156 protein-coding genes, 3 tRNA genes, 7 pseudogenes and 2 riboswitches are annotated in these 167283 nt (G+C 67.5%); of the genes and pseudogenes, 91 read left to right on the top strand and 75 right to left on the bottom strand.

The annotated features are described in order from the left end of the window. A partial coding sequence (locus tag H570_RS0109755; RefSeq protein ID WP_027080572.1) for an IS3 family transposase occupies positions 1 to 193 on the bottom strand: 193 nt, incomplete at its 3' end. 191 nt (positions 194 to 384) lie between these two features. Between H570_RS0109755 and H570_RS17110 the strand changes: the two genes are divergently transcribed. Further along, positions 385 to 1275 (top strand): DUF1173 family protein, encoded by an 891-nt coding sequence (locus H570_RS17110; protein ID WP_156899929.1) that lies wholly within the window; start codon positions 385 to 387, stop codon positions 1273 to 1275. 292 nt (positions 1276 to 1567) lie between these two features. On the opposite strand, the gene H570_RS0109745 is transcribed toward H570_RS17110, so the two are convergent. The 3 genes from H570_RS0109745 to H570_RS0109735 are packed head-to-tail and all read right to left on the bottom strand — an operon-like array spanning position 1568 to position 4247. Then, a complete protein-coding gene (locus H570_RS0109745) occupies positions 1568 to 2869 on the bottom strand; it encodes a cytochrome b (protein WP_425411559.1) in 1302 nt (433 codons plus the stop codon). A gap of 21 nt (positions 2870 to 2890) precedes the next feature. Next, complete coding sequence (locus H570_RS0109740; protein ID WP_027080570.1) at positions 2891 to 3403, bottom strand: OsmC family protein; 513 nt, start codon at positions 3401 to 3403, stop codon at positions 2891 to 2893. Between the two features lie 58 nt (positions 3404 to 3461). After that, a complete protein-coding gene (locus tag H570_RS0109735; RefSeq protein WP_027080569.1) occupies positions 3462 to 4247 on the bottom strand; it encodes an SDR family oxidoreductase in 786 nt (261 codons plus the stop codon). A 346-nt stretch (positions 4248 to 4593) separates the two neighbouring features. Between H570_RS0109735 and H570_RS0109730 the strand changes: the two genes are divergently transcribed. After that, complete coding sequence (locus tag H570_RS0109730) at positions 4594 to 5073, top strand: carboxymuconolactone decarboxylase family protein (protein ID WP_027080568.1); 480 nt, start codon at positions 4594 to 4596, stop codon at positions 5071 to 5073. Positions 5074 to 5142: 69 nt separating this feature from the next. Further along, positions 5143 to 5553 carry a cupin domain-containing protein gene (locus tag H570_RS0109725; protein WP_084500040.1) on the top strand — a complete coding sequence of 137 codons (411 nt, stop codon included), beginning with the start codon at positions 5143 to 5145 and terminating at the stop codon, positions 5551 to 5553. A 261-nt stretch (positions 5554 to 5814) separates the two neighbouring features. Here the strand turns inward: H570_RS0109725 and H570_RS0109720 are convergent, their stop codons facing one another. From H570_RS0109720 to H570_RS0109710, 3 genes are read right to left on the bottom strand one after another with little or no spacing between them, the layout of a single operon-like run. Then, positions 5815 to 6513, bottom strand: a complete 699-nt coding sequence (locus H570_RS0109720; RefSeq protein ID WP_245559586.1) for an HD domain-containing protein — start codon at positions 6511 to 6513, stop codon at positions 5815 to 5817. 11 nt (positions 6514 to 6524) lie between these two features. Then, the gene (locus H570_RS0109715; protein ID WP_027080565.1) at positions 6525 to 7577 is read right to left on the bottom strand and encodes an alpha/beta fold hydrolase; all 1053 of its coding nucleotides are present in this window, start codon (positions 7575 to 7577) and stop codon (positions 6525 to 6527) included. A gap of 24 nt (positions 7578 to 7601) precedes the next feature. Continuing rightward, positions 7602 to 8402: an alpha/beta fold hydrolase gene (locus H570_RS0109710; protein WP_027080564.1), complete on the bottom strand. Its 801-nt coding sequence runs from the start codon at positions 8400 to 8402 to the stop codon at positions 7602 to 7604. Between the two features lie 137 nt (positions 8403 to 8539). Here H570_RS0109710 and H570_RS0109705 point away from each other — a divergent pair, with 137 nt between their 5' ends. Next, on the top strand, positions 8540 to 8797 hold the full coding sequence (locus H570_RS0109705) for a hypothetical protein (protein WP_169447760.1): 258 nt from the start codon (positions 8540 to 8542) through the stop codon (positions 8795 to 8797). Positions 8798 to 9136: 339 nt separating this feature from the next. Here H570_RS0109705 and H570_RS0109700 read toward each other — a convergent pair whose 3' ends face one another. The 8 genes from H570_RS0109700 to H570_RS0109665 all read right to left on the bottom strand — a co-directional run bounded on the left by H570_RS0109700 (position 9137) and on the right by H570_RS0109665 (position 19127). Beyond that, positions 9137 to 9901, bottom strand: coding sequence for an SDR family oxidoreductase (locus H570_RS0109700; RefSeq protein WP_027080562.1), 765 nt, complete (start codon positions 9899 to 9901; stop codon positions 9137 to 9139). A 183-nt stretch (positions 9902 to 10084) separates the two neighbouring features. Beyond that, positions 10085 to 10948, bottom strand: coding sequence for a hypothetical protein (locus H570_RS0109695; protein WP_027080561.1), 864 nt, complete (start codon positions 10946 to 10948; stop codon positions 10085 to 10087). Positions 10949 to 10970: 22 nt separating this feature from the next. Further along, entirely contained in the window at positions 10971 to 11978 is a 1008-nt protein-coding gene (locus H570_RS17105) for a LysR family transcriptional regulator (protein ID WP_036135811.1), read from the bottom strand. Positions 11979 to 12163: 185 nt separating this feature from the next. Further along, complete coding sequence (locus H570_RS17100) at positions 12164 to 15079, bottom strand: winged helix-turn-helix domain-containing protein (RefSeq protein ID WP_084500036.1); 2916 nt, start codon at positions 15077 to 15079, stop codon at positions 12164 to 12166. A gap of 342 nt (positions 15080 to 15421) precedes the next feature. Then, positions 15422 to 16024: an NAD(P)H:quinone oxidoreductase gene (wrbA, locus tag H570_RS0109680; protein ID WP_027080560.1), complete on the bottom strand. Its 603-nt coding sequence runs from the start codon at positions 16022 to 16024 to the stop codon at positions 15422 to 15424. Between the two features lie 247 nt (positions 16025 to 16271). Beyond that, entirely contained in the window at positions 16272 to 17192 is a 921-nt protein-coding gene (locus tag H570_RS0109675) for an MBL fold metallo-hydrolase (RefSeq protein WP_027080559.1), read from the bottom strand. A 505-nt stretch (positions 17193 to 17697) separates the two neighbouring features. Next, positions 17698 to 18141: an acyloxyacyl hydrolase gene (locus H570_RS0109670; RefSeq protein ID WP_027080558.1), complete on the bottom strand. Its 444-nt coding sequence runs from the start codon at positions 18139 to 18141 to the stop codon at positions 17698 to 17700. Between the two features lie 164 nt (positions 18142 to 18305). Then, positions 18306 to 19127, bottom strand: coding sequence for an alpha/beta fold hydrolase (locus H570_RS0109665; RefSeq protein WP_027080557.1), 822 nt, complete (start codon positions 19125 to 19127; stop codon positions 18306 to 18308). 309 nt (positions 19128 to 19436) lie between these two features. Between H570_RS0109665 and H570_RS0109660 the strand changes: the two genes are divergently transcribed. From H570_RS0109660 to H570_RS17095, 4 genes are all read left to right on the top strand, one after another. Next, positions 19437 to 20186, top strand: a complete 750-nt coding sequence (locus tag H570_RS0109660) for an SDR family NAD(P)-dependent oxidoreductase (RefSeq protein WP_027080556.1) — start codon at positions 19437 to 19439, stop codon at positions 20184 to 20186. 496 nt (positions 20187 to 20682) lie between these two features. Beyond that, positions 20683 to 21651: a bestrophin family protein gene (locus tag H570_RS0109650; RefSeq protein ID WP_245559584.1), complete on the top strand. Its 969-nt coding sequence runs from the start codon at positions 20683 to 20685 to the stop codon at positions 21649 to 21651. Between the two features lie 47 nt (positions 21652 to 21698). Then, positions 21699 to 22808 carry an HlyD family secretion protein gene (locus tag H570_RS0109645; RefSeq protein WP_027080554.1) on the top strand — a complete coding sequence of 370 codons (1110 nt, stop codon included), beginning with the start codon at positions 21699 to 21701 and terminating at the stop codon, positions 22806 to 22808. Next, complete coding sequence (locus H570_RS17095; RefSeq protein WP_051176273.1) at positions 22808 to 24403, top strand: MFS transporter; 1596 nt, start codon at positions 22808 to 22810, stop codon at positions 24401 to 24403. The genes H570_RS0109645 and H570_RS17095 overlap by 1 nt, the downstream gene beginning before the upstream one ends. Positions 24404 to 24610: 207 nt before the next feature. On the opposite strand, the gene H570_RS0109635 is transcribed toward H570_RS17095, so the two are convergent. Further along, complete coding sequence (locus tag H570_RS0109635; protein WP_027080553.1) at positions 24611 to 25030, bottom strand: hypothetical protein; 420 nt, start codon at positions 25028 to 25030, stop codon at positions 24611 to 24613. Between the two features lie 67 nt (positions 25031 to 25097). Further along, entirely contained in the window at positions 25098 to 25454 is a 357-nt protein-coding gene (locus H570_RS18595; RefSeq protein ID WP_051176272.1) for an SPW repeat domain-containing protein, read from the bottom strand. 651 nt (positions 25455 to 26105) lie between these two features. Between H570_RS18595 and H570_RS0109625 the strand changes: the two genes are divergently transcribed. Then, positions 26106 to 27110, top strand: a complete 1005-nt coding sequence (locus H570_RS0109625) for an oxidoreductase (protein WP_027080551.1) — start codon at positions 26106 to 26108, stop codon at positions 27108 to 27110. A 449-nt stretch (positions 27111 to 27559) separates the two neighbouring features. On the opposite strand, the gene H570_RS0109620 is transcribed toward H570_RS0109625, so the two are convergent. The 3 genes from H570_RS0109620 to H570_RS0109610 form a co-directional block, all read right to left on the bottom strand. Then, positions 27560 to 28756, bottom strand: a complete 1197-nt coding sequence (locus H570_RS0109620) for a tyrosine-type recombinase/integrase (protein WP_027080550.1) — start codon at positions 28754 to 28756, stop codon at positions 27560 to 27562. 261 nt (positions 28757 to 29017) lie between these two features. Then, positions 29018 to 29094, bottom strand: a tRNA-Asn gene (locus H570_RS0109615). Between the two features lie 78 nt (positions 29095 to 29172). Then, positions 29173 to 29724, bottom strand: coding sequence for a GspH/FimT family pseudopilin (locus H570_RS0109610; RefSeq protein WP_169447759.1), 552 nt, complete (start codon positions 29722 to 29724; stop codon positions 29173 to 29175). 344 nt (positions 29725 to 30068) lie between these two features. Here H570_RS0109610 and uvrB point away from each other — a divergent pair, with 344 nt between their 5' ends. The 12 genes from uvrB (at position 30069) to H570_RS17090 (ending at position 42002) form a co-directional block, all read left to right on the top strand. After that, positions 30069 to 32102 carry an excinuclease ABC subunit UvrB gene (uvrB, locus tag H570_RS0109605; protein ID WP_027080548.1) on the top strand — a complete coding sequence of 678 codons (2034 nt, stop codon included), beginning with the start codon at positions 30069 to 30071 and terminating at the stop codon, positions 32100 to 32102. Between the two features lie 309 nt (positions 32103 to 32411). Next, positions 32412 to 32486, top strand: a tRNA-Val gene (locus H570_RS0109600). Between the two features lie 257 nt (positions 32487 to 32743). Further along, the gene (thrS, locus tag H570_RS0109595; protein WP_027080547.1) at positions 32744 to 34651 is read left to right on the top strand and encodes a threonine--tRNA ligase; all 1908 of its coding nucleotides are present in this window, start codon (positions 32744 to 32746) and stop codon (positions 34649 to 34651) included. Positions 34652 to 34738: 87 nt separating this feature from the next. Beyond that, a complete protein-coding gene (gene infC / locus H570_RS0109590; RefSeq protein ID WP_211219103.1) occupies positions 34739 to 35263 on the top strand; it encodes a translation initiation factor IF-3 in 525 nt (174 codons plus the stop codon). Between the two features lie 361 nt (positions 35264 to 35624). Next, entirely contained in the window at positions 35625 to 35822 is a 198-nt protein-coding gene (gene rpmI, locus H570_RS0109585; protein WP_024889803.1) for a 50S ribosomal protein L35, read from the top strand. A gap of 13 nt (positions 35823 to 35835) precedes the next feature. After that, complete coding sequence (rplT, locus tag H570_RS0109580) at positions 35836 to 36195, top strand: 50S ribosomal protein L20 (RefSeq protein ID WP_027080545.1); 360 nt, start codon at positions 35836 to 35838, stop codon at positions 36193 to 36195. 262 nt (positions 36196 to 36457) lie between these two features. Continuing rightward, complete coding sequence (gene pheS, locus H570_RS0109575) at positions 36458 to 37498, top strand: phenylalanine--tRNA ligase subunit alpha (protein WP_027080544.1); 1041 nt, start codon at positions 36458 to 36460, stop codon at positions 37496 to 37498. A gap of 96 nt (positions 37499 to 37594) precedes the next feature. Further along, positions 37595 to 39976, top strand: a complete 2382-nt coding sequence (gene pheT, locus H570_RS0109570; protein WP_027080543.1) for a phenylalanine--tRNA ligase subunit beta — start codon at positions 37595 to 37597, stop codon at positions 39974 to 39976. A 41-nt stretch (positions 39977 to 40017) separates the two neighbouring features. Next, the gene (locus H570_RS0109565) at positions 40018 to 40320 is read left to right on the top strand and encodes an integration host factor subunit alpha (protein WP_027080542.1); all 303 of its coding nucleotides are present in this window, start codon (positions 40018 to 40020) and stop codon (positions 40318 to 40320) included. Next, entirely contained in the window at positions 40313 to 40669 is a 357-nt protein-coding gene (locus tag H570_RS0109560; protein ID WP_027080541.1) for a MerR family transcriptional regulator, read from the top strand. The genes H570_RS0109565 and H570_RS0109560 overlap by 8 nt, the downstream gene beginning before the upstream one ends. A 48-nt stretch (positions 40670 to 40717) precedes the next feature. Next, a tRNA-Pro gene (locus H570_RS0109555) sits at positions 40718 to 40794 on the top strand. Between the two features lie 140 nt (positions 40795 to 40934). After that, positions 40935 to 42002, top strand: a complete 1068-nt coding sequence (locus H570_RS17090) for a TraB/GumN family protein (protein ID WP_036135806.1) — start codon at positions 40935 to 40937, stop codon at positions 42000 to 42002. A 143-nt stretch (positions 42003 to 42145) separates the two neighbouring features. On the opposite strand, the gene H570_RS0109545 is transcribed toward H570_RS17090, so the two are convergent. The 4 genes from H570_RS0109545 to H570_RS18590 form a co-directional block, all read right to left on the bottom strand. After that, entirely contained in the window at positions 42146 to 42883 is a 738-nt protein-coding gene (locus H570_RS0109545) for a DNA-formamidopyrimidine glycosylase family protein (protein ID WP_027080540.1), read from the bottom strand. Positions 42884 to 43148: 265 nt separating this feature from the next. Further along, positions 43149 to 45065: a 1-deoxy-D-xylulose-5-phosphate synthase gene (gene dxs / locus H570_RS0109535; protein ID WP_027080539.1), complete on the bottom strand. Its 1917-nt coding sequence runs from the start codon at positions 45063 to 45065 to the stop codon at positions 43149 to 43151. A 189-nt stretch (positions 45066 to 45254) separates the two neighbouring features. Continuing rightward, positions 45255 to 46385, bottom strand: coding sequence for a hypothetical protein (locus H570_RS18205; protein ID WP_156899926.1), 1131 nt, complete (start codon positions 46383 to 46385; stop codon positions 45255 to 45257). Between the two features lie 54 nt (positions 46386 to 46439). Beyond that, the gene (locus H570_RS18590; protein ID WP_084500030.1) at positions 46440 to 46727 is read right to left on the bottom strand and encodes a DUF1428 domain-containing protein; all 288 of its coding nucleotides are present in this window, start codon (positions 46725 to 46727) and stop codon (positions 46440 to 46442) included. Positions 46728 to 47154: 427 nt separating this feature from the next. Here H570_RS18590 and H570_RS0109520 point away from each other — a divergent pair, with 427 nt between their 5' ends. The 4 genes from H570_RS0109520 (at position 47155) to H570_RS0109505 (ending at position 50999) form a co-directional block, all read left to right on the top strand. Next, entirely contained in the window at positions 47155 to 48090 is a 936-nt protein-coding gene (locus H570_RS0109520) for a right-handed parallel beta-helix repeat-containing protein (protein WP_051176271.1), read from the top strand. Positions 48091 to 48398: 308 nt separating this feature from the next. Further along, positions 48399 to 49493, top strand: a complete 1095-nt coding sequence (locus tag H570_RS0109515) for a DUF1615 domain-containing protein (RefSeq protein ID WP_027080536.1) — start codon at positions 48399 to 48401, stop codon at positions 49491 to 49493. Between the two features lie 11 nt (positions 49494 to 49504). Then, positions 49505 to 50212 carry a GNAT family N-acetyltransferase gene (locus H570_RS0109510; RefSeq protein ID WP_245559583.1) on the top strand — a complete coding sequence of 236 codons (708 nt, stop codon included), beginning with the start codon at positions 49505 to 49507 and terminating at the stop codon, positions 50210 to 50212. A gap of 82 nt (positions 50213 to 50294) precedes the next feature. Continuing rightward, entirely contained in the window at positions 50295 to 50999 is a 705-nt protein-coding gene (locus tag H570_RS0109505; protein WP_027080534.1) for a glutathione S-transferase N-terminal domain-containing protein, read from the top strand. A gap of 169 nt (positions 51000 to 51168) precedes the next feature. Here H570_RS0109505 and H570_RS0109500 read toward each other — a convergent pair whose 3' ends face one another. After that, the gene (locus H570_RS0109500; RefSeq protein ID WP_027080533.1) at positions 51169 to 51915 is read right to left on the bottom strand and encodes a DUF4336 domain-containing protein; all 747 of its coding nucleotides are present in this window, start codon (positions 51913 to 51915) and stop codon (positions 51169 to 51171) included. Positions 51916 to 52061: 146 nt separating this feature from the next. Here H570_RS0109500 and H570_RS18200 point away from each other — a divergent pair, with 146 nt between their 5' ends. After that, the gene (locus H570_RS18200) at positions 52062 to 53459 is read left to right on the top strand and encodes a COG3904 family protein (RefSeq protein ID WP_051176270.1); all 1398 of its coding nucleotides are present in this window, start codon (positions 52062 to 52064) and stop codon (positions 53457 to 53459) included. On the opposite strand, the gene H570_RS0109490 is transcribed toward H570_RS18200, so the two are convergent. The 4 genes from H570_RS0109490 to H570_RS17065 all read right to left on the bottom strand — a co-directional run bounded on the left by H570_RS0109490 (position 53370) and on the right by H570_RS17065 (position 57760). Then, positions 53370 to 55184 carry a DUF2207 domain-containing protein gene (locus H570_RS0109490; RefSeq protein ID WP_169447758.1) on the bottom strand — a complete coding sequence of 605 codons (1815 nt, stop codon included), beginning with the start codon at positions 55182 to 55184 and terminating at the stop codon, positions 53370 to 53372. The genes H570_RS18200 and H570_RS0109490 overlap by 90 nt on opposite strands. 44 nt (positions 55185 to 55228) lie before the next feature. Beyond that, positions 55229 to 55789 carry a LemA family protein gene (locus H570_RS0109485; RefSeq protein WP_027080531.1) on the bottom strand — a complete coding sequence of 187 codons (561 nt, stop codon included), beginning with the start codon at positions 55787 to 55789 and terminating at the stop codon, positions 55229 to 55231. Between the two features lie 63 nt (positions 55790 to 55852). Next, positions 55853 to 56071: an RNA-binding S4 domain-containing protein gene (locus tag H570_RS0109480; RefSeq protein ID WP_027080530.1), complete on the bottom strand. Its 219-nt coding sequence runs from the start codon at positions 56069 to 56071 to the stop codon at positions 55853 to 55855. Between the two features lie 63 nt (positions 56072 to 56134). Continuing rightward, positions 56135 to 57760 carry a tetratricopeptide repeat protein gene (locus H570_RS17065; protein ID WP_051176269.1) on the bottom strand — a complete coding sequence of 542 codons (1626 nt, stop codon included), beginning with the start codon at positions 57758 to 57760 and terminating at the stop codon, positions 56135 to 56137. Between the two features lie 190 nt (positions 57761 to 57950). Between H570_RS17065 and H570_RS0109470 the strand changes: the two genes are divergently transcribed. Beyond that, positions 57951 to 58472 (top strand): DUF4019 domain-containing protein, encoded by a 522-nt coding sequence (locus H570_RS0109470; protein ID WP_027080529.1) that lies wholly within the window; start codon positions 57951 to 57953, stop codon positions 58470 to 58472. A 156-nt stretch (positions 58473 to 58628) separates the two neighbouring features. Here H570_RS0109470 and H570_RS0109465 read toward each other — a convergent pair whose 3' ends face one another. The 5 genes from H570_RS0109465 to H570_RS0109445 all read right to left on the bottom strand — a co-directional run bounded on the left by H570_RS0109465 (position 58629) and on the right by H570_RS0109445 (position 62415). Further along, positions 58629 to 59300 (bottom strand): hypothetical protein, encoded by a 672-nt coding sequence (locus tag H570_RS0109465; protein WP_036135796.1) that lies wholly within the window; start codon positions 59298 to 59300, stop codon positions 58629 to 58631. Between the two features lie 2 nt (positions 59301 to 59302). Next, the gene (locus tag H570_RS0109460) at positions 59303 to 59833 is read right to left on the bottom strand and encodes an RNA polymerase sigma factor (protein ID WP_084500024.1); all 531 of its coding nucleotides are present in this window, start codon (positions 59831 to 59833) and stop codon (positions 59303 to 59305) included. A gap of 122 nt (positions 59834 to 59955) precedes the next feature. Further along, entirely contained in the window at positions 59956 to 60897 is a 942-nt protein-coding gene (locus H570_RS0109455; RefSeq protein ID WP_027080526.1) for a DMT family transporter, read from the bottom strand. A gap of 260 nt (positions 60898 to 61157) precedes the next feature. Further along, positions 61158 to 61991, bottom strand: a complete 834-nt coding sequence (locus tag H570_RS0109450; protein ID WP_027080525.1) for a DUF72 domain-containing protein — start codon at positions 61989 to 61991, stop codon at positions 61158 to 61160. After that, on the bottom strand, positions 61984 to 62415 hold the full coding sequence (locus H570_RS0109445; protein WP_027080524.1) for a VOC family protein: 432 nt from the start codon (positions 62413 to 62415) through the stop codon (positions 61984 to 61986). The genes H570_RS0109450 and H570_RS0109445 overlap by 8 nt, the downstream gene beginning before the upstream one ends. Positions 62416 to 62549: 134 nt before the next feature. Here H570_RS0109445 and H570_RS0109440 point away from each other — a divergent pair, with 134 nt between their 5' ends. Further along, positions 62550 to 64199, top strand: a complete 1650-nt coding sequence (locus H570_RS0109440) for a serine hydrolase (RefSeq protein WP_051176268.1) — start codon at positions 62550 to 62552, stop codon at positions 64197 to 64199. A gap of 89 nt (positions 64200 to 64288) precedes the next feature. Here H570_RS0109440 and H570_RS0109435 read toward each other — a convergent pair whose 3' ends face one another. Continuing rightward, on the bottom strand, positions 64289 to 66106 hold the full coding sequence (locus H570_RS0109435; RefSeq protein WP_027080522.1) for a DUF885 domain-containing protein: 1818 nt from the start codon (positions 66104 to 66106) through the stop codon (positions 64289 to 64291). A gap of 140 nt (positions 66107 to 66246) precedes the next feature. Here H570_RS0109435 and H570_RS0109430 point away from each other — a divergent pair, with 140 nt between their 5' ends. The 3 genes from H570_RS0109430 to H570_RS0109420 all read left to right on the top strand — a co-directional run bounded on the left by H570_RS0109430 (position 66247) and on the right by H570_RS0109420 (position 68325). Beyond that, entirely contained in the window at positions 66247 to 66597 is a 351-nt protein-coding gene (locus H570_RS0109430; protein WP_027080521.1) for a GFA family protein, read from the top strand. A gap of 76 nt (positions 66598 to 66673) precedes the next feature. After that, positions 66674 to 67504: a DUF4349 domain-containing protein gene (locus tag H570_RS0109425; RefSeq protein WP_027080520.1), complete on the top strand. Its 831-nt coding sequence runs from the start codon at positions 66674 to 66676 to the stop codon at positions 67502 to 67504. Continuing rightward, positions 67501 to 68325 (top strand): MBL fold metallo-hydrolase, encoded by an 825-nt coding sequence (locus H570_RS0109420; RefSeq protein WP_027080519.1) that lies wholly within the window; start codon positions 67501 to 67503, stop codon positions 68323 to 68325. Before H570_RS0109425 ends, H570_RS0109420 begins: the two co-directional genes overlap by 4 nt. 125 nt (positions 68326 to 68450) lie before the next feature. On the opposite strand, the gene H570_RS0109415 is transcribed toward H570_RS0109420, so the two are convergent. Both H570_RS0109415 and H570_RS0109410 read right to left on the bottom strand, forming a co-directional pair. Beyond that, positions 68451 to 68750: a hypothetical protein gene (locus H570_RS0109415; protein ID WP_027080518.1), complete on the bottom strand. Its 300-nt coding sequence runs from the start codon at positions 68748 to 68750 to the stop codon at positions 68451 to 68453. A gap of 74 nt (positions 68751 to 68824) precedes the next feature. Further along, positions 68825 to 69748, bottom strand: coding sequence for a peptidylprolyl isomerase (locus tag H570_RS0109410; RefSeq protein WP_051176267.1), 924 nt, complete (start codon positions 69746 to 69748; stop codon positions 68825 to 68827). A gap of 246 nt (positions 69749 to 69994) precedes the next feature. On the opposite strand from H570_RS0109410, the gene H570_RS0109405 reads away from it, so the two are divergent. From H570_RS0109405 to H570_RS17060, 3 genes are all read left to right on the top strand, one after another. Further along, complete coding sequence (locus H570_RS0109405) at positions 69995 to 70375, top strand: PadR family transcriptional regulator (protein ID WP_036135793.1); 381 nt, start codon at positions 69995 to 69997, stop codon at positions 70373 to 70375. Next, a complete protein-coding gene (locus H570_RS0109400) occupies positions 70372 to 71277 on the top strand; it encodes a sensor domain-containing protein (protein ID WP_027080515.1) in 906 nt (301 codons plus the stop codon). The genes H570_RS0109405 and H570_RS0109400 overlap by 4 nt, the downstream gene beginning before the upstream one ends. Before the next feature lie 64 nt (positions 71278 to 71341). After that, on the top strand, positions 71342 to 73594 hold the full coding sequence (locus tag H570_RS17060; protein WP_245559582.1) for a CocE/NonD family hydrolase: 2253 nt from the start codon (positions 71342 to 71344) through the stop codon (positions 73592 to 73594). Positions 73595 to 73808: 214 nt separating this feature from the next. Here H570_RS17060 and H570_RS0109390 read toward each other — a convergent pair whose 3' ends face one another. From H570_RS0109390 to ygiD, 3 genes are all read right to left on the bottom strand, one after another. Then, positions 73809 to 75122, bottom strand: coding sequence for a polyhydroxyalkanoate depolymerase (locus H570_RS0109390; RefSeq protein WP_027080514.1), 1314 nt, complete (start codon positions 75120 to 75122; stop codon positions 73809 to 73811). A gap of 126 nt (positions 75123 to 75248) precedes the next feature. Next, entirely contained in the window at positions 75249 to 75839 is a 591-nt protein-coding gene (locus tag H570_RS0109385; RefSeq protein ID WP_027080513.1) for a class I SAM-dependent methyltransferase, read from the bottom strand. Between the two features lie 96 nt (positions 75840 to 75935). After that, a complete protein-coding gene (ygiD, locus tag H570_RS0109380; RefSeq protein WP_027080512.1) occupies positions 75936 to 76715 on the bottom strand; it encodes a 4,5-DOPA-extradiol-dioxygenase in 780 nt (259 codons plus the stop codon). Between the two features lie 66 nt (positions 76716 to 76781). Between ygiD and H570_RS0109375 the strand changes: the two genes are divergently transcribed. After that, positions 76782 to 77234: a CopD family protein gene (locus H570_RS0109375; RefSeq protein ID WP_027080511.1), complete on the top strand. Its 453-nt coding sequence runs from the start codon at positions 76782 to 76784 to the stop codon at positions 77232 to 77234. Positions 77235 to 77324: 90 nt separating this feature from the next. Here H570_RS0109375 and H570_RS0109370 read toward each other — a convergent pair whose 3' ends face one another. Together H570_RS0109370 and H570_RS0109365 are read right to left on the bottom strand one after the other, a co-directional pair. Next, entirely contained in the window at positions 77325 to 78110 is a 786-nt protein-coding gene (locus tag H570_RS0109370; protein ID WP_027080510.1) for a 3-hydroxybutyrate dehydrogenase, read from the bottom strand. 103 nt (positions 78111 to 78213) lie between these two features. Then, positions 78214 to 79917, bottom strand: a complete 1704-nt coding sequence (locus H570_RS0109365; protein WP_027080509.1) for an alkaline phosphatase — start codon at positions 79915 to 79917, stop codon at positions 78214 to 78216. Positions 79918 to 80388: 471 nt separating this feature from the next. On the opposite strand from H570_RS0109365, the gene H570_RS18585 reads away from it, so the two are divergent. Genes H570_RS18585 through H570_RS18190 form a run of 3 tightly spaced genes read left to right on the top strand, consistent with a single transcriptional unit; the run spans position 80389 to position 82987 of the window. Then, positions 80389 to 80925 carry a hypothetical protein gene (locus H570_RS18585; RefSeq protein WP_156899924.1) on the top strand — a complete coding sequence of 179 codons (537 nt, stop codon included), beginning with the start codon at positions 80389 to 80391 and terminating at the stop codon, positions 80923 to 80925. 17 nt (positions 80926 to 80942) lie between these two features. Next, the gene (locus tag H570_RS18195; protein ID WP_084500020.1) at positions 80943 to 82385 is read left to right on the top strand and encodes a phospholipase effector Tle1 domain-containing protein; all 1443 of its coding nucleotides are present in this window, start codon (positions 80943 to 80945) and stop codon (positions 82383 to 82385) included. A gap of 17 nt (positions 82386 to 82402) precedes the next feature. Beyond that, entirely contained in the window at positions 82403 to 82987 is a 585-nt protein-coding gene (locus tag H570_RS18190; protein ID WP_051176264.1) for a hypothetical protein, read from the top strand. A gap of 92 nt (positions 82988 to 83079) precedes the next feature. On the opposite strand, the gene H570_RS0109345 is transcribed toward H570_RS18190, so the two are convergent. Further along, positions 83080 to 83568: an NUDIX hydrolase gene (locus tag H570_RS0109345; protein WP_027080508.1), complete on the bottom strand. Its 489-nt coding sequence runs from the start codon at positions 83566 to 83568 to the stop codon at positions 83080 to 83082. Continuing rightward, the gene (gene bla / locus H570_RS0109340) at positions 83568 to 84422 is read right to left on the bottom strand and encodes a subclass B3 metallo-beta-lactamase (RefSeq protein WP_027080507.1); all 855 of its coding nucleotides are present in this window, start codon (positions 84420 to 84422) and stop codon (positions 83568 to 83570) included. The genes H570_RS0109345 and bla overlap by 1 nt, the downstream gene beginning before the upstream one ends. 183 nt (positions 84423 to 84605) lie before the next feature. Between bla and H570_RS0109335 the strand changes: the two genes are divergently transcribed. Together H570_RS0109335 and H570_RS0109330 are read left to right on the top strand one after the other, a co-directional pair. Continuing rightward, complete coding sequence (locus tag H570_RS0109335; protein ID WP_027080506.1) at positions 84606 to 86003, top strand: M16 family metallopeptidase; 1398 nt, start codon at positions 84606 to 84608, stop codon at positions 86001 to 86003. A gap of 12 nt (positions 86004 to 86015) precedes the next feature. Further along, a complete protein-coding gene (locus tag H570_RS0109330) occupies positions 86016 to 87428 on the top strand; it encodes a M16 family metallopeptidase (protein WP_211219100.1) in 1413 nt (470 codons plus the stop codon). Positions 87429 to 87644: 216 nt separating this feature from the next. Here H570_RS0109330 and H570_RS0109325 read toward each other — a convergent pair whose 3' ends face one another. Continuing rightward, a complete protein-coding gene (locus H570_RS0109325) occupies positions 87645 to 88052 on the bottom strand; it encodes a hypothetical protein (RefSeq protein WP_156899923.1) in 408 nt (135 codons plus the stop codon). A 150-nt stretch (positions 88053 to 88202) separates the two neighbouring features. On the opposite strand from H570_RS0109325, the gene H570_RS17040 reads away from it, so the two are divergent. Together H570_RS17040 and H570_RS0109315 are read left to right on the top strand one after the other, a co-directional pair. Then, on the top strand, positions 88203 to 88718 hold the full coding sequence (locus H570_RS17040; protein ID WP_036135838.1) for an acyl-CoA thioesterase: 516 nt from the start codon (positions 88203 to 88205) through the stop codon (positions 88716 to 88718). 58 nt (positions 88719 to 88776) lie between these two features. Continuing rightward, positions 88777 to 89298: a hypothetical protein gene (locus tag H570_RS0109315; protein WP_211219099.1), complete on the top strand. Its 522-nt coding sequence runs from the start codon at positions 88777 to 88779 to the stop codon at positions 89296 to 89298. 75 nt (positions 89299 to 89373) lie between these two features. Here H570_RS0109315 and H570_RS19605 read toward each other — a convergent pair whose 3' ends face one another. Next, positions 89374 to 90039 (bottom strand): C40 family peptidase, encoded by a 666-nt coding sequence (locus tag H570_RS19605; protein ID WP_051176263.1) that lies wholly within the window; start codon positions 90037 to 90039, stop codon positions 89374 to 89376. A gap of 110 nt (positions 90040 to 90149) precedes the next feature. Then, positions 90150 to 90746: a C40 family peptidase gene (locus H570_RS0109305; RefSeq protein ID WP_027080502.1), complete on the bottom strand. Its 597-nt coding sequence runs from the start codon at positions 90744 to 90746 to the stop codon at positions 90150 to 90152. 89 nt (positions 90747 to 90835) lie between these two features. On the opposite strand from H570_RS0109305, the gene H570_RS0109300 reads away from it, so the two are divergent. The 4 genes from H570_RS0109300 (at position 90836) to hutG (ending at position 94862) form a co-directional block, all read left to right on the top strand. Then, positions 90836 to 91315, top strand: coding sequence for an FKBP-type peptidyl-prolyl cis-trans isomerase (locus H570_RS0109300; protein WP_027080501.1), 480 nt, complete (start codon positions 90836 to 90838; stop codon positions 91313 to 91315). A 66-nt stretch (positions 91316 to 91381) separates the two neighbouring features. Then, positions 91382 to 92632, top strand: coding sequence for an NAD(P)/FAD-dependent oxidoreductase (locus tag H570_RS19400; RefSeq protein WP_027080500.1), 1251 nt, complete (start codon positions 91382 to 91384; stop codon positions 92630 to 92632). Then, positions 92629 to 93990: a glutathione-disulfide reductase gene (gorA, locus tag H570_RS0109290; protein WP_027080499.1), complete on the top strand. Its 1362-nt coding sequence runs from the start codon at positions 92629 to 92631 to the stop codon at positions 93988 to 93990. Before H570_RS19400 ends, gorA begins: the two co-directional genes overlap by 4 nt. Before the next feature lie 89 nt (positions 93991 to 94079). Next, a complete protein-coding gene (hutG, locus tag H570_RS0109285) occupies positions 94080 to 94862 on the top strand; it encodes an N-formylglutamate deformylase (protein WP_027080498.1) in 783 nt (260 codons plus the stop codon). A 172-nt stretch (positions 94863 to 95034) separates the two neighbouring features. Here hutG and parE read toward each other — a convergent pair whose 3' ends face one another. Next, a complete protein-coding gene (gene parE / locus H570_RS0109280) occupies positions 95035 to 96942 on the bottom strand; it encodes a DNA topoisomerase IV subunit B (protein ID WP_027080497.1) in 1908 nt (635 codons plus the stop codon). A gap of 194 nt (positions 96943 to 97136) precedes the next feature. Between parE and H570_RS17030 the strand changes: the two genes are divergently transcribed. From H570_RS17030 to H570_RS0109225, 11 genes are all read left to right on the top strand, one after another. Further along, positions 97137 to 97442: a hypothetical protein gene (locus tag H570_RS17030; protein ID WP_051176262.1), complete on the top strand. Its 306-nt coding sequence runs from the start codon at positions 97137 to 97139 to the stop codon at positions 97440 to 97442. Positions 97443 to 97626: 184 nt separating this feature from the next. Then, positions 97627 to 98022, top strand: a complete 396-nt coding sequence (locus H570_RS0109270) for a hypothetical protein (protein WP_156899921.1) — start codon at positions 97627 to 97629, stop codon at positions 98020 to 98022. 118 nt (positions 98023 to 98140) lie between these two features. After that, the gene (locus tag H570_RS0109265) at positions 98141 to 99823 is read left to right on the top strand and encodes a CTP synthase (protein WP_027080495.1); all 1683 of its coding nucleotides are present in this window, start codon (positions 98141 to 98143) and stop codon (positions 99821 to 99823) included. An 88-nt stretch (positions 99824 to 99911) separates the two neighbouring features. Then, positions 99912 to 100742 (top strand): 3-deoxy-8-phosphooctulonate synthase, encoded by an 831-nt coding sequence (kdsA, locus tag H570_RS0109260; protein WP_027080494.1) that lies wholly within the window; start codon positions 99912 to 99914, stop codon positions 100740 to 100742. Between the two features lie 138 nt (positions 100743 to 100880). Next, positions 100881 to 102167 (top strand): phosphopyruvate hydratase, encoded by a 1287-nt coding sequence (gene eno / locus H570_RS0109255; protein WP_027080493.1) that lies wholly within the window; start codon positions 100881 to 100883, stop codon positions 102165 to 102167. A gap of 11 nt (positions 102168 to 102178) precedes the next feature. Next, a complete protein-coding gene (gene ftsB / locus H570_RS0109250) occupies positions 102179 to 102511 on the top strand; it encodes a cell division protein FtsB (RefSeq protein WP_027080492.1) in 333 nt (110 codons plus the stop codon). Further along, entirely contained in the window at positions 102508 to 103218 is a 711-nt protein-coding gene (gene ispD, locus H570_RS0109245) for a 2-C-methyl-D-erythritol 4-phosphate cytidylyltransferase (protein ID WP_027080491.1), read from the top strand. The genes ftsB and ispD overlap by 4 nt, the downstream gene beginning before the upstream one ends. Before the next feature lie 26 nt (positions 103219 to 103244). After that, entirely contained in the window at positions 103245 to 103613 is a 369-nt protein-coding gene (locus H570_RS0109240) for a type II toxin-antitoxin system PemK/MazF family toxin (RefSeq protein ID WP_027080490.1), read from the top strand. 39 nt (positions 103614 to 103652) lie between these two features. Next, positions 103653 to 104138: a 2-C-methyl-D-erythritol 2,4-cyclodiphosphate synthase gene (gene ispF / locus H570_RS0109235; RefSeq protein WP_027080489.1), complete on the top strand. Its 486-nt coding sequence runs from the start codon at positions 103653 to 103655 to the stop codon at positions 104136 to 104138. A gap of 261 nt (positions 104139 to 104399) precedes the next feature. Beyond that, a complete protein-coding gene (gene truD, locus H570_RS0109230; protein WP_027080488.1) occupies positions 104400 to 105461 on the top strand; it encodes a tRNA pseudouridine(13) synthase TruD in 1062 nt (353 codons plus the stop codon). A gap of 87 nt (positions 105462 to 105548) precedes the next feature. After that, complete coding sequence (locus H570_RS0109225; protein ID WP_156899920.1) at positions 105549 to 105794, top strand: hypothetical protein; 246 nt, start codon at positions 105549 to 105551, stop codon at positions 105792 to 105794. A gap of 19 nt (positions 105795 to 105813) precedes the next feature. On the opposite strand, the gene H570_RS0109220 is transcribed toward H570_RS0109225, so the two are convergent. Next, positions 105814 to 106368 carry a Smr/MutS family protein gene (locus H570_RS0109220; protein ID WP_051176261.1) on the bottom strand — a complete coding sequence of 185 codons (555 nt, stop codon included), beginning with the start codon at positions 106366 to 106368 and terminating at the stop codon, positions 105814 to 105816. Between the two features lie 110 nt (positions 106369 to 106478). Between H570_RS0109220 and surE the strand changes: the two genes are divergently transcribed. The 4 genes from surE (at position 106479) to H570_RS0109200 (ending at position 109501) form a co-directional block, all read left to right on the top strand. Then, entirely contained in the window at positions 106479 to 107261 is a 783-nt protein-coding gene (gene surE / locus H570_RS0109215; RefSeq protein WP_027080485.1) for a 5'/3'-nucleotidase SurE, read from the top strand. Next, complete coding sequence (locus H570_RS0109210) at positions 107258 to 107941, top strand: protein-L-isoaspartate(D-aspartate) O-methyltransferase (protein ID WP_027080484.1); 684 nt, start codon at positions 107258 to 107260, stop codon at positions 107939 to 107941. Before surE ends, H570_RS0109210 begins: the two co-directional genes overlap by 4 nt. A 53-nt stretch (positions 107942 to 107994) precedes the next feature. Next, a complete protein-coding gene (locus H570_RS0109205; RefSeq protein ID WP_027080483.1) occupies positions 107995 to 108645 on the top strand; it encodes an exopolysaccharide biosynthesis protein in 651 nt (216 codons plus the stop codon). 67 nt (positions 108646 to 108712) lie between these two features. Beyond that, on the top strand, positions 108713 to 109501 hold the full coding sequence (locus tag H570_RS0109200) for a peptidoglycan DD-metalloendopeptidase family protein (RefSeq protein WP_027080482.1): 789 nt from the start codon (positions 108713 to 108715) through the stop codon (positions 109499 to 109501). 13 nt (positions 109502 to 109514) lie between these two features. Here the strand turns inward: H570_RS0109200 and H570_RS0109195 are convergent, their stop codons facing one another. Both H570_RS0109195 and yhbY read right to left on the bottom strand, forming a co-directional pair. Then, the gene (locus H570_RS0109195; protein WP_027080481.1) at positions 109515 to 109889 is read right to left on the bottom strand and encodes an Mth938-like domain-containing protein; all 375 of its coding nucleotides are present in this window, start codon (positions 109887 to 109889) and stop codon (positions 109515 to 109517) included. 131 nt (positions 109890 to 110020) lie between these two features. Next, positions 110021 to 110332 carry a ribosome assembly RNA-binding protein YhbY gene (yhbY, locus tag H570_RS0109190; protein ID WP_027080480.1) on the bottom strand — a complete coding sequence of 104 codons (312 nt, stop codon included), beginning with the start codon at positions 110330 to 110332 and terminating at the stop codon, positions 110021 to 110023. Between the two features lie 95 nt (positions 110333 to 110427). Here yhbY and rlmE point away from each other — a divergent pair, with 95 nt between their 5' ends. From rlmE to H570_RS0109135, 11 genes are all read left to right on the top strand, one after another. Further along, positions 110428 to 111075, top strand: coding sequence for a 23S rRNA (uridine(2552)-2'-O)-methyltransferase RlmE (gene rlmE, locus H570_RS0109185; RefSeq protein WP_027080479.1), 648 nt, complete (start codon positions 110428 to 110430; stop codon positions 111073 to 111075). Positions 111076 to 111105: 30 nt separating this feature from the next. After that, positions 111106 to 113001, top strand: a complete 1896-nt coding sequence (gene ftsH / locus H570_RS0109180) for an ATP-dependent zinc metalloprotease FtsH (protein ID WP_027080478.1) — start codon at positions 111106 to 111108, stop codon at positions 112999 to 113001. Between the two features lie 372 nt (positions 113002 to 113373). Beyond that, complete coding sequence (locus tag H570_RS0109175) at positions 113374 to 115482, top strand: tetratricopeptide repeat protein (RefSeq protein ID WP_027080477.1); 2109 nt, start codon at positions 113374 to 113376, stop codon at positions 115480 to 115482. A 190-nt stretch (positions 115483 to 115672) separates the two neighbouring features. Next, entirely contained in the window at positions 115673 to 116569 is an 897-nt protein-coding gene (folP, locus tag H570_RS0109170) for a dihydropteroate synthase (protein ID WP_027080476.1), read from the top strand. A 96-nt stretch (positions 116570 to 116665) separates the two neighbouring features. Next, a complete protein-coding gene (gene putP, locus H570_RS0109165; protein ID WP_027080475.1) occupies positions 116666 to 118156 on the top strand; it encodes a sodium/proline symporter PutP in 1491 nt (496 codons plus the stop codon). Positions 118157 to 118240: 84 nt separating this feature from the next. Next, complete coding sequence (gene miaA / locus H570_RS0109160; RefSeq protein WP_027080474.1) at positions 118241 to 119209, top strand: tRNA (adenosine(37)-N6)-dimethylallyltransferase MiaA; 969 nt, start codon at positions 118241 to 118243, stop codon at positions 119207 to 119209. Between the two features lie 236 nt (positions 119210 to 119445). After that, complete coding sequence (gene hfq, locus H570_RS0109155) at positions 119446 to 119733, top strand: RNA chaperone Hfq (RefSeq protein WP_027080473.1); 288 nt, start codon at positions 119446 to 119448, stop codon at positions 119731 to 119733. A 71-nt stretch (positions 119734 to 119804) separates the two neighbouring features. After that, positions 119805 to 121196 carry a GTPase HflX gene (gene hflX / locus H570_RS0109150; RefSeq protein WP_027080472.1) on the top strand — a complete coding sequence of 464 codons (1392 nt, stop codon included), beginning with the start codon at positions 119805 to 119807 and terminating at the stop codon, positions 121194 to 121196. A 195-nt stretch (positions 121197 to 121391) separates the two neighbouring features. Continuing rightward, a complete protein-coding gene (gene hflK, locus H570_RS0109145; protein ID WP_027080471.1) occupies positions 121392 to 122498 on the top strand; it encodes an FtsH protease activity modulator HflK in 1107 nt (368 codons plus the stop codon). Then, the gene (gene hflC / locus H570_RS0109140; RefSeq protein WP_027080470.1) at positions 122495 to 123370 is read left to right on the top strand and encodes a protease modulator HflC; all 876 of its coding nucleotides are present in this window, start codon (positions 122495 to 122497) and stop codon (positions 123368 to 123370) included. The genes hflK and hflC overlap by 4 nt, the downstream gene beginning before the upstream one ends. Before the next feature lie 6 nt (positions 123371 to 123376). After that, entirely contained in the window at positions 123377 to 123568 is a 192-nt protein-coding gene (locus tag H570_RS0109135) for a DUF2065 domain-containing protein (RefSeq protein WP_027080469.1), read from the top strand. A 345-nt stretch (positions 123569 to 123913) separates the two neighbouring features. Here H570_RS0109135 and H570_RS0109130 read toward each other — a convergent pair whose 3' ends face one another. Both H570_RS0109130 and H570_RS18185 read right to left on the bottom strand, forming a co-directional pair. Continuing rightward, positions 123914 to 124648, bottom strand: coding sequence for an ankyrin repeat domain-containing protein (locus tag H570_RS0109130; RefSeq protein WP_156899919.1), 735 nt, complete (start codon positions 124646 to 124648; stop codon positions 123914 to 123916). Between the two features lie 67 nt (positions 124649 to 124715). Next, entirely contained in the window at positions 124716 to 126344 is a 1629-nt protein-coding gene (locus H570_RS18185) for a Tle-like phospholipase domain-containing protein (protein ID WP_051176259.1), read from the bottom strand. Positions 126345 to 126858: 514 nt separating this feature from the next. Here H570_RS18185 and H570_RS0109120 point away from each other — a divergent pair. Together H570_RS0109120 and H570_RS0109115 are read left to right on the top strand one after the other, a co-directional pair. Further along, positions 126859 to 128151: an adenylosuccinate synthase gene (locus tag H570_RS0109120; protein WP_027080467.1), complete on the top strand. Its 1293-nt coding sequence runs from the start codon at positions 126859 to 126861 to the stop codon at positions 128149 to 128151. Positions 128152 to 128195: 44 nt separating this feature from the next. Next, entirely contained in the window at positions 128196 to 128780 is a 585-nt protein-coding gene (locus tag H570_RS0109115; RefSeq protein WP_036135767.1) for a GIY-YIG nuclease family protein, read from the top strand. A 31-nt stretch (positions 128781 to 128811) separates the two neighbouring features. Here H570_RS0109115 and H570_RS0109110 read toward each other — a convergent pair whose 3' ends face one another. Together H570_RS0109110 and H570_RS0109105 are read right to left on the bottom strand one after the other, a co-directional pair. Next, the gene (locus H570_RS0109110; protein WP_036135764.1) at positions 128812 to 129312 is read right to left on the bottom strand and encodes a lipocalin family protein; all 501 of its coding nucleotides are present in this window, start codon (positions 129310 to 129312) and stop codon (positions 128812 to 128814) included. A gap of 176 nt (positions 129313 to 129488) precedes the next feature. Beyond that, complete coding sequence (locus H570_RS0109105; RefSeq protein WP_027080464.1) at positions 129489 to 129938, bottom strand: PA2171 family ribosome-binding persister protein; 450 nt, start codon at positions 129936 to 129938, stop codon at positions 129489 to 129491. 216 nt (positions 129939 to 130154) lie between these two features. On the opposite strand from H570_RS0109105, the pseudogene H570_RS17020 reads away from it, so the two are divergent. After that, positions 130155 to 131054 (top strand): annotated as a pseudogene (locus H570_RS17020) (manganese catalase family protein); the annotation flags it as partial. Positions 131055 to 131319: 265 nt separating this feature from the next. Here the strand turns inward: H570_RS17020 and H570_RS19105 are convergent. Both H570_RS19105 and H570_RS19100 read right to left on the bottom strand, forming a co-directional pair. After that, positions 131320 to 131409, bottom strand: a pseudogene (locus H570_RS19105) (exodeoxyribonuclease III); the annotation flags it as partial. A 12-nt stretch (positions 131410 to 131421) separates the two neighbouring features. Then, a complete protein-coding gene (locus tag H570_RS19100) occupies positions 131422 to 131586 on the bottom strand; it encodes a hypothetical protein (RefSeq protein WP_027080463.1) in 165 nt (54 codons plus the stop codon). A gap of 231 nt (positions 131587 to 131817) precedes the next feature. On the opposite strand from H570_RS19100, the gene lexA reads away from it, so the two are divergent. The 5 genes and pseudogenes from lexA (at position 131818) to H570_RS0109070 (ending at position 138987) form a co-directional block, all read left to right on the top strand. After that, positions 131818 to 132450 (top strand): transcriptional repressor LexA, encoded by a 633-nt coding sequence (lexA, locus tag H570_RS0109090; RefSeq protein ID WP_027080462.1) that lies wholly within the window; start codon positions 131818 to 131820, stop codon positions 132448 to 132450. After that, a pseudogene (gene imuA / locus H570_RS17015) lies at positions 132450 to 133073 on the top strand (translesion DNA synthesis-associated protein ImuA); the annotation flags it as partial. The gene lexA and the pseudogene imuA, both read left to right, overlap by 1 nt. 277 nt (positions 133074 to 133350) lie before the next feature. After that, a complete protein-coding gene (locus H570_RS0109080; protein WP_027080461.1) occupies positions 133351 to 134790 on the top strand; it encodes a Y-family DNA polymerase in 1440 nt (479 codons plus the stop codon). 175 nt (positions 134791 to 134965) lie between these two features. Beyond that, positions 134966 to 138286: an error-prone DNA polymerase gene (locus H570_RS0109075; RefSeq protein WP_027080460.1), complete on the top strand. Its 3321-nt coding sequence runs from the start codon at positions 134966 to 134968 to the stop codon at positions 138284 to 138286. A 125-nt stretch (positions 138287 to 138411) separates the two neighbouring features. Continuing rightward, positions 138412 to 138987 carry an alpha-ketoglutarate-dependent dioxygenase AlkB gene (locus H570_RS0109070; RefSeq protein WP_027080459.1) on the top strand — a complete coding sequence of 192 codons (576 nt, stop codon included), beginning with the start codon at positions 138412 to 138414 and terminating at the stop codon, positions 138985 to 138987. A gap of 508 nt (positions 138988 to 139495) precedes the next feature. Here H570_RS0109070 and gcvP read toward each other — a convergent pair. Continuing rightward, positions 139496 to 142381 (bottom strand): aminomethyl-transferring glycine dehydrogenase, encoded by a 2886-nt coding sequence (gene gcvP / locus H570_RS0109065; protein ID WP_027080458.1) that lies wholly within the window; start codon positions 142379 to 142381, stop codon positions 139496 to 139498. A 65-nt stretch (positions 142382 to 142446) separates the two neighbouring features. After that, a riboswitch (glycine riboswitch) is annotated at positions 142447 to 142565 on the bottom strand. Positions 142566 to 142607: 42 nt separating this feature from the next. Beyond that, a riboswitch (glycine riboswitch) is annotated at positions 142608 to 142704 on the bottom strand. Between the two features lie 380 nt (positions 142705 to 143084). Between gcvP and H570_RS0109060 the strand changes: the two genes are divergently transcribed. Further along, positions 143085 to 144347 carry a multidrug effflux MFS transporter gene (locus H570_RS0109060; protein WP_027080457.1) on the top strand — a complete coding sequence of 421 codons (1263 nt, stop codon included), beginning with the start codon at positions 143085 to 143087 and terminating at the stop codon, positions 144345 to 144347. Positions 144348 to 144528: 181 nt separating this feature from the next. Here the strand turns inward: H570_RS0109060 and H570_RS0109055 are convergent, their stop codons facing one another. The 9 genes from H570_RS0109055 to H570_RS17010 all read right to left on the bottom strand — a co-directional run bounded on the left by H570_RS0109055 (position 144529) and on the right by H570_RS17010 (position 153323). Further along, positions 144529 to 145608 (bottom strand): aromatic ring-hydroxylating oxygenase subunit alpha, encoded by a 1080-nt coding sequence (locus tag H570_RS0109055; RefSeq protein WP_027080456.1) that lies wholly within the window; start codon positions 145606 to 145608, stop codon positions 144529 to 144531. Positions 145609 to 145637: 29 nt separating this feature from the next. Then, entirely contained in the window at positions 145638 to 146060 is a 423-nt protein-coding gene (locus tag H570_RS0109050) for a DUF2231 domain-containing protein (RefSeq protein ID WP_027080455.1), read from the bottom strand. Positions 146061 to 146087: 27 nt separating this feature from the next. Beyond that, on the bottom strand, positions 146088 to 146432 hold the full coding sequence (locus H570_RS0109045) for a hypothetical protein (RefSeq protein WP_027080454.1): 345 nt from the start codon (positions 146430 to 146432) through the stop codon (positions 146088 to 146090). 110 nt (positions 146433 to 146542) lie between these two features. Next, a complete protein-coding gene (locus tag H570_RS0109040; RefSeq protein WP_036135759.1) occupies positions 146543 to 147268 on the bottom strand; it encodes an RNA polymerase sigma factor in 726 nt (241 codons plus the stop codon). 340 nt (positions 147269 to 147608) lie between these two features. Next, entirely contained in the window at positions 147609 to 149576 is a 1968-nt protein-coding gene (locus H570_RS0109035; protein ID WP_027080452.1) for a M2 family metallopeptidase, read from the bottom strand. A gap of 84 nt (positions 149577 to 149660) precedes the next feature. Further along, on the bottom strand, positions 149661 to 150095 hold the full coding sequence (locus H570_RS0109030) for an EamA family transporter (protein WP_027080451.1): 435 nt from the start codon (positions 150093 to 150095) through the stop codon (positions 149661 to 149663). Between the two features lie 98 nt (positions 150096 to 150193). Beyond that, positions 150194 to 150943 (bottom strand): COG4705 family protein, encoded by a 750-nt coding sequence (locus tag H570_RS0109025; RefSeq protein WP_027080450.1) that lies wholly within the window; start codon positions 150941 to 150943, stop codon positions 150194 to 150196. Continuing rightward, entirely contained in the window at positions 150940 to 152604 is a 1665-nt protein-coding gene (locus tag H570_RS0109020; protein ID WP_027080449.1) for a phosphoethanolamine transferase, read from the bottom strand. The genes H570_RS0109025 and H570_RS0109020 overlap by 4 nt, the downstream gene beginning before the upstream one ends. Beyond that, entirely contained in the window at positions 152604 to 153323 is a 720-nt protein-coding gene (locus H570_RS17010; protein ID WP_051176275.1) for a phosphatase PAP2 family protein, read from the bottom strand. Before H570_RS17010 ends, H570_RS0109020 begins: the two co-directional genes overlap by 1 nt. 295 nt (positions 153324 to 153618) lie before the next feature. Here H570_RS17010 and H570_RS0109010 point away from each other — a divergent pair, with 295 nt between their 5' ends. After that, the gene (locus H570_RS0109010; protein ID WP_027080448.1) at positions 153619 to 154326 is read left to right on the top strand and encodes a response regulator transcription factor; all 708 of its coding nucleotides are present in this window, start codon (positions 153619 to 153621) and stop codon (positions 154324 to 154326) included. Continuing rightward, positions 154319 to 155602 carry a sensor histidine kinase gene (locus tag H570_RS0109005; protein WP_027080447.1) on the top strand — a complete coding sequence of 428 codons (1284 nt, stop codon included), beginning with the start codon at positions 154319 to 154321 and terminating at the stop codon, positions 155600 to 155602. Before H570_RS0109010 ends, H570_RS0109005 begins: the two co-directional genes overlap by 8 nt. Before the next feature lie 159 nt (positions 155603 to 155761). Here the strand turns inward: H570_RS0109005 and H570_RS17005 are convergent. From H570_RS17005 to H570_RS0108980, 5 genes and pseudogenes are all read right to left on the bottom strand, one after another. After that, positions 155762 to 156283, bottom strand: a pseudogene (locus H570_RS17005) (hypothetical protein); the annotation flags it as partial. A gap of 99 nt (positions 156284 to 156382) precedes the next feature. Next, complete coding sequence (gene minE, locus H570_RS0108995; RefSeq protein WP_027080446.1) at positions 156383 to 156646, bottom strand: cell division topological specificity factor MinE; 264 nt, start codon at positions 156644 to 156646, stop codon at positions 156383 to 156385. Between the two features lie 3 nt (positions 156647 to 156649). After that, positions 156650 to 157459: a septum site-determining protein MinD gene (gene minD / locus H570_RS0108990; RefSeq protein WP_027080445.1), complete on the bottom strand. Its 810-nt coding sequence runs from the start codon at positions 157457 to 157459 to the stop codon at positions 156650 to 156652. A gap of 24 nt (positions 157460 to 157483) precedes the next feature. Continuing rightward, positions 157484 to 158296, bottom strand: a complete 813-nt coding sequence (minC, locus tag H570_RS0108985; protein ID WP_027080444.1) for a septum site-determining protein MinC — start codon at positions 158294 to 158296, stop codon at positions 157484 to 157486. Between the two features lie 2 nt (positions 158297 to 158298). Beyond that, positions 158299 to 158910 (bottom strand): GNAT family N-acetyltransferase, encoded by a 612-nt coding sequence (locus H570_RS0108980; RefSeq protein WP_027080443.1) that lies wholly within the window; start codon positions 158908 to 158910, stop codon positions 158299 to 158301. Positions 158911 to 159076: 166 nt separating this feature from the next. Between H570_RS0108980 and H570_RS0108975 the strand changes: the two genes are divergently transcribed. The 8 genes and pseudogenes from H570_RS0108975 (at position 159077) to H570_RS0108930 (ending at position 164569) form a co-directional block, all read left to right on the top strand. Next, positions 159077 to 160279 (top strand): sensor histidine kinase, encoded by a 1203-nt coding sequence (locus tag H570_RS0108975; protein WP_027080442.1) that lies wholly within the window; start codon positions 159077 to 159079, stop codon positions 160277 to 160279. Between the two features lie 217 nt (positions 160280 to 160496). Further along, positions 160497 to 161138, top strand: a complete 642-nt coding sequence (locus H570_RS0108965; RefSeq protein WP_027080440.1) for a response regulator — start codon at positions 160497 to 160499, stop codon at positions 161136 to 161138. 83 nt (positions 161139 to 161221) lie between these two features. After that, positions 161222 to 161290, top strand: a pseudogene (locus tag H570_RS19395) (DNA-binding response regulator); the annotation flags it as partial. A gap of 83 nt (positions 161291 to 161373) precedes the next feature. Beyond that, positions 161374 to 161442: pseudogene (locus H570_RS19390) on the top strand (DNA-binding response regulator); the annotation flags it as partial. Positions 161443 to 161525: 83 nt separating this feature from the next. Then, positions 161526 to 161594, top strand: a pseudogene (locus H570_RS19385) (DNA-binding response regulator); the annotation flags it as partial. Between the two features lie 644 nt (positions 161595 to 162238). Beyond that, positions 162239 to 163441: a polyketide cyclase gene (locus H570_RS0108940; protein ID WP_027080436.1), complete on the top strand. Its 1203-nt coding sequence runs from the start codon at positions 162239 to 162241 to the stop codon at positions 163439 to 163441. Between the two features lie 50 nt (positions 163442 to 163491). Continuing rightward, positions 163492 to 163890, top strand: coding sequence for a DUF423 domain-containing protein (locus tag H570_RS0108935; RefSeq protein ID WP_245559581.1), 399 nt, complete (start codon positions 163492 to 163494; stop codon positions 163888 to 163890). A gap of 4 nt (positions 163891 to 163894) precedes the next feature. Next, positions 163895 to 164569, top strand: coding sequence for a DNA-3-methyladenine glycosylase family protein (locus tag H570_RS0108930; protein ID WP_027080434.1), 675 nt, complete (start codon positions 163895 to 163897; stop codon positions 164567 to 164569). 441 nt (positions 164570 to 165010) lie between these two features. Here H570_RS0108930 and H570_RS0108925 read toward each other — a convergent pair whose 3' ends face one another. The 3 genes from H570_RS0108925 to H570_RS0108920 all read right to left on the bottom strand — a co-directional run bounded on the left by H570_RS0108925 (position 165011) and on the right by H570_RS0108920 (position 166461). After that, entirely contained in the window at positions 165011 to 165412 is a 402-nt protein-coding gene (locus tag H570_RS0108925; protein WP_156899917.1) for a hypothetical protein, read from the bottom strand. A gap of 71 nt (positions 165413 to 165483) precedes the next feature. Beyond that, a complete protein-coding gene (locus H570_RS18910; RefSeq protein ID WP_156899916.1) occupies positions 165484 to 165948 on the bottom strand; it encodes a hypothetical protein in 465 nt (154 codons plus the stop codon). A gap of 72 nt (positions 165949 to 166020) precedes the next feature. After that, a complete protein-coding gene (locus tag H570_RS0108920; protein WP_027080432.1) occupies positions 166021 to 166461 on the bottom strand; it encodes a hypothetical protein in 441 nt (146 codons plus the stop codon). Between the last annotated feature and the right edge of the window lie 822 nt (positions 166462 to 167283).

The following is a 167283-nucleotide window of genomic DNA, read 5'->3' as shown; positions in this document are numbered from 1 at the left end:
CCTGTTCGGGCTTCATCTGCCCTTGGCCCGGGAAAGCCTGCTGCGGGTCCTGGTCGTAATCCTTGAGCCACTTGCGCAGCACATTCAGATGGATCCCCAAGTCCCGGGAGGCTTGCGCCACCGATGTTCCCCGCTCCCGCACCAGCTTGACCGCCTCAACCTTGAACTCTCGGGTAAAGGTCCGCTTTGCCATTTGCCACCTCCGGTTTCATCATCACACCTAAACCAGGTGTCTGTGAAACCGGCAGCAGTCCACTTCGACATTCGCTTGAGTTGAGGCCATCCCTTGAATTAAAACCGAAAAGGCCAAAGGCGCGCGGCACGACGGATCCTGATCCGAGCGAAGTGCGCGGCAGCATTGGCCTATCTACGTACCTAAAGTTCATGACCCAGACCAGCGAACTACATGGGAATCTCGCTGCGAACTTCCCGGAGCTTCCGGTGCATTTCTGCAGCAGGTTGGCGTCGGCACGATCGAAAAACGTGATCAACGGACTGCCGGGGGCATCTGTGGTGCTGCTGGCTGGAGTAGATGATCTGCAGGAGTCCCCTAGGCTGCAAGCCAAAACAAGGAGTCGCAAGTTTGCGGTTGTGTGTGGCGTGCTGGCAGGAGGCAAAAGGCTATATCAGCCGATGGAGATGTTTGGGGATGGGGTAATCGGACTTCCACTGGAAGGACTGCGGCAGCCGCTCCTGATCAAGTCGTCGGAGTGGGAAACAATCGTCGATCGGAGCGGGTTCCCATGCTGCCGTTTCGTTGCCAGGAAGCTTTTTCGCAGATCGGATGATCTGTACGGGCTGTTCGCCGGGCGTATTTTTCGGGACGATGCGGGGATGCTGCGCGTTCTGAACGGGGCCCTTCGCTTTGCCGCGGCGAACTTCATACCGGTCGACTCGAGATTGGAGTCTGAGGTGGCGATGAATCTGACATATGCGAGAAGGGTGTTTGCCAAGCCGCAAATCTATCGGACGACCGACTTCTGTCTGCCTGATTTTGTGCTGTATGACACAAACCCAATCACCGTCATTGAGGTGCGCGGTATGAGGACACTTGATTACTTGGCCAGATTCCGAGAAAAACTAAGCATGCTTCGAACGATGACAAGCGTCCATGTCGTCGTCGTCGATGATGTGCGTGGCGGGCAGTTGATGTGCGATGGGAGTGTCGTGGAGTTGCCTCCACCATCATGGGCTGCCGTCGAGTGCAACTACGAGCGAATCCATGGGCTGGATTGGGGCTTGCAAACGGCATTGAAAGGCGCAGGCGTCTGCTGATCGTCGCTGGCGCGACGAAAGCATGTCCGCACTTGAAGCGGTCTCGCTCCGACAAAAGAAGATTCATCTCTAGGTAGGGCGTGGTATCTGTGGTCCGTTGCGAACCTGGGCAGGCATCCGGCTAGGTGCTTCGTTGCAATCTGATGTGGGGAGCCAGCGACTCGCGTCGGATTGTCTTCGTGGACGTAGTCCTCCAGCCGATCAGGGAGCAAGAGCCATTGGGGGTGATCGACTCCATGACCGGTTTGGCGGCGGCTGCGCACCAACCGCAGCTCTGGGCAAGTCGGTCGCCTCAGGTATGCGAAGTAAGGCGCTCAGGCACCGGTTTTGTCTTCTCCAAGCCGAAGCGCGTATACGCCCATACGAAAGCGAAGAACCCGAAGTAGATGGCCGTCCAGAAGCGTCCGAACCAGGTTTCGATGCGGTTGGCGTCCACGTCGTGACCAAGCCACTGCGGTAGCGCCTGGGCGAATACGCCCGCACCGATGGCGCCGAGCATCAGGAACGACAATGCGAACAGTCCAAGTGCGACCTTGTAGCCCTGGCCACGGTAGCGGATGGACTTCACCTTTCCGCGATCCAACCACGGCATGAAGAACAGCACTGCAATTGCCGCAAACATGACCAGAACGCCCCACAGTTTGATTCCGAGGAATGCAGGTACGACGCGCAACATCGCGTAGTACGGGGTGAAGTACCACACCGGTTTGATGTGTTCCGGCGTCACCAGGCGGTTGGCCTCGACGAAGTTGTCGTGTTCAAGGAACCAGCCGCCGAAAGTGGGGGCGAAAAAGATGATGAAGGCGCCCACGAGCAGGAACATGGACGTGCTGAGCAGGTCCTCGACACTGTAGTAGGGATGGAAGGGAATACCATCAAGTGGTACGCCTTTCGCATCGAGGCTGTCGCCTATCTCGATTCCGTCCGGATTGTTGGAGCCCATCTCGTGCAGTGCCAGGATATGGATCGTCACCAGCAACAGCAGAACCAGTGGCAACGCGATCACATGCAATGCGAAGAAGCGGTTGAGGGTGGCGTCGCCCGGCAGGTAGTCGCCCATGATCCACTCGGTCAGGCCGTTGCCGACGACGGGTATCGCGCCGAACAGCGAGATGATCACCTTGGCGCCCCAGAACGACATCTGGCCCCATGGCAGCACGTAACCCATAAACGCCTCGGCCATCAGCACGAGGTACACCAGCATCCCCAGCACCCAGACCAGCTCGCGCGACTTCTTGTACGACCCGTACAGAAGCGCACGAAACATGTGCAGATAGACGACAATGAAGAACAGGGAAGCGCCGGTGCTGTGCATGTAGCGGATCAGCCAGCCCCACGGCACGTCGCGCATGATGTACTCGACCGACGAGAATGCCTCGGCCGCGGACGGCTTGAAGTGCATCGCAAGGAAGATTCCCGTGAGCAACTGGTTGACCAGCGCCACCCCCGCCAATGCGCCGAACAAATACCAGACGTTGAAGTTCTTCGGCGCGTAATAGGTCGCGGTGTGGGCCGACACGAAAGACAGCCAGGGCAGGCGATCCTCGATCCAGCCCAGCAGGCGATTCTTCGGATGCAGGCGGACGATCTTCAGGGCCATGGCTTCACTCCGGCACTAGTCGAACGAAGACTCGCCGGAGGCGAGGGCGATGACGTGCTTGATGCCCTGGCGGAACATCTTGGTGTAGGGGCAGATACGCTCTGTGTTGCGGACCAGTTCCGCCGCGAGTGCGCGATCGAGGCCGGGCAGGCTGATCCGTGCCTCAGCCGTAAGCAGGAATAGACCGTCGACCGGGTCGCGGGCGGCGGTCACGGTGGCTTCCACACTGGCATCGACCAGGGCGATCCCTGCACGCGCGGCGAGCAGGCTCAAGGCACCATGAAAACAGGCTGCATAGCCAGCCGCCAGCAGCTGCTCGGGGTTGGTGCCGCCACCAGGTCCGCCAAGTTCCAGTGGCAGGCGCATGGCGACATCGAGTGCACCATCATCGGATTTCACGATGCCTGAAGCGCGCCCATGCGCGGCTTCCCCGCCGGTCACGCGCACGCGACCGGTGTAGATCGGCTTGGCATCCTCGCCGTGGTACTTGTCCAGGAGACTCTGTGGCGGCGGCTGTAAAGGAGTCACGGGAAGGCCGTTGGCATGATCGGAAAGTTGGACTGGCGAGGCCGGTGTACTGCCGGCATCACGACGCTTGTGCGCGCGGCGCGTCGGCTGGGACAAAGCGGGGCTGATCGATGACCCATCGGTCGAAACTCAGTTCGCCGTGCCAGGCGGACGCGCCAGGCATCAGCGTGTCGGTACCGAGCTCCGCGCCGAAGTAGGGTGCGTGTACGTCGCTGACCACGTCGCGTGGGTCCTCGGTGATCGCCATGAAGCGCTTGGCCAGGCTGGCCAGCGACTCGCTCTCGGGCCCGGCGATCTCGATGATGCCGTTGACCGGCTCTTCTTGTGCCAACCGTGCCACGTCCTTGGCGACGTCTTCGGCGGCGATGGGTTGCACCAGGGCCGGTGACAGCCGCACCGTGTTGCCGTCGGCGGCCGACTGGATCATGCGCGGCAGGAACTCGAAGAACTGGGTGGAGTGGATGATCGTGTAGGGAATCCCGGATTCACGGATCAATGCTTCCTGCGCGATCTTGCCGCGGAAATAGCCGCTGGCTTCCAGTTTCTCGGTGCCCACCACCGACAGCGCCACGTGATGGCCGACGCCGGCCTTGGCTTCGGCGCCCAGCACGTTGCGGCCAGCTGTCTGGAAGAAGTCGAGCACTGCGGCGTCTTCGAACGAGGGCGAGTTCGCCAGATCGACGACTACGTCTGTACCCACCATGGCAGCGTCGAGCCCTTCGCCCGTCAGGATGTCGATGCCGGTCGAAGGCGCCGCCGCAACCACTTCGTGGCCTTGCCCGGCGAGTCGCGCGACGACCTTGCTGCCAATGAGTCCGGTGCCACCAATCACTACGAATTTCATGTTGTTTCTCCACGCTGGGGTTTGGGGGAGATCGATTGGAACTCCGCTCCAGGAGGTGCTCGGGAGCACCTGGGGATGCTAGGGAGAGTCTGCAGACGGCAGAAGACCTGTGTTCGCACGCATGGTGTTGCCCTTTGCGCATCAATCCCGCGCGGCTCGATTGTGGCGGCAAGACACTGCGTAACCAGGCGGCGGGAGTCGCGGCAGCGGCACTGTTTCCGAACGCGCAACGCCATGCGTCCACACGCGGGTCTACCGCGGGTTTGAGGCGCCGTCTAGCGTCGGTCCCGGGCGCGCAAACCTTCGCGTCGCTCCCAACTTTCCCCCAATTTCAAGGAGCATCGACATGAGCCAACGTGCCGATTTCATGCAGCAATCCCCGGAACTCACCAAGAAGCTCGTCGAGCTGGACGCGCTGTTCAAGAAGACAACCATCGAGGAGTCGATCCAGGACCTGGTCAAGATCCGCGCATCGCAGATCAACGGTTGTGCCTTCTGCCTGGACATGCATGTCAAGCAGGCCACGATCCGCGGCGAACGTCCGCTGCGCATCCTCCATCTCCCCGCGTGGCGCGAGTCGCCGCTGTTCAACCCGCGTGAGCGTGCATCTCTGGCATGGGCCGAAGTGCTCACGCAGATCCCGGCACAGGGAGTCGCCGATGACTACTACGAGCGCGTTGGTGCGCAGCTCTCGGAGAAGGAAATGTCCGACCTGGCATTCATCGTTGCGTCGATCAATGCCTGGAACCGGATCAACATCGGCTTCAGGACCGTACCGGGCAGTCGCGACAAGGCGTACGGCTTGGACAAGGCGAAGCTCGCCTGATCCGCGGCATGGACCTGGCACCGCGGGTGCCCGGCCTCTTCCCCCAACAGCCCACGAAAGGAGCCATCGATGCACATCCATCATTGCCTCGGCTTTTGCCTGCTGCTCTCGTCAGTCGCGGCGATGGCGCAGGAACCCGCCACCACCGCGCCGAAGCCGATCGCCACGCCGGTCATGACCCAACCATTGCCTGAGTTCCCGGGCAAGGAAGTCTTGCTCCTGTCAGTCGAGTTCCCGCCAGGGGCGGTCGATCCGGTCCATCGCCACGATGCGGAGGCGTTCGTCTACGTCCTGGAAGGAAACGTCGTCATGGGCGTTGCCGGTGGCAGCGAAGTCACCCTGGGTCCTGGCGACACATTCCATGAGCGTCCGGAAGACCTGCATACGGTCGGGCGCAATGCGAGCTCGCAGAAGCCGGCCAGGTTCCTCGCGTTCCTGATCAAGGACGCCGGCAAGCCAGCGGTGATCCCCGCGAACTGATGCAGCGTCCCGAATCTCGGCAGAGAGCCGCGTTTTCCTCAGGACTTCTCGGACCCCGGGTAAAACCGGGGTCCCCTTTTCTGCGCGCATCAAGGGGATCAATCTGCCGATACACTCTCGCGGGTCGAACCCAGGCTGATCGTGTGTGCGCAGTCCTGTCCCGAAGGGTTGAGCGTATCGCGGAGGGGCACCGACCGGGCAGGGCGGAGGACGACTCCAAACTGGCAATCGCGAACCGCCCAGTCGGCTCCCGGAACAGCGCTACTCCTCGAACGGAGATTCCAGCAGCGCATCCACCGCTGAAGGCGGATCGTAATCGGGCACGAAACGTTCGCCGAAATCCCTGGCGAAGTTGTCGTACGTGGTCTCGGGTTGCGCCTCGGCGATCCTGCAAACTGCATGCGCGAAATGGTGCTTCATGCCCAGGCGGGGGAACGCCTCGAGGATCCGTGCCATGTCGGCTTGCGGAATCGACTCATAGCCCCATCCACCCCAGTCGATGCCGACACCCCGGGTGCACAGCGCGGCTTCGGCTTCCTTGTGGAGGCAGATCGAGGGTGTGGAGTTGAGTGCGATGCTGTCCCATACCAGTTGGGCGCGACGTTCATCAACGCCCTCGCCGCGGACGAAGTCACGCGCGGCGTTGGCGCCTTGCACCTCGAAACGCAGGGGGCCGCTGGCCGCCTTCGTCAGGCCGAGATCGTGCAGCAGCGTCGAAACTGCCAGTACCTCGGCATCGTAGGGCTCGCCCTTCCGGTCCGCCAGTATCACTGCGAACAGCCAAGACCGCATGACGTGGTTGAAGAGGTAGGGTTCGGAGCTTTCGCGCACGTACTCGATCGCCCGCGAGACCAGGAGTGTGTCCGGCAAGGTGATCCCGGCCAGGGTGCGCGTGGCGGGCTCACGGGAATAGGGCGAGTACGAGGGCAACGCCCGGCCGATGCTCGACAGCGTTTGCATGGGAGTTCCTCCTATGGAGATCCGGTTGGGGCAAGCAGGTCCAGCACCGCGTCGGCGAATGCTCGTGGTGCTTCCTGCGGCAGGTTATGGCCGACCCCCTGGACGATGCGATGCGTCCTGCGAGCGGCAAACAGTGCCGCGCTGGACTTGCCGTCCGTGGCTGGGACAACGCCGTCTGCATCACCGTCCAGGGTGATTGCAGGCACGGTAATCGGTGGCAGCGAGGCAAGTTGGTGCTCGATCTCCCGATAGCGGGCGAACCCATCCGCCAAACCCATCCGGTGACGATACGAATGGATCACGACGTCCACGAAATCCGGATTGTCGAAGGCCTTGGCGCTGCGCTCGAACGTCGCATCGTCGAATGCCCAGGTCGGTGAATTGTTCTCCCACAGGATCCGCGCGACTTCCCTTCTGTTTGCCGTCAAGCCAGCGCGGCCGCGTTCGCTCTGGAAGTAGTGCTGGTACCACAAGCCCCATTCGATGCGTGCGGGCGCAGGCCGCCCCGCGTGCGCGATGTCCTGGATCAGGTAACTGTTCACGGAGACCAGGCCACGGCACCGGTCGGGCCAAAGCGCGGCGGCCACGCATGCGGCCCGGCCACCCCAGTCATAGCCAGCCAGGACGGCGCTGGGCATTTCCAATGCATCCATCAGATCAATCACGTCCGCGCCGATCGCACCCTGCTGTCCCGCGCGAGGCTCGTCGGCATCAATGAAGCGCGTTGGCCCGTGTCCACGCAGGTAGGGGACGACAACGCGACACCCCCGTGAGGCCAGTAGCGGCGCGACTTCCTGATAGCTATGGACGTCGTACGGAAACCCGTGGAGCAGGAGGACGGGCTTGCCGTCCCGCGGACCGGATTCGAAGTAGGCCACCTCCAGTTGGCCCGCCTTGATCGTCCTGGCTTGCCCCAGTTCGGCGCGCAGCCCGGCGCGTGGGGGCGTGGCGGCTGCGCGCGTGATCAAGGAACGGCCGGCAGCCACGGTGATGCCGCCCAGGGCGACCCCCTTTGCGGCGCCTCCGATGATCGCGCGCCGCCGCTTGTCGATATGTTCCTGCATGGGAGTTCTCCGGCTGTTGCGGGCTCAGCGCGAGTTCGCAGCTTCGACGATGAGACGGACCACTTCGTCCGGGTGCGACACCATGACCAGGTGCGAGGCGCCATCGATCTCGACGATCCGGCGCGACCGTGCACGACGGGCCATGAAGCGCAGGGCTTCCGGTGGAATATTCCTGTCCAGGCTGCCAAAGACTGACCACGAAGGAATCGATCCCCAAGCCGGCGGGCCGGATGCTTCGTTCAGTGCCTTGTCGGTCACGGGTCGTTGGGCGACCGCTGCTGCGGCTGCCGGGCCAGCGGGGACATCAGCCGCGAACTGCTGATGGAAGCGTGCCTGCTGGATGTAGAGATCATTGCTGCCATCGGGCAGCGCGACGGGCTGCTCGAGGGCGGCAGCGAGCGTGCTCCCTGGAAACCTTGTAGAGAGGCCGGCGGCACTTTCGCCCATCTCCGGTGCGAATGCGGCGACGTACACCAGGGCCTTGATCTCATGGCGCCCGGAATCGACGCCGCTGATCACCATTCCGCCATAGGAATGACCGACCAGCACGACGGGTCCATCGATCGTTTCGAGCAGGGCGTCGAGATAGGCAGCGTCGTACTTGACGCTTCGCAGGGGATTGGCTGCGGCGACGACGGGATAGCCGCGGACAACGAGGTCGCTTGCCACATCATTCCAGCTGGAGGAATCGGCGAATGCGCCATGGACGAGAACGATCGTCGGCTTGGCAGTGGGATGCGCGGCTTGCTTCGGTTCGGCACAGAGCGCAGTGAAGGCGATGGACAGGACGCCGAAGAGCGCCAGTCGCTTGATCAAGGTATTCATGGGGACCTCTGTGGATTGGGTGAAGTTGCGCCGACCGGGATCGGCTTGACGCCATCCCGGTACTGCGGCGTGGTTTCAAGATAGGAAGTGCAACGCGGTGTCGGAAGGCATCGGAATGCCCCGCCGTGTTGCGTTGCGTGCAGCAATCGCACCGGGATTCCATGTGCTGCGCCCGCAGGGCGATGCTTGAAAAGCGGCTGGAGAACGCGACGGTCGAGGTCTGGCAAGAATTCCCATACGGCACGCGCGTCACGCATGCCGCTTTCATCAACCGGGACCTGCCGGAGTTCTTTCGCGCGTACCTGGTGCACGCCGACGGTGGCATGCTCGCCGGCGTGGCCGCGCTTGCGGACTGGCCGCGGCATGCCCTATGCGGCCTTCCCGGGTCGATTTGATTCGGGGACCGAGGCTTCCCGCCCAAGGCGTCGTCGTGTGGCTGATTGGTACTCCGCGGGGACGCCGCGCCAACGTGGGTTTGTCCCGTGCACGAACGGGTGGAAAGTGCACGTCCCGTTACAGCCGCCTCGACGACCTGACACCCGTCGTCTTCGTTGCCATGGGGGGAAGCTGGAGCAATTCTGGGTTCGGGCGCTGATGAGCGGAAGACGGGAACCGGTAGCCACCGAGTTGTCGCGCAGGCATCAATCCAGATCGCAGCGTATGCGGCAGGGATTAAATCTCATGCATCTGGATTGCACTGACGCGCAGGTGACATCAACGCCCGGAACGGGGCATCACCAGCTGGCGCGCGCGTACTGCGACCGTTCGAACCAGGCCTGGAAACCCAGCTCCCCGCGCTCGGCATCTTCGTGTGGGAGCAGAACACATTCGTCCAGCGTGGCGCCAAAGTAGGGCGCTTCGGGGTCGGTGCACACCTCGTAGGGTGCTTCCATGTCGATGACGAATTGCCGGATGAGCTCGGACATCCGGGCCCGCTCCGGGCCGGCGATCTCGATCGAGCCGTTGACGGGCACTTCAGTGGCAGCCCGCGCGATCGTCGAGGCGACATCATCGGAGGCGACGGGCTCGATGTAGGCTGGCGACAAGTGGATCGCCTGGCCGTCGATGGCGTAGTTGATGATGTCGAGGAGGAACTCGAAGAACTGCGTGGCGTGCACGATGGTGAACGGGATACCCGATGAGGCAATCACGCGTTCCTGCAGCGCCTTCCCGCGGAGGTAGGGGCTTGCATCGAGGCGGCCAGTCCCGACCACGGAAAGCGATACGTGGTGTTTCACTCCGGCGCGCTTCTCGGTATCGATCAGATTGGAGATGGCGGTCTTGAAGAACTCGAAGGCAGCCATGTCGTCGAAGGTTGGTGAATTGCTGACATCGACAACGACGTCTGCACCAACCAGGCTGTCGGCCAACCCTTGCCCTGTCACCAGGTCAACGCCGGTCGAACGGGATGCAGCCGACACACGGTGGCCCTGTGCGCGCAACCTCTCGACGATGTTCCGGCCTACCAGGCCCCTTCCGCCAATAACGATGATGTTCATGCCTGCCTCCTGGTGAGGTGCCGGCTGGCGTGTCACGCGTTCGCATCCCGGCTTGCGCTTCGATGCTAGGAGGCGCCTTCGTGCTGCGGTAGCTCCATAGCCGGAACTGCAGCGATTCCCTGGATGCATCAATGCCGGATACGTGCAGCCGCGATGATGGCAGGCTTCTGGAGCCGGTCGACTTCAGGCGCCGAGCCAGAAGGCGACGTTGCGGACGTACTGCTTCGTCGAGCGGAGTGCCTCGGGGAACCGTGTGATTGCATCGCCGGCAGGCTCGCTCACGAAGGAGGGGCAGCCGGCTTCGGGGGCCCAGTTGTAGTCGGTGAAGTGGTGGAAGCTCGACTGGGCGATTGCGCGCCCGCCGTGTCCGGAGCGTTCGAAGGCGACGGCGATGTTGAATCGCCGGGTCGACGCCAGGCTCTGTCCCTCCATGATGACGCGGGCGCTCGGGTCGTCCGGCGGGGCGCTCACTGCGCCTTCGTGCGGATGCGACGGCAGGTACTGGATGACGCCAGTGGGCGAGTGCCTGTCCCGCATCACCGGATGGATGTTGCCGACCGGACGGACTCGCTGGAAATCTCCGTTCGCGCCGGAGTAGTAGTTGGGCCATGAGATCGGGGACGAGAAGAGGTTGTCGACGCACCGACGCGCTTCGTTGCGCTCCGGGTTGTGGCTATGGAAGTGGTGCGCGGCGCCGACGCCGCCCAGGTTGCAGATCGAGCTGCCCAGGTTCATGTGGTCGCGCGTGACCATCAGGCTGCCACCGAGTTGGCGGAAGCGGCTGATGCCCGCGCAGTCCTCGGCAGCCAGGCCGTCACCGCCGTCGACGGCGAGGAGCCAAAGCTGTTGGTAGCCGGAGTCGTGCAGGTTCGACAGCACGGGATCCGGTTTCCCGCGCGCGGCGCGATTGCGTGCAGTCACCTCGAAGGCAAGCTGGCCCTGGTCGTCCCTGAGTTGTGACAGGAATTCAGCCAGGTGGCTGAAACGTCCGATGTTCCAGTCGTCCGGAACGTCGTCGATCGTGGTTTGCAGCAGGATGTTCAGCATGGCGTCGAGAGTGTGTGCAGTATCAAGCGGCCTGGCGCGCCGGGTTGTCGAGGCCGTATGCCAGCCCGGTCAGGCACTGCAGGTCCGAAGCCCGGATCCTGGCCGTCATGAAGTCGATGAACACCCGCATGCGCGACGGCATGTGCTGCCGGCTCAGGTAGCAGATGTAATGGCCGCTGTCATCGGGCGCGTACTGCGTCAGGCAGGAAACCAGTGCGCCGGACCTCAATGCTTCGCAGGCCAGGTAGCCCGGCATCTGGGCGATGCCTTGCCCGTCGAGTACGGCCTGCAGCACCGTTTCGGGATCGTTGCAGGTGAGCCTGGCCTGCGGCAGGATCTTGCGGATCTGGCCCTCCGCCTTGAATTCCCATTCGAAGATCCGGCCGGAACCCAGCCGATAGTTGATGCATTCGTGATTGGCCAGGTCGTCCATCACGGCAGGCAGTCCGTGTGCCTGCTGGTACTCGGGCGAGGCGCAGACCAGCAGCTGCATGGGGATGATCTGCCTGGCGATGATGTCGGCATCCTCCATGCGGCCATTGCGGAATGCGATGTCAACGCGGTCGGATGTGAAGTCGGTCGGCTTGTCGCTCAGGAGCAGGTCGATCGATACCTCTGGATAGATGGCCTGGAACTCGCGCAGCAGTGGTGCCACCACCTTGCGGCCGAAGCCGGTGGCTGAACTGACGCGAAGATGGCCGCGCGGCGGACCATCCCGAAGATCCCGCATTTCCTCGACTGCCTGGACGATCCGGGCGACTCCGCTATGGCAGCTCGCATAGAACAGGTCGCCTTCGCGGGTGGGAGAGGTGCTCCGGGTGGTCCGATGCAGGAGGCGAACGTTCAACTGGTCCTCCAGCTTCTGGACATTGCGGCTCACCGCGGAGCGGCCGATGCCCAGGCGGTCGCCCGCCCGCGCAAAGCTGCCTTCCGTGACCACGGCGATGAAGGCGACGACACCGGCGTAGGTCGTGGCGAAGCTGGTGGCCAGGGGATCCGTGGGAGGGGCGAGGAGCGTGGAGGGGGGCATGGCAGCGGCTTCCGGCTTGGTGAGGGCGGGGCGTTCGATCTCGCGATGCGAACCGCTCGCCTACCGTGCGCGCCCAGACGCCTCAAGCGCCAGTTAATGCCTGTCAATGCATGTAAAGGAGATGATCGGCGTGCTTTTCCGCCGCTGGATCGAATCCAGCACGGGCACGACAAGGGCTCGTGGCTTCAACCGCCGTCGGCGTGGGGCGGATCTGCTGCAATCCGGGTGCTGTCCTGGCCCAAAGGCAGGCTTCGGGCGATCTCGTCACGCAACCCGCAGGCCTGTGTGATCGCCGGGTCGTCCTGGTCGGGGGCGTTCGCGCACGTCTGCTCAAGCAGTTGCAGCGCCTGTTGCGGTCGGTCCAGGTGCGCCCACATCCTTGCCAAGCTCAAGCTGGCTCGCAATTCCCAGGCCTTTGCGTCTTGCTGCCTCGAGGTTTCGAGCGCCCGGAGGTAGAAACCTTCGGCTTCATCGGTCATCCCCCGCAGCTCGCTTTTCCGACCAAGGGCACGCCAGACTTCCGCGGCACTCCACAGGCCTTCCCCGAGCGAGAGCCGCGCAACCATCCCGTCGTCGACCCAGTCGGTACAGAACGTTACGAGCATCTCCCTGCGAGGCGCGTCGTAGCTCGCGAACTGGGCGGACACATCACGGACATGGAGGGCGGAATCCTGGGCGGTGCGCAGCTGCAGGCCCTGGGAGTACCAGTCGGCGTATCGGAGCCAACCCACCAACCCCTTGCGCTGTGCTTCGTCCGTCATCACCCGGATCCACTTGCCGGCAAGCTCGAGTTCGCCCGACCACAGGGCGACGGGGCAGGCACCGTAAAGTGCGGCGCACAGAGAGACGGCATGCCCGGACGATTCGGCGCGGGCCACCGCATCGCTTGCAGTCTCCAGGGCCTTCGCCGTTTTTCCCTGGATCCAGAGCGTCCGTGCCAGCATCGCCTTCGCCGCGACGGCCGGGTCCACCCCGACCATGTTGGTGCGCGTGCGACCGGCGCCGCCGCTCAATTGCAGAGACGTTTCACAGTGCTGCTTTGCCGCGGCAAAGTTGCCGCAGAAATGATTCGCCATCGCGCTCACGCGGTGGGCGAGATTGAGTGCAGCGGGGTCGGACCACGATTTCGCAATCGCAAGCAGCGTTGCCGACTGCTGAAGCGCTGCGACGTACTCGCCGCGGAACATGTCATGCGTGCACCGCCCCCAGCGGACCTGCAGTTCCAGTACGCGCGACTCGGCTGCCAATGCGCCGGCAAGGGCGCGGTCGGAGACCGTAGCCAGATCGGGGTTCAGGACGTCCGTGTGCAGTAGCGCGATGATCAACGCGTTCAATAGCCAGGTCTCCGTCTCCCTATCCGGATCCGGCTGCTGATCGATCAGTTCGAGCGCCGCTTCGACCCTGTCGCGATACTCGGCGACCTGGGATACGTGGAACCACAAGGGCGCCGACGACGTGACCAGTGCCGCGGCAGTCCTTGCATCCGATGGGTCAGCCAGGCAGGCCTCAAGCGCAGAGCGCACGTCATCCAGGTGATGGGCATACCGGTCGCCCCAATCGTGCGCCGTGAGGTTTGGCAAATCCGCCGTCGCGGCCTTCATCAGGTCAAGCATGAATATCGCATGGTGGCGCAGCAATGCCGGATGCTCATCGCTCTGCGCAAGCAGCGAAGCTGCGTAGCTTCTGGTTGTATCAAGCAGGCGATATGGCGCGATGGCATCGTTGCCATCGAAGGACACCAGCGACTTGTTGGCCAGCGAGATCAACGCGTCGAACGCAACGTCCGGGTCCATGTCGCCAGCGGCGACGCCAAGCGCGGATTCGACATTGAAGCGGCCCCTGAAGACCGATAGCCGGCGGAAGACCCGCGACTCGTTTTCATCCAGCAGGGCAATGCTCCAATCGAGTGCCGCCGCAAGCGACCTGTGGCGCGGAAGCGCCGCCCGGCTGTCGATGGAGAGAAGCCGCATGTGGTCATCCAGCCTGAGGGCAAGGCTGCCGGCGGACTGGACGCCGAGGCGTGCGGCCACCAGTTCGATGGCCAGGGGAATGCCGTCGAGTTGGCGCGAAATCCTGGCGAGCAGCGGGCCATCCGATTCCTCGAACCCTCCAGCGCCGGCGGCCTTGGCCCGTTCGATGAGCAGTTCGACTGCGGGCCAGTGCAGTGCTTGTGCAAGCGTGACGTTCTCGGCATCGGGGACGGCGAGCGCGGACAGGCGCTGGACGTACTCGCCCGAGACGCGCAGCGGTTCCCGACTGGTCGCAAGGATGCTCAGGCCGGGCAGGGCCGTCAGCAGGCGCGTGATCGGAAGCGCGAGCGCATCCACGACGTGTTCGCAGTTGTCGATCAGCAGCAGCGCATCGCGTCCAGCGAGGTTCTGGATGATGCCCTGGAGGGGGTCGGGCAAGTCGGCTGCGACGCCCAGCGACCTCGCAATGGTGCCGAGCACGTGGTCTGGCGAGATCAATGGAGAAAGATCGATGAAGGCCACCTGCATGGCCGGCTTCTGTTGGCAATGCTCCGCGGCGCGGATCGCAACGCTGGTCTTGCCGATGCCGCCGGCACCGACGATCGTGACCAGCCGGTGTCCTTCGAGTGACGCCAGGACATCGCCCACGTCGGCTTCGCGCCCGATGAGTTCGGTCAGACGCACAGGCAACTTCGCCAGCGGAGCGTGCGGTCGCGTCAAAGCCGTGGCCGGGGAGTCGGTCAGTTCACGAACAACCCGTCCATTGAACCGGTAGCCTCGCAGCGGGACGTTGGTGATCCATTCCTTGCAACCGTCGCTGGCATCGGGCTCGCCCAGGGCTTTTCGAAGCAGGGACATGTGCACCCGGACGCTGGCTTCCTCGACCACGACGCCGGTCCAGACGGCGGATAGCAATTCTTCCTTGCTGACCAGTTCGCCGGCCCGCTTGATCAGCTGCAATAGCAAATCGAACGAACGAGGTCCCAATCGCACCGGTTGGCCGGACGACTCAAGCCGGCGCTGGTTCTCCCAGAGGACAAAGGAGCCAAACCGCAAGCAAACGTCGCCGGATGCCGGGCCGTCGGCTGGGGGCGGCGGAGAATCGGATGGATCCTTGGACTGTGCTTGCATGATTGAGCGCCTGTGGCTCGCCTCATGGCCCCGGTGCCATCGTAAGGCAACTCGATCGAATCAATGGTTCGAGCACGGCAGGCCACGTCGTGCCTGATTCGCAATTAAACCACCAGGCCTGCCGCTTCGCATCATCGGAACGCAGGGCAGGTGCTGCCGGCCGCGGGGGCCGGGCGTCTGGTGGATGTCGCTATCCGATCAGTGGGGTGTTTCGCTCCATGTAATTGTGCGCAAGCTCGAACAGAGCGGCGGGGTTGAGGCGCTACTTCACTTTCAAGCCAGAACTCGTTGTCCTCGCGCCACGAACTGGCCTCGAGCCCGCACTGTGTGCGGCCGGCGAGATCAACCAGCAGCGAGCTTGGTGGCCAGTTCGGCTACCAGGCGACCTTGGTGGCGCGCGCCCTCGAGCTCGTTCTCTGTCGGCTGCCGGGACCCATCGCCGCCAGCGATCGTTGTCGCACCATAGGGCGTACCACCGGTCACTTCGTCAAGCCGCATCTGACCCTGGAAACTGTACGGCAACCCGACGCACACCATCCCGAAATGCAGCAGGTTGGTGTGAATCCCCATCAGGGTGGTCTCCTGGCCACCATGCTGTGTGGCGGTGGAAGTGAAAGCGGATCCGACCTTCCCGTTCAGGGCGCCTCGCGCCCACAGGCCGCCGGTCTGGTCGAGGAAGCTGGCCATCTGCGAAGGCATGCGGCCATAGCGCGTACCAGTGCCGATGATGATTGCGTCGTAATCGATGAGTTCGTCGACCTCCGCGACCGGCGCCTTCTGGTCGAGCTTGTAGCCGGATGCGATGGCAACGCTCTCGGGGACGAGTTCTGGTACTCGCCGGATGTCTACCGAAGTGCCAGCGGCGCGAGCGCCTTCCGCGACCGCTTCCGCCATCTGTTCGATATGTCCATATGAAGAGTAATAAAGCACGAGGACCTTCGCCATGGTCTTCTCCGATTCTTTAGGGGGCTCGAAAGTAGCCGAGGCCAGGAGAGGCCGGCTAGCGTGATTCCGGGAATCGAGATGATTCCTGCATTGAAACAATGAAGCTCCGGGAATGGCCGAAACGGAGCAGCATCGACCTCGCCTCTGGAACATGGGCATGTTCAATGCAACGCCAGGCCCACCTCCGGCTGATTCGTTCAGCAGGAAGTAGACCTGGCCCTGTATCAGACCGAGGCTTCAAGCGCGGTCAGAAGTCCCAAAAGGCCGGCACCCAACGGAAGACTTCCCCATCGGCAGACACATGTCCGATCGACGGGAATGGCAGGTGCGTTGCAGCCAGGAGCTCTCCCGTGCCGGCCAGGTCCTTGAGCAATCCGATGCGAACGCGCGCCGCCTCTTCCGGGTCGTGTTCGAATCCATTGTGCCAAGTCGGCTGGTCGAATCCGACCGCGAATACCGCGTCCCCGGCGAAGGTCAGTGCTTCACCATTTGACTCGATCCGCACCACGCTGTGGCCGGGAGTGTGACCGCCTGTACGGCGCACGCGAACTCCAGGAGCCACCTCACGCTCGTCATCAAAGGTGCGTATGTACTCGCTGTACTCCGCCCAGAACTTCTTCGCAGTGGCGCGCAACGCATCCGGAAATCCGTCCGGCATATTCGTGCGCGTGAAATCCGGAGACTTCCAGAACTCCACTTCAGAGGCGGCGATGTGAATCTGGAGGTTCGGATTCAGACGCTCCTTGATTCCATCGAGAAGCAAACCGCCGATATGATCCATATGCATGTGGGTGATCACCACGTCAGTCACTTCCGTCAGGTCAATGCCGGCTGCGCCCAAGCGTCCGATCAGCTGGCCGGCGCGCGGCAGATGGAGGTCCGGATCCGTACCAAGACCAGCATCGATCAGAATCGTATGATCGGCACTGCGCACCAGCATTGCATTCAGGGCCCAATCGAAGGCGTCCCGGGGCAGATACATCCCATCAAACCACTTGTCGCGCTCGACCTGCTTGGCGTTGTGGCCCAGCATCTTCGTGGGTAGCGGCAAGACGCCGTCGCTGACCACGAGTACATCGATATCCCCAACCGTTAACGCGTACCGCGATGGAACGAGTTCATCAAGGGCGGACGGCTTCGGGGTTGCTGCATTTTCCACGCTGAACATGTTGGCGTCTCCACGATAGTTTGCCGGTCGGCAGCGAGAGTGATCTGGACTTGCGAGTCCGAATCGATCCCATCTGAACGGCGCTGTTGCCAGGGTCTCCGGGCACGCTCTATGTCTGGGGGAACGTCCGACCTGAGATCACGCTGCGTTTCGGCTGAACGGTATCCATTGCCATCGGGCAACGGACTCGAACACGGCGCCGTGCCGTGCGGGAATTAGACTATTGAGCGTGGTCCAGGTGCGGTAGCGCCATGCGCAGGCTCAGGCTGTTGCCCGTTCCGCACCAACGGATGGTAGGGATGGATGATCGCGAGGAGCGACTCGCTCCCGCTCGCGGGCCATCGATAAAGTTCTACCTAAAGATCATGGGTCGTCGTGGAAGAGCTGGGAGCTCGTAGGCGCATGCGCATAGAACACGCATAGCCGGCTTGTCGCGTCATCAGACCTGAAGTGCAAGTTGCCAATTCTTAATCCGGAGCATCCAGAGATCGAAGGGTAGGCATGGCTAGAAGGAGTAGCCCAGGAGCAGCATTGTCTCGCCATGATTCGGCTCGCGAAGTCCAGCATTGGAGATATGCCTGACTTTCAACTCCCATGATCCATGCGCATAGCCGAAGCCATTGGCAAACTGGAGGTGTCCGGACAGCGATGGAGTATCCCCTGACGATGCGAGCACGCAGGACTCCCAGAACCAGTGTTCCCTGCCATGGCTGGACCGCGTGACGCGCAAGCCGGCGCCGGCGAGCCAGGCGTCGCGGCGATGACTGCCTTGGTCGCGACCCGCCACGATCCCGGCCGTGACGATGGGTTGGACCTGCAGCTTGCCCCGAAGCACGGGGTGGTGATGACCTGAGCCGATCTGGATGAAGACCGCGTGGGTGGAGCCAAGCTCGGACTTTCCACTCCAGCTTTGCCCGGCCTCGATCGCAAAGTCCGCCGCTTGCGTCACTGGTGCGAAGAACGCCGTGAATCCGAGCAGCAGAAGGACATGCGCTCCGCGGGCTCTGCAATGCCGCGAGCGGGGGGCAGGCGTTGACGGGAGTTGAGGGCGTGTCACGGTGAATGCTCCGCGGAGCCGCACCGGCGCACGGGACGCCGGTGCGGTCGCTTCTTTCAGCTGCGGATGAAGGCGAGCAAGTCGCGATTGATGGTCTCGGCATGCGTCGTGCACATGCCGTGGGGCAGGCCCGGGTAGACCTTCAGCGTCGCGTTGCGGAGGAGTTCGGCCGACAGCAGCGCCGAGTCCGCGATCGGAACGATCTGGTCATCGTCGCCGTGCATCACCAGCGTCGGTACGGAGATCGCACGCAGGTCGTCGGTGAAGTCGGTCTCGGAGAAGGCCTGGATGCAGTCGTACTGTGCCTTCGCGCCGCCGAGCATTGCCTGCCGCCACCAGTTCTGCCGGACGGGTTCCGACAGCGGATTCCCGTCGCGGTTGAAGCCGTAGAACGGGACCGGAAAGTCCCAGTAGAAGCCGGCGCGACTGGCTGCGAGCTGTGCGCGAAGGTCGTCGAAGACCTCGATGGGCAAGCCACCGGGGTTCGCCTCGGTCTTGACCATCTGCGGGGGCACCGCACCGATCAGAACGAGCTTGGCAACCCGGTCGGCTCCATGGCGTGCAACGTAACGCGCGGCTTCGCCGCCACCCGTGGAGTGACCGATGTGAATCGCATCCCGAAGGTCCAGGCGCGAGGCCAGTGCCGCGACGTCGGCAGCGTAGGTATCCATGTTGTTGCCGTTCGCGCTCTGGCTGGAGCGCCCGTGTCCGCGACGGTCATGGGCAATGACGCGGTAGCCCTGCTCGAGGAAGAACAACAGCTGCGCATCCCAGTCGTCGCTGCAGAGCGGCCAGCCATGGTGGAAGACGATGGGCTGACCACGTCCCATGTCCTTGTAGAAGATCTCGGTACCGTCTTTGGTGATGATGGATGTCATGTCGGGGATCCTGTGTTGGGGAAAGTGGTGCCTGGATGGGCTTCCACGGCGCGTTCGAACTCGCGGCCAAACGCTACGCGCAGCCATGCATGGTCGGTAGGCATTTGGCGTTGTGCACTGTGTTGAACCGGCAGCATCAATCTGTGTGCCGGAAACGCGTGGTCCGTGACGCACGGCTATTGGTGCGCGCAGGTCAACGCGATGTATTCCGCTGCCGTCTGTTTCCTCTTCCGCAGGCTCCATAAGGTGAGCGCCCCTGACGATTACCGGGTGCGGCGGAGAGCGCCCCCCTGGACTGGAGCGAATGCAATGAAAACCCTCACTGGAAAGGTTGCGCTGATCACGGGCGGCAACAGCGGCATTGGTTTGGCAGCGGCCAGGCGCTTCGCCGCCGAAGGCGCTCAGGTCATCATCACCGGCAGACGCAGGAAGGCGATCGACGAAGCAGTGGCCAGGATCGGCACCGGCGCGCTGGGAATCCAGGGCGACGTGGCCAGCATCGAGCATCACGAAGCGGTTGCCGCGCACATTCATGCGACGTTCGGTGCACTGGACATCTACATGGCTAACGCCGGCATCAACACGATCAACCATTCCGCGCAGGTCTCGCCGGAGGAGTACGACGCTCAGTTCTCGGTCAATGCGCGGGGCGTGTTCTTTGGCGTGCAGAAAATGGCCCCGATCATGCGTGACGGAGGATCGATCATCGTTACCGGCTCGATCGCAGCCGAGAAGGTGCTCGACGGTCATGCGGTGTACGCCGGATCGAAGGCAGCGATCGGCGCGTTCGCAAGAAGCTGGGCAATCGAGCTCAAGTCACGCGGAATCCGTGTCAACGTGCTCAGCCCCGGGCCTGTGGACACCCAGATCCTGGCTAAGCTCGGCATTCCGCCAGAAGGGCGAGATGCATTCGAGCAGGCCGTTGCTGAGGAAATTCCGCTGGGCCGACTGGGCAGGCCAGGTGAACTGGCAGACGCGGCACTGTTCCTGGCTTCCGATGCCAGCAGCTTCGTCAATGGCGTCAACCTGCGCGTCGATGGCGGTATGGCGCTGTTGTAGGCCGGGACCCGATTGCTGCCAGTCGTGCAACAACGCGTACCCGCGCTCTGGCTCTTCCGGGAGCCGGGCATCGCCTTTCGAGTCACCGGTCGAGGAATAGGGCGGTTGCGAGCCGTGCGCGCGCAGCTGCCAGGCGCCAAGGGCGTCCGGACGCCGCGGATTGCATGACGATTGGTGCGCGCTGGACAACACCGCGCACACCGGCTCGGGTCTACCCATGATCGGTAGTGCTCCCTAGCATCCGGGCCGTGTTCCCGATGACTTCCTTCCCGGTTGTCCCGTAGTCCGGTGTTCTCCAATCACAAGAGATGCAAAGGGTCCGATATGAGAACTGTCGCCATCGGTAGTGCAGCGCTCATCGGCAACCAGGTGTTGGAGAGCTCCGGCGAACGCAACCGTGAGGAGCTCCTCGCGGAGCCTTTCATCGGCATCGATCATGCCGAAGCACCGGAGAGCCGCCATGCTTGCGGGTAGGTCCTACAGATTCACTGAGTTCGTGTTCTGGACCCGGCGTTCGATCTACGCGCTGGTCGTCGTGGCCACGATCCCCGTGTTCTTCTACGAGGTGCTCGGGATCAAGTGGCTGGTCATGCCCTGGGGGGTGGTCCTGTTGCTGGGTACCGCCGTGGCGCTGATGGCCGGCTTCAAGAGCACGCAGACCTATGGAAGGTACTGGGCGTCGCAGCAGGCCTGGATGGCGATCGTGGCCAAGAGCCGAGGCTGGGGCACGATGTGCCGCGACCTGGTACGAGATCCCGAGGAGTCGAAGAAGCTCATCTACCGGCATTTCGCCTGGCTCACCGCGCTGCGCTATGCGATGCGGCAGCGCAAGCCGTGGGAGACGATCGACAAGGCGAACAACGTCGAGTACCAGCGGTCGTACACAGTGCCAGAGAAGGAAGCATCGCTGGAGGACGAACTGATGATGTACGTGCCCTGCGAGGAGGTCGCCCAGATCCTCGTCGCCAGCAACAGGGCCGCGCGCGTACTGAGTCTTCAGGGCATGGCGATCCGCGATGCGCTGGATCGCGGTGCCATCGACCCTGGCGCCTCCGCACGGCTGCAAAGCGCGATCGGCGACCTGCACGGGCAGCAATGCAGCAGCGAGTTGATCAAGGACTTCCCGTACCCGCGGCAGTACGCGATTGTCAACATGATCTTCGTCAGGATCCTGTGCGTGCTGCTGCCACTGGGGTTGATCCAGGAGCTCGAGAAGCTCAATGGCGTCGTCAGCGGCTTCATGGCCGGAAACATGGTCTGGCTGGCGATCCCGCTGAGCGTGCTGATTTCGTGGATGTACACCTCGCTCGACCAGGTCGGTGAGAGCACGGCAAATCCCTTCGAGGGTGGCTCCAACGACGTGCCGATCACCCGGTTGTGCCGCGAGATCGAGATCGACCTCAAGGAAATGCTCGGCGAGATCAACCTGCCGCGGCTCGACGGCGGAAAGCATGTCGTTCTTTGAGCGATGACGCGGGCGCGGCACGTCGATCCTTACAAGAGACCCATCACATGACCTCCCATGCCCCTTCCCCCGACCGCAGGCGTCGAGTCCGCCTCCTCCTCGTCGCGTCATGCTCGGCGCTTGCGGTCCTTTTTTCCTGGTTCGCGATATGCCACTGGCTGAGCAGCGGTGCCTCGGTTGCGACCGACAATGCCTACACGCGCGGAGAGATCACCACGGTCGCGCCGCAGGTTGCCGGTTACGTGTCGGAGGTGCTGGTCGACGACAACCAGGCCGTCAAGCGCGGGCAGGTGCTCTTCAGAATCGATGAGTCAGACTATCGCGCTCGGATGAGCGAAGCAGCCGCCGGGGTGGAGCGGCAGGTGCGCGGTTTGGCGCGGATCGACCGCGAGATTGGTTTACAGGGAGCGGTCATCGCACAGGTGGCTGCCGACGTCGAAGCCGCGAAAGTTGAAGCCCGTCGTACCGCGCTGGATGCACGCAGGTACAAGGCGCTTGTCGAACGTAGCCTCGTGAGCCGACAGGCGTATGACGCCGCCGAGACCGCGCGCCTGAAGGCTGTCGCCGCCACCGAAGCGGCCGCGGCTAGGCAACGGGCCGAGGCGAGCCGGCGCGAGGTGCTCAAGGCACAGCGGCTGGAATTGGATTCCGCACTTGAGCAGGTCAGGGCTGCGCAGCGGCTCGCGTCCAATGCGCTGCGGCATACCGTGATCACAGCCCCCATCGACGGCGTGGTGGCAAACCGCCAGATCCGCGTCGGTCGCTACGTGTCGCCTGGCGCGCCAGCACTTTCGCTGGTGCCGCTGCGGGACGTCTGGGTGGTCGCCAACTTCAAGGAAACGCAGCTGACAGATGTGCGCATCGGTGACCGGGCGACAGTGAAAGTAGACATGTATCCCGATGTTGGAATCGCTGGAACCGTCGAGAGCATCGCACCAGGCAGCGGCGCCCAGTTCGCACTGATCCCACCGGACAACGCAACAGGCAACTTCACCAAGATCCCGCAGCGGGTACCGGTGAAGATCGTGCTTGATAGCGGCCACCCCCTCGCAGGCAAGCTCTATGCCGGTCTGTCGGCCGAGGTCACGATCGCCCTGCGCAAGCAGGGGGGCACGGATGAAGGCAGCAGCGGGCTTGCACGCGTGCAGGAAGACTGATGTACGCGCCGCCGCCGTCCGATCCGCCCGCCGACGGATTCGGGGCAATCCGGGCAGCCGCCTGCGTGGCGGCCTTCGTCACGATGCTGGCGCTGGATGGCATCAACAGCACCCTGCTGGTGGTGAACCGCGGTGCGGTGGCAGGAAGCTTTGCCGCGATTCCTGATGAGATCGCGTGGCTGAACATCGCCTACCTGGCGGCGAAGATCACCGCGTTCGCGCTGTCGCCGCGGCTGGCGGAGCGGTTCGGTCCATGGCGCGTGCTGCTTGCAGCGAGCTTGGGGCTTGCGTTGGCCACGGCTGCGCTGGGCTTGACGGCAGATGCGTTCTGGTCGGCGGTGGCATGCCGAGTGGCGCAGGGTGCGCTTGGCGGCCTGCTGCTGGTCACCGGGCAGTCGCTGGTGTTCGCGCTGCAGCCCACACGGCGCCAGCCGTTGCTTCAGGCGTTGCTCGCCCTGCCGATCGTCGTGCTCCCCACCACGATCGCACCGGCATTGCATGGCTGGTCGACGGACGCGCATGCCTGGCAGCTGCTCTTTCTGCTGTCCGGCGCGATTGGCATGCTCGGTAGCGGCGTGCTGGCGATCGCGGGTGGGCAGGATCGGCCGGATCGGTCGACGCGGCTCCCCGGCGCCGGTGTCTGCGTGCTGCTGGCGCTGGCGACGACCGGATTCGTCTACGTGCTTCAAAAGGGTGCGCGCTACGATTGGTTCGACGATCCGGACTTCGTCGACGCCTGCTTGTGGACGCTGCTGGCATTCGCCGGGCTGGTTCTGGCGTTGGCGCGCTCAAAGGCGCCGTTGTTTTCGACTGCCGTGTTCAGGGACGCGCGGTTCTCGTTCGGATTCTGTGCAACCTTTGCGGCCGGTTTCGTACTCTTCGGAAGCGCGTCGGCGATCTCGCTGTTTGCCGCGAACGTGCTGCAGCTGGCGCCCGTGCATGTCGGCCAGATCACGCTGTCCAGTTCGATCATGGTGGCGCTTGGCCTGCTGTCGGCAGGACTGGTGATCCAGTACACGCGGGCGCGGGTGGAACTGCCAATCCCGGTGGGCATCGTGCTGTTCATGACCGGCATGTGGCTGCTTTCGCACGCCACGCCGGACAGCGGCCGCAGCGAACTTGCAGTCGCCACCTGGTGCCGCGGACTTGGGATGGGTGCGCTGTTCATGTCGCTCACCATGCTGACCCTCGGTCACGTCAAACAAGGACTCAAGGCCCATGGCGTTGCCCTGTTCAACCTGGGCAGGCAGGTCGGTGGCCTGGCGGGGTCGGCATTCGTGCTCAGCTGGCTGGAATGGCGGGTGCCGGCGCACATGACCGTGCTCTCGCAATACCTGGTGGCCGGCCGGCCCGCTGTCGAGACGAGCAGGGCGGCGCTGGCCAGCGCGCTGGTCGCGCATGGCGTCGATGCATCGCAAGGTCCCGTCGCCGCGCTGGCCGTCCTGGCGCGGGCGCTGGGCAGGCAGTCAGCCGCGCGCGCTTTCGACGAGCTGTTCCTCGGGCTCGGCGCGTTCTTCCTTGTCGCCATCCCCGTGCTGGTGGCGATCAGGATCGTACTGGAACGGGCGCAGAGGCGGCGTTCGCAACCGGCGTAGTCGGCGGATCCCACACTTCCGGACTGTGGCGCAGCTGGCTTGGACCGGGGATTGGTCAGTGCGCGTGCAGGAAAGGGGCGAGTACTGATCCGGGAGCAGTTGAGTAGTTGGGTGAAGAATCCCCGGAAAGGGATCCATCCTGCATCGCGAGCGAGCGAGCGAGCGGGCGGATCCCGATCCGGGGCGAAATTGGCTGTCGACGATGGACTACTTCGTGCGCGGCGGCAGGAACCCCCTTGCCGAGGCCAGGTCGGGCCAGGGAAGGACGGTCTCTCCCGCCACCAGCCATTTTCCGTCGACCTTGCGCAGGCGCAGTTCGTAGAGTGCAGGATCCGCCTGCTGGCTCATTCGCCGATACAGGACGGCGGTTGCCTGGTCGCCCTGTTCTTCGACGTGCAGGACGCGCTTCTCGGTCGACAGCGGTGGCTCGCCGGCGTCGCGGCGGCTCCTGAACTCCTCGAGCATCTCCGTCTTCGAGAAGCGTGCGATATCGCCCTGTGGCGTGAGCACCAGGAAGCCGAGGTCGTCGAGGTAAAGGCCTTCCATCGCCTCCATGCGGTAGTGACTGCCGGTTTCAGCCAGCACATCGATGAACTCCAGGATTTCTGGATTGTGGTTGTTGGACATGGTTTGAAATTCTCGCGATGAAGGGGTTGTCTGGCCGCAGAACTGTGGCCTGCATTCGCGAACGGCGTCAGCCGCGCGCGGAACGCTTCAGCCGGGTGACCTGGATCCCGGCGAAACAGGTGATGGCGAGGCCAATGGTGATGCTGGTCCACGTGGCACCTGCATTGCCGGAGAATGCGAGGACCCAGGGGGCGGCCAGCAGCCACACGCCCACCCATGCGTTCGTCCTTTCCGCACCCAGCGAGGGTTTGGCAAGGGCTACACCGGCAGCGCAGGCGACAACGAAGCCGCAGACCACGGCATTCGCCGCGACCGATCCGCTGCCGCCCAATCCGATCCAGGGTGAAACGATCAGGACGGCGCCGAGCACCAGGTTGGTCCAGTCGATCCAGGACTCCGTCGTTGTGGCGGAGGTCTTGTTCAAGGCATTCGAGTTCACGATTCTTCTCCAGGGTGTGAGGGAGCGGCGTGCTGTTGGGACACATGACAAGGGCCATGCGACCCGTACCCCATGCCGCTTTTTCACACTAGGCAGGAATCCGTAGTGCCGGAAGACTCGTCGCCGGCTTCGCGGTGTTGTGTCTGGAGGGACAATCCAGAAAGGCAGGCGTGCCGTATCCACGCCGTCACCGTGGCGGCAAGGCGCGGCTTCGTAGAACTCCAGCCAGCGCCGGTCCCATTGCCGCCCGAGTACGATGTTGCGGAACAGATTTCCTGCATTTCCGTAGACGCTCTCGCAATGTTCAAGCGTGCGATCCCGTGCGAATTGAGTGCGGCTCTACGCGGCGAGCGATCATGACCAACGCCCTGCGTGTGTTGAATGCGGATGCCGGGTGACACGCGTTGTGCGCAATCTGTTGCCGCCAAACTCCCGGATGCCCGCGCGCACCGACCTGATCGGGCGGTCACTGTCCCGGAACAGGAAACACTGTGTGGTCGCCGGAGGCGCTATCGCATGCTCCAGCCGGATATAGGCTTCGGACGGCTGTCGCCGATCCCCGCCATGCAACTTCGTTTTGATCGGGCCAGACCGGTAACGGAATCGTCCGCGTGGCCGATGACTTTGGAGTAGACAATGCACACGCCGCAGAAACCATTGGGAAGCGGTCATACCGCCCACAGCACTACGCTGGATGTCATACGCGGTAGAGATCTGACCGGGCGACTCGCGATCGTCACCGGAGGGCATGCCGGCCTTGGGCTCGAAGCGGCAAGGACGCTGTCGGAAGCCGGTGCCAGGGTCATCGTTCCGGCTCGCTCGGTCGATCGGGCACGACGCGCCATCGCGGAAATCGGCGGACGCATCGAAGTCGGGCGCATGGACCTGACAGACCCCGATTCCATCGACGCATTTGCCCGCGCGATCGTGCAGTCCGGGTTGGCGGTGGACATCCTGGTCAACAATGCCGGCATCATGGCCTCGACGCGCCTGGAGCGGGATGCGCGCGGCAACGAGTTACAGCTTTCGACAAACCACCTGGGTCACTTCCAGCTGACCAACCGTCTTTGGCCAGCGCTGCGCCGGGCGGGTGGCGCGCGCGTGGTGTCCGTTTCGTCCCTCGGGCATCACCTGTCGGACATCGTGTGGGACGACATCAACTTCGAGCGGCGCGCATATGACGGCTGGATTGCCTATGGGCAATCGAAGACAGCCAACATCCTGTTCTGCGTCGAAGTAGATCGCCTCGGGCGCGACGACGGGATCCGTTCGTTTTCCCTGCACCCGGGAGGAATCGTTACCGGCTTGTCCAAACATATTCCGATCGAACAGCTGAAAGAGGCAGGCTACCTCGGTCGAGATGGAGAGCCGGTGATTGATCCGGATAGAGACATGAAGTCGATCGCTCAGGGCGCGGCCACGCACGTATGGTGCGCGGTGAGTCAACAGCTTGCCGGCATGGGCGGCGTCTTCTGCCGCGACTCGGATATCGCCGCGCTCGATACAGGGGAGGTATCGCGGGATGGGAGACGAGTCTACGGGGTGGCCCCTTACGCCATCGACCTGGAGGCAGCAAGGCGTCTTTGGAGGATGAGCGAATCGCTGTTGGGCATCTTCGGTGTCGGACCTGTTGCTGTATGAAATGAGAGGCGCAGGAATGTAATTCGACGAACTTGGCCCTGCGGGAAATCTGTCCCGACATCCTCCTCGAGGATCTGAACTTTTCCGTATCCCTCCAGACGCCGTAGCGCCAAGTGAATTCCATGGAAATCACTTGTACTCGCGCCGAGGGAGGGTGCAGACCAGCAGGTGTCACGCCCGATAGGCAGCTTTTCAAGTTCGATCGTTACATCGAATTTGGGCATGGAAAATCCCCTGACAGTGATGCAACGATCCGCATCAGGTGCGCCAGCAGCGCCGCGTCCCTGCGGCCCCGCCTGTCTGGATGACCGGCAGCAGGACGCGGGGATCAGGCGTTGCTGACCGGTGCGGTGTTGTCGGCCGATGACGTTGCAGTCAGTCGGACCGCAACGCATCGTGGTGTAGGAATTTTCTGAACCCCGAGAGTTGTATTTACGCTTTGTGTCCTGTCATTTCTGGCCTTTCACCAGGCCATCCAGATAGTCGGCCCAGAACTGGGATGCTTTGGCGCGTCGCTTGAGATGTCGTGCCCGGTTATAAGCGCGCTGGGTTGCATCCCCTACCGAATGAGCCAGCTGCGCCTCCAGGACATCAATGTCAATGTCGAGTTCCTCGCGCGCCAAAGTTCGGAACGACGCGCGAAATCCGTGAGGAACATGCCTGCCTTGCAATCCACTCGTTCGCAATGCCTTACTCAAGGTGTCGCGATGCATGTGCTGCGATTGGCGCTCGGCTATGGCCGGAAACATCCAGTCAGCCTTGTTACCGCCCCGACGCCATTTCTCGGCGACCCTGAGAAGCTCGACGGCCTGACGTGGAAGGGGAAGATCATGGTCTTCTCCTGTTTTCATCTGTTCGCCTGGAATTCGCCAGATTGCCTTTTCCAGATTGATGGCCGACCAACGGGCCGAGACGACGTTGCTGGGTCGCAATGCGGTGTAGGCCTGCAGTTGCAGGGCCGTCCTGATCATCCTGTCCGGGTGGTCATGGACAACCCGCATTACTTCTCGAAGTGAATCCTCGTCGATGGCAGCAGGAAGACCCTTCGATTTGGGGAGGCGAATGACTCCCCGGAGGGTCAGAGTGTGCCCGTCCTTGCGAAGTCCCTTCCGGATCGAGAATTCGACAATCTGGTTCAGGTAGCTACGTGCCTTCTGCGCCATATGCGGTGCACGATCCAAAATCTCTTCGAGCGCAGCCACGACCTCGGGAGTGGCCAGTTCCCCAATGGGAATCTTGCCAAGGCTTGGGATGAGGTCACGATCGAGGATGGCATCGAGCTTCACCAGCGTTTTCGGTTTGAGGTGGGGTGCCTTGCTCTCACGCCACGATCGCGCGACAGCTTCGAATCGGCTGGCGCTGGTGGCTGCCTGGAGCTGCCTGGGTTTGCGGTGCTCCTCTCCCGGATCGACCCCTGAGGCGAGGAGCTCTCGAAGCTCCAGGACTCTCCTGCGAGCTTCTGCCAGGCCAACGCCCGGGTAGGCACCCAATGACAGCATCGTGGGCTTGCCTGCCCACCGATAGCGGTAGCGCCAGAGCTTGGCGCCTGAGGGGGCAACCTCCAGGCACAGTCCATGCCCATCGCCCAAGCGATAGATCCTGTCGCGAGGCTTGAGTGCACGGATTCGTGTGTCGGAGAGCTTCATCTCCGACGTTCTATCGGCTGCGGATGGGCCGCAACAGTGGACACACACCGTGGAGAGACGACTACAACCTGGCCGCCGGCTGAGCGATTGCTGTCCGCCCCGTTGCGGGCAGCAAATCTACTCACAAATCTACTCACACCAGACGACGATGCCCGCGGACGTCGGTGGACATCCGCGGGCATCAGAATCTCGTATCTGCTTGTTTTTACCGGACCTTTCGATCCGATGCCGGATGTTGGCGAACACCCGTGTACAGCAATCTGGCGCCCGAAGCTGGACTCGAACCAGCGACCCCCTGATTAACAGTCAAGTGCTCTAACCAGCTGAGCTATTCGGGCGGGGACGGGTATTTTAGGCGGTGGAGCGCCCGGGTCAAGCAAGGACCTGCAAAGGAACCTGCGATCGGCTGTGACGGCCTACCCGGCTTCGGCGATGAACGGGCAGCGCGTGGGCTCACGCTGGCGTTCGGTCCGGGCCCTGCCGGCGTTGTTGACGATGACGCTGCCCAGGAATTCGCTCTCATTCTCCCCCGTGTGGCAAAGGCGGACGCTCAGGTTGCTGCCGAAGGCCCAGCCGGTGGATTGGAAACGCACGCGCTTGCGGCCGGCCGTACTCCTGAGCTGCAAGCTGTCGTCAAGGCCCTCGAACCTTTGGATCACCATGTCTGCGGTCCGCGGCTGGTCATCTTGGCCGGGATCCTGGTAAAGGATCCAGCCGTTGCTCCAGATCATGTCGTCCCGGCATGTGCGTCCATCGCTACTGGGGCAGACGGTCACCGGCGCATTGTCCTTGACCGCCTGCAACCGAGCCGCGGCAAAGGATGTGGTGAGCAGGTGGTAGGTGCTGGACGCGCGGGACCTCTGCACCATGGCTGCGAAAGAGGGCAGGGCGATCGTCAGGATGATCGCCATCACGGAGAGCGTGACGACCAGTTCAATCAGGGAAAAACCTGCTTCCTTGCGGTTCATGTTTGGCTCCATGCCTGTGGAACGGACAGGTTAGGAGGTGCGTCGAGGGGCGGATATCGGTGGTGCTGGCGGGCTTCCGTGGGGGAAGCCTGAGATCCGTGTCGGAATTCTCCGCGGCGGGCGCAGGGCCGGCGCAGCAAGCGGGCTGCCGCGCGGGCGGCCACGGCCGGGAGCGCCTGCCGGATGCGCGATCAGTTGCCTCCGGACGCGCTGTTCCAGCCCTGGGAGCTTTGAGACACGTGGTCATGATCCTTTGCGCTGCAATAGGTGGTTGCCCATCAGCCGTGCGGCCCCATATCCGTGGACTCGCTAGACTGGCCGATCCGCCTCCCGCCCCCAACCCCATGTCCGACGCCCTCCATCCCGCCAGCTTCCAGCTCGTCGCCCCCTACGAACCGGCGGGCGACCAGCCGCAGGCGATCGAGAAGCTGGTCGAGGGCTTCGAGAGCGGCCTGGCAAGGCAGACGCTGCTGGGCGTGACCGGCTCGGGCAAGACCTACACCATCGCCAACGTGATCCAGCAGGTGCAGAAGCCGACCCTGGTGATGGCGCCGAACAAGACCCTGGCGGCGCAGCTGTACGGCGAGTTCAAGGCGTTCTTCCCGCACAACGCGGTCGAGTACTTCGTCAGCTACTACGACTACTACCAGCCCGAGGCCTACATCCCGTCGTCGGACACGTTCATCGACAAGGACAGCTCGATCAACGAACACATCGAACAGATGCGGCTGTCGGCGACCAAGGCGCTGCTGGAGCGGCGCGACGCGATCATCGTCTGCACGGTGTCGGCGATCTACGGCCTCGGCGATCCCAACGAGTACTTCAAGATGGTGCTGCACATGGTGCGCGGCGAGCGCATCGACCAGCGCGAGTTGATCCGGCGCCTGACCGAGATGCAGTACAGCCGCAACGACACCGAGCTGCGCCGCGGCACCTATCGGGTGCGCGGCGAGGTCATCGACGTGCATCCCGCGGAATCGGATTCCGAGGCGCTGCGGATGGAGCTGTTCGACGGCGAGATCGAGAAGCTGACCCTGTTCGATCCGCTCACCGGCGAAACCCTGCGCACGCTGCCGCGCTACACGATCTATCCGAAATCGCACTACGTCACCACGCGCCGCACCGTGCTCGACGCGATCAACGCGATCAAGGACGAGCTGCCGCAGCGGCTGGAGCAGTTCTACGCGCAGAACAAGCTGGTCGAGGCGCAGCGGCTGCAGCAGCGCACCCAGTTCGATCTGGAGATGATGGCCGAGGTCGGCTACTGCAACGGCATCGAGAACTACTCGCGGCACCTGACCGGGCGCATGCCCGGCGAGGCGCCGCCGTGCCTGTTCGACTACCTGCCGCCCGATGCGCTGCTGGTGGTCGACGAGTCGCACGTGACCGTCCCGCAGATCGGCGCGATGTACAAGGGCGACCGGTCGCGCAAGGAAACGCTGGTGGAATTCGGCTTCCGGCTGCCGTCGGCGCTCGACAACCGGCCGCTGCAGTTCATGGAGTGGGAAGGCCGGTCGCCGCGCACGATCTTCGTCTCGGCCACCCCGCGCGAGTACGAGCTGGAGAAGTCGCAGGGGCAGGTGGTGGAGCTGGTGGTGCGCCCGACCGGCCTGATCGACCCGGAGGTGGAGATCCGCCCGGTGGCGACCCAGGTCGACGACCTGCTCGGGGAGATCAACCTGCGCGTGGCGATGGGCGACCGCGTGCTGGTCACCACGCTGACCAAGCGCATGGCCGAGAACCTCACCGATTACCTCGGCGAGCACGATGTCCGCGTGCGCTACCTGCACTCGGACGTGGACACGGTCGAGCGCGTCGAGATCATCCGCGACCTGCGGCTGGGCAAGTTCGACGTATTGGTCGGCATCAACCTGCTGCGCGAGGGCCTGGACATGCCCGAGGTGTCGCTGGTGGCGATCCTCGACGCGGACAAGGAAGGCTTCCTGCGTTCGACCGGCTCGCTGATCCAGACCATCGGCCGCGCCGCCCGCAACCTCCGCGGCAAGGCGATCCTGTATGCGGACCGGATCACCGATTCGATGAAGCGGGCGATCGACGAGACCGACCGTCGCCGCGCCAAGCAGGTCGAGTACAACACCGAGCACGGCATCACCCCGCAGTCGGTGCAGAAGAACATCGTCGACATCATGGAAGGTGCGCGCCCCGATCCCTCCACCGAGAAGAAGAGCCGCGGCAGGCAGCGCCAGGTCGCCGAGGCCAGCGAGGATTACGCCGCGCTCGACCCGGCCCAGGCCACGGCGCAGCTCAAGGTGCTGGAGCAGCAGATGTACCAGCACGCGCGCGACCTGGAGTTCGAGGAGGCCGCGCAGGTACGCGACCGCATCCGCCGGCTGAAAGACGCGATGCTGGCGGGCTGATCGCGGCCTTGGCGGCCCGGCAAGGGGTCTCGGCAACCCTGATCGTCATTTCCACGCGGGCGGGGGCAGCGGATTCGGCGCAGTCCGCAAAAGCGCGTGGCTTCTGTCGCTCCCGCGCGGCGCATTGTGGTTTCCGGTCGTCGCCCGGGCTCAGATTGGGGCCGGTGCCCTTGGCGAGCGCCGGGAGCCTGCGACGGAGACAGTTGCCAGGGACCTGGCGGCGGCCCGACGCAGGGGCGACCTTCGCCCGCCGGCGACCGGCTTCGCTTGTGCACCGGCGGACCCGCGGGCTAGAATTCGCACCCCTTCGGGCGGTTAGCTCAGCGGTAGAGCACTACCTTGACATGGTAGGGGTCACAGGTTCGAACCCTGTACCGCCCACCACGCTGCGGCGTGGCATATTGGCGCAAGATGATTCGAGGTGGCCGCGGTCAACGCGAGCCGAGCGTGCGACATGGACACTACCATCGCCCATCGCTGAAACCTCACGGGGCTGACGATCCAGGCGCCGCGAGGCGCTTTTTTTATTGCCCGGACAACACCGTGGGAGCGGCGCAAGCCGCTACGGCATGCCGGCAAGGCATCGCGGCTTGCGCCGCTCCCACGAGAATGCCGCTTCCAATACGAACGCCCTGAGTCCAATGATCAACATCACCCTCCCCGACGGCAGCCGCCGCGAGTTCGAACATCCCGTCTCGGTCATGGACGTCGCCCAGTCCATCGGTGCCGGCCTGGCCAAGGCCACCGTGGCCGGCAAGGTCGATGGCCGGCTGGTCGACGCCAGCGACGTCATCGACCACGACGCCGCGCTGCAGATCATCACCCCGAAGGACGACGAGGGCGTCGAGATCATCCGCCACTCCGCTGCGCACCTGGTCGGCCACGCGGTCAAGCAGCTGTACCCGGACGCGAAGATGGTGATCGGCCCGGTGATCGACGAGGGTTTCTACTACGACATCTGGCACGAGCGCCCGTTCACGCCCGAGGACATGGCCGCGATCGAGCAGCGCATGGCCGAGCTGATCGCGCAGGACTACGACGTGGTCAAGAAGATGACGCCGCGCGCGGAGGTCATCGAGACATTCAGGGCCCGCGGCGAGGAGTACAAGCTGCGCCTGATCGCCGACATGGACGACGACATCACCCAGATGGGCCTGTACCACCATCAGGAATACGTCGACATGTGCCGCGGCCCGCACGTGCCGAACACGCGCTTCCTCAAGGCGTTCAAGCTCACTCGCATCTCCGGCGCGTACTGGCGCGGCGACTCGAAGAACGAGCAGCTGCAGCGCATCTACGGCACCGCCTGGGCCGACAGGAAGCAGCTGGCGGCGTACATCCAGCGCATCGAGGAAGCCGAGAAGCGCGACCACCGCCGCATCGGCAGGCAGCAGGACCTGTTCCACCTGCAGGAAGAGGCGCCGGGGCTGGTGTTCTGGCATCCCAAGGGCTGGAGCATCTGGCAGGCGGTCGAGCAGTACATGCGCAAGGTGTACCGCGACACCGGCTACGGCGAGGTCCGCTGCCCGCAGATCCTCGACGTCGAGCTGTGGAAGAAGTCCGGCCACTGGGACAACTACAAGGACAACATGTTCTTCACCGAGTCCGAGAAGCGGACCTACGCGGTGAAGCCGATGAACTGCCCCGGCCACGTGCAGGTGTTCAACCAGGGCCTGCACAGCTACCGCGACCTGCCGATCCGCTATGGCGAGTTCGGCAGTTGCCACCGCAACGAGCCGTCCGGCGCGCTGCACGGCATCCTGCGCGTGCGCGGCTTCACCCAGGACGACGGCCACGTGTTCTGCACCGAGGACCAGATCGAGTCCGAGGTCACCGATTTCCACGTCCAGGCGATGCAGGTCTACGCCGACTTCGGCTTCACCGACGTCCAGGTCAAGCTGGCCCTGCGCCCGGAGCCGCGGCTGGGCGACGACGCCACCTGGGACAAGGCCGAGGAGGCGCTGCGATCGGCCCTGCGCGCTGCCGGCGTGGAGTGGACCGAGCTCCCGGGGGAGGGTGCCTTCTACGGCCCGAAGATCGAGTATCACCTGCGTGACGCGATCGGCCGCACCTGGCAGCTGGGCACGATGCAGGTCGACTTCATGATGCCGGGCCGCCTTGGCGCCGAGTACGTGGACGAGCAGAGCCAGAAGCGCCACCCGGTCATGTTGCACCGCGCCATCGTTGGCTCGATGGAGCGCTTCATCGGCATCCTGATCGAGCACCACGCCGGCAATTTGCCGGTCTGGCTGGCCCCGGTGCAGGCGGTGGTGATGAACATTACCGACGCCCAGGCCGCTTGGGTCCGGGAAGTCCGGAAAACCCTTGCAAATCAAGGCTTCCGGGTCACGGAGGATTTGCGGAACGAGAAAATCGGCTATAAGATCCGCGAGCATACGCTGCAGCGCGTGCCGTACCTGCTCGTGGTGGGGGACCGCGAAAAGGAGAACGGGGCAGTCGCCGTGCGCACGCGGTCAGGGGAAGATCTGGGGACGATGTCCGTCGCAGACTTTGCCGCGCGCCTGGTTGACGGGCACGCAGCGTCGTGAGGTTGTACCCGGTGCGTGGCCGATGGCCGCGCGCCGGCAGGCCCGGACACCGCGGTGTCCGGCACCAGTTTCCTTGGAGATCCACATATCAGTATCCCTGACAGCAAGCAAAATCGCAGGAACCAGGACATCCGAGTACCGCGGGTGCGCGTGATCGGTGCGGACGGCGAAATGGTCGGCGTGCTCTCGCGCGAAGAAGCGCTGCAACTGGCCGAGGACGCCGGGCTCGACCTCGTCGAGATCCAGCCCAACGCCGATCCGCCGGTCTGCAAGGTCATGGACTTCGGCAAGTTCCGCTTCGAGCAGCAGAAGAAGGCCAACGAAGCCAAGAAGAAGACCAAGCAGGTCGAGATCAAGGAAATGAAGTTCCGGCCGGTCACCGACGAGGGTGACTACCAGATCAAGCTGCGCAACATGCGCCGTTTCCTCGAGGAAGGCGACAAGATCAAGGTCAACATCCGCTTCCGTGGCCGCGAGATGAGCCACCAGGAGCTTGGACGCGAGATGGCCAACCGGATCGAGGCCGACCTGGGCGAAGACATCGTGATCGAATCGCGCCCGCGCCTGGAAGGCCGGCAGATGGTCATGATGATCGCCCCGAAGAAGAAATAATCGCAGCCGCAGGCTGGCGATGCCTGCCGTTCCCCTCTCCCGCAAGGCGGGAGAGGGGAAAGGGTGAGGGGCTTTTGACTTTCCACTTCACCGCCCGCCCCCGTGGGGCACCGGTGCCGTGGCCGATACACGCCCCTGCGGGTTCGGCGGCTACCCCTAACCAGATGATTTGCAAGGCAATCGCGGACCCTGCATAATGTGCGGCCCGGTTTTCCGGGTTGTGTGGTAACAGGACCCGTCCGGATCCGTTTGCGGATCAAGGACTTACAAGCCGGCAAGGGCAGGATGGAAAGCGTGGCGGCACCCAGCGTGCCATCGCCACCGCCCGGGCCAGTCGAAGAAAACCCTCAAGGACAACGCAATGCCCAAGATCAAGACGCATCGGGGCGCGGCCAAGCGCTTCCGGAAGACTGCTTCCGGCAAGTACAAGGCAGGCCACGCCAACCGCAGCCACATCCTCACCAAGAAAGCGACCAAGCGGAAGCGCAACCTCCGGCAGACGAACCACGTTCGTGCCGAGGACGCAGGCCGTCTCGATCGCATGCTTCCATATCTCTGAGGAGGGCTGAACAATGGCACGAGTCAAACGTGGTGTGACGGCCCGCCGTCGGCACAAGAAAATCCTGAAGCAGGCCAAGGGCTACTACCACGCCCGTCGCAAGGTCTTCCGCGTCGCCAAGCAGGCGGTGACCAAGGCGCTGCAGTACGCCTACATCGGCCGCAAGCAGAAGAAGCGCAATTTCCGCTCGCTGTGGATCGCCCGCATCAACGCGGCGTCCCGCGCCAACGGCATCAGCTACAGCCGCTTCATGAACGGCCTGATGAAGGCCGGCATCACCCTCGACCGCAAGGTGCTGGCCGACATCGCCGTGCACGACGCGTCGGGTTTTGCCGCGCTGGCCGAGAAGGCGAAGGGCGCGCTCGCAGCGTAAGTTGGTCGTACGCCCGCAAGGCGTCGCATGTGCGACCGCCTTGCGCAGCGGATGTACAACGCAGTACACGCATGGGGAAGGGCGCAAGTCCTTCCCCATGTTTCGTTTTGGAGGGCGGTCTCCTTTCGTGGCGGCTTCCCTCCGATGTCATCCCGAACGCAGCAAGGAATCGGTCGTGCCGCGCAACGCCGGACATGGACCGCTCGCCGCGCTCGGGATGACAGGGTGATCCGATGGCAAGTGATCCGAGGATGCGGTGCCGATGAGTGGAATCGAACAAGTGTCGCAACAGGCGCTGGTGGACATCGCCAGTGCGGACAGCCCCGACGCGCTGGAAGCCCTGCGCGTTGCGCTGCTCGGCAAGAACGGCAGCATCACCGCGCAGCTCAAGTCGCTGGGCGCGCTGCCGGGTGACCAGCGCAAGGCCGCGGGCGAGGCGATCAATCGCGCGCGCGATGCGATCGGCGCCGCGCTGTCGGCGCGCAAGGCCGCACTCGACGAGGCAGCCCTCGATGCGCGGCTGGCCACCGAAACCATCGACATCACGCTTCCCGGTCGCGATGCGGCGCGCGGCGGCCTGCATCCGGTCAGCCGCACGATGGAGCGCATCGCCGACATCTTCGGCCGCCTGGGCTACGAACTGTCCGACGGCCCCGAGATCGAGGACGACTGGCACAACTTCGAAGCGCTGAACTTCCCGCCGCACCACCCGGCGCGGGCGATGCACGACACGTTCTACATCCAGGATGGCGGCAGGCGTCCCGACGGCAGCGGCGTCGCCCGCCTGCTGCGCACCCACACGTCCGGCGTGCAGGTGCGCTACATGCAGGACCTGCTGGCCGGCGGCGGCGCGCCGCCGCTGCGCATGATCGCGCTGGGCAAGGTGTACCGCAGCGACTCCGACCAGACCCACACGCCGATGTTCCACCAGTGCGAAGGCCTGCTGGTCGACGAGCACGCCAGCTTCGCCGACCTCAAGGGCACGCTGGTGGAGTTCGTTCGCGCGTTCTTCGAGCGCGACTTCGAGATGCGCTTCCGCCCCAGCTACTTCCCGTTCACCGAGCCGTCGGCCGAGGTCGACATCGCCTGGCAGCAGCCGGATGGTTCGACGCGCTGGCTGGAAGTGCTCGGCTGCGGCATGGTGCACCCGAACGTGCTGCGCAGCGTCGGCATCGATCCGGAGCGCTACACGGGCTTCGCCTTCGGCCTGGGCGTGGAGCGTTTCGCGATGCTGCGATATGGCGTCGAAGACCTGCGCAGCTTCTTCGACAACGACGTGCGGTTCCTCAGGCAGTTCGCCTGAACGCGGGGATTGGGAATTCGGGATTCGCGAAAGCAGAATCCCGGGCCCCAGCTTTCCCAATCCCCAATCCCCAATCCCGAATCCCGGAATTTCAGAATGAAATTCAGCGAAAACTGGCTCCGCCAACACGTCCACACGACCGCCACGCGCGACGAGCTTGCCGCGACGCTGACCGCGATCGGCCTGGAGGTCGAGGAGCTGACGCCGCTGGGCGAACGGCTCGACGGCGTCGTGGTCGCGCGCATCGTATCGGCGGAAAAGCATCCCGAGGCCGACCGCCTGCAGGTTTGCCAGATCGATGCCGGCAACGGCGTGTTGCTGCAGATCGTCTGCGGCGCGCCCAACGCGCGCGCGGGGCTGGTCGCGCCGCTGGCCACCATCGGCGCGCGGGTTGGCGAGCTCACCATCAAGGCCGCGAAGCTGCGCGGCGTCGAGTCCAACGGCATGCTGTGTTCGGCCAGGGAGCTGGGTATCGACGCCGATGCGTCGGGCCTGCTTGAACTGCCCGACGACGCGCCGGTTGGGGCGCCGCTCGCCGGCTACCTCGGCCTGCCCGACGCCAGCATCGAACTCAAGCTCACGCCCAACCGCGCCGACTGCTTCAGCGTGCGCGGGATCGCCTTCGACGTGGCCGCGGCCTGCGGCAGCGAAGTCACCGCGCTGGACGCGGCGCCGGTGCCCGCGCAGGGCGACGCCGCGCTCGAAGTCCGGCTCGACGCCGGCGCCGATGCGCCGCGTTACGTTGGCCGGGTCATCAGCGGCGTCGACGCCAGCCGCCCGACGCCGGTCTGGATGGCCGAGCGCCTGCGCCGGAGCGGCATCCGCCCGGTATCGCTGCTGGTCGACATTACCCAGTACGTGATGCTGGAACTCGGCCAGCCGATGCACGCCTTCGACCGCGACCTGCTGCACGGCCCGGTCGGCGTGCGCCACGCGCGCGCGGGCGAGGCGTTGAAGCTGCTCGATGGCCGCGACGTGGTGGCCGATCCCGGCTTCCTGGTCATCACCGACGCCGACCGCGCCGTCGCGCTGGCCGGCGTGATGGGCGGCTTCGATACCCGCGTCACCGACACGACGAAGAACGTCTTCCTCGAGGCCGCGCACTTCGCGCCGTCCGCCATCATCGGACGCGGCCGCAGGCTGGGCCTGCATACCGACGCCGGGCACCGCTTCGAGCGCGGCGTCGACCCCGAATTGCCGCGCACCGCGATCGAGGTCGCCACGCGCCTGATCGTCGACATCGCCGGCGGCATGCCCGGCCCCGTCACCGAAGCCGAGCTGCCGGACCACCTGCCGCGGCCGCGCACGATCAAGCTGCGCCGCGCGCGCCTGGCGCGGGTGCTTGGCCTGTCGATCGCCGATGCCGAAGTCGAGCGCATCCTGCGCGCGCTCGGCCTGGGCGTCGATGCTGGTGCCGAGGGCTGGACGGTCACCGCGCCGACGCGCCGCTTCGACCTGGCGATCGAGGAGGACCTGATCGAGGAAGTCGCGCGCATCCACGGGTACGACGCGATCCCGACCACGCTGCCCGGCGGCGCCACGCGCCTGGTCGCGCCGACCGAGACCGAGGTGACGGAACAGGACCTGCGTCGCCAGCTTGCCGCGCGCGACTACCTGGAGGCGATCAATTACGCCTTCGTCGACGCCGGCCTGCTCGCTTCCTGGCAGGTACAGGACGGCGCGGTGCCGCTGGCCAACCCGCTGAGCGCCGAACTGGGCGTGATGCGCACGCAGCTGCTGCCGGGGCTGGTGGATGCGCTGGCGCGCAACGCCGCGCGCCAGCAGTCGCGGGTGCGGCTGTTCGAGCTGGGGAAGGTGTTCGAAAGTGGGGAAGGCCAGCCGCAGCAGGCGCCTGTGGAGACCCTGCGGATTGCCGCCGTGGCCTGCGGCGATGCGTCGGCCGGACAGTGGGGCGTGCCGGCGCGACGGGTGGATTTCCACGACCTGAAGGGCGATCTCGACAGCCTGGCCGCGCTGTCGGGCGTGAAGCTCGAGTACCGGGCGGCGCAGCCGGCCTGGGCGCATCCCGGCCGCGCCGCCGAGGTGCTGTGCGACGGACTGGTCATCGGTGCGATCGGCGAGGTGCATCCGCGCCTGCAGCAGGCCCTGGGGCTCGACCACGCCGTGGAAGCGTTCGAACTCGATCTTGAGCCGCTGCGCCGGCGCGCCGTGCCGCGCGCACGGCCGCTGTCCAGGTTCCCGTCCGTCCGCCGCGACCTCGCGTTCGTCGTCGCGCAGGACGTGCCGTGGGAGGCCGTCGCCGGCACCGTGCGCGCCGCCGCGGGCGAGGCCCTGCGCGACCTGCAGCTGTTCGACCGTTACGTTGGCAAGGGGGTCGAATCGGGTTTCAAGAGTCTCGCCATGGGCTTGATTCTACAGGAGGATTCACGCACTCTGACCGATCGCGAAGTGGATGCGGTGGTGGCCGGCGTCACGGCCGCACTCGAGTCCGCCCACGCGGCACGGATACGCGGATAGGCAGTGGTAATGAGCAACGATCAGTTTTCGGGGGAGCTGAGATGGCGTTGACCAAGGCGGAAATGGCCGAGCGGTTGTACGAGGAGGTCGGGCTGAACAAGCGAGAGGCCAAGGAGTTCGTCGACGCGTTTTTCGACGCCCTGCGCGAGGGCCTGCAGGCCGGTCGCCAGGTCAAGCTGTCGGGTTTCGGCAACTTCGACCTGCGCCGCAAGAACCAGCGCCCCGGCCGCAACCCCAAGACCGGGGAGGAGATCCCGATCTCCGCCCGCACCGTGGTCACCTTCCGCCCCGGCCAGAAGCTCAAGGAGCGCGTGGAAGCGTATGCCGGAGGCGCCCATGCTTGACCCGGGCAGCAACCGCGAACTTCCGCCGATCCCGGCCAAGCGCTACTTCACCATCGGTGAAGTCAGCGAGCTGTGCGACGTCAAGCCGCACGTGCTGCGCTACTGGGAGACCGAATTCCCGAGCCTGAGCCCGGTCAAGCGCCGCGGCAACCGTCGCTACTACCAGCGCCACGACGTGCTGATGGTGCGCCAGATCCGCGGCCTGCTGTACGAGCAGGGCTACACCATCGGCGGCGCGCGCCAGCGCCTGGAAGGCGAGGGCGCCAGGCAGGAGTCGGCGCTGAGCAGCCAGATCATCAGGCAGGTGCGGATGGAACTGGAGGAAGTCCTCCAGTTGCTGCGCCGCTGAAACGGGCGCGCGGCGCTGGCCGCGAAGCCGGTATAATCCGCACCCATCCGGGGTATAGCGCAGCCTGGTAGCGCACTTGTCTGGGGGACAAGTGGTCGTCGGTTCGAATCCGGCTACCCCGACCATTGATCGACGAAGCCCGCCTTGTGCGGGCTTTCGTTTGTCTGGCGGAGGCCGATTCGCTGGTATCCGGCGCGCGGAACCGGTCGGCAGCGAGGCACCCGCGCCGACCTACAATTGCCGGGTTGCCTGTTCAGGAAACCCCATGCCCGCATCGTTTCGCAGCCTGTGCCTGCTCGCCTGTCTCGCCCTGCCCGCGCAAGCGCAGTCGGGTTCGCAACTTGCCGGCACCTCGCCGGCGGACGGACAGGCCATTGCGCAACGCGCGGTGCAGGACGGATCAGTGGCCCCCCGCGGCGCGATCGTCGACATGGACACCGTGGTCGTGTCGGGTGCGCAGCCGGGTCCGGGCATGTGGAAGGTGTCCCGGGGCGACCACGTGCTCTACATCCTGGGCACGCTGTCGCCGCTGCCCAAGCGCATGGACTGGGTTTCGCGCGACGTCGAGGACGTGATCGCGCGTTCGCAGGCGGTGATCCTGCCGCCGTCGCTGGCGGTAAGTTCCGATGCCGGCTTCTTCCGCTCGCTGTTGCTGGTGCCATCGTTGCTGCGCGCGCGCAACAATCCGGAGGGCAAGCGGCTCCAGGACGTGGTGTCGCCGGGCCTGTATGCGCGCTGGCAGCCGCTCAAGGCACGCTACCTGGGTCGCGATCGGGCCGTGGAAAAGCGCCGGCCGATCCTCGCCGCGCAGGAACTCTACGAAGCGGCGATGCACCAATCGGGACTGGAACAGGATGACCGTGTCGGCCAGGTGGTGGAGAAGGCCGCCAAGCGCGCGCGCGTGCCGCTGCTGCCGGCGCAGGTGAAGCTGGTGGTGAAGAATCCCAAGGCGGCGCTCAAGGAATTGAATGCCATGTCGCTGCAGGATGCGGACTGCTTCGCCGGTACGCTGTCGCGGATAGAAGCGGACCTCGGCACGATGCGAATGCGTGCCAATGCCTGGGCGGTCGGCGATATCGACGCGTTGCACGCGCTGCCGTTCCGCAACCAGTACATCGATTGCGTCAACGCGATCACCGAAACCGGGCTGGCGCAGCGGCTGGGATTCGGCGACGTGGTGCAACGGGTCGGCGACACATGGATGCAGGTGGCCGAAGATGCGTTGGCGCGAAACCGCACGACCTTCGCCACGCTTCCGGTCAGCCAGCTGCTGCAGCCCGATGGCTACGTCGAGCGGCTGCGGGCCAGGGGTTACGTGATCGAGGTGCCTTGAGCGCATGCGGGCGACGACCCAACGCGGCCGAGCAGAGGCCGCTGCTGCGCCGAGGTCGTCGCGCTAGCAGTCGCTGCTGGACTGAGAAAGACGGCTGCGGCGCCTGGCAATGCCTCGCCCGATGCGCAGGCCGGCGCGTCACGCTATTCGTAGAGCTTCTGGCACGCCTCGCAGAAGAACGCACGCCGGTGGGCGGCGCCGAAGGACTTCACGTAGCGGATGCGGTGGCGATCGCGCGGACACGTCTGCTTCGTGTGCACCTGGTAGTGCTTCTTCAGCTCGAACGCCTTGCGCCAGCGGTAGAAGTCGAAGCTGTAGTCGCGCGCCTCGCGCACCAGGTCGCCCAGCTTGCGCGCCGGCAGGGCACCGACCCGGCTGCCGGGGTGCAAGCGGATACGGTGCAGTACCTCGTTCTTGATGATGTTGCCGACGCCGGCGAACACGTCCTGGTCGAGCAGTACGTCGGCGACCAGGCGGTCGGGCCTTGCGCGCAGCTTTCGCCGCGCCTGCGCCGGATCCCACTCGTCGGCCATGACGTCACCCGACCAGTCGTAGAGCTCGTCCAGCGGCTCGGAGAGGAAACGGACCGAGCAGGCGTAGAAGTTGATTTCGCGATCGCGGGTGAAGCCGAGCGAGAGCCTCGGCGTCGCGTCCTTGCGTTCGTCGATCAGCCACCTGCCATAGAGCAGGAAGTGGATGCGAATGGTGAACGGATCGAATTCCAGCAGCAGCTGTTTGCCCCAGTTGCGCACGCGTCGCAGGGTCTTGCCGCCGATGTCCGAGATCGGTTGCCGGGAGTTGCCGGCGACCCGCAGCACGCGCTTGCCGGCGAACGGTTGCAATGCTTCGCGCAGGAGGACGAGGGACGGACCTTCGGGCATGGCGGGCGGATGGAGGCGGGGCGTTCGACACTAGGCGGGACGGCGTGAACGCCGCGACAGCCTGACAGGGGATAGCGGACCGGATGACCGATCAGTGGAAGCCGAACGTCGCGATGCCATCGGACCGGGCGATCCAGGTCACGTTGGCGTCGGATGCGTGGTGCGACCCGATCGGCGAGCGTTCGCCGAACAAGGCCCCTGGCGCGCGCCGCGTCGCAGCTGTCGAGCGAGTCGAACAGCGACGACGCTGCGGGTTCCGCCCGCGTCAGCTGGCCGCGGTGTGCGCGGTTTGCCGGGGCGGCCTGGCGAGGCCGGGCCAGCGTGCGAGCAGCGCGGCGCGGATGCCGGCGACGTCCAGGCCCGCTTCTGCCAGCAGGTCTTCGCGGCTGGCGTGGTGCTGGAACGTGTCAGGGAGCCCCAAGTGCAGGATCGGCAGGACCACGCCGGACGCGTTCAGCAGTTCGGAAACCGCCGACCCGGCGCCGCCCATGACCACGTTGTCTTCCAGCGTCGCGAAGCCGTCGTGCGAGCGGGCCAGTTCCAGGACCAGCTCGCGGTCGAGCGGCTTGACGAACCGCATGTTGACCACGGTGAGGTCCAACTCTTCGCCGACCTGTTCGGCTGCCGGCACCATCGCCCCGAACGCGAGCAAGGCGACGCGCGAGCCGCGGTGACGCAGCTGCGCCTTGCCGATCGGCAGCCTATCGAGCTCGGGTTGCACCGCGACGCCGGGGCCGCTGCCGCGCGGGTAGCGCACCGCGGCCGGGCCTTCGAAAAGGAATCCGGTAGTGAGCATCTGCCGGCATTCGTTCTCGTCGGCCGGCGCCATCACCACCATGTTCGGCACGCAGCGCAGGTACGACAGGTCGAGGTTGCCGGCGTGGGTCGCGCCGTCCGGGCCGACCACTCCGCCGCGGTCGATCGCGAACAGCACGTCGAGGTTCTGGATCGCGACGTCATGCACCAGCTGGTCGTAGCCGCGCTGCAGGAACGTGGAGTAGATCGCCACCACCGGCTTCGCCCCTTCGCAGGCCATGCCCGCCGCCAGCGTCACCGCGTGCTGCTCGGCGATGGCGACGTCGAAGTAGCGCTCCGGGTATTCCTTGCTGAAGCGCACCAGGCCCGAGCCTTCGCGCATCGCCGGGGTGATGCCCATCAGCGTGTCGTCGGCCGCGGCCATGTCGCACAGCCAGTCGCCGAACACGTCGGTATAGGTGGCCTTCTTCACCGCGCCGGGCTTCTTCACCACGCCCAGCTCCGGATCGAACGGCGACACCGCGTGGTAGCCGATCTGGTCGCCCTCGGCCAGTTCGTAGCCCTTGCCCTTGGTGGTGATCACGTGCAGCAGCTGCGGGCCCTTGAGCTTCTTCACCAGCTTCAGCGCGGCGACCAGCGCCTTGACGTCGTGGCCGTCGATGGGGCCGGTGTAGTGGAAACCCATTTCCTCGAACAGCGTGGACGGCACGAACATGCCCTTCCAGTGTTCCTCCCAGCGGCGCACGAACTTCGCCGCCGGCTTGCGCTTGTCGCCGAGCAGCTTCTTGCCGCCCTCGCGCAGCGCGTTGAGGGCGTGGCTGCCGGTGGCGCGGCCGAGCATCTTGGTCAGGCCGCCGACGTTCTCGCTGATCGACATGCGGTTGTCGTTGAGCACCACCAGCAGGTCGGGTTCCGGTTCCATGCCGCCGGCGTGGTTGAGCGCCTCGAACGCCATGCCTGCGGTCATCGCGCCGTCGCCGATCACCGCGACCACGCGGCGGTTGTTGCCGGCGCGTGCGTTGGCGATCGCCATGCCCAGCGCGGCCGAGATGGACGTGGAGGAATGGCCGACGCCGAAAGTGTCGTATTCGCTTTCCTCGCGCTTCGGGAACGGCGCCACGCCGCCTGCCTGCTTGACGGTGTGGATCGCGTCGCGGCGCCCTGTCAGGATCTTGTGCGGATAGCTCTGGTGGCCGACGTCCCAGACGATGCGGTCGTCCGGCGTGTCGTACAGCGCATGCAGCGCGACGGTGAGTTCGATCACGCCGAGGCCCGCGCCGAAGTGGCCCCCGGACTTGCCGACCGATTCGATCAGGTAGGCGCGCAGTTCGTCGGCGATCGCGGGCAGTTCGGCTTCGTCGAACTGGCGCAGGTCGGCGGGGGTATCGATGCGCGAAAGGCGCGGGTAGCGCGAAGAGTCGATCATGTTGGGCATTTTCGCCCCCGCCGTCGCGGCGGGCAAGGCGAACGGGCCGTTTGCGCGGGAAACGCGCGGCGGTGCGCGCCTGCATCGCATCGGGAATCGCGGATACGTCGCTGGTGCGCGGAAAACCCGTGCGGCAGGGCGGGGACCTGAATGCCGGTCGCCGGCGCGGCGACCCGCGTGAACGCGACCCTATTTCCCGCGCAGGCGCCCGAACAGGCTGGTCGGCTTGGCCGGCTCGACGGGTTCGGCAGGGGCGTCGGGGACAAGGTCGGCGAAACCGGTGGCGAGGCTGGCATTGACGAAATCAGCTACGTCAGCCACCGGCATGCCGCTGGCCTCGGCGATCTCCGGTAGCGTCGCCGGGCCCTTCATCATCGCGGTGGCGATGCGGAAATGCCTCGGATACTCGCGCTCGGTCTGCGGCCACTTGTTGAGGCGGTAGCGGCCGTCGGGATCATGTCCGGGCAGCAGCGTGCCCTTGCCGGCCAGCAGGGCGCCGAGCCACTGCAGGCGCTGCAGCGGCTGCGCGGCGCCGGCCGCCGCGCTTTCGCGGGCCCAGGTTGCGTCGTCCACGTCCTCGAAGTCCTCGCGCCGCGCCGTGCCCTGGAAACACGCGGCCAGCGGCTTCAGCGCGGAGGGGCCGTGGTAGCTGCGCGCGGCCGGGTCGATCAGCACGGCGGTGCCATCGCTGCAGCGATAGCGCACGCGGCGGTCGAGGGCGCCGGGGCTGAGCCAGTCGTCCAGACGTTGCTCGCGCGGGATGGCGGCTTGCGGTGCGGCGTCCACTGCGGCGGCCTCGGGCGCGATGGGTGCCGGATCGGGTTCGACAGTTGCCGGGGCCGGTTCGGCGACCGCAGCCGGTTCGACGGCAGCACTAGTGTCGGGCGTTTCGACGACGCTTTCCGTCGTTGCCGTGGCGACAGGCGCCGTGGCCGGCGCGGCAGGCGGCGGTGCCGCGGCGCTCACCGGTTCGGCAGGCGCTGCTTCGACGGGCGAATCGGTGACGGGCACGCCGCCCTGGATCGCGATATCGCGCAGCAGGGTCGAGAACGAATCGCTGTCGAAGGGGCGTCCAAGCCGGAAATCGGTCTGCGTGCGCTGCGCCGTGGTCAGCCCGATCACGTGCTTGCCGGCGGCGTGCAGCCGCAGCCAGCTCATCGGTCCGTACATGCTGTCCATGTCGACCATGATGTGCTCGGCTTCCGCTTCGGAAACCAGTTGCCACACGCCGCCGACGCGGGCGTTGGCGTGGATGAAGGTAGCCTTCAGCGCGGTTTCGGTGGCCGGATCCATTCCGGTCAGGCCAAGGGTCAGCGGCATCATCGCAGTCCGGAATTTCGCAACCGATGAGTGTTGCCAAGTGCGCGGCGCGCGTCAACGCGCGTGCTGCGGCAGTTGCTTGCCGGTGCGCGTCAGTTGCTGCCGCGTACGCGGCGGAATCGGGCGGACGGCCGACAAAACTGGGACGCAATGCCCGCAACGGCCTTGCACCGCGCGGCGGAAGTCGGTGAGCTTGCCGTCGGGCACGTCGTCGCCCCAGCACTCGAGGACGCGGGTGGCGCCGACCTCGATGAAGATGGGGTCGTATGCGTCGGCGTGGGCGATGAACGCTTCGCGCCTGGCGTTGGGAACGGCGATCACGAAGCCGTCGATGTAGGACATGGCGGGTCTCCTGTCTGAAGTGCGGGGGCGGGCATGGAACCGTGGCGCGGACGGGCGCCCGGAAGGACGCCCTCGCCAGGATGACGATCGGGCGAGGGCCGGATCGACATCGCCAGCAGGTCGGATGACGGCCCGGCTGCGGCCTGGCCAGCGCATCGTCCCACTGGCTGGAATGCGGCGCAGTCCTGCAGCCGATGATCGCCTTTGGGTGCGAGCAGCCTTCCGCGGCGGTGGCGCAGGCTGTGCACTTTGCCCGTGAAGGTCGGCGCCAAAAGGTGGATGACAAGTGCCGTGCAAACGCGATTCAGGGGCAAGTCCAGCCAGTTCGCGGGAGCGGTCGAAGCTCAGGTGTTTGGGGTAGATTGGCGCGGTCCGTCCGGCGCCAGCGAGCGATCGGCGGTCCATCACAGTCCCAAGGGGAAACTTCATGTTGCAGACACGCAAGTGGGCCTGCCGGCTCGCCGGCTTCACCGTGCTTTTCTTTGCCCTGAACACGGCTGCGTTCGCGCAGGCTAGCCGTACCTGGGTGTCAGGGGTAGGCGACGATGCCAATCCGTGCAGCCGCACCGCCCCCTGCAAGACCTTCGCAGGCGCGATCTCCAAAACCGTCGCGAAGGGCGTGATCAGCGTGCTCGATCCGGGCGGGTTCGGGGTGGTCACCATCACCAAGCCCATCACCATCGACGGCGGCGCCGTGGAAGGCAGCATCCTGGCGACTGGTACCACCGGCATCATCATCAATGCCGGCAGCGGCAGTGTTCACCTGCGCAACCTCACCATCGATGGTGCCGGCACCGGGATCTACGGCGTCCGCTTTATCAGCGGCACCGAGTTGCACATGGACAAAGTGGTCATACGCAACTTTTCAAGGAATGGTGTCCTGTTCGAGCCCAATGGGAGCAGCAAGCTGGTGGTGGTCAACAGCCACTTCAGCAACAACGCTGGCGCCGGGATCCAGTCGACGCCGGGGGTCTCCGGCCTCGGCTTCGTTTCGGTGGTCAACAGCCAGCTGTTGTCCAATGCGCATGGCATCAAGGCGGAAGATCGCAGCGTGGTGTCGGTGCGCAACAGCACCCTGAGCTTCAACACCAACAGCGGATTCCTGGCTTCCAGCGCAGGGCAGGCCGTCGAGGCAAGCGTGGATGATTGCCAGATCACGGACAACGGCGCCGGTAACGCGAGTTCCGCCGGCATCAAGTCCACTGGCGGGCTGGCCAGCGTGCTGATTTCCGGCAACGTCATCACCGGCAACTATCGCGGCCTCGTTTCGCAGTCCGGGGGCGACATCTTCTCGTACGGAAGCAACCGCGTGTCGACCAATATCGTCGATGGCACGCCAAACGGTAACGTCAGTACGCGTTGACCCCTGCGGATCCGGGCGGGATTTTCCTGCCCGGGTCCTCGCACCGCTGCACACTGCAGCGGCACTACGGTTCGAAGCCCGCCCGCTGCGTCCGTCGGTGGCGACCGGCGGCGACTCCGCCGGATCTACCGGTGCCGTCCGGGGTAGTCCGGGACATCAGGACATCGGTCGCCGCGGTCACGCGCTGTGCGGCCAGTGCCCTGCTAGGCTGCGGCCATTGACGTGCCCCTCTCCCCATGCCTGCCGTTCATTCCATTTGCACCGAAACCACGCTCGGCCGGGCAGTTGCACGCCGTGCGTGCCTGCGGCTGTTCCAGCCGGTGCCGCGGCATGTGTTCCTCGTTGCATCGCTGCTGCTCGCCGGCTGCGCGACGCGGGCGCCGCTGGAGGCGCAGCGCACGCCTGACGAGGTGAGTGCCCACATCGTCGCGCGGATGCCGGCCAGGACACCCGATCGCGAAGGCTGGGCGGCCGACATCCAGGTGGCGCTGTTCGCGCAGGGCATCGCGCCGACGCCGGAGAACCTGTGCGCGGTGCTGGCGGTGACCGAGCAGGAATCCACCTTCACGGCCAACCCGCAGGTGCCGGGGCTAGGAAAGATCGCGCGCGAGGAAATCGACCGGCGCGCGGCGTCGATGCACGTACCGAAGGTGCTCGTCGGCGCCGCGCTTCGCATCCGTTCGCCCGACGGGCGCAGTTATGCCGAGCGGATCGAACGCGTGCAGACCGAGCGCGAACTGAGCGCGCTGTTCGAGGACTTCATCGGCATGGTGCCGCTGGGCGGGCGCCTGTTCGCCGGGCTCAACCCGGTGCATACCGGCGGGCCGATGCAGGTCGCGATCGATTTTGCCGAAGCACATGCAAAGGACTATCCGTACCCGGTCGACGGCTCGATCCGGCACGAGGTGTTCACGCGCCGCGGCGGCATGTATTTCGGCATTGCGCACCTGCTGGGCTACCCGGCGCGCTACGAGGCGCCGCTGTATCGCTTCGCGGACTTCAACGCCGGCTGGTACGCGAGCCGCAACGCGGCGTTCCAGGCGGCGGTCAGCCGTGCCTCCGGAATCGAGCTGGCGCTGGACGGCGATCTGCTGCGCCCCGGCGCGCCGCTCGACCAGCCCGGTGCCACCGAGCGCGCGGTGCGCGCGCTCGGGCCGAGGCTGGACATGGGCGACGCGGCGATCCGGCGCGCGCTGGAGAAGGGCGATTCGCTGGCGTTCGAGGACACCAGCCTGTACGCGCGCGTCTTCGAACTGGCCGACGCTGCCGCCCGGGAGCCGTTGCCGCGTGCGGTGCTGCCGGGCATCGACCTGCACAGCCCCAAGATCACGCGCAAGCTGACCACGGCGTGGTTTGCCAACCGCGTCAACGAGCGCTGGAAGCGCTGCATGGCGCGGCGCTGAAGGAGCGGGCCGTGTGGGAAGTAGAGAACATGCCCGTGGACGCGACGATGGGACTCGACAATCCGTTCTGGGCGTCGCTGTGCAGCCGCCATCGCGACATCGCGCTGCGCGCGGGCGACGTGGCGCGCTATCCGGCGGCGTTCGCGCCGTTCCTCGGGGTGGCGGATGCGGGCGTTGCAATGGGCGACGCATTCGATGCGCTGGTCGCGCCGGGCGAAAGCGTCTACCTGCTGGGCGTTGCGCCGGCCGCGGTGCCGGACGGCTGGCGCCTGCAGGCCTTCGATCCGCTGGCGCAGATGGTCTGCGACGCGCCGCTGGAGATGGCCGACGGGCCGGAGGTGGTCGCGCTGTCCGAGGCCGACCGCGACGACGTGCTGGCGCTGACCGCGCTGGTCTATCCGCACTACTTCCGCGAACGCACGATGGAACTGGGCCGCTATTTCGGCATCCGTCACGACGGCCGGCTGGCGGCGATGATCGGCGAGCGCCTGGGCACGGACGCGGCGCAGGAGATGAGCGCGATCTGTACCCATCCGGATTTCACCGGCCGCGGCCATGCGCAGCGGCTGACCGCGATGCTGACCAACGACACCCTGCGCCGCGGCCGCCTGCCGTTCCTGCACGTGAGCCGCGGCAACGAGCGCGCCCTGCGGCTGTACGAGCGGCTCGGCTACCGGCATCGCCGCGCCATCGGCTTCTGGTCACTGGCCCGGGATTGAGCGCGCCGCGGCAACACAGCGTCCGCTTGCCACCTCGCCGCCGTGGACGCAGATTGGCGACAGTCCCCCGCAGGAGCACGACATGGCCGATCTTTCCGCCTTCCCCATCGCCAGCCGCTGGCCGGCGCGGCATCCAGACCGCATCCAGCTGTATTCGCTCGACACGCCCAACGGGGTGAAGGCCTCGATCATGCTCGAGGAAACCGGGCTGCCGTACGAGGCGCACCTGGTGGACATCATGGAAAACGAGAGCCACCTGCCCGAGTTCCTCGCGCTCAATCCCAACGGCAAGATCCCGGCGATCATCGATCCCGACGGCCCGGGCGGAAAGCCGCTCGGCCTGTTCGAATCCGGCGCGATCCTGATGTACCTGGCCGACAAGACCGGCAAGTTCATTCCCGCCGATGCCGCCGCGCGCTGGGAGACGATCCAGTGGGTGTTCTTCCAGATGGCGTCGATCGGGCCGATGTTCGGGCAGGTGGGGTTCTTCAACAAGTTCGCCGGCAGGCAGTACGAGGACAAGCGCCCGCTGGAGCGTTACGTCAACGAGTCGAAGCGGCTGCTGGGCGTGCTCGACGGGCGGCTCGCGGGGCGCGACTGGATCATGGGCAGCGACTACACCATCGCCGACATCGCCACGCTGGGATGGGTGAACAACCTGATCACCTTCTACGAGGCGCGCGAACTGGTGGAGTACGACCGCTTCGGCAACGTCGCGGCCTGGCTCGAACGCGGGCTGGCGCGTCCGGCGGTGCAGCGCGGATTGAAGATCCCCTCGCGCGACTAAGGCAGGTTTGGACAAGGCCGGCTCGCGGTACCGCATCGTTCGGAAGGCGCGACGCGACGACCGCTCTGGGCTGGATCGTCCGCGTCGGCGTCGCCGCGCTTGCGGCGGGCACTGCGCCGCTTGACGGGCGTCGCTGGCGCGGCACCGGCAGCCGGTGGCGGCTGCGCGGCTATTCCAGCAGCCAGCCGAACGCGCGCCGTAGCTCCGCGGTGCCGTCGCGTTCGTACCAGCGGCCGTGGGCGAGCACGATGCGTTCGGGCTCCCACGCCAGCATGCGTTCGACCGCGGCCCTGAGCTGCGGCCGCTGGCGCGCGAAAGTGCGGCGCATGTCGCGCGGCATGGCGCCGTTGGGATCCTGCACGCCGCCCAGCCGGGTGAGCCAGCGCATCCACCCGCTGCCGAGCTTGCCGGGTTCGAAGTTCTCGATGAAATCGGTGAGCACCAGCGTCCGGCTCGGGTGGTGGAAAAACTCGACCTCGGTCATGAAGCTGCCGGCGACCGGCAGGGTGGAGATCGCGCCGTCCCACGGATAGCCGGTTTCGGCGTCGAGCCGATGCGCGGCGAAGTCGATCCGCGCGCCGGCCTGTTCGCGGATGCGCGGCGCCAGCCAGACGCCGGCATCGGGGAAGGCGGCCTTCCATTCGGGGATCCACCAGTAGTGGATGCGGTTGGGGCCGACGATCCAGCGCGGCGTGCCGAGCGTCGCGATCCGGTCGCGCAGCGGAGCGGTCAGCGGCGTGGGCGAGTGCACGAACAGGTCGCCGCCGTGCAGGCGCAGCAGCGTCATCCGGGTGGGGAAGGGCATCTTCGGCCACGGCATGCCGAAGCGGATGATCGGGCCGTCGACGATCCAGGCGTCGGTCGCGATCGGCTTGGGCGTGTTGAGCGGCGGGTAGTCCATCGTGTTGCGGGCCATCGGCGTCTCCGGTCCGGGCTGCCGCGGCATTGTCATGCGGCCGGCGTGGAGGCTGCGTCCGCGGGCGGGCAGCCGGCGCGCTCGCGACGGTGCGCGGCGGAATGTTCATCGCGCATTCGGCCGCCGGTACGCGCGGGACATAGACTATGGCTTCGCGCCTCCTGCAGAGCCCCTTCGACGTGATTCCCACCCGGTTCCGCCTTCCATCGCAGCGGTTCGTGCTGCCTTGCCTCGCCATTGCCTGCCTGCTGCTGGCGGCCTGTCGGCAACAGGCGCCGGCGCCCGTGCCGGCGCCGTCGAAGACCGTGGTGGCCAGTGGCAGCGAGGATGCCGGCGCGGTCAGCAGCGACGCCAAGCCGGCCAGGGCCACACAGGCCGAGTTGCTCAAGGGCACCGACTGGCCGGCGCTGCGGCTGCTGTCGGGCGATGCGTGGATCGATTGCGACCTGGACGGCGCGCCGCTGCCGGGCACGGTTGCCATCGCGCCCGCATCGGAGCCGCCGGCAGGGCAGGCCGAAGCCGCTGCCGCGCCGGCACCGCCCAAGGACGTCGCTGCCGCCGTGCTGGGCGTGACCGATGCCGTCGCCGCGCAATCGTCTTCGACTGCAGCGGAAGATGCGCCCGGCGACAATGCCGGCGAACCCGCCGTCGTGATCGCCGACGGGTCGGCCGACGAAGCGCGCCCGCTGGTCGATCTCGGCTTCCAGGACGTCGAGGCCGCGATGTCGCCCTGCCGCGAACGCGGCGCCGTGCGGCTGCGCTACGAGGGCAAGATCAGCGGCGACTTCACCGCGCTGATGCAGCGCACCGCGGCGATGGCCGACCGGATGGGGATCGACACCCGCATCCTCGACATCAACTCGACCGGTGGCCGCGTCGAAGACGCGATGCCGGCCGGCGACGCGATCGCCGGTTCGCACTGGACGATCCGCGTGCGCGCCGACTCGATCTGCCACAGCGCCTGCGTCCTGGTGCTGGCGGCCGGCGACAACCGCGAGATCGCCGGCAAGGTCGGCATCCACCGCATGGTGCGGGTGGGTTCGCAGGCCAGCACGCGCGCCGAGCTCAGCCAGGAGCTGCGCGAGGTGTACGGCGAGATCAAGGACTACCTGGAGCGCAACGGCGCCTCGGCCGCGGTGGCCGACCTGATGATGACCGTGCCCAACCGCAGCCTGCGCCTGCTGGATGCCAACGAGCTGCGCGAGTACGGGCTGTCCGGCGCAAACGCGGTGCAGGACGACCTCGACCGCATCATCCTGGCGCGCAAGTGCGGCGACGACTTCGTCAAGCGTCGGGATGCGTTCCTGCGCGCGTTCGCCAGTCGCTGCGAGCCGGCGCGTGACCAGGCCGCGATCGAGGCCTGCGCGGTGTCGCTGGGGGGCGAGTTCGGGTTCCCGGATGAAACCTGCGCCGCCGACGGCCCGATGGCCAGCCTGCGCCGCACGGGCCGGGTGTCAGCGTCCGCCACCACCGCCACCGCCGCCGCCGCCGCCGGAGAAACCGCCGCCACCGCCGCCGGAGGAACTGCCGGGCGGGGTGGCTGACGAGGCGATCTGCGAGCTGAGGCTGTCGCCGATGGCGCTGGTCAGGCTGCCCAGGCTGTCGCCGTGCCCGCCCTGGTACCACGTGATCGCGGCGGTGGTCGCGGCCGCGGCGGCCGCGCCGACGGCCAGGGTGAACTTCTTCGTCCACGCCTCCTCCACGTCCAGTGCCACCGCGTACGGCAGCAGCCGTTCGTAGCGCTGTGCATCGAGCATCGGCGGCCCGCCGGGGCCGGGCATGGCGGCCAGTTCGTCGCGTTCGGCGACGTCCAGGTAGCGGCGGAGGCCCTCGATCGCGTCGAGCAGCTTGCGGCCCTCGGGAGTCGGTGCCTTGACCAGGATGGCGAACGCCACCACCACGACCAGCATGGCCAGTAGCACTGGTAGCATCAGCAGGACGCCGGAGCCGAGCATCACCACGCCGACGCCGATCGCCAGCGCAAGCGTCAGCGCCATGATCAGGACTGCAATCGCGATGCTGCCGCCGTGGCGCTTGAACATGCGCGGATTGAAGCGCTTCTCCAGCAGGGCCGAATGCAGCATGCGCGCGTTGCCGATGGTGCTGGCGTTGGAGTTGTCGAGCTCGAGTTCGCGGGCGTCCGCAAACAGCGCATCGAGCAGCCGGCGCGGGCCCGGGACGTCGTCCGGTTCCGTGTCGCTGCCACGCTTGCGCAACAGGCCGAGCGCCTCGCGCAAGCCGAACTTGCCGCCGGCCACGGGCGCGCCGAGGTACTCCAGGCGCCAGCTGCCCGCCTCCGGATCGCCGTCCCTGTGGATGCGCACCTCCCCGTCGACGGCGCTGGCCAGCAGGTCCGACGAGAAGCAGCGGTTGTCGTAGCGCATGCGCCTGACGAAGCGCAGGTCGGCGGGTGAGTAGTCATCCGGCGGGTCGTACTGCACTACCACCACGCCTTGCGGCGGATCGCGGCCGACCTTGCGCCAGCGGACGATGCAGAACACCAGCAGCACCACGAACCCGCACAGGGCGATCAGGACCGCGCTGTTGTCCCTCAGCAGCCACCATGTCTTCTGCGCACGGCTGGGCGCGGTGACGACGCCCTTCGGGAACGACAGCACCACGGTCATGCCTTCACCGGGTGGCAGCGGCCGCGCCAGCGTCCAGCGCGCAACGCCGGGAGCCGGCAGTCCGGCGTCGAAGCCCTGCGTGGTCGATCCGTAGCCGCCGGTGTAGCCCTCGGCCTTCATCTCCGCGACCGGAACCGGGCGTGGCAGGCGCACCTCGACGCTGCCGCGTTCGATCGCGAAGTCCCAGCCGGTGCCGATGGCGTTGAAGTACAGCTCGTCGTGGTCGTCGAAGAAGCCGAGCTGGCGGGTGGTGCGGTAGTGCAGGCGGAACGTGTAGTCGGCCGGCACCTGCAGGAAGTGGTCGTTGCCGGTGTTGATGCGCACGCCGTTGCCGCGGCGTTCGGTGAACCAGGGTTCCGGCCTGCCGTCGCGCTGCACGCCGAGCATTTCGAAGCCGACCACGACGTTGTTGCCCAACCGGTCTTTGTAGCGGGTCGGGAAATCGCGGTAGATGCCGCGGCGGATGGCGGAGCCGGCGGCGTGCACGCGGATGTCCTCGGTGATGTCGAGGCTGCCGTCGGCGCGCACTTCGATCACGCTGTCGTAGGACAGGATCCGTTCCTGCGCGTGTGCCGGCGTGGCGCTGCCCAGCCAGAGCAAAACCAGGCCCGCGGGAGCGGCTATCGCAGCGATGGGGCGCATGGCCAAGCCGATCGCGGCCCTGGCCGCTTCCACTGCCGCGCGGATCATCGCGGCAACTCCACTTTCACCGCCGCGCGCTGCGCTTCATCGGCCTGGAAGAATTCGGCCGCGTTGAAACCGCAGCTGCGCGCCACCAGCAGGTCCGGCACGCGTTGCACCGCGTCGTTGTAGTCGCGCACCGCGCCGTTGTAGAAGCGGCGCGCGTACTGCAGCGATTCCTCCACTTCGACCAGGTCGCGCTGCAGCTGGGAGAAGTTCTGGTTGGCCTTGAGGTCCGGGTAGGCCTCCTTGAGCGCGACCAGCCGCCCGAGCGCGTGCTCGAGCTGGCCCTCGACATCGCCCAGCCGGCCCGGCGCGCGTTCGGCCGTGGCCTGCGCGCGCAGCGTGGTGACCGCTTCGAGCAGCGCGCCCTCATGGCTGGCATAGCCCTTCACCGCGGCGACCAGCGCGGGCACCAGGTCGTGGCGGCGGGTGAGCTGCACGTCGATGTCGGCCCACGCCGTGCGCACCTGGTTGCGCAGGCGTACCAGGCGGTTGAACAGCATCATCGCCCAGGCCAGCAGGGCGACGGCGAGGATGGCCGAGAGCAGCAGGGATGTCGTCACGATGCGATCCGTTCGCGGTGGGAGCCGATACTGTATCGGGCCGCGGCGGCGGATGCTCTCGAGTCAGCCGGCGGCCACGTCGATGCGGACATCGCCCACCTCGACCCGCTGCCCGGCGCGGATCTTGCAGGTCTTGCGCAGCTCCACCACCCCGTCCACGCGCACCGCGCCGCCGGCGACCATTGCCTTGCCGGCGCCGCCGCTGTCGACCAGGCCGACGAGCTTGAGCAGCTGGTTGAGTTCGATGAAGTCGCGTTCGAGCTGGAAGTCGAGTCGTTGCATGGGAGGCAGGTGTCGAAGGCGCGACAGCGTCGCAGCGTCGCTCCGTTCGTGCAAGAGCGTCCGTCAGGACAGCTGCTGCAGGATGCGGTCGAAGCGCGGGTCGCCGTGCAGCGAGGCGAGGTCGGAGTCGTGCTCGATCCAGGTGCGGTCGCCCCAGCCCTGGGCCAAGGCTCGCTCGAGCAGTTCGAATGCGCGATCGGTAACCCCGAGCCGCGCGAACGTGCAGGCGGAGTTGTAGACGATGAACGCTTCGGTTCCCGCCGCATCGAGCGCGCGCTCGGTCCACGCGATGGCCTGCTCGCGGTCGCCGAGCTGGGCGAGGATCGCGCCGCCGAAGCACAGTGCGGGGCTGTCGTCCGGGTTCATGCGCAGGTGCTGTTCCAGGATTGCCTTTGCCCGCACCAGCGATTCGCGGGCGCTGTCGGTGCGTCCCATCGCCTCGTAGGCCTGGCTGAGGAAGCCGAGCGTGCGGTAGTCCGACGGGTTAACCTCGGCCGCGCGCATGAACAGGCGCGCCGCCTTCTCCACGTTGCCCGCCGACATGCAGGCGCGGCCGTAGAAGAAGTACGACTCGAACAGGTTGGGGTTGAGCAGCATCGCGGTTTCGAAGTGCTTCTCCGCCTTGGGGTACTGGCCGCCAAGCGTCAGCGCGGTGCCGCGCGCCGCGTGGGCTTCGGCCGAATCGGGGTCGAGCTCCACGGCGCGCAGGCTGGCCTTTTCGGCCTGGGCGATGTTCTCCGGCACGGCGCTGCTGTAGCGGTACAGGAAGGAATAGGCGTCGGCGATGCCGGCGTAGGCCAGCGCATACTGCGGGTCGATCCCGATCGCCTGTTCGTACATCTGGATGGCGTGCAGGAAGTCGCGCCGGGTCATCGCGTAGAAGTAGCGGCGGCCGCGCAGGTAGAAGTCGTAGGCGTGCACATCGGCGGTGGCGACGTTCTGCAGCGCCCGCCGCTCCTTCGGGCCCAGCGCCACCTGCAGCGCATCGGCGATGCTGCGGGCGATGTCGTCCTGGATCGCGAACACGTCCTTGATCTCGCGGTCGTAGGTTTCCGACCACAGGTGCGAGTCGCCGGCGGTTTCGATCAGCTGCGCGGTGATCCGCACGCGATCGCCGGCCCGGCGCACGCTGCCCTCGAGGATCGTGTCGACGCCGAGCTGGCGCGCGGCGGTGGGGATATCGACCTTCTCGCCCTTGAGGTTGAACGACGACGTGCGCGACGAGACCTTCAGCTGCGGCAGCTTGGTGAGCAGGTTGAGGATCTCCTCGGAGATGCCGTCGCTGAAGTACTCGTTCTCGGCGTCGCCGCTCATGTTGACGAAGGGCAGCACGGCGATGGTGTGGCGTTCGCTGCCTGCCGGGGCGTCCGGCTTCGGTGGCGCGTCGGCGATGGCCGGATCGGGAGCCGGCCGCGCAACCGGCATGGCCGCCGCCTGCGCGCCGGCCGACGGAGCCGCGCGGGCGCTGCCGCCGGCCTGGTCGCGATCGAGCATCCAGCCCATGATCACGGCGATCGGGAATCCGAGCGCGACCAGGACGATCACCAGCTTGACCGACCAGTCCGGCAGGTTGAGCGGCGGCAGTACCGTGGACGCCACCTCGACGACGACCCAGCCGACCACCGCGTAGACGATGGCCACGCGGATCACGCGACGGCGCTTGAGTTCGGCGAGGAATCCGTGCCGCATGACTGTCTCGGGACCGCCTGCCATTTGGAGCCCCCGTCCCGCAAGGCTGCGGGCCTCTGGTCGCGCCCGTTCAGCGAAGATACTCCTCGCGGGGGGGCGTGGGGGCCAACGCCGAACGAGGGGCGTGCCGGCCATGCAGGGGCTTGGCGTAGACTTGTCCGACATCCATCTCCTGTACCGAGGAACCCGCATGAATCATCGTTTCCTGCTGTCCGTCGCCCTCGTGGCCTTCATCGGCACCGCCTCGGCGCAACAGGCCCAGCCGTCGCAGCCCGCGCAGCAGACGGCGGCACCGGCCCAGCAGACGCTCACGCCGCAGCAGCAGGCCCAGCTGGCCAAGCAGAACGCCGACATGAGCAAGGCCGCCCTGCAGGTCATGCAGATGGTGGACGCCAACCAGATCGGCCAGGTCTGGGACACCGCCTCGACGACCATGAAGCGGGTGGTGACCCGCGACGATTTCGTCAAGCAGATCACCATCGACCGCAACAAGCTGGGCAAGGTGTCGTCGCGCGGCAACCCCGCGGTGAGCCGTTCGCAGTTCCCGGCCGGGGCCAGCGTTCCGGAAGGCTTCTATCTCAACGTCGCGGTTCCCAGCACCTTCGCGAATTCGCAGGAGCCGGTGCGTGAACTGGTGTCGTTCCGCCTCGACGAGGACAAGGTCTGGCGCGTGTCCGGCTACAGCCTGCGCGGTCCGGGCGACGGCAACTGAGCGAAGCCATCGTTGATTGAAGTATCGGGCGGGGCCGGGAAATCGGCCCCGCCTTTTTTTATGCCCTTGCAGGAGCGGCTCCAGCCGCGAGTTTCCTTCAATCGTGCCGTTCCCGGCTGAAGAGCCTCGCGGCCGGAGCCGCTCCTGTAACGGCGGCTACTCGCGCTCGAAGCGCGCGATCTCGTCGAGGGATGCCTGTGCACGCTTGAGCAGCGCGCCGGTGTTACTGTCGTCGACATAGTCGCCCACGCGCCTGCGCAGCGCGCGCGGCGACCAGAATACCAGCCACAGCGTTGCCAGCAGTCCGACGATGCCCACTGCGACGAAACCGCCGACCGTCGCAGGCGAATGCGCCCACAGGTTGAAGCCGAACAGGTACTCGAGCATCACCAGGGTCACCGGGATCCACAGGAGCCACTGCGCCAGCGCGAACCAGCGCCTTGTCCGGATGCGCCACTGCCGCAGCAGCGCCAGGTATTTCTGGATGGTGACCACCTGCGCCGCGTAGTCGGTGCGCACCAGCAGCAGCATCTCCATGACCCCGGCGACGATCATGGCCACGCCGTAGGCGTGCAGGACGATGCCCGACAGCAGCAGCGCCGGCTCGTGCAGGTGCGAGCTCCAGAAGCGCGCGCAGAAGATCGTCACCACCAGGCCGACCACGACCTGCCCGACGGCAAGCACCTGCAGCCAGCGCAAGCCCGCCCTGGCCTTGCGCATGCGGGTTTCGGCAAGCAGTTCCAGGTTGATCCGCTTCTGCTGCTGCAGCTGGCGATCCAGCGCCTGCCAGGCCTGCTTGAGGTCGTCGAGTTCCATGGTCGATTCCATCGTCATTCGTTTCCGGGGGGCGCGACGTGGTCGCGGATGCGCTGCTTGAGGCGGCTGATCTTGGTGGTGACGTTGCTTTCGGAGATGCCGAGCACCTCGGCCATCTCGCGGGTGCTGCGCTCGTCGAGGTAGAGCAGCAGCAAGGCGCGGTTGAGCGGCTCCAGCGTGGCGATGAAGCGGTGCAGCACGCGCAGCGACTCGGCTGTTTCGTGGTCGACTGCGCTGTCGTCGGCGATGTCGTGGACGGCCTCGTCGAGCGGCACCACATGCCTGCGCCGGTGGCCGTCGCTGCGCAGGAACGAGATCGCGACGTTCAGCGCGATCCGGTACATCCACGTCGATGCACGGCGGGCAGGGTTGTAGCCGGGCCAGGCGCGCCACAGCTGCACGGCGATTTCCTGGGCGAGGTCGGCGCGGTCCTCGGCGCTGCGCGCGTAGGCGTTGGCGACCTTGAACACGATGCCGCGGTGCTGCAGCAGCAGGTCGTCGAAGCCCTGGCGGTCGTCCGCGGTCATGGTGGCGCTGGCGTGCATTCGTGGCTTTGCCCAGGGGCGATTGTGCCCGTCATGGACATGGTTCGCGGCGGCGGCCGGCTTGTCACAGCCGGGGTTCCATGCTGGACCCGCCGGGCCCTGGCGCGGTGCAGGCGTCGCCGCTATTCCGCGACGCCCTTGTTCTCGGCGGTGGCGAGCACTTCGGGATGGGCGATCCGACGGCGCGCCCCGAACATCGGGTACACCAGCACCGCGCCGAGGATGATGGCCACGCCGAGGTAGAACTGCGTCGACAGTTCGTGCTGCTCGCCGAGCAGGACGATCGCCAGCACGATGGCATAGACCGGTTCGAGGTTGACTGCCAGCTGCGCGGCGAACGCGCTCATGTGGCGCAGGGCGACCAGCGACAGCGCGAACGGAAGCAGCGTGCAGGCCAGGGCCAGCGCCAGCAGGAAGCCCATGTCGTGCGCATCGGGGATTGCGAAAAGCGTGCCCGAGAACGCCGGGAACAGCAGCGGCATCAGCGGTGAGAGCATGGTGAGCAGCAGCGTGCCCGCGCCGAGTTCAAGCGCGGTGATCGCCAGCGGCTCGCCGCGTTCGACGAAGCGCTTGTTGAGCGAACCGAAGATCGCAACGAACAGCGCCGACAGCGCGCCCACCGCGATGCCCAGGTGCATGTCGCCGGGCACCCCGCCCACCACCAGTGCCACGCCAGGCAGCACTGCGATGCCCAGCAGCACGTCGCGCCACGAGAAGCGCCGCCCGGCGAGCCACGGTTCCAGCAGCGCGGTCATCGGCGTGCCCAGCGCAATGCAAGTTGCGCCGACCGACGCGTTCGAAAGCTTGATCGCACCGTAGAAGGTCAGCCAGTGCAGGGCCACCAGCAAGCCGATGCCGGAATACGCCAGCAGCAGTCGCGGCGACATCGCGCGCAGCCCGCGCCAGACCCGCGGCAGCAGCGCCAGCGTGGCGGTGACCAGCAGCATGCGCCACCACACCAGCGGCAGCGCGGGCAGGGTGATGAGCTTGCCGAGGATGGCGGTGAAGCCCCACAGCAGGACGCACAGGTGGATCTGCCACTGGGCTTTGGCGGCGGGGGTCATGGCATGTGCGGCGGGCTGGATCCGGCATTATCGCGGACGGGCGGGGGTTTTCGAGAACCCGGCGCACGATTTCCCGAACCGCATCGGGTATCGGCGCGCCGGCGCCGGCCTGCGGGCCGTCTTATCCGGCCCCGGTCATGGCGGCAAGGCGCTGGAGATCCGGTTCGACTGCCACCGCTGCGGAGGCCAGGCGCGATCTGCAGCGTCCGGCGCACTGGCGTCGGCTCGCGGCCGAGGCGCCCGCGCCTGCCTGGGACGCGTCAGGCGCCCAGTTCTCGCAGCAGCGCCATCGCCGCGGCCGGGTTGCGCTCCTTGGCGGCGCTGATGAAATAGATGAACACGTCACGCCTGGCGGCCGGCTTCCCCTGCGCCGGGCCGATACGCGGCAGGTCGTCGGGTTCGCCACCGGCTGCCCACGTCCGCGCACGCGCGGCCCACTGGCGCAGCTCGCCGTCGCCGTAGCCCGTCGCGATGCCTGCGCGCGACCGCATCAGCCGCGCGTAGACGAAATCCGCGGTGACGTCGGCGAACGACGGATGCTCCGGCGAATCGGTGAATGCCGTGGCCATGCCGTGCCGGCGCGCAAGCGCGAGATAGCCAGCATCGACGAAGCCCGGATCGCGCACGTCGAGCACGTGCCGCAGCACGCGCGCGCCGACCCGCTTGGGCAGCAGTTCGAGGAATGCCGCGAAGTCGTCCGGGTCGATCTTCGTGCCGCGATCGAACTGCCACACCAGCGGCCCCAGGCGATCGCCGAGTTCGGCGATCCCGGCGATGAAATCCTCGACCTGCGCGCCGGCCTTCGCCAGCACCCTGGACGCCATGATCCGCTTCGGCGCCTTGGCCGAGAACACGAAACCCTCCGGCGTTTCGTCGCGCCATTTCGCGTACGTCGCCGGCTTCTGGGTGCCGTAGTAGGTGCCGTTGATCTCGATCGCGCTGACGTGGCGGCTGGCGTACTCCAGCTCGCGCCGCTGCACGAGGCCGGCGGGATAGAAGTTGCCGCGCCAGGGCGCGAACGTCCAGCCGCCGATGCCGGCGCGGATGCCGTCGACGGCCTTCGGTGGCTTCGCCGCAAACAGGTCGTCAGTCATGCGCCTTCCACGGATCGTAGCTGCCGAACCACCACAGGTGGCCCTCGAGGTCACGGCAGGAATAGCCGCGTCCGCCGTAGTCCTGGTCGGCGATGTCCATGACGATGGTGGCGCCCGCGGCCTTCGCCCGCGCGTAGTGCGTGTCGGCATCGGCGACGACCACGCAGGGGCTCTGGGTTTCGCGATTGCCGATCTCGCCGGGCTGGGCGATCTGCCGTCCCCAGTCGCTGGTGCTGTCGGCCGAGCCGAGCATGACCATGCCGTTGCCGAAGGTCAGCTGCGCGTGGTGCACCGTGTCGCCGTCGGCGTACACGGCATGCCTCTCGAAGCCGAAGGCGCGGCACAGCCAGTCGATCGCCGCGAGGGCGTCGCGGTAGCGCAGGCAGGGAATGATGGTGGACGTGGTGTTGGCGGCCAGGGACACGGCGGGCCTCCTGCGGTTCCGGGGAGCCACCGAATCTACGACTTTCGGCCGTGCTCGTCCCGTGCCGGGGGTGTGGTTTCGACGCGCGGCGGCGCCTGTCTACAATGCTGCGGTCATTCCAGCTGGGGAAAAGCATGCCTGCCGCCTCGACGCTCCTGCGCCGCGCCTGCCTCGTTGCCACCATCGCGCTGTCGGGCGCCGCCGCCTTCGCCGCCGCAGCGCAGCCCGCCGCCACGCCGGCCGAGGCCACCCAAGCAGGCGACAGCCTGCCGGCCGCGTTGCAGGATCTCGACGCATACGTCGAACGCGTGCGCGGGCAGTTCGACGTGCCGGGCATCGCGGTGGCCGTCGTCAAGGACGGGCAGGTCGTGCTCGAACGCGGCTACGGCGTGCGCAAGCTCGGCGAGCCGGCGACGGTGGATGCGCACACGGCCTTCGCGATCGCGTCGAACACCAAGGCCTTCACCGCCGCGTCGATCTCGATCCTCGCCGACGAGGGCAAGCTCAAGCCCGAAGACCGCGTGATCGACCACCTGCCGTGGTTCCGCATGTCCGATGCCTACATCACCCGCGAGATGCGCATCCGCGACCTGCTCGCGCACCGCAGCGGCCTGGGCCTGGGTGCGGGCGACCTGCTGTTCTGGCCCACCACCACCTACAGCGCACGCGAAGTGGCCGAGCGCCTGCGCGACGTGCCGATCAGCGGCGGTTTCCGCGAGCGCTACGCCTACGACAACATCCTGTTCGGCGTCGCCCAGCAGGTGATCGAGGCGGCCAGCGGGATGAGCTACGAGCAGTTCCTGCGTACCCGCATCTTCGGGCCGCTGGGCATGGCCGAGACGCGTTTCAACGCCGATTACCTCAAGCCCGGCGACAACGTCGCCACCGGCCACGCCAAGTTCGACTTCAAGGACCTCAGGCCGGTCGCGCCGCTGACCTGGTCGAACGTGGCCGGAGCCGGCGGCATCTATTCCAGCGTGCACGACCTGTCGAAGTGGATGCGCGTGCAGCTCGATGGCGGCGTGATGTCGGGCGACGGCGATGACGCGAAGCGTCTGTTCAGCGCGAAGCGGCAGAAGGAGATGTGGTCGGTGCTGACGCCGATTCCGATTTCCGAGCCGTCGGTGCCCGAGCTGGCGGCTACGAAGCCCAACTTCCTCGGCTACGGCGAAGGCTGGGTGCTGGCCGACTATCGCGGCAGCAAGCTCGTCTACCACACCGGCGGCTGGCCGGGCATGGTGTCGCGACTGACGCTGGTGCCGGAGCAGAAGCTGGGCGTGGTCGTGCTGACCAGTGCGGAGGCCGGCGCGGCGTTCAACGCCATCACCATGCGCGTGCTCGACGCCTACCTAGATGCACCGCGCACCGACTGGGTGGCGGCCTACGCAGCGGCGATGGCGAAGTCGCAGGGAAATGCGGACGAGAGCTGGCAGAAGCACGTGGCCGCGCGTGATGCGGGTTCAAAGCCCTCGCTGCCGCTGGACGGGTACGCCGGCACCTATCGCGACCCGTGGTACGGCGACGTCGTGCTCAGCCGCAACGGCAAGGGCCTGCAGATCCAGTTCGCGAAGACCGCGCAGCTGCTCGGCGATCTGGAGCACTGGCAGCACGACACCTTCATCGTGCGCTGGCGTGACCGCAGCTTGAACGCCGATGCGTTCCTGTCGTTCTCGCTCGACCCGGACGGCAGGATCGTCGAAGCGCGGATCGTGCCGGTCTCGCCGCTGACCGACTTCAGCTTCGACTTCCAGGACCTGCGGCTGGCGCCGGTGGACGAAGAGTAGAAGGAGCTGCCCGTAGGAGCGCCTCATGGGCGCGATGGCATTACCGGCAGAGCCATCGCGCCCATGGGGCGCTCCTACGGGGAGTGGGGTTACTCGATCGGCTGGTCCAGCATCAGCTCGCGCACGAAGCGCACCGGCGGCGCGCCGTACGACAGCACCTGGTCGTGGTAGGCCTTGAGGTCGAACTTGTCGCCGAGCTTCGCCTCCACCGCCTTGCGGGTGTCGAAGTGTTCCTGCACGCCGACGAAATAGGTCGGCAGCTGCGCCGAGGTCAGCTGCGCGCGCACCCACTTGCCGGCGGCCTCGCTTTCCTGCTGGAAGGCGTCGTGGGTCATCAGGTGCATGGCCTGCTCGCGCGACCAGTTGTCGACGTGTACGCCCTGGTCGAGGATCGCGTTGGCGATCGTGCGCAGGTAGAACTTCAGCTGCACCAGGCGGAACAGCGGGTCGCCGTCGAGGTAGCCGGCATCGACCATCATCTTTTCGGTGTAGACCGCCCAGCCCTCGGCGAACAGGCCCGAGCGCAGCACGGCTCGCAGCGTCGAGGGGAACTGCGCCGAATGCGCGCCTTCCAGGTAATGGCCCGGCATCGCTTCGTGGATCGCGAGCAGGTCGATCATCCGCGAGTTGTACTCGCGCAGGAACGAGGTGGACTGCGCGTCGGTCCAGTCGTCCGGGATCGGCGAGATCGCGAAGTAGGTGTCCAGGCCCTTGTCGAGCGGGCCGGGCGAATCGCAGTAGGCCACCGCGACGCCGCGCTGGAACTCCGGCATCAGGATGATCTTGACCGGGTCGTCGGGCACCGTGACCAGGTCCTTCTGCTTCACGAATACGGTGGCGTCGGCCAGCGCCTTCTTCGCGGCGTCGACGACTTCGTTGCGCGCGGGACGGTCTGCGTACGCCAGTTCGAGCGCGGCTTCGATCGCGGCCTGCTGCTGTTCACCGCTGGGCGCATCGGGCATCTGCGGCGCGCCCGGCTTGTCCTTGAGCACGGTGCGGGCGATGCCGTACATCTCCTCGCGCACGCGCTTGAGTTCGGCTTCCGAACGCTGCTTGATCTCGGCCCGGGACAGCGCGGAGTTGAGCGAGAACTTCAGCTTCTGGTCGTACAGTCCGGCACCGATGCGGAAATCGCCCCTGGCATTCGGTACCAGGGTCTTGTCGAGCCACTCCTGCTGCTCGGCCACGGCCTTGCGCAGCGTGGCCACGGCGTCGTCGAGCTGCTTGCGGTCGTCGCCTTCGAGCTGGCCCGCGTTGGGGGTGATGAACTGGTCGACCAGCGCCAGCAGGCCGGCGTTCTGCTTCGCCACGGTCTCGGCGTGGATCTTCGGCACGCGCGCCGGATCGAGGTTCTCGCGCATCTGCGCGAACAGCGCCGGGATCTTCCGCATGCGCGCCGTTGCCGACTTCAGGCGCTGCGGCATCGGCGCGAACTCGCGCGCCATCAGGCCGTAGATCGCGCCGCCCGCCAGGCCGCCGTAGCCCTGCGGATCCCAGGCCCAGGACTGCAGGGTTTCCGTCGACCAGAGGTCGCCCTGCACCTGGTTGCGCAGGATCAACGCGTCGACCTGGTTCTCGCGCGACAGTTTCGAAGCGTCCATCGCATCGAGCCTGGCGAGGATCTGCTTGTTGAAGTCGACGCCCTTCTGCCGGCCGGCCGCGCTGAGATCGTCGAGCTGGTCGTCGAAGCGGTGGTCGCCGACCTGGGTGGCATTGACCGGATTGAGCTGCAGCCAGCCGTCGAGCCATTCCTGCGAGAGCGCGGCGAAGACGGCGTCGGCCTGGGCATCGGGCGTCGCGGCGGTGCCTTGCGGAGGCGCACCGGACGCCGAGGTTGAAAGCGCCTGCGGCTGGCAGGCCGCGAGGGCGAGGGTAAGCAGGGCGACGGCGGGCAGGGTCTTGCGCATGGCGGTTCCGGCAGGCGAGGGATCGCGCAATTCTGTCATGAAGCGGCGCTGCCGCCATGCGGCCGTTGCTTGGCCGGTGCGGATGCATTGCCCGCGGCGTGGGGTTAAGGTGCAGGCCTCCATTTCCGGGAATGCAGACCATGACCCACCACGGAAGCTGCCACTGCGGAGCCGTCGCCTTCGACCTGGAAGGCGAGGTGACCGATGCGATCGACTGCAACTGCTCCATGTGCCGCCGTCGCGGCGGCCTGCTGGCGTTCTTTCCGCGCGAGGCGCTGACCCTGACCACGCCGGAAGCGAACCTCGCGACTTACCGCTTCAACAAGGAACACCTCGCGCACCATTTCTGCCCGACCTGCGGCATTGCTCCGTTCAGCGAGGGCGCCGATCCGCGCAGCGGCGCGAAGATGGTCGCGGTCAACGTGCGCTGCCTGCCCGACGTGGACCTGTCCGCGCTCAAGGTGTCCGAGGTGGACGGCGCCAGCTTCTGACCACGGCAACCCCGCCAGCCGCGCGCGGGCGTTGGCCATGCCACCGCGCCGCTCGGCGCACGAAAGGAACGAGGCGATGACGCAGGCAATCATGCGATGGGCGGGCGCCGGAGTGGTGGCGCTGGCATTGGCGGGCTGTTCGGAAAAAGCGGCGCAGGAACATGCAGTGGGAGGCAGCGGTTTTGCGGCTGCGCCCGCGACCGATGCCGCGGCGCGGGCCGGAAACGCGGCCGACGACATGCGGGCGATGCTGGCCTACGAGCACAACGCGGGCATCGTGCTGTCGGCCGACGAAATCGCGCCGCGCATGCAGGCCGCCAAGGTGGCGTGCGAGGACGGGCGTTTCGGCGCCTGCGTGGTGCTCGACGCGCGCGTGCAGTCCGGCGACCGGCCCAGCGCGAGCCTGGGCATGCGCATCGTGCCGGCGGGCGTGGAGCCGATGATCGCGCTGGCCGGCCAGGACGCGCGGGTCGGCAGCCGCAGCACGCATGCCGAGGATCTCGCGGTACAGGTGCGCGACAACGCGCTGGTGCAGGAGCGGCTGCGCAACGAACTGGCGCGCCTGCAGGAGTTCCAGCAGCGCCGCGACCTGGCCGTGGCCGACATGATCGCGCTGTCGCAACAGCTGGCCGAGACCCAGGCCCAGCTCGACGCGGCCGAGCGCGAGGGCGCGCAGCACCGGCGCCGGATCGATACCCAGAAGCTGACCCTGGATTTCCGCGCCCCGGCCGGCGAAAGCGGGCGCAGCGAGATCGGCGAGGCGCTGCGCGACTTCACCGGCACGCTGTCGGTCGGTGCCGCGTGGACGATCCGCGCGCTCGCCTTCCTGCTGCCGCTGGCGGTGGTGGTGTGGATCGTGGTCGCGCTGGTCCGGCGGGTGCGCCGCCGCAGGCCGCGGGCCACATGACCTGCTTCATCTGCGTCACCTGCGGAACGCAGTTCGCGGACGGTGCGCGCGAGCCGGAGCGCTGCCCGGTCTGCGAGGACGAGCGGCAGTATGTCGGCCGAGGCGGGCAGCGATGGACGACGCTCGAAGCGCTGCGCGCCACGCACCGCAACCGCATCGAAGCGGAGGCCGACGAGCTGCTCGGCATCGGCACCGAGCCGGCGTTCGCGATCAACGAGCGTGCGCTGCTGGTGCATTCACCAGGCGGCAACCTGCTCTGGGACTGCATCGCGCTGGTCGATGACGACACCGTGGCACGCGTGCGCGAAGCCGGTGGGATCCGCGCGATCGCGATTTCGCACCCGCACTACTACTCCGGGATGGTCGAATGGAGTCGCGCATTCGGCGACGTGCCGATCCTGCTGCACGCCGCCGATCGGGAGTGGGTGATGCGCGACTCGTCGGTGATCGATTACTGGGACGGCGAGACGCGCATGCTGTGGGACGACATGACCCTGGTCCGCTGCGGCGGCCACTTTGCCGGTGGCACGGTGGCGCACGTGCCACATCTGCACGAGGGACGCGGCGCGCTGCTGACCGGCGACGTGATCCAGGTGGCGATGGACAACCGGCACGTGGGTTTCATGCGCAGCTTTCCCAACTACATCCCGCTGTCGGCGCGCGCGGTGCACGGCATTGCAACGGCGGTAGCGCCTTATCGCTTCGATGCGATCCATGGCGCGTGGTGGGGGCGCAGCATCGCGGGCGACGCGCGTGCGGCGCTGGCGCGTTCCGTTGACCGCTACGTCGCGGCGCTCGAGGGTGCCTACGACGGAGCGTGAGGTGCGCCGTGGCGCGCAACCAGCGGATTCCCGAAGGTACGGGAATGGGCGGCGGAGGCGCATCGGGAGTGGCCGAATCCGTATCCCAGGCATCCGGCCGGCTTGCGGCGCGCGGAGGCCCGCGCCTACTTGTCGTCCTCGTCGTCCTCGAACTCCACCAGCGCCTCCAGGTCGAACGCGAGCGCTTCGATCGCGTCGCGGACCTTGCGCTCGGTGGATTCGTTGGGCACGTCGATCTCGATCTCGTGCATCTGCGGGCCCTCGACGTCGCTCAGGCCGGCCGAACTCGAATCCGCATCGTCCATGTGCGTCATCAGGTCGCCGATCTCTTCGACGTGCTCGATGCCATCCAGGCTTTGCAGCAGGTTCATCACCGCGCGGGCAGCGTCGTCGCTGCCGGTCAGGCGGATGCGGAGCAGGGCCATCTTGCTTTGTCCTTGCACGTGTGGGGTGCGTGCAGGCTAGCCCGGGCAAAGCTAAACGCGCGTGAGGAATGCGCTCAGGGTTGCGTCGTGGCCGGCGACTCGCGGGTGGGGATGGCGATGTTGCACAGGTCGATGTGGCCGGCGGGGCGCTTGTACCAGTCGTCGCGGCGGTTGCGGCGCGATTCGACCACGGCGTCGAACAGCGGCGTGTCGGTGCGCAGCACCTGCAGCCTGGTGCGTTGCGCTTCGGGCACGTCGGCGGCAAGCCGGATCGACTTGATCGGCACGCGCTGCGCGGCGTCCTCGTAGAAGCCCAGCGGACCGGTCCCGCGCGGCAGCACGCTCAGCAGTTCCATGCCTTCGACCACGCGCCCGACAAGGGTGATGTTGCGATCCAGCTGGCGCGGCGACTGGCCGTCGACCACGTAAAGTTCGCTGCCGTCGCTGGAGTCTGCGGCCACGTCGCGGCCGGCGCCGACCGCGCCGTAGCAGTGCGCCAGCCATGCTTCGCCGGCCTGCGGATCGCGGGCGGCCGGGAAGCCGGCGGCGAAACCGACCTGCGGCGCCCAGCCGTCCTTGTCGGGCAGGGCGTGGAAGGCCAGGCCGTCGGCCTTTCGTTCGAACTCGGCCGGCAGCTTCGCCTTCGCGCTGCCCAGCGACCTGCGAGGCTGGCCTTCTTCGGCCGGGTCGCCCCACTGCACGACGAAGTTGTCCTGCGAGCGGTTGATGCTCATGCCGTTCCAGTAACCCTCGTGGGCGAGGGTGCGGATGTTGCCCACGTGCGCCGGCGCGAAGTCCGGGGCCAGTTCGATCACCACGCGGCCGCTGGCCAGTTCCAGATAGAGCGTGTTGGCCGGGTCCAGGGTGCGCCAGTCGGCCGGCGTGGATGCGTCCAGCAGCTCCTGCGTGGTCTTCGGCTTCGGTGCCTCGCCGGCGCGTGCGGCAAGTGGAACCGTGAGGGCGGCGGCAACCAGCAGGGCGAACGGGGCAGGGCGCATTCGTGGACCTCGGGCGGATATCGGGTCAGGCGAGTGTAGCTGCCGGGCCGAAGACTCCGAAGACCCACTACTTATGCATGAGCAGCTTCGGCCGCGAGCTTTTCCTTCAGGCTGAAAAGTCGCCTTGGCAAAAAGCTCGCCGCTGAAGCCGCTCCTGCAGGGGATGGGGCGCCGGCATGACTAGCGGCACATTCGCTATAGCGAACTTCGTAATAGCATTGTTCCCGACCCCGCAAGAGCGTCGCCATGGGCGAGTTCGATCCCCTCGTCATCGAGCAGCAGCTGCGCAAGTTCCAGAAGGAACTCAGCGCCGGAACCGTGTCGCTGGCGCTGCTGGCGGTGCTGGGCGCGGCGACCGAGCCGATGTACGGCTACCAGATCGCCAAGCGGCTCGAGCGCTTCGGCGACGGCGTGCTCAGCGGCAAGCAGAGCGCGCTGTACCCGGTGCTTCGCAACCTCGGCGCGGCCGGGCTGCTGGACAGCCACGTCGAACCGTCGATGTCCGGGCCGCCGCGACGCTACTACCAGCTCACCGCCGCAGGCCGCGCCACCCTGCACGAATGGAGCGCCGCCTGGCGCGCCACCCGCGACTCCGTCGATGCCGTCCTCAAGGGCCTGAAGCCATGACCACCGCACTGCCGACCAACATCCCCGACTACTTGGCCCAGCTGCGCCAGTCGCTGGCCGGCGCCGACCCGGCGCTGGTGCAGGACGCGCTGTACGACGCCGAGGAATACCTGCGCTCGGAACTCGCGGAGAACCTCGACAAGTCCGAGGCCGAAGTGATCGCCGCGGTTGCGTCCAGCTATGGCGCACCGGAGGAGGTCGCCGACATCTACCGCGACACCGAGGTGAAGGTGCAGACCGCGCTGCGCGCGCCGCCACCGCGTCCACGCCAGTCGCTTGCCGGCCGCTTCTTCGGCGTCGCCGCCGACCCGCGCGCCTACGCCGCGCTGTTCTACATGGTGCTGAGCCTGGCCACCGGCCTGTTCTATTTCGTCTGGGTGGCAGTCGGCACTTCGCTGTCGGCGGGGCTGTCGATGCTGATCATCGGGATTCCGTTCCTGGTCCTGTTCCTCGGGTCGATCCGGATGCTGTCGCTGCTCGAAGGCCGCATCGTCGAGGTCATGCTGGGCGAGCGCATGCCGCGCCGGCCGCTGTACGGCAATCGCGGCAGGCCGCTGATGGAGCGGGTCAAGGACATGTTCCTCGACCCGCGTACCTGGAGCACGGTGGTGTACTTCCTGGCGATGCTGCCGCTGGGGATCGTGTATTTCGCCCTCGCGTCGAGCCTGGTCGCCATCTCGTTGACGTTGATACTCGCGCCGCTGGCGCTGCTGCCGGGCGTGCACTTCAGCCTGTGGATCTTCGGCATCGACGTTCCGGCCCAGGCGCCCTGGCTGCTGCCGCTGCTGACCGTTGCAGGCGTGGCGCTGCTGTTCGCGACCCTGCACCTGGCGCGTGGCATCGGCAGGCTGCACGGGCTGTTCGCCAAGCACCTGCTGGTGAAGTCGGCGCAATACACCTGACCTATCCAGAGATCGCCCCTTCTCTCCCGGCTGGCCATTCCGGAGATATCTGATGAAGACGTGCATGTTGATCGTGGTGCTCCTGATCTGGTCGGGGAGCGCATCGGCGCAACAATTCGAGATTCCACGGCAGGATGGCGGAGCGGTGCCGGAAGTGGCCATCACCGGTCTTTTCGACAAGGTGATCGCATCCCGCGAATCGGGCGAGGTGGAGTTTCCCGACGCCAGTTTCGCCCACCTGCAGATCGCGACCGGGCGCCATGCCGATGCGATGGGAACGATCCACGCCATCGTGCGCGGGTTGGTCGATGCCGGCGAAGCACGACGCGCGGACCGCTGGATGCCGTATCTGGTGTATGCGCAGGCGAAGGCGATGGAATCCGGCAGTGGAATTCCGTTCGATACCGCCTACGGACGTGCCTTCCGGGAGCGCTTCGGCAACACCGACGACCTGGCGGCCAATCATGCGCAGTACTGGTTCACGGCCGACCTGGATCGTGCCCGTGCGGATCTCGACGGAGCGTTGAAGGAGCACGCGAGCATCAGATCCGTCTCGTTGCCAGATGCGCTCGAACTGGCTCGCCAGTATGCGTTCGTCGAGGCCCATGAAGCGGCAACGCGACTTGGTCCGGCGCTGATTGCGGAGCATGAGCAGGCACGCTATATCGTCGAAGAAAATCATGTCTTTACGACGGAGCAGGGCGCGACGCTGTCCGCGGTGGTGGTGCGTGCGCGGAAGCAGCCTGAGCGCAAGCCTGTCGCGTTGCTTTTCACCATCTACACGGATCTCGGGCAACATCTGCAACAGGCCAAGCAGGCCGCTGCACGCGGCTACGTGGGCGTGGTCGTTGATGCGCGCGGAAAGCGACTGAGCACGGATCGGATCGTGCCGTACGAGCACGAGGTCGACGACGCGAATGCCGCGGTCGATTGGGCCAGCCGGCAACCGTGGAGCAACGGAGAGGTTGGCATGTACGGCGGGAGCTATTCGGGCTTCGCCGCATGGGCCGCGGCGAAGCGTGGCCATCGCGCATTGAAGACGATCGTTCCCTATGTCGCGGCCATTCCGGGGCAGGGGTTGCCGATGGAGAACAACATTTTTCTCAGCGCCAACTACGGCTGGGCATTCTTCGTTGCGAACAACCGGTTTCTCGACAGCGACACTTACTCGCAGCGTGAGCGCTGGAAGACGCTGGATGAAAAGTGGTTCAAGAGCGGCCGGCCATACCGCGAGATCGACCGGGTGGATGGCACGCCGAATCCACTGCTGCAGCGCTGGCTGCTTCATCCCGCCTACGATGCCTATTGGCAGGCGATGGTGCCGTACAGGGAGGACTTCTCGCGGATCGACATCCCGGTGCTGTCGATCACCGGCTACTACGACGATGGCCAGATCTCCGCATTGCACTATTTCAAGGAACATTACCGCTACAAGCCGGACGCGGAACATTACCTGCTGATCGGGCCGTACGACCATTTTGGTGCCCAGGCCCCATTCAAAACCCCGGTCCTGAATGGCTACAGGATCGACCCGGTCGCGCAGTTCGATACGGTGGACGTCACTTTCCAGTGGCTGGATTACGTGATGCGCGGCGGCGCAAGGCCTGAATTGCTGAAGGGTCGCGTGAACTACGAAGTGATGGGGGCGAACGAATGGCGGAATGCGCCCTCGCTGGTGGCCGCCGGCGGCGGTTCGATCGATTTCTATCTGTCCGACGCGCTTGCTGGTGGGCATCGTCTGCTTTCGAAGGAGAAGCCGGCCAGCATCGCCATGCTCGCGCAACAGGTCGACTTCGCCGATCGCATGACCTTCAGCCATGGCTACTATCCGGACCCCATCGTCCGCGATTCATTGCCGGTCGAAAGCGGGCTGTCCTTCATCAGTGCGCCGTTCGATCACCCCGTCACGATCAGCGGGACGTTCTCGGGCGAACTGAAGGCGCGCATCAACAAGCGTGACTTCGATTTCGCTGTCGTCCTGTACGAGATGATGGCCGACGGCCGCGTGATGCAGCTTTCGTACTATCTGGGCCGCGCCAGTTTCGCCCGCGACATGGGTACGCGCGTTCTGCTCGAGCCGGGCGAGTGGACGTCGATTCCGTTCGAGCGAACGCGGATGGTGAGTCGCAGGCTGGAGAAGGGCAGTCGCCTGCTGGCGGTGCTGGACGTAGTCAAGGATCCGATGCACCAGGTCAACTACGGCACAGGCAGGGACGTCAGCGACGAATCGATCGCCGACGCGGTGATCCCACTGGATATCGAATGGCGAACGGACAGTTACCTGCGCATCCCGCTGTCGGTGGAAAGGCCTGACTGACCTTGGTCTCGTCCAGGCGGGTCGCCGCTGCGCAGCGGCGAGCCCCACCATCCCGGCGGAAATCAGGATCCATGTTGCCTGCAAGTCCTTGAAGAGAACGGATCCCGGCTTTCACCGAAATGACGAACCAAGGACTTGTTCAGGGATTTCCCGTCGGAAGGGAATGATGATCCGACGGCAGGCGTCACCAACTCGCAAGACAGCACGCCGGCTGTCAGCGCCTGGCTTTGGGGGCTTTCCCTGCGACCATCGGCGGACGCTTCCCTGTCGTCGGTTTCGCGCCGGAAGCCGCATGCGCGGCAATGAACCCGCGCACCTTCGGGTAAACCTGTTCGCGCCAGCGGCGGCCGCTGAAGATGCCGTAGTGGCCGGCGCCCGGGACGGTGAAGTGCTCGCGGTCGCGCTCGGCCACGCCGGTGCACAGCTTGTGCGCGGCGCGGGTCTGGCCTTCGCCGGAGATGTCGTCCAGTTCGCCCTCGATGGTCATCAGCGCGGTGTCGCGGATCGCGGCGGGGTCCACGCGTTCGCCGCCCACGTCCCACAGTCCGCGCGGCAGCAGGTGCTCCTGGAACACGATGCGCACGGTGTCCAGGTAATAGCGCGCCGGCATGTCGAGCACGGCGTTGTACTCGTCGTAGAAGCGGCGGTGCGCGGCGGCGTCTTCCATGTCGCCCTTGAGCAGGTCCTGGTAGAAATCCCAGTGCGACTCGAAGTGGCGCTCCGGGTTCATCGCCATGAAGCCCGCGTGCTGCAGGAAGCCGGGGTAGACGAGGCGGCCGCTGCCGGGATAGTTGGCCGGCACGGTGTGGATGACGTTGCTCTCGAACCACCACAGCGGCTTCTGCGTGGCGAGGTTGTTGACGGCTGTTGGCGATTCGCGGGTATCGATCGGGCCGCCCATCATCACCAGCGAGCGCGGCGTGGCCTCGCCACGCGCGGCCATAAGCGAGACCGCGGCCAGCACCGGGACCGTGGGCTGGCAGACGCTGACCACGTGCAGGTTGTCGGCGCCGATCTCGCGGATGAAGTCCTCGACGTAAGCCACGTAGTCGTCGAGCGAGAACGTGCCCAGCTCCTTCGGCACCATGCGCGCGTCGATCCAGTCGGTAACGTAGACCTTGTGGTCGGGCAGCAGCGTGCGCACGGTATCGCGCAGCAGGGTGGCGTGGTGGCCAGACAGCGGCGCGACCACCAGCACGGTGGGGTCGGACTTCATGTCCTTGATGTTGGCGACGTCGTCGGTGTAGCGCTTGAAGCGCAGCAGCCGGCAGAACGGCTTCTCGGCAACCACCTTCTCGACCACCGGCACGTCATGGCCGGCGACCTTCACCGCATGGATGCAGAAGGCCGGCTTCTCGTAGTCCTTGCCGATCCGGTGCAGCAGTTCGTTGTCCGCGGCGATGCGCGCGGCGCCGGGTATTGCCGACAGCCAGCTGTCGCGGGCGGAGAACATGCGGGCGTTGGCCTCGGCCCAGTAGGTGAAGGGTGCCATCCAGGCGCGGCCGAGTTCATGCATCTGGTAAAGCAGCATTGGGTTGCCAGGTTGCGGGTGCTGCGGCGCAGCATAACGGATCGCGGCGGTGTGGCGTGAAGGGGGTCGCCTGGAGCTGCTGAAGCAACGATTCCAGCGGGTTCCGGCAGGCGGATTGCGGCCTCAGCCTGCTTCCAGGGCAGTGGCGACCGCGGCCAGTACCGGCGACAGCCAGCAGTGCGAACCGAGCTGGCGGAAGCCGGCGGCCTCGAAGCGCTTGCGATAGAACGTCGCAGGCCGCTGCTTGAATTCGTGCTCGTCGCCTTCTGCCTGGTCCTCGCGGGCGAAGGTTTCGAGGAACGCGATGCCGCCGCACAGTTCGGCCAGGCCGGGCAGGCCGCGGTCGAGTTCGCGCACCGGCAGGTAGTGCATCACGTCACTGCACACCAGCAGGTCCACCGGCGCACAGGGACGCAGCTGCGCGAAGTCGGCGAAGCGCGCGAAGTGCAGGTTGCGGCTGCGGCCGTAGCGCGTGATCGCATACTCGCTGCTGTCGAAGCCAAGGTACTGCGCCTTCGGCCGCAGTTTCAGCAGCGGCGCGCGCCACGCGCCCTCGCCACAGCCGATGTCGAGCACGCTGCGCAGCGGGCGTTCGAGGTGGTATTCGGCGGTGGCGACGGCCAGCGCCACCTTGCGCGCCAGCCGCTGCCTGCCGCCGATTCCGCCGTCGCGGTACCAGCGCTGGAAATAGTCTGCGTCGTATTGCTTGGTCATGACGCAATGATGGCGCCTTCGCCACCGCTTTTGTAGGAGCGCCCCATGGGCGCGATCGAATCGCCCGAGGAGAGCGATCGCGCCCATGGGGCGCTCCTACGGGGTGCCGATCAGCAGCGAGGTCATCGACAGCGAGCTGCTGACGTCATCGTTGAAGAAGGCCAGGCCGTCGCCATCGCGGCCGTTGGCCAGCGCGTAAAGCAGAGGGATGTAGTGCTCGGGCGTGGGGATCGCCAGCGCGGCGTCGTCCAGCGACGGCCAGTCGGCGAGGGCGGCATGGCGACCGGCGCGGATGTGGTCGTTGACGGTGTCGCGGAAGCGCAGCGCCCACTGCGGCGCGGTCGTGGCGTGGTAATCGAACAGGCGCAGGTTGTGCACGATGTCGCCGCTGGCCAGGATCAGCACGCCCTCGTCGCGCAGCGGCGCCAGCCGCCGCGCCAGCGCGTAGTGCCAGGCGCCGGGCTGGCGGGTGTCGATGCCCAGCTGCACCACCGGGATGTCCGCATCCGGGTACATCGGCAGCAGCACGCTCCACGCGCCGTGGTCGAGGCCGCGCTGCGGGTCGATGCGGGCGCCGGCGTCTTCGCCCAGGAGCTCGGCCGCGCGCTGCGCCAGTGCATGGTCGCCGGGAGCGCGGTATTGCACGTCGAACAGCGCCTGCGGGAAGCCGTAAAAGTCGTGGATGGTGTCGGGCTTGGCGTTGCCAGTGAGTTGGGGCCCGGCGGTTTCCCAGTGCGCGGACACGCACAGGATGGCGCGCGGCCTGCGCAGGCGCTGGCCCAGCTCGCGCCAGATGCGTGACCACGGGTTGTCCTCGATCGCGTTCATCGGCGAACCGTGGCCGAGGAACAGCACCGGCATGGGCAGGGTGGGCATGGCGTGCTCCGCGGAGGGCAACCGTGCGATCCTAGCGCGAGTCCCCGCTACATGGTGTCAGCCAGCATGCAAGCCTACCTGTGGGCCAAAACCGGCCATCTCGTGTTCGTGATCGCGTGGATGGCGGCGGTGTTCTACCTGCCGCGGATCCTGGTCAACCTCGTCGAGGCCGGCGAAGCGCCGGCGGTGCGCGCGCGGCTGGTGCTGATGGGGCGGCGGCTGTACCGCTTCGGCCACGTGATGTTCGGCCTGGCGTTCGTGCTGGGACTGGTGCTGTGGCTCGGCTACCGGGTATTCCCGGATTTTCCGACGATGGTCGGTGCCGGCACGGGTTGGCTGCACGCCAAGCTGGCGCTGGTGGCGCTGCTGTTCGCGTACTTCATCTTCGCCGGTCGCTGGCTCAAGGGGCTGGACAAGGGCAAGTCGTTGCCGTCGTCGAAGGCGCTGCGCTGGTTCAACGAGCTGCCGGTGCTGCTGCTGGTGGCCGTGGTGTACCTGGTGCTGGCCAAGCCGTTCTGAGACAGGGGTTGGGGATTCGCGATTGGGGATTCGGAAAAAACGCGGCCCCGCTTTCCCGAGTCCCCAATCCCGAATCCCTCATCCCTGCTTTCACTGCATGTACCAGCCATGGCTGACCACCAGGCTCTGCCCGGTCAGCGCATTGGTCTCGAACGCAGCCAGCGTCAGCGCGACGTTGGCGACGTCGTCGACGGTGGTGAACTCGCCGTCGACGGTGTCCTTGAGCATCACGTTCTTCACCACCTCGTCCTCGCTGATGCCCAGCTCCCTGGCCTGTTCCGGGATCTGCTTCTCGACCAGCGGCGTGCGCACGAAGCCGGGGCAGATCACGTTGGCGCGAATGCCGTGCTCGCCGCCTTCCTTCGCCACCGCGCGACAAAGGCCGAGCAGGCCGTGCTTGGCGGTGACGTAGGGCGCCTTGAGCTTCGAGGCCAGGTGCGAATGCACCGAGCCCATGTAGATGATCGCGCCGCCCTGGCCGCGCGCCTGCATGTCCTTCATGCACTCGCGGGTGGTGAGGAAGGCGCCGTCGAGGTGGATCGCCAGCATCTTCTTCCAGTCGGCGAAGTTGGAATCGGTGACGGCGTTGATGATCTGGATGCCGGCGTTGGAGACCAGCACGTCGACGCGGCCGTAGTGGGCGATGGCTTTTGCCACGCCGTCGACGACCTGCTGTTCATCGCTGACGTCCATCGCCACGGCGAACGCATCGCCGCCCGCATCGCGGATCGCGGCCGCGACGGCTTCGGCGGCATCCAGCTTCAGGTCGGCGACGACCACCTTGCCGCCGTTGGCCGCGTAGACCTCGGCGATGCGCTTGCCCAGGCCGCTGGCGGCGCCGGTGACGAGGCAGACCTTGTTGTCGAGTCGGTTCATGGGGTGGGTCCTGCGGGAATGGCGGTCAAGGGGCGGAACGAGGCGGAGCGATCCTGGGCCCAGCCTATCGCGCCGCCGCGGCCGGATGCCATCGTCCTTCCGGTCAATGCGCCGTCGGCACGAACGCGTCGATCGCCGGCAGTTCGACCGGCACGCCGTCGTTGTTGCAGGTGCCGGCCGCGCACAGGCGTTCGCGCAGCTTCGGCGTGGCCTGCACGATGAAGTGGTAGATCACGTTCTGTTCGACCGAGCCGCGCACCGCGTCGCTGCCGGGTCCGCGCGCCCAGATGCCGACATCCTCGCCGCCGTGGCTTTCGTTGGACATCGGTACGGTCGCTTCCTGCATGTAATCCGGCTGCGTGGTGTCGATGCCGGTGAGGTCCGGGCGCCCGTTCGCGGCGTTGTAGCCCTTGCCCGGATGCGGGAAGCGCTTGCTGCCGGCCGGCTGCGAGGCGCTTGCGCCGGTATAGCCGGGGCCGTTGGCGTAGCCGAGCGTGGTGTAGGGCAGGCCGGTGCCATCCTTCGCCAGCTTGCCGGGCGTGCCGTCGAAGCTGCTCTTGCCGCGCACCTTGCCCAGGATCGGATTGCCGCGCACCGGGTAGCCGACGAAGTTGAGCGTGTGCGAATGGTCGGCGGTGACCAGTATCAGGGTGTCGTCGGCCGAGGTCGCGTCCACGGCGGCCTGCACCGCGCGCGACATCGCGAGGGTGTCGTCGAGCGCGCGGAAGGCGTTGCCGTAGTGGTTGGCCATGTCGATGCGCGCGCCTTCGACCAGCAGCACGTAGCCGTCGGGGTCCTGCGACAAGGTGCGGATCGCGGCGCGCGTCATCTCGGCGAGCGAGGGTTGGCCCTGCGGCGAGTCGTCGCGGTCATGGTCGAAGTCCATGTGGCTGCCGGCGAACAGTCCCAGCAGGCGTGGCGCGTCGGCGGCGTCGCGCAGCTGCTGCGCGGTGCGGACGAACGCGCCCTGCGGGTGCGCGGCCAGCCATTCGGCGACCAGGTTGCGGCCGTCCGTGCGCTTGCCGTGCTGGTCGGGGTTCCCGGGATCGGCGATCGTGTTCGCCACGAACTCGCCCAGTCCGCCGCCGAGCGCAACGACCGGTCCGCCGAATGGCGTTTCGATCAGCTGGCGCGCGATGTCATGGCAGCCCTGCTCGACGGCCTCGCGCGGAAGTTCGCTGTCGTTTTCCCAGCCGCGCGTTGGCACGTGTGCGTAGGTGGCCGCCGGGGTGGCGTGGGTCAGGCGCGCGGTGCTGACGATGCCGGTGGCCATGCCGGCGCTCTGCGCAAGCTCCAGCCAGGTCAGGTTGTGGTTGCGCAGGCTGCCGGCGCAGTCGTCGTTGTGCGAGGCCGGGCCGACCGAGATCGAGCCCATGAAGGTTTTCACGCCGGTGGCGATGGCACTCATCGTGCCGGCCGAATCCGGCGTCTGCGCGTCGGTGTTGTAGGTCTTGCTCAGCGCGGTGGCGGGGAAGGTTTCCCAGGCCAGCTGGTTTTCTTCGCCCGGCCGGCCCTTGCGCTGGCCGTCGAGGATGCGCGCGGCGGCCACCGTCGTGAGGCTCATGCCGTCGCCGAGGAACACGATCACGTTTTTCGCCCGGCCGCCCATCGCGCCATTCGCCGCTGCGCGCGCGGCGCCGCTGCGGTACCACCAGTCGGCCGTCTCGCCCTGCGGGTGCGCGATCGCCGGCACCTCGATGGCGGATACCCCGGTCGTGGCGGTGCGCACGGGCGTCGTGTCGCGCACGGTGGCGGTGCAGGCGGCCAGCGTGGCCACGGACGAGATCAACAGCAACGGCAATCGCATGCGACAGCTCCGGGAAAAATCGTGGTGCGCATTATGCCGCCAGTCTCCGGAGGGGCAGATTCAAGCCGGCGCACCGGGAGTGGTCCTCGGCAAGCGCGCCATGACCGCCCGCGATGCGTGGCCGCGCGCATATGCCCCGGTTCGGCATGCGCGCGTTGCTCGCCGACGATGCCAGGCATCCGTGCGTCGACGAGTAGTTACACAGGACTGGCCCGGGTTCCCTGCGCGCGTTGCGTGATGCAGGGCCTGTTCCGGACGTGATCCCGGTCCGGCGATGTGCTCGCGGCTTTCCGGGCATCGTGCAAATCCACGCGGATCAGCGGCCGCGAGTCGGGTTGCACCGGGTTGCCGGCCGCACTAGGATCGAGATGCCGGCTCGTCAAGGATGACCCAATGACCGCTCCCCGCAGATGCCGTTACGGCTCAGTCCTGGTTGCCGTTTCGCTTGCCCTGACAGGATGTTCCGCCGCGATGACCAGCACACCCGCTTCCGAACGTTCGCCTGGCCATCATGATGCTGCCGACGTGGAATGGCCGTTGAAGTTCAAGTCGCATTATTTTGGTGCCGCCTGCTTCAACACGCGGAGTTGCATCGTGCTGTACCGGGATTTTCCGCATGGCGCGATGCATGAAGGACTGAGCCCATCCGTCGAATCAACTGGCAGGTCGTTGGATCAGCTGCTAACCGCCAGTCGTGGACCGATCCCCAATTTCCCGCCGCCTGCCAAAGTCACCTGGCGCTCGAAGGATGGTGCTCCGCATGAGGCCCACGTAGATATCGGAGAAATTTTCCGGGACGAGCTGATTCGCCACAACCTGGCCCGGGAAGAGATACCGGACAGCACCTTGGCCAGCGACCATTCGCCGGGGATCATTCTGGAGGTCAACGACCGCACCATCAACGTCTACATGCGGGCGCACATTTCAACGAAGGAACTGCAAGAGCCGGGCAATCGTTACAGCGATTTCCGCGATGACCTGATCAAGGTGTTCAGCCGTAGCTACTGAGCCAGGGAGAGGCGCTCATGGGAACCATCATCGGACAGTCGGGAGGCGTGGAGACGTATCCCGCGGATGCGAACGACTTGGAGAGCTACCGCCAGGCAGAAGCGGATCTGGCGAAACTGCGCGTTCCAGTACTTTTGCATGCGGGTAACCCGCACGAGCGGTTGTACCTCGCCGCGTTGGACGGCACCGGCAATAGCATGGTCGATGACGATCGCAAGCATTGGAGTTCGGTGGCTGAAATCTACGATCAGGTCTTGATCACAAGACCTGCCAACGTAGCGGCAGGTTACGTCGAAGGCACCTACACTCAGGAAGGCTTCCTCAATACCCCGAAGCGCCTGCTCGATGGTCGCTTCGGCATCACCTTCGAAGACCGCGTCGAGACGACGTATTACCAGTTTTGCCTGCAGGCAAAAACCTGGCTTCGGGAGGACCCCCAAGCACAGATCCGGCTGGTCGGCGTCGGCTTCAGCCGGGGCGCGGAAGAAGTTGCGGCGTTGGAGCGCTTGATCGAGGAGCGCGGCATTCGCGACCCCGATGCGGCCGTCTACAGGAAGGATGTCGAGGGCCTGATCACGAGCATCGAGTATGCAGACCGCCCGCTGCTGGTGCCGCCGGGAGAAACCCTGCAGGCCGCGCTGCTGTTCGATCCCGTGGTCGAGGGCGTGGAGCGGTTCGACCGTCGGCTCCCGTCGTCCACCATGAGTACCTACCAGATCAGCGCCGAGGACGAGCGTCGCAACCTGTTCAAGGTCAACGACCACGTTCCGCCCGATTTCAGCGAGGACAACCGCAACCTCAACAGCATCGTGGGCGGCGTGCACAGCGACATCGGCAATACCTACGAGGAGAATGGCCTCGGCGTGTACAGCTTCAACCTGGGCGTGGCATTCCTGAACCGGCTCAGCGATCGGCCCTACCTGCAGAAGCAGGCCATACCGGATGATCCGGCCCTGTTCGTCGTGCATCGTTCCGAGCAGGGCATGCATGGCCTGTACGGCACGTCCAGCTACGACAAGGATGGACTGCGCGATCGCCTGCAGGACCAGTCGCCGCAACCTGGCCTGCAGCGCAAGGATCCGATCAGCGCGGAACTGGAGATGCGCATCGAGCGTCGCGCCGCCCCGGTGCAGCCTGGCCACGGACGCGCCGCGCGCCAGGAAGACGAACGGCAACTGGTCGCTGAAACGATGCTGCCCGGACCGATCGACCCCCGGAAATCCTTTCTCGACGGTGTCATCGATCGACTGTCGCAGGGCGCGCTCGCCAGGGACGACAACGCAATGGCCGGCGCGGTGGACGATTACCTGCGCAGTCCGATGGGCCGGCAGTTCGCGGGCGAGGTGGCACGGCAGCGGCAGGACTTGGATGCGCAGGAGCAGCAGGCTGCGCTCGACGCCCAGCTGCTGGCCGGGCAACAGGCCGAGGCGCACCGCAATCCGCACGTCATGCACAGGTAGAGCGGATCAGGCATTCCATGGATACGGAAGCACTCAAGGTACTCGTCATCCAGCTGGCCGCCGTGGCCGAACGGCTGGACCAGCGCAGCCAGGCGGCCGTGCAGCAGGTCGAGCAGGCCGGTGCGATGCTGGACCGGAGCGCGCATCGCCTGGGTTCGAGCAGTGCAGACTTCACCCGCGAAGTGTCGAGCGCGCTGCAACGGCAGTCGGGTGAGTTCATCGGCAAGGGCCTGGCCGATTCGATCGGCGAGTTCAAGTCGCAGCTCACGGCGTGCGTGCACGCGGCATCGGCCGCGGCGCGGACGCTGGAAGGCGAGCGTCTGGCGCTCAGCCGGGAGCGCCGGACCTGGCTGTGGCTGGGAAGCGGGGCATTGCTGGTCGCCTCCACGCTGGCGACGGTGTCGTCCTTCCATGCCGTGTCCAGCAGTCGCAAGGAAGTCGAGCGCAACCAGATCGCCGCCGACCTGCTGCGCGCCTACGACCAGGCCGACGTGAGGCTGTGCGGCCATCGGCTGTGTGCCAACGTGGACGACAGCGGTGCGCGCCAGGGCACGGACAATCAGTACAGGCTGGTGAAACCCCGGCCGGCTTCGACGCACTAGGCCGTTGGAGTTGCAACGGGTCGCGCCCGGCCCCTGCGATCAGGACGCGCGCGGGGTCTGTCGTGCCTTTTCGCGGGAAACGCAGCCCCGGGCTATGCGCGCGAGTAGCGCCACGACTGCATGCGCCCGTCGCGATACGGCATCACGCCGTGGAACGGGCGCGGATCGCCGTCGAACACCAATGGCAGGAACTCGCGGTCGCCTTCCCACATCGGCAGTTCGTGCAGGCGGTCGATCGCGACCCATTCCAGGGTGCCTTCCGGGTTGCGCTCCAGCGGCGTGCCGGTGAAGGCGGTGACCACGAACACGAATCCCAGCCAGTCCTCGCCCCGCTTGCCGAAGCCCGGCCAGCTGATCGTGCCGCGCAGCGACAGCGCGGTGCATTCGATGCCGGCTTCCTCGGCGATCTCGCGGCGCATGCCGGCGAGCACGTCCTCGTCGGGTTCGATCTTGCCGCCCAGGCCGTTGTACTTGCCCAGGTGGTGGTCGTTCGCGCGCACGTTGCGGTGGAGCATCAGTACCTGCTTGCCGTCGGGCGAAAGCACGTAGCCGAGGGTGGCGACGATCGGCGTGTACGGCATCAGGCCCCGCCTCCGCGCTGCTTCGCGAGTTCCGTGTCGAACGCGCGTTCGGACTTGTCGGCGTACTCGCGGCAGGTCAGCGGCGCGGCGTTGCCTTCGTGCCTGCCCGCGCCGACGTGCGGGGTCAGCAGCAGGTCGCAGGGCAGGGCGCGCACCACGTCGAAGCTGTGGCGGAAATCATCCACCAGGCGCGGGATGCGCGGGTTGTCGACCAGCTGGTACCCCGGCGTGCTCAGGCTGTCGACGTAGGCGATGCGCAGCGGTTGGCCGTCGCGCGCGTCGGTCCAGGTCCAGGCCATGCTCCCGGGCGTATGTCCGGGCATGAAGTGGACGCTCAGGCGCAGGCCGCCCAGTTCGACCGCTTCGCCGTCGTGGACGATGCGGTCGGCGTGCGCCGGCGGGTAGAGGATTTCGTCGCCGAAGTGCAGGTCGTTGCTGCCGCCGGCGGCGAGCAGCAGCGCGGATTCGGCGTTGCTGACCAGCGTCGCGCCGGTGGCGCGTTTGATTGCCGCCAGCGGGCCTACATGGTCGCCGTGGGCCTGGCTGTGCAGGATCAGCTTCAGGTCACCGGCTTCAACGCCCAGCGTCCGCATCTGCGCCAGCAGCATGTCGGCAGTCTGCGGCATGCCGCCGTCGAGCAGCACCGCGCCGGCGTCGGTCTTCACCAGCAGCGCGTGGATGCCCTGGGTGCCGATGCGCCAGGTGTGGTCGGCGATCTGCTGCGGAGCGACAGGCTGGCGCCAGGATTCGTCGACTTCGTAGGCCTGCAACTGGGGCAGGGCGGGCTCGGCGGCGAGCGCATTGCCTGCAAGCACGAGGGCGCAGGCCAGGAGGGAGAGTTGGGAAGAGGTCATGGAATGCAGGTCGGGGGGGGCGTGATAGTTTCGGCGATCGATCGCCATGCGGCCAGTGCGGGCCGCGCAGGTGGCTCCGGCACCTGCGTGGCTGCGGGTCCGGTGCCCATGACTTCTGGCCCGTCTGGCCGCACGCAGTGGGCGGTACCTTGTCGCCTTCAATCGGGGAACAAGGAGAATTCCGTGCGCGCGCGACACTTGATGTTGTTGCTGGGCAGCCTGCTGTTCGCATCCGCGGCCCAGGCGGCCGAGACGGCCAACCCCGATGCCTGGGAGTTGCCCATTGCCACGAAAACCCTCGGCAACGGCCTGACCGTGGTCGTGTCCGAGGACCACAGCGCGCCGGTGGTGGGCGTGAGCGTGGTCTACCACGTCGGCATGCGCCTGGAGCCGCGTGACCGCACCGGCTTCGCGCACCTGTTCGAACACCTGATGTTCGAGGGCACGCCGAATGCGAAGGAAGGCGTGTTCGACCGCGTCATCACCGGTGGCGGCGGCCGCAACAACGGCTCCACCCGCGCCGACTTCACCAACTACATCGAAACCGCGCCGGTGTCCGCGCTGGAGTCGATCCTGTGGCTCGAGGCCGACCGGATGAAGACCCTCGACTTCAACCCGGTCACGCTGAAAAACCAGCAGGACGTGGTGAAGGAGGAGATCCGGGTCAACGTGAAGAACCAGCCCTACGGCGGCTTCATGTGGATCGACATCGGCCAGCAGGCGTTCCAGAAGTGGGAGAACAACCACGACGGCTACGGCAGCTTCGAGGACCTCGAAACCGCCAGCCTGGAGGACGTGGCCGCGTTCCACCGCGACTACTACGGCCCCAACAACGCGGTGCTCGGTATCGCCGGCGACGTGACCCCGGAACAGGCCTTCGCGCTGGCCGAGAAGTACTTCGGCGGCATCCCGGCGCGCAAGACGCCGGCCGCGCCGGATTACCACGAGGGCCTGAACACCGCCGAGAAGCGCGTGCAGCAGTCCGATGCGCTGGCGCAGGTGCCGGCGATCGCGGCGGCCTGGAAGATGCCCGACCGGGGCAGCAAGGACCAGGCGCCGATGGCGGTGCTCGGCTCGCTGCTGGCCAATGGCGACGCCTCGCGGCTGTACCAGGGGCTGGTGAAAGGCCGGGAACTGGCGCTCAACGTCGACTCGCTCTACGGCCTGACCAGCGAATGGGAGTACGACGGCCCGACGCTGTTCACGGTGTTCGCGCTGTACAAGCCGACCACCAACGCCGATGCCGTGCTCGAGGCGATCGACGAGGAGATCGCCAAGGTCGCGAACGATGGCGTCGACGATGCCACCTTGAAGCGGGTCAAGACGCAGATGCTGGCCGACTGGTACGACGGGCTGGAGATGTTCCTCTCCCGCGCCGACACCCTGGCCAAGCTGCAGACGCTGTGGGGCGACGCCCACGTCGCCAACAGGATCCCCGGCTGGATCGAGGGCGTCACCTCCGCCGACATCCAGCGAGTCGCGAAGACCTACCTGACCAAAGACAACCGCACCGTCATCGACCGCAAGCCCGCCGCCATGCTGCACGTGCAGCCTGCGGCCGCGCAGCCGGCGAAGAACTGAGGAGGCACGGACATGAACCTCATGCACAAGACCCTGCTGGCCGCTGCCATGTGCGCGCTGCTGCCCGCTGCCGCGCTGGCCAAGGACGTGGTGATGCCGAAGGACCTGCCGGCCTACGGCCCCGACAAGCCGCTGCCGGTACCGCAGATCGAGAAGAAGACCCTGGCCAACGGCCTGGAAGTGTGGGTGCTGCCGCGCGACGGCGTGCCGCGCGTGGACTACGTGCTGGCGGTGCGTGGCGCCGGTTTTGCCGCCGATGACGCGCCGGGCTTTGCGACCATGTTCGCCGGCCTGCTAGCCGAAGGCACCGCACGGCACGATTCGAAAGCCATCGCCGAGGCTGCGCAGGGCTATGGTGGCAGCCTGGGCGCGCAGGCCAGCAGCGACGGCGTCACCGTCTACGGCAACGCGCTGGCTTCGAATGCCGAAGGCATGCTGCAGCTGCTGGCCGAGGTGGCGCGCTCGCCGGTGTTCCCCGACAGCGAGGTCAAGCTCGCGCAGGCCAACGCGCTGCAGGGGCTGATGGCGGCCGAGGCGCAGCCCGGGTTCAAGGCCGAGCGCGCGCTGGCGCAGGCGGTGTACGGCGACCATCCCTACGGACATACGCAGCCGACCGAGGAGGCGATCAAGGCGGCTACCCCGGAGCAGTTCCGCGATGCCCATGCGAAGCGCTTCCGCCCCGATCACGCCCTGCTGGTGGTGACGGGCAGGATCGAACCGTCGCAGGCGTTCGCGCTGGCGCAGTCCGCGTTCGGCGACTGGAAGAACACCGGCGACCCGGTGCCCGACACGCCGAAGGCGGCGGCCACCGCGACGCCCGCGTTCGTGCTGGTGCAGCGCCCGGGCAGCGTGCAGTCGGCGATCCGGCTCGGGCGGCCCGCGATCGCCGCCACCAACCCGGACTACATCCCGCTGCAGCTGGCCAACGCCGTCGTCGGCGGTGGTTTCAGCAGCCGTCTGATGCAGAACCTGCGCGAGGACAAGGGCTACACGTACGGTGCGCGGTCGAGCGTGAGCGCGCTGCGCGAAGGCGGCCGGATCACCGCCAGCGCCGACGTTCGCAACGAGGTCACGGGCGCGTCGCTGAAGGAATTCGTCGCCGAGTACGAACGCCTGGGCAGCGAGCCGGTGCCGACCCGCGAACTGGACGACACCAAGCGCTACGTCGCCGGCGGGTACCTGATCTCGAACCAGATGCAGGCAGCGGTGGCCTCGATGCTGGCCGGCAACTGGCTGGTCGGCCTGCCGCCGGAGTACCTCGGCCAGTACGTGCCGAAGATCCGCGCGGTCGACGCCGCGCAGGTGCAGGCGATGGCGAAGAAGTATTACGACCCGAAGGACCAGTCCATCGTCGTGGTCGGAGACGACAAGGCGGTCGCGGAACAGCTCGAGCCCTACGGCAAGTTCGAGGTGCGGGAGAAATAGCCCGCGAATGGCCTCGCCTTCGAGAGGGGCGAGGACGGGCGGCCTGCGCGGCGATGTCGCGCAGTGCCGGCCAGGCGCCCGGCATGCTGCGCCGGGCAGAATGGTTCGGGTAGGGAAGGGCTTGCGCTTCGAAGTCGCGAGCCGTGCGACGCTCGCGGTCTTCGCGTGCAGCAGGGGCAGGAGGCCGCGCCAACAGCTGCGCCTGCAGGGTTGTTTTCAGAGTTCGGCGCGCGGGATCGCCAGTCGCCAGGCGCACAGCGCGAGCGGTATCGGCAGCAGCATCGACGTGACCGGCACCCAATCCGGCTGCGGTACCAGTGCCGCGGCGACGATCACCAGGGCGGTGATCGGTGCGCCGATTGCCAGCGCCGCACCGCCGCGATGGTGGCGCGCGACCAGCGCCGCGCAGCCGCCCCCGAGCAGCGCCGCCAGGCCGACACCGGCCACGATGCAGGCCAGTGCGCCGGGAGGCGCGTTCCCGAGCCCGTCCGCAGCCGCGCGCAGCGAGCGCATCGCGTTCACGCTCGGCAGCGGATGCAGCGCCAGCGCGGCGTAGCCGCTGCCGGCGAGGGCCAGCGCGGCGACGATCGCGCCTGACAGGACGCCCAAAGCGGTGCGGACCATCTCGACCTCCTTGTGTTGATGTCGCGCCAGCATGGCGTTGCGGCCTCGGTGCCGCAAGCCGCCCCTGCCGCTTTTGTGACCACCTCGGCGCCGCCGTGCACAATGCCGGCGTGGCCGTTCCCCGTGGACGCCGACGCCGAACGGAGCAGCATGAGCGGACAGCAGCGTGAACTCGAATTCCGGTTCCTCGCCGAACCCACCGACGTCAACTACGGCGGGAAGGTCCACGGCGGCGTGGTGATGAAGTGGATCGACCAGGCCGGCTATGCCGCAGCGGTCGGCTGGAGCGGCCGCTACGCCGTTACCGTCGCGGTCGGCGGCATCCGCTTCGTGGCCCCGGTCCGGACCAGCGACCTGGTCGCGGTGTCGGCCAAGCTGGTCTACACCGGTACCAGTTCGATGCACTTCGCCGTCGACGTGCACGCGCGCGACCCGATGGGCGGAGACGAGCGCCTGTGCACGCACTGCGTGATCGTGTTCGTGGCCCTGGATGACGTCGAGGGCAAGCCGGCGCCGGTGCCGGCGTGGGTGCCGCAGACCGACGACGACCGGCGCCTGTCGGAGTACGCCACCCGGGTGATGGCGCTGAGCAAGGGCATCGAACAGACGGTGGCGCGCTATCGCGATGCCGGTGACGGTGTGTTGCCCGAGCCATCCGCGCGCTGAGTGCCGGTTCCAGGATGGCCGCCGCGGTGGCCGTCGACGTTATGTCGATTGCGGCCGCATGGCCGCGTCCGCGGAGGGCTTCGACATGGTCGGCAGGCGATGGCTGTTGCTCACGGTGGTACTGGCCGCAGGTCCCGTCGCGCCAGCCTGGGGACAGGCGGCGGCCAGGCTTTCCGACACGGATCGCGCCGCGGTGTTCAAGGCGGCCGGGGCGATGCAGCGGGACGGGAAGTGGATCATCTGCGCGGATGATCCCGAGCCTTCCGGGGCCAGCATCGACGAAGTGCGCGACCTCAACGGCGATGGCCGCCCCGAGGCCGTGGTGAGCGAGGGCGGGACGTTCTGCTACGGCTTCACCGGCACCGGCTTCCAGCTGCTGGGCCGGCAAGCCGACGGCAGCTGGCGCAGGATCACCGGCGACATCGGCATCCCCGAGTTCCTGAAGACGAGGGGCGTCGACGGTTGGCCCGACATCTCCATCGGTGGCCCCGGTTTCTGCTTCCCGGTGCAGCGCTGGAACGGCCGGGAATACGTGGTCCAGCGCCACGAGTACGAAGGCAAGCCCTGCCAGCCCGGCTAGGAGGCTCGAGAAAGCATTCCGGGGAACGAAAAAGGCCGCTGCGAGGCGGCCTTCCGGTGCATCTTGGAGCTGCGCTCAGACGCCGGAGACGCGGCGCGCCTGCGTGAACTTGTGGCTCCAGTAGCCGTCGACGAGGCTCGACACCATCACGTCCTTGCCGGTGCGCGGCGCGTGGACGAAGCGGCCGTTGCCCAGGTAGATGCCGACATGGTCGACGCGCTTGCCGCGGCGGCTGAAGAACACCAGGTCGCCGGCGGTCAGGGCGTCTCGATCGACCTTCTCGCCGCTGGTCGCCATCTGCCGCGAGACCCGCGGCAGCTCGATGCCCAGCGCGCTGCGGAACACGTAGCCGACCAGGCCGCTGCAGTCGAAGCCTTCGGTGGAACTGCCGCCCCAGCGGTAGGGCGTGCCGAGCAGCGCCAGGGCGCGCTTGAGCAGGGTCTGGACGCGGCCATCGGCGTCGACCGGGATGTCGACCGGGCTGGTGGTGCCGGCATCGATCAGCTTGCTGACGTCATTGGCGAACAGCATGGTGCGCTGTTCGGGCAGGACCGGCGCCGCGGCGGTTTCGCTGAGCGGGGTGCTGACGTGGAGCTGGTCGGCCGAATCGGCGGCCAGACCGGTCGCGGCAAACGCGGAACCGGTGCCCAGGAGGGCAAGCAGCGGGAGGAGGACGGAGAACGCCGGGACTGAGCGGCGAACGGTGCATTGGCGGCTTGGCGCTGGGTCTTTCGTCGTCACGCGGCGTCGTTCACGGTTATCTGCAGCGCGTGATGGTGCCGCAGCACTCCGGCCAGGATGTTCAAATTCCATTACGAAAATGTGAACTGGCTTGTGATTTCCATCACATTTCAGTGCAGGACGCGTTTTGCGCCGCTGTAGTGGTCCCGCCAGTACGGGCCGTCCAGGCGGTCCAGGCGCACGGTGCCGCCGGTGCTCGGGGCGTGCACGAAGCGGCCCTCGCCGACGTAGATGCCGACGTGGCTGACGCTGCCGCCGCTGCCGAAGAACACCAGGTCGGCGGTCGTCAGGCGCTCCGGGGCGATGCGCGGCCCCTGGAATGCGGCGAGGTCGCGCGAGGTGCGCGGCAGCTTCAGGTCGAGCATGTCCCGGTAGACATAGTTGACCAGGCCGCTGCAGTCGAAGCCGCCGGCGGGCGTGTTGCCACCGTAGCGGTAGGGGGTGCCGACCAGGCTGATCGCCCGCATCAGCACCGCATTGGCCGAGGCGGGGTCGGCAGGCGGGTTGTTCGGCCAAGTGTGCGGCGTGACGGCGGATGCCTGCGGGCGCGCATGGCGGATCTCGTCGTGGCCGCAGCCGGCGAGCAGCGACACCAGCAGCAGCGCCGGCAGGAGCGCCTTCGGAGCCGCCGCCACGCCCGCAAGCCGCCGGGTTGGCGCGTGGGCGGGCGAGCCGGGATAATGCGCGGTCTCCATCACGGCCGACATCTTGGCCGAATCCCCTTCCGACTGACAAGCGACCGGGCGTCGCGCGTCCGCACGCCCGCCGCAACGAGAACCCCATGAGCACCGAAGCGATGAAGATCGAGAAAGACCGCGTCGTCCAGTTCCACTACACCGTGTCCGAGCAGGGCCAGGAGCCGCTGGAAACCTCGAAGGAGCGCGACCCGCTGGCGATCCTCGCCGGCCACGGCAACATCATCCCGGGCCTGGACAAGGCGCTCGAAGGCCACGTCGCCGGCGACAGCTTCGGCGTCGACGTGCCCGCGGCCGAGGCCTACGGCGAGCGCCGCGACGGCCTGACCCAGCGCGTGCCGAAAAAGCACTTCGGCGAGCAGAAGCTGGCGCCGGGCATGCAGGTGGTGCTCAACACCAACTTCGGCCCGCGCGCGGTGACGATCCAGAAGGTCGGCATGAGCGTGGTCGACGTCGACCTCAACCACCCGATGGCCGGCAAGGACCTGCACTTCGACATCGAGATCGTCGACGTGCGCGAGGCCAGCAAGGAAGAGATCGAGCACGGCCACGTCCACGGCGACGGCGGCCACGCGCACTGACCGGGCACCGCCGCAGGGTCGCGCCGGGCGCTTCGGTTCGTCGCGACGGCGGAATACACTTGCCCGATGAGCGAGCGCGATGATGTCCTGGTGGTCGGTGGCGGGGTAATCGGACTGGCCAGCGCGCTGGCGCTGCTCGATGCCGGGCGCGGCGTGCGGGTGCTGGAAGCCGGCACCGTGGGCTGCGGAAGTTCGCACGGCAACTGCGGCACCATCACCCCCAGCCACGCCGCTCCGCTGGCGGCGCCGGGCAAGATCGCCAAAGCGCTGAAGTGGATGCTGACGCCGGACGCGCCGTTCTACGTCAAGCCGCGTTTCGACCCGGCGCTGTGGCTGTGGCTGCTGCGCTTCGCCGCGCGCTGCAACACCCGCGACTGGCGCGCGGCGATGGTCGCGCGCGCGGGCATCCTGCACGAATCGCGCGAGCAACTGCCGCTGTGGGTACGGCGCTACGGCCTGCAGTGCGAATACGCCGAGCAGGGCGTCGATTACGTGTTCCACACCGAGCGCGAACTTGCCCACCTGTCTGCCGAACTGCCGCCGCTGGCCGAGCTTGGCATCGCCAGTGAAATCATCGACGGCCCCACCTACCTGCGCAACGAGCCGGCGCTGCGCGAGGGCGTGGTCGGCGTGGTGCGCTTCCCGGGCGACGCGCGGCTGCGGCCGGACCGCTACGTCGACGAGCTGGCGCGCGCAGTGCGCGAAGCCGGCGGCAGCATCGAGGAGCATTGCGAGGTACAGGGCCTGGCCGACGATGGCGACGGCGTGCGCGTGGCCACCTCGCGCGGCGAACTGCGCGGGCGCGACGTGCTGGTCGCCACCGGTGCCTGGTCGCCGCGGCTGGCGAAGGCGGCGGGGTTGTCGAAGCTGCCGATCCAGCCGGGCAAGGGCTACTCGATCACCTACGACCGCCCGGCGCTGGTGCCGAAGCAGCCGGTGGTGCTGTACGAACGCAGCGTCTGCGTCACGGTCTGGGACAGCGGCTACCGCCTGGGCAGCACGATGGAATTCTCGGGCTATGACACCAGCCTCAACCGGCGCCGGCTCGACGCCCTCGAGCGCGGCGCGCGCGAGTACCTGCGCGATCCGGTCGGGCCGGTGAAGCGCGAGGAGTGGTTCGGCTGGCGGCCGATCTGCGTCGACGACCTGCCGATCATCGGCCGCGCGCCCGGCCATCGCCACGTCTGGCTGGCGACCGGGCACGGCATGCTCGGCATCAGCATGAGCACTGGCACCGCACGGCTGGTCGCCGACCTGGTCTGCGCGCGCACGCCGCGGCTCGACCCGCTTCCCTTTTCACCGCAGAGGTTTGCGTGAACGCGGGGGGCGGCAAGTCCGCTTTCGACTTCGACCTGGTCGTCATCGGCGGTGGCTCCGGCGGCCTGGCCGCGGCCTTCCGCGCAGCGGAGCACGGCGCGCGCGTTGCCCTGCTTGAACCAGGCGAACTCGGCGGCACCTGCGTCAACGCCGGCTGCGTGCCGAAGAAGGCGATGTGGCTGGCCGCGCACGTCGCAGAACGCATCGAACTGGCCGCGCAGCTCGGCTTCGGCGTCGATGCACCCGCGCTGGACTGGTGCGAGTTCGTGACCCATCGCCAGCGCTACATCGCCAACATCCACGCCAGCTATCGCCGGCGCCTGGATGCAGCGGGCATCGTGACCATCGCGTCGCGCGGGCGCCTGCTGGACCCGCGCACGGTCGAATGTGCCGATGGCGTGCGGCTGTGCGCCAAGCACGTGCTGATCGCCACCGGTGGCCGCCCGCGGCGGCCCTCGATCCCGGGGGCGGAGCTCGGCCTGGTATCGGACGACTTCTTCCACTTCACCGCCGCGCCGGCGCGCGTGGCGATCGTGGGCGGCGGTTACATCGGCGTCGAACTGGCCGGGATGCTGCGGGCCCTGGGCAGCGAGGTCGAACTGTTAGCGCGCGGCCCGCGGCTGTTGCAGGGCTTCGACGCCGGACTGGTCGAGCGGCTGCAGGACAACTACCGCCAGGCCGGCATCGCGCTGCACCTGGGTCGCGACGTGCGCGGACTTGAACGCGCAGGCGAAGGCCGCGTGTGCGTGGCCGGCGACGGTACTGCCTTCGACGCGGTGCTGTTCGCCACCGGCCGGCAGCCCAACACCGAAGACCTGGGCCTGGAAGCCGCGGGCGTGGCCACCGACGGCGCCGGTTACGTGTGCGTCGACCAATGGCAGGACACCACCGCGGCGGGGGTGCACGCGGTGGGCGACGTCACCGACCGCATCGCGCTGACGCCGGTGGCGATCGCGGCCGCGCGCCGGCTGATGGACCGGGTTTTCGGCGGCGTTGCAGAGGCCAGGCTCGACTACGACAACGTGCCCACGGTGGTGTTCGCGCATCCGCCGCTGGCAACGGTCGGCCTGACCGCCGCGCAGGCGCGCGAACTGCACGGCGACGACGTGCACGAATACCACGCCGATTTCCGCGCCATGCTGCACGCGCTGGCCGACGCGCCGCAACGCAGCCTGTTCAAGCTGGTGTGCGTGGGTGCGCAGCGCCGGGTGGTGGGCATCCACCTGCTTGGCGAGGGTGCCGATGAGATCCTGCAGGGTTTCGCGGTGGCGCTGAAGAAGGGCATCACCCTGGATGACCTGCGCGATACGGTCGCGATCCACCCGACCAGCGCCGAGGAAGTGGTCCTGATGCGGTAGGAGCGCCCCATGGGCGCGATGCTTTTCCCGGTAATCCATCGCGCCCATGGGGCGCTCCTACCGATCCCGGGTGGGGGTACGATTCGCGCATGGACATCTTCACCCTGCATCAGGGCACCGCGCCGCTGCTGGTCAGCGTGCCGCACGACGGCACCCGCCTGCCGGCCGACATCGCGGCGCGGCTGACCGGTTCGGCGCGCAGAGTGCCCGACACCGACTGGCATATCGCGCGCCTGTACGCGTTCGCGCGCGATCTCGGCGCCTCGATGATCGTGCCGCTGCACTCGCGCTACGTGGTCGACCTCAACCGCGCCGAAGACGACGTCTCGCTGTATCCCGGCCAGAACACCACCGGCCTGTGCCCGATCGTGCAGTTCACCGGCGAGCCGCTGTACCTCGAGGGCGGCGAGCCGGACGAAGCCGAAGTGCGCGCCCGCGTCGACCGCTACTGGCGCCCCTACCACGACGCCTTGCGCGACGAACTCGCGCGGATCCGCGCCATGCACGGCCGCGCGGTGCTGTGGGAAGGCCATTCGATCCGCGGCGAGCTGCCGTTCCTGTTCGACGGGCGCCTGCCCGACCTCAACCTCGGCACCGCCGGCGGCACCAGCTGCACGCCGGCGCTGCAGGCGCGGCTGGAACGGGTGCTGGCGTCGCAGGGCGACTACGACTTCGTCGCCAACGGCCGCTTCAAGGGCGGCCACATCACCCGCCATTACGGCGACCCGGCCAATGGCATCGATGCCGTGCAGCTGGAGATCAGCCAGCGCGCCTACATGGACGAGGATTCATACGCCTACGACGAAGGCAAGGCTGCGCGCGTCCAGGCGCTTGTCCGCAGGCTGCTGGAAGCGGCCGTGCAGGAAGGCTGAGCGGCCAGGCAGGCCGCTTCGCGCGGCGGGCCCGGAGCAGGCGCCGCAGCGGTGGCGTGCGCCAGGGTTTCCAGCATTGCCGGGCCACCCCTGGCTTCGAGCCGCGCCGCGCTGGACGGATCTTCCCAGCGTGGAGGAGCGGGACCAGCGCCACGGCGCGGCGATGGCCGGGCTATACCTCCAGCGTTGCCAGGTCGCCCTTGGCTTCGAGCCACGCCTTGCGATCGCCCGCGCGCTTCTTCGCCAGCAGCATGTCCATCAGCGAGCGGGTCTGGTCGGCGTCGTCGATGGTCAGCTGCACCAGCCGGCGGGTGTCGGGGTGGATGGTCGATTCGCGCAGCTGCGAGGGATTCATCTCGCCAAGGCCCTTGAAGCGGGTCACGTTGACTGCGCCGGACATGCCCTTCTTGCGGTCGCCCTTTTCGCGCTCGATCTTCTCCAGCAGCAGGCGCTTTTCCTCTTCGTCCAGCGCGTAGAACACCTGCTTGCCCACGTCGACGCGGAACAGCGGCGGCATCGCCACGAACACGTGCCCGGCCGCCACCAGCGTCGGGAAGTGCTTCAGGAACAGCGCCGAAAGCAGGGTGGCGATGTGCAGGCCGTCGGAGTCGGCGTCGGCGAGGATCACGATCTTGCCGTAGCGCAGGCCGGACACGTCATCCTTGCCCGGGTCGCAGCCGATCGCCACGGCGAGGTCATGCACTTCGTTCGATGCCAGCACGCCGCCCGACGCGACCTCCCAGGTGTTGAGGATCTTGCCGCGCAGCGGGAGGATCGCCTGGAAGTCCTTGTCGCGGGCCTGGCGCGCGCTGCCGCCGGCCGAATCGCCTTCGACCAGGAACAGCTCGGTGCGCGACAGGTCCTGCGAGATGCAGTCGGCGAGCTTGCCGGGCAGGGCGGGACCCTGGGTGACCTTCTTGCGGGTGATCTGCTTTTCGGTCTTGAGCCGCGCGCTGGCGCGTTCGATCGCAAGCTGCGCGATCTTCTCGCCGAGTTCGACGTTCTGGTTCAGCCACAGCGAGAACGCATCGTGCGCGGCGTTCTCCACGAATCCCGCGGCCTGGCGCGACGACAGCCGCTCCTTGGTCTGGCCGCTGAACTGCGGGTCGGTCATCTTGACGCTGAGCACGAACGCGACCCGGTCCCAGACGTCCTCCGGCGCCAACTTGACCCCGCGCGGCAGCAGGTTGCGGAAGTCGCAGAATTCCCTCAGCGCATCAGTGAAGCCGGTGCGCAGGCCGTTGACGTGGGTGCCGTGCTGCGCGGTCGGGATCAGGTTGACGTAGCTTTCCTGCACCAGCTCGCCGTCCGGCACCCAGGCCGCGGCCCAGTCGACGACTTCGGTGTCCTTCTTCAGCGACCCGACGAACAGGCGCGGCGGCAGCAGCTCGCGGTCGACCAGCTCGCCGCGCAGGTAGTCGCTCAGGCCGTCGGCGTACTGCCACTGGTCGCGTTCGCCGCTGGCCTCGTCAAACAGGCGCACGGTCAGGCCGGGGCAGAGCACCGCCTTGGCGCGCAACAGGTGGCGCAGGGCGCGCAGGTTGAACTTCGCGGTGTCGAAGTATTTCGCGTCCGGCCAGAAGCGCAGCCGGGTGCCGGTGTTGCGCTTGCCCACGCTGCCAACGGTTTCCAGTTTCGAAGCGCGGTCGCCGTGCGCGAACGACATGCGGTACTCGTTGCCGTCGCGCTTGATGTACACGTCCAGCTGCTTCGAAAGCGCGTTGACCACGCTGACGCCGACGCCGTGCAGGCCGCCGGAGAAGGTGTAGTTCTTGTTGCTGAACTTGCCGCCCGCGTGCAGCCGGGTGAGGATCAGTTCCACGCCCGGGATCTTCTCCTCCGGGTGCAGGTCCACCGGCATGCCGCGGCCGTCATCGGCCACCTCGCAGCTGCCGTCGGCGTGCAGCACCACCTCGATCTCGCGCGCGTGGCCGGCCAGCGCCTCGTCGACCGCGTTGTCGATGACTTCCTGGGCGAGGTGGTTGGGACGGGTGGTGTCGGTGTACATGCCCGGCCTGCGCTTGACCGGGTCCAGCCCCGACAGGACTTCGATGTCGGCGGCGTCGTAGCGTGCATTCATTCGTGTGGGGCCATTCGTGTTCGGCGCAGGTCTGCGGAGCGTGTGCATAGCTTACCGATGCGCGGCCGTTAAAACTCCGTTGTTCAGTGGCCGGAAGGGATCGTGGGGCTAGCGTTCGATCCTCGCCGTGGGGAGCGAAGGCCGGAAACAACGCTGGACACCCAGCCGTCCATTTCGTACGGAGGACCTGATCCATGAAGCACTCCAAGATACTGCTCACCACCATGATCGCGGCCGCACTGGCCGTCCCGGCGGCATACGCCCAGTCGCAGACCGATGCTGCAAGGGCCGGACAGTCCGCGCAGCAGGCGCAGGAATCCGCAGCAGCGGCCGAAGCCGCGCCCACCAGGGCCGACCCGAAGGCCGCTCGGGCGGCGGAAGGCCGGGCGGCGGAAAGCCGCGCGCAGAAGGACCAGGCGCAGGCGGCTGCCGAGGCCAGCGACAGCGCATCCGAGGCGGACCAGCAGGCTGCCGAGCCCGAGGAAGAGGAACAGAACTGAGGAGCAGAACCAGGCCGCCACAGCGGCCGTCCGCTCCGCCCATTCGACGCCCCGGCTTGCCGGGGCGTTTTTGTTGCGCCGGTTTGTCCAGCGTGGTGGCGCCGGGATAGCATCCGGGGCAATGCGGCGGCGCGACGGACGCGCGGACGCAATGGAATGCCATGCCAGCCAGGGAGTCGTCGTGATGAACGAGAAGTTGCCAGCCGCCCTTGCCATCGCCCTGTTGGCCGCAGCCTCGGCGTGGGCGCCGCGGGGATGGTCGCAGGCCGGATCCAGCCTGCCGCCACAGCTCCAGACCGATGCCCAGCGCGAGGCAGCCCGCGCGGCCCGCACGGCGCCGGGAAAAGCCGGCGGCCGGGTCCAGCCGTCGAATGCGGCCGTACGCGATGCCGGCGCCGCCTTGGGTGACGCGGTGCTTGCGGACGTGGCGGATGCCGCCGCAGCCTCGGCACACAACGCAGCTATGCGGCCGCCGCGCGGCCCGGATCCGGTGGCCGACCGGCGCGGGGGCGTCGATCCCGGCCCCGATCCCGGGCTGGATGATCCGCTGGCCCCGAGGCCGGACGGCGGCCCGCGATAGCGGCGGGAGGCCGATTTTTCGCGTCGCGCCTGCCGCCAGCGCGCGGATTGTCCGCCGCGGCGCTCCCGCGGGCGCCCTGAACCGGTAGAATGCGGATTTCCAGCGACGTGCTGATTCCATGACTTCCCCCGGCTCCGTCACCCCGCTCGTTTTCGTCACCGGCGGCGTGGTGTCCTCCCTCGGCAAGGGCATTGCCGCGGCCTCACTGGCCGCCATCCTCGAAGCGCGCGGTTTGCGCGTGACGATGATGAAGCTCGACCCGTACATCAACGTTGATCCGGGCACGATGAGCCCGTTCCAGCACGGCGAGGTCTACGTCACCGACGACGGCGCCGAAACCGACCTCGACCTCGGCCACTACGAGCGCTTCGTCAACACCCGCCTGTCGGGCAAGAACTCGATCACCGCCGGCAAGATCTACGAGAACGTGATCCGCAAGGAGCGCGCAGGCGACTACCTCGGCGCGACCGTGCAGGTGATCCCGCACATCACCGACGAGATCAAGCGCTGCATCGACACCGCCACCAACGGCTTCGACGTGGGGCTGGTGGAGATCGGCGGCACCGTCGGCGACATCGAGTCGCTGCCGTTCCTGGAGGCGATCCGCCAGATCCGCACCGAGCGCGGCCCCGACAAGGCGCTGTTCATGCACCTGACCCTGGTGCCGTTCATCGCCGCCGCCGGCGAGCTCAAAACCAAGCCCACCCAGCATTCGGTCAAGGAACTTCGCTCGATCGGCATCCAGCCCGACGTGCTGCTGTGCCGCAGCGAGCAGCCGCTGCCCGACGGCGAGCGCCGCAAGATCGCCTCGTTCACCAACGTCTCGGAAAAGGCCGTGATCTCGGTCATGGACCTGGACAACATCCACAAGATCCCGATGTGGCTGCACGCGCAGGGCCTGGACCAGGTGGTGGTCGAGCGCCTGCGCCTGGACGACCGCGCGGCGAAGTCGGCCGACCTGTCCGAGTGGCTGGCCGTGGTCGAGGCCGCCGAATACCCGATCGACGAAGTCACCATCGGCATCGTCGGCAAATACGTCGACCACAAGGACGCCTACAAGTCGGTCGGCGAGGCGCTCAAGCACGGCGGCATCCGCCAGCGCACGCGCGTGAACCTGAAGTGGCTCGAGTCGCAGGACATCGAGCGCGACGGCGCGGCGAAGGTGCTCGAAGGCCTGGACGGCATCCTGGTGCCGGGCGGTTTCGGCGACCGCGGCTTCGAGGGCAAGGTGCTGACGGCGCAGTACGCGCGCGAGCAGGGCATCCCGTATTTCGGCATCTGCTACGGCATGCAGGCGGCGGTGGTGGACGTGGCGCGCAACCTCGCCGGGCTGGAGGACGCCAACAGCACCGAGAACGACAAGCGCACCCCGCACCCGGTGATCGGCCTGATCACCGAGTGGCGCACGCAGTCCGGCGAGATCGAGCGCCGCAGCGAAGGCAGCGACCTGGGCGGCACCATGCGCCTGGGCCTGCAGGAGCAGCGCCTGAAACCGGGCAGCAAGGCGCGCGAGATCTACGGCAAGGACGTGGTGGCCGAGCGCCACCGCCACCGCTACGAGTTCAACAACCGCTACCGCACCCAGTTGGAGGAAGCGGGGTTGGTGATCAGCGCCAAGTCGATGGACGACCTGCTGGTGGAAATGGTGGAACTGCCCGACCATCCGTGGTTCATCGCCTGCCAGGCGCACCCGGAATTCCTCTCCACGCCGCGCCACGGCCACCCGCTGTTCATCGGCTTCGTCCGCGCCGCGCGCGAGCACAAAGCCGGCGGCAAGCTGCTGAAGGAGGCGTCGGCGTGAGTCGTTTCCGAAGGAGCGCCCCATGGGCGCGATGGGCTTTGCAGCTGGAATCTTCGCGCCCATGGGGCGCTCCTACAGGAAGCGCTCGATGAAACTCTGCGGATTCGACGTTGGCCTCGACCAGCCGTTCTTCCTGATCGCCGGGCCCTGCGTGATCGAGTCGATGCAGCTGCAGCTCGACGTCGCCGGCCAGCTGAAGGAGATCACCTCCGCGCTCGGCATCAATTTCATCTTCAAGTCCAGCTTCGACAAGGCCAACCGCACCTCGGGCACCAGCTTCCGCGGCCCCGGGCTCGAGGAAGGGCTCAAGGTGCTGGCCGAAGTGAAGAAGCAGATCGGCGTGCCCGTGCTCACCGACGTGCACGAATACACGCCGATGGACGAGGTGGCGAGCGTCGTAGACGTGCTGCAGACGCCGGCCTTCCTCGTGCGCCAGACCGACTTCATCACCAAGGTCTGCAAGGCCGGCAAGCCGGTGAACATCAAGAAGGGCCAATTCCTGTCGCCGTGGGAAATGAAGCCGGTGGTCGACAAGGCCAGGGCGACCGGCAATCCGGACATCATGGTCTGCGAGCGCGGCGCCAGCTTCGGCTACAACAACCTGGTCAGCGACATGCGTTCGCTGGCGGTGATGCGCGACACCGGCTGCCCGGTCGTGTTCGACGCCACCCACTCGGTGCAGCTGCCGGGCGGGCAGGGCGGCAGCAGCGGCGGCCAGCGCGAGTTCATCCCGGTGCTGGCGCGCGCAGCGGTCGCGGTCGGCGTCAGCGGACTGTTCATGGAAACCCATCCGCGGCCGGAGGAAGCGCTCAGCGACGGCCCGAATGCGTGGCCGCTGCCGAAGATGCGGGCGCTGCTCGAAGCGCTGCTCGAACTCGACCGCACCACCAAGAAGAACGGATTCATCGAGATGGCGTAGCCGGTCGCGTGCACGCCCCCGCGTTCCGCGGATGAACGCGGACAGGGCGAAACCGGTATGGAACGCGTTATCCATGTCCATCCAGAAAAATGCGCTGCAGAACAGCTTTCCCCTTCGACAAGTGATACGACCAGACCCATGACGACAATCGCCAAGATCCACGCCCGTGAAATCCTCGACTCCCGTGGCAACCCCACGCTCGAAGCCGAAGTCACGCTCGCCGATGGCAGCTTCGGCCGCGCGATGGTGCCGTCCGGCGCCTCCACCGGCTCGAAGGAGGCGGTGGAGCTGCGCGACGGCGACCGGACCCGCTATCTCGGCAAGGGCGTGCTCAAGGCGGTCGCCAACGTCAACGAGACCATCGCGCAGGCGCTGCAGGGCTTCGACGCCGCCGACCAGGCCGGGCTCGACAAGCGCCTGATCGACCTCGACGGTACCGAGAACAAGGGACGCCTGGGCGCGAACGCGCTGCTGGGCGTCTCGCTCGCAAACGCACACGCGGTGGCCGCATCGAAGAAGCTGCCGCTGTGGAAACTGCTCGCCGGCGACCGCGCGCCGATGCTGCCGGTGCCGATGATGAACATCATCAACGGCGGCGCGCACGCCGACAACAACGTCGACCTGCAGGAGTTCATGGTGCTGCCGGTGGGCTTCGCGTCGTTCTCCGAGGCGCTGCGTGCCGGCACCGAGATCTTCCACGCGCTCAAATCCGTGCTCAAGGGCCACGGCCTGAGCACGGCAGTGGGCGACGAAGGCGGCTTCGCGCCCGACCTGCGCAGCAACGTCGAAGCGCTCGACACGATCCTCGAAGCGATCGGCAAGGCCGGTTACCACGCCGGCGAGGACGTGCTGCTTGGCCTGGACGTGGCCTCCACCGAGTTCCACGACAACGGCAAGTACCACCTCGTCGGCGAGGGCAAGCGCCTGACCAGTGAACAGTTCGTCGACTTCCTCGCCAACTGGTGCAACGAGTACCCGATCGTCACCATCGAAGACGGCATGTCCGAGGACGACTGGGACGGCTGGAAGCTGCTGACCGGGCGCCTGGGCAACAAGGTGCAGCTGGTCGGCGACGACCTGTTCGTCACCAACCCGCGCATCTTCAGGGACGGCATCGAGCGCGGCGTGGGCAACGCGATCCTCATCAAGGTCAACCAGATCGGCACGCTGACTGAAACCCTGGAAGCCATCGCGATGGCCGACGCGGCGAACTACGCCGCGGTGATCTCGCATCGTTCCGGCGAGACCGAGGACACCACCATCGCCGACATCTCGGTGGCCACCACCGCGACCCAGATCAAGACCGGCTCGCTGTGCCGCAGCGACCGCGTGGCCAAGTACAACCAGCTGCTGCGCATCGAGCAGGCGCTGGGCGCGGACGCCCGTTACGCCGGCCGCGATGCATTCGTGTCGCTGAAGCGCTGACGGCCCCGCCGATGCGCGTGCTGCGGATCACGGCGCTGGTACTGCTCGCGCTGCTGGCGTGGCTGCAATACCGCCTGTGGTTCGGGCACGGCGGCGCCGGCGACGTGCGCGCGCTGTCGCACCAGGTCGAGCAGCAGGAGCGCGACAACGGTGGCCTGCAGCAGCGCAATGACGCGCTTGCCGCCGAGGTGGCCGAGCTCAAGAGCGCCGACGGCGGCGCCGCGGTCGAGGAGCGTGCGCGCAGCGAGCTGGGCATGATCAAGCCAGGCGAGACGTTCTACCGCGTGATCGACAGGCAGCCGGCGCCGGGCCAGGGCGACGCGACGACGGAAGACAACCCATGACGCCGGACCAGCTCCGCGGCGGGCTCTGGGCGGTCGTGCCCGCCGCCGGGCGCGGCGCGCGCTTCGGCGGCGACGTGCCGAAGCAATATCTCGAAGTTGCCGGCGAGCTGCTGCTCGCGCACACGCTGCGTGCGCTGCTGGCGCACCCGAAGGTGCACGGCGCGGTGGTGGTGCTGGCCGAAGGCGACGTGCGCTGGCCGGGCTGGCGGGAGTTCGAAGGCAAGCCGTTGCGTACCTGCGCCGGCGGCGATGCGCGCGCCGATTCGGTGCTGGCCGGCCTTGCCGCGCTGCCGGACAGCGTGCGCGCGGACGACTTCGTGCTGGTGCACGACGCCGCGCGCCCGAACCTGCCGGCGGCCGATCTCGACCAGCTGCTCGAACGCGGCCGCAACGACCCGGTCGGCGCGATCCTCGCAGCGCCGGTGCGCGACACCCTCAAACGCTCCGGCGACGACGGCGGGATCGACCGCACCGAGCCGCGCGAACGGCTGTGGCGCGCGTTGACGCCGCAGCTGTTCCGTCGCCTGCAGCTCACCCGTGCACTGGAATCTGCGCGCGCCGCCGGCGTCGACGTCACCGATGAATCGATGGCGATCGAGCGGCAGGGGCAGCGTCCGCTGCTGGTCGAAGGCAGCGACGACAACTTCAAGATCACCACGCCTGCCGACCTGGCGCGATTCGAGTTCGCGCTGTCGCGCAGGTCGTGACCGGAACGATGGTTCGGGAACCCGGCGTGCGCACCGACGATCGCATCGTCAATCGTGGCGACATTTTCTGGATCGCACCCGACGAACCGCGGGGCGCGGTCCCGGCGATCGCGCATCCGCACGTGATCGTCCAGGACGACGTGTTCAACCACTCGCGGATCGACACGGTCGTCGCGTGCGCCCTGAGCACCAACCTCGATCGCGTCTCCGAGCCCGGAGTGGTGCTGCTGGAAGAAGGAGAGGGCGGATTGCCGCGGCGCAGCGTGGTGATCGCGTCCCGGGTGTCCAGCGTCCACCGGCACGCGCTTGGCGACTACCTCGGCACGCTCGCCGGGTCGCGGGTCGACCAGATCGTCGCCGCGCTGCGCTTCCTCCAGGCGTCCTTCCATCGCTGAGATGGCGCGCGGGTGCGCGCGCGCAGGCACAATACCGCCATGAACATCAGGATCGGCCAGGGTTACGACGTCCACGCCTTCGGCGACGGCGACCACGTCATGCTCGGCGGCGTCCGCGTGCCGCATGATCGCGGCGTGCTGGCGCACAGCGACGGCGACGTGGTGCTGCACGCGCTGTGCGATGCCATGCTCGGCGCGCTGGCCCTGGGCGACATCGGACGCCACTTCCCGCCGTCCGACCCGCGCTGGAAGGGTGCCGACAGCCGCGCGTTCGTGCGCCATTGCGACGCACTGCTGCGCGAACGCGGCTGGAAGCTCGTCAACGCCGATGTCACCGTGATCTGCGAGCGTCCGAAAGTCGGCCCGCATGCGGGTGCGATGCGCGCGCTGATCGCGCAGGACACGGGTGTCGACATCGACGCGATCAGCGTCAAGGCCACCACCAGCGAGTCGCTCGGCTTCATCGGCCGCGGCGAAGGCATCGCCGCGCAGGCGGTGTGCCTGCTGGTGCGCGACGAGACGTAGGTTGGATTCGCTTCGAAACACGTTGCCTGGCCTAGGTCGCCGGGCGCGTATCCGTTTCGACTTTGGCCTTGGCTTTCGCTCTTGCCCTTGTTCCTGCTTTCCCCGGGGCCACTCCGAAGCGGCGGAGCCGGCGGGTAAAACCCGCAGGGCGCCGCACATGGATACGCGACGCTTTTCGCAAACGCTTTCCAAGGGAAGCCGCAGGCCGAACGCCTGTTCGACCAAGCCACATTGTTGCCAGCACCAGCGCCCGAAATTCCCATGATTGAAACAACACTCCCCACCGCACACGGCACACCCGCGCTGTCGGCAGCGATCCGCACAACCCCGGACGACTTCTTTGTCGAAGAGATCGACGCCTTCCTCCCCAGCGGCCAAGGCGAACACCTGCTGCTGACCGTCGAGAAGCGCGGCATGAACACTGCCTTCGCCGCGAAGCTGATCGCGCAGTGGGCCGGCGTTGCCGAAATGGCAGTCGGTTACGCAGGCCTGAAGGACCGCCACGCTGTCACCCGCCAGCGCTTCAGCGTGCAACTGCCCGGACGACCACTGCCCGACTTGGAGCCGCTGCAGGCCCCGGGACTGCGCGTGCTCGGCCACGCCTGGCACGCGAAGAAACTGCCGCGCGGCGCGCTGGCAGGCAACCGCTTCCGGCTGGTGCTGCGTGAAGTGCACGGCGAGCGCGACGCGATCGCGACCCGCCTGCAGGCCATCGCCGACGCCGGCGTGCCCAACTATTTCGGCGAGCAGCGCTTCGGCCGCGACGGCGCCAACCTCGGCAATGCGCTGGCGATGTTCGCCGGCCAGCGCGTCGCCCGTGCGCAGCGCACTTACCTGCTGTCGGCCGCGCGCTCGGAACTGTTCAACCAGGTGCTGGCCGCGCGCGTCCGCGACGGTTCCTGGAACCGGGGCCTGGACGGGGAGGTCTGGGCGCTCGATGGCAGCCGCAGCGTGTTCGGGCCCGAGCCGTGGAGCGAGGCGCTGGCCGAGCGAATTGAGCGCTTCGACATCCATCCCAGCGCGCCGCTCTGGGGTCGGGGCGACCTGCGCAGCGCCGGCGCCGCGTGGCAGGTGGAGGAAGCCGCACTCGCCGGCGACACCGCGATGGCGCTGCGCCTCGGGCTGGAATCGGCCGGCCTGCGCCAGGAACGGCGCGCGACGCGCCTGCGGCCCGGCACCGTGGCCTGGACGTGGCAGGGCGACGACGCTCTGGTGGTCGAGTTCACCCTGCCGCCCGGCGCCTATGCCACCACGGTGCTGGCGGAACTGGGTGCCATGCACGATTTGCAAGGCGGCCAGCGACCGTTCGTCGGAAACGCATGACCGGCACTGGCCGGCGAAAACGGCCGGCGTAGAGTCGAAATCGACGCAAGGCATGGGGCCCTGCGTCGGGCAGGCAGGAGAATCGCCATGAAAGCCATTCCCGGTATTGCTGTCGTGTCCCTGCTGTTGGTCGGTCTGGCCGGTTGCACCAGCGCCGGAACGAAGTCCGCCCATGTTGCGCCCGCCGCCGTCAACGGCACCGCGACCACCGAGATGCGTACCCGTCCCGACGACGCTTACATCGCGGAAGTCGAGTGGATCGCCCGCCAGCGCGGTGTCCGCGTGCATTGGGTGAATCCGCCGGAGAAGCGCGTATCGATCGTGTCCCGCTGAAGCGGACGCGCGCGGCGCTTCAGCGCTTCGCGAGCAGGACGAGCACCGCGCCGCCGCCGCCTTGCGCGGCCGGCGCGGAATGGAACGCCAGCACGTCGGCGCGCTGGCGCAGGAGCCGGTCGACGAGGTTCTTCAGCGGCGGGATGCGGCTGTCCGAATGCAGCCCCTTGCCGTGGATGATGCGAACGCAGGCGACGCCCGCGTCGCGCGCCGCTTTCAGGAATCCCCGCAGCAGCAATTCGGCCTGGGCCAGGTCGGCGTGGTGCAGGTCGAGTTCTTCCTGCGCGGCGTAGTCGCCGCGCGCCAGTCGCTGCAGCACGCGCGGCGGCACCTCGTCGCGGCGGTAGCGCAGCGCATCGCCGGTTTCCAGCAGGCCGGCATCCAGGATCCGGTGGAATTCGCTGCGCGCGTCGGCCTCGTCGCGCCGGGCCATGCGCGGCACCGGCCGCGGCTTCGGCGCCGCGGGCGGCAGCGGGGCCGGCGGCAGTTCGCGCACCGGTCCGATCGCGCTGCGGAACAGCGCGGCATCGTCCTCTGGAGGCCCGTCCCCGGGCGGATCGCGGCGTGTGGTCATGGGCCAAGCCTAGCGCGGTGCCGGCAACGCCGCATCGCCCGGCGGGCGGCCGTGCGCATCCGCTATCATGTCGTGCAACGACACTGCGACGGGGCACGGAAGAAAGGTTCATGCGGGTACTTGTGAGCAACGACGACGGTGTGGATGCGCCCGGCATCCGGATCCTGGCCCAGGGGCTGCGCAATGCCGGTCACGAAGTGCTGATCGTCGCCCCGGACCGCGACCGCTCCGGCGCCAGCAACTCCCTCACGCTCGACGCGCCGGTGCGCGTGGTGCAGCAGGAAGCGACGGTCTGGCGCGTCTATGGCACGCCCACCGACTGCGTGCACGTCGCCATCACCGGGATGCTCGAGGACGAGCCGGACATCGTCGTGTCCGGGATCAACAACACCGCCAACCTCGGCGACGACGTCATCTATTCCGGCACCGTCGCCGCGGCGATGGAGGGGCGCTTCCTCGGCCTGCCCGCGGTGGCGATGTCGCTGGCCACCGCCGACCACCACGGCAAGCATTACGAGACCGCCGCGCGCGCCGCGGTGGAGATCGTTGCGCGGCTGGCCGCCGATCCGCTGCCTGCCGACACCATCCTCAACGTCAACGTGCCCGACCTGCCGTGGGAAGAGGTGGCCGGCTTCGAGGTCGTGCGGCTGGGCAACCGCCATCGCGCCGAGCCCTGCATCCCGCAGCAGGACCCGCGCGGGCGGGACTGGTGGTGGATCGGCCCGGCCGGCGCCGAACACGACTGCGGCCCGGGCACCGATTTCCACGCCGTGCGCACCGGGCACATCTCGATCACCCCCATCAACGTCGACCTGACCCGCTACCAGGCGCTGGAACAGGTCGCCAGCTGGGTAGACGGCCTGGCCGCCGAACTGCGCGAGGACGCGGCATGACCGCGCGCATGCGCCTGCATCCCGAGGCGATCGGCATGGGCATGACCTCGCAGCGGGTGCGCGACCGCCTGATCGAACGCCTGCGTGAGAACGGCATCGTCGACGAACGCGTGCTCAACGCCATCCGCACCGTGCCGCGGCACCTGTTCATCGACGAGGCGCTGGCCACCCGAGCGTACGAGGACACCGCGCTGCCGATCGGACACGGCCAGACCATTTCGCAGCCGTGGGTGGTGGCGAAGATGACCGAGGCGCTGTTCGCCAACGGCGCGCAGCCGGCGCGGGTGCTGGAGGTCGGCACCGGTTCCGGCTACCAGGCCGCGATCCTGGCCGCGCTGGGGCTGGAAGTGCACACGGTCGAACGCATCGGCGAACTGCTGCGTACCGCGCGCAAGCGCTTCCGCGCGCTGGGCTTCAACATCCGCAGCAAGCATGACGACGGTCGCATCGGCTGGCCGGAGAACGGGCCGTTCGACGGCATCGTCGTCACCGCCGCCGCGCCGGCGCTGGTCGATGCGCTGGCGACGCAGCTCGCGCCAGGCGGCACGCTGGTGGCACCGGTTGGCGGCAGCTGCGCGCAGTCGCTGATGTGCCTGCGCAAGGACGCCGACGGCGTGATCAGCCAGGCCAACCTCGCCCCGGTGGTGTTCGTGCCGCTGCTCTCCGGCCTGGTCGACTGAATGTCGGGGCGACGGCACGCGCGCCGGCGGCCGCAACAATCATGGAGCGCGGCATGAACGCACGGCACCAGGCCAACGAGTACGACGGTGCCTCGCTCGGCGAGCAGCTCGCCACGATCATCGCCGCGCTGCCCGAGGACCACCTGACGCTGGGCGAGCTGCTCGATGTCTTCGGCGACGAGGGATTGCTGCTGCTGACGATGCTGCTGACGCTGGTGTTCCTGATCCCGGTGTCGATCCCCGGCGTCAGCACCGTGTTCGGCGCGGCCATCCTGCTGGTTGGCATCAGCCGCCTGATCGGGCGACCGCTGTGGCTGCCCGCGCGGCTGCGCGTGAAGGCACTGCCGGCCGCCAGGTTGCGTCCGGGGCTGACCGGCGGCCTGGCCTGGGTGCGGCGGCTGGAGCGGATCAGCCGGCCGCATCGGCTGCGCGTGCTGGTCAACGGCCGCGTGCAGAACCTGTTCAACAACCTGGCGTTCATCCTGGCTGCGCTGCTGCTGATGGCACCGTTCGGCTTCGTGCCGTTCAGCAACACGCTGCCGGCGCTGGCACTGCTGTTCCTGGCGGCCGGGATGATCCAGCGCGACGGCGTCGCGGTGCTGCTGGGCTACCTGGCCAACGTGGGCACGATCATCTACTTCGGTATCCTGATCGGCGGCGGCGGTGTCGCAGCGCACGAGTTGCTGCAGCGACTGGCCGGTTGAGCGTTTCGTTCGCCGGGCCGTGATGCATCCGCCGCCGTTGGCCCGAGCCCGAGGACCCGCAAGACGCATGACCACGACGAACCGATCCGGCAAGACTTCGACCCGTCTCCTCGCCGCAAGCCTGGCCGCACTGGCGCTGCTCGCACTGGCGGCCTGCTCCAGCACCGTGGTGCGCGAGGGCGGGTCCCGCGCATCGACACCGAAGTACGGCGCCACCACCGTGGTCAAGCGCGGCGACAACCTGTACCGGATCGCGACCAACAACGGCCTCAGCACGCTGGACCTTGCAACCTGGAACAACATTGCGCCGCCGTACACCATCTACCCGGGGCAGCGGCTGCGGCTGTACCCGAGCGACGGGCGCCGCACCGCCTCGACGACGACACCGCGCCCGCAGGCCGGTTCGTCGACGCGGCCGAACAGCACCACCACCCGTCCGGCGTCGACCACGCCGACGCCACCGCGCTCGACCGCCATCGCCAGCCCGTTCGCCTGGCGATGGCCCACCGAAGGCCAGCTGGTGGGCACATACGCCGCCGGCAACCCGACCCGGCAGGGCATCGACATCGCCGGAGCCGGCGGCCAGCCAGTGCGCGCGGCCGCCGATGGCGTGGTGGTGTATTCGGGCTCAGGCCTGGTTGGCTATGGCGAACTGGTCATCGTCAAGCACAGCGAAGAATGGCTCTCGGCCTACGGCCACAACCGCGCCCGGCTGGTCAACGAAGGCCAGGTGGTCAAGGCCGGGCAGCAGATCGCAGAGATGGGCCGCAGCGGCGCGGCGCGCGACATGCTGCACTTCGAGATCCGCCACGACGGCAAGCCGGTGGATCCGCTGGGCTACCTGCCCAAGCGCTAGGCAATCGTGCCGCTCAGGCGCGCAGCACGAATCCCGCCACCACCCGCCGGCCCTCGCTGGCCAGCACGTTGAACGTGCGCGCGGCGGCGGCGTTGATCATGGTTTCCAGCCCGATGCCGCGCGACAGGCATGCCGCCATCGTGGCCGGGGGCGGGAAGGCCTGGGCCGCGCCGCCGCCGAGCAGGATCAGCTCCGGTTCGAGTTCGAGCAGCGACTGCAGGTCGCCGGGCGCCAGCGCGGTGACGTCGGTGACCGGCCAGTTCTCGATGAGCGTGCGCGGGGAAATGATGAAGCTGCGTTCCAGCTTGCGCTCGTTGACCAGCGCGGAAGCGCCGTCGGCGCCGCGCAGGAAGAAATCGTAATCGGGGCGTTCGAGGGTCAGTTGCATGGGGATCGCGATTCGGGACTGGATTCGCAGTGTGCAATGCCGGGCGTTCTACGCCGCCAGGGTTCAGGGAATCGTCACGGGAGCGTGAATGAATCGCAAAGGGCCGAACCGTTCGCGCGAATCCCAGATCCCTAATCGCGGGCCCTTGGCAGCACGATCCGCCGCTGCTCCTCGCTGGGCCGGTACAGGATCGCGACGTGGCCGATCCGCTGCACCAGCGCCGCATCGCTGCGCTCGGCGAGGCTGGCGATGATCGCGTCGCGGGCCTCGCGGTCGGTGGCGGCGATCTTCACCTTGATCAACTCGTGGTGCTCCAGCGCCGCGGCGACTTCGGCCACCACCGCGTCGGTCACGCCCTTGCCGCCGACCTGCAGCATCGCCTTGAGGTCGTGCGCCTGCCCGCGCAGGAAACGGTTCTGGGCCGCGGTCAGGACGATTGGCATGCACTGGATCAGGTGGGGAACAGGTGCGCAGGGTATCATGGCGGCCCGCAACGCCCTGATTTCCGGGCACTTCCCCGGACCAGGAATCCCCTCGCATGGCCACCCGCAGCAAGAGCAGCCAGCGCTGGCTGAAGGAGCATTTCTCCGACCCCTACGTCAAGAAGGCGCAGGCCGAGGGGCTGCGCTCGCGCGCGGCCTACAAGCTCGAGGAACTGGTCGAGCGCGACCGCCTGCTCAAGCCCGGCATGGTGGTCGTGGACCTGGGCGCCGCGCCCGGGGGCTGGTCGCAGTGGGTCCGGCAGGCGCTGGGCAGTCTCGACCAGGCCAACCCGGGCCGGGTGGTCGCGCTGGACATCCTGGAGATGCCGCCGCTGGCGGGGGTGGAGTTCCTTCATGGGGATTTCAGGGAGGATGACGTCCTGGCGAGGCTTGAAGCCACGCTGCAGGGTGCCCCGGTCGACCTTGTACTGTCCGACATGGCCCCCAATAAGAGTGGTGTGGATGCCGTCGACCTGCCGCGGGCGATGCACCTGGCGGAGCTGGCGATGGATTTCGCCGACCACCACCTGCGTCCCGGCGGCACGCTGCTGATCAAGCTGTTCCAGGGCGTGGGGTTCGACGAATACGTGCGGGAGCTGCGGCGGCGCTATGCCAAGGTGGTGATCCGCAAGCCGGCGGCCTCGCGCAAGCGTTCGCCGGAAGTCTATGCGCTGGCGCAGGGTCGGCTGGCACAAATCAAGTAAGGTGGCGGCGTTGCCGCGGAGCAGAACCGAATGAGTGACCTGGTCAAGAATCTGATGCTTTGGGTGGTCGTCGCCGTCGTGCTGATGGTGGTGTTCCAGAGTTTCAGCCCGAAAGCCGCAGGCAGCGACGACATCATCTACTCGCAGTTCATCACCGACGTCCGCAACGACCGGATCAAGGAAGTGGACATCGCCAGCGACGAGCGCGCGATCAAGTTCACCCGCTCCGACGGCAGCAAGGGCGTAACCACTGCGCCGCGCCGCGATGAGCGCCTGATCGACGACCTGCTCAAGCACGACGTCGCGATCAAGCAGGCCCCGCCGGAGTCGGGCGTGACGATCTGGGCGCTGCTGATCAACTTCCTGCCGGTGCTGCTGATCATCGGCTTCTGGTTCTTCATGATGCGGCAGATGCAGCAGGGCGGCAGCAAGGGCGCGATGTCCTTCGGCCGCTCGCGCGCCAAGCTGCTCAACGAGGACCAGACCAAGGTCACCTTTGCCGACGTCGCCGGCTGCGACGAGGCCAAGGAGGAGGTGTCCGAACTGGTCGAATTCCTGCGCGACCCGACCCGCTTCCAGAAGCTCGGCGGCAAGATCCCGCGCGGCGTGCTGATGGTCGGCCCGCCCGGCACCGGCAAGACGCTGCTGGCCAAGGCCATCGCCGGCGAGGCCAAGGTGCCGTTCTTCTCGATTTCCGGTTCCGACTTCGTCGAGATGTTCGTCGGCGTCGGCGCCAGCCGTGTGCGCGACATGTTCGAACAGGGCAAGAAGCACGCGCCGTGCATCATCTTCATCGACGAGATCGACGCGGTGGGCCGCCATCGCGGCGCCGGCCTGGGCGGCGGCCACGACGAGCGCGAGCAGACGCTCAACCAGCTGCTGGTCGAGATGGACGGTTTCGAGGGCGGCGAGGGCGTGATCGTGGTGGCGGCGACCAACCGTCCCGACGTGCTCGATCCCGCGCTGCTGCGCCCCGGTCGCTTCGACCGCCAGGTCGTGGTCGGCCTGCCGGACGTCAAGGGCCGCGAGCAGATCCTGAAGGTGCACATGCGCAAGGTGCCGCTGGCCGACAACGTCGAGCCGATGATCGTTGCCCGCGGCACGCCCGGCTTCTCCGGCGCGGACCTGGCCAACCTGGTCAACGAGGCGGCGCTGTTCGCCGCGCGCGAGAACGCGAAGGAAGTCCGCATGGACCACTTCGACAAGGCGCGCGACAAGATCATGATGGGCGCCGAGCGCCGCTCGATGGCGATGAGCGAGGACGAGAAGACGCTGACCGCCTACCACGAGGCCGGCCACGCCATCGTCGGCCGCCTGGTGCCCGAGCATGACCCGGTCTACAAGGTCACCATCATTCCGCGCGGCCGCGCGCTGGGCGTGACCATGTACCTGCCCGAGGGCGACAAGTACAGCTACAACCGCACCGCGATCGAGTCGCAGCTGTGCTCGCTGTATGGCGGCCGCGTTGCCGAGGAGCTGATCTTCGGCGAGGACAAGGTCACCACCGGCGCGTCCAACGACATCGAGCGGGCAACCAAGATGGCGCGCAACATGGTCACGAAGTGGGGCCTGTCGGACGAACTGGGGCCGATCGCTTACGGCGAGGAGGACGACGAGGTGTTCCTGGGCCGTTCGGTCACCCAGCACAAGAGCGTGTCCGACGACACCGCGCGGCGCATCGACGAAGTCGTGCGCGGGATCCTCGACAAGGCCTACGGCCGGACCACGAAAATCCTCACCGAGAACATCGACAAGCTGCACGCGATGGCCAAGCTGCTGCTCGAGTACGAGACCATCGACGTGCCGCAGATCGACGCGATCATGGAAGACCGGGATCCACCGCCGCCGATGGGCTGGAGCCAGGGCGGTCCGGCCAAGGACGTGCCCAAGACGATCACGATCGGCGGGCCCGCGGCGCAGACCTGACGGGAGGTTTCCCGCTCATCCCTTGCTTGTCCCTTCCCCTTCGAGGGGAAGGCCGGGATGAGGATGGTGCTTGATCCGGCGCTTGAAAAGTCGCCACCGACCGGCCCGGCCCAGCGCGCCGTGCGTTCGGAGGGTTCGTGCGGCAGTACCGCGCCTGCAGGTCGCGCGCACCCTTGAAGGGTAGTGCTTTGTTGGAATCACGGTGCCCGCGAGGGGCACGCCATGATCTAAGCCGCCCTGGCGCGGGCGCGTCGGCACGGCAGGTTGCACGGCTCCTGGCCCGCACGCGGAACTGATCGCACGGCTGTGGCCTTCGCACCGGACTTTCAGCGTTCGGGGGAAAGGAGCATGCTGCCGCCGTCACGGCATGGCATGCCTGATGCCTGGGGGCGCCGGAAGACCAAGCGGTTCCTTGGGGAGCTGGCGCGCCGCAACGTGTGGCGTGCAGGCCTGCTTTACGTCGGCGCGACGTGGGCGCTGGCCCAGGGCATCGCCCAGCTGGCGCCCGCGCTCGGGTTGCCGGAGGTGGCGACGCGCTGGTTCATGGTCGCAGCCGCCATAGGCTTTCCATTCTGGATTGCGTTCGCCTGGTTCTACGAATTCACGCCCGCCGGCCTGAAGCGCGAGGGTGAGGTCGTGCCCGGCGAATCCATCGCGCGCACGACCGGGCGCAAGCTCGATTTCGCGATCATCGGCGTGCTCGCGGTCGCCGTCGTGCTGCTGCTGACCGATCGCGTCGTGCATCCGCGCGGTGCGAACGCGACACACGCGAGGTCGATCGCGGTGCTGCCGTTCGAGAACCTGAGCGACGACAAGGGCGGCGAGTACTTCGTGGCCGGGATGCAGGGCGAGATCCTGACCCGGCTGGCGAATTTCGGCGGCCTCAAGGTGGTGTCGCGCACGTCCACGGAGAAGTATCGCTCGCACGCCGAGAACCTGCGTGAGGTCGGCCGCGAGCTGGGCGTGACCGCCATCGTCGAGGGCAGCGTGCAGCGCGCCGGTGACAAGGTGCGGATCGCCGTCCAGCTGATCGATGCCGGCAGCGACACCCACCTGTGGGCGCAAAGCTACGACCGCGAAATGCGCGACGTGTTTGCCGTGCAGAGCGACGTGGCGGGCAAGATTGCATCGGCGCTGCAGCTGAAACTGCAGCCCGACGAGGCACTGGCACTGGCGCCGACCAACGATCCGGCGGCGTACGACCTGTTCCTGCGCGCCGAGTACCTGGCCAACCGCGGCTCCGCGGACTATGACACGGCGGTCCTGAAGCAGTCGCTGGTGCCTTACCGGCAGGCGATCGCACGCGATCCATCCTTCGCGCTCGCGCTGGCGCGGCTGTCGATCGTGCAAAGCACGCTGGTCTGGTTCGGGGCGCCGGGAATCGATATCCGTGCATTCACCGCGGAGGCGCATGCGAACGCCGAGCGCGCGATGGCCCTGCGCCCGAAGCTGGCCGACGCGTTCATCGCCCTGGGTTACAGCGACTATTACGGCCGCAAGGACTACGACGCGGCGCTGGCCTCGTTCGCGACCGCCCAGCGCCTGCGTCCCAGCGACGCCGGCGCGATGGCGGCCGCCGGCTACGTGTACCGGCGGCAGGGGCGTCTCGTCGACGCCATCCGCAAGCTGGAAGAGGCGCTCGAGCACGACCCGCGAAACACCGTCATTGCATCCAACCTGGCGAACATGTACATGGCGGTGCGGCGCTATGGCGATGCCGAGGATGCGACCCGGCGCGCGCTGGCGATCGACCCGGACAACGCCACGGCGCAGCTGTACCTGGCCTACTCGATTGCGTACCGGACCGGCGATCCGGCGCGCGTGTTGGCGGTGCTCCGTGGAAACCACCCGAGCGTGCAACTGATGCGGGTGGAACTCCTGAGAATGCTGCGTCGCTATCCCCAGGCGCTCGCCGTGCTGGAGCCAATCCCGGATACGCCGGACAACTTCGGTGGACAAGCCGGTGCGAGCAAGGCGTCATACCTCGGCACCCTGTACGAGGCCATGGGCGACACCGCGCGTGCGCGCCAGTCCTACGCGCGGGCCGAAGTCGAAACGCGCGCGGGCCTCGCCAGGGCCGAGGCTGCAGGCGACCGCACGACGCTGGTGATCGAGATGCAGAACATGGTGGACGTCGAGCTTGGCCTGGGGCGAATCGATGCGGCCGTTCGACTGGCGGATCGCACGCAAAGCTTGATCGAAGGCCTCGGCGATGAGTACTTGAACCTTCTCCTGAGTGGCGTCAACGCCACCCTCTACGCCCGTGCGGGGCGCGCCGACCAGGCGGTGCGGCTGCTCGACCGCGTTCTGGGCTCGCCGAACGGCGGCTGGGCCTACGCGCCGGCATTGCTGTCGGTCGAGCCCAGCTGGGACGCGATCCGCAAGGACCCGCGCTTCATCGCACTGCAGCAGAAGTATCCCGCAGCCAGCGTGGAAGATCGCGAGGCTGGAAAGCGCGGCGGGGCCGAGGGGTCGCGGTGACGGCGCTGCATCCGGCGTTTCGATATTTGGTGACGCTGGATCACGTGGCGCGATGAAGGGTCATCGATGCTGCATCATCGCAGCGCTGCACCGCTCGCATCGCAGGCGTGCATGCTGGCACTCGATGTCGCGGTACCTGGAAGCCGGAGTGCCTAGCGACGCGACTTCCGGCGTGGAATAGAATCGGCCCATGTTCGATACCGCCCCACAGCTTGACTGCGCCGGCCGAATCCTGCGACTCGACATGCCGCGGGTGATGGGCATCGTCAATGTCACCCCGGACTCGTTTTCCGACGGCGGTGAGCACGCCACGATCGAAGCCGCCGTGGGGCACGGACTGGCGCTGGCAGGGGAGGGCGCGGATGTCCTCGACATCGGCGGCGAATCGACCCGCCCCGGCGCCGCCGACGTCTCCCTCGACGAGGAACTGCACCGCATCATCCCGGTGATCGAGCGGCTGGCGAAGGAAACCGCGCTGCCGATCAGCGTCGACACGTCCAAGCCCGAAGTGATGCGTGCGGCGGTCGCCGCGGGCGCCGGCATGGTCAACGACGTGTACGCGCTGCGCCGCGAAGGCGCGCTCGATGCCGCCGCGGAGCTGGGCGTACCGGTGGTGCTGATGCACATGCTGGGCGAACCGCGTTCGATGCAGGATGACCCGCGCTACGACGACGTGGTCGCCGAAGTGCACCGGTTCCTCGCCGAGCGGATCTTCTCCGCGGAGATGGCGGGCATCGCGAAGAAGAACATCGTTGTCGATCCCGGTTTCGGCTTCGGCAAGAACCGCGACCACAACCTGGCGCTGCTTGCGCAACTGCAGCGTTTCACCGAGCTTGGCGTGCCGGTGCTGGCGGGGCTGTCGCGCAAGAAGACCATCGGCGAGCTGACCGGCCGCGAAGTTGCGCGCGACCGCATCCACGGTTCGATCGCCGCGCACCTGATCGCCGCCCAGCGCGGCGCGATGCTGCTGCGCGTGCACGACGTGGCGGCCACGGTGGATGCGCTGAAAGTGTGGAACGCGGTCGCTGCGGTACCGATGCCGCGCGTCGATGCCAGGCCGGCGATCCGCTGGCCGGACGACGACTGACCCCGGGGCAATCCCCGAGCAGGCATGCCGCGGACGAAACGGGGCAGGGCGGCGGTGCGGTAAGCTCCCGCGCTGGGAAATCCACCGGACGCACGCATGACCGCCAGCACGCCGCTGCTCGTCACCTTCGCCGCCTACCTGCTGCTGATGGTCGGCATCGGCTTCGCCGCGTGGCGCTCGACGCGCAGCTTCGACGACTACATCCTCGGCGGGCGCTCGCTGGGCAGTTACGTCACCGCGCTGTCGGCCGGCGCTTCGGACATGAGCGGCTGGCTGTTGCTGGGCCTGCCCGGCGCGCTGTACGCCAGCGGCCTGTCGGAGGCGTGGATCGCGATCGGGCTGACCATTGGCGCGTGGTGCAACTGGAAGTTCGTCGCCGGGCCGCTGCGCGTGTACACCGAACGCACCCACAACGCGCTGACCCTGCCGGACTACTTCACCCACCGCTTCGCCGACGGCAGCCGGCTGCTGCGGATCCTGTCGGCGCTGGTGATCCTGGTGTTCTTCGCGGTGTACTGCGCCAGCGGCATCGTCGCCGGCGCGCGCCTGTTCGAGAGCGTGTTCGGGCTGCCCTACGCGCAGGCCCTGTGGTGGGGCGCGGCGGCGACCATCACCTACACCCTGATCGGCGGTTTCCTCGCGGTGAGCTGGACCGACACCGTGCAGGCGACGCTGATGATCTTCGCGCTGCTGCTCACGCCGGTGTTCGTGCTGATCGGCAGCGGCGGCTTGCAGGAAACGCGGGTGCTGATCGAACAGGTCGACCCGGCGCGCCTGCAGTGGGTGGGCGCCGGCGGCCTGGTCGCGGTGGTTTCGGCACTGGCCTGGGGACTGGGCTATTTCGGCCAGCCGCACATCCTGGCGCGGTTCATGGCCGCCGACAGCCTGCAGACGATCCCCAGGGCCAGGCGCATCGGCATGACCTGGATGATCGCGTGCCTGCTCGGCTCGGTGACGGTGGGGCTGTTCGGCATCGCCTACTTCGCGGGGCATCCGGGGCCGGCCGCGGACATGGTGCGCGACAACCCCGAGCGCGTGTTCATCGCGCTGGCCGAGGTGCTGTTCAATCCGTGGGTGGCGGGCATCCTGCTGTCGGCGATCCTCGCGGCGATCATGAGCACGCTGTCGTGCCAGCTGCTGGTGTGCTCGAGCGCGCTCACCGAGGATTTCTACCGCGGCTTCGTGCGCCCGCGTGCCAGCCAGCGCGAACTGGTCTGGTTCGGCCGGGCGATGGTGCTGGCGGTGGCGCTGCTGGCGATCTGGATCGCGCGCGACCCGGACAGCCGCGTACTCGGCCTGGTCAGCTACGCCTGGGCCGGGTTCGGCGCGGCATTCGGCCCGATCGTGCTGGTCTCGCTGTCGTGGAAGCGGATGACCCGCAACGGCGCGCTGGCCGGCATGGTGGTGGGCGCGGTGACCGTGATCGCTTGGAAGCACACCGGCAGCGCGCTGTACGAAATCGTGCCGGGCTTCATCGCCGGGACCGTGGCGATCGTCGTGGTCAGCCTGTTGGGGCGCGCGCCGTCGCCGGCGGTGCAGGCCACCCACGATGCCGTGCGCGCCGAGCTGCAGCTGCACGGGCACTGATTCCCCCATGGCCGGGTGTCGTCGTGAAGTCGGGCGCCGGTGCCAGCATCGCGATGGTCGCCGCCGCGCCTTCGACTCCCCGCAATGACCGTTGATCGCCGCCCACCCGCCATCGCCCTGATGGGGCCCACCGCCTCGGGCAAGAGCGCGCTGGCGCTGGAGTGGGCGCAGCGGCTGGACGGCGAGATCGTCAGCGTCGACTCGGCGCTGGTCTATCGCGGGCTCGACATTGGTGCTGCCAAGCCGACAGCTGAAGAGCGCGCGGCCGTGCCGCACCACGTGATCGACCTGCGCGATCCATGGCAAACCTATTCGGCGGCCGAGTTCGCCAGCGACGCGCGCGCCGCCATCGACGGCATCCTCGCGCGCGGGCGGCTGCCGATCCTGGCCGGCGGCACCGGGCTGTACTTCCGCGCGCTGCTGAAGGGACTGTCGCCGATGCCGGAGGCCGATCCCGCCATGCGCGCGGTGATCGAAGTCGAAGCGCGCGAGCGCGGCTGGCCGGCGCTGCATGCCGAACTGGCGCGCGTCGATCCCGCCGCGGCGGCGCGCATCCACGCCACCGACGCGCAGCGCATCCAGCGCGCGCTGGAAGTCTTCCGGCGCAGCGGCCGGCCGATCAGCCAGTGGCAGCGCGAATCGCCGCCCGGCCCGCGACTGCCGTGCCGGGTGCTGGAACTGGTCATTGCGCCCGGCGACCGCGCCGTCCTGCATGCCCGCATCGCCGCGCGCCTGGACGCGATGCTGGCCGCGGGCTTCCTCGACGAAGTGCGGCAACTGCGGGCGCTGCCGGAGCTGCGCGCGCATCCGGCGCCGCTGGAACTGCCGGCGATCCGCGCCGTCGGCTATCGACAGGCCTGGGAACACTTCGACGGCGCCACGTCGGCAGCGGAATTCCGCGATCGCGCCGTATACGCTACCCGCCAGCTGGCCAAGCGCCAGCTGACCTGGCTGCGCGGCGAACTGGGCGCGCGCTGGTTCGACCCGGCCGCCGATCGCGCCCGGCTGTACGACGCGCTGGCGCTGTTCCTGGGGCAGCCTCGCCACGGATGAACCCGTGAGGGCACGGATAAGGCCGTGCGGGGCACTGCAACGGAAGGCAGTTGCCTGATCCGCGCCTTTCCGCGTTCATCCGTCGCAAAAAGCACCTCGCTCCCGCGAACCGGGTCACAAACCCCGTCCCCACAACCCTGAACTGTCGTATAACATCGGCCCTGTCGCCGCCGTGGGGAACGGGTCGGGCGAAGCGGGCGCAAGCCAGAACAACAATAACCAAGCTGGGGAAACACATGTCCAAGGGACAATCTCTGCAGGATCCTTTCCTGAACGCGCTGCGGCGCGAGCGCGTGCCGGTGTCGATCTACCTGGTCAACGGCATCAAGCTGCAGGGCACCGTCGAGTCGTTCGACCAGTTCGTGGTGCTGCTGCGCAATACCGTCAGCCAGATGGTCTACAAGCACGCCATTTCCACCGTGGTGCCGGCGCGCAACGTGCGCGTGGGGCCGGGCGGCGGCCACGTCCAGTCGGCCGACGGCGGCGGCGACCACGACGAAGAAGGCAGCGACGAAGCCGAATAGGCTTGCGTCCGCGGGTCGGCGCCGCCATATCCCCGGCCTGACCCGACCATGGGCACACGATGCCGACCACCCTGTTTGAACGTTCCCGCAAGGGCGAGCACGCCCTGCTGATCCAGCCCCACGCCGGCGGGCCGGCCGATGAGGGCGCGCTGGAGGAATTCGCCGACCTCGCGCGTTCTGCCGGGGCCACCGTGGCCACCATCGTCAACGCCCGCATCGATCGTCCCAACCCGGCCACCCTGATCGGCAGCGGCAAGCTCGACGAGGTCAAGGCCGCGGCCGAGGCCAGCGGCGCCGACCTGGTGCTGGTCAACCACCCGCTCACGCCCGGCCAGGAACGCAACCTGGAGAAGGCGCTGCAGCGGCGCGTGGTCGACCGCACCGGGCTGATCCTCGACATCTTTTCCCAGCGCGCGCACAGCGCCGAGGGCAAGCTGCAGGTCGAACTCGCCCAGCTGCGCCACATGGCCACGCGCCTGGTCCGCGGCTGGACCCACCTGGAGCGCCAGCGCGGCGGCTCGATCGGCCTGCGCGGCCCGGGTGAAACCCAGCTCGAAACCGACCGGCGGCTGCTGCAGAAGCGCGTCGAGCAGCTGCAGAAGCGGCTCGACAAGGTGGAAGTGCAGCGCACCCAGATGCGCCGCGCGCGCGTGCGCCGGGAAGTGCCGCGCATCGCCCTGGTCGGCTACACCAACGCCGGCAAGTCGACCCTGTTCAACGCCCTGACCGGCGCCGATGCCTACGCCGCCGACCAGCTGTTCGCCACGCTCGATCCCACCGTGCGCCGCATCGCGCTGCCGGGCGGGCACGCGGCGATCGCGGACACGGTCGGCTTCGTCCGCGACCTGCCGCACGAGCTGGTCGCCGCGTTCCGCTCCACCCTGAGCGAGGCGCGCGACGCCGACCTGCTGCTGCACGTCATCGACGCCGCCGATCCATTGCGCCAGGAGCGCATCGCCCAGGTCGATGCGGTGCTGGCCGAGGTCGGTGCCGGCGAGATCCCGCAGCTGCTGGTCTACAACAAGATCGACAAGGTCGGCGAAACCGCGCACCTGGACGATGGCGACGCGGAGGCAACGGACGGCGGCGACCCGTCGCCCGCATCCGGACCACGGCGGGCGCCGCAGCCGCGCCACGACCGTCCCGGCGGCGACCAGCCCGATGCCGCGGTCCGCGAGCGTGTCTGGGTTTCCGCGCGCGACGGGCTTGGCCTTGACCTGCTGCGCACCGCGGTGGCCGGCCGGCTCGGCCTGCGCCGCATCGTCGCGCAACTGCGCCTGCCGACCTCGGCCGGCCGCCTGCGCTCGCAGCTGCACGCACTCGATGCCATCCGTGGCGAAACACATGACGAACACGGCTGGACCCTGGCCGTCGACCTGCCCGCCGCCGAAGCCATCCGCCTGGCGGCCGGCGCCGACGGCGCGCCGCTGCGCGACCAGCTTGCCCTCGAAAACCCTGCCTGATCCCGTAGGAGCGGCCCATGGCCGCGAGCTTTGCCGGATCGATTGCAGTGACGAGATCTCACGGCCATGGGCCGCTCCTACCGGCAATACCCGGCTGCAGGCCCTTGCTTCCGGGCGAACCCGGCCCGACCTAGTAAACTGTCCAGCGCGCACGCCCGGCCCGGCCGCGGCGCCACACCCCCGATTGGAGCAGGCATGGCCTGGAACATTCCCGGCAAGAACGATGACAGCGGGTCCGGCAAGGACCGTCGCAACCCCTGGAAACCGCGGCGCGGCAATGGCGGTGGCCTGGGCGGGCTGTTCGACAATTTCAGCGGCATGTTCGGCGGCGGCAGCGGCAACCCGCTGCGCTGGATCGGCCTGGCGCTGGTGCTGTGGCTGGCGTTCAACTGCTTCGTGCTGGTGGCCGAGCAGCAGCGCGGCGTGGTGCTGCGCTTCGGCCAGTTCTCGCGCGTGCTAGAGCCCGGCCCGCACTTCAAGCTGCCGTGGCCGGTCGAGCGCGTGATCAAGGTGGCCGCCACCCAGATCAAGACCTTCAGCGACAACGTGCCGATCCTGACCAGCGACGAGAACATCGTCCAGGTCGAGATCAACGTGCAGTACCGCGTCAGCGATGCGCAGAAGTACCTGTTCGGCACCCGCGACGCCGACCAGATGCTGCAGCAGGCGGTGCTGTCCACCGTGCGCGAACAGGTCGGCCGCGCCGACCTCGACACCGTGCTCGGCGCCCGCGAGGCGCTTGCCGTCTCGGCGCGTCAGATGCTGCAGGCCTCGCTGGACGCCTACCGCACCGGCCTCGTGGTCACCGAACTCAACCTGCCCAACGCGCGCCCGCCCGAAGAGGTCAAGCCCGCGTTCGACGACGTCAACAGCGCCCAGCAGGACAAGGACCGCCTGATCAGCGAAGCGCGTGCCTACGCCGCCAAGATCGTGCCCGAGGCGCGCGGCCAGGCGGCGCGCGTGCGCACCGTGGCCGAAGGCTACAAGACCGCATCGATCGCCCGCGCCACCGGTGACGCGGAGCGCTTCAGCCTGCTGGTCGACCAGTACCACGGCGCGCCCGAAGTCACCCGCAAGCGCCTGTGGCTGGAAACGGTGCAGGGCGTGCTGGCCGAGAACCGCACCATCGTCGGCGGCGACAGCCGCCAGCTGATCTACGTGCCGATGGCCAAGGGCGGCAGCGCATCCACGTCGCCGCCGCTGCTGACGCCCGACATGGTCGCGCCGACCATCAACGCCAGGCCCGACGACGACATCCGCCCCGGCCGCAATCCGCGCGGCAACGAGGAGCCAGGCCGATGAGATTCAACATCCTGATCCCGCTCGTCATCGCGGTCGTGTTCGGCCTGATGGGTTCGGTCTACGTGGTCGCCGAAGGCCACACCGCCATCGTGCTCAACCTCGGCCGCGTCGCCCGCAGCGACATCGGCCCGGGCCTGCACTTCAAGTGGCCGCTGGTCGAAAGCGCGCTGGTCTTCGACCGCCGCCTGCAGGTGCTCGACGCGACCCCGGAGCGCTACCTGACCTCCGAGCGCAAGGACGTGTCGGTGGACTTCTTCGCCGTCGGCATGATCGAGGACGTGCGCGCGTTCTACCGCGCCACCGGCGGCGCCGGTGCGGTGGCCGAGGAAGTCGCGGTGCAGCGCCTGGCGCCGATCATCAAGGACTCGCTGCGCAACGAGGTCAACGCACGCACGCTGTCACAGGTGGTGTCCGGCGACCGTTCCGAAGTGATCGGCCGCCAGCTCGAGAACATCAACAAGGGTGCGAAGAACATCGGCATCCGCATCGTCGACCTGCGCATCAAGAAGATCGACCTGCCGACCGACAGCACGGTGATCCGCGACGTCTACAAGCGCATGAGCGCGCAGCGCCAGCAGGTGGCCAGCCGCCTGCGCGCCGAGGGCGAGGAGCAGGCGCAGACGATCCGCTCGCAGGCCGATCGCGAGCAGACGGTGATCGTCGCAGAGGCCGAGCGCGACGCGCAGAAGCTGCGCGGCGAAGGCGATGCCGAGGCCACGCGGATCTACGGCGTGGCAGCCAACCGCGACGCCGGCTTCTACGCCTTCCAGCGCAGCCTGGAGGCCTACCGCAAATCGTTCTCGGGCGGCGACAGCGTGATCGTGCTCGACCGCGACGATCCGTTCCTGCAGTACATGCGCAACGACAGGTAGGCCGCGGTGTCGGACCTGTGGGCGGCGCTGTGCCTGGTCGCGGTGCTGGAGGGCCTTGTGCTGTTCGCCTTCCCGAATGCATGGAAGCGCATGGCCGGGCAGATGCAGGCGATGGAGGGCCGGCAACTGCGCACCGCTGGCGCGTTGCTGCTCTGCGCCGGCCTGGTGACGCTGTATCTCGTGCGCCGCGCGGGCTGAGCTGACCGCGCCGTAGCGCAACAAGAGCGCCCTCATCCGGTGCTTCGCACCACGTTCTCCGGCAAGCGGGAGAAGGGCTCGGACGGGGGAGGCTCGCGCATGGATCAAAGCGGCTCTTCGCCTGGGCTCGGACGACGGATGTTGCGCACTGCCGACAGCCGTCCCCGCGTGCACTCCGGCAGCGAATGCCGTTTCGATGAAAGTGCTTCTCGCGGATGGGGCTCCACCGGCGAATCCTCGCGCCTCCAATGAAAGCCCTTCTCACGCTTGCGGGAGAAGGTGCGCGAAGGGCGGATGAGGGGATGGGAGCGCAGCGAAGCGTGCTTTCCACCCGCAGCGCAATCGCTATTCCCCGACGCCGACTTCCAATGGCACGTCGTGCGCGCGCAACCACGCCACCACTGCCTTGCGGTTCTCTCGCGCCGACGCGGACAGCGACGCCTCCGGCGTGGTGAAGAAATAGGCCTGGAAAGTGGCGTCCTGCACGCTTTTGGCTTGGGGATTGGCGCCAGCGTCGAGCAGCTGCAGCACGTGCTCGCCCGCGTTGATCATCGCCGCGCGGTGCAGTGGCGTGTAGCCCTGGCGGTCGGCGACGTTCAGGTCCGCGCCGGCATCGAGCAGCATCCGGAACTGCGCGTCCGTGCGCGGCGACACCGCCACCGCCAGCGCGGTCTCGCCATTACGGTGGTTCGGCGCATTCGCATCGGCGCCGTGCGCGAGCAGCAGGCGCAGGTACTCGGGGTCGTCGGCGATCGCAGCGGTGTGCAGGGCGGTAGTGCCATTGAAGCCCGGCGCATCGGGCTTCGCGCCGCTGTCGAGCAGCGCCTCGAAGCCCGCCTTGTTGGCGACCATGATCGAGTACTGCAGCAGGTTGATGCCGTCCTTCCCCTGCGCGTCGGGATCCGCGCCGCCGCGCACCTGCGCACCGATCGCGTGCGCATTGCCGTGGTCGATCGCGCTCGCCAGCTCCGATGCGCTGGCGTCGTTGAACAGGGTGTCCATGGAATCTCCATGACAGGCGGTGACCGACAGTAGCATCGGCAGCAGCAGCATCGACGTCAGCGTGCAGGACGGGCGCACGGCGGCATTGTGTCCGTGGAACGGATCAAGGTCGAGTGCGCACCCGTGCCAAGGCAACCGGGCGCGGTCAGAACCGGTCGCGCAGCCAGTTCACGCCGTCGGTCAGGGTCTGGTCGACCTTGCCGACCACGTCCGAGCCCTTGTCGGCCAGCCAGCCGGCGCCGTCGAGCGCGGCCTGCGCGACGTCACCGGTCGCGCGCCTGGTCGCGCCGCTGGCGAACCCCAGGATCCGCACCGCGTCGGCGGTGCCGCCCAGCACGAAGCGCTCGACCGGATTGGACGCCGCATCCGCGCGCGCATCGATCGCCTTGCCGGCGTCGGTGGTCAGCCCCTCGACGGTGCCGGCTGCCACGTCGGCCCCCGACGACACCACGTCGCCGGCCACGTTCAGGCCGGTCTGCAACTGCTCGCCGGCGATGCTCCAGCCGGCCTGCACGTGGTCGCCCGACGCGACGTCGGTGGCCTGGATGGCCGCGATGTCGGACTGGCCGCGGGCCAGGTCGCCGCGGATCTCGTCCACGCCTTGCGCGACCTCTTCGGTTACCCGACGCTCGACCTCGCGCGAATTGAACGGCGACATCAGCGTGCGCTCGACGCTCGCCGGATTCTCGTAGCCGGGCTGCCACGGTTCCTGCTGCAGCATCGTGTCGATCAGCACCTGCTGCTCGTGGCTGCTCACCGCGCGGGCGAGATAGCGCACGCCGCTGCCCAGGTCGCCGAGCGGGCCGGGCAGGTTGGGTAGCCATTCGACGATGTCGTTGACGATGCCGGCCGCGGTCGGATCCATGCCGGTGCGCTCGAGCCCGTACTCGACGACGCGGTCGGCCAGTTCGCCCTCGGGCCTGACCACGATCTGGTGGCCGATCGCGTCCGGCGCCAGCGGCGCGGTGAACCAGCCTTCCTGCACCTGCGTCAGCGCATCTTCCTGCATCGAATAGCGCCGCACCTGGCCACCCTCTGCCTGCTGGCGGAAGGTGTCGCCATCGAGGCCCAAACGCTCCAGCGTGCGGTCGTGCACGCCGGACGGATCGAAGGTCACGGCCGGAATGCCCGTCACCGCGGAGGCCACGGTGGCCAGCCCGCCGCCCTGCGAATGCCCGGTGATCGCCAGGTTGGTGTAGGCCGGATTGCCGTCCGCGTCCACGCCGCGTTCGCCGAACGCGTGCGCAAACTCCTGCGCCGCCTGCGGCGCCAGGCGGTCGAACTCGTCGGTGACCTGGCCGGTGCCTTGGGCGAAGTTGGTCATCCAGTCCGCCGCGCCTTCCTGGGTGCCGCGGAACGCCAGCACGTAGTTCCCTTGGCCGTCGGTGAACACCTGCGCCTTGAACTGGCTGCCGGGCACGTCGAGCCGGCCCGGATCCATGCCGGCGGCCTGCAGCTGGTCGTTGTCCAGCGCGGTCCAGCCGCAGATGTCCTGGGTGCCGGTCTCGTAGGTGGCCAGCGACATCCGCATCATGTCGACGTCGACCTGCCGCCCCTGCTGGCCGCTGAGGTACGACGAGAAATTGGCCGCGTCGTAGGGCATCGCCTGCCCGGGGCCGCAGGTGCCCGGCGGATTGAGCTGCGGGTGGTAGGCCGGCTCGGGGACGTAGGGTGACACCGGGTTCGCGGCGCGCCCGGCGGCGGGCGGCGGAAAGCTGGCCGGCAGCTGCGGGACATTGCCGCGGGGCGCGAAGTCTCCGATGGTCAAGCCCATGTCCGTGTCCCGGAATTTGGATTTCCCGACCATACGGTGCCGTCGGCGCCGGAAAAAGCTGGTGCCGACCCTAGGCAACGCGCGCCGCCCGCCGGCGCCAGGAGCGCGACAGGATCGGCTTCAACCTCGCGCTTTTCGCATCGCTGGCTACCAACCTCATCCAGCCAGACGACCTCACGACAACGCTTGGTCATCCTGTGGGAGCGGCCATGGCGGCGACGCGCTTCCTGTCCAAGGCAATCGTGGCCATGGCCGCTCCCACGGCATCGGTCCAGACGGCCCCTCACTTGCCCACATCCGACGCAACCCGCTCCGCCAACCGTCGCTGGCCTCCACCGTCCGAAACCCGGATAATGCGCAAAAGCCGGACGGGCAAGCTCTCACGAGCCGACCGCCGGCTTTTTCCGCGTGTGGAACATGGCAAGGCGACGCCGCCGCCTGCGCCATCCTCGCCAACGCACCGGATCGCTCGCGGCTGATGCCGCTCCTACCAATTCGCAGCAGGAGTTTCGCAATGGGTCAGTCAGTGGTGGTGCTGGGCGCGCAGTGGGGCGACGAGGGCAAGGGCAAGATCGTCGACCTGCTGACCCAGGACATCGGCGCCGTCGTGCGCTTCCAGGGCGGCCACAACGCCGGCCATACGCTGGTGATCGGCGGCAAGAAGACCGTGCTGCACCTGATCCCCTCGGGCATCCTGCGCGACGACGCGCTGTGCCTGATCGGCAACGGCGTGGTGCTGTCGCCGGCGGCGCTGATGAAGGAAATCGGCGAGCTGGAAGAAGCCGGCGTGGAGGTGCGTTCGCGGCTGAAGATCAGCCCGGCAACGCCGCTGATCATGCCGTACCACATCGCCCTGGACCAGGCCCGCGAAAAGGCCGCCGGCGGCAAGGCCATCGGCACCACCGGGCGCGGCATCGGCCCGGCGTACGAGGACAAGGTCGCGCGCCGCGGCATCCGCGTGGCCGACCTGCATTACCCGGAGCAGCTGGCCGAACTGCTGCGCACCGCGCTCGACTACCACAACTTCGTGCTGACCAGGTACCTGGACGCCGACGCGGTGGACTACCAGCAGATGCTCGACGAGGCGCTGGCCTTCGGCGAGTACGTCGAGCCGATGAAGTCCGACGTCGCCGGGATCCTCCACGACCTGCGCAAGCAGGGCAAGAAGGTGTTGTTCGAGGGTGCGCAGGGCGCGCTGCTCGATATCGATCACGGCACCTATCCCTACGTCACCTCCAGCAACACCACCGTCGGCGGCGCGCTCGCCGGCACCGGCGTGGGCGCGGACGCGATCGACTACGTGCTCGGCATCTGCAAGGCCTACGCCACGCGCGTGGGCGGCGGTCCGTTCCCGACCGAGCTCGACGACGACATCGGCCAGGGCATCCGCGACCGCGGCCAGGAATACGGCGCCTCCACCGGCCGCCCGCGCCGATGCGGCTGGATCGACATCGTCGCGCTCAAGCGCGCGGTGGCGATCAACGGCATCAGCGGGCTGTGCATCACCAAGCTCGACGTGCTCGACGGCATGGACAAGCTGAAGATGTGCATCGCCTACCGCTACCGCGGCAAGGAAACCGAATACGCCCCGCTTGATGCGCAGGGCTGGGACGAGTGCGAGCCGGTGTACCTGGAGTTCCCCGGCTGGAGCGAGAACACCCACGGCGTGACGGAGTGGAACGACCTCCCGCCCGCCGCCCGCGCCTACCTGCGCGCGCTGGAAGAGCTGGCCGGCTGCCCGCTGTCGATCGTCAGCACCGGCCCGGACCGCGAGCACACGATGGTGCTGCAGGATCCGTTCGCGTAAGGCCGCCGCCTGCAGCGCGAGGGGATCACCCGGGGCCGGATGCGGTGAGCGGATCGATCCCGGTTGGCGGCCGCTGCTTCACCTACGTGCTGCCGTGCGCGTGGGAGGACCACTGCAAGATCGGGTTCTCGCGCGATCCGCTGTCGCGGCTGCAGCAACTGCACCGGCGCTGGTACGAGTTCTTCGACCTCGACCGCGCGCTGCTGGTGGAAACCGAAACCGTGCGCGATGCGCGCGACCTGGAACTGGAGTTGCGCCGGCCCCTGGCCGCGCACAATGCGCCCGCGCCGCTGACCGTGCGCAGGCAGGCGGCCGGGCACACCGAGTGGTTCCGGGGCGCGGCACCGCAGCTGGAAACGGCGGTGGAAGGGTTGCGCCAGCGCGGCTACGTCGTGCACGCGCCGTTGCGCGAATGGGTGCGCGCGATCCTGCTGGCTCGCAGCGACCCGCTGTTTGCCTGGACCCAGGCACAACTGTCGCCGGACGAACTGGACGGACTGGCAGGACCCACGCCGGTGCAACGGATGGTGCGCGACACGCTGGACGCCTATCGCGCGCTGGAGATCGATCTGGAGCCGTTGCTGCCCCCGGAAGCCTGGCGCTGGTACCGCAGGCCAGGCGGACGCTGAAACCGCCGCGGCGGCTCCCGCGCAGGCGAAGTCAGGCGGTGGGATGTCCCGTGTGCGGCGTGTGGACCAGGTCGGCGAGGTCGTACCCTTGGGCGCGCGCATGGGCGAGGTAGTCCTGCATGGTCGCATCGTCCAGCGCCGGCTGCCGTGCAAGCAGCCACAGGTATTTGTGATCCGGGCTGCCCACCAGCGCTGTGGTGTAGTCCGGGTCGATCCTGAGGATCCAGTAGTCGCCCTTCGTGAACGGGATCCAGCGCAGGCCCGCGGGCAGGAACGTCACTTCGAGCTTGCTGTTGCTGTCGTCGACGGCACTGGCTTGGCCGATCGACTCCTGGAGTTCGCCCTTGCCGTCGAGCGCGCGGTTGCGCACGCGCACCTTGCCGTCGTCCTGCAGGGAGTAGTGCGCGGTGATGTCGGTGAAGTCCTTCGGCTCATGGCGCATCGGCAGTCGCGCGATCTCGAACCAGGTACCCAGATAGCGCGGCAGGTCGATGGACGCGACGGTGGCGGGTTCGTTGTGGGTGCTGTGCATGGGGATGTCGGGAAGAAGTTGGAATGCAGGATCGCGCGTCGTGGATGAAGTGCATGTAGCGGGCAGCGGCGCGGTTCGCCTGCCGCACCAGGCGCGGGCCCTCCGGAAAATCCAGCGCGTTGACCATGTCGATGGTGATCAACGCGCTGTGCGGCCCGCGGGTGCGCGTCATCGCCTCAGGTGAGTTCGGCCTTGCGCGCAGCCATGCGCTCGCCGAGCTCCAGCAACTGCGCCTTGTCCATGAGCGCCTTGGCGCGCGGGAACATCTCCTTTTCCTCCTCGTCGGCGTGGTGCTCCACCAGCTCCTTGAGCACCTTCGCACGGCCGCTGAACTGGTCGGAACTGACATCCGTCTTGAGCAGGTCCGGCAGCACCAGGTCGCCCGCGGCGCGATGTTCTTCCATCGCCTCGAAAAACATCTTGTTGTCGTCGGCTTTCTCTCCGGCCGCCTTGAATGCTGGATAGAAGATCTCCTCCTCGATCGTGGTGTGCGCCTCGAGTTCGGTCCTGATCTTTTGCAGCAGTTCGGTGCGGGTCTTCGTTGCGCGAGTCGTGGTTTCGGCGAGCTCGGCCAGCATCGCGCGCACCGTCTTGTGATCCTGCTTGAGCAGGGAAATGGCATCCATCGGGTTTGTCTCCATCGCGGGTATCGGAGCCGCAAGCGTCGAGTGCAGGCTGTGGACAGGCCGTGATCGTGCATCCCGGTAGACCTGCGCTCTTCGCATTCATCTACATGAGCGCAGCAGCGCAAGTTCTTCTCGCCCCCTTGATTCATCCGCGTCGATAGTGGGTATGCGGCGGAGCGCTATTGCATCGACGCCAATCCCCTGAGGAATTTCCCCATGTTTGCCCACAACAAGCGGCTGCAATACTCGGTCCATGTGTCGGAGTGCAATCCCGGACTGGCCAATCTGATGCTCGAACAGTTTGGCGGTCCGCAAGGGGAGCTTGCGGCCGCCATGCGTTACTTCACCCAGGCGCTGTCGGATGACGATTCGGGACGCAAGGACATGCTGCTTGACATCGCCACCGAAGAGCTGAGCCACCTCGAGATCATCGGCACCATTGTCGCCATGCTCAACAAGGGCGCGAAAGGTCGTTTGGCGGAGGCGGTGGACGAAGAAGCCGAACTGTTCCGTTCGCTGCAGGGTGCGGGCAATGATTCCCATGTGACGCAGGTGCTTTATGGCGGCGGTCCCGCGTTGACCAACTCGGGTGGGCAACTTTGGACAGCCGGATACATCGACAGCATCGGCGACCCGGCTGCGGACCTGCGCTCGGACATCGCCGCCGAGGCGCGCGCGAAAATCATCTATGAGCGCCTGATCAACGTTACCGCGGACCCGGGAGTCAAGGATGCGCTGCGCTTCCTGATGACGCGCGAGATGTCGCACCAGAAGTCGTTCGAGAAGGCGTTGTACTCGATCGAACCGAATTTCCCGCCGGGCAAGCTGCCGGGAATGCCGGAATTCGCGGAGATGTACGTCAACACCTCGCAGGGCGAAGGAGACGCGCGGGGTCCGTGGAACAGCGACGACAACTTCGAGTACGTCAGCGACCGCGAGCAGTTCCTGGCAATGGATGGGGGCGACGGCATGTCGTCGGTCAAGTTGTCGAGGGAAGAAAAGAAGGTTCTCGGGGCAATGGCGGGAAGGACCCGTTCCGATCCAGCGGCGGATCCGCTGACCGGCATTGCGATCGGGAAGGCGCCGGGCACGATGCCGAAAACCGAAAAGATCGAAGCCGGCCCTGCGAAGGCATCGGCGGGCGGGAAGAAGGCGGCGAAGGCAAAGCAGGCAGTTTCACGCAAGCGGTAGCGGCACGGGGAAGGTGCGCGATTTGCCTGCGAAAGGTAGTCGCGGCCTTCCTGTTTGCTGCCGGCATCAGTGTCCGGAGAAGCCGATTTCCGGTCGATGGCCTTCGCGGCTTCCGGACGACGGCGGCGACTGCTCCTGCGGCTCCCCGGCATCGACACGACATTGAATTCGTGCAGCTGGCCTGCGTGCTGATGAGGCGCTCGAACCAGCGCAGCTTGTAGCCGAACTTCGGGCCCGGCTGCGGGTTGCCGCCGGGGAGCTACAGGCAGGCGATGACGAGCGTGCCGGAGCGCTACTTCTTTTTCTTCTTGCCGCCGCCGTCCTGCTTGTTCACGGTGGCCCAGGCGATGCGTTCGGCGGAATCTTCGCTGCGGCCCTTCTTCTTTTCGCTTTCCTCGATGTGCGAGGCCTGGCGCTTCTGCTTGTCGGTGTAGCTGGATTTGTCTCCGCGCGACATGGCCCTTGTCTCCGGATGGGGGTGGGAGGAGGAAACTGCGGACGCGATCAGGAGCGCGTGAAATCCGGCATGGAGGGCGGTCAGCAACCTGACCGGAGCGGACTGGCGCACCCAGGAGATCGACGCAAATCGCTGATCCGGCTGCCGTCTTGATCGATGAGATCACGAGGTGGCGCAATCGACTCCGACATGGACTTGCATTCGCCCGGGAAGGTAAATATATTTTTACCCATGACCAGCGACCTCACCGACCGCCAGCGCGCCGTGCTCGACTTCATCCGCGAGCACGCCGCCAGCGAAGGCCTGCCGCCGACGCTGCAGCAGATCGCCGACGCGTTCGGCTTCCGCCAGGCGTGCGCGGCGCACAAGCACGTGCGCCGGCTGCAGGAAGCGGGCTACCTGGACGTGCGGCCCCACGAGGCGCGCGGCATCCGCCTTGCCGGCGGCCGTGGCCGCGGTACGCGTGCGCGGCTGCGCGACGACCGGCTGGAACTGCCGGTGCTGGGCCGCGTCGCCGCAGGCGCGCCGATCGGCGCCGATGCCGGCGTCGAACGCCACGTGCTGCTCGACCGCGCGCTGTTCGCCAACAGGCCCGACTACCTGCTGCGGGTGAAGGGCGACTCGATGCGCGACGACGGCATCTTCGACGGCGACCTGGTCGCGGTGCAGCGCACCCGCGAGGCCCGCAACGGGCAGGTGGTGGTGGCGCGCGTCGACGGCGAGATCACCATCAAGCGCTTCGAGCAGACCCGCGCGCAGATCCGCCTGCTGCCGCGCAATCCCGACTACGCGCCGATCGTGGTGGAGCCGGGTTCGGATTTCGCCATCGAAGGCCTGTATTGCGGCCTGGTACGCAACGGCTGATGGGCGCGGTGGATGCCATTGCCGGCACGGCCGCGCCCAGCCTCGATGCGCTGCTGTCGGCGCAGACCCTGTGGCGTGCCGGGCGCGCGCCGGCGACGGCGGCAGGTGGCGAGCCAACCGGGCATTCCGCGCTTGATGCACTGCTGCCGCAGGGCGGATGGCCCCGACGCGCGCTGACCGAACTGCTGCTGCCGGCCGACGGCGTGGGCGAACTGTCGCTGCTGCTGCCCACGCTTGCGCGCATGACGCAGGCGGGCATGGTGGTCGCGGTGGTCGCGCCGCCGTACCTGCCGTATGCGCCGGCATGGCAGGCGGCGGGCGTGGACCTGCGCCGGCTCGAAGTCATCGACGCCGATGCGCGCAACGCGCTGTGGGCGTTCGAACAGTGCCTGCGCAGTGCCGCGTGCGGCGCCGTGCTGGGTTGGCCAGTGCACGCCGACGCGCAGTCGCTGCGGCGCCTGCAGGTAGCCGCCGACACTGGCGACTGCCTGGGCTTCGCCTTCCGCGACCGCAGGCACGCGGCCAACCCGTCGCCGGCCGCACTGCGGCTGGAACACGCCGGCGGCGCCTGGCACGTGCGCAAGTGCCGCGGCGGCAACGCGCCTGCCAATGCTTTCCCGCTCCATGTAGGAGCGGCGGAAGCCGCGAGCTCTTCGCCCGGCTCGCAACAAACTCTTGTAGGAGCGGCTTCAGCCGCGAGCTCTTGCTCCCTCCCCTGCGAAGGCAGGGGAGGGCTGGGGAGGGGGGCCTTCGGGCATCGTCGCGAACCCTGGACACCCCCTCCCAGCCTCCCCCTGCCTTCGCAGGAGCCAAGGCAACAGTTCGCGGCTGAAGCCGCTTCCACAAGGGCATCCGCTCCTGCAAAAGTCGCCGCCCTCGCGGGGCTTCGTTGAGCGCGCCATGCTCTGGGCCTGCATCCACCTGCCGCAGCTGGCGCTCGACGCCGTCCTCCGGCGCACGCCTGACCCGACCCGCCCGCTGGCACTGGTCTCCGGTCCCGCGCACCTGCGCCAGCTGCACGCGGTCAACGATGCCGCCGGGCAGGCGGGACTGAAGCCGGGCATGCGGCTGTCGGCGGCGCACGCGCTGCTGTCCGACGTCGCCCTGGTCGAACACGATGCCTCCGCCGATGCGCGCTGGCAGCGATTCCTTGCCGCGTGGGCGTATCGCCACAGTTCGCAGGTCAGCGCGCAGTGGCCGGGCGCGATCGTGCTGGAGGTGCGGGCGAGCTTCCGCCTGTTCGGGCCGTGGCCGCGCTTCGAGGCGCGATTGCGCGAGGAACTCGACGGCTTGGGTTTCCGCCACAGCATCGCGCTGGCGCCGACGCCGCGCGCGGCGCTGGTGTTCGCGGGCTTGCGCGACGGCTTCGCGGTGACCAGCGCCGCGGCCATGCACGAGGCGCTGGCGCGGGTGCCCGTGCGCCGCGCCGCGCTGCCAGGCCGCAACGGCGATGGCGACCCCGGAGAACGCCTGCATCGCATGGGCGTGCGTACCCTCGGCGCACTGCGCGCATTGCCGCGCGACGGCCTGCGTCGTCGCTTCGGCAGCGAATTGCTCGACCACCTCGACCGCCTGCACGGCGAAGCCGACGATCCGCTGGCTTGCTACATGCCGCCCGACCATTTCGAGGCGCGCATCGAACTGGGCTTTGAAGTGGAAAGCCACCAGGCGCTGCTGTTCCCGCTGCGGCGGCTGGTCGGCGACCTCGCAACGTATCTTTCGGTGCGCGACGGCGGGGTGCAGCGTTTCGTGCTGCGGCTGGAGCACGAACAGGACCACACCGACGTGGTGGTTGGCCTGCTCGCCGCCGAGCGCGCGCCGGGGATGCTGTTCGACCTCACGCGCAACCGGCTTGAGCAGGCGTCGATCCCGAAGCCGGTGGTCGCGGTGCGGCTGCTGGCACGCGAACTGCCGCCGTTCGTCCCGGCCTCGCGCGACCTGTTCGACAGCCGCCCGGCGCAGGCGCTGCCGTGGCCGCAACTGCGTGAACGCCTGCGTGCGCGGCTCGGCGACGAGGCGGTCTGGCGCGCGGCACCGACGGGCGACCCGCGGCCGGAGCTCGCATGGCGCCGCGCATCGGCCGACGACGACGCGGCGTGCGCGCGGGAGGCGCCCCTTCGTCCGCGGCGCCCGGCGTGGCTGTTGCAGCGGCCGGTGCCGCTGCGCGATCCGCACGTGCGCATCGTCTCTGGCCCGGAGCGGCTGGAAAGCGGCTGGTGGGACGGCGCCGACGCGCGCCGCGACTACTACCTCATCGAAACCTCGCAGGGACAGCGCGCCTGGGCCTTCGCGCCCGTGGGCGAGCAGGGAAGCTGGATGCTGCACGGCTGGTTCGCGTGAATCGTCGCGAAGTGCCCTGTGGGAGCGGCCATGGCCGCGGTTGCGGTGGGAGCAACGACATCGCGGCCATGGCCGCTCCCACGGCAATCACATGGTCGTGGGATGTCGGCCCGGGCGAAGGTCTGAATGAGGGCAGGCGCTGCGGGGTGAAGGTATTCCTGGTGGAGGAAGGGCCATGAGTGCCGACGACGACTACGGCCTGTCTCCCGGCGTCGCTCCCGACACCCCCGGCGCGCACGTCCCGCGCATCGTGCGCATGCGCGAGCGGCTGCGCGAATCGTCGCGCGGCGCGGCCAACGACGACCCGCACGGCGACGCGCCGGCGTATGCCGAACTGCACTGCCTGTCGGACTTCACTTTCCTGCGCGGCGTGGCCAGTGCGGAGGAATTGTTCGAACGCGCGAAGCACTGCGGCTACGAGGCGCTGGCGATCACCGACGAATGCTCGCTGGCCGGCATCGTGCGCGCGCTGGATGCGGCGGAAACCGTCGGCATCCATCTTGTCCTCGGCGCCGAGTTCCGCCTCGACGACGGACTGCGACTGGTGCTGCTGGTCGAGAACCGCGCCGGCTACTCGCAGCTGTGCCGGCTGATCACCGTTGCGCGGCGCGCGGCGGAGAAGGGCGAGTACCGCCTCGGTCGCGCCGATGTTGAAAGGGAAGCCTTCGACAACGCTGCCACCGGCCTGTTCGCGCTGTGGCTGCCCGGCGCCGAACCGGATCCAGGCGAAGGGGCGTGGCTGCGCGGCGTGTTCGGCGACCGCGCGCACCTGGCGGTGGAACTGCACCGCGAGGACGACGATGCCGCACGCCTGGCGCGCCTGCTTGCGCTGGCTGCCGAGCTGGGCATCGTGCCGCTCGCCGCCGGCGACGTGCACATGGCCACGCGCCGCCAGCGCGTGCTGCAGGACACGGTCACCGCGATCCGCCATGGCCTGCCGCTGGCCGAATGCGGCGCGCACCTGTTCCGCAACGGCGAGCGCCATCTGCGCACGCGGCGCGCGCTGGGCAACATCTACGGGACGACCAAAGGCGGGAAGGCGCTGCTGCAGGCAGCGGTGGAACTGGCGCGGCGCTGCACATTCGACCTGCGCAAGGTGAAGTACGACTATCCGGCCGAGCTGGTGCCGAAGGGCGAAACGCCTGCGTCGCATCTGCGCAAGCTCACCGAGGCCGGCATGCGCAAGCGCTGGCCGGAAGGCACTCCAGTACAGGTCGCCAAACAGATCGACAATGAGCTGGCGCTGATCGCCGAACTCAGGTACGAGGCGTTCTTCCTCACCGTCGAGGACATCGTCCGCTTCGCCAAGGAGAAGAAAATCCTCTGCCAGGGCCGCGGTTCGTCGGCCAACTCCGCGGTCTGCTTCGCGCTCGGGATCACCGCGGTCGATCCAGCCGAAAGCCGCCTGCTGCTGGCCCGCTTCCTGTCGAAGGAGCGCAACGAACCGCCCGACATCGACGTCGACTTCGAGCACGAACGGCGCGAGGAGGTGATCCAGTACGTCTACCGCAAGTACGGGCGCACGCGCGCCGCGCTGGCCGCCACCGTGATCCGCTACCGCGGCAAGAGCGCGGTGCGCGACGTGGCCAAGGCTTTCGGCCTGCCGCTGGACCAGGTCGCGCTGCTCGCCGAGTGCTACGGCTGGGGCAACGGCGAGACGCCGATGGAGCAGCGCCTGCGCGAGGCCGGGTTCGACATCGACAATGCCCTGGTCGCGCGCGTGCTGGCGGTGACCGAGATGCTGCGCGGCCGGCCGCGCCACCTGTCGCAGCACGTCGGCGGCTTCGTGATCTCCGACCAGCCGCTATGGCAGCTGGTGCCGGTGGAGAACGCGGCGATGGACGACCGCACCATCATCCAGTGGGAAAAGGACGACCTGGAATCGATGGGCATGCTCAAGGTCGACTGCCTGGCGCTGGGCATGCTGACCTGCCTGCGCAAGGCCCTGGACCTGGTGCGCGTGCATCGCGGGCGCGACCTGGAGATCGCCACGATCCCATCCGGCGACGAGGCGACCTACGACATGATCTGCCTGGCCGACACCGTGGGCGTGTTCCAGATCGAATCGCGTGCGCAGATGGCGATGCTGCCGCGGCTGCGGCCGCGGAAGTTCTACGACCTGGTGGTCGAGGTGGCGATCGTGAGGCCGGGGCCGATCCAGGGCGACATGGTGCATCCCTACCTGCGCCGCCGGCAGGGCAAGGATCCGGTGGCATACCCGTCGCCGGGCATCGAGGAAATCCTCGGCCCGACGCTCGGCGTGCCGCTGTTCCAGGAGCAGGTGATGGAGCTGGTGATCCATGCCGGCTACTCGCCAGAGGAGGCCGACGGCCTGCGCCGTTCGATGGCGGCATGGCGCCACGGCGGCGACATGGAGCCGCACCGCGAGCGCATCCGTGCGTTGATGCTCGACAAGCACTACTCACCCGAGTTCATCGACCAGATCTTCGAGCAGATCAAGGGCTTCGGCTCCTACGGCTTTCCGCAGAGCCACGCGGCCTCGTTCGCGAAACTGGTCTACGCAAGCTGCTGGCTCAAGCGCCACGAACCGGCAGCGTTCGCCTGCGCGCTGCTCAACTCGCAGCCGATGGGCTTCTATTCGCCCAGCCAGATCGTGCAGGACGCGCGACGGGGCCGGGCGGCGCGCGAGGGCGTGGAATTCCTGCCAGTCGACGTGATGCACAGCGACTGGGACAACACGCTGGTCGACCTGACTCCCCGTAGGAGCGCCCCATGGGCGCGATGCATTCCCGGGGAAACCATCGCGCCCATGGCGCGCTCCTGCGAGGAGCAGCCTGCGATCCGCCTGGGGTTGCGCCAGGTCTCCGGGCTTTCAGAAAACGTTGCGAACGCCATCGTCGCCGCGCGTGCAGGGCATCCGTTCCGCAGCGTCGCCGACCTGTGCCTGCGCGCGAACCTCGACGAAAAGGCGCGCAGCGCGCTCGCCGAGGCCGGCGCGCTGCGCACGCTGGCAGGCAATCGCAACGACGCACGCTGGCTCGTCGCCGGCATCGAGCGCCAGCGGCCGCTGCTGCCGGGCAGCCCCGACGAGGACGCCATCGCATTGCCGGCGCCGGGCGCGGGCGAGGAGATCCTGTCCGACTACCGCGCTACCGGCCTGTCGCTGGCCGCGCATCCGCTGGCGCTGCTGCGCGAACAGCTGCGCGCACGCCGCGTGCTCGGTTCAAACGATCTGCGCGGCCAGCGTCACGGCCGCAGCGTCTATACCGCCGGCATCGTCACCCAGCGCCAGCGCCCGCAAACCGCCAGCGGCACGATCTTCGTCACGCTGGAGGACGAGCACGGCATGGTCAACGTGATCGTCTGGCCGCACGTCGCGCTGCGACGGCGCAAGGCCTTGCTCGGTTCCACGCTGCTTGCGGTGCGCGGACGCTGGGAGCAGGTCGATGGCGTCGAGCACCTGATCGCGCGCGACCTCGACGACCTGAGCGCGATGCTTGGCGGCTTGCGCACGCAATCGCGGGATTTCCATTGAGCCGCTCGATGGAACATGCGCCGTGTGGGAACGGCCATGGCCGCGATGCTTCCGGTAGCCCATCGCGGCCATGGCCGCTCACACGCATGCCTCGGCCGCTGGGCGCTTCCGGGTCCGGCCCATCGCTGGACCTGTTCGCTTCCCCGATGACGCAACTGCTCGATGACGCCGAAGGCGGCGTGCGCTACTGGCCATCGTTCGTCGATGCGGCTACCGCGGACGCCTGGTTCGAGGCCCTGCAAGGCGCCGAATGGAAATCACAGCGGCGGATGATGTACGACCGCGAAGTCGACGTGCCGCGTCTGGTCGCGTCGTACTGGCTGGACGGACTGCCGCCCGACTGTCCGCTGCCGCTGCCCGGCATGCTGGCCAGGGTGCAGGCGCAGGTACCGGCGCCGTTCAACGCGGCCGGCATGAACCTCTACCGCGACGGCCGCGACAGCGTGGCGATGCACCACGACACGCTGCACATGCTGGTGCCGGGGCAGCCGATCGCACTGGTGTCGCTGGGCGACGCGCGGCGCATGCGCATCCGCTCGCAGGCCTGTCATCGCGAGGCGGTCGACGTTGCGCTTGCGCACGGCAGCCTGCTGGCGATGAGCCATGCCTCGCAGCTGACCCACGAACACGGCATTCCCAAGACCGCCAGGCCGATGGGGCCGCGGATGAGCGTGGTGTTCCGGGTACGGCCGCCGCGCTGATTCGGCATCCCGCCTGCGGCTCTTGTAGGAGCGGCTTCAGCCGCGAGCTTTTACCTCCGCACTCGTGGGTGCTGGCAAAAGCTCGCGGCTGAAGCCGCTCCCACAAGATCGAGAGTCGCACCTTCAAGTGCCCGGCACCCTCATCCCCAAACGCCAGGCACATTCATCCCCTGACGCCATGCATCGTCATCCCCGAGTGCTTTTATCGGGGATCCATGGACATTCGCGGGCGCGGCCGAAAAGCTCGCGGCTGAAGCCGCTCCTACAAGAGCCCATCCACCTGCGAGGTCATCCCCGCGCAGGCGGGAGGGTTTCACAGCAGCGGCAGGCTGGTCATCCAGTGGCCTGGATTCGGCAAAAAGCTCGCGGCTGAAACGCTCCCACAGGTTTGACAAGCTCAAAGTCCTGCCCATCCAATGAGGACGGAATTCGCCCGCGCCGGGGGGGCCGGATAAAAGGAAGCCCCGCGATGCGGGGCTTCCTGTCGGGTAAGCGATGCGGCGTGGACTCACACCACGTCCGGCTCGCTGAACGCCTCCGGTTCATCGGCGAACTCGCCCACCGGGATGCAGCTGCAAAACACGTTCTTGTCGCCGTGCACGTTGTCCACTCGCGCCACCGGCGGCCAGTACTTCTGCCGGCGCAGGCTGGCGAGCGGGAACGCGGCCAGCTCGCGCGGGTAGGCGCGGGTCCATTCGCTGGCCGAGACCTGCGCCGCGGTGTGCGGGGCGTTGAGCAGCGGGTTGTCGTCGCGGTCGAGCTTGCCTTCGGCCACCGCGCGGATCTCCTCGCGGATCTGGATCATCGCGTCGATGAAGCGGTCCAGCTCGTGCTGCGATTCGCTCTCGGTCGGCTCGACCATCAGCGTGCCGGCGACCGGGAAGCTCAGCGTGGGCGCGTGGAAGCCGAAGTCGATCAGGCGCTTGGCCACGTCCTCGGCGCCGATGCCGGTGGCGTCCTTGAGCGGGCGCAGGTCGAGGATGCATTCGTGCGCGACCAGGCCGTTGCGACCGGTATAGAGCGTCTCGTAATGCGGCTCGAGTTTCTTCGCGATGTAGTTGGCGTTGAGCAGTGCCACCTGCGTCGCCTTGCGCAGGCCGCCGGCGCCCATCAGCGCGATGTACATCCAGCTGATCGGCAGGATGCTGGCCGAGCCGAAGGTCGCCGCGCTGACCATGCCGCCGGCGTCGTCGCTGCCGAAGGCCTTGGGCAAGAACGGCGCCAGGTGCGACTTCACCGCGCACGGGCCGACGCCGGGGCCGCCGCCGCCGTGCGGGATGCAGAACGTCTTGTGCAGGTTGAGGTGCGAGACGTCCGAACCCCACTTGCCGGGCCGCGCGACGCCGACGAGGGCATTCATGTTGGCGCCGTCGGTGTACACCTGCCCGCCGTGACTGTGCACGATCTCGCAGATCTCGACCACGTCCTCCTCGAACACGCCGTGCGTGGACGGGTAGGTGATCATGATCGCGGCGAGGCGGTCGGCGTGCTTCGCGGCCTTGGCGCGGATGTCGTCGACATCGACGTTGCCGTTGGCGTCGCAGCGCGTGACCACGACGGTCATGCCGCACATCTGCGCCGAGGCCGGGTTGGTGCCGTGCGCGGACTCGGGGATCAGGCAGATGTCGCGATGGCCTTCGCCGCGCGAGCGATGGTACGCACGGATCGCCAGCAGGCCGGCGAACTCGCCCTGCGCGCCGGAGTTGGGCTGGAAGCTGACCGCGTCGTAGCCGGTGATCTCGGCGAGCATCGCCTCCAGGCCGTCGATCAGTTCGCGGTAACCCTGCGCCTGGCCGGCAGGGGCGAGCGGGTGAATGTCGCCGAACTCGGGCCAGGTGACCGGGATCATCTCGGCGGTGGCGTTGAGCTTCATCGTGCACGAGCCCAGCGGGATCATGGTGCGATCCATCGCCAGGTCCTTGTCGGACAGCGCACGCATGTAGCGCAGCAGCTCGTGCTCGCTGTGGTGGCTGTTGAACACCGGGTGCTGCATGAACTTCGACTGGCGCCGCAGCGCGCCGGGCAGGGCGTCGGCGGTGGCCGCGTCGAGCGCGTCGATGTCGTCGATCGCCGCGCCGAACAGGCCGGCCAGTGCGATGACGTCGGCGCGCGCGGTGGTTTCGTCGAGGCTGATGCCGACGCTGCCGGCATCGATCGCGCGCAGGTTGATGCGCGCGGCTTCGGCCTTCGCGTGCAGCGCGGCGGCGTCGATGCCGGTGACGTGCAGGGTGTCGAAGAAGTCGTTGCCCACCGCGACCCCGGCCTTGCGCAGCGCGCTGGCGAGGATCGCGGCGAGGCGGTGCGTGCGGCGGGCGATGCGCACCAGCCCGTCGGGGCCGTGGTAGACCGCGTACATGCTCGCCATCACCGCCAGCAGCACCTGTGCGGTGCAGATGTTGGAGGTGGCCTTCTCGCGGCGGATGTGCTGTTCGCGGGTCTGCAGGGTGAGGCGGTAGGCCGGGTTGCCCTCGGCGTCGATCGACACGCCGATCAGACGGCCGGGCATCGAGCGCTTGTAGGCGTCGCGGCAGGACATGAAGCCCGCGTGCGGGCCGCCGAAGCCGAACGGCACGCCGAAGCGCTGGGTGTTGCCGACCACGATGTCCGCGCCCCATTCGCCGGGCGAAGCCAACAGGGTGAGCGCGAGCAGGTCGGTGGCCACCGCGACCAGCCCGCCGCGCGCGTGCACCGCGTCGGCGACGGCCTTGTAGTCGTGGATGCGGCCGAAGGTGTCGGGGTACTGCAGCAGCACGCCGTAGCTTTCGACGGCGGCCGCGTCGGCGTCGTCGCCCACGTGCAGCTCGATGCCCAGGCCGTCGGCGCGGGTGCGCAGCACCTCGAGCGTCTGCGGATGCACGTTCTTCGAGACGAAGAATACGTCGGACTTCGACCGCGACGAACGCTTGGCCAGGGTCATCGCCTCGGCCGCGGCGGTGGCTTCGTCAAGCAGCGAGGCGTTGGCGATCTCCATCCCGGTCAGGTCGGCGACCATGGTCTGGAAGTTGATCAGCGCCTCCATGCGGCCCTGCGAGATCTCAGCCTGGTAGGGCGTGTAGGCGGTGTACCAAGCCGGATTCTCGAGGATGTTGCGCAGGATGACGTTGGGGACAAAGGTGCCGTAATAGCCCTGGCCGATGAAGCTGCGGAACACCTCGTTCTTGTCGGCGATGGCGCGGATCTTCGCCAGCGCGTCGACCTCGGTCAGCGAGCCGGGCAGGGCGAGCGCGTCCTTCGCGCGGATCGAGCCGGGGACGATGGCGTCGGTCATCGCGTCGAGCGAGTCGTGGCCGACGATGCGCAGCATGTGCGCGATCTCGGCGTCGTTGGGGCCGATGTGGCGTTCGACGAAGGCCTGGTTGTGTTCGAGGTCGCGCAGGGAGGGCGTCTTGGGCATGGTGGGGCGTCCATAGTTGGCCTGCAGGCCGGGCCTGCAATGGCGTGCGTGCGAACCCGCACGATGGGCGCCCCTCTGTCCTTTTGCCTGAGAGTTTGGAAGCGGGCGGGGGAGGATCGCGCGCTTCGTGCCCCTTCGGCGCCGGTTCTGCGTGTCCGCAGCCGGTCTCTCCAGAGTGATTGGGTTTGCCGGCGCATGCGGAGTACTCCACATGTGTCGACAGACTTGGCACGCGGCGGTCTGGGGCCTGAGCGATTACGGGCGTTGCGCCTTCGGCAGCGACCATGCCGTCCTGGCCCGGTCGCTTCTCCCGCTGCGTGCTGCCGGTGGATTATAGCCCGGGCAGGGCGCGGGGCTGGCCGGCGTCCGCGCGGAATTCGCGGGGCTCCGCGGCCCGTGGCGGCTTGTCGCGGGACCCGGCTGCGAGTTGGCGTCCAGAAGCATGTCCAGCCCCGCAGGAGCGTCCTATGGGCGCGATCGCCTTTCCCGGGCAAGCCAATCGCGCCCATGGGGCGCTCCTGCGGGAATCGGGATGGTCTATTCCGGAGCCCATGACCGCATGCCGCGTAAGATGGCCGGCCGCGCCGAAGCCATCGTGACATCCCTGAGGTCTGGGGCCGCCCCCTGCAGGAGTGGCGTCAGCCGCTCCTGCGGAAGCAGGGCGTTCCTTCCGCCCAGTGCGTTATTGCCACCCCAAGTCCCCATGCCCCCCACCCAGCCGACCCAGACCGTCCCGCTGCGCCGCCTCGCCTTCCTGCTGGGCGGGCTGGCGATGTTCGGGCCGTTCTCGATCGACACGATCTTCCCGGCGTTCGGGCACATCGGCGCCGAGCTCGGCGCCGACACGGTGGCGATGCAGCAGACGATCAGCGTCTACCTGCTGGCCTACGCGCTGATGAGCGTGGTGCACGGGCCGCTGTCGGATGCGATCGGACGACGCAAGGTGATCATCGGCGGGTTGAGCATGTTCGCGCTGGCCTCGGTGGGCTGTGCGCTGGCGCGCGACCTGCCGACGCTGCTGGCGTTCCGCGCGCTGCAGGGCCTGTCGGCCGGCGTCGGCCTGATCGTCGGGCGGGCGTTGATCCGCGACGTGCTGCACGGCGACGATGCGCAGCGGCTGATGAGCCAGGTGTCGATGATCTTCGGCGTGGCGCCGGCGATCGCGCCGATCATCGGCGGCTGGATCCTCGGCTGGGCGCACTGGTCGGCGATCTTCTGGTTCCTGGTGGGATTCGCGCTGCTGCTGTTGCTGGCGGCGTCGGTGTGGCTGCCGGAAACGCATCCGCCGCAGCTGCGGCTGTCGCTGGCACCGAAGCGCCTGCTGCGCGATTACTGGGCGATCTTCGTCAACCCGCGCTTCCAGCGGCTGGCGGCATCGGGCACGTTCAACTTCAGCGCGCTGTTCCTGTACATCGCCTCGGCGCCGGCGTTCGTGATGGGCCTGATGGGGCTGGGCGAGCGCCAGTTCGGCTGGTTCTTCATCCCGATGATCGGCGGCATGATGCTGGGCGCGTATACCTCGGGGCGCAGCGCCGGCAGGATCAGCGGCGCGCGGCTGGCGAACATCGGTTTTATCTGCTGCGGCGTCGGCGCGGTGGCCAACGTGGCCTACAACCTGCTGGTGCCGGTGCCGTCGATCCCGTGGGCGGTGCTGCCGATGGCAATCGGCTCGTTCGGCATCGCGCTGGTGTTCCCGATCCTCACCCTGGCGGTGCTCGACATGTATCCGCGCCAGCGAGGTTCGGCATCGTCGCTGCAGGCGTTCACGGGATTGCTGATGAATGCGATCGTCGCCGGCCTGCTGTCTCCGCTGCTGAGCCACAAGGGCCTCCACCTCGCGCTGGGGTCGGCCGTGTTTGCGCTGCTGGGCTGGGTGTTCTGGCGCTGGGAGATGGGCATGGCCGGCCGCCACGTGCCGGAGGGCACGCAGGACGCCGCGGCGCTGGAGCCCACCGACCGCCTGTAGGAGCGCCCCATGGGCGCGATGGTTTTCCCGCAGGGCATCGCGCCCATGGGGCGCTCCTGCGCGGACGCCAGGTGCACCGTAGGTCGGGGCTACGCCCCCGACGACGTTTCGCGTTGCCCGCCCGATCTCGCTTCATGCAAGGGAGCCGAAGATCAAAACCCGTCGGGGGCGTAGCCCCGACCTACGCCTCGCGATACGCGTGGCGCAGCAGTTCGTGGAAGTGGTGCACACCGGATTCGCGCAGCGGGTTGAGGCGCCCGGCAACGTACGAGCCCGAAGCCAGCCCGCGCTGCACGTCCTCGCAGATGGCGATGTCCTCGTGCTGCACGTCGTCGCTGAATTCGCGGTCCGCATCGCGCCGCGCGCGCGCCTCTCCCGAATCGTCCAGCGGATAGTAGAAATCGAATTCGACCCGGCAGCGGTCGACGCCCAGCGGCACCACGCGATTGGTCTGCAGCCGGCCCGGCAGGATGTTGAGCATGGTGTTCGGCCACAGCCAGTAGTACAGCGCGTCGCCATTGCCGTACAGGCTGCCGTCGCTTTCCAGCGGGCTCCACTGCAGCGAATGCAGGCCGGACAGCTCGGTCACGTAGCTGCGGTAGTCGAGGATCCGGTTGAGCGCCGGATGCACGTGCGGCAGGTGGTAGCCCTCGAGGTAGTTGTCGACGTAGGCCTTCCAGTTGCAGGCGATGTCGTAGCCGACGCGCTGGTGGTGGCCGTATCCGGCCAGGTCGCGGCCGGTGCCGAGCCGCGCGTCGATGCCTGCGACCAGTGCGTCGAACGGCGGCGGATGGTCGCCGCTGCAGGCGAATACCAGCCCCTGCCAGACATGCGAGCGCAATTGCGGCAGCCGGATCGAGGCGACATCGAAGTCTTCGGCGCCGCCCATCTCCGGCGCCGATTTCAGCGCCCCGTCGAGCGCGTAGGTCCAGCCGTGGTAGCGGCAGCGCAGCGATTTCGCCGCCAGCCCGTCGCACTGCGCGATCGGCCCGGCGCGGTGGCGGCAGACGTTGTGCAGTACGCGGATTTCGCCGTCCGCACCGCGCACGGCAATCACCGGCAGGCCGGACAGGTCGGCGACGACGTGGTCGCCGGTATCGCGAAGCTGGCTGACATGCGCGACCAGTTGCCAGCCGCGGTCGAACACGGCGCGGCGGTCGAGCGCCGCCATCGCCGGTTCGCAGTAGAACCGCGCGGGCAGGGCGGTGGCGCGGCCGGGCGGCTGGGTGGCGAGATCGGGATCGGAAGGGGCGGCATCCATGGCGGAAGTATGCCGCGGCGCGGGGAAATCTAGGCCCCGCCGATCCTATGCAGGTAAACCAGCCTGCCACCCAGCCACCCGGTCGCGCCGAGGCACAGGAAGCCCGCGACGCTGGTCGCCAGCGCCGGCCACGCCGGGGCGACCAGGGTGGTGCCCTGCAGCCGCAGCACCAGGCTGGCGGCGTAGAGCATCCAGGCGGCCATCGCCAGCAGCATGTGCCGGCGGGCATCGGCGAGCCCCGGGTGGTCTTCCCCGATGCGCGCGAACTCGTACAGCCCTGCCGCCATAGCCGCCAGCGCGGTGACCGTGCCGATCGCCAGCAGCACGCCGGCCAGCCACCACGCCGACTGGCCGAGCCAGAGGCTGGCGAGGTCGGCGATGGTCGCCAGCGACCAGCAGGCCAATGGGAAATGCACCAGCGCCGGGTGCAGGGGATGGCGGGCGGTGTTCATCGCGCGCTCGGATGCCAGCCGTTCCGGCTAGATCGCCAGCGCGGCGCTGAGCAGGGTCAGGAAGCCGACCACCGCCACGCCCGCGTGCACGAACACCACTGCCTTCGGCGCGACCTGCTTGCGCAGGTGCAGCGAGGCCAGGTAGAAGCCGCCGAGCGCGGCGAGCACCAGGATCCCCAGCGCGGCGGTGACGCGACCGGCGCCCTGGCCCTGCAGCACGGTGACGATCAGCAGCACCAGGCCGGTGGCGCCGAGCAGGGCATGGAGGATGGAAATCGCCCACGGCGCGAGCTTGCCGCGCAGCACGCTGGAAGCCAGCACGAGGCCGCCGAGCGCGGCGACGGCGAAAACTGCGAGTGCATAGATGATCATGTGCGGTCCCTTTTGGTCGGTTGGATGCGTGGTGCCCCGCAGGAGCGGTCCATGGCCGCGAGCTTTGTTGATCTGCCTGGAAAGCAGGATCCCGCGGCCATGGGCCGCTCCTACGGCTTGTCTTGCGGCATGGCGGGCGGCATGCGGTCGACCCGCGCCAGCACCGCCTCGGTCATGCGTGCGCAGCGCGGGCCGAGGAACGGAAATGCTTCGCCCAGCGTGGCCTCCAGCGAATCGTGCAGCGCGCTTCGCAGCAGCCGGCGCGCGCGATACAGGCGGGTCTTGACGGTTTCCGGGCGGATATCGAGCGTGGTCGCGGTTTCCTCGACCGAACAGCCCTCGACCTCGCGCATGATGAAAACGATGCGGAACGCCTCCGGCAGTTCGTCGATGGCACGTTCGATCAGCCCGCGGATCTGCGTCCGCGCCGCGGCTGCCGCGGGGTCTTCGCTGCCGAAGCGCGAGGGAAATGCGATCACGCGCGTGTCCTCCTGCGGCGTGGCCTCGAACGTGGCGATGTCGACGCTGGGACGGCGCTGGCGCAGGCGGCCGTTTGCTTCGTTGAGCACGATGCGCGTCAGCCAGGTCGACAGCGACGCCTCGCCACGGAACGTCGAGAGCTTCGCGAACGCGTGCGTATAGGCCTCCTGCACCACGTCCTCGGCCTCGGCATCGTCGCGGACGACGGCACGGGCCACGCGGAACAGGCGCTGGTTGCAGCGCTGCATGAGGTGGCGAAAGGCCTCGCGCCGGCCCTGCTGGGCAAACGCGACCAGCTCCGCGTCGGGCAACGTGGCCCAGGCGACGGATTCGGCAGTGGCGGGCAGGCGATGCATGGCAACTCCTCGTGTCACCGATCGGATGCAGCAGTGCGGGAAAGGTTCCCGCGTGGGCTGCCTCGCTCCCGGGGACGGGTGGCCGCCGCAGGCGTGCTGCGCGCGGGCAGGCGGCCGTCGGGATGCCCGGCGGTGGCGCGCAGGACAGTTCGGCTCGCGTGCAATATCGCGAGTATGCGCGCGCGCCGGCTTGGACCGGCGCGCGCATTGGAACTGCGAATACGCGGACCGCACATACGAAAAGCCCTTCCCCCCGCACGAGGGGGAAGGGCCTGGGCGTATCGGGCGCGTGGCTCCTCGCCTGGCGCCGGGGCGCCGATGGGGAGTCGGCGCGCTCCCGTCAGGAGGCGGTGCCCGGCTTGCCTTCGGCGGCGGCGGCCTGCGGCGCCGGTACCTGCCAGCCGCAGGACTGGCCTTCGTTCTGCTGCTTCAGCCACTCCTGCAGCGGGCTGAAGTACTCGAGCACGGCCGAGCCGTCAATCTGCTCGCTGCCGGTCAACTCCTTCATCGTCTTCTGCCACGGCTGGCTGGAGCCCTTGTCCAGCATCGACCAGAACTTCTGCCCGGCGACCTTGTTGCCGTAGAAGCTGCATTCGTACAGCGGGCCCTTGTAGCCGGCCGCGTCGCACAGCGACTTGTAGAACTGGAACTGCAGGATGTGCGAAAGGAAGTAGCGCGTGTACGGGGTGTTGCCCGGCACGTGGTACTTCGCGCCCGGGTCGAAGTATTCCTCGCCGCGCGCTTCCACCGGCGCCACGCCCTGGTACTTGGCCTTGAGCTGCCACCAGGCCTTGTTGTATTCGGTGGGCTTGATCGAGCCGTCGAACACGCCCCAGCGCCAGCGGTCGATCATCAGCCCGAACGGCAGGAACGCCACCTTCGCCAGCGCCATGCGCATCTGCGAGTTGATCAGCGCGTCGTGGCCCTGCTGCTGCTCGCCGACCAGGCCGATCGAGTGCAGGTATTCCGGCGTCATCGCCAGCACGATGGTGTCGCCGATCGCCTCGTGGAAGCCGTCGTTGGCGCCGGCCTGGAACAGCGGCGGCTGCTTGTTGTAGGCCAGGTCGTAGTACAGGTGGCCGAGCTCGTGGTAGATCGTGGTGAAGTCTTCCTCGTTTGGCTTGATGCACATCTTGGTGCGCACGTCGCCGGTCATGTTCATGTCCCAGGCGCTGGCGTGGCAGACCACGTCGCGGTCGCGCGGCTTGATGAACTGCGAGTTGTCCCAGTAGCTCGCCGGCAGCTTGGGCATGCCCAGCGAGACGTAGAAGTCCTGCGCGCGCTCGGTCATCTTTTTCGCCATCTCGAGCTGCGCCGCGTGCACGACCTCGGCGCGGCCGTCGGTATCGAGCATCACGTTCTGCTTGACCAGCAACTCGTTGAGGCCGGCTTCGTACTGCTTCTTCAGCGCACCGCTGATGTCGAGGCTGCCGGCATCCGGATACGGTTCCAGCAGGTCCCACAGGTTGCTCCAGTCCTGCTGCCACATGTTGCCCATCAGGTGCGCGGGCAGCAGGCCGTCGACCGAGCCTTCGCCCGGATACTTCGATTCCAGCCGGGTGCGCGCGTAGCAGTGCAGCTGGTCGTACAGCGGCTTGACCTGGCTCCACAGGCGATCGGTTTCCGGGCCGATCTGGGTCGGCGGCATGTCGTAGCCCGAGCGCCACAGTTCGCCGGCGTCAGCGTAGCCCATGTCGCGAGCGCCCTCGTTGACCAGTTCGACGAAGCGCTCGTACTCGCCGCGCATCGGCTTGGCGATCGAATGCCAGCCGCGCCAGGCGTCGAGCTGGTCGTCGTAGTCGCGGTCGTTGCGCAGCACGTCCTCGAGTTCGCCAAGCTGGCGGCAGTCCTGGGCGTCGCCTTCGCCCTTGCAGTAGGTGCCGGCGCCGTACATGCCCTCCATGTCGGTGGCGATGCGGGTCAGTTCGGCCAGCTTTTCCGGGTCCTGCGGCGGCGGCATCGAGGTGCCCAGCTTGAGCAGGTTGATCGCGCGCGCGGTCTGCGGCGACATGTCCTTGCCCTCGAAGCGCTTGGCCTGTTCGAGCCAGCTGTTGAGCTGGGTCAGGAAGCGTTCGTTGGACTTGGCGGCGATCAGCTTGCTGTCGTCGGTGATGTAGGTGTTGGAGATCCACTGCGCCGCCGTGATCTCCGGGTACATCGCCTTGAGTTCGTGGTTGACGCGCTCGATGAACTGGTCGGCGGTCTCGTCCTTCGGGATCGCGGCGTCGGGCGAGGGTTCGCGCTTGCAGGCCGAAAGCGTCAGTACGCCGGCGATGGACAGGGCGAGCAGGAGGTGTCGATAGGTCACGGAATTCCCCGGAGCCGTGGCAGGAAGGCTGCAGGCTAGTGGGTGGCCGCCCGGGTCGCAAGCTTCGGCGCCCGGCAGCGCGTTTCAGCGCCGGAAGCCCAGCACCAGGACGCCCGCGCCGACCAGTGCGATCCCGAGCCATTCGCGCGGGCTGGGCCGCTCGTGCAGGAAAGCGAACGCGAACACCGCCACCAGCACCACGCTGAGCTTGTCCACCGGCGCAACCTGCGACGCATTGCCCAACTGCAGCGCGCGGAAGTAGCACACCCAGGATGCGCCGGTGGCCAGTGCGGACAGCACCAGGAACCACAGCGTGGAAGGCGGCAGGACCAGCGGGTTGGACATCTTCCCGGTCATGGCGACGAACGCGGTCAGCACGAACACGATCACCACCGTGCGGATCAGCGTGGCGAAGTCGGGGTCCACGCGCTGCAGGCCAAGCTTGGCGAAGATCGCGGTGAGCGCGGCGAAGCAAGCCGACAGCAGGGCCCAGTGGAACCAGCTCGTGGTTTGGCTCATCGTGGCCTCCGGTGAAACCCGCTGCCGTGCGCGGCGTGGCCGGGATTCTCGGTGCCGTGGCGTTAACGCGACGCCACGGACACCGGCATGCCCGGCCTTCAGTGCGCGCGCTGCGCCGCCCGATGCGGGAGCGCCAATACCAGCATCGCCACCAGTCCGAGCAGCGCCGCGCTCGCGGCATAGCGGCTCACGTCCAGGCCGCCTTGCTGCAGCGGTTTGTCGAGGAAGTCACCGACCACTGCGCCCAGCGGGCGGGTGAGGACGAACGCGGCCCAGAACAGCACGGTGCGCGAGATGCCGGTCCGGAAGTACGCCAGCGCGACCAGCAGCAACAGCGAGCCGAAGACCATCGCGCTGCCGGCATAGCCGAGTCCGGCGGTGTCCGCTGTCCAGTCCCCCAGCGCGGTGCCGAGGGTCTGCGAGAACAGGATCGTCACCCAGTAGAACGACTCGGCCTTGCGTGAATCCACGCTGCCCATGTCGACCGAACCCGTGCTGCGCTTCCACAGCGCAAGCGACGCCAGCAGTGCGAGTGCAAGCAGCGTGCTTCCACCGGCGTAGCCGATGCCGAGCGAGCGGTCGACCAGGTCGGCGAGCGTGGTGCCGACCGTGGTGGATGCAATGATCGCCGCCCAGTACAGGTATGGATGGAACCGACGGGCACCGACCTGTGCCGCGACGGTGGCGACGAACAGGAGCAGGAAAATCACGCTGCCGGCCGCGTAGCCCAGCTGCATCGACATCGTGACCGCGTCGCCACCGGTTTCGCCCAGCGTTGTGACCAGCACCTTGATGATCCAGAAGCCGATGGTGACCTCGGGAACCTTCGCCAATGCGTCCTTGTTCATGGTCGTGTGTGCTCGCAGCCGCGCAGCAGGTCGAGTTTCGGCTCGTAGATGCCGGTCTGGACCTGGAACATGCCCAGGATGGTGGGGAACAGGTTGTCGTGGCTGGCGGGCTCCCCGGCGACCTGTCGCAGGCAGGCAAGGTCGAGCCGCTGCTGCTGCGCAAAGCCCGGCGAGAACCACATCACCATCGGCACGCGGGTCTGCTGGGTGGGTGCGATCGCGCGGGGCACGCCGTGCAGGAACAGGCCATTCTCGCCCAGCGACTCGCCGTGGTCGGACACGTACACCAGCGCGCTGTCGTAACCGGGTTCGTTGCGCAGCAGGTCGATCGCGCGGGCGAGGAAATGGTCGGTGTACAGCACCGCGTTGTCGTAGCTGTTGACGATCTGCTGGCGGCTGCAGTTTCCGAGCTGCTCGGTGTCGCAGGTCGGCGTGAAGCGGCGGAACGCGGGTGGATAGCGCTGGTAGTACGCCGGCCCGTGGTTGCCGAGCTGGTGCAGGACGACGATGCGGTCGCGACCGTCGGGCTTGATCCGCGCCTGCAGGCCGGACAGCAGGATTTCATCGAAGCAGCGCTTCGGGTCGCATAGCGCGGGATCGGTCGCGCGGGCCATCGATTCGAACGCCAGCCCGTCGCAGACGCGCTTGCATCCCGACTGGTTGTCGCGCCACAGCACCTGCACCCCGGCGCGCAGCAACACGTGCAGCAGCGATTGATGGCTGCGGATCCGCGCCTGGTCGTAGGCGTGGCGGCCGTAGGGCGAAAACAGGCACGGCACCGAGACCTGGGTGCTCGTACCGCAGGATTCGACGTCGGGGAAGTTGACGACGTCGTCCATGGCCGCCAGTTGCGGCGTGGTCTGGCGCAGGTAGCCGTCCAGTCCCCAGTTCTGGGCGCGCACGGTTTCCCCGAGCACGAACACCACCAGGCGCGGACGCCCGCCGTGGGGGCGAGCCACTTCGTGCGCGTCCTCGCCGATCGGCAGCAGCGGCTTCGCCGGCCCCGGCGGCGTGGCGAGCAGCACCTTGGACAGCGAGACCACGTAGTTGGTGGGCGTGACCAGGTAGCGCACTTCGCGATGGTTGCGGGCCAGTGCCGACAGGTCCTGGAACGCGAACAGCGCGCCGCCCGCGGCGAGCACCAGCATGCCGGCGAGGAACGCCAGCCGGATCCAAGCTGCGCGCAGCCATGTGCGGCTTCGCAACCGCAGTCGCCACAGGGCCGCGATTGGCAGCACGGCCAGCGCCAGCAGTGGCAGCAGCAAGCCTGACACCAGCAATTCGCTTGCTTCGTGCGGATCGGTCTCCAGCACGTTGCGGATCATGTCCGGGTCCAGGTACACCTTGTACGTCGTCATGTAATAGGCAGCGAAGGCCGTGGCCAGGAACAGCAGGGTCAACAGCGGCTTCGCGGTCCAGCGCGTCAGCACCAGTCCGAGCAGGAATGCCTGCAGCGCGACGACGAAGACGAACACCGCCACCAGCAGCCTGGCGTGGGCCTGGACGTCGGCGACGAGTGTGTGCCACAGCTCATAGTTGCAGGCGACGGCGAAGAACACGCTGGCGAGCAGCGCCAGCAGTTCGGTCGAGACTTCGGGGCGCCAGCGCAGCCAGGCCGTGCGACTGCCGGCAAGCGGCCGGACGTTTTCAGCAACGGCCATCAGGCGATCCTGTCCGTGGCGATGATGGCGCGCCGCGCGTGCGCGACGGGCCTGCGCGCGAACATCCCCCGGTGCAGCAACAGTGCGACCAGCCAGCAGATCATCAGCGTCCACAGGTCGTGCGAGGCAAAGTGGGCGCCGCGCAGCTGCTGTGAAATCCCGAACACCACGCCGGCGCCAAGCCCCACGGCCAATCCCTTCCAGCGCCATTGGCGATGCACGTCGCCAAGGAAGAAGAACAGCGCGAGCCAGGCGTAACCCGCGCTTGCATGGCCGGCGGGGAAACAGCGCCCCGGCGCGGCGTGCAGCGGCAGTGCGGCCAGCAGGTCGTGGTAACCGCGCGTGCCTCCGAAGCCGATGAGGTCCCAGGGACAATCAACGTGGGTCCACGATTTCATCCACGCCACGATGCCGGTGGACAGCAGCACCGCCAGCACCAGGTACAGCAGCGGTTTGCGCCATGCGCGCCAGGCCGGCCGGCGCCACGCCACCGCCGTGCAAGCCACGGCGCACAGCCAGGCCAGCGCGCTGAGCCGCTTGCCGCCCTGGTGGACCAGCGTGCTGGTGACCAGGTTGTCCTTCAGCGCCCAGTGCCCGCCTTCCAGCAGGTACAGGTGGCCGGCGATCCAGCGGTCGCCGCCGAGTTGCAGCAACGCGAAGTTGGCCGCCACGAAGGCTGCCAGCGGCAGCACCAGTTGCCATTGCAGCCAGGACGGCATGCCGGCCCATGCCGGCCAGATGGCATGGCCACGCCGGGAGGGCGCGGCGTTGCCGGGGAGCCCGGTACCGGACTCCGGCGCATGCGATGCGCTGGAGTCCGGCGGAAGCTGGTTGTCCAAGGAGCTGGCCCGTCCTGCCTGGGAGGATGGCTGCAATCCTGGCGATGGTGTTGTCGGAACGCGGTAGGAGCCGGGTTGACGCGGCGTTAAGTCCGCATCCCCATGCTTTTTCGACATCGGGGGTGCGATGCTGCCCAGGTGCCGTGCATTGGCACCGCCACGGAGGAATGCCGCCATGCGGCTGCTGGTCATCGAGGACAACCGCAACCTGGTTGCCAACCTGTTCGAATACTTCGAAGCACGCGGGCACGTGCTCGACGCCGCGCCCGACGGCGTTACCGGCCTGCACCTGGCCAGCACGCAGGCCTATGACGCCGTGGTGCTGGACTGGATGCTGCCGGGCCTGGACGGGCCGGAGGTGATGCGCCGCCTGCGCGAGGAGCATGGCAGGGACACGCCGGTCATCATGCTCACCGCCCGCGACGACCTGCCGGACAAGATCGCCGGCTTCCGCGCGGGTGCCGACGACTACCTGACCAAGCCGTTCGCGCTGCCGGAACTGGAGGTGCGCCTGGAGGCGCTGGCTGCGCGCGCCGGTGGCCGCAGCCGCAAGCGCGTGCTGGAAGTGGGCGACCTGCGGCTGGACCTCGCGACGCTGGAGGCGAGCCGGGCGGGCCGGCCCCTGCACCTGTTCCCGGCCTGCCGCAAGCTGCTGGAAGTGCTGATGCAGGCCAGCCCCGCGGCCGTCACCCGCGAGCGGCTCGAGTACGCGCTGTGGGGCGACGACCCGCCGGACCGCGACATGTTGCGCTCCCACGTCTACGAGCTGCGGCGCAGCGTCGACGCCCCGTTCGAGGCCAAGCTGATCCAGACCCTGCCGCGCGTCGGCTACCGCATCGCGGCCACGGTCGAAGGCGAACCGGGCGGGGCCGGCGATGCGTAGGACCGGCCTGCGCCTGCGGATCACGCTGCTGGTGGTCGTCTACATGCTGCTGCTGTCGCTGGCGGTGGTGTACCACGGCAACGTGGTCAACGAGCGCGCCGAGAGGCTGGTCTGGAGTTCACTGCTCCAGTCCGAGCTGGACCATTACCTGCGGCGTCGCGCGGAGGATCCCGGCTACCACTGGCGCGACACCGAAGACGTCGCGCTGTACGACGAACCGGGCACCGCGCCGCCGCCACGCGCGCTGGTCGGGCTGCGTCCCGGCCTGCACGATGAAGTGCGCGTCAACGGCGGCAGGCGCGTCGTGCTGGTCAGGGACATCGAGGGGCGCCGCCTCATCCTGACCCTGGACATCACCGAGTTCGAGGACGAGGAACGCCACCTCACCACGCTGATGGTGGGCTCCGCGCTCGGCGGGCTGGCATTGTCGGGCCTGCTGATCGCGTGGGGCCTGCGGCGCCTGGTGAAGCCGCTCGCCGACCTCGCCGGCGACATCGCCGCACTGCGTCCCGACCGCGGCGGCCAGCGGGTGTCGGTCGGCCGCAATGCGAGTTCGGAACTGGTGGTGATCTCCGACGCGGTCAACGACTACCTCGCGCGCAACGAGCGCTTCGTCGAGCGCGAGCGCGCCTTCATCGACAGCAGCAGCCACGAACTGCGCACGCCGATCGCGGTGATCGCGGGCGCCAGCGAACTGGCGCTCGGCCAGCCGGGCACGCCCGACGCGGTGCGCAACCAGCTCTCGCGCATCCTGCGCACCGCGCGCGGGGTGGAGCAGCTGGTCTCGCTGCTGCTGGTGCTGGCCAAGGATCCGCAGCGCCTGGCGCAGGTCAGCGATCATTTCCGCCTCGACCACCTGCTGCCGGAAATCGTCGACGACCATCGCCACCTGTCCGCCGACAAGGATCTCGAGTTCCGCATGCAGCCGTTGCCGGCCTGCGAACTCTTCGCGCCGCTGGCGATCGTGCAGGCGGCGATCGGCAACCTGCTGCGCAACGCGATCGAGAACAGCGACCGCGGCACGATCTCGATCGCGCTGCAGCCGGCGGGCGTGGTGGTGATCGAGGATCCCGGCCACGGCATGTCGCCCGAGGAGATCAGCGCCATCTACGCGAAGGTTGCGCGCGGTGGCGGCGGGCGCGACGGCGGCGGCATCGGCCTGGACCTGATCGCGCGCCTGTGCGAGCACCTGGGCTGGACGCTGGGAATCGAGCCGCGCAGTCCGCGCGGCACCCGCGTCACGCTGGATTTCGGGTCCGCACTGGCGGCCACCTGAGCGCTGGCGCAGGCCCGGGTTCGTGGGGCACGGCAACGCTGGCCAGGCAGCCCTTGTTCGTCATTCCCGCGAAGGCGGCGTTGACGCCCCTTGTCCAGCGTCGCCTTGGTGGTTCCGGCCTGTCCTGGCGGGGATCCGCAGCTGGCGGTCGGCGTCGACCAGGCCGCGCGCGATGAGCCACGCCCAGGCGGCCTCGGCGTCATGTTCGAAGTACGCCGCCGCCGAGCCGAGCCGGAACGTGTAGCCCCAGGCGTCCATGTCGGCCAGCACGCGGGCGCGACCGACCCCCGGCAGGGCATCGCCGAGCAGCGCCTGCAGCAGGCACACGGCGTCTTCTTCCTGGACCGAATCGGTGGCGTCGGTGTGCACGGCCGCGCGGCGCTCCGGCGGCAACACGATCAGGTGGCAGGCTTCGTGCAGCAGCGAATGCACCGGCGTGTCACCGCGCGCATGCACGACGCTTGCGATCACCCCGGCTTCGGAGTCGCCCCAGTAGCTGCCGGGGATTGCATCGCCGTCGGCGACGCGTTCGAGTTGCAGGTCGTAGCGGGCGAGCAGGGCGTGCGCGTCGGCAAACGCGATGTCGCGCAGCTGAAGCACTTCTTCGCCGGGCCTTGCTGCCTCATCAAGCTCGGCGCGCTGCGCCGGGCCGGACTGGGGATCAGGTTCGGTGCGGCGCATGCTCGAGTCCACTCCAGCTGGCGGGAAACCCATCCCCACCCAACCCTCCCCTTGGAGGGGAGGGCTTGTGTCAGGCGTTTGCCGGATTGGCGCCGGGCATCAGGCCGTCGCCGCGCGTCCGTCGGGCAGTGCCACGGAGATGTCGAGTACGTCGTGTTCGCCGTCCTTGACCACGTCGACCTTCACCGCGTCGACGTCGACGCTCACGTACTTGCGGATCACTTCCAGCAGCTCGCGCTGCAGCAGCGGCAGGTAGTCGGGGCCACTGCGGTTGGTGCGCTCCTGGGCGATGATGATGCGCAGGCGATCCTTGGCGATGGAGGCGGTGTTCTTCTTCACCTTCAGGAAATCAAACATGCCCATGCCTCAACCCCCGAAGATCTTGCTGAAGAAACCCTTCTTCTCCAGCTGGGTAAAGCGCATGGGCCGCTCCTCGCCCATCAACCGCGCAACCGCGTCGTCGTAGGCCTGGCCGGCCATCGACTCCATGTCCAGGATCACCGGCTCGCCCTTGTTGGAGGCGTTGAGCACGTCGCCGGACTCGGGGATCACGCCGATCGTCTGCAGGCCGAGCACTTCCTCGACGTCCTTGACCGACAGCATTTCGCCGCCATCCACGCGCTGCGGGTTGTAGCGCGTCAGCAGCAGGTAGGCCTTGATCGACTCGCCGTCCTCGGCGTGGCGGGTCTTGGAATCCAGCAGGCCCAGGATGCGGTCGGAGTCGCGCACGCTGGACACTTCCGGGTTCACCACCACCACGGCCTTGTCGGCGAAGTACATCGCCAGGAACGCGCCCTTCTCGATGCCGGCCGGGGAGTCGCAGATGATGTAGTCGAAGCCGTCGTCGGCGAGGTCCTTGAGCACCTTCTCCACGCCTTCCTTGGTCAGCGCGTCCTTGTCGCGGGTCTGAGAGGCGGCGAGCACGAACAGGTTGTCGAAGCGCTTGTCCTTGATCAGCGCCTGCCGCAGCGATGCCTCGCCCTGGGTGACGTTGACGAAGTCGTACACCACGCGGCGCTCGCAGCCCATGATCAGGTCGAGGTTGCGCAGGCCGACGTCGAAGTCGATCACCACGACCTTCTTGCCGCGGCGCGCGAGGCCGCATGCGAGGCTGGCGCTGCTGGTGGTCTTGCCCACGCCGCCCTTGCCCGAGGTGACTACGATGATTTCAGCCAAAATGCTTCTCCGTGGTTGGCCGCGTCAGTCCAGCGCGGCGATCTTGAGTTCTTCTTTTTCCAGCCACACCTGCACGGCTTTGCCATGCAGTTCCTTCGGGATGTCTTCCAGCACCTTGTAGTTGCCGGCGATGGCGACCAGTTCGGCGTGGAACGCACGACAGAAGATACGTGCCTTTTCGTCGCCCTGCGCGCCGGCCAGCGCACGGCCGCGCAGCGCGCCGTAGATGTGCACCGAGCCGTCGGCGATGACTTCGGCGCCGGCACCCACCGTGGTCAGCACGGTCAGGTCGCGGTTGTCGGCGTAGACCTGCTGGCCCGAGCGGACCGGCGTGGCCTGGATCAGGCCGGGCTGGCCGGCGGCGACGGCCGGGGCAGGGGCCTTGGCCTGCGTCTTCGCGGGAGCGGCGGAAGCCGCGACTGGTTGCGATGAGGCTGTCGGAGTCGCGGCTTCCACCGCTCCTGCAGCCGCTCCCGCAGTCGATTCGTACTGGGCGCGGAACTTGGCCAGCAGCGGCAGGCCGAGTTCGACCGCCAGCTTTTCGTTGTCGCTGCTGCCGTACGCCAGCGCCACCGGCAGCGCGCCGGCCGCGCGCAGCCCGTCGAGCAGGGCGCGGGCGGTCGTGGCGTCCGGGGTGGCGGCCAAGCCGCCGAAATCGACGATGACCGCGGCGCGGGCGAACAGCTTTGGCGCGCGCCTGACCCGGTCGGCCATCTCCGACGACAGGCGGGCCACGTCGAGCGTGCGCACGCGCAGGTTGGCGATGCCGACCTGGCCGATCTTGAGTTCGCCGGCCGGTTCGTAATCGTGGGCGGGGGAGGCCGAGGGCGCTGCCACGCTCAGGTCCCCGTCGCGCGGTGCGGCGCGGGGGCGGGTGCGCGCGGCTGGGTCAGCCACGGCACGTTGGGCAGCCGGTCGCCGTAGTGCTCGCGCACCCAGGGGTAGCTGCACAGCTCCTTGATCAGCATCGAGGCGCGGATGCCGGACGGTTCGCCGTCGCGGCCGGGCATGACGTGCTGGCCCACCTCATGGAAGCCGAAACTGCCGTGGAACACGCGCGCCGGGTCGCTGTCGTGCTCGATGAACACCTCGCAGGCCAGCTGCGGGTAGCGCAGCTCGGCATAGCTCTGCACGTCGGCGTAGAACGCGCGCCCCAGGCCGCCGCCGCGGCGGCGGCTGGCCACCACGATGCGGTCGATGTAGAAGAATCGCCCGTGGCGCTCCTGGAACCAGCGGAAGTTGCTGCTGTCATGTCCGCTGTCGGAGCCGAAACCCACCAGGAAGCCCGACAGCGTGTCGTCGCGGACGGCGACGCGGAAGTACTCGGCGGTATCGTAGAACCAGCGCAGCCTCGCGGCATCGAGGGGCAGGATGGCGGGGCCGGCGGCGTTGTTCAGGGCAAGGATGGAATCCAGCTCGTGCTCGCGCACGTCGCGGACGACGATCGACATTCCTGACTCCCTTGCTTCAAAAGTGCGGCATCGGCCGGAGATAACGAAACGGGCGCTTGGCCGCGGCCGGATTATCGCACGGCCGGCTGTCGGGGGCGACTTCCGCGGCGCCGCCGGCATGACTTCTGGACGGTCGTTTCCGGCCGCTTTCCGCCTACCATGGGGTATGTTCGCGCACCTCGACCCAACCCGCCTGCTGCGCTACGCCGGCCTGTTCACATGGGCGGTGGTCGGGCTGCCGCTGCTGCTGCTCTCGCAGCTCGCCGAGCCGGCCGAGGACGCCGCGGTGGCCGCCACGCTCGGCTGGCAGGCCTGGCTGGCCTGGGCCACGTTCGGCTTCAGCTACGCCTGGCTGACCCGCGCGCTGAGCGTGCGCCGCGGCAGCGCGTTCGACTACCTGCTGCTGGTGCTGCTGACCGGCAGCGCCATCGCCATCAGCTACTACAGCGGCAGCGGCCTGGGCAGCATCCTGCTGATGGTGGTGGCGTGCGTGCTGCCGTGGCTGCTGCCGCTGTCGGTGGGAATTGCCGTGCTCGCGCTGAGCGAGCTGGTGGTGGTGCCGGTGTACATGGGCGCGCTGGGGTTCTCGTGGTTCGAGGCGCTGATGCAGGCGGTCCTGTACGTGGGATTCGCCGGATTCGTGTTCGTCACCAGCATGGTCGCGCGGCAGCAGGCGCAGGCGCGCGACGAACAACGCCGGCTGAACGCCGAACTGCGCGCCACCCGCGCGCTGTTGGCAGAAAGCGCCCGGGTCAACGAGCGCACCCGCATCTCGCGCGAGCTGCACGACCTGCTCGGCCACCACCTCACGGCGCTGAGCCTGAACCTGGAAGTCGCCAGCCACATCACCGAGGGCAAGGCGCACGAGCACGTCGGCCAGGCCCACACCCTGGCGCGGCTGCTGCTTTCCGACGTGCGCGAGGCGGTCAGCCAGATCCGCGGCAACGACGCCATCGACATGTCCGCGACCCTGCTGCCGCTGGCCGACAACGTGCCGGGGTTGCACATCGACATGGTGATGCCCAAGCCCTTCCTGCTCGACGATCCCGAGCGCGCCCACGTGCTGCTGCGCTGCACCCAGGAAATCATCACCAACGCCGTGCGCCATGCCCAGGCGCAGGTGCTGCGGCTGCGCTACGGCTGGGACGGCGACGCGATCCGCCTGCAGGCGCGCGACGATGGCCGCGGTTCCGAGAATCCGGACGCGGGCAACGGCCTGGCCGGCATGCGCGAGCGGCTGGCGAGCTACGGTGGCGAGCTGGAAGTCGAGTCCGCGCCGGGGCAGGGCTTCACCCTGCGCCTGCGCCTGCCCCGGGGGCGGAGTCCCGCGCTTGGCAAGCCGGCGCCGCGACCGGTCAGCGCCGCATGAACATGATCGCGCCGACGTCGGCCGCGACGCCCGGGACGGCCCGTTCCGCGGCTGTCCCGCGCCTCGCGGCCGCAATGATGATAGAGGCCCGGGCACCCGCCCGGGCCGCAGCGGCCCTCGCGCGCATCTTCGGCGCGGCCGCACAGGGTGCATCCCGCACCGCGGAGGCGCCGTCATGCACGGGCCTTCCTGACTCGAAGGATTGGGAGACAACGCCATGATCCGTGTCTGTCTGGTGGACGATCAAACCCTGGTGCGGCAAGGCATCCGCTCGCTGCTGGCGCTCGACGATGGCATCGAGGTGGTGGCCGAGGCCGCCGACGGCCGGCAGGCGGTCGAGTTGGTTCCCCAGGTCAAGCCCGATGTGGTCCTGATGGACATGCGCATGCCGGTGATGTCCGGCCTGGAGGCGCTGCAAGCCTTGGCCCACCTGAACGCGCTGCCGCCGACCATCATCCTGACCACCTTCGACGACGACCAGCTGGTCCTGGCCGGCCTGAAGGCGGGCGCGAAGGGATACCTGCTCAAGGACGTGTCGCTGGAACAGCTGGTAGGCGCCATCCGCACCGTCTCCGGGGGCGGATCGCTGGTGCAGCCGGCGGTGACCCAGCGCCTGCTGTCGGGCCTGGAGCACATGCGCAACGACTTCGTCAGCCTCGACCGGCCCGATCCGCTCACCGACCGCGAGACCGAGATCCTGCGGCTGATGGCCAGCGGTTTCTCCAACAAGGAGATCGCCAATTCGCTGGGCGTGGCGGAAGGCACGATCAAGAACCACGTGTCGAACATCCTGTCCAAGCTCGGCGTCCGCGATCGCACCCGGGCCGTGCTCAAGGCCTTCGAGCTGCAGCTGGTCTGACCGGCAGGATGCCCGGCCCGGCGCAGCGCGCCGGGCGTTCGCGGCCGCGCGCGCCGGTGGCGCTCAAGCAGCGGCCGCTCGCCTTGTCCAGGCTCGGCGTCCGCGACCGCACCCGGGCCGTGCTCAAGGCCTTCGAGCTGCAGTTGGTCTGATCGACAGGATGCCCGGCCCGCCGCAGCACGGCGGGCGCTCGCGGCCATGCGAGGTCATGCCTCGCAAGCGATGGCCGCTCGCCCTGTCCAGGCTCGGCGTCCGCGATCGCACGAGAGCCGTGCTCAAGGCCTTCGAGCTGCAGCTGGTCTGACCGGCAGGATGCCCGGCCCGGCGCAGCACGGCGGGCGCTCGCGGCCACGCGAGGCGATGCCTCGCAAGTGATGGCCGCTCGCCCTGTCCAGGCTCGGCGTGCGCGACCGCACCCGGGCCGTGCTCAAGGCCTTCGAGCTGCAGTTGGTCTGACCGGCAGGATGCCCGGCCCGACGCAGCACGGCGGGCGCTCGCGGCCATGCGAGGCGATGCCTCGCAAGCGATGGCCGCTCGCCCTGTCCAGGCTCGGCGTGCGCGACCGCACCCGGGCCGTGCTCAAGGCCTTCGAGCTGCAGTTGGTCTGACCGGCAGGATGCCCGGCCCGACGCAGCACGGCGGGCGCTCGCGGCCATGCGAGGCGATGCCTCGCAAGCGATGGCCGCTCGCCCTGTCCAGGCTCGGCGTGCGCGACCGCAGCACCCGGATCGTGCTCAAGGCCTTTGAGCTGCAGTTGGTCTGGCGTGCGGGCCGCGTGCGAGCCGCCTCAGCCGCGAACTCGCCCGCTGCCATTCACCGGTGACTTTGAGCCTGGCGTGTCGCGCCCAGGCCGCCTCCGCGGCACCAGGCGAGCCAGGCCGATAATCGGTCGTGACGATGCCGCAGAGGCCGGCATTGAGTCCTTCAAGGGTTCGAGGAGCACGCTGGGCGCTGCCGAGGCAGGTTCAACGAGCCGCGGCGACGCATCCGGACGCCGCGTCGACATCTTTCCGCGGCAGGATCTCGCTCGTGACCGTTCAAATTGCTACGATTGCCCGTCTGCGCCCGGCCCGGCCGGAAATGGTCCTGGAGAACCCTGAATGACCCGTCTCATCGAGTTCCTGATTTCGTTCGCGATCGTTATTGCCCTGATGCTGATCGTGGGCCTCGTCCTGCCGTCCAGCCGTCACCTGAGCGAAAGCGTCGAAACCAACCGCAAGATGACGATCGTGTTCGACACGATCAACAGCCTGCGTCGCTTCAAGGACTGGAACCCCCTCGTGCTGCGCGCTCCGGAAGCCAAGCTCGAGCTTTCCGGCCCGGCTTCCGGCGTCGGCGCCAAGCTGAGCTGGGAATCCGACGTCAAGCAGGTCGGCGACGGCAGCTGGGAGATCGTCGAATCGGTCCCGGGCAAGAGCGTCAAGATCGCGATCGATGACCAGCGCCGCGGCCACGACAAGTTCACCGAGTTCAAGCTCACGCCCACCGGCCGCGGCGCAGTCAAGCGCAACGTCGCCATCACCCAGACCTACGACGTCGAGTACGGCTGGAACCTGCTGGGGCGCTACGCGGGTCTCTATGTCGGCCGCCACGTCGGTGACGACATGAAGCTGGGCCTCGCGCGCCTGAGCAACATGCTGGCCACCGTTCCGAACGTGGACTACGCCGTGAAGGGCAGCAAGATGCGCGGCATGGCCGAGGTGCAGCGCCCGGCCGAGGACCTGCTGGTGGTCAAGGCCGGTTCGATCGAGCGCAACAACGAGACCATCAAGAACTCGATGAAGTCCAACATGGAGTGGATCAAGCGCACGATGGAAGCCAACGGACTGGTGGCTGCCGGCCCGATGCGCATCATCTCCACCGAGCTCGGGCGCGAGAACTACACCTTCGACATTGCCCAGCCGGTGCGCAAGGCCGGTTCAGGCGACAAGAAGAACGACGACGCCAAGGACGAGAAGACCGCCAAGGCCGACGAGAAGAAGGACGAGGAAAAGCCGAAGGACGGCGAGCTGGTGTTCACCGTCGACACCCAGGCTCCGGTGACGGCTGCGGGCGAACCGCTGGACGTCAAGATCCCCGCCGGTGCGCCCGTCGAGTATGTGCAGACCAAGCCCACCCGTGCTGCAATGGCCTACTACACCGGGTTCATGGCCGAACTCGACAACGTCCGCAACGCGCTGCGCGCCTGGGCGCTGACGCAGGGCTATGAGGTCACCGATCGCCCGTACGAGATCTACAAGAACGGCATCGACAAGGCGTTCACTGCCGAAGGCGAGTACGAGGTCTACTGGACCCTCAAGTAAGCCGCCTTTGCACCATGCGTTATCCGGCACGCCGCATCCCGTGATGCGGCGTGCTGCATTCCGGGGATTGCATGATCGATTCTGAAGCCGCGCCGGGCTCCATGGCGGCGCACCGCTGGCTCACCTTTGCAGGCGGAGTGATGGCCGCCGCTTCCGTGGCGTTGTCGGCATATGCCGCCCACGCAGCGAGCGGGGCAGGGCAGGCATCGTTGCAGGCCGCCGCCGCGATCGCCTTCGGCCACGGCTTGGCCCTGGCGGCACTGTCGCGCCTGGCGCGACGCAGGCTTGCCATCATTGCGCTCGCCGCCATGGTGCTGGGCACGCTGTTGTTCTCCGGGGGTGTCTTGGTCGCGCATGTCGCGGGCGTGCCGGCGCGCACCGCGCCGTTTGGCGGATCGCTGCTCATCGTGGCCTGGCTGGCCTGGGCCATGGACGCACTTCGGAGATAGCGCGATGCCGCGATACAAGCGGGGATTCGATACGCAGGCTGCAACCGAGCACCTGGCGCGGCGTGACCGCAAGCTTGGCGCGTGGATGAAGCGCATCGGGCCGATCGCACCGGACCCGCGCTGGCGCAAGACGTTCGATCCGGTCGATGCGCTCGCGCGCGCAATCCTCTTCCAGCAGCTCAGCGGAAAGGCAGCCGCCACCATCGTCGGCCGTGTTGAAGCCGCGATCGGCAGCGACCGCTTCCACTGCGATACCCTCGGCCAGATCGATGACGCGGGTCTTCGCAGCTGTGGCGTGTCCGGCAACAAGACACGCGCACTGCGCGACCTGGCCCTGCGCGAGTCGCGTGGCGAGATCCCCGATCTGCGCAGGATGTCCACGATGCCGGAAGAGGACATCGTCGCCGCACTCGTGCCGATTCGCGGAATTGGCCGTTGGACCGTGGAGATGATGCTGATGTTCCGCCTCGGCCGAGCCGACGTGCTGCCTGTCGACGACCTCGGCATTCGCAAGGGAGCACAAGTGGTCGACCGGCACGAGGTCATGCCAACGCCGAAGGAGCTGCAGGAACGCGGCGAATGCTGGAGCCCTTATCGGACATACGCCAGCCTCTACCTGTGGCGTATCGCCGACTCCGCGACGAAGGCGGCTGCTCCGACCAATCGCTCCCAGGACTGAAGCGGGCGGCACGGATCACAACGGCGAAGCAATGCAGCACGCATGCCAGACGCTGCGCATGAAGACACCCCTGCATTAACGGCCTGACCTGAGCAGAAAGTGCTGGGTCATTACAGACCCGCGAAGCGGGTTCGGCTTGATTGAACTGTTAGGCCGCCGGTCGAGGAACCAACGCGCCCGCTGGCAGACTTTACGACAAATCCAGCCGGAGGACGCGCTTGCGCCGCGCGCGATCTGGAGTGGTGAACGGCCGCCCTGTCCGTGAGCCAGCGGCTTGTGCCGTGAACCATCGAGAGTGAGCTGACTGCGCTCCTGGCTGGAGCGACAGGCTTGCGCCGGGAACTATCAATGGCGCGGACTAGCACAAGCATTGCGCTCGCCCGAGCGGCCTAACACCGGAATTAAGCCGAGCCACGAAGTGGCTTCGGCTTGAATGACTTGTTAGATGGCAGCGGACAAATTGCCCTTTGGATGGATAAGTAAAACGAGGCGCGCGCCAAGCCACATTTGAACTGGCAAGGTGGCGATGACAAGCGCCTTGAACCATAGAGGCTGGGCGGCAAGTTCACCATTAATAGCGCTTACATCAATCACTAGAGCGATGGCAAAAAATAATGCCATGTGCAGCCAAATGCGGTGTCCAGCAACTACGCCGACGATGACGCTGCCGAACACCCCGGCTGCGAAAGTCAGTGTGAGTGAGAGAGAGCGTATAAGATCATTATCCAGTTCTCCGTAAGCGGAGGGGAAGATTAGGAGGGCTCCAGAGTGGAACAGCATGATCGCCGCCATCCCGAGCGGGAAAGAGATGATGGTGCGAACCCATGGAATGATTGCTTTCACCAGAGATCTCCCATGCCACCTAACACCTGAGTTAAGCCGCGCCGCGAAGCGGCGTCGGCTTGAATGAATTGTTAGACAGCGATTCCAAGACCTTTAAGTGGAACGGGCTTTTCGATGCCTTGAAGGGCGCCGAGCAGAAAAAGAAGTGCTCTTCTAAGATCATCGGCATCCGATCCCGTACGCTTCCAATTGGTACTAGGGTCATCAAGGGTTGAAAGGAACGCTACAAGTCGTTTCTGGGCCTCAGGGTGCTCTAGTTTGTGGGCCAAAGCATTCCGAAGTGAATTGAGTTTTTGGCAAGCGACCCAAGCAAGTGCTATCTCCTCTACGCCGGTGAGCGCGCGAGCGAACTTGAGTTTAACGGAGAATCCAATGTCCCCATCTAAGGCGGATGGGTTCTTGCAGTGACTGAGGATTAGATCTTCCAGTTGCTCCTCAACTAGCAGGTGACCTTTTAGGGTGATCAGCGTTAGGTCATCTCCTGGAGGGAGATGCTGAGCGATGCGCTGGAGTTTTGACAGATCTAGTTCAGTCATCAAGGATCTCTCAGCGCTGTCTAACGCCTGAATTAAGCCGACCCGCGAAGCGGGTTCGGCTTGAATGAATTGTTATGCACCGGCTGATGCGCTCTGGGCAACCTGCTCATAGAACTGGCCAAAATTGGATATGTAGTAGTCCACGCTTAGAACACGCTTGCCGGTTGTGTCATAGAAGTCAAGAACTTGCAGAACAGGCCGATCTTTGAAGTGTGAGATGTCGCTCCAAGGATGGAATGTCTCAGCAAGGTGTTTGTCGAAGACATGCAATCCGTCTGCGCTGGCCGCTACAGACGAGTGAATGTGCGGGATAAGTCTGGTGCCGAATGCGCCGAGACCGAGAAAGAATAGGGCCATCCCGGTGAAGATGCTTCTTGCAGCGAAACCATTTTGGTCTGTTGCCAACAGCCAGAGAGACATCGCGCCCATCAGAAAGAAGAACGGCACTCCCGTCAGTATCGCCGCCTTGGCGAAGCGGTTGTAGGAGCTCAGTGGCGTTTGATTCGTGTGCATAACACCGGAATTAAGCCGACCCGCGAAGCGGGTTCGGCTTGAATGACTAGTTATGCGGCGACTGTACCAAACTGCCGTGGCCACAACGAGCCTGCTCTTGCGGCCCGAAAGCCCGAATCTCAGGGCGCCATCCTGCGACTCGATCCGCGGGCTTTACTGAGATTGCTGAAGCGCTGACCAGGGAAGGTAGGGCGCCACCCGACGGCAGGGCAATCGGTGCCGGATCGCTTGCAAAACTGTTGACTCGCAGAGAAGCCTTGCCACACAACTAGCGATGCACCCGACGTAGCGAACCACACAGAAAAGCACTTACCGAAGCGAGCTTCTTGGCCGCATAACGCTCAAGTTAAGCCGAATTGCAGCGCGTAGCTGGCAACATGGCAAGCTCTTTCTGCCATGTTGACGGCGTAGCGATGCAATTTCGGCTTGAACGCAATGTTAGGCCACAGTCAGCAGCCATCCCCACGCTATAAATCATTGCCATCTGACCCGCGCATATTGGGTGGGAGTATTTGGTGGTGGATGGGTGTTGGATCAAACTGCTGGTTGCTCAAAACCGCATAGTTGTTGTTGTACTTCCCAACCAGGGAGATTGGATAAGAAGTTGCCCCGTGATCCAACGAAATCCGGACCTCCATATTCTGGTCCTCGAATGATTGGAGTTCACGAATCAAGTGCGCGATGGTCTTGCGTCTGGTTGTCCACTCTGGGTCTGTCATGGCTGAGGCCTAACACCTTGAAATAAGCCGACCCGCGAAGCGGGTTCGGCTTGATTGAACTGTTAGGCCGCCGGCCGAGGAACCAACGCGCCCGCTGGCAGAC

This window comes from Luteimonas mephitis DSM 12574, from assembly GCF_000422305.1.
In the GTDB taxonomy this organism is placed as follows: Bacteria; Pseudomonadota; Gammaproteobacteria; order Xanthomonadales; family Xanthomonadaceae; genus Luteimonas; species Luteimonas mephitis.
This window is presented reverse-complemented; position numbering and strand designations above follow the sequence as displayed.

Coding starts and splice junctions, on each gene's coding strand:
- H570_RS17110 (WP_156899929.1), top strand. CDS start 385: ATGACCCAGACCAGCGAACTACATGGGAATCTCGCTGCGAACTTCCCG.
- H570_RS0109735 (WP_027080569.1), bottom strand. CDS start 4,247: ATGAAATTCGTAGTGATTGGTGGCACCGGACTCATTGGCAGCAAGGTC.
- H570_RS0109730 (WP_027080568.1), top strand. CDS start 4,594: ATGAGCCAACGTGCCGATTTCATGCAGCAATCCCCGGAACTCACCAAG.
- H570_RS0109725 (WP_084500040.1), top strand. CDS start 5,143: ATGCACATCCATCATTGCCTCGGCTTTTGCCTGCTGCTCTCGTCAGTC.
- H570_RS0109720 (WP_245559586.1), bottom strand. CDS start 6,513: ATGCAAACGCTGTCGAGCATCGGCCGGGCGTTGCCCTCGTACTCGCCC.
- H570_RS0109715 (WP_027080565.1), bottom strand. CDS start 7,577: ATGCAGGAACATATCGACAAGCGGCGGCGCGCGATCATCGGAGGCGCC.
- H570_RS0109710 (WP_027080564.1), bottom strand. CDS start 8,402: ATGAATACCTTGATCAAGCGACTGGCGCTCTTCGGCGTCCTGTCCATC.
- H570_RS0109700 (WP_027080562.1), bottom strand. CDS start 9,901: ATGAACATCATCGTTATTGGCGGAAGGGGCCTGGTAGGCCGGAACATC.
- H570_RS0109695 (WP_027080561.1), bottom strand. CDS start 10,948: ATGCTGAACATCCTGCTGCAAACCACGATCGACGACGTTCCGGACGAC.
- H570_RS17105 (WP_036135811.1), bottom strand. CDS start 11,978: ATGCCCCCCTCCACGCTCCTCGCCCCTCCCACGGATCCCCTGGCCACC.
- H570_RS17100 (WP_084500036.1), bottom strand. CDS start 15,079: ATGCAAGCACAGTCCAAGGATCCATCCGATTCTCCGCCGCCCCCAGCC.
- wrbA (WP_027080560.1), bottom strand. CDS start 16,024: ATGGCGAAGGTCCTCGTGCTTTATTACTCTTCATATGGACATATCGAA.
- H570_RS0109675 (WP_027080559.1), bottom strand. CDS start 17,192: ATGTTCAGCGTGGAAAATGCAGCAACCCCGAAGCCGTCCGCCCTTGAT.
- H570_RS0109665 (WP_027080557.1), bottom strand. CDS start 19,127: ATGACATCCATCATCACCAAAGACGGTACCGAGATCTTCTACAAGGAC.
- H570_RS0109660 (WP_027080556.1), top strand. CDS start 19,437: ATGAAAACCCTCACTGGAAAGGTTGCGCTGATCACGGGCGGCAACAGC.
- H570_RS0109645 (WP_027080554.1), top strand. CDS start 21,699: ATGACCTCCCATGCCCCTTCCCCCGACCGCAGGCGTCGAGTCCGCCTC.
- H570_RS17095 (WP_051176273.1), top strand. CDS start 22,808: ATGTACGCGCCGCCGCCGTCCGATCCGCCCGCCGACGGATTCGGGGCA.
- H570_RS0109635 (WP_027080553.1), bottom strand. CDS start 25,030: ATGTCCAACAACCACAATCCAGAAATCCTGGAGTTCATCGATGTGCTG.
- H570_RS0109625 (WP_027080551.1), top strand. CDS start 26,106: ATGCACACGCCGCAGAAACCATTGGGAAGCGGTCATACCGCCCACAGC.
- H570_RS0109620 (WP_027080550.1), bottom strand. CDS start 28,756: ATGAAGCTCTCCGACACACGAATCCGTGCACTCAAGCCTCGCGACAGG.
- H570_RS0109610 (WP_169447759.1), bottom strand. CDS start 29,724: ATGAACCGCAAGGAAGCAGGTTTTTCCCTGATTGAACTGGTCGTCACG.
- uvrB (WP_027080548.1), top strand. CDS start 30,069: ATGTCCGACGCCCTCCATCCCGCCAGCTTCCAGCTCGTCGCCCCCTAC.
- thrS (WP_027080547.1), top strand. CDS start 32,744: ATGATCAACATCACCCTCCCCGACGGCAGCCGCCGCGAGTTCGAACAT.
- rpmI (WP_024889803.1), top strand. CDS start 35,625: ATGCCCAAGATCAAGACGCATCGGGGCGCGGCCAAGCGCTTCCGGAAG.
- rplT (WP_027080545.1), top strand. CDS start 35,836: ATGGCACGAGTCAAACGTGGTGTGACGGCCCGCCGTCGGCACAAGAAA.
- pheS (WP_027080544.1), top strand. CDS start 36,458: ATGAGTGGAATCGAACAAGTGTCGCAACAGGCGCTGGTGGACATCGCC.
- pheT (WP_027080543.1), top strand. CDS start 37,595: ATGAAATTCAGCGAAAACTGGCTCCGCCAACACGTCCACACGACCGCC.
- H570_RS0109565 (WP_027080542.1), top strand. CDS start 40,018: ATGGCGTTGACCAAGGCGGAAATGGCCGAGCGGTTGTACGAGGAGGTC.
- H570_RS0109560 (WP_027080541.1), top strand. CDS start 40,313: ATGCTTGACCCGGGCAGCAACCGCGAACTTCCGCCGATCCCGGCCAAG.
- H570_RS17090 (WP_036135806.1), top strand. CDS start 40,935: ATGCCCGCATCGTTTCGCAGCCTGTGCCTGCTCGCCTGTCTCGCCCTG.
- H570_RS0109545 (WP_027080540.1), bottom strand. CDS start 42,883: ATGCCCGAAGGTCCGTCCCTCGTCCTCCTGCGCGAAGCATTGCAACCG.
- dxs (WP_027080539.1), bottom strand. CDS start 45,065: ATGATCGACTCTTCGCGCTACCCGCGCCTTTCGCGCATCGATACCCCC.
- H570_RS18205 (WP_156899926.1), bottom strand. CDS start 46,385: ATGCCGCTGACCCTTGGCCTGACCGGAATGGATCCGGCCACCGAAACC.
- H570_RS18590 (WP_084500030.1), bottom strand. CDS start 46,727: ATGTCCTACATCGACGGCTTCGTGATCGCCGTTCCCAACGCCAGGCGC.
- H570_RS0109520 (WP_051176271.1), top strand. CDS start 47,155: ATGTTGCAGACACGCAAGTGGGCCTGCCGGCTCGCCGGCTTCACCGTG.
- H570_RS0109505 (WP_027080534.1), top strand. CDS start 50,295: ATGGCCGATCTTTCCGCCTTCCCCATCGCCAGCCGCTGGCCGGCGCGG.
- H570_RS0109500 (WP_027080533.1), bottom strand. CDS start 51,915: ATGGCCCGCAACACGATGGACTACCCGCCGCTCAACACGCCCAAGCCG.
- H570_RS18200 (WP_051176270.1), top strand. CDS start 52,062: ATGGCTTCGCGCCTCCTGCAGAGCCCCTTCGACGTGATTCCCACCCGG.
- H570_RS0109490 (WP_169447758.1), bottom strand. CDS start 55,184: ATGCGCCCCATCGCTGCGATAGCCGCTCCCGCGGGCCTGGTTTTGCTC.
- H570_RS0109480 (WP_027080530.1), bottom strand. CDS start 56,071: ATGCAACGACTCGACTTCCAGCTCGAACGCGACTTCATCGAACTCAAC.
- H570_RS17065 (WP_051176269.1), bottom strand. CDS start 57,760: ATGCGGCACGGATTCCTCGCCGAACTCAAGCGCCGTCGCGTGATCCGC.
- H570_RS0109470 (WP_027080529.1), top strand. CDS start 57,951: ATGAATCATCGTTTCCTGCTGTCCGTCGCCCTCGTGGCCTTCATCGGC.
- H570_RS0109465 (WP_036135796.1), bottom strand. CDS start 59,300: ATGGAATCGACCATGGAACTCGACGACCTCAAGCAGGCCTGGCAGGCG.
- H570_RS0109460 (WP_084500024.1), bottom strand. CDS start 59,833: ATGCACGCCAGCGCCACCATGACCGCGGACGACCGCCAGGGCTTCGAC.
- H570_RS0109455 (WP_027080526.1), bottom strand. CDS start 60,897: ATGACCCCCGCCGCCAAAGCCCAGTGGCAGATCCACCTGTGCGTCCTG.
- H570_RS0109450 (WP_027080525.1), bottom strand. CDS start 61,991: ATGACTGACGACCTGTTTGCGGCGAAGCCACCGAAGGCCGTCGACGGC.
- H570_RS0109440 (WP_051176268.1), top strand. CDS start 62,550: ATGCCTGCCGCCTCGACGCTCCTGCGCCGCGCCTGCCTCGTTGCCACC.
- H570_RS0109435 (WP_027080522.1), bottom strand. CDS start 66,106: ATGCGCAAGACCCTGCCCGCCGTCGCCCTGCTTACCCTCGCCCTCGCG.
- H570_RS0109430 (WP_027080521.1), top strand. CDS start 66,247: ATGACCCACCACGGAAGCTGCCACTGCGGAGCCGTCGCCTTCGACCTG.
- H570_RS0109425 (WP_027080520.1), top strand. CDS start 66,674: ATGACGCAGGCAATCATGCGATGGGCGGGCGCCGGAGTGGTGGCGCTG.
- H570_RS0109420 (WP_027080519.1), top strand. CDS start 67,501: ATGACCTGCTTCATCTGCGTCACCTGCGGAACGCAGTTCGCGGACGGT.
- H570_RS0109415 (WP_027080518.1), bottom strand. CDS start 68,750: ATGGCCCTGCTCCGCATCCGCCTGACCGGCAGCGACGACGCTGCCCGC.
- H570_RS0109410 (WP_051176267.1), bottom strand. CDS start 69,748: ATGCGCCCTGCCCCGTTCGCCCTGCTGGTTGCCGCCGCCCTCACGGTT.
- H570_RS0109405 (WP_036135793.1), top strand. CDS start 69,995: ATGGGCGAGTTCGATCCCCTCGTCATCGAGCAGCAGCTGCGCAAGTTC.
- H570_RS0109400 (WP_027080515.1), top strand. CDS start 70,372: ATGACCACCGCACTGCCGACCAACATCCCCGACTACTTGGCCCAGCTG.
- H570_RS17060 (WP_245559582.1), top strand. CDS start 71,342: ATGTTGATCGTGGTGCTCCTGATCTGGTCGGGGAGCGCATCGGCGCAA.
- H570_RS0109385 (WP_027080513.1), bottom strand. CDS start 75,839: ATGACCAAGCAATACGACGCAGACTATTTCCAGCGCTGGTACCGCGAC.
- ygiD (WP_027080512.1), bottom strand. CDS start 76,715: ATGCCCACCCTGCCCATGCCGGTGCTGTTCCTCGGCCACGGTTCGCCG.
- H570_RS0109375 (WP_027080511.1), top strand. CDS start 76,782: ATGCAAGCCTACCTGTGGGCCAAAACCGGCCATCTCGTGTTCGTGATC.
- H570_RS0109370 (WP_027080510.1), bottom strand. CDS start 78,110: ATGAACCGACTCGACAACAAGGTCTGCCTCGTCACCGGCGCCGCCAGC.
- H570_RS0109365 (WP_027080509.1), bottom strand. CDS start 79,917: ATGCGATTGCCGTTGCTGTTGATCTCGTCCGTGGCCACGCTGGCCGCC.
- H570_RS18585 (WP_156899924.1), top strand. CDS start 80,389: ATGACCAGCACACCCGCTTCCGAACGTTCGCCTGGCCATCATGATGCT.
- H570_RS18195 (WP_084500020.1), top strand. CDS start 80,943: ATGGGAACCATCATCGGACAGTCGGGAGGCGTGGAGACGTATCCCGCG.
- H570_RS18190 (WP_051176264.1), top strand. CDS start 82,403: ATGGATACGGAAGCACTCAAGGTACTCGTCATCCAGCTGGCCGCCGTG.
- H570_RS0109345 (WP_027080508.1), bottom strand. CDS start 83,568: ATGCCGTACACGCCGATCGTCGCCACCCTCGGCTACGTGCTTTCGCCC.
- bla (WP_027080507.1), bottom strand. CDS start 84,422: ATGACCTCTTCCCAACTCTCCCTCCTGGCCTGCGCCCTCGTGCTTGCA.
- H570_RS0109330 (WP_211219100.1), top strand. CDS start 86,016: ATGAACCTCATGCACAAGACCCTGCTGGCCGCTGCCATGTGCGCGCTG.
- H570_RS0109325 (WP_156899923.1), bottom strand. CDS start 88,052: ATGGTCCGCACCGCTTTGGGCGTCCTGTCAGGCGCGATCGTCGCCGCG.
- H570_RS17040 (WP_036135838.1), top strand. CDS start 88,203: ATGAGCGGACAGCAGCGTGAACTCGAATTCCGGTTCCTCGCCGAACCC.
- H570_RS0109315 (WP_211219099.1), top strand. CDS start 88,777: ATGGCCGCGTCCGCGGAGGGCTTCGACATGGTCGGCAGGCGATGGCTG.
- H570_RS0109305 (WP_027080502.1), bottom strand. CDS start 90,746: ATGTCGGCCGTGATGGAGACCGCGCATTATCCCGGCTCGCCCGCCCAC.
- H570_RS0109300 (WP_027080501.1), top strand. CDS start 90,836: ATGAAGATCGAGAAAGACCGCGTCGTCCAGTTCCACTACACCGTGTCC.
- H570_RS19400 (WP_027080500.1), top strand. CDS start 91,382: ATGAGCGAGCGCGATGATGTCCTGGTGGTCGGTGGCGGGGTAATCGGA.
- hutG (WP_027080498.1), top strand. CDS start 94,080: ATGGACATCTTCACCCTGCATCAGGGCACCGCGCCGCTGCTGGTCAGC.
- parE (WP_027080497.1), bottom strand. CDS start 96,942: ATGAATGCACGCTACGACGCCGCCGACATCGAAGTCCTGTCGGGGCTG.
- H570_RS17030 (WP_051176262.1), top strand. CDS start 97,137: ATGAAGCACTCCAAGATACTGCTCACCACCATGATCGCGGCCGCACTG.
- H570_RS0109270 (WP_156899921.1), top strand. CDS start 97,627: ATGAACGAGAAGTTGCCAGCCGCCCTTGCCATCGCCCTGTTGGCCGCA.
- H570_RS0109265 (WP_027080495.1), top strand. CDS start 98,141: ATGACTTCCCCCGGCTCCGTCACCCCGCTCGTTTTCGTCACCGGCGGC.
- kdsA (WP_027080494.1), top strand. CDS start 99,912: ATGAAACTCTGCGGATTCGACGTTGGCCTCGACCAGCCGTTCTTCCTG.
- eno (WP_027080493.1), top strand. CDS start 100,881: ATGACGACAATCGCCAAGATCCACGCCCGTGAAATCCTCGACTCCCGT.
- ftsB (WP_027080492.1), top strand. CDS start 102,179: ATGCGCGTGCTGCGGATCACGGCGCTGGTACTGCTCGCGCTGCTGGCG.
- ispD (WP_027080491.1), top strand. CDS start 102,508: ATGACGCCGGACCAGCTCCGCGGCGGGCTCTGGGCGGTCGTGCCCGCC.
- ispF (WP_027080489.1), top strand. CDS start 103,653: ATGAACATCAGGATCGGCCAGGGTTACGACGTCCACGCCTTCGGCGAC.
- truD (WP_027080488.1), top strand. CDS start 104,400: ATGATTGAAACAACACTCCCCACCGCACACGGCACACCCGCGCTGTCG.
- H570_RS0109225 (WP_156899920.1), top strand. CDS start 105,549: ATGAAAGCCATTCCCGGTATTGCTGTCGTGTCCCTGCTGTTGGTCGGT.
- H570_RS0109220 (WP_051176261.1), bottom strand. CDS start 106,368: ATGACCACACGCCGCGATCCGCCCGGGGACGGGCCTCCAGAGGACGAT.
- surE (WP_027080485.1), top strand. CDS start 106,479: ATGCGGGTACTTGTGAGCAACGACGACGGTGTGGATGCGCCCGGCATC.
- H570_RS0109210 (WP_027080484.1), top strand. CDS start 107,258: ATGACCGCGCGCATGCGCCTGCATCCCGAGGCGATCGGCATGGGCATG.
- H570_RS0109205 (WP_027080483.1), top strand. CDS start 107,995: ATGAACGCACGGCACCAGGCCAACGAGTACGACGGTGCCTCGCTCGGC.
- H570_RS0109200 (WP_027080482.1), top strand. CDS start 108,713: ATGACCACGACGAACCGATCCGGCAAGACTTCGACCCGTCTCCTCGCC.
- H570_RS0109195 (WP_027080481.1), bottom strand. CDS start 109,889: ATGCAACTGACCCTCGAACGCCCCGATTACGATTTCTTCCTGCGCGGC.
- yhbY (WP_027080480.1), bottom strand. CDS start 110,332: ATGCCAATCGTCCTGACCGCGGCCCAGAACCGTTTCCTGCGCGGGCAG.
- rlmE (WP_027080479.1), top strand. CDS start 110,428: ATGGCCACCCGCAGCAAGAGCAGCCAGCGCTGGCTGAAGGAGCATTTC.
- ftsH (WP_027080478.1), top strand. CDS start 111,106: ATGAGTGACCTGGTCAAGAATCTGATGCTTTGGGTGGTCGTCGCCGTC.
- H570_RS0109175 (WP_027080477.1), top strand. CDS start 113,374: ATGCCTGATGCCTGGGGGCGCCGGAAGACCAAGCGGTTCCTTGGGGAG.
- folP (WP_027080476.1), top strand. CDS start 115,673: ATGTTCGATACCGCCCCACAGCTTGACTGCGCCGGCCGAATCCTGCGA.
- putP (WP_027080475.1), top strand. CDS start 116,666: ATGACCGCCAGCACGCCGCTGCTCGTCACCTTCGCCGCCTACCTGCTG.
- miaA (WP_027080474.1), top strand. CDS start 118,241: ATGACCGTTGATCGCCGCCCACCCGCCATCGCCCTGATGGGGCCCACC.
- hfq (WP_027080473.1), top strand. CDS start 119,446: ATGTCCAAGGGACAATCTCTGCAGGATCCTTTCCTGAACGCGCTGCGG.
- hflK (WP_027080471.1), top strand. CDS start 121,392: ATGGCCTGGAACATTCCCGGCAAGAACGATGACAGCGGGTCCGGCAAG.
- hflC (WP_027080470.1), top strand. CDS start 122,495: ATGAGATTCAACATCCTGATCCCGCTCGTCATCGCGGTCGTGTTCGGC.
- H570_RS18185 (WP_051176259.1), bottom strand. CDS start 126,344: ATGGGCTTGACCATCGGAGACTTCGCGCCCCGCGGCAATGTCCCGCAG.
- H570_RS0109120 (WP_027080467.1), top strand. CDS start 126,859: ATGGGTCAGTCAGTGGTGGTGCTGGGCGCGCAGTGGGGCGACGAGGGC.
- H570_RS0109110 (WP_036135764.1), bottom strand. CDS start 129,312: ATGCACAGCACCCACAACGAACCCGCCACCGTCGCGTCCATCGACCTG.
- H570_RS0109105 (WP_027080464.1), bottom strand. CDS start 129,938: ATGGATGCCATTTCCCTGCTCAAGCAGGATCACAAGACGGTGCGCGCG.
- H570_RS19100 (WP_027080463.1), bottom strand. CDS start 131,586: ATGTCGCGCGGAGACAAATCCAGCTACACCGACAAGCAGAAGCGCCAG.
- lexA (WP_027080462.1), top strand. CDS start 131,818: ATGACCAGCGACCTCACCGACCGCCAGCGCGCCGTGCTCGACTTCATC.
- H570_RS0109080 (WP_027080461.1), top strand. CDS start 133,351: ATGCTCTGGGCCTGCATCCACCTGCCGCAGCTGGCGCTCGACGCCGTC.
- H570_RS0109075 (WP_027080460.1), top strand. CDS start 134,966: ATGAGTGCCGACGACGACTACGGCCTGTCTCCCGGCGTCGCTCCCGAC.
- gcvP (WP_027080458.1), bottom strand. CDS start 142,381: ATGCCCAAGACGCCCTCCCTGCGCGACCTCGAACACAACCAGGCCTTC.
- H570_RS0109060 (WP_027080457.1), top strand. CDS start 143,085: ATGCCCCCCACCCAGCCGACCCAGACCGTCCCGCTGCGCCGCCTCGCC.
- H570_RS0109055 (WP_027080456.1), bottom strand. CDS start 145,608: ATGGATGCCGCCCCTTCCGATCCCGATCTCGCCACCCAGCCGCCCGGC.
- H570_RS0109050 (WP_027080455.1), bottom strand. CDS start 146,060: ATGAACACCGCCCGCCATCCCCTGCACCCGGCGCTGGTGCATTTCCCA.
- H570_RS0109045 (WP_027080454.1), bottom strand. CDS start 146,432: ATGATCATCTATGCACTCGCAGTTTTCGCCGTCGCCGCGCTCGGCGGC.
- H570_RS0109040 (WP_036135759.1), bottom strand. CDS start 147,268: ATGCATCGCCTGCCCGCCACTGCCGAATCCGTCGCCTGGGCCACGTTG.
- H570_RS0109030 (WP_027080451.1), bottom strand. CDS start 150,095: ATGAGCCAAACCACGAGCTGGTTCCACTGGGCCCTGCTGTCGGCTTGC.
- H570_RS0109025 (WP_027080450.1), bottom strand. CDS start 150,943: ATGAACAAGGACGCATTGGCGAAGGTTCCCGAGGTCACCATCGGCTTC.
- H570_RS0109020 (WP_027080449.1), bottom strand. CDS start 152,604: ATGGCCGTTGCTGAAAACGTCCGGCCGCTTGCCGGCAGTCGCACGGCC.
- H570_RS17010 (WP_051176275.1), bottom strand. CDS start 153,323: ATGCCGTCCTGGCTGCAATGGCAACTGGTGCTGCCGCTGGCAGCCTTC.
- H570_RS0109010 (WP_027080448.1), top strand. CDS start 153,619: ATGCGGCTGCTGGTCATCGAGGACAACCGCAACCTGGTTGCCAACCTG.
- H570_RS0109005 (WP_027080447.1), top strand. CDS start 154,319: ATGCGTAGGACCGGCCTGCGCCTGCGGATCACGCTGCTGGTGGTCGTC.
- minE (WP_027080446.1), bottom strand. CDS start 156,646: ATGGGCATGTTTGATTTCCTGAAGGTGAAGAAGAACACCGCCTCCATC.
- H570_RS0108980 (WP_027080443.1), bottom strand. CDS start 158,910: ATGTCGATCGTCGTCCGCGACGTGCGCGAGCACGAGCTGGATTCCATC.
- H570_RS0108975 (WP_027080442.1), top strand. CDS start 159,077: ATGTTCGCGCACCTCGACCCAACCCGCCTGCTGCGCTACGCCGGCCTG.
- H570_RS0108965 (WP_027080440.1), top strand. CDS start 160,497: ATGATCCGTGTCTGTCTGGTGGACGATCAAACCCTGGTGCGGCAAGGC.
- H570_RS0108940 (WP_027080436.1), top strand. CDS start 162,239: ATGACCCGTCTCATCGAGTTCCTGATTTCGTTCGCGATCGTTATTGCC.
- H570_RS0108930 (WP_027080434.1), top strand. CDS start 163,895: ATGCCGCGATACAAGCGGGGATTCGATACGCAGGCTGCAACCGAGCAC.
- H570_RS18910 (WP_156899916.1), bottom strand. CDS start 165,948: ATGACTGAACTAGATCTGTCAAAACTCCAGCGCATCGCTCAGCATCTC.
- H570_RS0108920 (WP_027080432.1), bottom strand. CDS start 166,461: ATGCACACGAATCAAACGCCACTGAGCTCCTACAACCGCTTCGCCAAG.